194 protein-coding genes, 13 tRNA genes, 6 rRNA genes, 3 pseudogenes and 1 riboswitch (2 of these 217 cut by a window edge) are annotated in these 230,686 nt (G+C 45.6%); of the genes and pseudogenes, 125 read left to right on the top strand and 91 right to left on the bottom strand.

Annotated features, from left to right (window positions below):
• The 4 genes from ftsX to glpG all read left to right on the top strand — a co-directional run.
• Window positions 1-443 carry the final stretch of a permease-like cell division protein FtsX gene (ftsX, locus tag BSQ33_RS08055; RefSeq protein ID WP_021021151.1) on the top strand. Its footprint begins 538 nt before the window's first position, so 443 of the gene's 981 nt are visible here — the last part of the coding sequence; the start codon falls outside the window, past its left edge; it ends in the stop codon at window positions 441-443.
• A gap of 170 nt (window positions 444-613) precedes the next feature.
• Window positions 614-1,468: an RNA polymerase sigma factor RpoH gene (gene rpoH / locus BSQ33_RS08050; protein WP_021021150.1), complete on the top strand. Its 855-nt coding sequence runs from the start codon at window positions 614-616 to the stop codon at window positions 1,466-1,468.
• Between the two features lie 397 nt (window positions 1,469-1,865).
• Window positions 1,866-2,189 carry a thiosulfate sulfurtransferase GlpE gene (gene glpE, locus BSQ33_RS08045; protein ID WP_021021149.1) on the top strand — a complete coding sequence of 108 codons (324 nt, stop codon included), beginning with the start codon at window positions 1,866-1,868 and terminating at the stop codon, window positions 2,187-2,189.
• 93 nt (window positions 2,190-2,282) lie between these two features.
• Window positions 2,283-3,119, top strand: a complete 837-nt coding sequence (gene glpG / locus BSQ33_RS08040; RefSeq protein ID WP_021021148.1) for a rhomboid family intramembrane serine protease GlpG — start codon at window positions 2,283-2,285, stop codon at window positions 3,117-3,119.
• 70 nt (window positions 3,120-3,189) lie between these two features.
• Here the strand turns inward: glpG and BSQ33_RS08035 are convergent, their stop codons facing one another.
• Window positions 3,190-3,600, bottom strand: a complete 411-nt coding sequence (locus BSQ33_RS08035; RefSeq protein WP_021021147.1) for a flagellar basal body-associated protein FliL — start codon at window positions 3,598-3,600, stop codon at window positions 3,190-3,192.
• A 167-nt stretch (window positions 3,601-3,767) separates the two neighbouring features.
• Here BSQ33_RS08035 and BSQ33_RS08030 point away from each other — a divergent pair, with 167 nt between their 5' ends.
• Both BSQ33_RS08030 and ubiA read left to right on the top strand, forming a co-directional pair.
• Window positions 3,768-4,313 carry a chorismate lyase gene (locus BSQ33_RS08030; RefSeq protein ID WP_021021146.1) on the top strand — a complete coding sequence of 182 codons (546 nt, stop codon included), beginning with the start codon at window positions 3,768-3,770 and terminating at the stop codon, window positions 4,311-4,313.
• Window positions 4,310-5,170, top strand: coding sequence for a 4-hydroxybenzoate octaprenyltransferase (gene ubiA / locus BSQ33_RS08025; protein ID WP_021021145.1), 861 nt, complete (start codon window positions 4,310-4,312; stop codon window positions 5,168-5,170). Before BSQ33_RS08030 ends, ubiA begins: the two co-directional genes overlap by 4 nt.
• A 125-nt stretch (window positions 5,171-5,295) precedes the next feature.
• Here the strand turns inward: ubiA and plsB are convergent, their stop codons facing one another.
• A complete protein-coding gene (gene plsB / locus BSQ33_RS08020) occupies window positions 5,296-7,719 on the bottom strand; it encodes a glycerol-3-phosphate 1-O-acyltransferase PlsB (protein WP_021021144.1) in 2,424 nt (807 codons plus the stop codon).
• 228 nt (window positions 7,720-7,947) lie between these two features.
• Here plsB and BSQ33_RS08015 point away from each other — a divergent pair, with 228 nt between their 5' ends.
• The 3 genes from BSQ33_RS08015 to BSQ33_RS08005 all read left to right on the top strand — a co-directional run bounded on the left by BSQ33_RS08015 (window position 7,948) and on the right by BSQ33_RS08005 (window position 9,951).
• Entirely contained in the window at window positions 7,948-8,310 is a 363-nt protein-coding gene (locus BSQ33_RS08015; protein ID WP_088133820.1) for a diacylglycerol kinase, read from the top strand.
• 92 nt (window positions 8,311-8,402) lie between these two features.
• A complete protein-coding gene (gene lexA / locus BSQ33_RS08010; RefSeq protein WP_021021142.1) occupies window positions 8,403-9,026 on the top strand; it encodes a transcriptional repressor LexA in 624 nt (207 codons plus the stop codon).
• 112 nt (window positions 9,027-9,138) lie between these two features.
• Entirely contained in the window at window positions 9,139-9,951 is an 813-nt protein-coding gene (locus BSQ33_RS08005) for a class I SAM-dependent methyltransferase (RefSeq protein ID WP_088133819.1), read from the top strand.
• Window positions 9,952-10,108: 157 nt separating this feature from the next.
• Here BSQ33_RS08005 and sthA read toward each other — a convergent pair whose 3' ends face one another.
• Window positions 10,109-11,509, bottom strand: coding sequence for a Si-specific NAD(P)(+) transhydrogenase (gene sthA, locus BSQ33_RS08000; protein WP_027694309.1), 1,401 nt, complete (start codon window positions 11,507-11,509; stop codon window positions 10,109-10,111).
• A 250-nt stretch (window positions 11,510-11,759) separates the two neighbouring features.
• Between sthA and fabR the strand changes: the two genes are divergently transcribed.
• Window positions 11,760-12,389, top strand: a complete 630-nt coding sequence (gene fabR / locus BSQ33_RS07995; RefSeq protein WP_021021139.1) for an HTH-type transcriptional repressor FabR — start codon at window positions 11,760-11,762, stop codon at window positions 12,387-12,389.
• Window positions 12,389-12,742, top strand: a complete 354-nt coding sequence (locus BSQ33_RS07990; RefSeq protein ID WP_021021138.1) for a YijD family membrane protein — start codon at window positions 12,389-12,391, stop codon at window positions 12,740-12,742. The genes fabR and BSQ33_RS07990 overlap by 1 nt, the downstream gene beginning before the upstream one ends.
• Before the next feature lie 182 nt (window positions 12,743-12,924).
• On the opposite strand, the gene BSQ33_RS07985 is transcribed toward BSQ33_RS07990, so the two are convergent.
• Window positions 12,925-13,971 (bottom strand): hypothetical protein, encoded by a 1,047-nt coding sequence (locus tag BSQ33_RS07985; protein ID WP_157721367.1) that lies wholly within the window; start codon window positions 13,969-13,971, stop codon window positions 12,925-12,927.
• A gap of 658 nt (window positions 13,972-14,629) precedes the next feature.
• Between BSQ33_RS07985 and BSQ33_RS07980 the strand changes: the two genes are divergently transcribed.
• Window positions 14,630-14,815, top strand: coding sequence for a hypothetical protein (locus BSQ33_RS07980; RefSeq protein ID WP_088133816.1), 186 nt, complete (start codon window positions 14,630-14,632; stop codon window positions 14,813-14,815).
• A gap of 46 nt (window positions 14,816-14,861) precedes the next feature.
• On the opposite strand, the gene BSQ33_RS07975 is transcribed toward BSQ33_RS07980, so the two are convergent.
• Entirely contained in the window at window positions 14,862-15,998 is a 1,137-nt protein-coding gene (locus tag BSQ33_RS07975; protein WP_088133815.1) for a hypothetical protein, read from the bottom strand.
• An 830-nt stretch (window positions 15,999-16,828) separates the two neighbouring features.
• Between BSQ33_RS07975 and BSQ33_RS21550 the strand changes: the two genes are divergently transcribed.
• Complete coding sequence (locus tag BSQ33_RS21550; protein ID WP_157721366.1) at window positions 16,829-17,005, top strand: hypothetical protein; 177 nt, start codon at window positions 16,829-16,831, stop codon at window positions 17,003-17,005.
• A 46-nt stretch (window positions 17,006-17,051) separates the two neighbouring features.
• Here the strand turns inward: BSQ33_RS21550 and BSQ33_RS07970 are convergent, their stop codons facing one another.
• Window positions 17,052-18,191 carry a hypothetical protein gene (locus BSQ33_RS07970; protein ID WP_088133814.1) on the bottom strand — a complete coding sequence of 380 codons (1,140 nt, stop codon included), beginning with the start codon at window positions 18,189-18,191 and terminating at the stop codon, window positions 17,052-17,054.
• Window positions 18,192-19,029: 838 nt separating this feature from the next.
• On the opposite strand from BSQ33_RS07970, the gene BSQ33_RS07965 reads away from it, so the two are divergent.
• A complete protein-coding gene (locus BSQ33_RS07965; RefSeq protein ID WP_088133813.1) occupies window positions 19,030-19,224 on the top strand; it encodes a hypothetical protein in 195 nt (64 codons plus the stop codon).
• 44 nt (window positions 19,225-19,268) lie between these two features.
• Here BSQ33_RS07965 and BSQ33_RS07960 read toward each other — a convergent pair whose 3' ends face one another.
• Window positions 19,269-20,405 (bottom strand): tetratricopeptide repeat protein, encoded by a 1,137-nt coding sequence (locus BSQ33_RS07960; RefSeq protein ID WP_088133812.1) that lies wholly within the window; start codon window positions 20,403-20,405, stop codon window positions 19,269-19,271.
• Between the two features lie 843 nt (window positions 20,406-21,248).
• On the opposite strand from BSQ33_RS07960, the gene BSQ33_RS07955 reads away from it, so the two are divergent.
• The gene (locus tag BSQ33_RS07955) at window positions 21,249-21,434 is read left to right on the top strand and encodes a hypothetical protein (RefSeq protein ID WP_088133811.1); all 186 of its coding nucleotides are present in this window, start codon (window positions 21,249-21,251) and stop codon (window positions 21,432-21,434) included.
• Between the two features lie 46 nt (window positions 21,435-21,480).
• Here BSQ33_RS07955 and BSQ33_RS07950 read toward each other — a convergent pair whose 3' ends face one another.
• Window positions 21,481-22,641, bottom strand: coding sequence for a tetratricopeptide repeat protein (locus tag BSQ33_RS07950; protein WP_088133810.1), 1,161 nt, complete (start codon window positions 22,639-22,641; stop codon window positions 21,481-21,483).
• A gap of 834 nt (window positions 22,642-23,475) precedes the next feature.
• Here BSQ33_RS07950 and BSQ33_RS07945 point away from each other — a divergent pair.
• Window positions 23,476-23,658 (top strand): hypothetical protein, encoded by a 183-nt coding sequence (locus tag BSQ33_RS07945; RefSeq protein ID WP_088133809.1) that lies wholly within the window; start codon window positions 23,476-23,478, stop codon window positions 23,656-23,658.
• 46 nt (window positions 23,659-23,704) lie between these two features.
• Here BSQ33_RS07945 and BSQ33_RS07940 read toward each other — a convergent pair whose 3' ends face one another.
• Window positions 23,705-24,838 (bottom strand): tetratricopeptide repeat protein, encoded by a 1,134-nt coding sequence (locus tag BSQ33_RS07940; RefSeq protein ID WP_088133808.1) that lies wholly within the window; start codon window positions 24,836-24,838, stop codon window positions 23,705-23,707.
• A gap of 834 nt (window positions 24,839-25,672) precedes the next feature.
• Here BSQ33_RS07940 and BSQ33_RS07935 point away from each other — a divergent pair.
• On the top strand, window positions 25,673-25,867 hold the full coding sequence (locus BSQ33_RS07935; RefSeq protein ID WP_088133807.1) for a hypothetical protein: 195 nt from the start codon (window positions 25,673-25,675) through the stop codon (window positions 25,865-25,867).
• 72 nt (window positions 25,868-25,939) lie between these two features.
• Here BSQ33_RS07935 and BSQ33_RS07930 read toward each other — a convergent pair whose 3' ends face one another.
• The 12 genes and pseudogenes from BSQ33_RS07930 to BSQ33_RS07880 form a co-directional block, all read right to left on the bottom strand.
• Window positions 25,940-26,914 (bottom strand): hypothetical protein, encoded by a 975-nt coding sequence (locus tag BSQ33_RS07930; RefSeq protein WP_088133806.1) that lies wholly within the window; start codon window positions 26,912-26,914, stop codon window positions 25,940-25,942.
• A gap of 271 nt (window positions 26,915-27,185) precedes the next feature.
• Window positions 27,186-28,163, bottom strand: coding sequence for a hypothetical protein (locus BSQ33_RS07925; protein ID WP_088133805.1), 978 nt, complete (start codon window positions 28,161-28,163; stop codon window positions 27,186-27,188).
• A gap of 272 nt (window positions 28,164-28,435) precedes the next feature.
• The gene (locus tag BSQ33_RS07920) at window positions 28,436-29,410 is read right to left on the bottom strand and encodes a hypothetical protein (RefSeq protein WP_088133804.1); all 975 of its coding nucleotides are present in this window, start codon (window positions 29,408-29,410) and stop codon (window positions 28,436-28,438) included.
• Window positions 29,411-29,682: 272 nt separating this feature from the next.
• The gene (locus BSQ33_RS07915; RefSeq protein WP_088133803.1) at window positions 29,683-30,654 is read right to left on the bottom strand and encodes a hypothetical protein; all 972 of its coding nucleotides are present in this window, start codon (window positions 30,652-30,654) and stop codon (window positions 29,683-29,685) included.
• Between the two features lie 272 nt (window positions 30,655-30,926).
• Window positions 30,927-31,901 carry a hypothetical protein gene (locus BSQ33_RS07910; RefSeq protein WP_088133802.1) on the bottom strand — a complete coding sequence of 325 codons (975 nt, stop codon included), beginning with the start codon at window positions 31,899-31,901 and terminating at the stop codon, window positions 30,927-30,929.
• Between the two features lie 271 nt (window positions 31,902-32,172).
• Window positions 32,173-33,147 (bottom strand): hypothetical protein, encoded by a 975-nt coding sequence (locus tag BSQ33_RS07905; RefSeq protein ID WP_088133801.1) that lies wholly within the window; start codon window positions 33,145-33,147, stop codon window positions 32,173-32,175.
• A gap of 271 nt (window positions 33,148-33,418) precedes the next feature.
• A complete protein-coding gene (locus tag BSQ33_RS21545; RefSeq protein ID WP_157721365.1) occupies window positions 33,419-34,390 on the bottom strand; it encodes a hypothetical protein in 972 nt (323 codons plus the stop codon).
• Window positions 34,387-37,974, bottom strand: coding sequence for a toxin VasX (locus BSQ33_RS07895; protein ID WP_088133799.1), 3,588 nt, complete (start codon window positions 37,972-37,974; stop codon window positions 34,387-34,389). The genes BSQ33_RS21545 and BSQ33_RS07895 overlap by 4 nt, the downstream gene beginning before the upstream one ends.
• A gap of 3 nt (window positions 37,975-37,977) precedes the next feature.
• Window positions 37,978-38,778 (bottom strand): DUF4123 domain-containing protein, encoded by an 801-nt coding sequence (locus tag BSQ33_RS07890; RefSeq protein ID WP_088133798.1) that lies wholly within the window; start codon window positions 38,776-38,778, stop codon window positions 37,978-37,980.
• Between the two features lie 57 nt (window positions 38,779-38,835).
• Window positions 38,836-39,261 (bottom strand): hypothetical protein, encoded by a 426-nt coding sequence (locus BSQ33_RS07885; RefSeq protein WP_088133797.1) that lies wholly within the window; start codon window positions 39,259-39,261, stop codon window positions 38,836-38,838.
• Window positions 39,261-40,034, bottom strand: a complete 774-nt coding sequence (locus BSQ33_RS22210; RefSeq protein ID WP_420070627.1) for a DUF6402 family protein — start codon at window positions 40,032-40,034, stop codon at window positions 39,261-39,263. The genes BSQ33_RS07885 and BSQ33_RS22210 overlap by 1 nt, the downstream gene beginning before the upstream one ends.
• 159 nt (window positions 40,035-40,193) lie before the next feature.
• Window positions 40,194-42,293, bottom strand: a pseudogene (locus BSQ33_RS07880) (type VI secretion system Vgr family protein); the annotation flags it as partial.
• 551 nt (window positions 42,294-42,844) lie between these two features.
• Between BSQ33_RS07880 and BSQ33_RS07875 the strand changes: the two are divergent.
• On the top strand, window positions 42,845-43,039 hold the full coding sequence (locus tag BSQ33_RS07875; RefSeq protein WP_088133795.1) for a hypothetical protein: 195 nt from the start codon (window positions 42,845-42,847) through the stop codon (window positions 43,037-43,039).
• 72 nt (window positions 43,040-43,111) lie between these two features.
• Here BSQ33_RS07875 and BSQ33_RS07870 read toward each other — a convergent pair whose 3' ends face one another.
• Complete coding sequence (locus BSQ33_RS07870; protein WP_088133794.1) at window positions 43,112-44,101, bottom strand: hypothetical protein; 990 nt, start codon at window positions 44,099-44,101, stop codon at window positions 43,112-43,114.
• Window positions 44,102-44,651: 550 nt separating this feature from the next.
• On the opposite strand from BSQ33_RS07870, the gene BSQ33_RS07865 reads away from it, so the two are divergent.
• On the top strand, window positions 44,652-44,846 hold the full coding sequence (locus tag BSQ33_RS07865; protein ID WP_088133793.1) for a hypothetical protein: 195 nt from the start codon (window positions 44,652-44,654) through the stop codon (window positions 44,844-44,846).
• Window positions 44,847-44,918: 72 nt separating this feature from the next.
• On the opposite strand, the gene BSQ33_RS07860 is transcribed toward BSQ33_RS07865, so the two are convergent.
• From BSQ33_RS07860 to BSQ33_RS07830, 8 genes and pseudogenes are all read right to left on the bottom strand, one after another.
• Entirely contained in the window at window positions 44,919-45,899 is a 981-nt protein-coding gene (locus tag BSQ33_RS07860; protein ID WP_088133792.1) for a hypothetical protein, read from the bottom strand.
• A gap of 6 nt (window positions 45,900-45,905) precedes the next feature.
• On the bottom strand, window positions 45,906-49,673 hold the full coding sequence (locus BSQ33_RS07855; RefSeq protein ID WP_088133791.1) for a toxin VasX: 3,768 nt from the start codon (window positions 49,671-49,673) through the stop codon (window positions 45,906-45,908).
• A gap of 3 nt (window positions 49,674-49,676) precedes the next feature.
• Complete coding sequence (locus BSQ33_RS07850; protein ID WP_088133790.1) at window positions 49,677-50,477, bottom strand: DUF4123 domain-containing protein; 801 nt, start codon at window positions 50,475-50,477, stop codon at window positions 49,677-49,679.
• A gap of 180 nt (window positions 50,478-50,657) precedes the next feature.
• On the bottom strand, window positions 50,658-50,846 hold the full coding sequence (locus BSQ33_RS21540) for a hypothetical protein (RefSeq protein ID WP_157721364.1): 189 nt from the start codon (window positions 50,844-50,846) through the stop codon (window positions 50,658-50,660).
• Window positions 50,847-51,013: 167 nt separating this feature from the next.
• Window positions 51,014-51,415, bottom strand: coding sequence for a DUF943 family protein (locus BSQ33_RS07840; RefSeq protein ID WP_198298083.1), 402 nt, complete (start codon window positions 51,413-51,415; stop codon window positions 51,014-51,016).
• Between the two features lie 78 nt (window positions 51,416-51,493).
• Window positions 51,494-51,898 carry a DUF943 family protein gene (locus BSQ33_RS07835; RefSeq protein WP_088133788.1) on the bottom strand — a complete coding sequence of 135 codons (405 nt, stop codon included), beginning with the start codon at window positions 51,896-51,898 and terminating at the stop codon, window positions 51,494-51,496.
• On the bottom strand, window positions 51,895-52,671 hold the full coding sequence (locus BSQ33_RS21965; RefSeq protein ID WP_232471974.1) for a YPO3983 family protein: 777 nt from the start codon (window positions 52,669-52,671) through the stop codon (window positions 51,895-51,897). Before BSQ33_RS21965 ends, BSQ33_RS07835 begins: the two co-directional genes overlap by 4 nt.
• Before the next feature lie 162 nt (window positions 52,672-52,833).
• Window positions 52,834-54,933 (bottom strand): annotated as a pseudogene (locus BSQ33_RS07830) (type VI secretion system Vgr family protein); the annotation flags it as partial.
• Window positions 54,934-55,484: 551 nt separating this feature from the next.
• Here BSQ33_RS07830 and BSQ33_RS07825 point away from each other — a divergent pair.
• A complete protein-coding gene (locus BSQ33_RS07825; RefSeq protein WP_088133795.1) occupies window positions 55,485-55,679 on the top strand; it encodes a hypothetical protein in 195 nt (64 codons plus the stop codon).
• A 72-nt stretch (window positions 55,680-55,751) separates the two neighbouring features.
• On the opposite strand, the gene BSQ33_RS07820 is transcribed toward BSQ33_RS07825, so the two are convergent.
• Entirely contained in the window at window positions 55,752-56,741 is a 990-nt protein-coding gene (locus BSQ33_RS07820) for a hypothetical protein (RefSeq protein ID WP_088133794.1), read from the bottom strand.
• A gap of 550 nt (window positions 56,742-57,291) precedes the next feature.
• On the opposite strand from BSQ33_RS07820, the gene BSQ33_RS07815 reads away from it, so the two are divergent.
• Window positions 57,292-57,486, top strand: coding sequence for a hypothetical protein (locus BSQ33_RS07815; RefSeq protein ID WP_088133793.1), 195 nt, complete (start codon window positions 57,292-57,294; stop codon window positions 57,484-57,486).
• Between the two features lie 72 nt (window positions 57,487-57,558).
• Here BSQ33_RS07815 and BSQ33_RS07810 read toward each other — a convergent pair whose 3' ends face one another.
• The 13 genes and pseudogenes from BSQ33_RS07810 to BSQ33_RS07750 all read right to left on the bottom strand — a co-directional run bounded on the left by BSQ33_RS07810 (window position 57,559) and on the right by BSQ33_RS07750 (window position 74,080).
• Window positions 57,559-58,539: a hypothetical protein gene (locus BSQ33_RS07810; RefSeq protein WP_088133792.1), complete on the bottom strand. Its 981-nt coding sequence runs from the start codon at window positions 58,537-58,539 to the stop codon at window positions 57,559-57,561.
• Window positions 58,540-58,545: 6 nt separating this feature from the next.
• A complete protein-coding gene (locus BSQ33_RS07805; protein ID WP_088133791.1) occupies window positions 58,546-62,313 on the bottom strand; it encodes a toxin VasX in 3,768 nt (1,255 codons plus the stop codon).
• A gap of 3 nt (window positions 62,314-62,316) precedes the next feature.
• Window positions 62,317-63,117, bottom strand: a complete 801-nt coding sequence (locus tag BSQ33_RS07800) for a DUF4123 domain-containing protein (protein WP_088133790.1) — start codon at window positions 63,115-63,117, stop codon at window positions 62,317-62,319.
• Window positions 63,118-63,297: 180 nt separating this feature from the next.
• Window positions 63,298-63,486, bottom strand: coding sequence for a hypothetical protein (locus BSQ33_RS21535; protein WP_157721364.1), 189 nt, complete (start codon window positions 63,484-63,486; stop codon window positions 63,298-63,300).
• A gap of 167 nt (window positions 63,487-63,653) precedes the next feature.
• Window positions 63,654-64,055 carry a DUF943 family protein gene (locus tag BSQ33_RS07790; protein ID WP_198298083.1) on the bottom strand — a complete coding sequence of 134 codons (402 nt, stop codon included), beginning with the start codon at window positions 64,053-64,055 and terminating at the stop codon, window positions 63,654-63,656.
• A 78-nt stretch (window positions 64,056-64,133) separates the two neighbouring features.
• A complete protein-coding gene (locus tag BSQ33_RS07785) occupies window positions 64,134-64,538 on the bottom strand; it encodes a DUF943 family protein (protein ID WP_088133788.1) in 405 nt (134 codons plus the stop codon).
• On the bottom strand, window positions 64,535-65,311 hold the full coding sequence (locus BSQ33_RS21960; RefSeq protein WP_232471974.1) for a YPO3983 family protein: 777 nt from the start codon (window positions 65,309-65,311) through the stop codon (window positions 64,535-64,537). The genes BSQ33_RS07785 and BSQ33_RS21960 overlap by 4 nt, the downstream gene beginning before the upstream one ends.
• 162 nt (window positions 65,312-65,473) lie before the next feature.
• Window positions 65,474-67,573, bottom strand: a pseudogene (locus BSQ33_RS07780) (type VI secretion system Vgr family protein); the annotation flags it as partial.
• 437 nt (window positions 67,574-68,010) lie between these two features.
• Window positions 68,011-68,529, bottom strand: coding sequence for an Hcp family type VI secretion system effector (locus BSQ33_RS07770; protein ID WP_088133786.1), 519 nt, complete (start codon window positions 68,527-68,529; stop codon window positions 68,011-68,013).
• Between the two features lie 311 nt (window positions 68,530-68,840).
• A complete protein-coding gene (locus BSQ33_RS07765; RefSeq protein WP_157721362.1) occupies window positions 68,841-69,464 on the bottom strand; it encodes a TetR/AcrR family transcriptional regulator in 624 nt (207 codons plus the stop codon).
• 119 nt (window positions 69,465-69,583) lie between these two features.
• Window positions 69,584-71,188 carry an ABC transporter ATP-binding protein gene (locus BSQ33_RS07760; protein WP_088133784.1) on the bottom strand — a complete coding sequence of 535 codons (1,605 nt, stop codon included), beginning with the start codon at window positions 71,186-71,188 and terminating at the stop codon, window positions 69,584-69,586.
• Between the two features lie 5 nt (window positions 71,189-71,193).
• A complete protein-coding gene (locus BSQ33_RS07755) occupies window positions 71,194-72,816 on the bottom strand; it encodes an ATP-binding cassette domain-containing protein (protein ID WP_088133783.1) in 1,623 nt (540 codons plus the stop codon).
• A gap of 298 nt (window positions 72,817-73,114) precedes the next feature.
• A complete protein-coding gene (locus tag BSQ33_RS07750; RefSeq protein ID WP_088133782.1) occupies window positions 73,115-74,080 on the bottom strand; it encodes a zinc ABC transporter substrate-binding protein in 966 nt (321 codons plus the stop codon).
• Between the two features lie 147 nt (window positions 74,081-74,227).
• Here BSQ33_RS07750 and BSQ33_RS07745 point away from each other — a divergent pair, with 147 nt between their 5' ends.
• The 6 genes from BSQ33_RS07745 (at window position 74,228) to BSQ33_RS07720 (ending at window position 79,424) form a co-directional block, all read left to right on the top strand.
• Window positions 74,228-74,959, top strand: coding sequence for a metal ABC transporter ATP-binding protein (locus tag BSQ33_RS07745; protein WP_088133781.1), 732 nt, complete (start codon window positions 74,228-74,230; stop codon window positions 74,957-74,959).
• The gene (locus tag BSQ33_RS07740) at window positions 74,949-75,761 is read left to right on the top strand and encodes a metal ABC transporter permease (RefSeq protein ID WP_088133780.1); all 813 of its coding nucleotides are present in this window, start codon (window positions 74,949-74,951) and stop codon (window positions 75,759-75,761) included. The genes BSQ33_RS07745 and BSQ33_RS07740 overlap by 11 nt, the downstream gene beginning before the upstream one ends.
• Before the next feature lie 122 nt (window positions 75,762-75,883).
• Window positions 75,884-77,089: a zinc metallochaperone GTPase ZigA gene (gene zigA / locus BSQ33_RS07735; RefSeq protein ID WP_088133779.1), complete on the top strand. Its 1,206-nt coding sequence runs from the start codon at window positions 75,884-75,886 to the stop codon at window positions 77,087-77,089.
• Window positions 77,086-77,754: a DUF1826 domain-containing protein gene (locus BSQ33_RS07730; RefSeq protein WP_088133778.1), complete on the top strand. Its 669-nt coding sequence runs from the start codon at window positions 77,086-77,088 to the stop codon at window positions 77,752-77,754. The genes zigA and BSQ33_RS07730 overlap by 4 nt, the downstream gene beginning before the upstream one ends.
• Before the next feature lie 6 nt (window positions 77,755-77,760).
• Window positions 77,761-78,237: a Fur family transcriptional regulator gene (locus tag BSQ33_RS07725; protein WP_088133777.1), complete on the top strand. Its 477-nt coding sequence runs from the start codon at window positions 77,761-77,763 to the stop codon at window positions 78,235-78,237.
• Window positions 78,238-78,425: 188 nt separating this feature from the next.
• Window positions 78,426-79,424, top strand: a complete 999-nt coding sequence (locus BSQ33_RS07720; RefSeq protein WP_088133776.1) for a CobW family GTP-binding protein — start codon at window positions 78,426-78,428, stop codon at window positions 79,422-79,424.
• A gap of 136 nt (window positions 79,425-79,560) precedes the next feature.
• On the opposite strand, the gene trmA is transcribed toward BSQ33_RS07720, so the two are convergent.
• Window positions 79,561-80,670 carry a tRNA (uridine(54)-C5)-methyltransferase TrmA gene (gene trmA, locus BSQ33_RS07715; RefSeq protein WP_088133775.1) on the bottom strand — a complete coding sequence of 370 codons (1,110 nt, stop codon included), beginning with the start codon at window positions 80,668-80,670 and terminating at the stop codon, window positions 79,561-79,563.
• Window positions 80,671-80,808: 138 nt separating this feature from the next.
• A riboswitch (cobalamin riboswitch) is annotated at window positions 80,809-81,033 on the top strand.
• A gap of 39 nt (window positions 81,034-81,072) precedes the next feature.
• Between trmA and BSQ33_RS07710 the strand changes: the two genes are divergently transcribed.
• Together BSQ33_RS07710 and murI are read left to right on the top strand one after the other, a co-directional pair.
• Window positions 81,073-82,911 (top strand): TonB-dependent receptor domain-containing protein, encoded by a 1,839-nt coding sequence (locus tag BSQ33_RS07710; RefSeq protein ID WP_021021875.1) that lies wholly within the window; start codon window positions 81,073-81,075, stop codon window positions 82,909-82,911.
• A 120-nt stretch (window positions 82,912-83,031) separates the two neighbouring features.
• A complete protein-coding gene (murI, locus tag BSQ33_RS07705; RefSeq protein WP_088133774.1) occupies window positions 83,032-83,853 on the top strand; it encodes a glutamate racemase in 822 nt (273 codons plus the stop codon).
• Here the strand turns inward: murI and BSQ33_RS07700 are convergent.
• Window positions 83,792-84,244, bottom strand: a complete 453-nt coding sequence (locus BSQ33_RS07700) for an RNA recognition motif domain-containing protein (RefSeq protein WP_021021872.1) — start codon at window positions 84,242-84,244, stop codon at window positions 83,792-83,794. The genes murI and BSQ33_RS07700 overlap by 62 nt on opposite strands.
• Before the next feature lie 599 nt (window positions 84,245-84,843).
• Between BSQ33_RS07700 and BSQ33_RS07695 the strand changes: the two genes are divergently transcribed.
• The 10 genes from BSQ33_RS07695 to BSQ33_RS07650 all read left to right on the top strand — a co-directional run bounded on the left by BSQ33_RS07695 (window position 84,844) and on the right by BSQ33_RS07650 (window position 95,684).
• Window positions 84,844-86,385 (top strand): 16S ribosomal RNA (locus BSQ33_RS07695).
• Window positions 86,386-86,447: 62 nt separating this feature from the next.
• Window positions 86,448-86,524, top strand: a tRNA-Ile gene (locus BSQ33_RS07690).
• Between the two features lie 94 nt (window positions 86,525-86,618).
• A tRNA-Ala gene (locus BSQ33_RS07685) sits at window positions 86,619-86,694 on the top strand.
• Between the two features lie 300 nt (window positions 86,695-86,994).
• A 23S ribosomal RNA gene (locus BSQ33_RS07680) occupies window positions 86,995-89,884 on the top strand.
• 79 nt (window positions 89,885-89,963) lie between these two features.
• Window positions 89,964-90,079, top strand: a 5S ribosomal RNA gene (gene rrf, locus BSQ33_RS07675).
• A 371-nt stretch (window positions 90,080-90,450) separates the two neighbouring features.
• A 16S ribosomal RNA gene (locus BSQ33_RS07670) occupies window positions 90,451-91,992 on the top strand.
• A gap of 63 nt (window positions 91,993-92,055) precedes the next feature.
• Window positions 92,056-92,131 (top strand) — tRNA-Ala (locus BSQ33_RS07665).
• 300 nt (window positions 92,132-92,431) lie between these two features.
• Window positions 92,432-95,321: ribosomal RNA gene (locus BSQ33_RS07660) — 23S ribosomal RNA — on the top strand.
• A gap of 79 nt (window positions 95,322-95,400) precedes the next feature.
• Window positions 95,401-95,516, top strand: a 5S ribosomal RNA gene (gene rrf, locus BSQ33_RS07655).
• Together the 16S, 23S and 5S rRNA genes with 4 tRNA genes alongside form the textbook arrangement of a ribosomal RNA operon.
• A gap of 91 nt (window positions 95,517-95,607) precedes the next feature.
• Window positions 95,608-95,684, top strand: a tRNA-Asp gene (locus tag BSQ33_RS07650).
• Window positions 95,685-96,268: 584 nt separating this feature from the next.
• On the opposite strand, the gene glnG is transcribed toward BSQ33_RS07650, so the two are convergent.
• From glnG to glnA, 3 genes are all read right to left on the bottom strand, one after another.
• Window positions 96,269-97,672, bottom strand: coding sequence for a nitrogen regulation protein NR(I) (glnG, locus tag BSQ33_RS07640; protein WP_021021717.1), 1,404 nt, complete (start codon window positions 97,670-97,672; stop codon window positions 96,269-96,271).
• A 108-nt stretch (window positions 97,673-97,780) separates the two neighbouring features.
• On the bottom strand, window positions 97,781-98,830 hold the full coding sequence (gene glnL, locus BSQ33_RS07635) for a nitrogen regulation protein NR(II) (RefSeq protein WP_021021716.1): 1,050 nt from the start codon (window positions 98,828-98,830) through the stop codon (window positions 97,781-97,783).
• Between the two features lie 316 nt (window positions 98,831-99,146).
• A complete protein-coding gene (gene glnA, locus BSQ33_RS07630; protein WP_021021715.1) occupies window positions 99,147-100,556 on the bottom strand; it encodes a glutamate--ammonia ligase in 1,410 nt (469 codons plus the stop codon).
• Window positions 100,557-101,098: 542 nt separating this feature from the next.
• Here glnA and typA point away from each other — a divergent pair.
• The 4 genes from typA (at window position 101,099) to BSQ33_RS07610 (ending at window position 105,407) form a co-directional block, all read left to right on the top strand.
• Window positions 101,099-102,928 carry a translational GTPase TypA gene (typA, locus tag BSQ33_RS07625; RefSeq protein WP_021021714.1) on the top strand — a complete coding sequence of 610 codons (1,830 nt, stop codon included), beginning with the start codon at window positions 101,099-101,101 and terminating at the stop codon, window positions 102,926-102,928.
• A 222-nt stretch (window positions 102,929-103,150) separates the two neighbouring features.
• Window positions 103,151-104,062 (top strand): virulence factor BrkB family protein, encoded by a 912-nt coding sequence (locus tag BSQ33_RS07620; RefSeq protein ID WP_232471973.1) that lies wholly within the window; start codon window positions 103,151-103,153, stop codon window positions 104,060-104,062.
• Window positions 104,034-104,468: a D-aminoacyl-tRNA deacylase gene (gene dtd, locus BSQ33_RS07615; protein ID WP_021021712.1), complete on the top strand. Its 435-nt coding sequence runs from the start codon at window positions 104,034-104,036 to the stop codon at window positions 104,466-104,468. Before BSQ33_RS07620 ends, dtd begins: the two co-directional genes overlap by 29 nt.
• Window positions 104,469-104,489: 21 nt before the next feature.
• Window positions 104,490-105,407: a bifunctional GNAT family N-acetyltransferase/hotdog fold thioesterase gene (locus BSQ33_RS07610; protein WP_021021711.1), complete on the top strand. Its 918-nt coding sequence runs from the start codon at window positions 104,490-104,492 to the stop codon at window positions 105,405-105,407.
• Here BSQ33_RS07610 and BSQ33_RS07605 read toward each other — a convergent pair.
• The 4 genes from BSQ33_RS07605 to hslR all read right to left on the bottom strand — a co-directional run bounded on the left by BSQ33_RS07605 (window position 105,393) and on the right by hslR (window position 110,701).
• Entirely contained in the window at window positions 105,393-107,321 is a 1,929-nt protein-coding gene (locus tag BSQ33_RS07605) for an AsmA family protein (RefSeq protein WP_088133771.1), read from the bottom strand. The genes BSQ33_RS07610 and BSQ33_RS07605 overlap by 15 nt on opposite strands.
• A 121-nt stretch (window positions 107,322-107,442) precedes the next feature.
• On the bottom strand, window positions 107,443-109,074 hold the full coding sequence (gene pckA, locus BSQ33_RS07600) for a phosphoenolpyruvate carboxykinase (ATP) (protein ID WP_021021709.1): 1,632 nt from the start codon (window positions 109,072-109,074) through the stop codon (window positions 107,443-107,445).
• Window positions 109,075-109,415: 341 nt separating this feature from the next.
• Window positions 109,416-110,291 carry an Hsp33 family molecular chaperone HslO gene (gene hslO / locus BSQ33_RS07595; protein ID WP_021021708.1) on the bottom strand — a complete coding sequence of 292 codons (876 nt, stop codon included), beginning with the start codon at window positions 110,289-110,291 and terminating at the stop codon, window positions 109,416-109,418.
• A gap of 23 nt (window positions 110,292-110,314) precedes the next feature.
• A complete protein-coding gene (hslR, locus tag BSQ33_RS07590; RefSeq protein ID WP_088133770.1) occupies window positions 110,315-110,701 on the bottom strand; it encodes a ribosome-associated heat shock protein Hsp15 in 387 nt (128 codons plus the stop codon).
• A gap of 205 nt (window positions 110,702-110,906) precedes the next feature.
• Here hslR and gspC point away from each other — a divergent pair, with 205 nt between their 5' ends.
• From gspC to BSQ33_RS07530, 12 genes are read left to right on the top strand one after another with little or no spacing between them, the layout of a single operon-like run.
• Window positions 110,907-111,851: a type II secretion system protein GspC gene (gene gspC / locus BSQ33_RS07585; RefSeq protein ID WP_141650710.1), complete on the top strand. Its 945-nt coding sequence runs from the start codon at window positions 110,907-110,909 to the stop codon at window positions 111,849-111,851.
• A gap of 33 nt (window positions 111,852-111,884) precedes the next feature.
• Window positions 111,885-113,918 (top strand): type II secretion system secretin GspD, encoded by a 2,034-nt coding sequence (gene gspD / locus BSQ33_RS07580; protein WP_027694397.1) that lies wholly within the window; start codon window positions 111,885-111,887, stop codon window positions 113,916-113,918.
• A 4-nt stretch (window positions 113,919-113,922) separates the two neighbouring features.
• Entirely contained in the window at window positions 113,923-115,395 is a 1,473-nt protein-coding gene (gspE, locus tag BSQ33_RS07575) for a type II secretion system ATPase GspE (protein WP_021021704.1), read from the top strand.
• Window positions 115,395-116,618, top strand: a complete 1,224-nt coding sequence (gene gspF / locus BSQ33_RS07570; RefSeq protein WP_021021703.1) for a type II secretion system inner membrane protein GspF — start codon at window positions 115,395-115,397, stop codon at window positions 116,616-116,618. The genes gspE and gspF overlap by 1 nt, the downstream gene beginning before the upstream one ends.
• A 44-nt stretch (window positions 116,619-116,662) precedes the next feature.
• Complete coding sequence (gene gspG, locus BSQ33_RS07565) at window positions 116,663-117,112, top strand: type II secretion system major pseudopilin GspG (protein ID WP_021021702.1); 450 nt, start codon at window positions 116,663-116,665, stop codon at window positions 117,110-117,112.
• Between the two features lie 24 nt (window positions 117,113-117,136).
• Window positions 117,137-117,724 carry a type II secretion system minor pseudopilin GspH gene (gene gspH / locus BSQ33_RS07560; protein WP_021021701.1) on the top strand — a complete coding sequence of 196 codons (588 nt, stop codon included), beginning with the start codon at window positions 117,137-117,139 and terminating at the stop codon, window positions 117,722-117,724.
• Window positions 117,711-118,073 (top strand): type II secretion system minor pseudopilin GspI, encoded by a 363-nt coding sequence (gene gspI, locus BSQ33_RS07555; RefSeq protein WP_021021700.1) that lies wholly within the window; start codon window positions 117,711-117,713, stop codon window positions 118,071-118,073. Before gspH ends, gspI begins: the two co-directional genes overlap by 14 nt.
• Window positions 118,051-118,689 carry a type II secretion system minor pseudopilin GspJ gene (gene gspJ, locus BSQ33_RS07550; RefSeq protein WP_088133769.1) on the top strand — a complete coding sequence of 213 codons (639 nt, stop codon included), beginning with the start codon at window positions 118,051-118,053 and terminating at the stop codon, window positions 118,687-118,689. The genes gspI and gspJ overlap by 23 nt, the downstream gene beginning before the upstream one ends.
• Window positions 118,676-119,704, top strand: a complete 1,029-nt coding sequence (gene gspK, locus BSQ33_RS07545; RefSeq protein WP_088133768.1) for a type II secretion system minor pseudopilin GspK — start codon at window positions 118,676-118,678, stop codon at window positions 119,702-119,704. Before gspJ ends, gspK begins: the two co-directional genes overlap by 14 nt.
• Entirely contained in the window at window positions 119,673-120,887 is a 1,215-nt protein-coding gene (gene gspL, locus BSQ33_RS07540) for a type II secretion system protein GspL (RefSeq protein WP_157721361.1), read from the top strand. Before gspK ends, gspL begins: the two co-directional genes overlap by 32 nt.
• A gap of 9 nt (window positions 120,888-120,896) precedes the next feature.
• Window positions 120,897-121,388: a type II secretion system protein GspM gene (gene gspM / locus BSQ33_RS07535; protein ID WP_027694394.1), complete on the top strand. Its 492-nt coding sequence runs from the start codon at window positions 120,897-120,899 to the stop codon at window positions 121,386-121,388.
• A 20-nt stretch (window positions 121,389-121,408) separates the two neighbouring features.
• Window positions 121,409-122,164, top strand: coding sequence for a type II secretion system protein N (locus BSQ33_RS07530; RefSeq protein ID WP_021021695.1), 756 nt, complete (start codon window positions 121,409-121,411; stop codon window positions 122,162-122,164).
• Window positions 122,165-122,228: 64 nt separating this feature from the next.
• On the opposite strand, the gene cysQ is transcribed toward BSQ33_RS07530, so the two are convergent.
• The 4 genes from cysQ to BSQ33_RS07510 all read right to left on the bottom strand — a co-directional run bounded on the left by cysQ (window position 122,229) and on the right by BSQ33_RS07510 (window position 125,161).
• The gene (gene cysQ, locus BSQ33_RS07525; RefSeq protein WP_021021694.1) at window positions 122,229-123,050 is read right to left on the bottom strand and encodes a 3'(2'),5'-bisphosphate nucleotidase CysQ; all 822 of its coding nucleotides are present in this window, start codon (window positions 123,048-123,050) and stop codon (window positions 122,229-122,231) included.
• On the bottom strand, window positions 123,047-123,625 hold the full coding sequence (nudE, locus tag BSQ33_RS07520; protein WP_021021693.1) for an ADP compounds hydrolase NudE: 579 nt from the start codon (window positions 123,623-123,625) through the stop codon (window positions 123,047-123,049). Before nudE ends, cysQ begins: the two co-directional genes overlap by 4 nt.
• A 163-nt stretch (window positions 123,626-123,788) precedes the next feature.
• Window positions 123,789-124,376, bottom strand: coding sequence for a Fe-S biogenesis protein NfuA (nfuA, locus tag BSQ33_RS07515; protein ID WP_021021692.1), 588 nt, complete (start codon window positions 124,374-124,376; stop codon window positions 123,789-123,791).
• 83 nt (window positions 124,377-124,459) lie between these two features.
• Complete coding sequence (locus BSQ33_RS07510) at window positions 124,460-125,161, bottom strand: phosphoribosyltransferase family protein (RefSeq protein ID WP_088133766.1); 702 nt, start codon at window positions 125,159-125,161, stop codon at window positions 124,460-124,462.
• A gap of 90 nt (window positions 125,162-125,251) precedes the next feature.
• Between BSQ33_RS07510 and bioH the strand changes: the two genes are divergently transcribed.
• Window positions 125,252-126,016 (top strand): pimeloyl-ACP methyl ester esterase BioH, encoded by a 765-nt coding sequence (bioH, locus tag BSQ33_RS07505; protein WP_198298182.1) that lies wholly within the window; start codon window positions 125,252-125,254, stop codon window positions 126,014-126,016.
• 150 nt (window positions 126,017-126,166) lie between these two features.
• A complete protein-coding gene (locus BSQ33_RS07500; RefSeq protein ID WP_027694391.1) occupies window positions 126,167-126,643 on the top strand; it encodes a hypothetical protein in 477 nt (158 codons plus the stop codon).
• Window positions 126,644-126,774: 131 nt separating this feature from the next.
• On the opposite strand, the gene BSQ33_RS07495 is transcribed toward BSQ33_RS07500, so the two are convergent.
• Both BSQ33_RS07495 and greB read right to left on the bottom strand, forming a co-directional pair.
• Window positions 126,775-129,084, bottom strand: coding sequence for a Tex family protein (locus tag BSQ33_RS07495; RefSeq protein ID WP_088133765.1), 2,310 nt, complete (start codon window positions 129,082-129,084; stop codon window positions 126,775-126,777).
• 24 nt (window positions 129,085-129,108) lie between these two features.
• The gene (gene greB, locus BSQ33_RS07490; RefSeq protein ID WP_021021687.1) at window positions 129,109-129,588 is read right to left on the bottom strand and encodes a transcription elongation factor GreB; all 480 of its coding nucleotides are present in this window, start codon (window positions 129,586-129,588) and stop codon (window positions 129,109-129,111) included.
• Between the two features lie 303 nt (window positions 129,589-129,891).
• Here greB and BSQ33_RS07485 point away from each other — a divergent pair, with 303 nt between their 5' ends.
• Entirely contained in the window at window positions 129,892-131,559 is a 1,668-nt protein-coding gene (locus tag BSQ33_RS07485) for a methyl-accepting chemotaxis protein (protein WP_021021686.1), read from the top strand.
• Between the two features lie 174 nt (window positions 131,560-131,733).
• Here BSQ33_RS07485 and purD read toward each other — a convergent pair whose 3' ends face one another.
• The 3 genes from purD to manA form a co-directional block, all read right to left on the bottom strand.
• Entirely contained in the window at window positions 131,734-133,038 is a 1,305-nt protein-coding gene (purD, locus tag BSQ33_RS07480) for a phosphoribosylamine--glycine ligase (protein WP_088133764.1), read from the bottom strand.
• Window positions 133,039-133,134: 96 nt separating this feature from the next.
• Window positions 133,135-134,727 (bottom strand): bifunctional phosphoribosylaminoimidazolecarboxamide formyltransferase/IMP cyclohydrolase, encoded by a 1,593-nt coding sequence (gene purH / locus BSQ33_RS07475; protein WP_088133763.1) that lies wholly within the window; start codon window positions 134,725-134,727, stop codon window positions 133,135-133,137.
• Window positions 134,728-134,982: 255 nt separating this feature from the next.
• Complete coding sequence (gene manA / locus BSQ33_RS07470) at window positions 134,983-136,185, bottom strand: mannose-6-phosphate isomerase, class I (protein WP_088133762.1); 1,203 nt, start codon at window positions 136,183-136,185, stop codon at window positions 134,983-134,985.
• 1,709 nt (window positions 136,186-137,894) lie between these two features.
• Here manA and BSQ33_RS07455 point away from each other — a divergent pair.
• From BSQ33_RS07455 to BSQ33_RS07445, 3 genes are all read left to right on the top strand, one after another.
• On the top strand, window positions 137,895-138,341 hold the full coding sequence (locus tag BSQ33_RS07455; RefSeq protein WP_088133759.1) for a hypothetical protein: 447 nt from the start codon (window positions 137,895-137,897) through the stop codon (window positions 138,339-138,341).
• Between the two features lie 67 nt (window positions 138,342-138,408).
• Window positions 138,409-138,855, top strand: coding sequence for a hypothetical protein (locus tag BSQ33_RS07450; RefSeq protein WP_088133758.1), 447 nt, complete (start codon window positions 138,409-138,411; stop codon window positions 138,853-138,855).
• A gap of 476 nt (window positions 138,856-139,331) precedes the next feature.
• Entirely contained in the window at window positions 139,332-139,778 is a 447-nt protein-coding gene (locus tag BSQ33_RS07445; RefSeq protein ID WP_021021678.1) for a hypothetical protein, read from the top strand.
• Window positions 139,779-140,096: 318 nt separating this feature from the next.
• Here BSQ33_RS07445 and BSQ33_RS07440 read toward each other — a convergent pair whose 3' ends face one another.
• Window positions 140,097-140,972: a LysR family transcriptional regulator gene (locus BSQ33_RS07440; protein ID WP_021021677.1), complete on the bottom strand. Its 876-nt coding sequence runs from the start codon at window positions 140,970-140,972 to the stop codon at window positions 140,097-140,099.
• A 114-nt stretch (window positions 140,973-141,086) separates the two neighbouring features.
• On the opposite strand from BSQ33_RS07440, the gene BSQ33_RS07435 reads away from it, so the two are divergent.
• Together BSQ33_RS07435 and BSQ33_RS07430 are read left to right on the top strand one after the other, a co-directional pair.
• The gene (locus BSQ33_RS07435) at window positions 141,087-142,622 is read left to right on the top strand and encodes an NADH-quinone oxidoreductase subunit L (RefSeq protein WP_088133757.1); all 1,536 of its coding nucleotides are present in this window, start codon (window positions 141,087-141,089) and stop codon (window positions 142,620-142,622) included.
• Complete coding sequence (locus BSQ33_RS07430; RefSeq protein ID WP_088133756.1) at window positions 142,619-145,057, top strand: YbcC family protein; 2,439 nt, start codon at window positions 142,619-142,621, stop codon at window positions 145,055-145,057. The genes BSQ33_RS07435 and BSQ33_RS07430 overlap by 4 nt, the downstream gene beginning before the upstream one ends.
• A 66-nt stretch (window positions 145,058-145,123) precedes the next feature.
• On the opposite strand, the gene BSQ33_RS07425 is transcribed toward BSQ33_RS07430, so the two are convergent.
• Window positions 145,124-145,450, bottom strand: a complete 327-nt coding sequence (locus BSQ33_RS07425) for a winged helix-turn-helix transcriptional regulator (RefSeq protein WP_232471963.1) — start codon at window positions 145,448-145,450, stop codon at window positions 145,124-145,126.
• A 132-nt stretch (window positions 145,451-145,582) separates the two neighbouring features.
• Here BSQ33_RS07425 and BSQ33_RS07420 point away from each other — a divergent pair, with 132 nt between their 5' ends.
• On the top strand, window positions 145,583-146,338 hold the full coding sequence (locus BSQ33_RS07420; RefSeq protein WP_198298168.1) for an SDR family oxidoreductase: 756 nt from the start codon (window positions 145,583-145,585) through the stop codon (window positions 146,336-146,338).
• Window positions 146,339-146,427: 89 nt separating this feature from the next.
• Here BSQ33_RS07420 and BSQ33_RS07415 read toward each other — a convergent pair whose 3' ends face one another.
• A complete protein-coding gene (locus BSQ33_RS07415; RefSeq protein ID WP_088133754.1) occupies window positions 146,428-147,330 on the bottom strand; it encodes a LysR substrate-binding domain-containing protein in 903 nt (300 codons plus the stop codon).
• Between the two features lie 97 nt (window positions 147,331-147,427).
• Here BSQ33_RS07415 and BSQ33_RS07410 point away from each other — a divergent pair, with 97 nt between their 5' ends.
• From BSQ33_RS07410 to BSQ33_RS07385, 6 genes are all read left to right on the top strand, one after another.
• Entirely contained in the window at window positions 147,428-147,607 is a 180-nt protein-coding gene (locus BSQ33_RS07410; protein ID WP_088133753.1) for a hypothetical protein, read from the top strand.
• Between the two features lie 179 nt (window positions 147,608-147,786).
• Window positions 147,787-148,167 carry a hypothetical protein gene (locus BSQ33_RS07405; RefSeq protein WP_088133752.1) on the top strand — a complete coding sequence of 127 codons (381 nt, stop codon included), beginning with the start codon at window positions 147,787-147,789 and terminating at the stop codon, window positions 148,165-148,167.
• A 222-nt stretch (window positions 148,168-148,389) separates the two neighbouring features.
• Entirely contained in the window at window positions 148,390-149,334 is a 945-nt protein-coding gene (locus BSQ33_RS07400; RefSeq protein ID WP_027694387.1) for an alpha/beta hydrolase, read from the top strand.
• Window positions 149,335-149,814 (top strand): hypothetical protein, encoded by a 480-nt coding sequence (locus BSQ33_RS07395; protein ID WP_232471962.1) that lies wholly within the window; start codon window positions 149,335-149,337, stop codon window positions 149,812-149,814. It abuts the gene before it with no gap.
• On the top strand, window positions 149,811-150,188 hold the full coding sequence (locus tag BSQ33_RS07390; RefSeq protein WP_088133751.1) for a hypothetical protein: 378 nt from the start codon (window positions 149,811-149,813) through the stop codon (window positions 150,186-150,188). The genes BSQ33_RS07395 and BSQ33_RS07390 overlap by 4 nt, the downstream gene beginning before the upstream one ends.
• A gap of 335 nt (window positions 150,189-150,523) precedes the next feature.
• Window positions 150,524-150,691, top strand: coding sequence for a hypothetical protein (locus tag BSQ33_RS07385; protein ID WP_198298167.1), 168 nt, complete (start codon window positions 150,524-150,526; stop codon window positions 150,689-150,691).
• A 293-nt stretch (window positions 150,692-150,984) separates the two neighbouring features.
• Here BSQ33_RS07385 and fis read toward each other — a convergent pair whose 3' ends face one another.
• The 9 genes from fis to BSQ33_RS07335 form a co-directional block, all read right to left on the bottom strand.
• Window positions 150,985-151,281, bottom strand: coding sequence for a DNA-binding transcriptional regulator Fis (gene fis / locus BSQ33_RS07380; RefSeq protein WP_021021668.1), 297 nt, complete (start codon window positions 151,279-151,281; stop codon window positions 150,985-150,987).
• A gap of 25 nt (window positions 151,282-151,306) precedes the next feature.
• Window positions 151,307-152,227: a tRNA dihydrouridine synthase DusB gene (gene dusB / locus BSQ33_RS07375; RefSeq protein WP_232471972.1), complete on the bottom strand. Its 921-nt coding sequence runs from the start codon at window positions 152,225-152,227 to the stop codon at window positions 151,307-151,309.
• Window positions 152,228-152,418: 191 nt separating this feature from the next.
• Window positions 152,419-153,303 (bottom strand): 50S ribosomal protein L11 methyltransferase, encoded by an 885-nt coding sequence (gene prmA, locus BSQ33_RS07370; protein ID WP_021021666.1) that lies wholly within the window; start codon window positions 153,301-153,303, stop codon window positions 152,419-152,421.
• 139 nt (window positions 153,304-153,442) lie between these two features.
• Window positions 153,443-154,789, bottom strand: coding sequence for an acetyl-CoA carboxylase biotin carboxylase subunit (gene accC, locus BSQ33_RS07365; RefSeq protein ID WP_021021665.1), 1,347 nt, complete (start codon window positions 154,787-154,789; stop codon window positions 153,443-153,445).
• 14 nt (window positions 154,790-154,803) lie between these two features.
• Window positions 154,804-155,265 carry an acetyl-CoA carboxylase biotin carboxyl carrier protein gene (accB, locus tag BSQ33_RS07360; RefSeq protein WP_021021664.1) on the bottom strand — a complete coding sequence of 154 codons (462 nt, stop codon included), beginning with the start codon at window positions 155,263-155,265 and terminating at the stop codon, window positions 154,804-154,806.
• Window positions 155,266-155,327: 62 nt separating this feature from the next.
• Window positions 155,328-155,777, bottom strand: coding sequence for a type II 3-dehydroquinate dehydratase (gene aroQ, locus BSQ33_RS07355; RefSeq protein WP_021021663.1), 450 nt, complete (start codon window positions 155,775-155,777; stop codon window positions 155,328-155,330).
• 569 nt (window positions 155,778-156,346) lie between these two features.
• Window positions 156,347-158,296 carry an acetate--CoA ligase gene (gene acs, locus BSQ33_RS07350; protein WP_088133748.1) on the bottom strand — a complete coding sequence of 650 codons (1,950 nt, stop codon included), beginning with the start codon at window positions 158,294-158,296 and terminating at the stop codon, window positions 156,347-156,349.
• 293 nt (window positions 158,297-158,589) lie between these two features.
• Window positions 158,590-159,213, bottom strand: a complete 624-nt coding sequence (locus tag BSQ33_RS07340; protein ID WP_088133746.1) for a 3'-5' exonuclease — start codon at window positions 159,211-159,213, stop codon at window positions 158,590-158,592.
• 4 nt (window positions 159,214-159,217) lie between these two features.
• Window positions 159,218-161,038: a DUF294 nucleotidyltransferase-like domain-containing protein gene (locus BSQ33_RS07335; RefSeq protein ID WP_088133745.1), complete on the bottom strand. Its 1,821-nt coding sequence runs from the start codon at window positions 161,036-161,038 to the stop codon at window positions 159,218-159,220.
• Between the two features lie 468 nt (window positions 161,039-161,506).
• On the opposite strand from BSQ33_RS07335, the gene BSQ33_RS07330 reads away from it, so the two are divergent.
• Window positions 161,507-162,688, top strand: coding sequence for a 3-phenylpropionate MFS transporter (locus tag BSQ33_RS07330; RefSeq protein WP_088133744.1), 1,182 nt, complete (start codon window positions 161,507-161,509; stop codon window positions 162,686-162,688).
• A 288-nt stretch (window positions 162,689-162,976) separates the two neighbouring features.
• A complete protein-coding gene (locus tag BSQ33_RS07325; protein ID WP_088133743.1) occupies window positions 162,977-166,456 on the top strand; it encodes a PAS-domain containing protein in 3,480 nt (1,159 codons plus the stop codon).
• Window positions 166,457-166,572: 116 nt separating this feature from the next.
• On the opposite strand, the gene gppA is transcribed toward BSQ33_RS07325, so the two are convergent.
• Window positions 166,573-168,069 (bottom strand): guanosine-5'-triphosphate,3'-diphosphate diphosphatase, encoded by a 1,497-nt coding sequence (gene gppA, locus BSQ33_RS07320; RefSeq protein WP_088133742.1) that lies wholly within the window; start codon window positions 168,067-168,069, stop codon window positions 166,573-166,575.
• A gap of 8 nt (window positions 168,070-168,077) precedes the next feature.
• Entirely contained in the window at window positions 168,078-169,400 is a 1,323-nt protein-coding gene (rhlB, locus tag BSQ33_RS07315; RefSeq protein ID WP_088133741.1) for an ATP-dependent RNA helicase RhlB, read from the bottom strand.
• A gap of 112 nt (window positions 169,401-169,512) precedes the next feature.
• Here rhlB and trxA point away from each other — a divergent pair, with 112 nt between their 5' ends.
• From trxA to fre, 6 genes are all read left to right on the top strand, one after another.
• Complete coding sequence (gene trxA, locus BSQ33_RS07310; protein ID WP_088134552.1) at window positions 169,513-169,839, top strand: thioredoxin TrxA; 327 nt, start codon at window positions 169,513-169,515, stop codon at window positions 169,837-169,839.
• A gap of 196 nt (window positions 169,840-170,035) precedes the next feature.
• Entirely contained in the window at window positions 170,036-171,295 is a 1,260-nt protein-coding gene (rho, locus tag BSQ33_RS07305) for a transcription termination factor Rho (protein ID WP_021021955.1), read from the top strand.
• A gap of 111 nt (window positions 171,296-171,406) precedes the next feature.
• On the top strand, window positions 171,407-172,393 hold the full coding sequence (locus BSQ33_RS07300; RefSeq protein ID WP_021021954.1) for a hypothetical protein: 987 nt from the start codon (window positions 171,407-171,409) through the stop codon (window positions 172,391-172,393).
• A 157-nt stretch (window positions 172,394-172,550) separates the two neighbouring features.
• Entirely contained in the window at window positions 172,551-174,017 is a 1,467-nt protein-coding gene (gene ubiD, locus BSQ33_RS07295; RefSeq protein WP_021021953.1) for a 4-hydroxy-3-polyprenylbenzoate decarboxylase, read from the top strand.
• Complete coding sequence (locus BSQ33_RS07290; RefSeq protein WP_021021952.1) at window positions 174,014-174,283, top strand: 2Fe-2S iron-sulfur cluster-binding protein; 270 nt, start codon at window positions 174,014-174,016, stop codon at window positions 174,281-174,283. Before ubiD ends, BSQ33_RS07290 begins: the two co-directional genes overlap by 4 nt.
• Window positions 174,284-174,298: 15 nt before the next feature.
• Window positions 174,299-175,015, top strand: a complete 717-nt coding sequence (gene fre / locus BSQ33_RS07285; RefSeq protein ID WP_088133740.1) for an NAD(P)H-flavin reductase — start codon at window positions 174,299-174,301, stop codon at window positions 175,013-175,015.
• Between the two features lie 77 nt (window positions 175,016-175,092).
• Here the strand turns inward: fre and pssA are convergent, their stop codons facing one another.
• Together pssA and BSQ33_RS07275 are read right to left on the bottom strand one after the other, a co-directional pair.
• Complete coding sequence (gene pssA / locus BSQ33_RS07280; RefSeq protein ID WP_021021950.1) at window positions 175,093-176,433, bottom strand: CDP-diacylglycerol--serine O-phosphatidyltransferase; 1,341 nt, start codon at window positions 176,431-176,433, stop codon at window positions 175,093-175,095.
• Window positions 176,434-176,580: 147 nt separating this feature from the next.
• On the bottom strand, window positions 176,581-177,021 hold the full coding sequence (locus tag BSQ33_RS07275; protein WP_088133739.1) for a GNAT family N-acetyltransferase: 441 nt from the start codon (window positions 177,019-177,021) through the stop codon (window positions 176,581-176,583).
• A 64-nt stretch (window positions 177,022-177,085) separates the two neighbouring features.
• On the opposite strand from BSQ33_RS07275, the gene murB reads away from it, so the two are divergent.
• Together murB and birA are read left to right on the top strand one after the other, a co-directional pair.
• Window positions 177,086-178,132, top strand: coding sequence for a UDP-N-acetylmuramate dehydrogenase (gene murB / locus BSQ33_RS07270; protein ID WP_021021948.1), 1,047 nt, complete (start codon window positions 177,086-177,088; stop codon window positions 178,130-178,132).
• Window positions 178,129-179,103, top strand: a complete 975-nt coding sequence (gene birA / locus BSQ33_RS07265) for a bifunctional biotin--[acetyl-CoA-carboxylase] ligase/biotin operon repressor BirA (protein ID WP_021021947.1) — start codon at window positions 178,129-178,131, stop codon at window positions 179,101-179,103. The genes murB and birA overlap by 4 nt, the downstream gene beginning before the upstream one ends.
• Before the next feature lie 126 nt (window positions 179,104-179,229).
• On the opposite strand, the gene coaA is transcribed toward birA, so the two are convergent.
• Window positions 179,230-180,153, bottom strand: a complete 924-nt coding sequence (gene coaA, locus BSQ33_RS07260) for a type I pantothenate kinase (protein ID WP_021021946.1) — start codon at window positions 180,151-180,153, stop codon at window positions 179,230-179,232.
• A gap of 208 nt (window positions 180,154-180,361) precedes the next feature.
• On the opposite strand from coaA, the gene BSQ33_RS07255 reads away from it, so the two are divergent.
• The 13 genes from BSQ33_RS07255 (at window position 180,362) to rpoC (ending at window position 194,215) form a co-directional block, all read left to right on the top strand.
• Window positions 180,362-180,437: transfer RNA gene (locus tag BSQ33_RS07255), tRNA-Thr, on the top strand.
• A gap of 40 nt (window positions 180,438-180,477) precedes the next feature.
• A tRNA-Tyr gene (locus tag BSQ33_RS07250) sits at window positions 180,478-180,562 on the top strand.
• Window positions 180,563-180,600: 38 nt separating this feature from the next.
• Window positions 180,601-180,675: transfer RNA gene (locus BSQ33_RS07245), tRNA-Gly, on the top strand.
• A 12-nt stretch (window positions 180,676-180,687) separates the two neighbouring features.
• A tRNA-Thr gene (locus BSQ33_RS07240) sits at window positions 180,688-180,763 on the top strand.
• A 100-nt stretch (window positions 180,764-180,863) separates the two neighbouring features.
• Complete coding sequence (tuf, locus tag BSQ33_RS07235) at window positions 180,864-182,048, top strand: elongation factor Tu (protein WP_021021757.1); 1,185 nt, start codon at window positions 180,864-180,866, stop codon at window positions 182,046-182,048.
• A gap of 216 nt (window positions 182,049-182,264) precedes the next feature.
• The gene (gene secE / locus BSQ33_RS07230) at window positions 182,265-182,648 is read left to right on the top strand and encodes a preprotein translocase subunit SecE (protein WP_021021756.1); all 384 of its coding nucleotides are present in this window, start codon (window positions 182,265-182,267) and stop codon (window positions 182,646-182,648) included.
• 12 nt (window positions 182,649-182,660) lie between these two features.
• Window positions 182,661-183,209: a transcription termination/antitermination protein NusG gene (gene nusG / locus BSQ33_RS07225; protein ID WP_001287510.1), complete on the top strand. Its 549-nt coding sequence runs from the start codon at window positions 182,661-182,663 to the stop codon at window positions 183,207-183,209.
• 129 nt (window positions 183,210-183,338) lie between these two features.
• Window positions 183,339-183,767 (top strand): 50S ribosomal protein L11, encoded by a 429-nt coding sequence (gene rplK / locus BSQ33_RS07220; protein ID WP_021021755.1) that lies wholly within the window; start codon window positions 183,339-183,341, stop codon window positions 183,765-183,767.
• A gap of 4 nt (window positions 183,768-183,771) precedes the next feature.
• Window positions 183,772-184,473 carry a 50S ribosomal protein L1 gene (rplA, locus tag BSQ33_RS07215; RefSeq protein WP_027694405.1) on the top strand — a complete coding sequence of 234 codons (702 nt, stop codon included), beginning with the start codon at window positions 183,772-183,774 and terminating at the stop codon, window positions 184,471-184,473.
• 264 nt (window positions 184,474-184,737) lie between these two features.
• Complete coding sequence (gene rplJ / locus BSQ33_RS07205; RefSeq protein ID WP_021021752.1) at window positions 184,738-185,229, top strand: 50S ribosomal protein L10; 492 nt, start codon at window positions 184,738-184,740, stop codon at window positions 185,227-185,229.
• 57 nt (window positions 185,230-185,286) lie between these two features.
• Entirely contained in the window at window positions 185,287-185,658 is a 372-nt protein-coding gene (gene rplL / locus BSQ33_RS07200; RefSeq protein WP_021021751.1) for a 50S ribosomal protein L7/L12, read from the top strand.
• A 241-nt stretch (window positions 185,659-185,899) separates the two neighbouring features.
• Window positions 185,900-189,931 (top strand): DNA-directed RNA polymerase subunit beta, encoded by a 4,032-nt coding sequence (gene rpoB / locus BSQ33_RS07195; RefSeq protein WP_088133737.1) that lies wholly within the window; start codon window positions 185,900-185,902, stop codon window positions 189,929-189,931.
• 81 nt (window positions 189,932-190,012) lie between these two features.
• Complete coding sequence (gene rpoC / locus BSQ33_RS07190) at window positions 190,013-194,215, top strand: DNA-directed RNA polymerase subunit beta' (protein ID WP_021021749.1); 4,203 nt, start codon at window positions 190,013-190,015, stop codon at window positions 194,213-194,215.
• A gap of 100 nt (window positions 194,216-194,315) precedes the next feature.
• Here rpoC and BSQ33_RS07185 read toward each other — a convergent pair whose 3' ends face one another.
• The gene (locus BSQ33_RS07185; RefSeq protein ID WP_039837818.1) at window positions 194,316-194,810 is read right to left on the bottom strand and encodes an Rsd/AlgQ family anti-sigma factor; all 495 of its coding nucleotides are present in this window, start codon (window positions 194,808-194,810) and stop codon (window positions 194,316-194,318) included.
• Between the two features lie 164 nt (window positions 194,811-194,974).
• Between BSQ33_RS07185 and nudC the strand changes: the two genes are divergently transcribed.
• The 3 genes from nudC (at window position 194,975) to BSQ33_RS07170 (ending at window position 197,781) form a co-directional block, all read left to right on the top strand.
• Window positions 194,975-195,763: an NAD(+) diphosphatase gene (gene nudC, locus BSQ33_RS07180; RefSeq protein WP_088133736.1), complete on the top strand. Its 789-nt coding sequence runs from the start codon at window positions 194,975-194,977 to the stop codon at window positions 195,761-195,763.
• A 239-nt stretch (window positions 195,764-196,002) separates the two neighbouring features.
• On the top strand, window positions 196,003-197,067 hold the full coding sequence (gene hemE / locus BSQ33_RS07175; protein ID WP_021021746.1) for a uroporphyrinogen decarboxylase: 1,065 nt from the start codon (window positions 196,003-196,005) through the stop codon (window positions 197,065-197,067).
• 75 nt (window positions 197,068-197,142) lie between these two features.
• Window positions 197,143-197,781, top strand: a complete 639-nt coding sequence (locus BSQ33_RS07170; RefSeq protein ID WP_039837890.1) for a TetR/AcrR family transcriptional regulator — start codon at window positions 197,143-197,145, stop codon at window positions 197,779-197,781.
• A gap of 81 nt (window positions 197,782-197,862) precedes the next feature.
• Here the strand turns inward: BSQ33_RS07170 and BSQ33_RS07165 are convergent, their stop codons facing one another.
• From BSQ33_RS07165 to rsgA, 8 genes are all read right to left on the bottom strand, one after another.
• The gene (locus BSQ33_RS07165) at window positions 197,863-198,996 is read right to left on the bottom strand and encodes a murein hydrolase activator EnvC family protein (protein ID WP_232471961.1); all 1,134 of its coding nucleotides are present in this window, start codon (window positions 198,994-198,996) and stop codon (window positions 197,863-197,865) included.
• A gap of 187 nt (window positions 198,997-199,183) precedes the next feature.
• Entirely contained in the window at window positions 199,184-200,713 is a 1,530-nt protein-coding gene (gene gpmM, locus BSQ33_RS07160) for a 2,3-bisphosphoglycerate-independent phosphoglycerate mutase (RefSeq protein ID WP_027694402.1), read from the bottom strand.
• A gap of 182 nt (window positions 200,714-200,895) precedes the next feature.
• The gene (locus BSQ33_RS07155; RefSeq protein ID WP_021021742.1) at window positions 200,896-201,777 is read right to left on the bottom strand and encodes a DMT family transporter; all 882 of its coding nucleotides are present in this window, start codon (window positions 201,775-201,777) and stop codon (window positions 200,896-200,898) included.
• A gap of 210 nt (window positions 201,778-201,987) precedes the next feature.
• Window positions 201,988-203,403, bottom strand: a complete 1,416-nt coding sequence (locus BSQ33_RS07150; RefSeq protein ID WP_021021741.1) for an SLC13 family permease — start codon at window positions 203,401-203,403, stop codon at window positions 201,988-201,990.
• Between the two features lie 225 nt (window positions 203,404-203,628).
• Window positions 203,629-203,988 (bottom strand): hypothetical protein, encoded by a 360-nt coding sequence (locus tag BSQ33_RS21530; RefSeq protein WP_021021740.1) that lies wholly within the window; start codon window positions 203,986-203,988, stop codon window positions 203,629-203,631.
• Window positions 203,985-205,259 (bottom strand): S1 family peptidase, encoded by a 1,275-nt coding sequence (locus BSQ33_RS07140; RefSeq protein WP_088133733.1) that lies wholly within the window; start codon window positions 205,257-205,259, stop codon window positions 203,985-203,987. The genes BSQ33_RS21530 and BSQ33_RS07140 overlap by 4 nt, the downstream gene beginning before the upstream one ends.
• Window positions 205,260-205,525: 266 nt before the next feature.
• Complete coding sequence (gene asd, locus BSQ33_RS07135; protein ID WP_027694401.1) at window positions 205,526-206,383, bottom strand: archaetidylserine decarboxylase; 858 nt, start codon at window positions 206,381-206,383, stop codon at window positions 205,526-205,528.
• Between the two features lie 85 nt (window positions 206,384-206,468).
• Window positions 206,469-207,530 carry a small ribosomal subunit biogenesis GTPase RsgA gene (gene rsgA, locus BSQ33_RS07130; protein ID WP_088133732.1) on the bottom strand — a complete coding sequence of 354 codons (1,062 nt, stop codon included), beginning with the start codon at window positions 207,528-207,530 and terminating at the stop codon, window positions 206,469-206,471.
• Between the two features lie 139 nt (window positions 207,531-207,669).
• Here rsgA and orn point away from each other — a divergent pair, with 139 nt between their 5' ends.
• The 6 genes from orn (at window position 207,670) to BSQ33_RS07100 (ending at window position 208,859) form a co-directional block, all read left to right on the top strand.
• On the top strand, window positions 207,670-208,215 hold the full coding sequence (gene orn, locus BSQ33_RS07125) for an oligoribonuclease (RefSeq protein ID WP_021021736.1): 546 nt from the start codon (window positions 207,670-207,672) through the stop codon (window positions 208,213-208,215).
• Window positions 208,216-208,358: 143 nt separating this feature from the next.
• A tRNA-Gly gene (locus BSQ33_RS07120) sits at window positions 208,359-208,434 on the top strand.
• Window positions 208,435-208,471: 37 nt separating this feature from the next.
• Window positions 208,472-208,548, top strand: a tRNA-Met gene (locus BSQ33_RS07115).
• Window positions 208,549-208,571: 23 nt separating this feature from the next.
• Window positions 208,572-208,647 (top strand) — tRNA-Gly (locus BSQ33_RS07110).
• Window positions 208,648-208,683: 36 nt separating this feature from the next.
• Window positions 208,684-208,760: transfer RNA gene (locus tag BSQ33_RS07105), tRNA-Met, on the top strand.
• A 23-nt stretch (window positions 208,761-208,783) separates the two neighbouring features.
• Window positions 208,784-208,859: transfer RNA gene (locus tag BSQ33_RS07100), tRNA-Gly, on the top strand.
• A gap of 537 nt (window positions 208,860-209,396) precedes the next feature.
• Here BSQ33_RS07100 and queG read toward each other — a convergent pair.
• Window positions 209,397-210,512 (bottom strand): tRNA epoxyqueuosine(34) reductase QueG, encoded by a 1,116-nt coding sequence (gene queG, locus BSQ33_RS07095; RefSeq protein ID WP_021021735.1) that lies wholly within the window; start codon window positions 210,510-210,512, stop codon window positions 209,397-209,399.
• Between the two features lie 198 nt (window positions 210,513-210,710).
• Between queG and tsaE the strand changes: the two genes are divergently transcribed.
• From tsaE to BSQ33_RS07050, 9 genes are all read left to right on the top strand, one after another.
• Window positions 210,711-211,172, top strand: a complete 462-nt coding sequence (tsaE, locus tag BSQ33_RS07090) for a tRNA (adenosine(37)-N6)-threonylcarbamoyltransferase complex ATPase subunit type 1 TsaE (RefSeq protein ID WP_021021734.1) — start codon at window positions 210,711-210,713, stop codon at window positions 211,170-211,172.
• Entirely contained in the window at window positions 211,169-212,890 is a 1,722-nt protein-coding gene (locus BSQ33_RS07085; protein ID WP_088133731.1) for an N-acetylmuramoyl-L-alanine amidase, read from the top strand. Before tsaE ends, BSQ33_RS07085 begins: the two co-directional genes overlap by 4 nt.
• A gap of 5 nt (window positions 212,891-212,895) precedes the next feature.
• Window positions 212,896-214,857: a DNA mismatch repair endonuclease MutL gene (gene mutL / locus BSQ33_RS07080; RefSeq protein ID WP_088133730.1), complete on the top strand. Its 1,962-nt coding sequence runs from the start codon at window positions 212,896-212,898 to the stop codon at window positions 214,855-214,857.
• On the top strand, window positions 214,854-215,801 hold the full coding sequence (gene miaA, locus BSQ33_RS07075) for a tRNA (adenosine(37)-N6)-dimethylallyltransferase MiaA (protein WP_088133729.1): 948 nt from the start codon (window positions 214,854-214,856) through the stop codon (window positions 215,799-215,801). The genes mutL and miaA overlap by 4 nt, the downstream gene beginning before the upstream one ends.
• Window positions 215,802-215,984: 183 nt before the next feature.
• Window positions 215,985-216,245: an RNA chaperone Hfq gene (hfq, locus tag BSQ33_RS07070; RefSeq protein ID WP_021021730.1), complete on the top strand. Its 261-nt coding sequence runs from the start codon at window positions 215,985-215,987 to the stop codon at window positions 216,243-216,245.
• A gap of 32 nt (window positions 216,246-216,277) precedes the next feature.
• Window positions 216,278-217,567, top strand: coding sequence for a ribosome rescue GTPase HflX (hflX, locus tag BSQ33_RS07065; protein WP_021021729.1), 1,290 nt, complete (start codon window positions 216,278-216,280; stop codon window positions 217,565-217,567).
• 45 nt (window positions 217,568-217,612) lie between these two features.
• A complete protein-coding gene (gene hflK / locus BSQ33_RS07060) occupies window positions 217,613-218,809 on the top strand; it encodes an FtsH protease activity modulator HflK (RefSeq protein WP_021021728.1) in 1,197 nt (398 codons plus the stop codon).
• 2 nt (window positions 218,810-218,811) lie between these two features.
• Window positions 218,812-219,789 (top strand): protease modulator HflC, encoded by a 978-nt coding sequence (gene hflC, locus BSQ33_RS07055; protein ID WP_021021727.1) that lies wholly within the window; start codon window positions 218,812-218,814, stop codon window positions 219,787-219,789.
• Window positions 219,790-219,847: 58 nt separating this feature from the next.
• Window positions 219,848-220,036 (top strand): DUF2065 domain-containing protein, encoded by a 189-nt coding sequence (locus BSQ33_RS07050; protein ID WP_021021726.1) that lies wholly within the window; start codon window positions 219,848-219,850, stop codon window positions 220,034-220,036.
• Window positions 220,037-220,068: 32 nt separating this feature from the next.
• Here BSQ33_RS07050 and BSQ33_RS07045 read toward each other — a convergent pair whose 3' ends face one another.
• Together BSQ33_RS07045 and BSQ33_RS07040 are read right to left on the bottom strand one after the other, a co-directional pair.
• The gene (locus BSQ33_RS07045) at window positions 220,069-220,296 is read right to left on the bottom strand and encodes a SlyX family protein (RefSeq protein WP_027694400.1); all 228 of its coding nucleotides are present in this window, start codon (window positions 220,294-220,296) and stop codon (window positions 220,069-220,071) included.
• A gap of 4 nt (window positions 220,297-220,300) precedes the next feature.
• Entirely contained in the window at window positions 220,301-221,281 is a 981-nt protein-coding gene (locus BSQ33_RS07040) for a WD40 repeat domain-containing protein (RefSeq protein WP_027694399.1), read from the bottom strand.
• A 138-nt stretch (window positions 221,282-221,419) separates the two neighbouring features.
• Here BSQ33_RS07040 and fkpA point away from each other — a divergent pair, with 138 nt between their 5' ends.
• The 14 genes from fkpA to rpsR form a co-directional block, all read left to right on the top strand.
• The gene (gene fkpA, locus BSQ33_RS07035; protein WP_021021724.1) at window positions 221,420-222,205 is read left to right on the top strand and encodes an FKBP-type peptidyl-prolyl cis-trans isomerase; all 786 of its coding nucleotides are present in this window, start codon (window positions 221,420-221,422) and stop codon (window positions 222,203-222,205) included.
• A gap of 192 nt (window positions 222,206-222,397) precedes the next feature.
• Complete coding sequence (locus tag BSQ33_RS07030; RefSeq protein ID WP_021021723.1) at window positions 222,398-223,120, top strand: helix-turn-helix transcriptional regulator; 723 nt, start codon at window positions 222,398-222,400, stop codon at window positions 223,118-223,120.
• Window positions 223,117-223,512 carry a sulfurtransferase complex subunit TusD gene (gene tusD, locus BSQ33_RS07025; protein ID WP_021021722.1) on the top strand — a complete coding sequence of 132 codons (396 nt, stop codon included), beginning with the start codon at window positions 223,117-223,119 and terminating at the stop codon, window positions 223,510-223,512. Before BSQ33_RS07030 ends, tusD begins: the two co-directional genes overlap by 4 nt.
• The gene (gene tusC / locus BSQ33_RS07020) at window positions 223,509-223,865 is read left to right on the top strand and encodes a sulfurtransferase complex subunit TusC (RefSeq protein WP_021021721.1); all 357 of its coding nucleotides are present in this window, start codon (window positions 223,509-223,511) and stop codon (window positions 223,863-223,865) included. Before tusD ends, tusC begins: the two co-directional genes overlap by 4 nt.
• An 8-nt stretch (window positions 223,866-223,873) precedes the next feature.
• Entirely contained in the window at window positions 223,874-224,149 is a 276-nt protein-coding gene (gene tusB, locus BSQ33_RS07015) for a sulfurtransferase complex subunit TusB (RefSeq protein ID WP_088133728.1), read from the top strand.
• Window positions 224,150-224,283: 134 nt separating this feature from the next.
• Entirely contained in the window at window positions 224,284-224,658 is a 375-nt protein-coding gene (rpsL, locus tag BSQ33_RS07010; protein ID WP_038181303.1) for a 30S ribosomal protein S12, read from the top strand.
• Between the two features lie 111 nt (window positions 224,659-224,769).
• Entirely contained in the window at window positions 224,770-225,240 is a 471-nt protein-coding gene (gene rpsG / locus BSQ33_RS07005) for a 30S ribosomal protein S7 (RefSeq protein ID WP_088133727.1), read from the top strand.
• Window positions 225,241-225,315: 75 nt separating this feature from the next.
• Window positions 225,316-227,412, top strand: coding sequence for an elongation factor G (gene fusA / locus BSQ33_RS07000; RefSeq protein WP_021021758.1), 2,097 nt, complete (start codon window positions 225,316-225,318; stop codon window positions 227,410-227,412).
• 142 nt (window positions 227,413-227,554) lie between these two features.
• Entirely contained in the window at window positions 227,555-228,739 is a 1,185-nt protein-coding gene (gene tuf, locus BSQ33_RS06995) for an elongation factor Tu (RefSeq protein ID WP_021021757.1), read from the top strand.
• Window positions 228,740-228,934: 195 nt separating this feature from the next.
• The gene (locus BSQ33_RS06990) at window positions 228,935-229,123 is read left to right on the top strand and encodes a (2Fe-2S)-binding protein (RefSeq protein WP_088133726.1); all 189 of its coding nucleotides are present in this window, start codon (window positions 228,935-228,937) and stop codon (window positions 229,121-229,123) included.
• Between the two features lie 89 nt (window positions 229,124-229,212).
• Window positions 229,213-229,689: a bacterioferritin gene (gene bfr, locus BSQ33_RS06985; protein ID WP_021021812.1), complete on the top strand. Its 477-nt coding sequence runs from the start codon at window positions 229,213-229,215 to the stop codon at window positions 229,687-229,689.
• 195 nt (window positions 229,690-229,884) lie between these two features.
• The gene (gene rpsF / locus BSQ33_RS06980; RefSeq protein ID WP_021021813.1) at window positions 229,885-230,268 is read left to right on the top strand and encodes a 30S ribosomal protein S6; all 384 of its coding nucleotides are present in this window, start codon (window positions 229,885-229,887) and stop codon (window positions 230,266-230,268) included.
• Window positions 230,269-230,276: 8 nt separating this feature from the next.
• Complete coding sequence (priB, locus tag BSQ33_RS06975; protein WP_021021814.1) at window positions 230,277-230,579, top strand: primosomal replication protein N; 303 nt, start codon at window positions 230,277-230,279, stop codon at window positions 230,577-230,579.
• A 15-nt stretch (window positions 230,580-230,594) separates the two neighbouring features.
• On the top strand, window positions 230,595-230,686 hold the 5' end (the start) of the coding sequence (rpsR, locus tag BSQ33_RS06970) for a 30S ribosomal protein S18 (RefSeq protein WP_000090471.1). It continues 136 nt past the right edge of the window; 92 of the gene's 228 nt are visible here — the first part of the coding sequence; the start codon lies at window positions 230,595-230,597; its stop codon lies off the right edge, out of view.

Below are 230,686 nucleotides of genomic sequence, written 5' to 3'. Positions count from 1 at the left end.
TTGATGAAGATTGGCTGACTCGCTTGGATGCGATCAAACATCTGGCAACAATGGTTGTCGTGAGTTTGTCACTGCTGATGTTTGCCGCTGTTTTCTTAATTGTCGGGAATACACTACGTTTTAATGTGTTAGCCAACAAAGAAGAAATTCAAACGATGAAACTCATCGGGGCGACAGATGTATTTATTCTGCGTCCTTATTTATACGCCGGCATGTGGTTTGGTTTGCTCGGTTCACTCAGTGCATGGTTATTTACCGCTTTTCTGACTATATTGTTTAATGGTGCAGTGAGTCAGCTTGCAACACTCTACGATAGCCAGTTCCGTCTTTTAGGGTTAGGTTGGGATGAATCCTTGTTACTCCTGATGGTCGGTACATTACTCAGCTGTATCGCAGCGAAGTTATCTGCACAACGACATTTGAAAGAAATTGAACCTGTGTAGAAAAGATGTGTCTTATCTCCTGAGGTTCACTGTGAGTGAAAGTGGGATCTTGACTTCCGATAGAAAATTGTTTATCTGTATCTGTTGGACTTAACTCGTAAGCAACAAGATGATAGAGTCCCACATAATAGGTTGAGTACACTCTTAATCAGAAATTGATGAGGAATTGAATGACAAACCATACGTATCCAATGGCAGTTGTGACACAAGATAGCCTGGACAGCTATATCCGTTCTGTGAATAGTTATCCGATGCTGAGTGCAGAAGAAGAACATGAGCTTGCGGAACGATTACATTACAAAGGTGAAATTGAAGCCGCGAAAGGGTTAATTCTGTCGCATCTTCGTTTCGTTGTTCATATTGCTCGTGGTTATTCCGGTTATGGATTGCCAATGGCAGATCTGGTTCAGGAAGGCAATATCGGCTTGATGAAAGCGGTCAAGCGCTTCAATCCTGAAGTTGGTGTTCGTCTGGTCTCCTTTGCTGTGCACTGGATTAAAGCTGAAATTCATGAATACGTCCTTCGCAACTGGCGTATTGTTAAAATCGCGACAACGAAAGCGCAACGGAAACTTTTCTTTAATTTAAGAAAATCGAAAAAGCGTCTTGGTTGGTTCAACCATAGTGAAGTTGAAACGGTTGCGAAAGAGTTAGGTGTTGAACCGTCAGATGTCCGGGAGATGGAATCTCGCTTGGCGGCTCAGGATGCGACCTTTGATATGTCTGTTGATGACGACGAAGGAAATGCAGCGTCGGCACCGGTCCTTTATCTCGAAGATAAAAACTCTGATGTTGCTGAAAATCTGGAAAGCACCAACTGGGAACAGCATACCAATCATCGTCTGTCGTTAGCGATATCGAGTTTGGATGAGCGTAGCCAGCATATTGTCCGGTCTCGTTGGTTGAATGAACCCAAAGCAACGTTACAAGATTTGGCCGATAATTATGGTGTATCCGCTGAGCGTATTCGTCAGCTGGAAAAAAATGCCATGAAGAAACTTAAGGATGCTGTCGGAGAAATGTAGCCATCCGTTTTTCTCAGCGAGAACAAATTCAGAAACCGGGATCCCAGCGATCCCGGTTTTTATTTTTGATCCAAACCAGTGCAGCTCTGTCAATGTCAGCCTGTGGATAAGTCTGTGTTTAAATGATTGACTTTCGGTGTATGAGACGTCATTACCAAGCGCTGAACAGATTGTTCAGCTTGGGGATATCAAAAGATTTACACACAATAAAATAAAGATCATCACTACATATTGTGGATCATTTTCGCTGTGACTACTTTATCAACACTATTCACAGCTTTATCCACTGATGGTGCAAAAATGATCAATCACGGATAACCCTTGTGATTCGATTGTATCGATAGGACCTGAATAGGTTACAATAGTGTTCACCGATAGAGTGCGGGAGTGATAAATCATGGAGCAATTTCAACATATTGATGTTCAGGGTGCGCTGAGCATGATGCAAGAGCAGGGCGCAACGTTAGTCGATATTCGCGATCCCCAGTCGTTTGCCGTGGCACACGCTGAAGCTGCGTTTCACTTGACCAACGATACGATCAATCAGTTTATGGCCGACGTGGATTATGAGACCCCAGTGCTTGTGATGTGTTATCACGGTGTCAGTAGCCAGGGCGCAGCACAGTATTTGATTAATCAGGGGTTTGAAGCGGTATATAGCATTGATGGTGGTTTTGAGGCTTGGCATCGGGCGAATTTACCAGTCTCATCGTTGTCATAACATCAGGGCTCTCCATGGCGGTGGTGAGCGCATCAAATGACGTTGTGAATCATCCAATGTCCTACTACTATTCGACGAAGAAGAGACAGAGATATGATACGTCTGATTACGATCGATAATCCTCGTTTGGGGCAGGCATTCATTGATTATATGGCTTTAAAGCATATAGACATTGTGATGTCACCGGACTTAGAAGCAACGTTCTGTTTATGGTTAGTTAAAGATGAAAACTTGGATGAAGTTGAAATCGAACTGAAGCAGTTTTTAGCACATCCGGAAGATCCGAAATATAGCGCGGCATCTTGGCAAACCGACGGCAAGCAAAAACCCTTATTTCGTTACCGCTCACCGAGTGTTTTACAACTGTTTTACGCCAAAGCCGGTTATATGACATTGAGCGTGTGCTTCGTATGTATCGTTGTTTTTGTGCTTCAGATGTTTGGATTGCAGCAAACAATGTTTAATCTGCTCCATTTTCCCACTTCTCAAACTGGGGTTTGGCAAATCTGGCGTTGGGTTACACCGGCTTTTCTGCATTTTTCGATACTCCATATTATTTTTAATCTGTTGTGGTGGTGGTATCTGGGGGGCGATCTCGAAAAACGCTTGGGCGCCTGGAAATTGGCGAATCTACTGGTGTTGTCTTCGGCCGGTTCAGGGATCGTACAATATTGGAGTGATGGTCCGGGGTTTGGAGGGCTATCTGGTGTGGTTTATGCGTTAGTCGGTTTTATTTGGATGATCGGCTGGAAGCGACCTGAGCTTGGGTTATCCATTCAGAAACCGTTACTTGGTTTCATGCTAATCTGGTTAGTGATTGCTTTTGTGCAACCCTTTATGCCAATTGCCAATAGTGCACACGTGGCTGGATTGTTGATTGGAATGGGACTCGGACTGTACGAAGCGAAACGAGCTCCGGCAAACGCATAAGATAGATGAAACACCCCGGATTGTGCCGGACAGGCTGGCTGTCTCTTCTTCGCAGACGGCCTTTTTTAGGTTATTGATAAATATATTTAGTAAATAGTAAATCAGCGATGATGGAACGCCCTGTTTCCGGTAAAAGCAAATCGTTGATTTTTTTCACCAACATCTTTCTCAGATCTTCTCTACCCGCAAGAGAGCGAATCGTATCCTCAGTCTGTTTCCCCATCAGCTCGACGACTGTATCGCGAATCAGTGGCTGATGTTTTTCGATGATCGGTAGATCTGAAGCACTGGCGACCATAATCTCGATACGAACTTGAATGTAGCCAAGCTCTTTCCCTTTGGTAAAGAAATTGGTGGTTAGATCAGGTTCCAGCGTAAAGTAGGCAAGCTTAGGCGCACCTGAATCCTCAGCTGCATAGCTAAGCGAGACAGAGAACAGGCCTGTCATGAGAATGATGAGGGCTAAATAACGTTTCAGCATAATAATGTTATAATCTGACAAAGGTTGATGATATTCGAATCGCTCTGATCTTGTTACAATAGTTTACCCATTGATAACAAAGCTGACAGCCTTCGACATTCGCTTCAAAACAATATCCTAATCAGGACATTATGCAATCACAAAGGCATTCACATAAAAATAGTAGTATGTATCAATCAGTTTCGCCTTATCTACCGCTATTAAACCAGATAATCTGGCAAGAATGCGAAAGTTTTTATTTTCCGACGCCAAAGATTAGACAATGGTTACAAGAACAGGGATCGCTTTCTCTGTTGATGAAAAACTATTGCCAGTCTCTATCCGTTGATGTACTCCGGCATGACTGGGAAGATACCGCGTGGTTTTCTGTACAAGAACAGAGCTTGTTGTCTTCTCCACAACGATGTCTGGTGCGTCAGGTGTTACTGTCGGGTGACAACACACCATGGGTGATTGGTCATACGCTGATTCCGCAGTTGGACAAGAGTGACTTATCGAATCGCCTCTTTCAATTGGGAGCAAGTTCACTGGGGGATTTTGTGTTTCAATCTGAGGATGTTCAACGAGATGCGTTACAGGTCGCAAAAGTAGACACTGAAGATGGCGTATTGTGGGCGCGTCGCTCAAGGCTATGGATGGCACGTCAACCGATGCTTGTCACTGAGCTATTTTTACCAGATGCCCCCGTGTATGTGAAGGAGAACGAAGAATGACTGTATCAAAGGCAAAAGCATACTGGCAATTGATGCGAATGGATCGCCCAATTGGCTCTTTGCTGTTGTTATGGCCGACGTTATGGGCATTGATTCTTGCTGCCGAAGGCATTCCGGATCTGAACGTTCTGTTTGTTTTTGTTCTTGGAGTCGTCTTCATGCGGTCAGCCGGCTGTGTGATTAACGACTTTGCGGATCGTCATGTTGACGGGCATGTTCAACGAACACAAATGCGTCCCTTACCGGCTGGCCTTGTGACCGAGAAAGAGGCGGTCGGTTTATTTCTGATTTTGTCGTTGTTCTCGTTTGCGCTGGTTCTGACGATGAACAAACTCACCATTCAACTCTCCTTTGCTGCGATTGTGTTGGCGTTTATTTATCCTTTCATGAAACGTTATACACATTTACCGCAGGTTTTTTTGGCACTGGCTTTTAGCTGGGCGATTCCGATGGCTTGGGCGGCACAGTCAAATAGTTTACCGGGCGTGGTCTGGTTTATTTTTCTGATTAATTCTGTCTGGACGGTGGCTTATGATACGCAGTATGCGATGACCGATCGGGAAGATGATTTAAAGATCGGCGTGAAGTCAACAGCGGTTCTGTTTGGCCGCTTTGATAAGCTGATTATTGGCACACTCCAACTGATCACGTTACTAATGCTAATTGGTGTCGGTGTGATGTATCAGTTGAGCGCTGCGTTTTATTGGAGTTTACTGATTGTGAGTGGATTATTTGTTTATCAACAACATTTAATCCGGCACCGTCAGCGAACTCAGTGCCTACAAGCATTTCTGAACAACAACTATGTCGGCATGGTGGTTACTGCGGGTCTGCTGATTTCCATGTGGTCCCATTAAGCCGTAAATGCAGCGTGGCAAGAAAAACGGCATCAAATGATGCCGTTTCTTTTACCTGAATAAACCAAAGCTGCTGCGTTTGCGTTTGATTCAATGCTGTTTACCCAACAAAGCCGGGACAAACGTTACTCAATCAGATAAATACTCTCTCTAATCGTTAAGCGGATTTCAGGATAGAGCAAGGTGAACATCAGTTCAGACAATTGCTGACATTTTTCCGCACAGAGTTGCTGATCATGATTGAGATAGTCTTGCTGTTTCAGCGTGGTCATTAAGGCCGTAAATACACCTTTATCAAAAAACTCCGGTGCATTAATTCCATGGAGCCGTCCGAGACGACGGGCGATTTCCTGACTATTTTTTTCGAGTTCGCTTTTCGTCATCTCCGGTGTTGAGACCAGTAAATTTAACGTAATTGCGTAACGCTGTAGTGTTTCGGAAATCGTTCTGCCGAGTAAGATTAACACCTGAGTTTTGGCTGGATTGATTGACACCGTGTCATCTTCACATTGGATTAACTCCTGACGCTGCAATTCGCGCAGATAAGCATCAATATGATCGTTGAGCGCTTCCGGCTCAAAACTCAGGAACAACTCTTGCTGAATGAATGGATAGATAAGCGCCACATAACTGCGCAGCGTATCGAGTGATAGCGATTGATGACTCACCAGTATCTGGGCAATCAGTGACGGCAAAGCCAGCAGATGAATAATATTATTGCGGTAGTAAGTCATCAGAATCGATTGGTGACGATCCAGAGAGATGATTTCACCAATACTGTCGGATTCGATCAAAAACTTATCGAGCGATGTCGCATGCTCCACCAGTGCCTGCGCACTATCTAGCGGAACGGTCATTGTTTCTGAATAAGGCACATTGCGCAGCAGATCAAGATAACAGTCGATCTGTTTGATCAAGTTTTCCCGGGCAAGTGCACGCTGACGAGAAGCGAGCAGGGCGGTTGCACATAGCGTCATGGCATTTGCTGCCGCCGCATCATTGACACGGGTCATCACCCGGGTTGCCAGTTGATTGACAAGCGGTGTGATCCACTGGGGACGACTGTTGCCAACCCGATCAATATCTTTCGTCCAGTCGGGAACTTGCTCATTCAAAAACTGATTGAGCAAGATTGGTTCGCCAAAGTTGACATATCCCTGACCAAAGTTCTTCAGCTTACGAATGGTTCGGATCACCAGACCCGCATTTTCTTTTTCTTTCTGCTTACCGCGCAGCTCTTTGGCATAGGTCGAAACTTCCATGACATGCTCATAGCCAATGTACACGGGAACTAAAGTGACCGGACGGTTGAGACCTCTTAACATGGCTTGAATCGTCATTGCCAGCATCCCGGTCTTGGCGGGCAGTAGGCGTCCGGTCCGTGAGCGTCCCCCCTCACTGAAATACTCAACGGAATATCCTTTTGCGAACAAGTCAGCCAGATATTCGCGGAAAATCGTCGAATAAAGCTTGTTGCCTTTAAAACTACGGCGGATAAAAAACGCCCCGCCACGACGGAACAACGGCCCCGCCGGGAAAAAGTTCAGATTCAGGCCCGCAGCGATATGAGGAGGTACCATTCCTTCATGATAGAGCACATAAGACAGTAACAGATAGTCCATGTGACTCCGGTGGCAGGGCACATACACAATTTCATGGCCATCTTGAGCCAGACGGCGGACACGTGCCGCATTGTGCACATTGATCCCTTGATAAATCCGGTTCCAGAGCCATTTCAGCAAGCGATCACTTTTGCGCACAAGAGAATAAGAGAAGTTTGCTGCAATCTCATCTAATATTTTCAGTGCTTCTTTTTGCGCTTTTTTCTGCGAAATATTTTTGGTTTTGACTTCGTCATTAATTGCATGGCGAATGGCTTGGGATTGCATCAACCGTTGCAATAATACTTCACGCTCCGGCAGTTGCGGCCCTGAGGCGGCCAGTTTCTGGCGTGAAAAATGAATCCGGGCGACCCGCGCAACTTTATGGGCGATAGCGGCATCCGTGCCATGGCTGTCTGCCATATAGCGCAGAGAAACCACCGGACTGAAACGCACTAAGCAATCTCTGCCGGACAGCAATACCGCCTTGGCCTTTTGTGGCCCGTTCATGGGTTCCAGATAAGCTTTGCTCTGATTTTCTTTGCCGGGTTTTCTGCCCCACAGGACGGAGGTCGGCAGTAGCTGAATATCAAGCTCAGGATTGGCTTGATGTAATGCAAGTAACTCAGTGAACTGAGTCACGGAGCCGTAAGGTACATCATCATCATTGCGAATCAGGGTTGGCCGGGAGGCAATAAAAATATAACGTGTGAGTTTTTTACCATCGATTTCCAACGGTTGAAATGGATCCGGTAGTCCTAGTTTCTCCGTTTGCTGTTTTAAGGTCAGCAGATCAACAGTCGATTGAAATGGGAGTGCGTAGACGATGGGTTTTTCCAGGTCAATATTATGATCAGCGATGGGATCGGCTGGAACAACCGAACTCTTGGTCAAAACAGAAACAGGGATGGTTAATAGCGAACGTGATACTGATTGTCGGACTGACATAAAAGCTCGGACTCTCAAGAATGAATAACGAAATTGGGGCCAGATTGTCACAACATGAATGATATCGTTCTGGCCACCGGAATGTGGCTTAGAATAACAGAAACAGGGGCAACCTTTTACTACTCACGACTATTTTTGTGTACTACTACTGTTCTCTGCCACCGTCGTGATAGGATTCTCTCTGTTTGTCCAGATGTCCCTATTCACATTCATTAATCGGAAAAATCTATGCAACAGAAACCAGCTCAAGGTTTAACACGTATATTGAACGCAGCGAAATATTCCTATCAGGGCATTCGTGCCGCGATCATTGGTGAAGCGGCTTTTCGGGAAGAGCTGATTGTATGTCTGATCCTGATACCCATCGCCTTGTTCGCAGAGGTCACCCAAATCGAGCGCTTACTGCTCATTGGTTCGTTGCTGGTGGTTTTGATCGTTGAGCTTTTAAATAGTGCGATTGAGGCTGTTGTCGATCGCATCGGCACTGAGCACCACCAACTGGCGGGACAGGCCAAGGATATGGGCTCTGCCGCCGTGTTACTCTCGATTCTTATGTCACTTTATATCTGGGTCGATATTTTTATATTCTAAGTCTTTCAAAGACTGGGTTTGAAAGATTCACTTTTCATTTATCAGAATACTGGATATACTCACAGTTAACTGTATAAAAAGACAGGTGAATTATGAAGCCTTTAACACCACGCCAACAACAGGTCTTTGATTTGATCAAAAGCCGGATTGAAGATTCCGGAATGCCACCGACTCGCGCTGAAATCGCGAAAGAATTGGGATTCCGTTCTGCCAATGCGGCTGAAGAACATTTGAAAGCACTTGCGCGTAAACAAGTGATTGAAATTGTTCCGGGCGCTTCTCGAGGCATACGTATTCTGCTCGACTCTGCACATGACCCGGTTGAAGAAGGTCTGCCATTGATTGGTCGCGTTGCCGCGGGTGAACCGATTCTGGCGCAGGAACATGTTGAAGCACACTATCAGGTCGATCCCGCCATGTTCAAACCCCAAGCTGATTTTCTGCTGCGAGTTCACGGTGAGAGTATGAAAAATATTGGCATCATGGATGGCGATTTGCTGGCCGTGCATAAAACGCAGGATGTCAGAAATGGTCAGATCGTGGTTGCCCGTGTCGAAGATGATGTCACGGTGAAACGTCTTGATCGCCAAGGGGCTAAAGTGTTGTTACATGCGGAAAATGAAGACTTTACTCCCATTGAGGTCGATCTCACGGCTCAGGAATTGACGATTGAAGGGGTCGCTGTTGGAATTATCCGTAATACCGATTGGATGTAACTGACTGATGGTAAAACATCTGACAGCGTAAGTTATTGAGAATCTCTCTCAATAACTTGCTAATGGTATTGATATTCATTATCATCTAAACCGACTTTAGAGGATAATGACGATGTCATATTATTGCCGGAAGCATCGAGAACACTATCAAATTCCCGCACATCTTATTGAGCCGCTTTGGTTCCGAAGCCGGGAAAGCCTAGCAGACAATGGCCTGATTTATGACCCGATTGCCGCTCAAGCCTGTTTGTCCTGTCAGGTCGCTCCCGATTGCCGGAGTGGCAATATTGATCAAAAGCAGTTACTCCATGTCACACTGACTCAGATCTGTGATCAACAAGTTCGTGAGTTTCTTTCTACCTATCCGGATGCTTGGGTGATCAACGTCGGTGCCGGCTTAGATACTCGGTTTTATCGGGTTGATAATGGTCGTTGCCATTGGCTGGAAGTGGATGTGTCTGAGCATTTGATCTGGCGACAGCGATTATTCCATCCCAGTGAACGTTATCAGCATATCAGTGGTAGCGTCACATCATTAACGTGGTTAAAAACCATCAATATTTCAGACTCCGTTCCGGTCTTGATTCTTTGTGAACACGCTTTGCTTGAAACGCAGTCAGAGCATGTGGCCGCCTTTATCAGAACGCTTGGGCTGACCTTCCCTCATGCTCATGCGTGTTTACTGCTGGCTGGCGATAAAACCGGTACGCGTTTAGGGCAACGGCTGGGTTCCGGTTCTTATCAACATGGCTTTGCAGCCCCCGATCATGCGGTATTGAACTGCTTGCCGTGGGTCAAAGATGTGCAGCGCTTCTCACCATTAAATTATCCATGTCGGCGTTGGAAAATATGGCAGCGCTTGGTTTGTCGCCTGACAAGCTGCCAATTCCGTTACACTCCTGTCGTGATTCGTTGTCATTGGTAAATTGTTATTGGTAAATTGTGATTGGTAATGCTGGATGGCTCTCGTATCGTATGCAGGCTTTGTGTGTAAAACAAAACCTGCAATGAGACAAAACCAAGCATCGCAGACGAAAAGCAACGCCACTTGCAAATCAAATCTGCAAGTGGCTTGCCCTCGATTAGAACAGGCGGTTCAAGCCGTTTAATGCGGCGACCCGATAGGCTTCCGCCATTGTTGGATAGTTAAACGTCGTATTGACGAAATATTCAATGGTATTGGCGGTGCCTTTTTGTTCCATGATGGCCTGACCGATATGAATGATTTCCGCAGCCCGCTCACCGAAACAGTGAATCCCGAGGATTTCTTTGGTTTCTCGGTGGAACAGAATCTTCAAACTCCCTACATCGGTGCCTGCGATTTGCGCGCGTGCCAGATGTTTAAAAGAAGAACGACCCACCTCATAAGGGATCTTGGCATTGGTCAGCTCCTGCTCGGTTTTGCCGACGGAACTGATTTCAGGAATGGTGTATATCCCGGTCGGAATATCTTCAATCAGCTGACTGTTACTTGCCCCGAATGCGATGATTTGTGCGACGAAGCGGCCTTGGTCATAAGCGGCGCTGGCGAGGCTAGGGTAGCCAATGACATCACCGACGGCATAAATATGTGCCATTTCGGTTTGGTAACTCCGGTTGACTGCCAGTTGACCACGAGAGTCAGCGGTTAATCCCAATGCTTCCAGATTTAACCGATCGGTATTGCCCGTTCTGCCATTCGCATAGAGCAGACAGTCAGCCTTCATTTTCTTGCCTGATTTCAGGTGAACAATCACCCCGTCCTGGCAAACTTCAATGTTCTGATAGGTTTCATCATTACGAATCACCACGCCGTTATTCCAGAAGTGGTATGACAGTGCATCTGAGACCTCATTATCCAGAAAAGATAATAAACGGTCACGGGTATTAATCAGGTCAACTTTCACCCCAAGTCCACGGAAGATCGACGCATATTCACAGCCGATGACGCCTGCACCATAGATGAGGATATGGCGTGGGTCGTGTTCGAGGTTGAGGATCGAGTCACTATCGTAGATTCGGGGATGATTGAAATCGACATCATCCGGCTGATAAGGGCGTGAACCTGTGGCGATTACAAATTTATCTGCGGTATAACGCTCTTTGCTGCCATCAGACTGAAGAATTTCAATCGTGTGGCTATCAATAAACTGGGCAACACCAAACAGTAACGTACACTTGTTGCGATCATAAAACCCTTGCCGTAATCGTGTCTGTTTATCGATGACAGATTTGGCATGTAACAGAATGTTGGGGAATGTGGCGTGGAGGCTGGTGTTGTTATGGCAAAACAGCGGGTTGCTGTTGAATTCGATGATACGGCTGACGGCATGTCTTAAGGCTTTTGATGGAATCGTCCCCCAATGGGTACATCCGCCACCGACACTTTGCTCTTTTTCAACGATGGCGACATTCAGCCCTGCTTTGGTCAGTCCCATTGCGGCACCTTCACCGCCGGGACCACTGCCGATGACAATCGCATCGAAATGATGAGTCTCTGACATATGACTTCCTGATGAATATTCGTTGGTTTTTTGATGATGATATTGTAACGCATCATTGTAGTGGATCATTGTAACGGATTCTTTGTCTGTGTCTCCGTTCTGCCAAGTGATCAGTGATAATGATCGCTGATACCGCTATGAAATTCGTTTGAAGAGAAAATTTTGCGCAGGATGAGATATTGTTTATCGATAAAAAAATAATTCGCGTTATAGTAGATCGTTTTTAGCTGTGATTTAGGAATTGTACGCCATGGGAATCCGTGCTCAACAGAAAGAAAAAACCCGTCGTTCATTAATTGATGCTGCATTTCGCCAATTGAGCGCACAACAGAGTTTTTCCAGTTTGAGCCTGAGAGAAGTCGCCAGAGAAGCCGGTATTGCCCCGACTTCATTTTATCGCCATTTTGATGATATGAATGAGTTAGGGCTGACGATGGTTGATGAAGGGGGATTATTACTGCGGCAACTGATGCGCCAGGCACGACAGCGTATTGCGACCAAAGGCAGTGTGATCCGCACCTCGGTCGAGACTTTCATGGAGTTTATCGAAAACAGTCCCAATGTGTTTCGTTTATTGCTGAGAGAACGCTCTGGAACGTCTTATGATTTTCGGGCCGCTGTGGCCAGAGAGATCCAACATTTTTCTGCCGAACTGACCGAATACCTTGTCCTGAATGGCTTAGCGCGAGAAATCGCAGCGCCTCAGGCAGAAGCCTCCGTGACGTTGGTGTTTAGCTCCGGTGCAGAAGCGATGGATCTGGATAAGCGTGAGCGCGACGAACTGGCAGAACGATTAATTGTTCAGTTAAGAATGATTGCTAAAGGTGCGGCAAGTTATCGGGCTGCACGTAAACATCAACAGAGAGATGGAGTTGATTAATGTCGAGTCAAAATACCTCAGAGCGCAAGAATCTGATTCTTGCTTTTATTGTCGGCGTATGTGGTGATGCCATTCTGTCTTCGATGACCATGAGTGAGATCACGTTTTCTATTTTCCCTTGGATAGCGTTAATTCTCGCGGTTCAGGCACTGTATCAAGAGTACCTGCGTCAGCCGGTCTCAGAAGATTTTCCGCTGGTGGGACTTGCCTGCTTTTTTGTCGGTGCTTTTGGTCATTCGGCCTTTGTTAAAGCGCAGTACCCCGAAGCCGGTTCGAACTTTCTCGCGATCGTCGTGGTGTTGTTGTTAATGGTCTGGATTGCCCGCAAAATGGGGTATTGGGGAAAACACTAACTCTGCGATGCTATAGGGTATCAGTGCGACAAGCCGCAGTGTGAATACAATTGTTTTCTCAACAAGCGCGATATAACCAACAAAGCCGGTCAATTGACCGGCTTTGTTGGTTGTGAAACGACCTTTCATCATCATTGGCGTGCCGGTTACCGTGAGTCATCATCGTGAGTATTGCGTTCCTCTTACTTTTCAATCACCGAAACTTTGCGCCACGCATAATCTTTAAAGTCACTTCTTTTGAAATCATAACGTTGAATAAATTTTTCAATCAACTGATCTTGTTGTTCAGTGGTCAGGTGGGTACTCTTCGATGAGATAAAAAATAACCGCTCCTTGCCGGCAAAATTTTCCGAGGTCAGCATGTACGCCTCTTGGCTCATCTTACCGCCATTGAGCAGCGCTTGACTCAGAATAAAACTACGGCTGAAATGACTTTTATCCAGTTGGTATTGTTTGAGATCTTCTTGCGTCAGATTGGGGTTTCTTGTTAAGAACTCTGCACGCTCTGCGTCAGTGACCGGCTGAATTTTAGTGATCCAAAGCGAGGAATCTTTCTGATGCTTGTCACCGGGGTAATAAATGGACTGATTTATATAATAATCCATCGTTTCAATGTAGATACCAACCCGGTAGCCTTGTGTGTTCTCGTGGCTCAAAAAGAGAGAGATTGGATTCATACCATTTTGAACATAGTCCCTGTCAGCGTTGCGAAAACTGGGGTGTTCCAGATAGTCCTGAATCTCATTGACATAGCTGGAGAATCCGTACTGATTCGGGATCATATAACCATCCAGTGGCATTTGGGCATTGGTATAGACATAAAATGCCCCTAAATCTTTTTCTCTTTGCTCGAGTGTCGCTTCGGCTTGCTTTAAGAGGTTGTATGCTTCCTGTCGGTTTTGATGATGCATATTGTTCATGGCTTGCATGGCATTCTGAATGGCAAGCTCATCCTGTTGTCGCTTCCAGGCGATCCCCTGTATCGCTGCAATAAAACCGAGGAACAGACATACAGCAACGATGAATTCAAGCTGACGCTTTTTATCAACAGCGGCCGCCATCTGTTCAGGAGTGAGGAAACGAATATCATAACCGAGAAGTTCATCGTCGTTGGGCAGTCTGACTTGGCCGACATCTTCAAATGGCACATAAATAACCCGTCCATTTTTTAATGTTACGATCGCGTAAGCATCGATGGTCTCGACAAGGCCATTATTTTCGATACACACATACGATATCTCCCACCCGGGAAATTTAGCATGCGAGTAAAGCACTGCATTTTTATCAACGAGTTTAATGGCTCTCTGGACATTGGTGTAAAAGAACATACGTGATGGCTTCCGTTGACTTGATAAGACGATTTTAAATATGGGCGATCAATACGCACGTTATGTGAATACTGATCTAGGTGCTGATTTAACGCCGACTGACGATATGAACAGGCGCATTTGATTAAGAGAGGGCGATTATAATGAAATCTCAGCATTGTTCTTGATAGATTGATATATAAAAGAACACACTGTGAAATTACTCGCAAAATTATGACGAACCGAGTGTGAACAAAGTATGGGATTTTGCTCTATCACACGCGCTTTATTTTCTTGTACCTCGCCAACAAACCCGACACTGCTTACCCTGAATTCGCACCGATAAAAACGGTGTCGGGATTGGAACCCCGTTTCAACCACAGACGCACAAATTGCCTTATCTTGTACAGATGAGCCTTTGTGTGTAGCCTTTACTCACTCCTATTATGGTGAGCTGGGTATAGGGCTGACTTTGTCAGGCTGCAACCTGTGGTGCGGTAGTTCCAAACCTTGCTCAGTTCACCACCTCTGAGATTGGAACCTCTGGTGGTGATTTTTTGAAAATCTACAGGAGGCTACAATGCTGAACTCACAACCTAATTATGATCTACACCTGACTGCTCGCGGTTATCTGATTGATTTTCTCGCCATGAATACCGCACCTTTCGTTAACCAAAATGAACTGCGTGAAGTGCTGTTATTTCTCAATAATCTGATTACCTTTGATGAAATAAATTTGATTAAAGAAGACGTCGAAGGGATTTAAGGAATATAAAGAGGGATCAGATTGCTGATCCCTCTTTTTGTAGTTTTTATGGTCTTGTGTTCATTTCATCAATGTAGATAACAGGAGTTATATCATTAAGTATTAATTTTGCAATTCTATCTGATTCTCTTTTTTCTTCATCTGTAAGTGGAGCAATATTATTTTTATCCAAGTTAAAATCAAAGATAGAAACCCTATTATTACCATTGCCACGAACTACATCATTCGCCATTGCACAAGCAGCCCCTTTCACAACATCATTTCTCAATCTGTTAGATACTTTAGAATAATAAGCTTCACAAATATAAGATGAAACATTCAAAGATATACTGTGTTCAACTACTCGTTTTACATAATCTTCAGAATACATGTCATTATAAGAATATACATAATACATAGATGGTGGAAAGTTATTATTTGCTCCCAGTCTCAATAAATTGGAAATTAACTTTTTTTTCTCTATAGAAATAGATTTGTTTTGTTCCAAAAATGGTAAGTATAATCCACTAGTATAATTATAAATTTGTCTCATCAATGGCTGGTAATAATGGTTCTTTGCATTTTCAGTGACTAACTGCTCTAGTTTTTTATGCACCTCTTCTGAGCTATTTTCATCATACTGAAGCAGATAATACTCTGCTTTTTTATCACCTTGAGCTGCCCGCTCTTGCAGGAGTTTTCGCCCGAGCTCTCCCCATTTTTTATCACAGTAACCGCCCATAAACATCTGACACTCACGGTCATTGATATCTAACCGTAATGCAGCATACGGGTTACCCAGCACCGCTGATTTCTGGAATAATTTCGCTGCCGGGCCACTGGAGTAGTAACTATCATCATAGGTGATATGAGCCAGCCAATACATTGCGTCAGCATTGCCTTGTTCGACTAAGGGTTGCAGGAGTTTTTGGGCTATATCCCAGCGATCACGTTGAATTGCCAGTACGGGCTCATACAGCGGATCTCCGGGGCGATAGGTGCTGGAGATATACGGGTCGGGGTTAAATGGCTGGCTTTTTTCAGCCATTCTCAACAGTTCCGTCAACACCTTGGGGCCTTCCGCTTGGCGGGACTGAAAGCCAGAAGGGATCGCCAGATAGGCCATCAGTCCGCTGGCCGCTAAAATAATCACACCAACGATGGTCAGCAGTGTTTTGTAAATCAGTTTCTTATTGATACTCATGCTTTAAAGTGTCCAGCTTTGTTCTTTCCACGGGTTGTAGGTGGTTTTGTTCCACAAATAACCTTTGTCTTTTCTCGTCTCTGTTTTGGAGCATTGTATGATGCGCTGAATATTTTCGATCTCAGTCACTGCCGCGTCTGCGCATCAGATACTTTTGGCTTGGCCCCAAAAGGCCTGTATCAGCTTCAGAGCATATTATCAGGGGCGCTTTTATTCGCATCCTGCTCATGAAAAGCTAAAAAGTTCGTCCTGAACTTTTTCCCTGAGTTCATCGCTTCAATATACATCGGCAAACATGACGTCAATGTTTCTGAAACCACCCAAACTGATGGTGCGTCATTTTACAGAGCCGATGTTGATTTAAGCTTCATTTTAATGATTTTAATAAATTCATTTGAGTGAATGGAGATTATACCTTAATCCAGATATGAATCCTGATGAACTGCTTGATCCTCGACAACACTGTGAAATTACTCGCAAAATAATGATGAACTGAGTGTGAGCAAAGTATGGGATTTTGCTTTGTCACACGCGCTTTATTTTAGCGCGCCTCGCCAACAAACCCGACACTGCTTACCCTGAATTCGCACCGATAAAAACGGTGTCGGGATTCGAACCCCAACTGACATCACTAGGCATATAAAGCGACGCTTGTCTTGGTCTGTATTTATATGTAGCCTTTGCTCATCTGGATAATGGTGAGCTGAATGAGGCTGACTTTGGTCAGGCCGTGTCCTAGTGAATGGTTGTTCGAACCTTGTTCAGTTCACCACCTTCGAGATTCGAACCTCTTGGTGGTCATTTTCTAAAAATTTCACTAGGAGAGTATTATGTCTAATCACCTTGATCTACACCTGACCGCTCGCGGTTATCTGATTGATTTCCTTGCCACCAGTACCGCACCTTCCGTTGATCAAAATGAACTGCGTGAAGTGCTGTTATTTCTCAATAATCTGATTACGTTTGATGAAATAAATTTGATTAAAGAAGACGTCGAAGGGATTTAAGGAATATAAAGAGGGATCAGATTGCTGATCCCTCTTTTTGTAGTTTTTATGGTCTTGTGTTCATTTCGTCGATATAGATAACAGGAGTCATATTTTTTAGTATCAATTTGGCTATTTTATGTGCTTTTTCAACTTCTTCATCAGTCAATGATTTAATATTGTGTTTATCTAGCATAAATTCGAATAAACCTAGCTCATTTTCTTTTTCAGTCTTATTCTTTGTAATGTCGGTTGCGTATGCGTATGCAGCACCTTCTATAATTTTGTTACGATCATTAGAATTTGATAAATACTCCATACATGAATATTGCTGAGAATTTAATGTTAGGCATTTATCTATAACTCTTGAGATATATGCTTTATCTAAAAGATCTCTATCAGTATATAAAACTTTATTAATTGCCGGTGTGAAATTATTATTAGCTGGTATTTTTGAAATTGTCACTAATATTTTTTTTTGTTCCTCATTTGGGGGGGTTCCTCTATTGAAGAAGGATAAATATCGACCGTCATAATAGTCATAGATTAATCTCATTAATGGCTGATAATAATGATTCTTGGCATTTTCAGTGACTAATCGTTCCAGCTCTTTATGAACCTCTTCTGAGCTGTTTTCATCATACTGAAGCAGGTAATATTCCGCTTTTTTATCACCTTGAGCTGCGCGCTCTTGCAGGAGTTTCCGCCCGAGTTCACCCCATTTTTGATCACAGTAACCGCTCATAAACATCTGGCATTCAAGGTTTTTGCTATCTAAACGAAGTGCTGCATAGGGATTCCCCAGCTCGGCTGACTTCTGGAATAACTTGGCCGCCGGGCCGCTGGAGTAGTAGCTATCGTCATAGGTGATTTGAGCCAGCCAATACATGGCATCAGCATTGCCTTGTTCAACTAAGGGTTGCAGGAGTTTTTGGGCTATATCCCAGCGATCACGTTGAATTGCCAGTACGGGCTCATACAGTGGATCTCCGGGGCGATAGGTGCTGGAGATATACGGGTCGGGATTAAATGGCTGACTTTCTTCAGCCATTTTCAACAGTTCTGTCAACACCTTGGGACCTTCCGCTTGACGGGACTGAAAGCCAGAAGGAATCATCAGGTAGGCCATAAAGCCACCGACCGCTAAAATAATCACACCAATGATGGCCAGCAGTGTTTTGTAAATTAGTTTCTTATTGATATTCATGCTTTAAAGTGTCCAGCTTTGTTCTTTCCACGGGTTGTAGGTGGTTTTGTTCCAGAAGTAACCTTTGTCTTTTCTCATCTCTGTTTTAGGGCGTTGTATGATGCGCTGAATATTTTCGATCTCAGTCACTGCCGCGTCTGCGCATCAGATACTTTTGGCTTGGCCCCAAAAGTATCCAAAAAGGCCGGTTGTTCAGCTTTAGTGCTGGCTATCAGGGGCGCTTTTATTCGCATCCTGCTCATGAAAAGCTAAAAAGTTCGTCCTGAACTTTTTCCCTGAGTTCATCGCTTCAATATACATAGGCAAACATGACGTACATGTTTCTGAAACCACTCAAACTGATGGTGCGTCATTGTACAGAGCCGACGTTGATTTAAGCTTCATTTTAATGATTCTAATAAACTCATTTGAGTGAATGGAGATTATACCTTAATCCAGATATGAATCCTGATGAACGGCTTATTCCTCGACAATACTGTGAAATTACTCGCAAAATTATGACGAACTGAGTGTGAGCAAAGTATGGGATTTTGCTCTATCACACGCGCTTTATTTTCTTGTACCTCGCCAACAAACCCGACACTGCTTACCCTGAATTCGCACCGATAAAAACGGTGTCGGGATTCGAACACCGTCTAAACCACAGATGCACAGACTGCCTTATCTTGTACAGATGAGCCTTTGTGTGTAGCCTCTACTCACTCCTATAATGGTGAGCTGGGTTGGGCTGACTCAGTCAGGCTGCAACCTGTGGTGCGGTAGTTCGAACCCTCCCAGTTCACCACCTCTGAGATTCGGACCTCCGGTGGTGATTTTCGACAAACTACAGGAGGCTACAATGCTGAACTCACAACCTAATTATGATCTACATCTGACCGCTCGCGGTTATCTGATTGATTTTCTCGTCACCAATACGGCACCTTCCGTTGACCAACACGAATTGCGTGAAGTGCTGTTGTTTCTCAATAATCTGATTACCTTTGATGAAATGAATTTAATGAAGGAAGACGCAGAAGGGGTTGTATTGAGATGATAAAAAAGGGAGCAGATCACTGCTCCCTGTGTAAAAATCGTCATTTATGGTTTTGGATTCATTTCATCGATATAGATAACAGGAGTCATATTATTTATTATTTCTTGTGCTTTATTATGAGAATTATTAAATTCTAATTCAGTCAAAGGATTTAAGTTGTTTTCTTTAAGAATATAATTAAACCTTCTTAAGTTATCATCTCTGTTCTCTAATTGATCTGAAGCAATAGCACATGCTGCACTATCTATAATGTGATTTCTGTCAATATTGTCAACTTCTGTATAGTATCTTATACATAGGAATGGTTCTGTATTTATCATTATACTTTGCTTGATTACTTTTAATAAATATGGTTTTTTATAGAAGTTTCTATTGAAAAAAACAATGTTTGTCATTGCTGGTGGGAAGTTGTTATTGACTGGAAGGAATGCTAGCTCATATATATACTTGTTTTCTTCAGAAGAAATAGTCTCCCTTCTATTGAAAAAAGTTAAATACATTCTATCTTTATAACTCTTCATAAGTCTCATCAATGGCTGGTAATAATGATTCTTAGCATTCTCTGTAACGAGTTTCTCTAACTTCTTATGTACCTCTTCTGAGCTATTTTCATCATACTGAAGCAGATAATATGCTGCTTTTTTATCACCTTGCTCAGCGCGCTCTTGCAGTAGCTTACGCCCGAGTTCACCCCATTTTTTATCACAGTAACCGCCCATAAACATCTGACACTCATGGTCATTGATATCTAACCGTAATGCAGCATACGGGTTACCCAGCGCCGCTGATTTCTGGAATAATTTCGCTGCCGGGCCACTGGAGTAGTAACTATCGTCATAGGTGATATGAGCCAGCCAATACATGGCATCTGGGTTACCTTGCTCGACTAATGGTTTCAACAGATCTTCGGCTTTTCCCTGCCGATGTCTTTGAATATACAGCAAGGGCTCATACAGTGGATCTCCGGGGCGATAGGTGCTGGAGATATACGGATCCGGGTTAAATGGCTGGCTTTTTTCAGCCATTTTCAACAGTTCCGTCAACACCTTGGGGCCTTCCGCTTGGCGGGACTGAAAGCCAGATGGAATCATTAGGTAGGCCATAAAGCCACCTATGGCTAAGATAACAATACCAATTAAGGTAAAGAGTGTCTTGTAAATCAGTCGCTTATTGATCTTCATGATTTAGAGTGTCCAGCTTTGTTCTTTCCATGGTTTATAGGTGGTTTTGTTCCACAAGTAACCTTTGTCTTTTCTCGTCTCTGTTTTGGAGCATTGTATGATGCGCTGAATATTTTCGATCTCAGTCACTTCTGCGTCTGCGCATCAGATACTTTTGGCTTGGCCCCAAAAGTATCCCAAAAGGCCGATTGTTCAGCTTTAGTGCCGGTTATCAGGGGCGCTTTTATTCGCATCCTGCTCATGAAAAGCTAAAAAGTTCGTCCTGAACTTTTTCCCTGAGTTCATCGCTTCAATATACATAGGCAAACATGACGTACATGTTTCTGAAACCACCCAAACTGATGGTGCGTCATTTTACAGAGCCGATGTTGATTTAAGCTTCATTTTAATGATTTTAATAAACTCATTTGAGTGAATGGAGATTATACCTTAATCCAGATATGAATCCTGATGAATGGCTTATTCCTCGACAACACTGTGAAATTACTCGCAAAATTATGACGAACCGAGTGTGAGCAAAGTATGGGATTTTGCTCTATCACTCGCGCTTTATTTTCTTGTACCTCGCCAACAAACCCGACACTGCTTACCCTGAATTCGCACCGATAAAACCGGTGTCGGGATTGGAACACCGTCTAAACCACAGATGCACAAATTGCCTTGTCTTGTACAGATGAGCCTTTGTGTGTAGCCTTTACTCACTCCTATTATGGTGAGCTGGGTATAGGGCTGACTTTGTCAGGCTGCAACCTGTGGTGCGGTAGTTCCAAACCTTGCTCAGTTCACCACCTCTGAGATTGGAACCTCTGGTGGTGATTTTTTGAAAATCTACAGGAGGCTACAATGCTGAACTCACAACCTAATTATGATCTACACCTGACTGCTCGCGGTTATCTGATTGATTTTCTCGCCATGAATACCGCACCTTTCGTTAACCAAAATGAACTGCGTGAAGTACTGTTATTTCTCAATAATCTGATTACGTTTGATGAGATGAATTTAATGAAGGAAGACGCGGAAGGGATTTAAGGAATATAGAGAGGGATCAGATTGCTGATCCCTCTTATTGTGGTTTTTATGGCCTTGGATTCATTTCGTCGATATAAATCATTGGTGTCATTTCTTTAACTATTTTTATTACTCTTTTTCTAATTAAATCCATTTCTTTTTCACTTAATGAATCTTTACCATTTTTTTCTAGATCCTCATTAATAAACTGAATGCCCCAATCATTTTCCGCTTCTCTTATATCATAAGAATTCCAATCATTAGTAGATTTAAATATGTTACCAATAATAATACATGTTACAGCATCTATTACATTACTTCTGGATTTGTATATCATTTTCTTGTAATAATTTTCACATGTAGACCAATTTCCGCCAATTTTGAAGTAATGGTGCATGTACATGTTAGGTTTTTTTATGTTTTTTGTATAAAAAATACCTCCAATAGCAGGTGAGAAATTATTTTTTACCATCAATATAGATAAATTATTAAGATTCTCTTTATCTTCGGAAGATATATTTTTTTCTTTTTGGAAATAGGTCAAATAAGATTGAATTGAATAATCAATAATCATATTCATTAATGGTTGATAATAATGATTCTTGGCATTTTCAGTGACTAATTGCTCCAGTTTTTTATGCACTTCTTCTGAGCTGTTTTCATCATACTGAAGCAGGTAATATTCCGCTTTTTTATCGCCTTGAGCTGCCTGCTCTTGAAGCAATTTTCTCCCAAGTTTTCCCCATTTCGGGTCGCAGTAGCCGCGAAGATAAAGGCTGCAATCTTCACTGCTGACATCCAAACGAAGAGCTGCATAAGGGTTGCCCAATTCAGCGGATTTCCGGAATAGACGAGCAATTTCTTCACCTGCGTAGATACTGCCCCCAGAGATATGAGCCAGCCAATACATTGCATCAGCATTGCCTTGTTCAACTAAGGGTTGCAGGAGTTTTTTTGCTATATCCCAGCGATCACGTTGAATTGCCAGTACGGGCTCATACAGCGGATCTCCGGGGCGATAGGTGCTGGAGATATACGGGTCAGGGTTAAATGGCTGACTTTCTTCAGCCATTTTCAGCAGTTCCGTCAATACCTTGGGGCCTTCCGCTTGGCGGGATTGAAAGCCGGAAGGAATCATCAGGTAGGCCATAAAGCCACCTACGGCTAAGATGATAATGCCAATTAGGGTAAAGAGTGTTTTGTAAATCAGTCGCTTATTGATCTTCATGCTTTAAAGTGTCCAGCTTTGTTCTTTCCACGGGTTGTAGGTGGTTTTGTTCCACAAATAACCTTTGTCTTTTCTCGTCTCTGTTTTGGAGCATTGTATGATGCGCTGAATATTTTCGATCTCAGTCACTGCCGCGTCTGCGCATCAGATACTTTTGGCTTGGCCCCAAAAGTATCCCAAAAGGCCTGTATCAGCTTCAGAGCATATTATCAGGGGCGCTTTTATTCGCATCCTGCTCATGAAAAGCTAAAAAGTTCGTCCTGAACTTTTTCCCTGAGTTCATCGCTTGACTATACATAGGCAAGTGTTTCTGAAACCACTCAAACTGATGGTGCGTCATTGTACAGAGCCGACGTTGATTTGAGCTTCATTTTAATGATTCTAATAAACTCATTTGAGTTAATGGAGATTATACCTTAATCCAGATATGAATCCTGATGAACGGCTTGTTCCTCGACAACACTGTGAAATTACTCGCAAAATAATGATGAACTGAGTGTGAGCAAAGTATGGGATTTTGCTTTGTCACACGCGCTTTATTTTAGCGCGCCTCGCCAACAAACCCGACACTGCTTACCCTGAATTCGCACCGATAAAACCGGTGTCGGGATTAGGAACCCCGCAACCATGCATCAAACACACTCGTTCAGTCTTGTTACGACTGATGTTTGTGTGTAGCCTTACCTCACTCTTATTATGGTGAGCTGGGCATAGGCAGCTATGCTGGCCGTTTTGATGTGGCGGTAGTTCCTAACCTTGTCCAGTTCACCGCCCATTGATTAGGAACCTCTGAGTGGTGATAATTTTTAACCATTTCACATCAAGAGTTTATTTATGTCTAAACCTCTAAATATCGACTTACATCTGACCGCTCGCGGTTATCTGATTGATTTTCTTGCTGCCAGTACCGCACCTTCCGTTGATCAAAATGAACTGCGTGAGATTCTGTTATTTCTCAATAATCTGATTACGTTTGATGAGCTAAATTTGATTAAAGAAGAGGTCGAAGGGATTTAAGGAATATAAAGAGGGATCAGATTGCTGATCCCTCTTTTTGTAGTTTTTATGGTCTTGTGTTCATTTCGTCGATATAAATGGCAGGAGTCATGTTTTTAATAATTTCTTCTGCTATCGATTGAGCCTTTGTTAATTCATCTTTCGTCAATGGTTTGATGTTATTGTTATTTATAGAATAGTTATATATTGTCATGTTATCCGTTTCATTTTGCAATGTATCATCAACAATTGAACATGCTGCTCCCATAATTATATTATCTCTGTCACTGTTATCTATATCAGAATAGTAATTTCTACATACATATAAATTACTATAGTTATATATAGTGTGCTTAACTAGTTTTGACATATAAGAATGAGAGATTAAATCCACATTGCTATATATAGTGTTATTCACCAATGGGAGGAAGTTATTGTTTGCAGCTAACTTTGATAATTTTATTATTAATTTTTTGTTCTCCAAAGATAATGGTTCATTTTTTTCTAAAAATGGTAGGTATGATCTGCTGGTATAGTCATAGATTAATCTCATTAATGGCTGATAATAATGATTCTTGGCATTTTCAGTAACTAGTCGTTCCAGCTCTTTATGCACCTCTTCTGAGCTGTTTTCATCATACTGAAGCAGGTAATATTCCGCTTTTTTATCGCCTTGAGCTGCCTGCTCTTGAAGCAATTTTCTCCCAAGTTTTCCCCATTTCGGGTCGCAGTAGCCGCGAAGATAAAGGCTGCAATCTTCACTGCTGACATCCAAACGAAGAGCTGCATAAGGGTTGCCCAATTCAGCGGATTTCCGGAATAGACGAGCAATTTCTTCACCTGCGTAGATACTGCCCCCAGAGATATGAGCCAGCCAATACATTGCATCAGCATTGCCTTGTTCAACTAAGGGTTGCAGGAGTTTTTTTGCTATATCCCAGCGATCACGTTGAATTGCCAGTACGGGCTCATACAGCGGATCTCCGGGGCGATAGGTGCTGGAGATATACGGGTCAGGGTTAAATGGCTGACTTTCTTCAGCCATTTTCAGCAGTTCCGTCAATACCTTGGGGCCTTCCGCTTGGCGGGATTGAAAGCCGGAAGGAATCATCAGGTAGGCCATAAAGCCACCTACGGCTAAGATGATAATGCCAATTAGGGTAAAGAGTGTTTTGTAAATCAGTCGCTTATTGATCTTCATGCTTTAAAGTGTCCAGCTTTGTTCTTTCCACGGGTTGTAGGTGGTTTTGTTCCAGAAATAACCTTTGTCTTTTCTCGTTTCTGTTTTCGAGCATTGTATGATGCGCTGAATGTTTTCGATCTCAGTCACTGCCGCGTCTGCGCATCAGATACTTTTGGCTTGGCCCCAAAAGTATCCCAAAAGGCCGATTGTTCAGCTTCAGTGTCGGCTATCAGGGGCGCTTTTATTCGCATCCTGCTCATGAAAAGCTAAAAAGTTCGTCCTGAACTTTTTCCCTGAGCTCATCGCTTGACTATACATAGGCAAGTGTTTCTGAAACCACTCAAACTGATGGTGCGTCATTGTACAGAGCCGACGTTGATTTAAGCTTCATTTTAATGATTCTAATAAACTCATTTGAGTGAACGGAGATTATACCTTAATCCAGATATGAATCCTGATGAACTGCTTGTTCCTCGACAACACTGTGAAATTACTCGCAAAATTATGACGAACCGAGTGTGAACAAAGTATGGGATTTTGCTCTATCACACGCGCTTTATTTTAGCGCGCCTCGCCAACAAACCCGACACTGCTTACCCTGAATTCGCACCGATAAAAACGGTGTCGGGATTGGAACACCGAGTAATAACACCAAACGCATAAACCATCGCCTTGTGCTACTTCATGTTTATGTGTAGCCTTGGCTCACTCCTATTATGGTGAGCTGACAAGGCAACCTTGTGTTGACCGTTTGGTGTTAACGGTAGTTCCAAACCTTGTTCAGCTTGCCACCCATGGAGATTGGAACCTTCAGTGTGGCTGTATTTTCTCATTAACACCAAAGAGGTTACGATGTCTAATTCACAACCTAATTATGATCTACACCTGACTGCTCGCGGTTATCTGATTGATTTTCTCGCCATGAATACCGCACCTTCCGTTAACCAAAATGAACTGCGTGAAGTACTGTTATTTCTCAATAATCTGATTACGTTTGATGAGATGAATTTAATGAAGGAAGACGCGGAAGGGATTGAATTGAGATGAAAATAGGGGAGCAGTGAACTGCTCCCCCGTTTAGAAATCCACAAGGAGAGACATTCGTCTCTCCTTATTCCGTTATGCTTCGGCAAAAATATCCAGTATCGGGCCACTGGCAGGGATATTATTTTGCTCCTGCGCTTTGGCTATTTTTGTGAGTTGAGCTTCGAACGCCTCATCACTCATCTGCCGCCAGTAGCGCGGGTCGCGATTGGTTTGTTGGTCATACTCGGCTGTGGTCGGGTCAAGGTGGCGGAACGGCTCTAACATCGGGATATCCGGCAGCGGTTTGCTGACATCCATATATTGCTGGATCATATTCCATAGGCGGTGATACTCGGCAACGGGCGCATTGACCCCGACCAGAGAGCCGATATTGACGCCATGCTTGTAGTTACTGTAACGATGCACCAGCATTAAGCGATAAGAGAGCAGCCCCTGATGATTGGGGTTGCTGGCAAGAATACAGTCAAACTCGATCAATGGGTGGGTAAAGATTTTACGGTTACCCGCACCGTAGAGAGTGACCATACCTGTTTCGCGGTTCAGGCAATATTTTTTACGGGCAACCCAACGTTCAAGCTGAGCTTTGGTCATCTTCGGGTCGATACGGTTAATAATAAATACGGGTAAATAGATAATCACGGCTGGTAATGCTACATATAATGTTAAATTCCAAACAGCTTGGAGAGCCACGCTAGGCCCTGCTTCACCAAAAGCGGGGATTAACGTTAATAGACATGCCAATGGATAAAATGCATATAAGACAACTTTTGCCATTGTTACCAGAAATAAATAAAATCCAGCCCATACAAAAAATGTATAGGGTTGAACCTTTTTATGCGTCCAAAACAGATCATTTTCAGCACCCTCTTCATTGAGGATTGACGGGGGCTGATCTTTAAGCGCAGTTGTGGCAATACTGGTGTTGGTATCAGAAAAAGGAAATACCTGCCCCCGTTTACGTATCTTCTCCATTAACCCCCGCGATTTTTCCGGCTGCGGCTGCGGGTGAAACTGCTTGCTGTTATAGGCGGTGGGTTGGTAACTCATTCAATTACTCTTTTTAAATCTGGTCATTGATGATCCAGAGAAAGTCTGGCGTCTTCAGTTTTGGAATGAAGTGTTATTTCATATTAATATTGAAAGTGAACTCATCTGAATGATTTTAATTATAACGCAATCTAAATATGAATCTCGATGAGTTTGCCTATAAAACAGCACGGTGTGAAATTACTCGCAAAATTATGAGTCAGATTTTTGAAAGGGTGCTAGGTCATTCAAATAAGGAGTGAAGGAGAGACATTCGTCTCTCCTTATTCCGTTATGCTTTGGCAAAAATATCCAGTATCGGGCCACTGGCAGGGATATTATTTTGCTCCTGCGCTTTGGCTATTTTTGTGAGTTGAGCTTCGAACGCCTCATCACTCATCTGCCGCCAGTAGCGCGGGTCGCGATTGGTTTGTTGGTCATACTCGGCTGTGGTCGGGTCAAGGTGGCGGAACGGCTCTAACATCGGGATATCCGGCAGTGGTTTGCTGACATCCATATATTGCTGGATCATATTCCATAGGCGGTGATACTCGGCAACGGGCGCATTGACCCCGACCAGAGAGCCGATATTGACGCCATGCTTGTAGTTACTGTAACGATGCACCAGCATTAAGCGATAAGAGAGCAACCCCTGATGATTGGGGTTACTGGCAAGAATACAGTCAAACTCGATAAATGGATGGGTAAAGATTTTACGGTTACCTGCACCGTAGAGAGTGACCATGCCCGTTTCGCGATTCAGGCAATACTTTTTGCGAGCAAACCAACGTTCAATCTGATCTTTGTTAATGCTTGGGTTGATACGATTAATAATAAAAATTGGTGTATAAATAATCAATGCAGGAAGTGCGATATAGATAGTTGTCGTTAAAAAGTATGTAAATGCCCCTTGAACTCCGTGATCACCAAATATCCAAATACAAACGGATAAAAATAATTGCAATGGATAAATCACATATAAGACAACCTTTGCCATTGTTACAAGGAATAAATAAAAGCCTGCCCATGCAACAAAAGTATAGGGCTGTACCTTTTTATGCGTCCAAAACAGATCATTTTCAGCACCCTCTTCATTGAGGATTGACGGGGGCTGATCTTTAAGCGCAGTTGTGGCAATACTGGTGTTGGTATCAGAAAAAGGAAATACCTGCCCCCGTTTACGTACCTTCTCCATTAACCCCCGCGATTTTTCCGGCTGCGGCTGCGGGTGAAACTGCTTGCTGTTATAGGCGGTGGGTTGGTAACTCATTCAATTACTCTTTTTTAAATCTGGTCATTAATGGTCCAGAGAAAGTCTGGCATCTTCAGTTTTGGAATGAAGTGGTATTTCACATTGATATTGAAAGTAAACTCATTTGAGTGATTTTGATTATAACGCAATCCAAATATGAATCTCGATGAATTTGTCTATAAAACAACACGGTGTGAAATTACTCGCAAAATTATGAGTCAGATTTTTGAAAGGGTGCTATGTCATTCAAATAAGGAGTGAAGGAGAGACATTCGTCTCTCCTTATTTCGTTATGCTTCGGCAAAAATATCCAGTATCGGGCCACTGGCAGGGATATTATTTTGCTCCTGCGCTTTGGCTATTTTTGTGAGTTGAGCTTCGAACACCTCATCACTCATCTGCCGCCAGTAGCGCGGGTCGCGATTGGTCTGTTGGTCATACTCGGCTGTGGTCGGGTCAAGGTGGCGGAACGGCTCTAACATTGGGATATCCGGCAGCGGTTTGCTGACATCCATATATTGCTGGATCATATTCCATAGGCGGTGATACTCGGCAACGGGCGCATTGACCCCGACCAGAGATCCGATATTGACGCCATGCTTGTAGTTACTGTAACGATGCACCAGCATTAAGCGATAAGAGAGCAGCCCCTGATGATTGGGGTTACTGGCAAGAATACAGTCGAACTCAATAAATGGATGGGTAAAGATTTTACGGTTACCTGCACCGTAGAGAGTGACCATGCCCGTTTCGCGGTTCAGGCAATACTTTTTACGGGCAACCCAACGCTCAAGCTGAGCTTTGGTCATCTTTGGGTCGATACGGTTAATAATAAATACGGGTAAATAGATAATCACTGCTGGTAATGCTACATATAAGGTAAAAGTCCAAACACCTTGAAGGGCCACGCTAGGTCCTGCTTCACCAAAAGCGGGGATTAACATCAATACACACAACAATGGATATAGAACATATAAGACAACTTTTGCCATCGTTACCAGAAATAAATAAAATCCAGCCCATACAAAAAATGTATAGGGTTGAACCTTTTCATGCGTCCAAAATAGATCGTCCTCAGCGCCATCTTCATTGAGGATTGACGGGGGCTGATCTTTAAGCGCAGTTGTGGCAATACTGGTGTTGGTATCAGAAAAAGGAAATACCTGCCCCCGTTTACGTATCTTCTCCATTAACCCCCGCGATTTTTCCGGCTGCGGCTGCGGGTGAAACTGCTTGCTGTTATAGGCGGTGGGTTGGTAACTCATTCAATTACTCTTTTTTAAATCTGGTCATTAATGGTCCAGAGAAAGTCTGGCATCTTCAGTTTTGGAATGAAGTGGTATTTCACATTGATATTGAAAGTAAACTCATTTGAGTGATTTTGATTATAACGCAATCCAAATATGAATCTCGATGAATTTGTCTATAAAACAGCACGGTGTGAAATTACTCGCAAAATTATGAGTCAGATTTTTGAAAGGGTGCTATGTCATTCAAATAAGGAGTGAAGGAGAGACATTCGTCTCTCCTTATTCCGTTATGCTTTGGCAAAAATATCAATTTCGGGGCCAGTAGGGGGGATATTCTGCTCTCGCTGATTGCGAGCCATTTCGGTCAACGTTTTATCGAATTCCTCATCTGACATACTGCGCCAGTAATTGGGATTGCGTTGATGTTGTTGATCGTAGGCGGCGGTGGTCGGGTCTAATTCACGAAACTGCTCTAACATCGGGATATCCGGCAGCGGTTTGCTGACATCCATATATTGCTGAATCATATTCCATAGACGCCTGTATTCTGCTAATGGGGCATTGACGCCAACCAAGGAGCCGATATTAACACCTTGGGCGTAATCACTATAACGATGGACTAACATCAGTCGGTAGCTCAACAGGCCTTGATGGTTTGGGTTGCTGGCAAGAATGCAATCAAACTCGATAAATGGATGACTAAAAATCTTGCGATTGTGTTCACCATATAGGGTCACCATACCGGTTTCCCGATTAAGACAATGTTTTTTACGGGCAAATAAAGAGAGGTTTGTTTTATCGACTTTGGGGTTGCGCCAATTAATCCACAGTATAGGGCTATATAATAATAGAGGTATTACTGCTAAATATATTGTCGTCTCTATAAAAAAATAGAGTATACCTTTTGGGTCTGCTTCACCGTATATTAACATCGCAATAGTAGCCAGTACTGCCATTGGATAGATAAACATTAATACAAATTTAGCTAATCCCGCAAGGAACATATAAATGCCAGCCCAGCGAACAAATGTATATGGTTGCATTTGTTGGTGTGTCCAAAAATCATCGACACCGACCTCACTATTGAGTACCGAGGGCTTGGGAGTTCTGACAGCACTCGTGGCGATACAATCATTGACTTGAGAAAATGGAAACACTTCTCCCCGTTTGTGCATTCTTTCGGACCAGCTTTGTTTTTCTCTCGGATTCGGCTGAGGGGTAAATGTTTGGCTATTGTAGGCCGTGGGTTGGTAACTCATTCAATTACTCTTTTTTAAATCTGGTCATTAATGGTCCAGAGAAAGTCTGGCATCTTCAGTTTTGGAATGAAGTGGTATTTCACATTGATATTGAAAGTAAACTCATTTGAGTGATTTTGATTATAACGCAATCCAAATATGAATCTCGATGAATTTGTCTATAAAACAGCACGGTGTGAAATTACTCGCAAAATTATGAGTCAGATTTTTGAAAGGGTGCTATGTCCTTCAAATAAGGAGTGAAGGAGAGACATTCGTCTCTCTTTATTCCGTTATGCTTTGGCAAAAATATCCAGTATCGGGCCACTGGCAGGGATATTATTTTGCTCCTGCGCTTTGGCTATTTTTGTGAGTTGAGCTTCGAACGCCTCATCGCTCATCTGCCGCCAGTAGCGCGGGTCGCGATTGGTTTGTTGGTCATACTCGGCTGTGGTCGGGTCAAGGTGGCGGAACGGCTCTAACATCGGGATATCCGGCAGCGGTTTGCTGACATCCATATATTGCTGGATCATATTCCATAGGCGGTGATACTCGGCAACGGGCGCATTGACCCCGACCAGAGAGCCGATATTGACGCCATGCTTGTAGTTACTGTAACGATGCACCAGCATTAAGCGATAAGAGAGCAGCCCCTGATGATTGGGGTTACTGGCAAGAATACAGTCAAACTCGATAAATGGATGGGTAAAGATTTTACGGTTACCTGCACCGTAGAGCATAACCATGCCCGTTTCGCGATTCAGGCAATACTTTTTACGGGCAACCCAACGTTCAATCTGATCTTTGTTAATGTTTGGGTTGATACGGTTAATAATAAATACGGGTAAATAGATAATAATCGCAGGTAATGCAGCATATAAGGTAAAAGTCCAAACACCTTGAAGGGCCACGCTAGGCCCTGCTTCACCAAAAGCGGGGATTAACATTAATGCACATGCCAATGGATAAATTATATATAAGACAACTTTTGCCATCATTACCAGAAATAAATAAAATCCAGCCCATGCGATAAAAGTATAGGGCTGTATTTTTTCATGCGTCCAAAATAGATCGTCCTCAGCGCCATCTTCATTGAAGATTGACGGCGGCTGATCTTTAAGCGCAGTTGTGGCAATACTGGTGTTGGTATCAGAAAAAGGAAATACCTGCCCCCGTTTACGTATCTTTTCCATTAACCCCCGCGATTTTTCCGGCTGCGGCTGCGGGTGAAACTGCTTGCTGTTATAGGCGGCGGGTTGGTAACTCATTCAATTACTCTTTTTAAATCTGGTCATTGATGATCCAGAGAAAGTCTGGCGTCTTCAGTTTTGGAATGAAGTGTTATTTCATATTAATATTGAAAGTGAACTCATCTGAATGATTTTAATTATAACGCAATCTAAATATGAATCTCGATGAGTTTGCCTATAAAACAGCACGGTGTGAAATTACTCGCAAAATTATGAGTCAGATTTTTGAAAGGGTGCTAGGTCATTCAAATAAGGAGTGAAGGAGAGACATTCGTCTCTCCTTATTCCGTTATGCTTTGGCAAAAATATCCAGTTCAGGGCCGGTTGGTGGGATATTATTTTGCTCCTGCGCTTTGGCTATTTTTGTGAGTTGAGCTTCGAACGCCTCATCACTCATCTGCCGCCAGTAGTGCGGGTCGCGATCGGTCTGTTGGTCATACTCGGCTGTGGTCGGGTCAAGGTGGCGGAACGGCTCTAACATCGGGATATCCGGCAGCGGTTTGCTGACATCCATATATTGCTGGATCATATTCCATAGGCGGTGATACTCGGCAACGGGCGCATTGACCCCGACCAGAGATCCGATATTGACGCCATGCTTGTAGTTACTGTAACGATGCACCAGCATTAAGCGATAAGAGAGCAACCCCTGATGATTAGGGTTACTGGCAAGAATACAGTCGAACTCAATAAATGGATGGGTAAAGATTTTACGGTTACCTGCACCGTAGAGAGTGACCATACCTGTTTCGCGGTTCAGGCAATACTTTTTGCGAGTCAATAACCTTTCCATTTTGTTTCCATCAAAGTCTGGATCAAAACGATTAATAAAAAACACAGGCGAATAAATAATACCGGCAGGAAGAGCAACATATAGTGTTATGCTAAAAACGGTTTGAATTGCCATATAAAAACCAGCATCACCAAAAGCCATTAATAGCGTCAATGCGCATAACAATGGATATATAAAATATAATACCGCCTTAGCCATAACTGAGAAAAAAATGTATATCTGAGCCCAAAACACAAAAGTTGACGGTTGCATTTGGTGATGTGTCCAAAATAGCTCGTCTTCAATTGTTTCCTGATTAAGCATTGAAGGTGACAGCCCACTTAGTGCTTGAGTTGCAATACTGTTATTGGCATCCGAAAAAGGAAATACCTGCCCCCGTTTGCGCATTTTTTCCATTAATCCCCGCGATTTTTCCGGCTGCGGCTGAGGGGTAAATGTTTGGCTATTGTAGGCGGTGGGTTGGTAACGCATTCAATTACTCTTTTTAAATCTGGTCATTAATGGTCCAGAGAAAGTCTGGCGTCTTCAGTTTTGGAATGAAGTGTTATTTCATATTAACATTGAAAGTGAACTCATTTGAGTGGTTTTAATTATAACGCAATCCAAATATGAATCTCGATGAATTTGTCTATAAAACAACACGGTGTGAAATTACTCGCAAAATTATGAGTCAGATTTTTGAAAGGGTGCTAGGTCATTCAAATAAGGAGTGAAGGAGAGACATTCGTCTCTCCTTATTCCGTTATGCTTTGGCAAAAATATCAATTTCGGGGCCAGTAGGGGGGATATTCTGCTCTCGCTGATTGCGAGCCATTTCGGTCAACGTTTTATCGAATTCCTCATCTGACATACTGCGCCAGTAATTGGGATTGCGTTGATGTTGTTGATCGTAGGCGGCGGTGGTCGGGTCTAATTCACGAAACTGCTCTAACATCGGGATATCCGGCAGCGGTTTGCTGACATCCATATATTGCTGAATCATATTCCATAGACGCCTGTATTCTGCTAATGGGGCATTGACGCCAACCAAGGAGCCGATATTAACACCTTGAGCGTAATCACTATAACGATGGACTAGCATTAGCCGATAGCTCAACAGGCCTTGATGGTTCGGGTTGCTGGCAAGAATACAGTCAAACTCGATAAATGGATGACTAAAAATCTTGCGATTGTGTTCACCATATAGGGTCACCATACCGGTTTCCCGGTTGAGGCAATATTTTTTACGGGCAAAAAGAGATATATGAGAATAATCAAATTTAGGCTTACATCTGTTAACCCACAAAACAGGGAAATATACAATAATTGATGGAAAAGCAATATACCATGTCATCGTAGTTAGCAATTCTATTGCTCCATCTGGCGTAGACTGCTTTATATATACAATTAAAGATAGAATAAGAAAAAATGGGTAAGCAACGATAAGAGCAAGTTTAGCGATACTTGCAACAAGTATATAAAAACTTATCCACTTAACAAATGTATATGGTTGTAATCGTTGATTATTCCAGTAAAAATTGCTTTTTCTATTACTATTACCAACAATAGACGGTTCTTGATCTCTAACCGCAGACGTAGCGATACAATCATTGACTTGAGAAAAAGGGAAAATCTCTCCCCGTTTGTGTATTCTTTCTGACCAATTTTGTGTCTCATTCATGCTCGGCTGAGGTGTAAATGTTTGACTATTATAGGCTGTGGGCTGGTAACTCATTGTGATTCCTCTTTTACTTCCGGTAACTGGTAGCGCAGCCAGGCTTTATCTTCATCTTCATCCATTTTGAAAGTCGGCAATAAACCATGTCCCGGTTTGGGAGAGGACGCTGAATCGTCTAATGCCGGTGTCGGGAATGTAACGTCATTAATCACAAACTGCGCCCGGGCAAGGAACCCCGGCTCATAACGATAAATATCTCGTTTAGAGTATAAAAAACCATTGTCAGTTCTATCTTTGGGGACGGACTTGCTGAATTGATAGCCATATAAATCCCCGTCAGCCGTTGATTCACGCTTCATCGGTTGCGTATTGTGTTTATCAATGTCGATTAAGGTATGCGTGTAGACATATTCGGTGCGACTCGCAGTATCCACCAAATGGCTTTTGTGCTCCATAATGGCTTGCCGGACATACATTAAAGACGTTTCTTTCTCCTGATTAAGTAGTTGGCCAAGATTAGAGCGAACCCATAATATATGGGTGACACCGGCCTGCTGCCATTCGGCCTTCTCTTGCTCTGAGAGTCGAACTTGCTTCTGAATCTCATACAGATTCACTTCAAAGCGAATTAATAGCCCGAGTAAACGCTGGAATGCGGTCTCCGGATCTTGGAGGTGGGCATAGTCATTGTCCGGATCTGTGCTAAAAGGGCCGTTTTTTAACCAAGTCTCATAAGGTGTATCGATAAGGAACATGTAGAAAATACCGCCAATCACCGCGATTGCGATCCCCCATGGGCCTAGTGCTGATAAAAATGTCCCTTCTGCCGCAATAGCACCAATTGCGGCCATTGCCGTCCCAACTCCGACAGCCATCATCGCAGTGGCTGCATCATCATCATGTTTATCCCACAGCTGAAAAGAGTCATAAATCGCAATGCCTGCAGTTAATAATCCAGCAGCAGTACTAGCAACAAATAATCGAGAATAGATGGTCTTTAAACCAGCTTCTTTTAGAAAAATGGCTGCATCATCGGTAAAATTAAATAATGGAGTATTAACTGCCTTGGTGAAAGTTGACTCCATTCCTAATAACATGTTAGCGCTATGTGCTGAGGCTACACTAAGATCAGCTAATGCGCTAAACATGTTAATACCAACATATGCAATATGTTTTCCCTCTTGAATGTTTTTATCCAAATTTTTGTAAGTTATGAGTAAATTCATTACTTCAATAACCACCATAAAGTGTGGTACTCGAAACTTTTCGTAAGCTTCAGCAATACTTTTACTTTTTGCAAAATCTTTGATTGTACGTTTGGTTGCCGGTTTACTATAAATCGCACCAATACCATCTGCTTCATCCGGCACAACAACAACTTTAAATTTTCCCTTGGGATGCAACGCAGGGCTTTCTGCGGTTTCAGTGGTAACTTGCTTTAGAGCCGCGTCTGCGGTTTTTTTATTGGTGGTTAAGACGAGTTTCCCGTTTGAGTCATACACTCGGCGGAAAGGATTGCGCCCTTTCTGTTTGGCAAGAAACTCTCGATCCGCATCTGTTATCCCCATTTTGAGTCCTTGTCCCTCAACACCAATCACGAGATAACCAGCTTTAACCTTATCAATATCAGTTAGCTCAATTTTTCCCAGTGCTGTCGGGCCAATACTTTTTAGGGTTGAAAGAAGCGGTACATAGACAGTTTCGAAATTGACAGATGACGTTGAGGCATGCGCGAGCCCTCGCATAATTTCGGCAACAGCAATAAAGTAATCTCGCATCATTCCATCGACGACCCCCGCGATCCGGCGTGCTGTCGGGAATGTATCAATGTCGCTTGGAAATAATGAGTTTAACTCGGCGACTTCTATTTTGTCTGGCTTTACAAGCAGGTTTTTATCAGCCCAGCGAGCTATATTTTCAGCAGTACAAAGACCTGAACCATCGTTCTTGCCTTTAGGAGGGGTGTATTCGCCATCAAGCGTGACTTGCCCATTCTCTGTAAACAATAACTCATGTAATGGGTGGGTGCGGTCGTTACTCAGTAATTGTTCCAGCTGAGGGAGATTTGGATTTGGGTTGTCATGTCCCTCTTCGCCATATCCAAGCGTATCAATTGCACCAATTTGTAGACTTAGTGCACTGATCGCATTTCCTATGAGCGGATAAACCCCACCGGCATTCGTATCATCTAAAGATGTGATATCTTTGAGAACCGTGACGAGTGATTCAGCTTTTAAGTGGCTCGCTAACTGTTTTTGCAATGTTTGTACATTGTTAAAACACAACATTCTCTCCGTCAGTCGCATGGTACGGCGAAATAGCCCACCGGGGCTGCTATCGAAATGTCGAGTATCGATAAAATCGTGATATGGATTTTCTGTTTTTCCCCATTTTTTGGGGACAAAAAACCGCTGAACCAACTCGGCACTTTTAAAATAAGGCTGTATTGAAGCATCTTTCAGTAACATCCCAATTTCACTCACACCGGATTTGATTAGATAGCTCAAATGCCGGAGTTCAAACAGAGGATCGGTCAGAACAATGCCTCTTAAAAACCGTTTTTTGGCATCAGTCAGATAATCACTCACTGAGTCGATATTCCACGATGGAATTTTAACGGATTCTTTTGTCTCTGCGCCAATAATCTCGCTCAGCGCTGTTTGCCTAAGCATCATGTCATAGAGATGCTCATCTTGTGTGTTTTGAATACGATTTCTATATTGGCTTAGTGCAATAGAGCCATCTTTTCGAGCATTTTCTATTTCAGACTTTGTACTTTCATAGGAGCTTTTTAGCCAGCTACCAGCTAGATCACGACTAAACAAACGAGGTTCACCTAAAAGCACCTCTATAGCCATCTCTCTTTCTCGCATCTCAGGTAATGGCTTTTCTTGTTTTTTGGCTTCTGCCCGAATAACCCGAATCTGCTCTGAATTTTCTTCGATTTTTTCCATCCGCTGATTCAACTCGGATGGATTTGCTTCCAGGCGGTTGATCCGAGCGCCACTCCATTGCACTTCGGAGAAGGCCATTCGGATATTGGTTTTGCGGCCATTCTCTTTGGCCGGGTACCAAATCTCTTTTAACGCTTCGCCCGTGACTTCACGTTTCGTCTCTGTTTTGACCGGCTTATCTCGGCCTTGCCGATAAGCAAATAGGTTAGTGTCTTTGAAACAGGGCTTTCCGTCATCTGTCGCTGAAATTTGGATTTCCCGCCAGATTTTGCCGTTATAAGCAATATAGAGGTAACCGTCACGGAGCGGGGCTATGCGCTCTTCAGGAGTCGCGTGCTCTTTAAATGTCGGTAATAGGGTCAACGGAATAAATGAATGAAGCTGATATTTCTGCGGGCCTTTGGCAATGCGTTGGGTATAGCTGACATTGTCGAACAACGGTAGCATGATCGGGCCGTCGCTGGCTTTCACAGAGAGCCAGACATTGCGGTTTTCTTTTTCTTTGCACCAGTCCCAGCCGTAAATCGTTGTTTCAGCGAGGGCTTTGTCGGTATACTTCTTTCCCTCCAGCGCTGATTGTTGGGTCATATCGGTCAGGTCATAGAATGCAAAATCTTGCTGGGGTTCATGTTGGGTTCCGGTGACTTCGATCAACAGCAGTTTGTTATGATCACATGTACAAGCCATAAGTTATAATCCTCTCGCCACGCGTTGTTCTAATCGTTCGATTTTTTGCTCCGGCAGGAGCGCCACGAATTGTTCTTCCGGTTGGAAGTCATCTAAATTAAAGGTGTTCTGCTGTGCCCACAGACGTAAATGGTTTTGCAGCGGCTCTGCCTGAATATCGTAGGTTTGACAGAAACGGGTAACTTGATACTGACAAAGCCAGTCGATCTCATCGACATCGGCCTGCTGCGCCCATGCAGCAATGACTTTGTCTTCGTGTAAGCGTTCAAGTGCTTGTTCCTGACTTGGCTGCATCACCCAGACGTCCGGATCCGGTTGGCTGTGACCGTCACCGACTTCAACCCAATTTGCCGGTTCACTGAGTTGTTGGCGGTAGACCATGGCAGAGCAGCATAGCCCCAGCCATCCACAGGTATCCTCACGGTCAGCCAGAGTGAACAAATAACTCGCAACTTGTGGATGATAATAGTGGAGCAGGCCGGTGGTGTTGCCTTCAAAGTAAACCACCATCCGCGTGCGTAGTTGATGAAGCACATCGTCCATGGCCATATTCATCGGGGCAGAAAAGTAAATCGTCTGCTCCGGGGGCAGTTTATCCGTCAGCGGATCACCGCCACCATATTTCAAGGCAATAACCAGCGGACTTTCATCCTGCAAGCTGTCTAAGACTGTCATCAGGTAAAGCGGCTCAATCTGATGGCCGTCAATCCACTGATAAACTGCTGGCGCAAGCCCGGTATCACCGCGAACCACGGCATACCAGTTGACTGCCTCACCGTGGTATTCGTGTGTTAAATTAAGCATGTTTGTTCATATCTCATAATTTTGCTCTAGCCTGTTACCAACATGGCAATACTGACATTATTCATCCCGATTTATTTCTTTTAGTTGCGGATTCTCTAAATGTTTTATCTTAATCGTCAGCCATGTATGCAAACGCAACCAGAATGAAGGCGGTAAAGAAAACTCAGGCTGATATCCGGCTCTGTAAGCCGTGCAGCCATTCTCTTTATCACAAGTCCAATTATCGTCGGAAAGACTCGCAACCCAGTCTTTTGGAAGTGGTGTCACTATCAGATTATTTTGGTCTTTTAAGTGTTGAAGAATCAGTACGGTTCGGCTGGTCGTAGGTACTATCAGCGCTTTATATTGACCATCTGGAGAATTGCTCACATAAGCGTCTTGTCCTTTATAATCAGGAGTGACCCAAATATCAAAACTGACCTTAAGTATTAATAAGACCAAAACAATAAGACAAAAACGTCGAACCCATCTCCCCAAGCTCATTATGAGATCTCCAATAATAATTCAATATTTACCGGCAGACGTTTTACATCAGAAAATAGCAGTAAGTCTCCACCCTTCGAATGTTTGTCTCGGTATTGGTTAAAATCATGATTACCAAATGCTTCTGCCATTCCCAATTTAGGATTCCATCCTGGTAACTGCCATTCAAAATTAAATCTATTTGCCAGTCCGCCGAGAGGATTTAAGCCCAATCCTTCAAAGTTCCAGTGCCCCAGATACTGGCTTCCAATGAAATCAAATGTATCGCGCATATAAATACCAACTTCAGTCACCGTTGCCTGATAATGTTTTTCATCTACTTTTTTGATGAGCGCTTTTGTTATTGCCGCATAAATAGCAAAGTTTCCTAATGACCCATAGAGATCATCTACCTGACCAAAGTCATACCCAATACCCTTGAGCTGAAATTGCCAGAATGAGTGTAGAACTACAGGATCACTGCCATTATCTAATTGGTAAGGAAAAACTATTTCTTGCTGTTTATCCTTAATATACTTAACTAAATGCTTACGTTGTTCCCGTTTTGCATTCGAAGTATCCAATAGGCTATTCATCTCGCTCAAAGCCTCTTTCACTTGCGGGTATTGAGTCAACCATGTCCATGGGAATAATGTTTTATTAATATATTCTTTGGGAAAGTCGACAGGCTTAACAACTCCTGCTTTTTCACTGGGGGTCATTTCCCTTGCGTTTAATTGAAACCACAAATTCATCACGGTCGCTGATTTTGGCCAATTCAATTTACCTGACATCACTTCTGGTATATCTAATACCGTAAATTCTGATTGTTTTTCATTAACTTGTTTTGTCTCTTTAATTTTATTTGACGATGATTGCGTCTTGTCATTTGTTGATGATGTCGAGTTATTTTGAGTAAAACTTGTTGGGTCAAAATCACTAAACGGACACGGCCCACCAACCGGTACTTTACAAACCGGTGTGACTGGCGTGCCTGCCAGCATATCCGCTTCAACCTGCTGAATCAGGTTTGGTGAATAAGGAATGAGCTGGGGTGATGCTTGCACTTCGCTTGCCGCAAATGACGGTGCCTGCGCCTCTTCCGGTGGTGTCAGTGCTTTGAGGATATTCGGCATGGTGGCCGGCTGTCCGCCGTAACCTGAGCCGCTGCCGGCACTGCCGCCGGAGTTGAGGTTGATGGCACCGCTGACCACATGCACACCGCCGGCATCGACTTTGATAAAGCTGCCACCGACTTTGACGGTGATTTCATTACCGGCATCGAGGACGACGGCCTTACCGGCCTTGAGATGCACTTCGCTGCCTGAATCGACAATGGTTTTCTGGCCGACTTTCTGGTGCAGCGAGGCATCGGTTGCAAGGGTGAGGTTTTGCTTGATGGCGGTGCGCTGCTCACCGTCGATGCTCAGGTGGTCGTTGACCTGCACATGGCTGTAACGGTCGTTTTCTACCGTGAGATGGCGGTCATGTTTAATCTGGGTGGTGCTGTCGTTTTCAACCAGCGCTTCGTAGTCTTTCTGCGCGTGGAGGTAAATTTTCTCGCTGCCGGACTGGTCTTCAAAACTTAATTCGTTAAAACCGGTGCCCTGATGGGTTTGGGTGCGAATGACAGTTTTGGTTTTGTTATCCGGCAGAGAATAAGGCGGCGTGTTGGTCGCATGATAGGTGCGACCGGTCACCAGCGGCTGGTCCGGGTCACCATTGAGGAAAGTAACAATCACTTCATGGCCGACACGGGGGAGGGCGACCATCCCGTACTGGGCACCTGCCCAGCCTTGGGCGACGCGAACCCAACAAGAGCTGTGCTCATCTTCATTGCTGTAACGGTCCCACGGGAAGGAGAGCTTCACCCGACCGTGTTCATCACAGTAGATTTCTTCGCCTTGCGGCCCGACTACGGTGGCGACCATCGGGCCGTCCACTTGTGGTTTGGGGTGTGGCTGCATGCGCCACAGCGTTTCATTCGGAATGACAACAAACTGGTTGCTGTATGTGGTCGCACCGCTGCCACCGGATTCTTCCAGTGCTTGGGGCTGACTGCCCTGATGGTCAATCCCGACAATCAGCCAGGGGCGATTCATGGTGCTGTCAAGATGGTCGGCCAGAGTGAATACCACACCGGCCTGAAGCTTGGCTTGGTTACTTTTACCCGATGCGGTGTGGCTTGCCCGGCGCAGTGATTCGAGGCGAATCTGACTGAAGGCTTTGCCGCTGGCATCATCTTTATAGCGCCCCGGTGCATCGTAGTGTTGGTAGTCTGGCAGTTGGTAAGCCATGTCACTGCCAAGGGCGGACTGTTTAAAGTTGTAGTCGGGCTTTTTAAAGCTGTAATCCCGCATGGCAACTTCCGTCACCTCGGATTGTTTGGTCTCACTGATGGCAGAAACATAAGGAGTTTCCGCGACACCACCGGACAGTACGTTATAGGGGACGGTGCCGCCCAGTTGGGTAAATCCGGCACTGTTATCAGTGACGATTAAGGTATGTTTTTCGGACTCATGGCTGAAGGTGTACATCAACCCTTCTTCAGCCGCCAACCGATGGAAGAATGCTAAATCGGTCTCCCGATACTGAACGCAGAACTCCCGCGGTGCACATTCCCGTTTGACGGAAAAGGCGTAGTCGGTGATGTGCATTTCATCAAGGAGAATGGCCAGAATCTCTGGGACGGTTTTATGTTGGAAAATCCGGCTGTTGTGGCGCAGGGACAGTCGCTCAAGGGCGGGCACCAGTGTCAGGGAGTAATAGGTGTGATGATGGCCGGTATCCCCCCGGCTGAAGCTGCGCACAATACCATGGACTTGTTGTACGACTTCACCATCGCGGATGACTTCTAAGACAGCGGTCGTATCGACCAGTTGCTCGGCACTGATGCTTGAATCGCGGCTGGCCAGCTCGATGTGGTAGCGAAAGCCATAGACCGGGTTGCCCTGTGCATCGTGTGAATCAGAAACCGATTCATGTCCCTGATAGTCACGAACCACCAACGCTTCACCGACACCACTGACAAGACGGAAGTTCAAAGTCCCCATAGTTTTTACCTGACATTGTTGTTCATGAACAAATGACAACAGCCGACTGTGAGCGGCAACAAAACAAGCCGTTATTATAACGAAGCGTGAATATGAATCTTGATGAAAACCAAAATATGACTGACAAATGAGAAGGAAAACTCTTTTCCTGAATAGGGATCCCATTTTTATAGGGATAGCGAACACTGTGAAATGACTCGCAAAATTATGATGAACAGAGTGTGAAGAAAGTATGGGATTTTGCTCTATCACACGCGCTTTATTTTCTTGTACCTCGCCAACAAACCTGACACTGCTTACCCTGAATTCGCACCGATAAAAACGGTGTCGGGATTAGGAACCCTGCGTAAAAACTCAAGACATATAGACGTCGGTATATACAGACTTTACTATATGCAGTCTTGCACACCTAAATTATGGTGGACTGGACAGGCTGATTTCGGTCAGGCCGTTTCCTTGAGTGCGGTAGTTCCTAACCTCGTTCAGTTCACCACTCGAAGATTAGGAACCTTTGATTGGTGATATTCATTTACCTACTCAGGGAGTTACTTATGTCAAACTCACAACCTAATTATGATCTACACCTGACCGCTCGCGGTTATCTGATTGATTTTCTCGCCATGAATACCGCACCTTTCGTTAACCAAAATGAACTGCGTGAAGTGCTGTTATTTCTCAATAATCTGATTACCTTTGATGAGATGAATTTGATTAAAGAAGACGTCGAAGGGATTGAATTGAGATGAAAATAGGGGGGCAGTGCACTGCTCCCCCGTTTAGAAATCCATAAGGAGAGACGTTTGTCTCTCCTTATTCCGTTATGCTTTGGCAAAAATATCCAGTTCAGGGCCGGTTTCCGGCATCTGGCTCTGTTTGGCCTCAATTTGCGTGATCGCCTCTGCGTAATCGTCATCAGACATATCCCGCCAGTAGCGTGGGTCACGGCCGGTTTGTTGGTCGTAGGCAGCCGTGGTCGGGTCTTTGGGACGGGCTTCTTCCAGAAGCAGAATATCCGGTAGGGGTTGAGTAACATCCATATATTGCTGAATCATATTCCACAGGCGGTAATACTCGGCAACGGTTTCATGCGGCGTCACCAGCGTTCCGATGGGGACACCGTGCATCGAGCCACTATAGCGGTGTGCCAATAACAACGAGTAATTGACTAAACCCTGCTGGCTGGGCGTGGTAGCAAGAATGCAGTCAAACTCAATAAAGGGATACGAATAGCGGACTCTGCCGCCCCGTTTATACAACGTCACCATACCGGTGCGGCGGTTGAGTTCAAATATTTTCCGAGCATCAAGTAATTTACTGAGTAATTTGGGTTTCCAATAACCGCGGTTATAGAGTTCGAATTGGCCCCAGATAATTCCAGTCGGGAGGATTATATACAAGAAATAATCACTGAGTACCTCGACCCAATCGGAGATGCCAAATCCCCCTGCTGTAATTAAAGAAGTTATTAATAAGGTAAAAATAAATATTGGAGTGAAAAATAATATCATCACCTTCCCTAACCCAGAAAAAACCAAATATACCCGTACCCAAATATTACCGGTTATGCCTTCTAAAATATGTTCGTTCCAAAAACATTCCTTATTTGGGGCAGTCTCCTTCATCTTTTGCCACTGACTGGGCGAGACCTGTGCTGTACGGGTACTGACGGTTTGGGTTGGCCGAGTCCAGGGCAACATTCGCTGCCCGGCAGACAGTAAGCGCTGGGCGAGTGTTTTTTCGGGGCGAGCTGGCTGCGCTGGTACCTGATCACTGCGATAAGCATGTTGCTGGTAGACGGTTTCACTCATGGATGGTTACCCTTGCTGTCATCATATCTGAGAATCGGCTTAATATTCCAATTGCGAGTTATTGACTGAGCCGATATTGACTCAATATACATTTCATTTTAATTGTTTTTATAAACTCAATTGAGCCGAATAAATTATACCTTAATCCAGATATGAATCCTGATGAACGGCTTGTTCCTCGCCAACTCTGTGAAATTACTCGCAAAATAATGATGAACCGAGTGTGAACAAAGTATGGGATTTTGCTTTGTCACACGCGCTTTATTTTAGCGCGCCTCGCCAACAAACCAGACACTGCTTACCCTGAATTCGCACCGATAAAACCGGTGTCGGGATTCGAACCCCGTTTCAACCACAGATGCACAGACTGCCTTATCTTGTACAGATGAGCCTTTGTGTGTAGCCTCTACTCACTCCTATAATGGTGAGCTGGGTTGGGCTGACTCAGTCAGGCTGCAACCTGTGGTGCGGTAGTTCGAACCCTCCCAGTTCACCACCTCTGAGATTCGGACCTCCGGTGGTGATTTTCGACAAACTACAGGAGGCTACAATGCTGAACTCACAACCTAATTATGATCTACACCTGACCGCTCGCGGTTATCTGATTGATTTTCTCGTCACCAATACGGCACCTTCCGTTGACCAACACGAATTGCGTGAAGTGCTGTTATTTCTCAATAATCTGATTACCTTTGATGAAATGAATTTGATTAAAGAAGACGTAGAAGAGATTGAATTGCGATGAAAGTAGGGGAGCAGTGAACGGCTCCCCCGTTTAGAAATCCATAAGGAGAGACGTTCGTCTCTCCTTATTCCGTTATGCTTTGGCAAAAATATCCAGTTCAGGGCCGGTTTCCGGCATCTGGCTCTGTTTGGCCTCAATTTGTGTGATCGCCTCTGCGTAGGCGTCGTCAGACATATCCCGCCAGTAGCGTGGGTTCCGGCCGGTTTGTTGGTCGTAGGCAGCCGTGGTCGGGTCTTTGGGGCGCGCTTCTTCCAGAAGCAGAATATCCGGTAGGGGGTGAGTGACATCCATATATTGCTGAATCATATTCCACAGCCGGTAATATTCAGCGACGGTTTCATGCGGCGTCACCAGCGTTCCGATGGGAACACCGTGCATCGAGCCACTATAGCGGTGCGCCAGTAACAGTGAATAATTGACTAAACCCTGCTGGCTGGGCGTGGTAGCGAGAATGCAGTCAAACTCAATAAAGGGATACGAATAGCGGACTCTGCCGCCCCGTTTATACAGAGTCACCATACCGGTGCGGCGGTTGAGTTCAAATATTTTCCGGGCATCAAGTAATTTACTGAGTAATTTGGGTTTCCAATAACCGCGGTTATAGAGTTCGAATTGGCCCCAAATAATGGAACAAGGAATGATTACATATAAAAAATATCCTGTGAGAAACCTTATCATTCCATCGACTCCACCAGCAATAAACGATGTAAGAAACACACTGAAAATTGCTATAGGTGTAAGGTACAAGATAGTAACTTTAGCCAATCCTGAGAAAACTAAATATACCCGTACCCAAATATTACCGGTTATGCCTTCTAATGTATGTTCGTTCCAAAAACATTCCTTATTTGGGGCAGTCTCCTTCATCTTTTGCCACTGACTGGGCGAGACCTGTGCTGTACGGGTACTGACGGTTTGGGTTGGTCGAGTCCAAGGTAACATTCGCTGCCCGGCAGACAGTAAGCGCTGGGCGAGTGTTTTTTCGGGGCGAGCTGGCTGTGCTGGTACCTGATCACTGCGATAAGCATGTTGCTGGTAGACGGTTTCACTCATGGATGGTTACCCTTGCTGTAATTGTGCTTGAGAATCGGCGTGAGTCTCCGATTGTGATTCACTCTCTGTCTGTTTATCGGCTGCGGTAAACTGATATTCCCGCTCACGGGAGTCGGCCCAGTAATAGTTTACCGGGTGGCTTTTCGGGTTATTAAACAGATTTTCCCACAATCCAACCGGTTGCCCGTCATCAAAATCAGCAACCTCAACGCTAATTTTACCCTCTTTCAAATGTTGTTGGGTTTGCTTAAATTCATCCAGTGGTGGCTGGGGGAAGGGCATATCTTTGACTTTTACCTGAGCCAGTACCTGAATATTGCGTTGGTAACGTATCGTGGTCCGATAAGCAACTTCACTGGCTCTGTCTGCATAGGTGTTTTTCAACAGATAGATTCGCTCTTCTGGGGTCTTGATGGTTTTCGATGCCTGAATCGGTTGATGTTTGATCACCCGCCACATCGGTGCACGGTATTTCTCGGCTGTTTCAGCACCGAAGGTCCGTTTCATACGTTCTCTGGCTTCTATTTCATCGAGACTTTCACTGACTTGTTCTAACACCTGACGGAATTTTACCTTGAACTTGATATTCCCATCCTTAATATTGAATAGTTGAGCAACATTGGATTTCACTCGGACACAGTGGGTGACCCCCGCAGTTTTATAGGCGTGTCGCTCGGTGGCAGTAAATGGTGCTGCCTCAATCGGGTCAACCTGAATACGCAGAGAGACAAACAGGCTGAGTAACTGTTTATAAGCCTCTTCCGGCTGCTGGGTTAAAAAGGCATAGTCATCTTTTCCGGTTGCCGGGTCTTCACCGAAGGGGCCGTTTTTAATCCATGCTTCCAACGGCCCGTCGGTAAACAGATAGGTAATCAAAAATCCGGCCCCGATAACAAGCAGTGAGATCCAGCCGATCGGCCCCATGCCTAGAAAGCTCCAAGTGGAGGAAAAAAAGATACCTGCCACTGAGCCGAACACCACACCGACCGCCATTAAGGCGGTGCCCCAAGCGGCATCATTGTCGTTTTTACCAAACAGACGGATCATATCCCAGACCATTACTCCGGCTGTTAATAATCCGGCGGCACAGCCGACCAGCTCAAGGGCTGTCACTCTGCCAACTAATTCAACACCGAGTTTGCCTTTTGGCCAGGCTGAGCGGATCTCAGGCCCCAACTGAAGTGCGGTTTTATCTGAGAGGGCAAATAATCGACCCGTATTGGCTTTCATCAAGTTACGGCTATGTATACTGGCAATAGTAATATCAAATGCGGCACTCACAATATTAGTTTGAGAATACCAGAAGTCATCATTTGAGTGTGTATATGCATAGCTTATAGCATTCCAACAATTCTGTAATTCAATTGCCAAGACAAACAAAGGAATATGAAATTTTTCGTAGGCATTAGTTTTGGTGACATGCGTCTGAGACATATCAGCAGTTTTGAGTTCATCAATCAGCTTATGGTTATTTTTGATAAACTGGGCTGCATCTGAGTTAACATCTTTCAGCACAAGCAGTTGTAAATCTTGTTGAATTTCCAGCCCTGCTTTTTTGGGCATCCGGGCTTTACTGGTTGATGCGATTTTCTCACCGTCTACCGATACATCACCATGAGCAACCTGTCGCCCTTGTGTATTTCGATAGGCCGCCGAAGACTGTTCAATACTCACCCCGGATTTGGTGCCGGAACCATCGAGTCCAATCACATAACCTTCAATTTTTTCACCTTTCACCGGGACGAAGGTCAGCGATTTTAAGGTATCACCGCCAAACATTTTGGCCATGCCGACAGCATCGGTATATAGCTTTTTAAACGGCACTGAGATGGTGGCTGGTTTCGTTTCGGCCAATGCTGCGGTTAATGTGGCTAAATCCAATCCTTGTTGGAAATAGCTGCTGAACATCGCATCGATAGCCCCCATAATTCGGCGCACTTGCGGAAATTCCGATTGTTCCGCATTTTGTGAAATTCGAATTAACGTGCCGGCTTCTACCTGCTCAAGGTTTGCAGGTTTCATCTCTAGCCCTTGCGAGACCAGCTTGGCCAGATGGGCAACATTGATAATCCCAGAGCCGTCATTGGCTTCACCTTCCAATTTTTCCAGCTCTTTTTTGTAAGGTGCGGTTTCTTCGACGGTGTCTAAATATTTTTTTAAGGTTTCCTGAGTATCTTGATTACCGAACAACATCTCTCTTAATGGGTTGGTACTATCATCGACAAAAATTTTATTCACCGAGGCTTGTGAAGATGAGAAGTCACGGCGTTTATGTTTCGGCAGCAACTGATCACTTTGATCCGGGTCAGATAAGAGCGCATGGCGGCAAGTGTTGACCAGTATAAGGCCACCCAATGCGTTGGCATCATCCAGACTGATAATATCTTTCAGAGCAAGAGCGAACTGGCTGTCTTTGAGTTGTTCGAGAACTTTCTTTTGCAGTACTAATACATCTTCACGTATTTTCTCCCGCCAGTGGAAGCGTAAGGTGCGTTTAAAGGTACTATGGTCTTTCAAATCAACGTGTTTTTTAAATTTATAGGACGGGTTCTCTTGTTCTCCGAGTTTCGGGGTTAAGACGAACATCTGTAACAGTTCTGCGCTTTTGTAGAAAGGCTGACTCATCGCATCAAGCTGAATTTGTTGTAAAAAGCTATTCGCGTATTGCAAGATAGCAAGGTGATGGCGTAGGTTAAAAATCGGATCCATTAAATAAAGGACTTGCAGCTTTCTTGATTTTGCATCGGCAAGATAATCCGCTGTTGCTTCACCTTCCCATGAAGGAAATTTAGGCTCAGGGCCGAGGTTTTCTACCTTCGCATCTTTTTGGACTTGCCAAAGCGCTTTGCCTAAAACCGAAGAACGGGCGTCATATTCATAGTTCATCTCGGTATAGGTGGTAAAAGAATCATCTTTGCAGTATTCGTCACGCTCTTTTTGGGCTGATTCTAGGCGTGTTTGCAGTATTTTTCCGGACAGGTCTTTATTAAATGCACAAGGATCGGCTAACTGAAGCTCTGATACGTCATCTCTGACTCGCATTTCGACCATATCGGCTGCTCGGTTCAGGCCGATGATAGACTCCATTCGCTGATTCAACTCGGATGGATTCGCTTCCAGGCGGTTGATCCGCGCGCCACTCCATTGCACTTCGGAGAAGGCCATACGGATATTGGTTTTGCGGCCATTCTCTTTGGCCGGATACCAGATCTCTTTTAACGCTTCGCCCGTGACTTCACGTTTCGTCTCTGTTTTGACCGGCTTATCTCGGCCTTGCCGATAAGCAAATAGGTTAATGTCTTTGAAACAGGGCTTTCCGTCATCTGTCGCTGAAATTTCGATTTCCCGCCAGATCTTACCGTTGTAGGCTATATAGAGATAACCGTCGCGTAATGGGGCCACTCGTTCATTTTTAGTCGCATGTTCTTTGAGTGTCGGTAACACTGTCAACGGAATAAATGAATGAAGCTGATATTTCTGCGGGCCTTTGGCAATGCGTTGGGTATAGCTGACATTGTCGAACAACGGTAGCATGATCGGGCCGTCGCTGGCTTTCACAGAGAGCCAGACATTGCGGTTTTCTTTTTCCTGACACCAGTCCCAGCCGTAAATCGTTGTTTCAGCGAGGGCTTTGTCGGTATACTTTTTCCCCTCCAGCGCTGATTGTTGGGTCATATCGGTCAGGTCATAGAACGCAAAATCCTGATGGGGCTCATGTTGGGTTCCGGTGACTTCGATCAACAGCAGTTTGTTATGATCACATGTACAAGCCATAAGTTATAATCCTCTCGCCACGCGTTGTTCTAATTGTTCGATTTTTTGCTCCGGCAGGAGCGCCACGAATTGTTCTTCCGGTTGGAAGTCATCTAAATAAAAGGTGTTCTGCTGTGCCCACAGACGTAAATGGCTTTGCAGCGGCTCTGCCTGAATATCGTAGGTTTGACAGAAACGGGTGACTTGATATTGACACAGCCAGTCGATCTCATCGACATCGGCCTGCTGCGCCCATGCAGCAATGATTTTGTCTTCGTGTAAGCGTTCAAGTGCTTGTTCCTGACTTGGCTGCATCACCCAGACGTCCGGGTCCGCTTCACTATGCCCATCACCGACTTCAACCCAACTTGCCGATTCACTAAGCTGTTGGCGGTAGACCATGGCAGAGCAGCATAACCCCAGCCATCCACTGGTATCCTCACGGTCAGCCAGAGTGAACAAATAACTCGCAACTTGTGGATGATAATAGTGGAGCAGGCCGGTTGTATTGCCTTCAAAGTAAACCACCATCCGCGTGCGTAGTTGATGAAGCACATCGTCCATGGCCACATTCATCGGGGCTGAAAAGTAAATCGTCTGCTCCGGGGGCAGTTTATCCGTCAGCGGATCACCGCCACCATATTTCAAGGCAATAACCAGCGGACTTTCATCCTGCAAGCTATCTAAGACGGTCATCAGGTAAAGCGGCTCAATCTGGTGGCCGTCAATCCACTGATAAACTGCTGGCGCAAGCCCGGTATCACCGCGAACCACGGCATACCAGTTGACTGTCTCACCGTGGTATTCGTGTGTTAAATTAAGCATGTTTGTTCATATCTCATAATTTTGCTCTAGCCTGTTACCAACATGACAATACTGACATTATTCATCCCGATTTATTTCTTTTAGTTGCGGATTCTCTAAATGTTTTATCTTAATCGTCAGCCATGTATGCAAACGCAACCAGAATGAAGGCGGTAAAGAAAACTCAGGCTGATATCCGGCTCAGTAAGCCGTGCAGCCATTCTCTTTATCACAAGTCCAATTATCGTCGGAAAGACTCGCAACCCAGTCTTTTGGAAGTGGTGTCACTATCAGATTATTTTGGTCTTTTAAGTGTTGAAGAATCAGTACGGTTCGGCTGGTCGTAGGTACTATCAGCGCTTTATATTGACCATCTGGAGAATTGCTCACATAAGCGTCTTGTCCTTTATAATCAGGAGTGACCCAAATATCAAAACTGACCTTAAGTATTAATAAGACCAAAACAATAAGACAAAGACGTCGAACCCATCTCTTTAGCAACATATTTTCGACATCCCAGTGCCCAGAAACTTTTTACCGTAACTAATCATAAGTCCTCAACGAAATTGAAGCCCACCGTTTCGCCCCTTAACCACTTCGAATACCTTATTTTTTTCAATACAATTTGCATCCACTTTCATGTCTTCAAAACAAAGTAAATAAGAATCTTGATCAACCATTCGATCAACGCGATAACCAGAGCCAATATCCAAAAAAGAAACATTAAAATAACCATGACTATCTATTTTAGGTACATCATATTTTTCTTTTAAATTGGCTTTATTTTGCTCCCACCAATCTATTTTCCCCTTACGAGTGATAGGAAAATGCTTTACAACAACTCTGCTCCATCTTCCATCTTGATGAACATCAATGATTTCTACAGGCCTTAAAAGTAAAAATAAGCTATACCCCAAGACAAATATTAAAATCATCCATCCCAGTTTCTTTATGGTCATGATCGTATTCCTTTAAGTGTTGTCAATGCATTCATTCCAGTAATAAACAGCTTAAAGTCGAACTGTGCCAATGCCATATTACTTATATTGCAATCCCAAATTCTTCGACATAGATACACTAAAAACTCGGTCTTTCTCAATGCAGTTTGCTTTTACGTCCATATCTTTAAAACAGAGCAAATCAGAGTCTTGATCAACCATTCGATCAACGCGATAACCAGAACCAATATCCCAGAAAGTAATTTCGAAAGTCCCATCACTAAACGGCTTGGGGATACCATATTTTTCTTTTAAAAAATCCTGATTATCTTCCCACCACTGAACTTTCCCCCAACGGGTTACAGGAAAATTTTTAACAACAATATCAGTCCAGTGTTTATCCTGATGAACATCGACGATCTCTACTGGGCGAAGAGTTTGATAACTAAAATAAATCAATCCACAAAAAATAAATGCCAGAATTACCCATGATTTCTTACTCATATTCGAGTTCCTTTAATTGTTACAGTGGCATTCATTTCAGTAATAAATGGTTTAAAGTCAAATTGTTCCCAACGCTGCAAGACAAACCAAAGCCTGAAGATACGAGCCTGTCGATAAGCCCAATTAGAAATATCTGCATCATCTAACCCAAAGTGGTCTTGAACCCTATAATGAACAGTTGCTGTAAACTGATTTCCACTTACTTGTAGAGATTGAAGAGTGATTTGAGCAGACCAAATATCGTGAACACAGATTACTAATCCATTGGTATAGTCTTTAAAATCGTCAAATCTAGGTAAGATAGAACGCCCCACTTCACTAGTTAATAATTCTTCCTTCGCCTCGGGATATATTCCCTCAGACCATTCAATATTCTTTATTAAAGCGTCTTTAATATGTTGCAAAGAACTGTTTTCAGAATCATCTCCTTCAATCTGCTCTTTCAGTGCTTGATCCAGTAATGGAGAACTAAACGGCTCTCCGGTGTTCTTCTGCATATGCGTGATCATCTCATTGATCACATTTTTATAAGCACCGTGCCATGAGAACATTTTCGCCAGATCACGGAACTCATCAAACATAATCTCTGAACGTTCAGCCAGACTGAGATACTCTTCGGTCTGTCGGGAATAGCCGCCATAATAGCCAGGATAAACTTCTGGAAACTTCAGGCCTGTATAAGCATTGAGCTTGGCTGAAACATCTCTCAGATCAAACTGCTCTTTTAATGTCTGCTCATCATAATCGCCATGATGCATGTCTTTGGCATTCATGTCGTCCATCTGACGCTTGGTTTCAAAAATCATCACCGGTGTTGTCAGTGCTACTTCTTTGGATTCAGTTTCTGATTTCCCCTGAGCAGAATTAGATCCCGAGCTGGAAGGAGCAAACATCGCAACCATATTACTGGCATCAAAATCCCCAAACGGACACGGCCCACCAACCGGTACTTTACAAACCGGTGTGATTGGTGTGCCTGTCAGCATATCTGCTTCAACCTGCTGAATCAGGTTTGGTGAATAAGGAATGAGCTGTGGTGATGCTTGCACTTCGCTTGCCGCAAATGACGGTGCCTGCGCCTCTTCCGGTGGTGTCAGTGCTTTGAGGATATTCGGCATGGTGGCCGGCTGTCCGCCGTAACCTGAGCCGCTGCCGGCACTGCCGCCGGAGTTGAGGTTGATGGCACCGCTGACCACATGCACACCGCCGGCATCGACTTTGATAAAGCTGCCACCGACTTTGACGGTGATTTCATTACCGGCATCGAGGACGACGGCCTTACCGGCCTTGAGATGCACTTCGCTGCCTGAATCGACAATGGTTTTCTGGCCGACTTTCTGGTGCAGCGAGGCATCGGTTGCAAGGGTGAGGTTTTGCTTGATGGCGGTGCGCTGCTCACCGTCGATGCTCAGGTGGTCGTTGACCTGCACATGGCTGTAACGGTCGTTTTCTACCGTGAGATGGCGGTCATGTTTAATCTGGGTGGTGCTGTCGTTTTCAACCAGCGCTTCGTAGTCTTTCTGCGCGTGGAGGTAAATTTTCTCGCTGCCGGACTGGTCTTCAAAACTTAATTCGTTAAAACCGGTGCCCTGATGGGTTTGGGTGCGAATGACAGTTTTGGTTTTGTTATCCGGCAGAGAATAAGGCGGCGTGTTGGTCGCATGATAGGTGCGACCGGTCACCAGCGGCTGGTCCGGGTCACCATTGAGGAAAGTAACAATCACTTCATGGCCGACACGGGGGAGGGCGACCATCCCGTACTGGGCACCTGCCCAGCCTTGGGCGACGCGAACCCAACAAGAGCTGTGCTCATCTTCATTGCTGTAACGGTCCCACGGGAAGGAGAGCTTCACCCGACCGTGTTCATCACAGTAGATTTCTTCGCCTTGCGGCCCGACTACGGTGGCGACCATCGGGCCGTCCACTTGTGGTTTGGGGTGTGGCTGCATGCGCCACAGCGTTTCATTCGGAATGACAACAAACTGGTTGCTGTATGTGGTCGCACCGCTGCCACCGGATTCTTCCAGTGCTTGGGGCTGACTGCCCTGATGGTCAATCCCGACAATCAGCCAGGGGCGATTCATGGTGCTGTCAAGATGGTCGGCCAGAGTGAATACCACACCGGCCTGAAGCTTGGCTTGGTTACTTTTACCCGATGCGGTGTGGCTTGCCCGGCGCAGTGATTCGAGGCGAATCTGACTGAAGGCTTTGCCGCTGGCATCATCTTTATAGCGCCCCGGTGCATCGTAGTGTTGGTAGTCTGGCAGTTGGTAAGCCATGTCACTGCCAAGGGCGGACTGTTTAAAGTTGTAGTCGGGCTTTTTAAAGCTGTAATCCCGCATGGCAACTTCCGTCACCTCGGATTGTTTGGTCTCACTGATGGCAGAAACATAAGGAGTTTCCGCGACACCACCGGACAGTACGTTATAGGGGACGGTGCCGCCCAGTTGGGTAAATCCGGCACTGTTATCAGTGACGATTAAGGTATGTTTTTCGGACTCATGGCTGAAGGTGTACATCAACCCTTCTTCAGCCGCCAACCGATGGAAGAATGCTAAATCGGTCTCCCGATACTGAACGCAGAACTCCCGCGGTGCACATTCCCGTTTGACGGAAAAGGCGTAGTCGGTGATGTGCATTTCATCAAGGAGAATGGCCAGAATCTCTGGGACGGTTTTATGTTGGAAAATCCGGCTGTTGTGGCGCAGGGACAGTCGCTCAAGGGCGGGCACCAGTGTCAGGGAGTAATAGGTGTGATGATGGCCGGTATCCCCCCGGCTGAAGCTGCGCACAATACCATGGACTTGTTGTACGACTTCACCATCGCGGATGACTTCTAAGACAGCGGTCGTATCGACCAGTTGCTCGGCACTGATGCTTGAATCGCGGCTGGCCAGCTCGATGTGGTAGCGAAAGCCATAGACCGGGTTGCCCTGTGCATCGTGTGAATCAGAAACCGATTCATGTCCCTGATAGTCACGAACCACCAACGCTTCACCGACACCACTGACAAGACGGAAGTTCAAAGTCCCCATAGTTTTTACCTGACATTGTTGTTCATGAACAAATGACAACAGCCGACTGTGAGCGGCAACAAAACAAGCCGTTATTATAACGAAGCGTGAATATGAATCTTGATGAAAACCAAAATATGACTGACAAATGAGAAGGAAAACTCTTTTCCTGAATAGGGATCCCATTTTTATAGGGATAGCGAACACTGTGAAATGACTCGCAAAATTATGATGAACAGAGTGTGAAGAAAGTATGGGATTTTGCTCTATCACACGCGCTTTATTTTCTTGTACCTCGCCAACAAACCTGACACTGCTTACCCTGAATTCGCACCGATAAAAACGGTGTCGGGATTAGGAACCCTGCGTAAAAACTCAAGACATATAGACGTCGGTATATACAGACTTTACTATATGCAGTCTTGCACACCTAAATTATGGTGGACTGGACAGGCTGATTTCGGTCAGGCCGTTTCCTTGAGTGCGGTAGTTCCTAACCTCGTTCAGTTCACCACTCGAAGATTAGGAACCTTTGATTGGTGATATTCATTTACCTACTCAGGGAGTTACTTATGTCAAACTCACAACCTAATTATGATCTACACCTGACCGCTCGCGGTTATCTGATTGATTTTCTCGCCATGAATACCGCACCTTTCGTTAACCAAAATGAACTGCGTGAAGTGCTGTTATTTCTCAATAATCTGATTACCTTTGATGAGATGAATTTGATTAAAGAAGACGTCGAAGGGATTGAATTGAGATGAAAATAGGGGGGCAGTGCACTGCTCCCCCGTTTAGAAATCCATAAGGAGAGACGTTTGTCTCTCCTTATTCCGTTATGCTTTGGCAAAAATATCCAGTTCAGGGCCGGTTTCCGGCATCTGGCTCTGTTTGGCCTCAATTTGCGTGATCGCCTCTGCGTAATCGTCATCAGACATATCCCGCCAGTAGCGTGGGTCACGGCCGGTTTGTTGGTCGTAGGCAGCCGTGGTCGGGTCTTTGGGACGGGCTTCTTCCAGAAGCAGAATATCCGGTAGGGGTTGAGTAACATCCATATATTGCTGAATCATATTCCACAGGCGGTAATACTCGGCAACGGTTTCATGCGGCGTCACCAGCGTTCCGATGGGGACACCGTGCATCGAGCCACTATAGCGGTGTGCCAATAACAACGAGTAATTGACTAAACCCTGCTGGCTGGGCGTGGTAGCAAGAATGCAGTCAAACTCAATAAAGGGATACGAATAGCGGACTCTGCCGCCCCGTTTATACAACGTCACCATACCGGTGCGGCGGTTGAGTTCAAATATTTTCCGAGCATCAAGTAATTTACTGAGTAATTTGGGTTTCCAATAACCGCGGTTATAGAGTTCGAATTGGCCCCAGATAATTCCAGTCGGGAGGATTATATACAAGAAATAATCACTGAGTACCTCGACCCAATCGGAGATGCCAAATCCCCCTGCTGTAATTAAAGAAGTTATTAATAAGGTAAAAATAAATATTGGAGTGAAAAATAATATCATCACCTTCCCTAACCCAGAAAAAACCAAATATACCCGTACCCAAATATTACCGGTTATGCCTTCTAAAATATGTTCGTTCCAAAAACATTCCTTATTTGGGGCAGTCTCCTTCATCTTTTGCCACTGACTGGGCGAGACCTGTGCTGTACGGGTACTGACGGTTTGGGTTGGCCGAGTCCAGGGCAACATTCGCTGCCCGGCAGACAGTAAGCGCTGGGCGAGTGTTTTTTCGGGGCGAGCTGGCTGCGCTGGTACCTGATCACTGCGATAAGCATGTTGCTGGTAGACGGTTTCACTCATGGATGGTTACCCTTGCTGTCATCATATCTGAGAATCGGCTTAATATTCCAATTGCGAGTTATTGACTGAGCCGATATTGACTCAATATACATTTCATTTTAATTGTTTTTATAAACTCAATTGAGCCGAATAAATTATACCTTAATCCAGATATGAATCCTGATGAACGGCTTGTTCCTCGCCAACTCTGTGAAATTACTCGCAAAATAATGATGAACCGAGTGTGAACAAAGTATGGGATTTTGCTTTGTCACACGCGCTTTATTTTAGCGCGCCTCGCCAACAAACCAGACACTGCTTACCCTGAATTCGCACCGATAAAACCGGTGTCGGGATTCGAACCCCGTTTCAACCACAGATGCACAGACTGCCTTATCTTGTACAGATGAGCCTTTGTGTGTAGCCTCTACTCACTCCTATAATGGTGAGCTGGGTTGGGCTGACTCAGTCAGGCTGCAACCTGTGGTGCGGTAGTTCGAACCCTCCCAGTTCACCACCTCTGAGATTCGGACCTCCGGTGGTGATTTTCGACAAACTACAGGAGGCTACAATGCTGAACTCACAACCTAATTATGATCTACACCTGACCGCTCGCGGTTATCTGATTGATTTTCTCGTCACCAATACGGCACCTTCCGTTGACCAACACGAATTGCGTGAAGTGCTGTTATTTCTCAATAATCTGATTACCTTTGATGAAATGAATTTGATTAAAGAAGACGTAGAAGAGATTGAATTGCGATGAAAGTAGGGGAGCAGTGAACGGCTCCCCCGTTTAGAAATCCATAAGGAGAGACGTTCGTCTCTCCTTATTCCGTTATGCTTTGGCAAAAATATCCAGTTCAGGGCCGGTTTCCGGCATCTGGCTCTGTTTGGCCTCAATTTGTGTGATCGCCTCTGCGTAGGCGTCGTCAGACATATCCCGCCAGTAGCGTGGGTTCCGGCCGGTTTGTTGGTCGTAGGCAGCCGTGGTCGGGTCTTTGGGGCGCGCTTCTTCCAGAAGCAGAATATCCGGTAGGGGGTGAGTGACATCCATATATTGCTGAATCATATTCCACAGCCGGTAATATTCAGCGACGGTTTCATGCGGCGTCACCAGCGTTCCGATGGGAACACCGTGCATCGAGCCACTATAGCGGTGCGCCAGTAACAGTGAATAATTGACTAAACCCTGCTGGCTGGGCGTGGTAGCGAGAATGCAGTCAAACTCAATAAAGGGATACGAATAGCGGACTCTGCCGCCCCGTTTATACAGAGTCACCATACCGGTGCGGCGGTTGAGTTCAAATATTTTCCGGGCATCAAGTAATTTACTGAGTAATTTGGGTTTCCAATAACCGCGGTTATAGAGTTCGAATTGGCCCCAAATAATGGAACAAGGAATGATTACATATAAAAAATATCCTGTGAGAAACCTTATCATTCCATCGACTCCACCAGCAATAAACGATGTAAGAAACACACTGAAAATTGCTATAGGTGTAAGGTACAAGATAGTAACTTTAGCCAATCCTGAGAAAACTAAATATACCCGTACCCAAATATTACCGGTTATGCCTTCTAATGTATGTTCGTTCCAAAAACATTCCTTATTTGGGGCAGTCTCCTTCATCTTTTGCCACTGACTGGGCGAGACCTGTGCTGTACGGGTACTGACGGTTTGGGTTGGTCGAGTCCAAGGTAACATTCGCTGCCCGGCAGACAGTAAGCGCTGGGCGAGTGTTTTTTCGGGGCGAGCTGGCTGTGCTGGTACCTGATCACTGCGATAAGCATGTTGCTGGTAGACGGTTTCACTCATGGATGGTTACCCTTGCTGTAATTGTGCTTGAGAATCGGCGTGAGTCTCCGATTGTGATTCACTCTCTGTCTGTTTATCGGCTGCGGTAAACTGATATTCCCGCTCACGGGAGTCGGCCCAGTAATAGTTTACCGGGTGGCTTTTCGGGTTATTAAACAGATTTTCCCACAATCCAACCGGTTGCCCGTCATCAAAATCAGCAACCTCAACGCTAATTTTACCCTCTTTCAAATGTTGTTGGGTTTGCTTAAATTCATCCAGTGGTGGCTGGGGGAAGGGCATATCTTTGACTTTTACCTGAGCCAGTACCTGAATATTGCGTTGGTAACGTATCGTGGTCCGATAAGCAACTTCACTGGCTCTGTCTGCATAGGTGTTTTTCAACAGATAGATTCGCTCTTCTGGGGTCTTGATGGTTTTCGATGCCTGAATCGGTTGATGTTTGATCACCCGCCACATCGGTGCACGGTATTTCTCGGCTGTTTCAGCACCGAAGGTCCGTTTCATACGTTCTCTGGCTTCTATTTCATCGAGACTTTCACTGACTTGTTCTAACACCTGACGGAATTTTACCTTGAACTTGATATTCCCATCCTTAATATTGAATAGTTGAGCAACATTGGATTTCACTCGGACACAGTGGGTGACCCCCGCAGTTTTATAGGCGTGTCGCTCGGTGGCAGTAAATGGTGCTGCCTCAATCGGGTCAACCTGAATACGCAGAGAGACAAACAGGCTGAGTAACTGTTTATAAGCCTCTTCCGGCTGCTGGGTTAAAAAGGCATAGTCATCTTTTCCGGTTGCCGGGTCTTCACCGAAGGGGCCGTTTTTAATCCATGCTTCCAACGGCCCGTCGGTAAACAGATAGGTAATCAAAAATCCGGCCCCGATAACAAGCAGTGAGATCCAGCCGATCGGCCCCATGCCTAGAAAGCTCCAAGTGGAGGAAAAAAAGATACCTGCCACTGAGCCGAACACCACACCGACCGCCATTAAGGCGGTGCCCCAAGCGGCATCATTGTCGTTTTTACCAAACAGACGGATCATATCCCAGACCATTACTCCGGCTGTTAATAATCCGGCGGCACAGCCGACCAGCTCAAGGGCTGTCACTCTGCCAACTAATTCAACACCGAGTTTGCCTTTTGGCCAGGCTGAGCGGATCTCAGGCCCCAACTGAAGTGCGGTTTTATCTGAGAGGGCAAATAATCGACCCGTATTGGCTTTCATCAAGTTACGGCTATGTATACTGGCAATAGTAATATCAAATGCGGCACTCACAATATTAGTTTGAGAATACCAGAAGTCATCATTTGAGTGTGTATATGCATAGCTTATAGCATTCCAACAATTCTGTAATTCAATTGCCAAGACAAACAAAGGAATATGAAATTTTTCGTAGGCATTAGTTTTGGTGACATGCGTCTGAGACATATCAGCAGTTTTGAGTTCATCAATCAGCTTATGGTTATTTTTGATAAACTGGGCTGCATCTGAGTTAACATCTTTCAGCACAAGCAGTTGTAAATCTTGTTGAATTTCCAGCCCTGCTTTTTTGGGCATCCGGGCTTTACTGGTTGATGCGATTTTCTCACCGTCTACCGATACATCACCATGAGCAACCTGTCGCCCTTGTGTATTTCGATAGGCCGCCGAAGACTGTTCAATACTCACCCCGGATTTGGTGCCGGAACCATCGAGTCCAATCACATAACCTTCAATTTTTTCACCTTTCACCGGGACGAAGGTCAGCGATTTTAAGGTATCACCGCCAAACATTTTGGCCATGCCGACAGCATCGGTATATAGCTTTTTAAACGGCACTGAGATGGTGGCTGGTTTCGTTTCGGCCAATGCTGCGGTTAATGTGGCTAAATCCAATCCTTGTTGGAAATAGCTGCTGAACATCGCATCGATAGCCCCCATAATTCGGCGCACTTGCGGAAATTCCGATTGTTCCGCATTTTGTGAAATTCGAATTAACGTGCCGGCTTCTACCTGCTCAAGGTTTGCAGGTTTCATCTCTAGCCCTTGCGAGACCAGCTTGGCCAGATGGGCAACATTGATAATCCCAGAGCCGTCATTGGCTTCACCTTCCAATTTTTCCAGCTCTTTTTTGTAAGGTGCGGTTTCTTCGACGGTGTCTAAATATTTTTTTAAGGTTTCCTGAGTATCTTGATTACCGAACAACATCTCTCTTAATGGGTTGGTACTATCATCGACAAAAATTTTATTCACCGAGGCTTGTGAAGATGAGAAGTCACGGCGTTTATGTTTCGGCAGCAACTGATCACTTTGATCCGGGTCAGATAAGAGCGCATGGCGGCAAGTGTTGACCAGTATAAGGCCACCCAATGCGTTGGCATCATCCAGACTGATAATATCTTTCAGAGCAAGAGCGAACTGGCTGTCTTTGAGTTGTTCGAGAACTTTCTTTTGCAGTACTAATACATCTTCACGTATTTTCTCCCGCCAGTGGAAGCGTAAGGTGCGTTTAAAGGTACTATGGTCTTTCAAATCAACGTGTTTTTTAAATTTATAGGACGGGTTCTCTTGTTCTCCGAGTTTCGGGGTTAAGACGAACATCTGTAACAGTTCTGCGCTTTTGTAGAAAGGCTGACTCATCGCATCAAGCTGAATTTGTTGTAAAAAGCTATTCGCGTATTGCAAGATAGCAAGGTGATGGCGTAGGTTAAAAATCGGATCCATTAAATAAAGGACTTGCAGCTTTCTTGATTTTGCATCGGCAAGATAATCCGCTGTTGCTTCACCTTCCCATGAAGGAAATTTAGGCTCAGGGCCGAGGTTTTCTACCTTCGCATCTTTTTGGACTTGCCAAAGCGCTTTGCCTAAAACCGAAGAACGGGCGTCATATTCATAGTTCATCTCGGTATAGGTGGTAAAAGAATCATCTTTGCAGTATTCGTCACGCTCTTTTTGGGCTGATTCTAGGCGTGTTTGCAGTATTTTTCCGGACAGGTCTTTATTAAATGCACAAGGATCGGCTAACTGAAGCTCTGATACGTCATCTCTGACTCGCATTTCGACCATATCGGCTGCTCGGTTCAGGCCGATGATAGACTCCATTCGCTGATTCAACTCGGATGGATTCGCTTCCAGGCGGTTGATCCGCGCGCCACTCCATTGCACTTCGGAGAAGGCCATACGGATATTGGTTTTGCGGCCATTCTCTTTGGCCGGATACCAGATCTCTTTTAACGCTTCGCCCGTGACTTCACGTTTCGTCTCTGTTTTGACCGGCTTATCTCGGCCTTGCCGATAAGCAAATAGGTTAATGTCTTTGAAACAGGGCTTTCCGTCATCTGTCGCTGAAATTTCGATTTCCCGCCAGATCTTACCGTTGTAGGCTATATAGAGATAACCGTCGCGTAATGGGGCCACTCGTTCATTTTTAGTCGCATGTTCTTTGAGTGTCGGTAACACTGTCAACGGAATAAATGAATGAAGCTGATATTTCTGCGGGCCTTTGGCAATGCGTTGGGTATAGCTGACATTGTCGAACAACGGTAGCATGATCGGGCCGTCGCTGGCTTTCACAGAGAGCCAGACATTGCGGTTTTCTTTTTCCTGACACCAGTCCCAGCCGTAAATCGTTGTTTCAGCGAGGGCTTTGTCGGTATACTTTTTCCCCTCCAGCGCTGATTGTTGGGTCATATCGGTCAGGTCATAGAACGCAAAATCCTGATGGGGCTCATGTTGGGTTCCGGTGACTTCGATCAACAGCAGTTTGTTATGATCACATGTACAAGCCATAAGTTATAATCCTCTCGCCACGCGTTGTTCTAATTGTTCGATTTTTTGCTCCGGCAGGAGCGCCACGAATTGTTCTTCCGGTTGGAAGTCATCTAAATAAAAGGTGTTCTGCTGTGCCCACAGACGTAAATGGCTTTGCAGCGGCTCTGCCTGAATATCGTAGGTTTGACAGAAACGGGTGACTTGATATTGACACAGCCAGTCGATCTCATCGACATCGGCCTGCTGCGCCCATGCAGCAATGATTTTGTCTTCGTGTAAGCGTTCAAGTGCTTGTTCCTGACTTGGCTGCATCACCCAGACGTCCGGGTCCGCTTCACTATGCCCATCACCGACTTCAACCCAACTTGCCGATTCACTAAGCTGTTGGCGGTAGACCATGGCAGAGCAGCATAACCCCAGCCATCCACTGGTATCCTCACGGTCAGCCAGAGTGAACAAATAACTCGCAACTTGTGGATGATAATAGTGGAGCAGGCCGGTTGTATTGCCTTCAAAGTAAACCACCATCCGCGTGCGTAGTTGATGAAGCACATCGTCCATGGCCACATTCATCGGGGCTGAAAAGTAAATCGTCTGCTCCGGGGGCAGTTTATCCGTCAGCGGATCACCGCCACCATATTTCAAGGCAATAACCAGCGGACTTTCATCCTGCAAGCTATCTAAGACGGTCATCAGGTAAAGCGGCTCAATCTGGTGGCCGTCAATCCACTGATAAACTGCTGGCGCAAGCCCGGTATCACCGCGAACCACGGCATACCAGTTGACTGTCTCACCGTGGTATTCGTGTGTTAAATTAAGCATGTTTGTTCATATCTCATAATTTTGCTCTAGCCTGTTACCAACATGACAATACTGACATTATTCATCCCGATTTATTTCTTTTAGTTGCGGATTCTCTAAATGTTTTATCTTAATCGTCAGCCATGTATGCAAACGCAACCAGAATGAAGGCGGTAAAGAAAACTCAGGCTGATATCCGGCTCAGTAAGCCGTGCAGCCATTCTCTTTATCACAAGTCCAATTATCGTCGGAAAGACTCGCAACCCAGTCTTTTGGAAGTGGTGTCACTATCAGATTATTTTGGTCTTTTAAGTGTTGAAGAATCAGTACGGTTCGGCTGGTCGTAGGTACTATCAGCGCTTTATATTGACCATCTGGAGAATTGCTCACATAAGCGTCTTGTCCTTTATAATCAGGAGTGACCCAAATATCAAAACTGACCTTAAGTATTAATAAGACCAAAACAATAAGACAAAGACGTCGAACCCATCTCTTTAGCAACATATTTTCGACATCCCAGTGCCCAGAAACTTTTTACCGTAACTAATCATAAGTCCTCAACGAAATTGAAGCCCACCGTTTCGCCCCTTAACCACTTCGAATACCTTATTTTTTTCAATACAATTTGCATCCACTTTCATGTCTTCAAAACAAAGTAAATAAGAATCTTGATCAACCATTCGATCAACGCGATAACCAGAGCCAATATCCAAAAAAGAAACATTAAAATAACCATGACTATCTATTTTAGGTACATCATATTTTTCTTTTAAATTGGCTTTATTTTGCTCCCACCAATCTATTTTCCCCTTACGAGTGATAGGAAAATGCTTTACAACAACTCTGCTCCATCTTCCATCTTGATGAACATCAATGATTTCTACAGGCCTTAAAAGTAAAAATAAGCTATACCCCAAGACAAATATTAAAATCATCCATCCCAGTTTCTTTATGGTCATGATCGTATTCCTTTAAGTGTTGTCAATGCATTCATTCCAGTAATAAACAGCTTAAAGTCGAACTGTGCCAATGCCATATTACTTATATTGCAATCCCAAATTCTTCGACATAGATACACTAAAAACTCGGTCTTTCTCAATGCAGTTTGCTTTTACGTCCATATCTTTAAAACAGAGCAAATCAGAGTCTTGATCAACCATTCGATCAACGCGATAACCAGAACCAATATCCCAGAAAGTAATTTCGAAAGTCCCATCACTAAACGGCTTGGGGATACCATATTTTTCTTTTAAAAAATCCTGATTATCTTCCCACCACTGAACTTTCCCCCAACGGGTTACAGGAAAATTTTTAACAACAATATCAGTCCAGTGTTTATCCTGATGAACATCGACGATCTCTACTGGGCGAAGAGTTTGATAACTAAAATAAATCAATCCACAAAAAATAAATGCCAGAATTACCCATGATTTCTTACTCATATTCGAGTTCCTTTAATTGTTACAGTGGCATTCATTTCAGTAATAAATGGTTTAAAGTCAAATTGTTCCCAACGCTGCAAGACAAACCAAAGCCTGAAGATACGAGCCTGTCGATAAGCCCAATTAGAAATATCTGCATCATCTAACCCAAAGTGGTCTTGAACCCTATAATGAACAGTTGCTGTAAACTGATTTCCACTTACTTGTAGAGATTGAAGAGTGATTTGAGCAGACCAAATATCGTGAACACAGATTACTAATCCATTGGTATAGTCTTTAAAATCGTCAAATCTAGGTAAGATAGAACGCCCCACTTCACTAGTTAATAATTCTTCCTTCGCCTCGGGATATATTCCCTCAGACCATTCAATATTCTTTATTAAAGCGTCTTTAATATGTTGCAAAGAACTGTTTTCAGAATCATCTCCTTCAATCTGCTCTTTCAGTGCTTGATCCAGTAATGGAGAACTAAACGGCTCTCCGGTGTTCTTCTGCATATGCGTGATCATCTCATTGATCACATTTTTATAAGCACCGTGCCATGAGAACATTTTCGCCAGATCACGGAACTCATCAAACATAATCTCTGAACGTTCAGCCAGACTGAGATACTCTTCGGTCTGTCGGGAATAGCCGCCATAATAGCCAGGATAAACTTCTGGAAACTTCAGGCCTGTATAAGCATTGAGCTTGGCTGAAACATCTCTCAGATCAAACTGCTCTTTTAATGTCTGCTCATCATAATCGCCATGATGCATGTCTTTGGCATTCATGTCGTCCATCTGACGCTTGGTTTCAAAAATCATCACCGGTGTTGTCAGTGCTACTTCTTTGGATTCAGTTTCTGATTTCCCCTGAGCAGAATTAGATCCCGAGCTGGAAGGAGCAAACATCGCAACCATATTACTGGCATCAAAATCCCCAAACGGACACGGCCCACCAACCGGTACTTTACAAACCGGTGTGATTGGTGTGCCTGTCAGCATATCTGCTTCAACCTGCTGAATCAGGTTTGGTGAATAAGGAATGAGCTGTGGTGATGCTTGCACTTCGCTTGCCGCAAATGACGGTGCCTGCGCCTCTTCCGGTGGTGTCAGTGCTTTGAGGATATTCGGCATGGTGGCCGGCTGTCCGCCGTAACCTGAGCCGCTGCCGGCACTGCCGCCGGAGTTGAGGTTGATGGCACCGCTGACCACATGCACACCGCCGGCATCGACTTTGATAAAGCTGCCACCGACTTTGACGGTGATTTCATTACCGGCATCGAGGACGACGGCCTTACCGGCCTTGAGATGCACTTCGCTGCCTGAATCGACAATGGTTTTCTGGCCGACTTTCTGGTGCAGCGAGGCATCGGTTGCAAGGGTGAGGTTTTGCTTGATGGCGGTGCGCTGCTCACCGTCGATGCTCAGGTGGTCGTTGACCTGCACATGGCTGTAACGGTCGTTTTCTACCGTGAGATGGCGGTCATGTTTAATCTGGGTGGTGCTGTCGTTTTCAACCAGCGCTTCGTAGTCTTTCTGCGCGTGGAGGTAAATTTTCTCGCTGCCGGACTGGTCTTCAAAACTTAATTCGTTAAAACCGGTGCCCTGATGGGTTTGGGTGCGAATGACAGTTTTGGTTTTGTTATCCGGCAGAGAATAAGGCGGCGTGTTGGTCGCATGATAGGTGCGACCGGTCACCAGCGGCTGGTCCGGGTCACCATTGAGGAAAGTAACAATCACTTCATGGCCGACACGGGGGAGGGCGACCATCCCGTACTGGGCACCTGCCCAGCCTTGGGCGACGCGAACCCAACAAGAGCTGTGCTCATCTTCATTGCTGTAACGGTCCCACGGGAAGGAGAGCTTCACCCGACCGTGTTCATCACAGTAGATTTCTTCGCCTTGCGGCCCGACTACGGTGGCGACCATCGGGCCGTCCACTTGTGGTTTGGGGTGTGGCTGCATGCGCCACAGCGTTTCATTCGGAATGACAACAAACTGGTTGCTGTATGTGGTCGCACCGCTGCCACCGGATTCTTCCAGTGCTTGGGGCTGACTGCCCTGATGGTCAATCCCGACAATCAGCCAGGGGCGATTCATGGTGCTGTCAAGATGGTCGGCCAGAGTGAATACCACACCGGCCTGAAGCTTGGCTTGGTTACTTTTACCCGATGCGGTGTGGCTTGCCCGGCGCAGTGATTCGAGGCGAATCTGACTGAAGGCTTTGCCGCTGGCATCATCTTTATAGCGCCCCGGTGCATCGTAGTGTTGGTAGTCTGGCAGTTGGTAAGCCATGTCACTGCCAAGGGCGGACTGTTTAAAGTTGTAGTCGGGCTTTTTAAAGCTGTAATCCCGCATGGCAACTTCCGTCACCTCGGATTGTTTGGTCTCACTGATGGCAGAAACATAAGGAGTTTCCGCGACACCACCGGACAGTACGTTATAGGGGACGGTGCCGCCCAGTTGGGTAAATCCGGCACTGTTATCAGTGACGATTAAGGTATGTTTTTCGGACTCATGGCTGAAGGTGTACATCAACCCTTCTTCAGCCGCCAACCGATGGAAGAATGCTAAATCGGTCTCCCGATACTGAACGCAGAACTCCCGCGGTGCACATTCCCGTTTGACGGAAAAGGCGTAGTCGGTGATGTGCATTTCATCAAGGAGAATGGCCAGAATCTCTGGGACGGTTTTATGTTGGAAAATCCGGCTGTTGTGGCGCAGGGACAGTCGCTCAAGGGCGGGCACCAGTGTCAGGGAGTAATAGGTGTGATGATGGCCGGTATCCCCCCGGCTGAAGCTGCGCACAATACCATGGACTTGTTGTACGACTTCACCATCGCGGATGACTTCTAAGACAGCGGTCGTATCGACCAGTTGCTCGGCACTGATGCTTGAATCGCGGCTGGCCAGTTCGATGTGGTAGCGAAAGCCATAGACCGGGTTGCCCTGTGCATCGTGTGAATCAGAAACCGATTCATGTCCCTGATAGTCACGAACCACCAACGCTTCACCGACACCACTGACAAGACGGAAGTTCAAAGTCCCCATAGTTTTTACCTGACATTGTTGAGTTGACTGAGTTTTCACATACCCATTCATTTTGTCACCTGTGAAATCAGTGCGTCCTTAAGGATCTTCACCGTCGTGAATGACATGGGTTCGGCCCGATTTTCGATTATAACCGGATGAATATATGAGTCTTGATGAAAATGAAAAATTGGCGGGGAAATCAACGAGAAAGCAATTTTCCTGAAGGAATCTCTCAGTTTTAAACTGTCGCCCCAGCCATCTTGCCTAACAACACATATACCTGAACAACCTCTGAAGCGAGTCTCTTCTGATTAAAGTTGTTCAGGTATATTGTCTTATTGATTAGAAGTTCAATACGATGTATTGAACGAAAATAATGTTGCCCACCAAGGGTGAGCAACATGACCATCAAAGCATTGTCGGACTGGCACATCAGGTGCCTGCCCATCAGACAATTAAGCTTCGATTGGCTTACGCCAGTCGTCAGCACCTGAAGTACCCGCGTTAACGTGATCCCAAGTGATCTTACGGTAAGACATTGATACAGTCAGGTTTTGAGTGAAATCAGCGTCTGCTGGGTTTTGGCAATGTGGCATTGCACACTCGATGTTAACGATCGTTGCGTTTTCAAGTGTTGTGGTGAAGAAGTTTTCTTGTTTACCTTCGATTGAAGTGCGGTACCACTTCAAAGTAACAGAAGACATTTTTTCACCTGAAGCCAATGCGTTATACAGCAGAGGAACAGCTTTGTTCAGGTTCACAGTGAATTTGAAAGGCTTGTGAACACGTTGACCAGCAGGCTGACCAGACTGAGGATCAGTCGGAACAGTGACAACGTGGTCAAACTGTTGAACCATCATTTCATCTTCGTGACCTTCAACAAAAGAGTCACCGATAGAATCAGCTGTACAAGCGCCTGACGTGATTAGCCCCTGAGTTTCACCTTCGATAGAGATATAACATGGAGTTGGCATTCTGAAATTCCTTCAATTATCTATAATAAGTTCATGTTTTTAATGCACATAGAACCTTTAGGCTCTTGTACTGTAAGAGCAAGGGCTGTGCCAACTCATACATGTTAATAAAATCAATCGGTTATAAAGATATAAATATAGATACAAGCAAGATCTTGCCCAGAGGCGAGCAAGAAGTTGCCCGGTGAGCAAAAACTTGCCTGAAAGAAGTGGAATAAGCATCACGGAAGTGTCTTATTTTTGAGAACGTTTTATGTTGGGAAACATTTATTTTTTTGAGAATGTGTAAGCGTCGTCATCGCTGAAAGTGTTCAAGTTGATTGCCCGAGTGCTTTGCTAAAGGTCTCGGTTAATATGCTGACTAAAGATGAGCGATGGTCAATCTCTCCCCGTGCCAGTGCGTCATCCACTAATCCATGCATGGCATGAAACATCATTAGCGCCATCATGTTGGGCGCTGGCACTTGCCATACGTTCGCCTGATCACCTTGTTGTAGTAAAGCACATAACTGCTCAATAACCGGATTTTCACTCATCAGACTGCGTTCTTGGTTGGGATGTACGTCCTGAAAGAGCATGTCGTGAAGAATTATCTGATCGAGTAACCCGTCGACTGCGGTTGTGAACCAAGTGTGCAGTTGCGATTGCCAATCATCGGGTCGGCATTGGGCAAGCGCGCTATCAATCCGCACGCAAAAGCTGGTCATAAAACGCTGCTGTAAGGCGTGTAACAGGCTATCGCGGGAATGAAAGTAAATATAAAAGGTCCCTTTGGCGACGTGAGCCGCAGCGGTAATATCTTCGATCCGAGTCTCATGAATCCCTTTGGTTAAAAATAAATGTTCAGCAGCATCCATCAACGCTGTCCGTCTGGTGTGCGGTGATCGCGTTCGTCGGTGTAACTGCGTTGTTTTGATATCGGTATTTTTATCCATTGCCTCGCTCATGATTCGCTAAAAAACACAATGATTGCAGGCAGAACGCGAGTCTGTGCATCGCGCGCTACCGTTTTTTCATTATGATTCAAATGCTGACGATATTGAACCATGCGTTTTTATATCTGTGTCGGTTCAGTCAGTGTGATGATTTGTGTCGGCTGCCAAATCGTCGGGTCTCTGTGAGTGACGATAATTAGCGTCGCAGGTAGCGTGCCCACGTATGCTGCAATCTGTCGTTCGGTCTCTTCATCGAGCGCTGCGGTTGCTTCATCGAGAATAAGCACCGGTGCTGCTTTGAGGAGTGCGCGCGCGATGGCGATCCGTTGTCTTTCTCCGCCAGAAAGTGCACTGCCTTGATGACCAACTGGCTGATCAATCCCGTCGGGGGAGCGGTCGATGACATGCCCCAGCATGGCGTGTCGTGCTGCGGTTTCGACGTCAGCTCGACTTGTCCCGGCACGACCTAGACGGATATTTTCGGCCAAGGTGCCAGTGAACACGACCGGATCCTGTGCAACATAAGCGATATGTGAGGTCAGTTCGGCGTAGCGCATCTGATGCAAAGGCACACCACCAAAGGTGATCGCCCCGCTTTGGGGATCATCAAAGCGCATGAGTAGTTCAAGCAAGGTACTTTTCCCGCTACCACTTGGCCCGGAAATGATGACATGCGCACCCGGTTCAATCTCCGCGCTGATCTGATTGAGGGCGGGGGGTTGGCAGATGTTCTTCAGGGAGAGATGGTACCCATCCGGGACTAAAGCGTGCGCTGCTTCTGGTTCAGGTAAGGTCGGAACCAAGGTACTTTGGAGATAGTCGTCTACTGCTGCTCGTAACTGATTAATTCCCAAACCTGCCAATGCCAGTTCACCGAGCGGGGCGGCTGCACGGGTGACTAACACCAACAGCGCCAGAGTCATAATGGGTGTGCTGATAGTTGTGAAGGTGAGGTAAGCACTGATGCAGGCTAACGGCAAAGATTTGGCGACCGCTGAGAGTAATGTTGCTTTGGCAGCCGCGCGGTTGGTATTGGCCAGAACCTGTTCTTGTGTTTGCCATTGTTGTTCGATGCGCCCGATTGCCCTTGCTGGCCCCGCGGTGGTGCGCAACAGCTCCAAATGGTCAACGAATTCGATGGTCGCGTTTGCAGTTCCGATATTGGCAGCATGCCTTGTTTTATCACTCTCAATCAGTGCCATTTGGGCTTTAAATTGCAGGAATAGTGACAGAGCAAGCGTGCCAGCGGTGAGCAATGCAACTGCTGGTCCTGACAACCATGCAATGCCGCAGACCAGAAACAGGGGCAGCAATGGCGCATGCAGGAAAGTTTGTATCTGGTGGGCCGGCACACTCATGAATCCGGGAATACCTTGAGAAGCTAACATGGCGAGTTGGGCCCGGCGTGTATCGGTCAACCATGAAAGTTTGGCCCGGGCGAGCGCTTGCCCCAACGCTTCGTATAAATCACCGGACAGTCGAACACCACAGAAAAAACCTGCTCGTGTCGTGAAGACTGTCATGAGTATCGCAACGCAGGCGGTGAGTAAGACCCAAACCGGAGACTGTTGGTGTGTGATAGCTTGTGCCAGCACTGTATAGGCTATGGCTTCCAGGGCGGCGACCAAACACCAACTGAGACTAATCCAAATCAGTCGACGCTTGGCATGTAAGGGCCATCTTGACGGCGTGGCACCGGATGGGATGTGGCTCGCTAAAGTCATACCGTTCATTCCTTGTGTTGTGATGATGCTTTGAATTGTGGTGATGTTTTGAGATCAATGAGTTGGTCAGCCTGAGCGGCCAGAGCGGGATCATGAGTCACCATGATCAGCGTTTTATTTTGGCTATGCGTCAAATGTAACAATGCTGCCATGAGCTGATGCGCATTTGCGTGGTCCAAAGCACTGGTGGGTTCATCCAGCAGTAGGATCGTTGCCGGGCTCAAGAATAAGCGTGCCAGTCCGACTCTTTGCTGTTCTCCACCAGACAGTATTGTTGCATCGACATCTAAGTCGATCTCCAGTTGGGCATGCGTCAGCGCATCATGGAGTTGTTGATCACTGGCATCCGGTGCGGTCAGCCATAAATTCTCCCGGACCGTGGCATTGAGCACGGGGTTTGTTTGCGGTAGCAACTGGATCGTCTGATGACGGACTTGCTCATCGAGCGCCACAATACTTTGGTTCCCCAGACAAACCGCACCACTGTCTGACTGCTCAAACCCTGCAAGTATCCGGAGTAGGGTTGTTTTGCCACTGCCGCTTGGCCCCATGATGACTGTGAGTTTTCCGGGGGAAAATTGGTGAGAAAAATGCTCAATCAGCGCTCCGTTCTCGGTATGAATACGGATGGCTTGTGCGGTGAGTTTTGCGTCATCCCCCTGAAGAGAAGCATTGCCTTTGGGAAGTGTTGTTTCACGCAGCAATTCAGCGATGCGCTGGCCCGCAACGCGGCTGGAGGAAAGGTAGTCGAGACCATGTCCGAGGCGCAATGACGGGGTGACGATTGCCAGCCCGAAAAGCATCGTCGCTGCGAGCGCTACAGGGCTGAGTTCATAAGAGACCCAATACGCGATGGCAAATGTTGCCACCGCCTGTAATAACGCGGTGGCAATCGCGGCTGCGGTTGCGACATGACTTACCCACGTGACCATGCCCTGTGTGAATCGGTTGGTTGCGTCATGGTAATCCGCAAGCGCACCGGATTGTGCATTGAAAAGGCGATGAATGCGGATCCCACGGACATAGTTGTTAATCGCGGTGACGATGGTCTCCATGGCTGCCACCCGTTCAACATTAAAACGTATTGAATAACGCGGGACGAAGATCAGGTAATACATGGCAGCGATACATCCGGGGATTAAAGCGAGCAAAGAGATTGGTCCGGACATCATGAGCAGCATGATCACCGAAGCGGCAGGGACAATGATAAACGTCGCGATTTCTGCGGGTAAGTGAGCGACCACGTGGTGCAGGGCGGCAATATCTTCAGACACTAATCGCCGTAGTGCGTTGTCATCGTAGCGTGCTAACGTTCGGGTCGGGAGTTGCGTTAAGTGAGTGGCGACCTGACGGCGTAGTCTTGATGAAAAAACGGCTTCGGCCTGATGGGAAATCCATGATGCGCTTGATGAACAAATCGCTCCGATCCCCCAACAGGCACAGGCATAGAGTACCCAAATGAGAGAGAGATCCGCTATCAGGTGAATGAGGCACCAGAGTGCAGCGAGTGTCGCTAAACCAGCGATTCCCTCTGCGAGTATGCCTAAACCGAGTTGTGGTAATACAGGTTTGATAGCCGGTCTCAATAAAGGGTCGAATAGCTGTGCTTGGTGTTGTTCTTTGTTCATTGATGATTCCTTATGCCTGCGGATGCCGTACAACATGGCGTATCTGTCTCTCAGGTGACTTTATTTCTCATTCAATTTGAAATGATAATGATTATCAATTGCTAATGACTTTCGGTCATTATTGATCGAAAGTTCGACAAAACTCAATTGAAAAATAAGATCGATGTGCTGAAATTGTCTTGCTGACAGGGAGGAGGCTTTAAGGCGGTGCTAGAGGCTGTGATGAGTTGGAAGCAAAGAGCCTCTCTCTAAGCATGGTAAATCTATGCAGGTAAGAGGAGGCTCAGTGGTATTGATATTAACGATGACACTGCTTCAGGCTGTCGATCATCGCGACTAACAGCGCTCGGTAATGATCTTTGCCAACCGGAATGTTCGCACCAATGGGATCCATGGTGCCGATGGTTGTGACGGCTGAATTTTCAAAGACCGAGTGCACCAATTCAGGGTTGAATTGTGGTTCGGTAAACACACAGGTCACCCCCAGATCTTTGACTGTTTGGCGAATCTTGGCAATTCGGGCCGGGCTGGGTTTCGATGCGTCAGAAATGGAAATCGCCCCAGAAGCCAACAGATGGAAGCGGCGCTCAAAATATTGGTAAGCATCATGAAATACGATGAATTTAACGCCTTTGAGGGTTTGGGCCTGCTGCGCTATTTTATCGCTAAGCTGATGTAAACGAATGATCGTTGCTTTGGCATTTTGTTGATAAAGCTGCGTATGTTCACTGTCTGCATTCGACAATGTGTTAGCAATCGCTGTGACCCAAACTTCGGCATTTTGGGGATCCAGCCACATATGAGGGTCATGTCCTTCGTGATGATGTCCTTCATGATGGTGTTCTTCATGATGATCACCGTCATGGTCTCCATCATGATGTTCTCCGTGGTGTTCATGGGCTTCGAATGTTGCGCCTTGACGGAAGTCATACAGGGTTGTTCCCTTCACTTCTGCCATTTCAACCTTAACCGCTGAACTCGCTAAACTTGAAAGTGGTTTTTCAAGCCAAGGGGTTAATCCTTCACCAATCCAAAACACAATATCTGCTTGTGAGAGTGCCTTCGCCTCAGACGGGCGCAAATGATATTCATGAGGGGACGCTTCAGCGCGGATGAGTAGATCCGGTTGACCGACGCCATCCATCACCTGCGCGACCAGTGAATGTAATGGTGCGATGTCAACGGCGACATGAGGGGCTTGAGCGTAAGCCTGCGAAACGGTTGCCAAAGCGATAGCAATACCGGATATGGCTTTTTTGAGCATGATGTTCTCCTGATCGTATGCAATAAGAATTGTCAGAGTGGTAAATTGAATTGTTATGTTATAACATAACTTTTTGTTTGGGTATCTTATCTGTCGGTCTTTCTTAAAAAGTTTGTCCGATATCGTCACACCATTGAGAGAAGGTAGATGTTGATTTCTTCACAAGCGTTGTCCGTTAAGTTTGGTCATCACACGATCTTGGATCGCGTCAATATTTCGGTGAGTCGGGGTGAAATCGTTACGATTGTCGGCCCGAATGGTTCTGGTAAGTCAACGTTATTAAAAACCTTGATAGGCGCGGTGTCTCCGACGAGTGGGCAAGTGATTCGATCTGCCGATCTGAAGATCGGCTACGTGCCGCAACGGCTCCATATTGATGAGACGCTACCGATGACGGTCAATCGGTTTTTGACGCTGCCGCAGCGTCACTCAAAAGAAGCGATTAGGCAGGCTTTAGCGCGTGCTGGTGTTGCAGGCATGGAAAAACAGCAGGTGAGGTCCTTGTCCGGCGGACAACTGCAACGGGTTCTTTTGGCCCGGGCATTGTTGGAAGAACCCTCATTGCTTCTGTTGGATGAAGCCACACAAGGGCTCGACCAACGTGGCACGGTGGATTTTTATCAACAGATTGATGCGATCCGTCAGGAAAGCGGGTGTGCGGTGATGATGGTCAGTCACGATTTGCATGTGGTGATGAAACGAACGGATCGGGTTATCTGTTTAAACGGTCATATCTGCTGCGAAGGTGTTCCGGAAACGGTCAGTCAGTCACCGGAATATAAAACACTGTTTGGTCTTGATGACGATGATGTTTTAGGCGTGTATCGGCATCAAAATTCCTCTCATTACAGACACCGGGGAGCATTAAATGCTGGATGATTTTCTTTGGCGCGCCGCTTTCGCTGGCATTGGTGTGACTTTAGCCGCAGCGCCCCTGGGGTGCTTTATTGTATGGCGTCGTATGGCTTATTTTGGCGATGCCACGGCGCATGCCTCCATGTTGGGCGTCGCATTATCGCTCTCTTTTTCACTGCCAATTTTCCCTGGCGTATTGTTTATTGCGTTGCTCATGGCTATCACGGTGTCTTCGTTTTCCGGGCGAGGGTATGCCATGGATACGCTGTTGGGCGTGATGGCGCATTCTGCTCTGGCGGTTGGGCTTGTGGCGGTGTCATTTCTCTCCGGTATTCGATTGGATCTCATGGCGTACTTATTTGGCGACATTCTGGCCGTCAGCAAAATGGATCTGCTGGTTATTTGGGTGGGAACTTTGTTTGTGATCGGGCTGATTCGTTTGCGTTGGTCTGGGTTGCTGTTATCGACACTGAATAAAGATTTAGCACTGGCCAGTGGCTTTTCGCCTAAACGGGAACAACTCATTCTCACTATTGCACTTGCTGTCGTGGTCGCTGTTGCCATTAAAGTGGTTGGTGTACTGCTGATTGTGGCGATGCTGATTATTCCTGCGGCGACAGCCCGGCCGTTTAGTCAGACACCGGAAATGATGGTGATGCTTGCCGCAGTGATTGGCTGTAGTGCCAGTGTGATTGGTTTACGCACTTCCTACCTTTTGGATACGCCGACTGGCCCCACAATGGTTTGTATTGCCGCCGGGTTATTTATCGCGTCGAGTGTGATTTGGAAAGTTCGGCTGAAGATACAAGCCGACTCGCAGAGTTAACTGGAAATATATACCCAAGTAACCTCAAGATGCAGGATTGAAGCACTCCCGAAGGGCGAGTTCACTGAAACTGCATCTTGAGGTCATTTGGGTATACATAAAAGAGTATTGGAGTGAGGACAATGAGTCAGAAAAAAATTGTGGTTACGGTGTTATCAGGGTTTTTGGGCGCTGGTAAAACCACGGTTCTTAGCCACATTCTCAATAATCGTGAAGGCAAGCGAGTCGCGGTTATCGTGAACGATATGAGTGAAATCAATATCGATTCAGCGACCGTTAAAAACGAAGTTTCCCTGAATCACAAAGAAGAAAAACTGGTGGAAATGAGTAACGGCTGTATTTGTTGTACATTGCGCGAAGACCTGCTGGTGGAAGTGGCCCAATTGGCGAAAGAGGGGCGTTTTGACAACTTAGTGATCGAATCGACCGGTATTGCAGAACCCCTTCCGGTTGCAGAGACATTTACGTTCGCGGATGACGATGGCGTATCGCTCTCCGATGTGGCGACGTTAGACACCATGGTCACGGTTGTTGATGCGGTGAATTTTCTACGTGATTACGAAGCGGCTCAGTCTCTTCAGGAAACCGGGGAGCATTTGGGGGAAGAAGACGAGCGCAGTGTTTCTGATCTATTGATTGAGCAAGTGGAGTTTGCGGATGTCATTTTGATCAGTAAGACCGATATTGCCAGCGCAGACGACGTCGAGCGATTAAAAGCGATTCTCAAGACCTTAAATACACATGCGCGCATTATTGCGATTCAAAATGGGCAAGTGAATGTCTCTGAGGTACTGGACACGGGTCTGTTCGATTTTGAGCGGGCGCAACAGGCTCCGGGATGGTTAAAAGAGCTGCGAGGTGAGCATATTCCGGAAACCGAAGAGTATGGTATTAGCAGCTTCTGTTATCAGGCGCGTCGTCCGTTCCATCCGGAAAAATTTTATCAGTTCTTACACAATACGACATGTTACGGGAAGTTGATTCGCTCGAAAGGGTATTTCTGGCTCGCGTCTCGTCCAGATTTTGCCGGGCAGTGGAACCAAGCCGGTGGCATGGCTTACTATGGTTTTGCCGGTATGTTTTGGAAAGCGGTCCCGAAAGCGCAATGGCCGACGGAGCCAGAATACTTAACAGAGATTGAAAATAATTGGGTTGAGCCGTTTGGTGATATGCGTCAGGAACTGGTGTTCATTGGGCAACGGTTAGATAAAGCGGCAATGATACGTGCGCTTGATGAATGCTTACTCACCGAAGAGGAAATGTTGGCGGGTGAGCCCTTGTGGCAAGCATTACCGGATCCATTTCCAGCCTGGGAGGAAGAGTCATGAGCGTTGACATGGCGATGCCAGCAGAGATGGTGCGAGCGACATCGGTCGCTCCGAGATCGACGATGCCGAGTATCCTGAGCGATATTTATCAACCGGAAAACAACATTGCGATATGGCAGCGAACATTATCTTCCGAGATGACCGCACATATTAAAAATATGCTGCAAGAGGGGCAGCCTTTAGCGTTGGTACAAAGCGTGACGCCCGCAAACGCAGCTGAGTGGATTCGCAATCGGTTATCGGATTACGAATGTGCAGAGGCGCTGGGTGAAGATATTGGTTTGATTGTTGATATGTTCTGCTGTCTTTTCGATTTACAGCAAGTGGGTCTGCGCTTGACTGCTTTGGATAAACCAATGTGTCCTAAATTTCATGTGGATCAAATACCTTGTCGCCTTGTGACGACTTATGTTGGTTCTGCGACGGAGTGGTTAAGGAACGACGATGTTGATCGCCGGAAACTGGGAGCGGGTGCTCAGGGCATGGCCGATCATTTGTCTGGTTTATTTGATAATGAGCAGCGTATCAATCAGATGCAATCCGGTGATGTCGCCTTATTGAAGGGCGGTGGCTGGGAAGGGAACGAACAGATGGGCTTGGTACATCGTTCTCCTGAATTGATATCGAATGAAAGGCGCTTATTACTCACACTTGATTTCATATAACCTCAAATGCGAAATACCGATGCCATCATGGCACAGGCAGAAAAAATTTGCCTGACCCGGGGTAAACACCTTACCGCAAAGAGAAAGTTGGTATTGCATGCTTTGCTGCATGCCAATAAGCCTCTTTCTGCCTATGAAATTGTCGATTACTGCCATCAATATTTTGCGCAGAACATTCAGGCGATGTCGGTTTATCGTATTTTAGATTTTCTTGAGGGAGAGCATTTCGCCCATAAGCTGAATATGTCGAATAAGTACATCGTCTGTTCCCATATTCGTTGTAATCAAGACCACGGGTGTCCTCAATTTTTGATTTGTTCTGAGTGCGGAAAGGTCAGTGAGCTGACGATTGAACCGAAGGTGATTTCCAGCATCCGTACAGATGCTAGGCAAGCCGGTTTTACCGTGATGAGTCCTCAGTTCGAAATCAGTTGTGTGTGCGATGAATGTGCTGAGAAATTATTGTTAAACACTAAACACTAAACACTAAACACTAAACACTAAACACTAAACACTAAACACTAAACACTAAACACTAAACACTAAACACTAAATCCTTGAGCGTTTATGTCATGAGGTTTTCGTAACCGTTCATATATTGCTATTTATCTGTCGGAGTCAGTGGTTGTTGTGCCCCCCCGAATTTGTACAAAACAACAAGAGAATTGCCAATGAGATCTGAACAACCAATGTTAGGGGTTCCGACCCATATGATTACCGGGTTTTTAGGCGTAGGAAAAACCTCGGCGATTTTGAATTTAATCGCTGCCAAACCGAGTGATGAACGCTGGGCGATTTTGGTTAATGAGTTCGGTGAAATAGGCATTGATGGGAGCTTATTGCAGGGACAACAGCAAAAAGGCAACATTTTCATTCGAGAAGTGCCTGGTGGTTGTATGTGTTGTGCGGCAGGTCTGCCTATGCAAATCGCACTCAACCAACTGTTGTCGGAAGCAAAACCAGATCGTTTACTGATAGAACCCACCGGACTTGGGCACCCCAAGGAAGTCTTGCAGGTGTTATCGACAGCGTATTACCGTCAGCTCTTGTCGTTGCAAAAGAACATCACTTTAGTTGATGCACGCAAGCTATCGGATTCTCGTTACACCGACCATGAAACGTTTAATCAGCAGATTGAAATTGCAGATACCGTGGTGGGGAACAAACGCGATCTCTATCAAGATGGTGATGTACAAGCGTTACAAGACTATGTTGCCAAAGTGGGCAGACCGGATACGAAGTTAATTTTTGCCGAGTATGGTGTTATCCCTTTCTCCGAGTTCGAGGGAAATACGTCGGTACATGCGTATTTGGCGCCCCCCCACCATCATCATCGTCACAATAAGCCTTTGGTTTCTGAGTTACCTATACCGGAAAGCGGTATGCTGAAAGCAGTCAATGCAGGGGAAGGTTTTCACAGTGCGGGCTGGCGCTTTTCTCCAGAGAAGATTTTTGAACACTCGAAGCTACGGCAATTATTGGTTGAGTTGCAACTAGAGCGGATGAAAGCGGTGTTCATTACGGACAGCGGGATCTTCGGTTATAACCTGACAGAAGACGGATTGACCGAAGTTGAACTGGACGAATGTGTCGAAAGCCGCATCGAACTGATTGCGGAGACAATCGATGAGGCGTTTGAAGCGCATCTGCTCCGTTGTATTCATGATTAACCATTCGATTCGGTGGGATTAACCATGAATACAACGCAGATTCAATTCGCGGGTTATGGCGTGCCGTAAACACGAAGAAGCACGCCCGATTCCAAAGCTTCCTGTACTCCGCGCCATTTCCTATAATTTACAACCTTTATTGAATACGCTCCAGCATCACACCCGCTTCCATGTGGTGGGTGTAGGGGAATTGGTCGAACAGCGCGAAGCGAGTAACGCGGTGTGTTTCACTCAGAACGGCCAGATTTTCCTTGAGGGTTTCCGGGTTACAAGAAATATAAAGAATCCGAGGATATTTCTGCACCATCTTACAAGTATCGATATCCATACCTGAGCGCGGTGGATCGACAAAAATCGTGTTGCATTGGTAGCTACTGAGATCAACGCCAGCATCTTTCAGGCGGCGGAACTCACGTTTTCCTTCCATGGCTTGAGTAAATTCTTCCGCGGACATCCGGATAATTTGTACATTATCGATATGGTTGGCAGCAATATTGTATTGCGCAGAGTCAACCGAAGGTTTCGCCAGTTCTGTTGCCAGCACACGGTTGAAATTTTGCGCCAGAGCGAGAGAGAAATTGCCATTCCCGCAGTAGAGTTCTAACAGATCGCCCTGACTGTCACGGGTGCAGTCAACTGCCCACGCCAGCATTTTTTCCGCAATACGTCCGTTGGGCTGAGTGAAACTGTTTTCAACTTGCTGGTAAGTGTAGGTTTGACCATGGACGCACAGTTTCTCAACCACGTAATCGCGATCTAAGACCATCTTTATTTTTCGCGCCCGGCCAATTAAATTCAGGTTGAACCCTTGTTGACGTAATGTCTCTTTCAAGGTTTGTGCGGCTTGCTGCCACTGTTCGTCAATCTGACGATGGTAGAGTAGTGAGACAAGAATTTCGCCGCTGAGTGATGATAAAAAATCAACCTGAAATAGCTTATGGCGCAGGATATCGTTATCACGAATCTGTTCGAGCAAGGCTGGCATCAGTTGATTGATCAGTTGGCTTGCTGCCGGAAACTGATCGACCCGATATTTCTGGCGAGTTTCCTGATCGAACATGATGTAGTAGAGGTCATCCCCTTCATGCCAGACACGAAACTCCGCACGCATCCGATAGTGTTGTTCTGGTGATTCAAACACGGCTAGTTCTGGCATTTGAAATTCAGAGAACATCTCAGTAAGCCGAGTGACTTTCTCTTTTAGTTGATTCTGGTAGCGTTCGGGATTTACATCAAGAGTAGCCATGGTATTACCTTACAGAGCGAACAGTTAAAGAGCGCAGATTTTATTCGATTCCATCATGATGTCCAGTTTGTTCGCCGATCCGCAAGAATTTTCTTCATACATACCGTGAATATCATCTGGACAAGGGTTATGTAGGCCAATACTATCGTGCCAGTTGGTACCCCCAGTGACAACGAGTATGCATTTGCTGGGGTGTTGAAAAGGGAATCTGGTGAAAATCCAGAACTGACGCGCAGCGGTAAATAGAAGACAAGATCTCAAAAGACACTGCACCAGATGTGTGGGAAGTCGAGATTTTGGCGGTTATCTCAGGGGTAATCATATTCTTAAGTCCGAAGACCTGCCAGCAACTGGGAGAAGACAGGCATCTCAGTCAGATTAACGCGAATTCAGGATATAAAAATGAAAAAAACAGTTTTAGCGATAGCAGTGGTATCGCAGCTCCCTTGTGCTTTCTATTCTTATGCAGACAGTTCAAATGCTGACACGGTGGTGGTGACAGCGAATCGGTTTGAGCAACCGGCTAAATCGGTTCTTGCTTCCACGATTACAGTCACAAAACAAGATATCGCAGCACTTCAGGCTCATAGTGCATTAGAAGTGTTGAGAACTTTATCTGGTGTTGAAGTAGTTTCTTCTGGAGGGAAGGCACAAGCAACGTCTATTTTTCTCCGAGGGACAGGATCTAAGCATACATTGATGCTTCTGGATGGTGTACGAATCAATTCATCAACAACTGGTGGGTCTTCAATTGGTCTGATCCCTGCTTTTGCGATTGAGAAGATTGAAATTATCAAGGGACCTCGAGCAGCTGCTTATGGTTCTGATGCTATTGGCGGAATCATTAGCATTACGACAAGTAAGGATTTTACTTCCGAGCACCAGGGGCGTGTAGGATATGGTTCACATGACCATAGTTTATTGGGATGGAAGAGTGTTGGTCAGTTGAACGACACCACTCATGGTGAAGTCATCGTATCGCAAGAGAAGAGTGATGGTTACAAAGTGTTGGCTGCATCTCCTGATAGTGAAGAAGATGGATATAAAGCACAGACTTTTGTTGGTCATCTTCAGCATCAATTTAATGCCGAGTGGCAGGGCAAATTGACGCTTCATAAAGTAGATTCTTATGCTAAATATGCGACTAGCAATATGATCGAGCTGAAGCAGAAAAAAACTGATACTGAATCTGAACTTTTGGCTGGTTTACTTCGTTATGCTCAGGGTGACTTTTTCTCAGAGTTGCAAATTTCAACTCGATACAACGAAGCGACTGATGGATTAGCTGATGATTCTGATGCAAAGCAAATCATTCGAACGCGTCAAAACGTATTGAGTTGGCTCAATAATAGTGTTCTTGCAGATGCAGTACATTTGCAGGTAGGACTGGAATACTCACAAGATAAGGCCGATTTACTCGGTAGCTATTCGAGTAGTTACGACGAAACGGAAAAGCACATGCAATCGGTGTTTTTTACGTCGTCTACTGATATCAATGATGTAACGTTTGAAGTTAGTGGTCGTTATGATGATTCCAGTACTTTTGGTAATCACACCACATGGAACGGTGGTGTTGGTTATTGGATTACTGATGAACTCCAAATATTGGGGAACTTTGGCACCGCATATAAAGAGCCAAGTTTTAATGATCTATATTGGCCGAATAGTGGTAATCCAAATTTAAAACCAGAAGATTCGAAGTCAAGAGAGTTGGTAGTCAAAGGTTTTCACGAGCTTCTTTCTTGGGAGCTGTCGGTATACCGAACAGATCTTCAAGATATGATCGATTGGAAAAATGTGGGAGGTAGTGTATGGAAACCGTCAAATGTTGCGCGAGCACGAATTGAGGGAATAGAGCTAAGCGCTACTATAGAGACTGGCCCAATTGAACATAAATTAAGTGCTACATGGAAAAAAGCAGAAGATGCGTCAGATGGTTCATTGCTTGATAAAAGAGCTCAGAACAACTATAGCTGGGCGATGCTGTACTCACAGGATCAGTGGCGCGGGACAATTACAACAAACTACGTTGGTAACCGTGCAGACTCAAGTAAATGGTTAGGATCTTATATTACAGTGGATACTGGCGTTTCTTATTTGTGGAATCATCAGACGTCCATAGGTATAAAAGTCGAAAATCTGTTCGATGAAGATTATGAGACCGGTTATTACGGTTCTGCCAACACCTATTACAAAGGAAATGAAAGAACGCTTTTTGCTGAAGTCGGTTATCAGTTCTAAGTTTCATCTTTCGACAAAACCGCCTTCGGGCGGTTTCTTTTCTTTAGAAAATCATGATTGTCAAAATCGATTGGAAGCGTATCATGCGTTTTCATCTTTAGTTTTTCGATGTAGTCAAAAGTGTCCTCACAAGTTTCTAATATCCTAATCTTTGACTCCGGTGTCGGTGGCCTCTCGGTTTATCGGGAAATTCATCAGCGACTACCCGATCATAACTACTTCTATCTGTTCGATAATGAAGGCTATCCATATGGAGAGCTACCACAACAGGAATTACTCCACCGGGTTGAAGCCTTCGTTACATCTATCGTTAAGAAAATGGCGATTGATATTGTTGTGATTGCTTGTAATACCGCGAGCACGATTGTTTTGCCTTCCTTACGAAAGCGCTTGGATATCCCTGTCGTCGGAGTGGTGCCTGCGATTAAGCCTGCGTGTAATTTGGCTCAGCAATGTGTCGGCCTTATTGCGACTCCAGCGACCATCAAGCGGCCTTATACGCATGAGCTGATTCGGGACTTCTCATCTGATAAAGATATCTGTCTGCTTGGGTCAACAGCGTTGGTCGATATGGCTGAGCGTAAATTACGTGGCGTTACAGTGAACATGTTTGAACTGGCAAGCATTCTTCAACCGATTCAGGGGAAAATCGATGTTGCGGTACTCGGCTGCACACATTTCCCGCTATTGAGAGATGAGATTCAGCAGGTATTAGGAAGCAAGGTCATTCTGGTGGATTCTGGCAATGCGATTGCCCGAAGGGTGGAGAGCTTGATTTCTGAAACAATGTGTAGACATACCCCAAAAACACCTCGGGTTTTTGCCAGCACTTCGCCATATGATAGCGAAGCACTGACACAAGTTTTATCCGATTGGGGATTTAATCAAATTGAGAACTATCCGATTCAGGGTTTTTCGGATCATTCGCAACCCGAACTTTAAGAGTCCGATCCATATAACTAGACTCATTGAGCTTCGTAATTGCTTTTTGTGCTTCGGACTCTGGCATCACCACAAAGCCAAATCCACGTCGCTTGCCAGTCCGTTTGTCTTTCATTAAACGTACAGCGAAGACTTCACCATAATCTGCAAATAGGCTTTTTACATTCGATTCATTGGCTTTGTAAGGGAGGTTGCCGACATATAATGTTGTTGTCGCCATCTGTGATTGCTGTTGAGAAGACGAATTTTGTGAAGTGAGAATAAAAACAAGTGTTGCTCCTGCCAATCCGACCAGGAAAGCAACCACCGAGGGAATTGCGAGCTGAGAAAGTGCAATGACACCTAATACAGCAAACGTGGCAAGCCACAAAAAATATTTAGTTAAATTCATATTGGAATACTACTTATCAATTAATAAGAAAGATGAATACATAAATAAAATAGAACAGATAAATGAATCTTACGTTTATGTCCGAGGTTTTTCCAACCTATTGCTGTGATAATCTTCAAAGGTTGTAACATTATTTATAACGTTTCTGATTTCTTTTTGAGCAAACGGAAAAAAAAGTAAAAAAATCACTTGCTACAAGTTATTTGTTCCCTATAATGCCGCCTCACCGACAGAGAGTGTCTGAAACGACAAACTCAAGGTGAAAGAAAATCCTTAAAATTGTTAGCAAATATCTGTTGACTTGATTTTCGAAAAGCGTAAGATACGCACCCCTAGCCAAGGCGACAAGCCAGACACTAGGCGCTCTTTAACAATATAGACCAATCAATCTGTGTGGGCACTCGTCGATAAATATCCAATAAGATTTTATCAATGAATCGAGTGACCAATATCAAGTTGGAAAGCAGTTTACTGTAATCTGACAAGAGCACAGTCAATTCAACATTACTTATGTAATGTCACTTTTTGCTTTTGCTTTTTTAAAAAGCGGAGACGAAAGCAGTATTCATTGAGCCGACACTTTGGTGTCACAAAAACTTTAATTGAAGAGTTTGATCATGGCTCAGATTGAACGCTGGCGGCAGGCCTAACACATGCAAGTCGAGCGGTAACAGAAAGAAGCTTGCTTCTTTGCTGACGAGCGGCGGACGGGTGAGTAAAGCCTGGGAAATTGCCCTGATGTGGGGGATAACCATTGGAAACGATGGCTAATACCGCATAACGTCTACGGACCAAAGAGGGGGACCTTCGGGCCTCTCGCGTCGGGATATGCCCAGGTGGGATTAGCTAGTTGGTGAGGTAAGGGCTCACCAAGGCGACGATCTCTAGCTGGTCTGAGAGGATGATCAGCCACACTGGAACTGAGACACGGTCCAGACTCCTACGGGAGGCAGCAGTGGGGAATATTGCACAATGGGCGCAAGCCTGATGCAGCCATGCCGCGTGTATGAAGAAGGCCTTCGGGTTGTAAAGTACTTTCAGCAGTGAGGAAGGGTGTAGCTTTAATAGAGTTACATTTTGACGTTAGCTGCAGAAGAAGCACCGGCTAACTCCGTGCCAGCAGCCGCGGTAATACGGAGGGTGCGAGCGTTAATCGGAATTACTGGGCGTAAAGCGCATGCAGGTGGTTTTTTAAGTCAGATGTGAAAGCCCGGGGCTTAACCCCGGAGTTGCATTTGAAACTGGGAGGCTAGAGTACTGTAGAGGGGGGTAGAATTTCAGGTGTAGCGGTGAAATGCGTAGAGATCTGAAGGAATACCGGTGGCGAAGGCGGCCCCCTGGACAGATACTGACACTCAGATGCGAAAGCGTGGGGAGCAAACAGGATTAGATACCCTGGTAGTCCACGCCGTAAACGATGTCTACTTGGAGGTTGTGGCCTTGAGCCGTGGCTTTCGGAGCTAACGCGTTAAGTAGACCGCCTGGGGAGTACGGTCGCAAGATTAAAACTCAAATGAATTGACGGGGGCCCGCACAAGCGGTGGAGCATGTGGTTTAATTCGATGCAACGCGAAGAACCTTACCTACTCTTGACATCCAGAGAAGCCGGAAGAGATTCTGGTGTGCCTTCGGGAGCTCTGAGACAGGTGCTGCATGGCTGTCGTCAGCTCGTGTTGTGAAATGTTGGGTTAAGTCCCGCAACGAGCGCAACCCTTATCCTTGATTGCCAGCACTTCGGGTGGGAACTTCAGGGAGACTGCCGGTGATAAACCGGAGGAAGGTGGGGACGACGTCAAGTCATCATGGCCCTTACGAGTAGGGCTACACACGTGCTACAATGGCGTATACAGAGGGTTGCCAACTTGCGAAAGTGAGCGAATCCCAAAAAGTACGTCGTAGTCCGGATTGGAGTCTGCAACTCGACTCCATGAAGTCGGAATCGCTAGTAATCGTGGATCAGAATGCCACGGTGAATACGTTCCCGGGCCTTGTACACACCGCCCGTCACACCATGGGAGTGGGCTGCAAAAGAAGCAGGTAGTTTAACCTTCGGGAGGACGCTTGCCACTTTGTGGTTCATGACTGGGGTGAAGTCGTAACAAGGTAGCGCTAGGGGAACCTGGCGCTGGATCACCTCCTTACGAAAAGATATTTGAGATGAGTGTCCACACAGATTGACTTGGTTTATAAGCAAAGAGAGTTTGGGTCTGTAGCTCAGGTGGTTAGAGCGTTCGCCTGATAAGCGAGAGGTCGGTGGTTCAAGTCCACTCAGACCCACCAAAATCTTCGAATAGCGGTGTTAGTTTCCTCGTCGTGTATAAATGATACACGTCCTCGAAAACTGCCTTGCTCTTCAATGATTTTATCTATAGATGGGGCTATAGCTCAGCTGGGAGAGCGCCTGCCTTGCACGCAGGAGGTCTGCGGTTCGATCCCGCATAGCTCCACCATCTTTAAAGGTTTTTAAGACAGAATCTTTAAAAATGGTTTTGTAATATACAAAATCTTTGCTCTTTAACAATTTGGAAAGCTGACAAAATAATGTGTGTTTCTTTGGAAACAGACGATTATTTGTAAAAGTTCTCAATCCTTTCTCGAAAGAGAAAGACCAACACAATCAAGTGTTCTTGGAATGACACGATTTAGTGTCTATTCAATTGAGTCCGGCAAAACCAGTCTCTCACTCATGTAAAATAATGAGAGACACCTAGGTTGCTGATAATGCAGCTCGAAACTTCTTCGGGTTGTATGGTTAAGTGACTAAGCGTACACGGTGGATGCCTTGGCAGTCAGAGGCGATGAAGGACGTACTAACTTGCGATAAGCGTAGATGAGGCAGTAAGAGCCACTTGAGTCTACGATTTCCGAATGGGGAAACCCACATGCAGCAGCATGTATCATCAGGTGAATACATAGCCTGATGAGGCGAACCGGGAGAACTGAAACATCTAAGTACCCCGAGGAAAAGAAATCAACCGAGATTCCGAAAGTAGCGGCGAGCGAAATCGGAGTAGCCCTTAAGCTTTTACAGCGTTAGGTGAAGTGTCTGGAAAGGCACGCGATAGAGGGTGATAGCCCCGTAACCGAAGGCGTTGTTTAAGTGAAAACGAGTAAGGCGGGACACGTGATATCCTGTCTGAAGATGGGGGGACCATCCTCCAAGGCTAAATACTCCTGACTGACCGATAGTGAACCAGTACCGTGAGGGAAAGGCGAAAAGAACCCCTGTGAGGGGAGTGAAATAGAACCTGAAACCGTGTACGTACAAGCAGTAGGAGCACCTTCGTGGTGTGACTGCGTACCTTTTGTATAATGGGTCAGCGACTTATATTCAGTGGCAAGGTTAACCGATTAGGGGAGCCGTAGCGAAAGCGAGTGTTAACTGCGCGTTTAGTCTCTGGATATAGACCCGAAACCGAGTGATCTAGCCATGGGCAGGTTGAAGGTTGAGTAACATCAACTGGAGGACCGAACCGACTAATGTTGAAAAATTAGCGGATGACTTGTGGCTAGGGGTGAAAGGCCAATCAAACTCGGAGATAGCTGGTTCTCCCCGAAAGCTATTTAGGTAGCGCCTCGGACGAATACTACTGGGGGTAGAGCACTGTTAAGGCTAGGGGGTCATCCCGACTTACCAACCCTTTGCAAACTCCGAATACCAGTAAGTACTATCCGGGAGACACACGGCGGGTGCTAACGTCCGTCGTGGAGAGGGAAACAACCCAGACCGCCAGCTAAGGTCCCAAATTACAGCTAAGTGGGAAACGATGTGGGAAGGCTCAGACAGCTAGGATGTTGGCTTAGAAGCAGCCATCATTTAAAGAAAGCGTAATAGCTCACTAGTCGAGTCGGCCTGCGCGGAAGATGTAACGGGGCTAAGCTGTAAACCGAAGCTGCGGCAATGCGATTTATCGCATTGGGTAGGGGAGCGTTCTGTAAGCCGTTGAAGGTGTGTTGTAAAGCATGCTGGAGGTATCAGAAGTGCGAATGCTGACATGAGTAACGACAAGGGGGGTGAAAAACCTCCCCGCCGGAAGACCAAGGGTTCCTGTCCAACGTTAATCGGGGCAGGGTAAGTCGACCCCTAAGGCGAGGCTGAAAAGCGTAGTCGATGGGAAACGGGTTAATATTCCCGTACTTGTTGTGAATGCGATGGGGGGACGGAGAAGGCTAGGTGGGCCTGGCGACGGTCGTCCAGGTTCAAGTGCGTAGGCTGTGGGATTAGGCAAATCCGGTCCCACAATAGGCTGAGACACGATGTCGAGCATCTACGGATGTGAAGTCATTGATGCCATGCTTCCGGGAAAAGCCTCTAAGCTTCAGTTCACAAGAAATCGTACCCCAAACCGACACAGGTGGTCGGGTAGAGAATACCAAGGCGCTTGAGAGAACTCGGGTGAAGGAACTAGGCAAAATGGTACCGTAACTTCGGGAGAAGGTACGCTCTTGACGGTGAAGTCCCTCGCGGATGGAGCTATTGAGAGTCGCAGATACCAGGTGGCTGCAACTGTTTATTAAAAACACAGCACTGTGCAAAATCGTAAGATGACGTATACGGTGTGACGCCTGCCCGGTGCCGGAAGGTTAATTGATGGGGTTAGACTTAGGTCGAAGCTCTTGATCGAAGCCCCGGTAAACGGCGGCCGTAACTATAACGGTCCTAAGGTAGCGAAATTCCTTGTCGGGTAAGTTCCGACCTGCACGAATGGCGTAATGATGGCCACGCTGTCTCCACCCGAGACTCAGTGAAATTGAAATCGCTGTGAAGATGCAGTGTACCCGCGGCTAGACGGAAAGACCCCGTGAACCTTTACTACAGCTTGGCACTGAACATTGAGCCTACATGTGTAGGATAGGTGGGAGGCTTTGAAGCAGTCACGCTAGTGATTGTGGAGCCGACCTTGAAATACCACCCTTGTATGTTTGATGTTCTAACTTGGCCCCGTTATCCGGGGTGAGGACAGTGCCTGGTGGGTAGTTTGACTGGGGCGGTCTCCTCCCAAAGAGTAACGGAGGAGCACGAAGGTGGGCTAATCACGGTTGGACATCGTGAGGTTAGTGCAATGGCATAAGCCCGCTTAACTGCGAGAGTGACGGCTCGAGCAGGTGCGAAAGCAGGTCATAGTGATCCGGTGGTTCTGAATGGAAGGGCCATCGCTCAACGGATAAAAGGTACTCCGGGGATAACAGGCTGATACCGCCCAAGAGTTCATATCGACGGCGGTGTTTGGCACCTCGATGTCGGCTCATCACATCCTGGGGCTGAAGTCGGTCCCAAGGGTATGGCTGTTCGCCATTTAAAGTGGTACGCGAGCTGGGTTTAGAACGTCGTGAGACAGTTCGGTCCCTATCTGCCGTGGGCGTTGGAGAATTGAAAGGGGCTGCTCCTAGTACGAGAGGACCGGAGTGGACGAACCTCTGGTGTTCGGGTTGTGATGCCAATCGCATTGCCCGGTAGCTAAGTTCGGAATCGATAACCGCTGAAAGCATCTAAGCGGGAAGCGAGCCTTGAGATGAGTTCTCCCTGGCGCTTAAAGCGTCCTGAAGGGTTGTTCGAGACTAGAACGTTGATAGGCAGGGTGTGTAAGCGCTGTGAGGCGTTGAGCTAACCTGTACTAATTGCCCGTGAGACTTAACCATACAACACCGAAGGGGTTTTAGGGCTCATAAGAGACTTGATTGTGTAGAGAGAATCAGCTTTTCGAATTGAAAGAATTTGCTTGGCGACGATAGCGTTTTGGACCCACCTGATTCCATGCCGAACTCAGACGTGAAACGAAACAGCGCCGATGGTAGTGTGGGGTCTCCCCATGTGAGAGTAGGACATCGCCAGGCTTTAATTTTGTTACTTGCTTCAACAGAAGCAAGTCACCATAAAGCTTTTCAGAAGATGAAAGTTTTATGTTGACTTTCAAAGTAGGTGGCGTATTATACGCGTCCTGCCTAAGTGCTAAAGCACTGAAAGCAAAGCTCTTTAACAATATAGACCAATCAATCTGTGTGGGCGCTCGTCGATAAATATCCAATAAGATTTTATCAATGAACCGAGTGACCAATATCAAGTTGGAAAGCAGTTTACTGTTATCTGACAAGAGCACAGTCAATTCAACATTACTTATGTAATGTCACTTTTTGCTTCTGCTTTTTTTAAAGCGGAGACGAAAAGCAGTATTCATTGAGCCGACACTTCGGTGTCACAAAAACTTTAATTGAAGAGTTTGATCATGGCTCAGATTGAACGCTGGCGGCAGGCCTAACACATGCAAGTCGAGCGGTAACAGAAAGAAGCTTGCTTCTTTGCTGACGAGCGGCGGACGGGTGAGTAAAGCCTGGGAAATTGCCCTGATGTGGGGGATAACCATTGGAAACGATGGCTAATACCGCATAATGTCTACGGACCAAAGAGGGGGACCTTCGGGCCTCTCGCGTCGGGATATGCCCAGGTGGGATTAGCTAGTTGGTGAGGTAAGGGCTCACCAAGGCGACGATCTCTAGCTGGTCTGAGAGGATGATCAGCCACACTGGAACTGAGACACGGTCCAGACTCCTACGGGAGGCAGCAGTGGGGAATATTGCACAATGGGCGCAAGCCTGATGCAGCCATGCCGCGTGTATGAAGAAGGCCTTCGGGTTGTAAAGTACTTTCAGCAGTGAGGAAGGATGTAGCTTTAATAGAGTTACATTTTGACGTTAGCTGCAGAAGAAGCACCGGCTAACTCCGTGCCAGCAGCCGCGGTAATACGGAGGGTGCGAGCGTTAATCGGAATTACTGGGCGTAAAGCGCATGCAGGTGGTTTTTTAAGTCAGATGTGAAAGCCCGGGGCTTAACCCCGGAGTTGCATTTGAAACTGGGAGGCTAGAGTACTGTAGAGGGGGGTAGAATTTCAGGTGTAGCGGTGAAATGCGTAGAGATCTGAAGGAATACCGGTGGCGAAGGCGGCCCCCTGGACAGATACTGACACTCAGATGCGAAAGCGTGGGGAGCAAACAGGATTAGATACCCTGGTAGTCCACGCCGTAAACGATGTCTACTTGGAGGTTGTGGCCTTGAGCCGTGGCTTTCGGAGCTAACGCGTTAAGTAGACCGCCTGGGGAGTACGGTCGCAAGATTAAAACTCAAATGAATTGACGGGGGCCCGCACAAGCGGTGGAGCATGTGGTTTAATTCGATGCAACGCGAAGAACCTTACCTACTCTTGACATCCAGAGAAGCCGGAAGAGATTCTGGTGTGCCTTCGGGAGCTCTGAGACAGGTGCTGCATGGCTGTCGTCAGCTCGTGTTGTGAAATGTTGGGTTAAGTCCCGCAACGAGCGCAACCCTTATCCTTGATTGCCAGCACTTCGGGTGGGAACTTCAGGGAGACTGCCGGTGATAAACCGGAGGAAGGTGGGGACGACGTCAAGTCATCATGGCCCTTACGAGTAGGGCTACACACGTGCTACAATGGCGTATACAGAGGGCAGCCAACTTGCGAAAGTGAGCGAATCCCAAAAAGTACGTCGTAGTCCGGATTGGAGTCTGCAACTCGACTCCATGAAGTCGGAATCGCTAGTAATCGTGGATCAGAATGCCACGGTGAATACGTTCCCGGGCCTTGTACACACCGCCCGTCACACCATGGGAGTGGGCTGCAAAAGAAGCAGGTAGTTTAACCTTCGGGAGGACGCTTGCCACTTTGTGGTTCATGACTGGGGTGAAGTCGTAACAAGGTAGCGCTAGGGGAACCTGGCGCTGGATCACCTCCTTACGAAAAGATATTTGAGATGAGTGTCCACACAGATTGACTTGGTTTATAAGCAAAGAGAGTTATGGGGCTATAGCTCAGCTGGGAGAGCGCTTGCATGGCATGCAAGAGGTCTGCGGTTCGATCCCGCATAGCTCCACCATCTTTAAGGGTTTTTAAGACAGAATCTTTAAAAATGGTTTTGTAATATACAAAATCTTTGCTCTTTAACAATTTGGAAAGCTGACAAAATAATGTGTGTTTCTTTGGAAACAGACGATTATTTGTAAAAGTTCTCAATCCTTTCTCGAAAGAGAAAGACCAACACAATCAAGTGTTCTTGGAATGACACGATTTAGTGTCTATTCAATTGAGTCCGGCAAAACCAGTCTCTCACTCATGTAAAATAATGAGAGACACCTAGGTTGCTGATAATGCAGCTCGAAACTTCTTCGGGTTGTATGGTTAAGTGACTAAGCGTACACGGTGGATGCCTTGGCAGTCAGAGGCGATGAAGGACGTACTAACTTGCGATAAGCGTAGATGAGGCAGTAAGAGCCACTTGAGTCTACGATTTCCGAATGGGGAAACCCACATGCAGCAGCATGTATCATCAGGTGAATACATAGCCTGATGAGGCGAACCGGGAGAACTGAAACATCTAAGTACCCCGAGGAAAAGAAATCAACCGAGATTCCGAAAGTAGCGGCGAGCGAAATCGGAGTAGCCCTTAAGCTTTTACAGCGTTAGGTGAAGTGTCTGGAAAGGCACGCGATAGAGGGTGATAGCCCCGTAACCGAAGGCGTTGTTTAAGTGAAAACGAGTAAGGCGGGACACGTGATATCCTGTCTGAAGATGGGGGGACCATCCTCCAAGGCTAAATACTCCTGACTGACCGATAGTGAACCAGTACCGTGAGGGAAAGGCGAAAAGAACCCCTGTGAGGGGAGTGAAATAGAACCTGAAACCGTGTACGTACAAGCAGTAGGAGCACCTTCGTGGTGTGACTGCGTACCTTTTGTATAATGGGTCAGCGACTTATATTCAGTGGCAAGGTTAACCGATTAGGGGAGCCGTAGCGAAAGCGAGTGTTAACTGCGCGTTTAGTCTCTGGATATAGACCCGAAACCGAGTGATCTAGCCATGGGCAGGTTGAAGGTTGAGTAACATCAACTGGAGGACCGAACCGACTAATGTTGAAAAATTAGCGGATGACTTGTGGCTAGGGGTGAAAGGCCAATCAAACTCGGAGATAGCTGGTTCTCCCCGAAAGCTATTTAGGTAGCGCCTCGGACGAATACTACTGGGGGTAGAGCACTGTTAAGGCTAGGGGGTCATCCCGACTTACCAACCCTTTGCAAACTCCGAATACCAGTAAGTACTATCCGGGAGACACACGGCGGGTGCTAACGTCCGTCGTGGAGAGGGAAACAACCCAGACCGCCAGCTAAGGTCCCAAATTACAGCTAAGTGGGAAACGATGTGGGAAGGCTCAGACAGCTAGGATGTTGGCTTAGAAGCAGCCATCATTTAAAGAAAGCGTAATAGCTCACTAGTCGAGTCGGCCTGCGCGGAAGATGTAACGGGGCTAAGCTGTAAACCGAAGCTGCGGCAATGCGATTTATCGCATTGGGTAGGGGAGCGTTCTGTAAGCCGTTGAAGGTGTGTTGTAAAGCATGCTGGAGGTATCAGAAGTGCGAATGCTGACATGAGTAACGACAAGGGGGGTGAAAAACCTCCCCGCCGGAAGACCAAGGGTTCCTGTCCAACGTTAATCGGGGCAGGGTAAGTCGACCCCTAAGGCGAGGCTGAAAAGCGTAGTCGATGGGAAACGGGTTAATATTCCCGTACTTGTTGTGAATGCGATGGGGGGACGGAGAAGGCTAGGTGGGCCTGGCGACGGTCGTCCAGGTTCAAGTGCGTAGGCTGTGGGATTAGGCAAATCCGGTCCCACAATAGGCTGAGACACGATGTCGAGCATCTACGGATGTGAAGTCATTGATGCCATGCTTCCGGGAAAAGCCTCTAAGCTTCAGTTCACAAGAAATCGTACCCCAAACCGACACAGGTGGTCGGGTAGAGAATACCAAGGCGCTTGAGAGAACTCGGGTGAAGGAACTAGGCAAAATGGTACCGTAACTTCGGGAGAAGGTACGCTCTTGACGGTGAAGTCCCTCGCGGATGGAGCTATTGAGAGTCGCAGATACCAGGTGGCTGCAACTGTTTATTAAAAACACAGCACTGTGCAAAATCGTAAGATGACGTATACGGTGTGACGCCTGCCCGGTGCCGGAAGGTTAATTGATGGGGTTAGACTTAGGTCGAAGCTCTTGATCGAAGCCCCGGTAAACGGCGGCCGTAACTATAACGGTCCTAAGGTAGCGAAATTCCTTGTCGGGTAAGTTCCGACCTGCACGAATGGCGTAATGATGGCCACGCTGTCTCCACCCGAGACTCAGTGAAATTGAAATCGCTGTGAAGATGCAGTGTACCCGCGGCTAGACGGAAAGACCCCGTGAACCTTTACTACAGCTTGGCACTGAACATTGAGCCTACATGTGTAGGATAGGTGGGAGGCTTTGAAGCAGTCACGCTAGTGATTGTGGAGCCGACCTTGAAATACCACCCTTGTATGTTTGATGTTCTAACTTGGCCCCGTTATCCGGGGTGAGGACAGTGCCTGGTGGGTAGTTTGACTGGGGCGGTCTCCTCCCAAAGAGTAACGGAGGAGCACGAAGGTGGGCTAATCACGGTTGGACATCGTGAGGTTAGTGCAATGGCATAAGCCCGCTTAACTGCGAGAGTGACGGCTCGAGCAGGTGCGAAAGCAGGTCATAGTGATCCGGTGGTTCTGAATGGAAGGGCCATCGCTCAACGGATAAAAGGTACTCCGGGGATAACAGGCTGATACCGCCCAAGAGTTCATATCGACGGCGGTGTTTGGCACCTCGATGTCGGCTCATCACATCCTGGGGCTGAAGTCGGTCCCAAGGGTATGGCTGTTCGCCATTTAAAGTGGTACGCGAGCTGGGTTTAGAACGTCGTGAGACAGTTCGGTCCCTATCTGCCGTGGGCGTTGGAGAATTGAAAGGGGCTGCTCCTAGTACGAGAGGACCGGAGTGGACGAACCTCTGGTGTTCGGGTTGTGATGCCAATCGCATTGCCCGGTAGCTAAGTTCGGAATCGATAACCGCTGAAAGCATCTAAGCGGGAAGCGAGCCTTGAGATGAGTTCTCCCTGGCGCTTAAAGCGTCCTGAAGGGTTGTTCGAGACTAGAACGTTGATAGGCAGGGTGTGTAAGCGCTGTGAGGCGTTGAGCTAACCTGTACTAATTGCCCGTGAGACTTAACCATACAACACCGAAGGGGTTTTAGGGCTCATAAGAGACTTGATTGTGTAGAGAGAATCAGCTTTTCGAATTGAAAGAATTTGCTTGGCGACGATAGCGTTTTGGACCCACCTGATTCCATGCCGAACTCAGACGTGAAACGAAACAGCGCCGATGGTAGTGTGGGGTCTCCCCATGTGAGAGTAGGACATCGCCAGGCTTACTTCCTTGTTTTCAGATTTTGAAAAATCTGAAGGCAAAACTAAATAAAGCATCTAATCAATAAGACTTTATTTGGTAAAAAATTGAGTGGAGCGGTAGTTCAGTTGGTTAGAATACCGGCCTGTCACGCCGGGGGTCGCGGGTTCGAGTCCCGTCCGCTCCGCCACTTATTTTGAAACCTTGGTCGTTGATACCAAGGTTTTTTTGTATCTGGCGAATAGAGCCCCATTCTTACGTCTCATCAACAGTCCGAGTGGCACGGTCGTTCAGTGGGTTAGCCTTCTTTTTAAAAACAGCGACCTGTCACGCTGGCGTGAGGCAATCGCGGGTTCGAGTCCCGTCCGCTTATCCGTAAAGGGAAGGCCACTTATTTGAAACCTTGGTCGTGATACCAAGGTTTTTTGTATCTGGCGTAAAGACCGATTCCTATTGTTTCATCAACAGTCCAAGTGGCGCGGTCGTTCAGTGGGTTAGCCTTCTTTTTAAAAACGGCGGCCTGTCACGCTGCCGTGAGGCAATCGCGGGTTCGAATCCCTGTAAAGAGATGGCTTCTTCGCCAACTCCCCTTTTCGTTATAGCCCTTACAAAATGGAATGAATCATTTGCCTTCGTTTACGCACTAAGCAGCATTTGGCAATATATGACTCATCGAGTTGAGGTAACTGCGAGCGAGCTATATTGCTATTGGGAAAGCAATAGCAATATAGTCACTGAAGCCGATTTTTTGTTCTCACAAAAAATGAGTGATGTTTAGTAAAGTTCCTTTAATTTTCGAGTCAATGTATTTCGCCCCCACCCCAGTACTTTTGCTGCATCTTGTTTATGTCCATTGGTATGATTTAACGCAGCTTCTAAAAGGATTCGCTCAAATTCTGGTAAAGCATAGGATAAAAGATCAGTTTCACCTGCTGACAATGCTGTTCTTGCCCACGCGTCCAATTGTTTCTGCCAACTGGAATCATGGTCGAATTCAACATTTTTCTTTTCTGACAACAGTTCTGAGGGTAAGTCATTGGGAAGAACTTCTGTACCACTTGCCATGACTGTTAGCCAACGGCACATATTTTCTAACTGGCGAACATTACCCGCCCAATCGAGACGATTCAGGATCTCCAATGATTTGGGATGCAGTGTTTTCATTTCCACACCGAGCTCCTTGGCCGCAAGTGCTAGAAAATGTTTAGTTAGCTTTTCGATGTCTTGCCGACGCTCTCTGAGTGCAGGAATTTGAATTCTAATGACGTTTAAGCGATGAAATAGATCTTCCCGAAACTTACCCTGATGAACCAGTTTCTCGAGGTTCTGATGCGTTGCAGCAACAATTCGAACATCTACTTTGATGGCTGAATGCCCACCAACACGATAAAATTGCCCATCAGCCAGCACACGTAGCAATCTCGTTTGAATATCGAGTGGCATGTCACCTATTTCATCCAGAAATAATGTTCCGCCATTCGCTTGTTCAAAGCGACCTTGTCTGACATTGTTTGCACCGGTAAATGCTCCTTTTTCATGGCCGAACAACTCTGATTCAATCAAGTCTTTCGGAATTGCGGCCATATTTAAGGCAATAAACGGCTTCTGCGCCCGTGGACTATGTCGATGTAAAGCATGAGCGACTAGTTCTTTCCCTGTTCCTGATTCACCATTGATTAATACAGAAATTGAAGAACGTGAAAGACGTCCGATGGCCCTGAATACTTCTTGCATGGCCGGAGCTTCACCAATAATCTCAGGAGTATCATCTGTATGTGTCAGGCGTCCCGACTGATCTTTTCGCTGCTCTTGACCATGAGCAATGGCGCGTTCAACCAACGTGAGTGTTTCATCGACATCAAAAGGCTTGGGGAGGTATTCAAAAGCGCCTTTTTGATAGGCGTTTACTGCGGCATCTAGATCAGAATGAGCCGTCATAATGATGACAGGAAGCTCGGGTGAGCGGGAGTGGACTTGATGTAATAGCTCGATACCATCGATACCGGGCATACGTATGTCGGATACTAATACGTCAGGAGATTCTCTTTCCAGAGCCATCAGAACACTTTCTGCATCAGAGAAAGTTTCACATTTAATGTTGGCTGAAGACAGGGTTTTTTCCATCACCCATCGAATAGAGCTATCGTCATCGACAACCCATACGTATCCTTTACTCATAATCAGTATTCCTTAAACAGCATCTGTCACTAACGTTCGCTAAGTGTTAAAAATTTTGTTCCATAAATGGTTCGTTCATTGGTTCTATCATTGAACGGAGCATCATGATTAATTTATCGGTAGATAGATGGTGAAAACGGTCCGTCCCGGCCAGCTTTCAACCTCGATCTTGCCATTATGTTGATCGATTAAATTTTGAGAAATCGATAATCCTAGTCCGCTACCACCTTCTCTTCCGCTGACCATTGGATAGAAGAGCGTATCTTGCAACTCGTTGGGAATTCCCGGTCCGTTATCAATGATTTCAATTCGGGCCACAAGCTTGTGCCGCTGTCCATGAATATTGGCTTGATGCACTGTTCTGGTGCGGAGTGTAATTTTACCATGTTGTTGTGAGGACAAAATTTGTGCAGCATTACTAACAATATTCAGTAGTGCCTGTTCAATTTGATCCATATCCATCATGAGATTGGGTAAACTTGGGTCATAATCGCGTTCAATCACAAGGTGAGAACGAGCATCGAGTTCGACCAATTGACGGACCTTCTCGAGAATTAAGTGTAAGTTTTCAGATCTTTTCTTCCCGGGTTTCTGGGGCCCAAGGAGTCTATCAACCAAAGATCGAAGTCGGTCAGCCTGTTCAATAATAATTTGGGTGTATTCCGTCAGACTCTGATCTGGGAGCATTCTCTCTAATAATTGTGCTGCGCCTCGTAGCCCTCCCAGTGGATTCTTAATCTCATGGGCCAATCCTCGCACGAGTAACTTCGCAGCCTGTTGTTGGGCATGTTGGTTTAATTCCTGGCTCAAACGGCGCTGTTGACCGATTTTCCTCATCTCAACTAATAGCATTAATTTCTTTTGCCAAGTTAACGGGCTAACCGTGACTTCTAGCATTAGGGGTTTACCATCGACGACAAATGTTACGTCACTATCGGTAATACTTTGGCCGCTCTGTAATGGTTGTGAGAGGAGCGCGAGGTCAAGAGATGCATGTTGAATTAAATTGGATAGAGGTTGATTGATAATCCGCTTGGCACTTTGTGAGAATAGCTGCTCTGCTGAAGGGTTCGCATAGCGGACGCATAAAGACTCATCCAGTATCAATGTGGATGTCACAATATTGTTCAATATTGTTGTACTAAGTTCACTACTCATGAGTGGTCACCATGTTCCAAAATGACGCATTGCACAAAAATGGTGCGTTAATAGAATGAGTATGGCTAACTAAGGGATAAATACAAGTCTCTCTTCTTTGAAATCAGTCAGATCAACAGCGTTTTGAGTCCAATTTCACGACAGCTGTAGCCATGGTTTATTACATTAAATATGAATGCAATTATCTTGCCCGATATGCGCTTTGTTTGTGCGGTTTACGAAAGGATTTATAATGATATTTCAATAAGTAATCGTCAGTTGGTGTAAAAAAGCCCGCCAAAGGGCGGGCCTGATCATTTTGGTATGAAATATGGACTTATACAGAGTAGTACATGTCGAATTCAAGTGGGTGAGTCGTCATATTGATGCGAGTTACATCATCTGATTTCAGAGCAATATAAGAATCGATGAAATCATCAGAGAATACGCCACCCGCAGTCAAGAATTCACGATCTGCATCCAAAGCTTCCAATGCTTGTTGGAAAGACTCTGCAACCGTTGGAATTTGTGCTGCTTCTTCTGCTGGCAGGTCATACAGGTCTTTATCTGCTGAATCTCCAGGGTGAATCTTGTTCTTAATTCCGTCTAGACCAGCCATCAGCATCGCAGCGAAAGCCAAATATGGGTTGGCTGTTGGGTCAGGGAATCGAACTTCGATACGACGTCCTTTAGGACTTGGCACGACAGGAATACGGATTGATGCACTGCGGTTACGAGCAGAGTAAGCAAGCATAACTGGTGCTTCGAATCCTGGAACCAAACGCTTGTATGAGTTTGTTGAAGCATTCGCGAATGCGTTGATTGCACGAGCATGTTTGATGATACCACCAATGTAGAACAATGCTGTTTCAGACAAACCGCCGTACTTATCACCAGCAAATAGGTTAACACCATCTTTTGCCAGAGATTGGTGACAATGCATACCAGAACCGTTGTCGCCGACAAGTGGTTTCGGCATGAAAGTCGCAGTTTTACCAAATGCATGAGCAACGTTATGAACAACGTACTTATAGATTTGGATCTCATCTGCTTTCAGTGTCATGGTGTTGAAACGGCAAGCAATTTCGTTCTGACCTGCGGTTGCGACTTCGTGGTGGTGTGCTTCAACAACCAGTCCCATCTCTTCCATAATCAGACACATCGCACTACGGATGTCCTGAGATGAGTCAACAGGAGCAACAGGGAAGTAACCCCCTTTAACGCCTGGACGGTGACCTTTGTTTCCGCCCTCGATCTCTGATCCTGTGTTCCATGCAGCTTCTATGTCATCGATTTTGTAGAAAGAACCGGACATGTTAGTTGAGTATTTTACATCGTCAAACAGGAAGAATTCTGGTTCAGGACCGAATAACACAGTGTCCGCGATACCTGTAGAACGCATATATTCTTCAGCGCGTTGTGCAATCGAACGTGGGTCACGATCGTAGCCTTGCATAGTTGCCGGCTCTAAAATGTCACAACGGATATTTAATGTGGAGTCTTCTGTAAATGGGTCTAAAACAGCAGTTGAGGCATCTGGCATCAGGACCATGTCAGATTCGTTAATTCCTTTCCAGCCGGCAATAGATGAACCATCAAACATTTTACCTTCTTCGAAGAAGTCAGCATCGATTTGGTGAGCAGGAATAGAAACGTGTTGCTCTTTACCCTTTGTATCTGTAAAGCGTAAATCAACAAACTTAACTTCGTTTTCTTGGATCAGCGATAGAACATTTTCTACTGACATCTTGGACAACCTCCAGTGTTAAAAAATCGGTAAAAGCTCGACTTGGTTTAAGCATCAATTAACTTTGTGTTTATCACGTTAACTAAAGCTAAAACTTTACTAGCCAAAATCGTGCCATGATTAAAAATCCTTTTAATTCAATGTCTTAATAAGATAACGAGCTTTCAATTATCAATCATTGCACTAAAATGATTTGCGCATTGCACTAATATGGTGCGTTTAAATTTCAGTTGCACCAATAGTTGTCAACCGCTTCTCTATTCAGCCCTATGAGTAGGCAATTTGTCAAATAGCATTTGATTGTTTTTTCTGCTTTCTGCTCGTGAAAAGTTGTGATCTCAACTATTTCTGAACGTGATGGATTCCAAAGACTAAACTCTAGAAGAGTGACTTAATGTACGAATAGAAGAAATAAGCCTGTTTTAGATCACATATTTCTGGGCATTTCTTCAAAATCTGGTACATTATTGAGCGTTTTTTTTATCCCGAAATCCAGTTACATCAAAGAACGGGAATTGAACTTTTACAATGATGATGAATCCATGACAACACCACAGATTGATAAACTAAGAAATATTGCGATCATTGCGCACGTTGACCACGGTAAAACGACCTTGGTTGATAAGCTATTACAACAATCCGGAACTTTACAGTCTCGCGGTGAAGTTGAAGAACGAGTCATGGACTCGAATGATATTGAGAAAGAGCGTGGAATTACAATCCTAGCGAAGAATACAGCGATTAACTGGCACGATTACCATATCAATATCGTTGACACCCCTGGACACGCGGACTTCGGTGGTGAAGTTGAGCGTATTATGTCTATGGTTGACTCTGTTCTGCTTATTGTTGATGCCGTTGATGGCCCAATGCCACAAACTCGTTTCGTTACTCAAAAAGCCTTTGCACATGGTTTGAAACCGATTGTGGTTATCAACAAGATTGACCGGCCAGGCGCTCGCCCTGATTGGGTCATGGATCAAGTATTTGACCTGTTTGATAATCTCGGTGCGTCGGATGAGCAGTTAGACTTCCAGGTGGTTTACGCATCGGCACTAAATGGTTGGGCTTCGCTAGAAGAAGGCGAAACGGGCGAGAATATGGAACCCCTTTTCCAAACCATTGTTGATAATGTCGATTCTCCTAATGTTGATCTTGATGGGGCGTTGCAAATGCAAATCTCCCAGCTGGATTATAGCTCTTATGTTGGTGTTATCGGTGTTGGCCGAGTCACTCGCGGAACCGTCAAAGCAAACCAGCAAGTGAGCGTTATTGGTGCAGACGGTAAGAAGAGAAACGGTAAGGTCGGGACGGTTCTGGGGTATCTGGGGCTTGAGCGACACGAAGTTGAGCGGGCGACTGCTGGTGACATCGTTGCGATTACCGGTCTGGGTGAACTGAAAATTTCAGACACGATTTGTGATGTAAACAACGTCGAAGCATTGCCGGCACTTTCGGTTGATGAGCCGACGGTCACGATGACTTTCCAAGTGAATACTTCACCGTTTGCCGGTAAAGAAGGGAAGTTTGTTACATCTCGTAATATTCTGGAGCGTTTGGAAAAAGAGTTGGTTCATAATGTGGCACTACGCGTTGAGCAAACTGACGATCCAGACAAATTCAGAGTGTCCGGTCGTGGTGAATTGCATTTATCGATTTTGATCGAGAATATGCGTCGTGAAGGCTTTGAACTCGCGGTTTCTCGTCCTGAAGTTATTCTGAAAGAAGAGAATGGCCAACTGCTTGAACCTTTTGAAGTGGTGACTATTGATGTGATGGAAGAGCATCAAGGTGGCATCATGGAAAATATTGGTGTACGTAAAGGTGAATTGAAAGATATGTCACCGGATGGCAAAGGTCGGGTTCGGATGGACTTTGCGATGCCTTCTCGTGGCTTAATCGGTTTCCAAACAGAGTTTATGACGCTGACTTCTGGTTCAGGCCTGCTTTACCATACTTTTGATCATTATGGTCCACATAAAGGTGGTTCTATTGGTCAACGCAATAATGGTGTGTTGATTTCTAATGCAACGGGTAAAGCACTGACTTACGCATTGTTTAACTTACAAGAACGTGGACGTTTATTTGCTGAACACGCTGATGAAGTTTATGAAGGGCAAGTTATTGGTATTCATAACCGTTCAAATGATTTAACTGTAAACTGTTTGAAAGGTAAGCAACTGACCAACGTTCGCGCTTCTGGTACTGATGAAGCACAGGTTCTGTCCCCTGCGATTAAATTCACACTAGAGCAAGCGATAGAATTTATCGATGATGATGAGCTGGTTGAAGTGACGCCTGCGAGCATCCGAATTCGTAAGAGACATCTTACTGAAAATGATCGTAAAAGAGCGTATCGCGGTGGAAAGTAAGTCTTTATAGACTGATGATGTAATGAAGGCGGAACATTGTTTCCGCCTTTTTTTATCAGCGGGATGAGATATAGTCACTCGGTGAATATCCTGCTAATCTAAATGCATATTCTTGCGCAATTGATATAAGAAAAGGGATAAAATTATTCCTTTTCTTATATCATCTTTAAAACAACAATGTTGTTATCTATAAAACCACCGTGTGCTGATGAGGTCTCTGTGTTGAATACAAAACAAATCATCGATACTGGCGTTGTTTTTTCCCGATATTTATGGCGTCGGGTGACTCATGATCGAATTCAGGTCAATGCGGGATATCTGGCATATATCTCGTTGTTGTCATTCGTTCCGATGGTGGCGGTTTTACTCTCAGTCTTATCTGCGTTCTCTGCTTTTAATGATGCCGGGGAAATCATTCAAACATTTGTTATTACCCATTTCTTGCCGGCTGCTGGTGAAGCGGTTAATCAGGCGCTGCATGACTTTGTATCAAATACGAGCAAAATGACAGCGTTAGGGGGATTATTTCTATTTGTCGTTGCACTGACGCTGATTTCTAATATTGATAAAATGTTGAATTACATCTGGCGGGTTGATCAGAAGCGTCGCTGGGTTTTCTCCTTTTCAATGTATTGGATGGTTTTAACGTTAGGCCCGCTTCTGGTTGGGGCGAGTCTTGCTGTAACATCCTACATGACGTCACTGAACTTGGTTTCCAATGAAACCTTTCATGGATTTTCTCAGTGGGTACTCAGAAGGCTGCCATTCTTACTCTCGTTTGCTGCATTTACCGGGTTGTATGTCCTTGTTCCGAATAAAAAAGTGAAGTTGGGTCATGCTCTGTCAGGGGCGCTGGTTGCCGCGTTACTGTTTGAAATCAGTAAAGCGGGGTTTGCTGCCTATATTACACACTTTCCATCTTATCAGCTTATATACGGGGCATTAGCCGCGATTCCGATTCTCTTTATCTGGGTATATTTTTCTTGGTTGATTGTCCTATTGGGCGCTGAAGTAACTGCCGCTCTGGGTGAATATGAATCTTGGCAAGCAGACATGCTAACATCTGAGCAATTGGCTGATAATAATGGAGAAAAAGGAAGACATTGTGATCGCACTGATTCAGAGAGTAAGTGAAGCATCCGTCACTGTGGATGGCTCGGTTGTAGGAAATATTGGACAAGGATTGCTGGTATTGTTAGGGGTAGAAAAAGATGATGATGAGGCTAAGGCTAAACGTCTGGTTGAACGGGTGACGACCTACCGGGTATTTGAAGATGAACAGGGGAAGATGAATCTCAATGTTCAACAAATCGGAGGCAAAGTTTTAGTGGTTTCACAGTTTACATTACCGGCAGATACGAAAAAGGGAACACGCGCTGGATTTTCTCGTGGTGCGGCACCAGCAGATGCTGAGCGTTTGTACGATTATTTCGCTGAGCAATGTGCAAGCATTCTTCCTACGGAGAGAGGACGCTTTGCTGCGGATATGAAAGTGGCGTTGGTCAATGATGGACCCGTGACCTTCTGGTTACAGGTTTAATCAATAAGATAGGGACAGTTCATGTTTAAGATTGTTAGCCCTCAGACGGAGAACCAGCTGAGTAAATACTATTTATTTCGCTGGCAAATGCTACGTGAACCATGGCATTTGCCGTTGGGATCAGAACGGGATGAATATGATCCAATGAGTCATCATCGGATGATTGTTGATAGTCGGGGACGTCCTATGGCGGTCGGCCGATTGTACATTACCCCAGACTGTGAAGGACAGATTCGTTATATGGCGGTGAAAGCGAATCGCCGGAGCCGTGGCATGGGGTCACTACTCTTGGTGACATTAGAATCACTTGCCCGTCAGGAAGGTGCGAAACGTCTGGTATGTAATGCCAGAGAAGATGCCATTGCTTTTTATGAGAAAAATGGATTTGAGCGTCGTGGTGAACTGAGTGATGAACGCGGGCCTGTCCGGCATCAGCAGATGGTGAAAACTCTTGATCCGATGGCAAATGTTCAGCGTAAACCACAGTGGTGTTCCGAGTTGCAGGAACGTTGGGAAAACCAGATCCCGATTAGTGAAAAAATGGGGATTAAGATTAATCAGTACACTGGTTATCAGTTCGAGTGTTACGCGCCGATGAATCCCAACATCAATCCGCATAACACGATGTTTGCTGGTTCCGCTTTCACCTTGGCGACATTGACTGGGTGGGGGATGGCATGGTTACTCATGCGAGAACGCAGCCTTTATGGGGACATCGTGATGGTCGATAGTCGTATTCGGTATCGGCTACCCATTTGTGATAACCCGATCGCAGTGACCTCATTAGATGATATTAGTGGTGATCTGGATCGTCTTGAGTCTGGACGTAAAGCTCGGATCATCGTCAATGTGACTGTCAGAAGTGGGGATAAACCTGCAGTTCAGTTTGTCGGAACATACATGTTGATCCCGAATTATAAGTCTTTAATTGGCCGATGAATCCGATGTGACTTGTATGGTGCCCGCTTCGGTCTGAGAGGCTGGTGGCTCAGTTTGTGATGGTTTCAGTAAATTGTAATGGATTTGTTTTTCCCCTGTTGTTACCGAGAGAGTTAACGAGCCTTTATCTGACTGAGTCAGATCCCAGCGACCACTGATGGTCGCGTTGAGATCGTTGGATTTGAGATGAATTTCAGGGACAGTGATTTTTCCCCGATCTCCGGTGATTTCCATGGTGTTCAGCATGAAGTCTTTTGGCTGAGTATGGTTATCTGGGAGCTGGAGTTGGCCATTTCTGACATCCAGATTCAATAAGCCACTTAACGTGTGATTGATAATTACAGAATCTCCGGAAAGTCCCTGAGCTGAACCGGACAGGTCAACCAGTCCTTTCATCTGGAGTGGCAGGTGCTTGAACAGATTCAGGGGAAGGCTATCCGCATCAATTGAAAACTGCCATGGAGCGCCTTTCAATCCATATTGCCACTGTCCTTTGGCGGCCAGATACCCTTTGGAGAATGGAAGAAATAGTCGATCCAGTATCCAGCGATTCTCTTGACTGTGCATTTCGACGACGCCCTGAGATACCACGAACTGCCCATAACTAAGGTTATTGACGGACATTCTTGCCGTACCCTGCCATAACCCCCACCGTTGAGCATCGAGCAGTTGTGCCTGATCGATATCTGTATTGATCCCAGATAATTGCCAATAAGGTCGATGGGCGAGTTGAATAATCTGGCTATTCCGAATTTTTAGCTGTTCCACGTTCACTTGTTTGAGTGATGGCATGAGTGACGCAAGCCAAGTGAAGTCAGGCTCAGTGTCTGACTCGATAAACATTTTCATGCTTTGTAGCTGTAAATCCCGGATGGTTACCGTCTCCGGTGTGATAGCGCCGGAGACATGGATTTGACCGTCCATGAGGGTAGAGCTAAAGTCATCGATATCTAACTGACCGGGCGTCAGGATGAGGTTGATACTGGGCTCTACCCACATCATTTCATCAAGGACAAGACTTTCTGCATCTAATGACAGTACTGCATGAGTCTGTTTCCAAAGTGCTTCAGATGCGGTCGGATGAAAATCAGTGAGTGATAAATCGAAATGATTAAGTTGAATATGTGGCATATTGAACTGGCTGTTTAACAGATCAAGTCGATCAATCTGCACGATGTGTTGTTCTATCAGATCTCTGAATTTATAAGACAATTGCTGAAACTGAGACAGAGACAAATTTAATTTGTCTGTAGTTAGGTTTTCTATTGACCAGCCTTGTCCGTTGGTTTTTCCTTGCAAGGAAAGTGAAGCGCCACGCCACGTTGCGGTCAGACTATCAATCTGACTATATTGTGCTTGATGGCGACCAGTGATGAGCAGATCAGTGAGAGTTTCTCCTTGCCACGTGACCTGAGATGCGTAGAGTTGAATGTTACCATAAGGCAGATAAGTGTTCGTTCCATGCCAAGTCGGGTTTTGAATTTGTATATTGAGCCCGTGAACCATTAGATCGTCTGTGGTTGTCATAGAAAGGTTGCGAATAGCAAGTTGGTTGATTTTGACCGTTTCTAATGGTGCTGGAAGAGATGCTTGCTCATTATCGAAGGTGATCCCATCAATGAGCACACTATCGAATGCAAGCTGCTTGAGAGTGCTTTGATGAGGATTAAGCCAAATATTCACGGTCTGGATCGGTGTCAGTTGTTGAGACAGAGTGACGTGTTCAAATTTTAGATGGAATGGATATTGGTAGCTGATTTTCTGGGCATGGAACTCAGGGAAGCCTATTTTTTGAATCGTCCATTGGGCAACAGGTGTGATATAGCGAGACTGGACAATGACGATGCCAGCGGTGATCCCTATCAGGGTGAGCAGAAGAAATATAAGGAATACCCGGATAATACCTGTTTTCATTTTTTAGGACCATTGGTTCATTCGGTCTAACAGATTGGAACAAAAATCGCTTTGCTTCAACAAAATTCGTACGATCAAAAAAAAGCCCCTGAAGTAGGGGCTTACTGATGTTTTAAACGACTTATGCGTCGATTTGTGGTCCGGCAGAAATAAGCGCTTTACCTTCATCGTTATCGGTGTACTTATCAAAGTTTTTCACGAAACGAGAGGCAAGGTCTTTCGCTTTGCTTTCCCATTGCAGCGCATCGACATATGTATCCCGAGGATCGAGAATTTCAGCATTCACGTTCGGTAATGACGTTGGCACTTCAAGGTTAAAGATTGGGACAGTTTTGGTCGGTGCATTCTCAATCGAACCATCAAGGATAGCATCAATAATTGCCCGAGTATCTTGGATTGAAATCCGTTTTCCTGTGCCATTCCAGCCAGTATTGACAAGGTATGCTTCAGCACCAGCTGCTTCCATACGCTTGACGAGCACTTCCGCATACTTGGTCGGATGCAATGTCAGGAATGCCGCACCGAAACAAGCGGAGAATGTCGGTGTTGGTTCCGTGATACCTCGTTCTGTGCCGGCTAATTTTGCGGTAAAACCAGAGAGGAAATGATACTTGGTCTGCTCAGGGGTTAGTTTAGAAACCGGAGGCAGAACACCGAATGCATCAGCAGAGAGGAAGATCACTTTGCTTGCATGACCGCCTTTTGAGACAGGTTTAACGATATTATCAATGTGATAAATCGGATATGAAACACGGGTGTTTTCGGTTTTGGAGCCATCATCGAAATCAACCGTACCATCATCACGGACGGTAACATTTTCAAGCAATGCATCTCTGCGGATTGCATGGTAAATGTCAGGTTCTGCTTCTTTGGAGAGTTTGATAGTTTTGGCATAGCATCCGCCTTCAAAGTTGAAGACACCATCATCATCCCAACCATGTTCGTCATCACCGATGAGCGCTCGTTTAGGATCCGTCGATAATGTTGTTTTCCCTGTACCGGATAGACCGAAGAAAACGGCGACATCACCATCTTTACCCATATTGGCAGAGCAATGCATTGCTGCAATGCCTTTGAGCGGTAAGAAGTAATTCATCATGGCGAAAATACCTTTCTTCATTTCGCCACCGTACCAGGTTCCGCCAATCAGCTGCATTTTTTCTGTCAGATTAAAGACAGTAAAGTTTTCTGAGTTCAGGCCATGCGCTTGCCAGTCTGGATTGGTACATTTAGCGCCATTCATCACCACAAAACTGGGTTCGAATGTGGCCAGCTCTTCATCACTGGGACGGATGAACATGTTTTTCACAAAGTGCGCCTGCCAAGCAACTTCCGTGATAAAACGGACACAAAGACGAGTGTCTGGGTTGGCTCCACAGTAACCATCGACCACAAACAATCGTTTCCCTGAAAGCTGTTTGGTGACGAGTTGTTTCAGATCGTCCCATACTGCCTGAGTGATGGGTTTGTTATCATTTTTTACTGTGTCAGATGTCCACCAAAAATTATCTTTAGTGGTGTCATCTTTGACAATGTACTTATCTTTCGGAGAACGACCGGTAAAAATACCGGTGTCAACAGCAACGGCGCCTAGTTCGGTTACGATGCCTTTCTCATAACCCTCTAAGTGAGGTGCTGTTTCTTCGTCGAATAACTGCTCATAACTTGGGTTATGAATCACTTCGGTGACATCGGTGATGCCATAAGAGGTTAGATCCATGTTTGCAGCCTTTATTTGTTCCATTACGGTCATAGGTGCTCCTTCGTAGGAATTGTAGAGATTTTGTAAGAATTTTTTATGTAATCTGTACGCCATGCTAGCAACGAGGACCATCGAAAACAGGGAGATGGTTCAAAAAATACCCACATTTGTTATGAGTATTTAGGTGTCTCGTCACATATTAGGGTAAGTTATTCTAACGTATAGAGACTAGTTTAGACTAGGTAATAGAAATTATTAATTTATGCAAATTAAGTGTTGATAATATGTTGGTTTTTATGAGTTTTGTGGGTTTTTATATTGAATAATTAACAATTAAGCCAGTTTTTCAACTGGCTTAAAGTATTAAAAAAAAGCTTAATAAGTGATGAGAATTAATGAATGGTTTTATTTTGTGCCAATGAGCTGTAGCGTAACTCTTTGATATCATTTTCATCGAATTGATAGTCGGTGCCACAGTATTCACAATGAAGAGAAATCGTTGGGTTTTCAGCGAGCATTTCCTGTACTTCATCCTCAGGAAGGGTAATGATTGCTGCACCACAGCGTTGGCGAGAGCAACCGCAGTGAAAAGTAATTGGCTGTGGTTCAAATAGCCGCACGGTTTCCTGATTGTATAGGCGGTAGAGCAACTCATTTGCTTCCAAAGAGAACAATTCTTCATCCGTAACCGTGTTTGTTAACTGTTCAAGATGTTCAAAATCGTCTGGAGAGCCGGTACCGTCCGGCATAATTTGTAGGAGCATGCCTGCTGCACAGAGCTTCTCTTCTGATTGCCCTGTTTTAATCCATAACCGGGTTTTCAACTGCTCCGACTGTTCGAAATAAGTCTCTAGAACACTTGCCAAACAATCACCGTCTAAAGCAACAATTCCTTGATACCGTTCACCCTTTTCTGGGTCGATGGTAATCACTAAGTGTCCATCTCCCATTAATTGATGTAGGGTCGCATCCTCAGGGATGTCGCCTTTCCAACGAGCTACGCCACGGACATTCTGCTCATGATCACCATTGAGGACTACCAGAGATACAGGCCCATTTCCCTGAATCTGCAAAGTAATTGAGCCCTCAAACTTGAGGGTCGCGGTTAAAAGAGAGGCTGCAACGAGTAACTCTCCCAGCAGCGCTTGGATTGGTGCCGGATATTCCTGACTGGACACGACTTGTTGATAGACGTCATCCAGTTGTACCAGTTCGCCACGTACTGATAACTCGTCAAACAGGTAGCGATTTAACATATTGCTTGCCATGAAGGAAACTCCAGCTTTGTTCTTTATTGATGTTTAAATTTGATGATATCGCGTCGTTGCTTTTTATCGGGACGCTTATCCGGACTCGGGTTATGCGCATTCAATTTGCGTTGCATTGCATTTGCTTCACGTTTTTGAATGCTTGCCGCTGTCTCTGTATACAAGGTTTGAGCTTCGGGAGCACCTCTGCGTTGTCCCGATATTTTGTCAATAATGACAACTTTTTCTTCTTGCCCTTGTCTAAGCGTGACAGTTGCTCCGACTTCTACGATTTTACTTGGTTTAGATCGTTGCCCATTATAGTGGACTTTGCCACCGTCAACCATATTTCTGGCAATCGAACGGGTTTTATAAAATCGCGCAGCCCAGAGCCATTTATCTAGCCGTATCGGTTCTTCACTAGAACTCATCGCAAAATCGTCCTCTGAATATGTTGGTTTACTCAATAATAAAAGGATAAATGGTGGTTTATACCTAGGTTTTCAAGAAAATGATGAAATTTGAGTATAAAACAGTGGATAGTAAAATGGGTGTGTTATATTAGTCAGCATCTTAATATGGTGTAATAAAACTGATTACACCGATTAATCAGGGATAAATTCAAAGGGTTAGAGATTGCCACACGTTGACACACTAAAGAACTCAGTACCTGCGTTATTCATGTCTTTATTGCGTTCTTTCATTCACTATCAATCACTGTTCAGCACCATTATTTCAGCAGGAATATGGTTGGTTGCTGTTTGGATATTCGGTCAGCTGATCTGGGCACCATTTGAGACGATGCAGGTTCCGTCATGGACACCCCCTTCTTCAAATGAAGCGCGAGGTTCAACCAATAGCTTTGACAGCGCATTTGTAAAAGAAAAGCAACTTTTTGGCCAATTCCAACAGCAGAACGATAAGTCAGTTGTTCAAGAGCATGTCGTTAATGCTCCGAAAACCAAATTAAATCTGAAGCTTGTTGGTGTTGTTGTGAGTGATAACAACACAGAAGACCTTGCCATTATTGATTATCAAGGTGTTCAGGCAACTTATGGACTGAATGAACGCATTGAAGGCACGCGAGTGACACTGGAGTCTGTGCTGAATGATCGAGTGATCATCCGTAATGCAGGAAGAAGCGAAACGCTCATGTTGAAAGATGTCGAATACAGTCGTTTGGGGAGGGTGAATTCCCAGCCTCATTCCATGCTGAACGCCCCATCTCCAGATGACTTTGTCAATTATGATACCGGGGAAGTCAGTACCCAGAAGGAGCGACTGACTGAAATCAAACATGAAATTGCGGAGAATCCGCAGACTCTGTTTCAGTATGTTCGTTTATCTCAAATGAAACGTGATAATGATATTCTCGGTTATCGTTTGAGTCCCGGACGTTCACCGGAGTTATTTCAATCTGTCGGATTACAGAATGGTGATATTGCCGTTGCATTGAACGATGTCGATTTAAGAAAGGAAAGTGCAATGTCAGATATTGCCTCCGTTTTATCAGATCTTTCGAATGTAAAAATTACAGTAGAGAGAGATGGACAGACTCATGATATATATATTCAATTTTAATGCAGCGTCGCTAGGCATTGAGGGAGTAAAGACGTGAAGTATTGGCTAAAAAAGAGCGCGTGGTTGTTATTAGGAAGTATGATGCTTTCTCCGGCAGCTTTGGCGAACGAGTATAGTGTTAATTTTAAAGGCACTGATATTCAGGAATTTATTAACATTGTCGGTCGTAACTTACATAAAACAATTATTGTTGATCCTTCTGTGCGAGGGAAAATTGATGTACGGAGTTATGACACGCTCAGTGATGACCAATACTACGGTTTCTTTCTGAATGTTTTGGAAGTCTATGGGTTTGCCGTGGTTGAAATGGACAACGGTGTTCTGAAAGTTATTAAATCCAAAGATGCAAAAACCTCAGCAATTCCTGTATTGGACTCTTCCGGCAACACAAATGCTGACAGTGTTATTACCCGGGTTGTCTCTGTTCACAATGTTTCCGTTAAAGAATTATCTCCATTGTTGCGTCAGTTAGTGAACAATGCGGGCTCCGGTAATGTGGTTCATTATGAACCTGCGAATATTATTTTATTGACCGGACGTGCCGCAGTCGTTGACCGTTTGGCTCAGATTATTGATCGCGTTGACCAAGCAGGAAACACGGATATTGATGTCGTGACACTGAATAATGCTTCGGCACCGGAAATTGTACGGATTGTCAGTGCTCTTGATACCAGTAAAGAGACGAGAAGCCTGCCGCAAATTCTCCAGCCACAAGTCGTTGCAGATGATCGGACGAATTCCATTTTGATCTCGGGTGATCCGAAAGTCAGAAAACGGATCGTTCGCTTAATTAAACGACTTGATATTGAAATGGCGACCAAAAGTAACCACCGGGTTGTTTATCTGAAGTATGCCAAAGCTGAAGATTTAGTCGATGTGTTGAAAGGCGTCTCTGATAATATTCAGTCGGAAAAGCAAGGTGAGCAAAAGTCTGCGCCTTCGAGTCGGGCTGATGTCACGATTGCCGCACACAAGGATACCAACTCTCTGATTCTCAGTGCCCCACAAGATATTATGAAACCGCTACTGGATGTGATTAGCCAGTTGGATATTCGTCGGGCTCAGGTTCTGATTGAAGCCCTGATTGTCGAAATGTCTGAAGGTGAAGGGATTAACCTCGGGGTGCAATGGGGCTCGATTGAAAGTGGCTCGGAAATCCAGTTTGGGAATAGTGGTGCTTCTATCGGTAAGGTTATGGTTGGTCTGGAAGAAGCGAAAGATCAGGTCAGTACTGAATACTACACCGATAATAATGGTAACCGACGGCCTTATACTACGACAGAATCAGGCGACTATAAGTCGTTGTCTGATGCACTGAGTGGTGTCGAAGGTGCTGCGGTTAGTATCGTGATGGGTGATTGGACATCGCTGATCAGTGCGGTTTCCAAAGACTCCAGTTCAAATATTCTGTCATCACCGAGTATTACCGTCATGGACAATGGTGAAGCCTCATTTGTGGTCGGTGAAGAAGTCCCGGTTCTGACTGGTGCGACGTCAAGTTCAGGGAATGATAATCCTTTCCAAACCGTGGATCGTAAAGAAGTTGGGATCAAATTAAAGGTCGTTCCACAAATCAATGAAGGGGATTCGGTGCTGCTCAATATCGAGCAGGAAGTCTCGAATGTTCTGGCCGCTGACGGGGCTGTCGATGTCCGTTTTGCCAAACGACAATTGAATACCTCAGTCATGGTTAAAGATGGGCAGATGCTGGTCTTGGGAGGCATGATCGACGAACGTACTCAGGAAAGCGACTCCAAAGTTCCGATTCTCGGAGACATCCCTCTGCTGGGTTACTTGTTCCGTTCAACCAGTACCAAAGTTGAGAAACGAAATCTAATGGTCTTTATCAAGCCGACGATTATTCGTGATGGCATGACCGCTGATGGCGTGACTCAGCGAAAGTATAACTTTATCCGTGCTGAGCAGCTTGTGAAAGCCGAGAAAGGTCTGAAATTGATGCGTGACAAGAAAACGCCAGTGATACCCGCATTTAATTTACAGAATCATTATCCGGAAGAATTACAGGCATTTATCGAGCAGATTCCGAAGGATCAAGATCAGGAGTAGCGTTGTGCAGCGTTTACCTTTTAGTTTCGCAAACCGGTATAAGCTCGTATTTGACGCCTCACATGAAGATGAGACACCCTATCTCTATTATGTGGAGCCGGTATCTATTACGGCTTTGGTTGAGGCCAGACGGGTGTTGCAAAAATCTTTTGAGCTGGTGGCAATTCCTGAAGCCGAGTTCGATGCACGGCTGACGAAAGTCTATCAACGTGATACATCCGAAACTCGCCAGTTGATGGAAGATCTCGGTGCTGATAACGATGACTTCTTTGCCCTCGCAGAGGAACTGCCGAATAATCAGGATTTGTTGGACTCCGATGATGATGCACCGATTATCAAGCTGATTAATGCCATGTTGAGTGAAGCTATCAAAGAAGAAGCTTCCGATATCCATATTGAAACCTTTGAAACATCTTTATCGATCCGTTTTCGGGTCGATGGCATGCTTCGTGAAGTTTTATCACCCAGCCGTAAACTCGCACCTTTATTGGTCTCGCGCGTGAAGGTCATGGCAAAGCTGGATATTGCTGAAAAACGGGTACCTCAAGATGGACGTATTTCGCTGAGAATCGGTGGACGGGCCGTTGATGTGCGTGTTTCTACCATGCCCTCTTCTCATGGCGAGCGGGTCGTTATGCGTATTTTGGATAAAAATGCGACTCAAATGGATCTCTACAGTCTGGGTATGACTGAAGCCATTTTCGTTCGGTTCAGAGAACTGCTGCAGCGACCACATGGCATTTTACTGGTGACAGGACCAACCGGTTCGGGTAAATCGACGACGCTTTATGCCGGCTTACAAGAATTGGATCGGAATGAGAAGAATATTCTGACGGTTGAAGACCCGATTGAATTTGATATTGACGGTATCGGTCAAACACAGGTGAATCCAAAAGTCGATATGACTTTTGCCCGAGGGTTGAGAGCGATTCTGCGTCAGGATCCCGATGTCGTGATGGTCGGCGAAATCCGGGATTTGGAAACGGCACAAATTGCGGTACAAGCCTCCCTTACCGGGCACTTGGTTCTTTCGACATTGCATACGAATACCGCGATTGGCGCGGTTACCCGTTTGAGAGATATGGGGATTGAATCTTTTCTGGTGTCATCATCTCTTGTTGGCGTTCTGGCTCAACGCTTGGTTCGGACGTTATGTCCTGATTGTAAGCAGCCATTTGAAGCCGATAAAGAACAGCGCGAACTATTCGACATGCCAGAGGATGAACCTCTGACACTTTATGCACCCAAAGGGTGTGAGAAATGTCATTACAAAGGTTACCGGGGACGAACAGGGATTCATGAGTTATTAGTGATTGATGAGAAAGTCAAATCACTGATCCATACCGAAGCGGGTGAGCAGGCCGTTGAACAGCAAGTTCGCGAGTCATGCCCGAGCATTCGTATGGATGGACTGAGTAAGGTCCAAGCGGGGATCACGACACTTGAAGAAGTGTTGCGGGTCACTGAGGAGGTCTGATGGCGGCATTTGAATATCAGGCGCTTGATCTCAAAGGAAAACGCAAGAAAGGTGTGATCGAGGGGGATAGTGCCCGCCACGTTCGTCAACGCTTGAAAGAGCAAGGGCTGACTCCGATTACAGTTCAGGCGACGCAAGTCCAGAAAAATAATCAAACACAAGGCGGCACCACTTCGTGGAAAAGAGGGATTGGGGCGACAGACCTTGCTCTGCTAACTCGACAAATGTCGACATTACTCCAGTCAGGAATGCCGCTGGAGGCGTGTCTGCAAGCGGTGATCGAACAGACAGAAAAACCACGGATTCGTAGTGTTCTCACTCGTGTCCGGTCAAAAGTGACGGAAGGCTTTTCTCTCGCTGATAGTATGGCCGATTACCCACATATTTTTGATGGGTTGTTTCGTTCTATGATTTCGGCCGGTGAGAAGTCCGGACATTTGGATATGATCCTCAATCGCTTGGCGAGTTATACCGAAAATCGACAAAAGATGCGCTCAAAGCTCTTGCAAGCGTTGATTTATCCCATTGTTCTGGTTGTTTTCGCGGTCACGATTGTCGCTTTTCTTTTAGCAGCTGTGGTGCCCAAAATTGTGGGGCAATTTATCCAAATGGGGCAGACTCTGCCGACATCGACTCAGCTTTTGTTAAATATGAGCCATTTTGTGCAGGAATGGGGTTGGTTGGTTTTGTTGCTGGCGTTAGGTGGATGGGTATTCATTCAGTCAGCTTTAAAGCGACCACATATTCGTTTTGCATTTCATCGTAAGCTGATGAGCGTCCCCATGATTGGTAAAATTGTTCGAGGCCTGAATACCTCTCGTTTTGCACGAACACTGGCGATATGTTCTTCGAGTAGTATTCCAATTCTCGATGCAATGCTTGTTGCCAAAGATGTTGTGGAAAACACATACATGAAACAGAAAGTGCAGGAAGCGGCAGAATCCGTTCGAGAAGGGGCGAGCATTCGTAAGTCTTTGCAACAAACGAAGCTTTTCCCTCCGATGATGCTTCATATGATTGCCAGTGGTGAACAGAGCGGTGAATTAGAGAACATGCTCATTAGTGCGGCAGACAACCAGGATGAGCAGTTTGAAGCAACGGTGAACATTGCTTTGGGCCTGTTCACCCCCATGCTGATTGCATTGATGGCAGGGTTGGTTTTATTTATTGTGATGGCAACCCTGATGCCGATTTTAGAAATGAACAACTTAATGACGCGCTAGTCTTAGCTGTTCATTGGTTAGGAAACGTGAATGTTGGAGTAGGAATGAAAATAAAAAATCAAGTAAGCAAACAAGGTGGTTTTACGCTGTTAGAAGTGATGGTCGTGATTGTTATCCTTGGGCTTTTGGCGAGCTTTGTTGTCCCGAACCTATTGGGAAACAAAGAAAAAGCGGATCAGAAAAAAGCGATTGCCGATATTGTCTCTCTGGAAAATGCATTGGATATGTACCGATTAGATAACAATGCTTATCCGACCACAGATCAAGGCTTGGAAGCATTGGTCACCAAACCATCCAATCCTGAACCTCGTAACTATCGCGAAGGCGGTTACATCAAGCGGTTGCCACAGGACCCTTGGGGCAATGATTATCAATATCTGAGCCCTGGCGATAAAGGTAAAATTGATGTCTTTAGTTATGGTGCTGATGGTCAGGAAGGCGGTGAAGGGAATAATAGCGACATCGGTAACTGGAACTTGCTTGACTTCCAGTAATTGTGGAATGGATGAATACTGCTCATGAAATACCACCGTGGTTTTACACTGCTGGAAATTATGTTGGTTCTGGTGGTGATTTCGCTGGGCAGTATGGTCGTTGTGATGTCTCTGCCCGACAGGTCTCAGGATGAGGTGCAACAAACGGCTGAACGGCTTTATCAGCGTTTACAGCTTTTGAGTGAAGATGCGATTTTTAGTGGGCGGACCTATGGTCTTTATGTCGATGAAAAAAAGCATGAGTTTCGTTTTTTGAGGCTATCGGATGAGGGCTGGAAAGACCTGGAATCTTTGTCATCCATCAAAGGCGATCTGACGGCTGAAGAGGGAACCACTTTCCGTTTTGAACTCGGTGGCGGGGTCTGGAATAATCCGGAGCGTTTGTTCAGTCAGGAATCTTTGTTTGAAGACATGGACTTTCCTGACCAAAACGACGATGAGAAGCCCATCCCAACACCGCAGGTATTTATTCTCTCTAGTGGTGATGTCACACCATTTTCTATCCAATTTTGGGCGGACTCTACACCCGATTCATTGTGGTTAGTGGAAACCGCTGAAGACGGTATTCTGCATATTCGGACGCCCTCGGATCAAGACGATGAAGCAAATTAAGGGAATGACACTACTGGAGGTGCTGATTGCATTAGCTATATTTGCAACGGCGTCGATCAGTGTAATTAAGGCGGTCAGCCAACATGTCAATACAGTGCACACACTCGAAGAGAAGATGTTTGCTGCGATGGTGGTTGATAATCAAATGGCTCGAATCATGCTCGCGCCGGAGACTTTGTCGAACCAAGAAGGAACGGAAGACATGGCTGGAACGACTTGGTATTGGAAAGTGTCTTTGGTTGAAACAAGTAATGATGTGTTGAAAGCTTTTGATGTGAGCGTTTCCCAAAGTAAATCGGGTCCGTCAGTGGTGATCGTGAGAAGTTATGTTGCAAATGAAACGTCATAGTCGCGGATTCACGCTCATTGAGGTGTTGGTTGCGCTGGCGATTTTGGCGAGTCTGACGATTGCTGCGTATCAGGTCCTGAACCAAGTTCAGCGCAGTAACGTCGTCAGTCAGGAGAGTGAAAAACGGCTGGGTGAAATTCAGAAGGCGTTAGCGATTATGGATAGTGATTTTCGCCAGATGGCATCCCGTCAGTTTCGTAATCAGGGAGAAGAGCCCGGCTCTCAGCTGTTATGGATGCAGGACGGGTTATTATCGTCAGATAGTGTCGGCATTCTTTTTACACGACACGGTTGGATCAACCCGCAAATGCAGTTTCCCCGAGGGGATATCATTAAAGTCGGATACCGTTTAACGGGAGAGCGTCTGGAAAGAGTATGGTGGCGTTATCCAGATACGGTTGCCGGTGATAATGGCATCGTTCGGCCATTATTGACACAAGTTGAGTCAATCGCTTTTCGTCTATATTTTCATCATCAATGGGTTGACCGATGGGAAGATAAAGGCGTTCTGCCAGAAGCTATTAGTGTGAAGCTCACCTTGAAAGATTATGGAGAGATTGAACGGATTTATCTGATTTCTGGCAGTGAGTTGAGTGTATCCAATGTATCCAAGTAGATCGTTGCAAAGACAGCGTGGCGTTGCCCTGATTCTGGTGCTGCTGATATTGGCAATGATGGTTTCCATCGCAGCGACAATGTCAGAGCGTTTGTTTACCCAGTATCACCGATCAGGAAACCAACTCAGATATCAACAGGCATATTGGTATAGCCTCGGCGTTGAAGCGCTGGCTAAATCGGCCATAAAACAGAGTTATGAAGATAACGATGAGGCTGTCAATCTGAGTCAGCCTTGGGCGGTAAAAGATAAACAATACCCACTGGATTACGGCACGGTGGAAGGGAATATTCAAGACATGCAGTCTTGCATGAATATCAATGCATTGGCGGGAATTAACTGGAATCCGGCAGACACCGGGACACCTTATTTGGTACAGGTATTACAGCACCTGTTTGAAGCAGAAGACATTGATAATTATCAGGCAGAAGTTGCTGCCAATTCGATTTGGGAATTTATTGATTCTAATCGTTCCATCAATTCGGTCAGTGGGGTCGAAGACAGTTTCTACGAGTCGATGTCACCCGCTTATGATGCGCCCGATAGCTTATTGGCCGATGCCACAGAGATTCGAGCGGTACAGGGTGTCAGTGGTGAGATCATGATGAAAAGTATGCCGAGTTTATGTGCTCTGCCGACTAAAGAATGGCGCTTAAACATCAATACTGTTTCAGTCAAGCAGGCCAATATTTTAGCTGCGATGTTCTATCCCTATCTCAGTTCGTCTGCAGCGGTGCAGTTGATTGAGGACCGGCCTTACTCCGGTTGGGATAGTCTTGATGATTTTTGGGCACAAGGTGAGTTGAGTGGGATTGATGAGACCATCAAATCAGACGCTACCGGCTTTCTTGGGATTGACAGCAATTATTTTGAATTGGATGCTCAGGTCATGGTCGATGATGCCCGGGTGAGGGTTCGGAGTCTAATGTTTAGTAAAGATAGAAAAACTGTGACGGTCATTCGCCGTCGCTATGGAGGAGAGCGTGAGCGAATATCTGCTCGTCCGGCTGAGTAAGCAACCCCAAGCTCAAGGGCATTGGTGGATCGGTGCTGAGCATGCGACAACGATTGAAAAATCAGGAGAGATAGCATCCTGGACCAATATAGATGAGTTAGTGCCTCATGCTGAGGGGCGACCTGTGATCGTCTTACTCTCTGGTGCTGATGTGGTGATGAAGACGGTTTCATTGCCGGCTGGTGGTGCTCGTCAGTATGAAAAAATGCTGCCGTACTTAGTGGAAGATGAACTTGCACAGGATGTGGATGGATTACATTTTTCCGTATTGGCGAAGCAAGAAGACCAAGTTTACACCGTCGCGGTTGATCGGAATTGGCTGAGTTGTATTCTGGAGCAGTTTGAAGCCTGTGGACTCCAAGTCGACAATGTTTTGCCGGATGTGCTGGCATTACCGACAGAAGAAGAGCATGCGACGGCGGTTCAATTGGGCCATGAATGGCTCATTCGTCAGGGACCATTCAGTGGTGTTTGTATTGAACACTCGTGGTTGCCTATCCTGAGCCAGATGCATGAAGATGACGAACAAAGCCCGGCACTTGAGATTATATCTTACAGTCAGGCACCGGAATTGAATGATTCGAGTTCACAAGTCTGGACCGAAAAGCTGGTTGATTCTATCGACCTATTACTGTACCGCGGCGCATTAAGTAGCCCGATCTCGTTATTGACCGGTCCATTTAAGAAGTCTTCTTCGGTGATGAAATACTGGCAAGTCTGGCGAGGGAGTCTCATCGCTCTGGCTGCTTTGGTTACCTTATTGTTGATTCATCATGCGGTTGATATTCGTCGAATGTCTCAAGAAGCTACAGCCCTGAGAACCGAAAGTGAACATATTTTCAGAACGATATTTCCAGAGCGGCACAAAATCCCGACAGTCAGTTATCTGAAAGGTCAGTTTACCAGTGCAATTCAGAAGTTGTCTGGTGGTGAAGGGCAAGATTCTGCATTGTCATTATTCACATCGTTGGCGGAGACGATTGGCAGTACGTCCGGCGTACAATTGCAGCGTATTCACTATGATAGGGCACGGGGTGATATTCGGATTGATGTGCGAGGTGCTGATTTTCAGGCATTTGAAGCAACGCGTAAGAAATTGTCTCAGAAGTTTGATGTACAGCAAGGACCTCTCAACCGAGATAATAATCAGGTCTCAGGGTCTTTCGTCTTAAAGAATCAGTAGGTGAACGATATGAATCAATGGATGAGTCGTGGTTATACTTGGTGGAAGACGTTGTCCTCCAGAGAGCAACGATTGCTTCTGGTGACTGTCGGTTTTAGTGTTTTGGCTCTGCTTTATGGTGGGATTGTTCGTCCCATGCAGGAACAGCGTGTTCTGACGCAAAATAAATTGACCGCAGAGAAGAATCTGTATGCATGGGTCATAGAAAAAGCCGATACGTTAACTCAGCTTAGACAGCATGGGGATGGTCCCGTTTCAAATGAGCCGATGAACCAAGCGGTTGCAGGTTCTACTGGTAAATTTGGTGTTCGGTTAATTCGAATGCAACCCAAAGGTGAAGGCTTACAAATTTGGGTGGAACCAGTCGCGTTTAATCAGTTTATCGACTGGTTGGCTTTTTTGCGGCAGCAATATGGTATTCAGGTGATGATGATGGATATCGATAGGGCTGAAAAAAATGGCATGATTGATATAAAACGCCTGGAATTAATTCGAGGTTAAATAAAGTGAAGAAAAAAATTATGTACGTCGTTGGTTTATTTTTTGTGTTTGTGGTCAGTGTGCTAGTCCACTTACCTGCAAATATGGCTTTGAAATTTATTCCTCAGCCCCGAGAGCTATTGTTGAGCGGGGTTGGCGGAACGATATGGCATGGTGAAGTTCAGTCGGCTAAATGGATGAACTATGATTTGGGCTCACTGGTTTGGAATTTGCGTCCTTTTTCTCTATTTAAGGGACAGCTTGCCGCCGGTATCGCTTTAGGCAAGCGTCATGAGGTCGCGCTTCGGGGAACGGGTGAGGTCGGCGTCGATTTTTCTGGTGTTTATGTGCGAAATTTGTCACTGACGGCACCGGCTCGGTTTGTTGCTGAAAATATGCATTTACCACTTCCGGTGAGTGCTGATGGCGCATTTAAACTTGTTATTGATAATTATCGATACCAGCCTCCGTTTTGTGCCGAGGGTGAAGGAGAAATTACTTGGACCAATGCACAAATTTCAATGCTCTCTCAATCCGTTCCATTAGAAAAGGTTTCCGCCCGACTCACTTGTGAAAATGGGCAGATTAGCCTGAAAGGCCAGCAGGTATCGGATGCATTACAAAGTGAGTATTCGATGGTGTTGACACCACAGGATCAGTATCAATTTCAAGGTTGGGTAAAACCGGGTGAACGTTTACCTAAAATGTTTAACCAGTGGATACAGACCTATGCATCGACCGATGCTCAGGGACGGTACTCATTTCAGTCGAACGGTACACTGACTCTCCCCAACTGATCGTTGCACATACATCAGTAAATGTATTGACAGATAGCGCGCCTAACCGATGATGTTAGGCGCGTTAGCCTTTATGGGAGAGAATTTCTTGCCAAGGCAGTGTTGGATCTCCGATAACGATGAAATTCGGGTTTTCCAATGTTTCTCTGAGATTATAAGAGAGCGGTGAAAGTTTCGTACTGAGGAGTTTGCCGCCAGCTTCTTCCACAATACATTGCGTTGCAGCAGTATCCCATTCTCCGGTTGGCCCCAGCCGCAAATAACAGTCAACGGCACCCTCGGCAACCAGGCAAGCTTTCAATGCTGCAGAGCCGAGTGGTACTAAATCATAATTCCATTCCGTACTTAGCCGATCGGTGATCCGGTTGATATTTTGGCGGCGACTGATCGCAATCGAAATCGACTGACTGGGAAATTCATGCTGGTGGGTATGAATTCGTAAGCTGTCCGATAAATCAGGGATCTTCCAAGCACCTTTCCCATGACAGGCATAGTAGGTAACCCCTGATACCGGGCCGTAAACTACCCCGATCACAGGCTGATTATCTTCTACCAGGGCGATAATTGTCGCAAAGTCTCCACTGCGTGCGATGAACTCCTGCGTACCATCAAGGGGATCGACCAACCAGTAGCGAGACCATTCTGAACGTTTTTCCAGACTGATGTCCGCATCTTCTTCTGATAGGACAGGAATATCGGGCGTCAGCGCGGTGAGTTTCTCGGTAATGAGTTTATGGGCTGCCAAATCAGCGCTCGTGACTGGGGTTTGGTCTGATTTGGTGAATGCTTCGTAGGATTTGGTCTGGTAATAGTCCAAAATCAGTTGTCCGGCTGAACGGGCAATGCCAATCAGTTGGGGTAACAGGTGTGAGTGATCCTGTTTCATAATGTATTCACCTCTGGTAGCAGCGGGTGCTGCTTCATATAATTTAAGGTGAGAAGAAGCGCTGCCACACTACGGGCTTCACCAAAATCAAGATGAGTTAACAGTTCTTCTGCCTGATTTAACGGCCAACGAATGATTTCAAGGGGTTCTGGCTCATCGCCAACAAGTTGCTCCGGGTATAAATCCTGAGCGATAAACAGAGACATTTGTCCTGAAAAATAAGAGGGGGCAAGAATCAGATCTTTGAGATGAGTGAGTTGCTTTGCACCAAATCCCACTTCTTCTTTGAGCTCGCGTACAGCAGCTTCTTCAGGACTTTCTCCTGGGTCAATCAGTCCTTTCGGAAATCCCAACTCGTAGCGCTGTGTGCCTGCTGCAAATTCACGAACCAGCAGAATATCTCCCTGAGCCGTCACAGGAACCATCATCACTGCATGGCGTCCACTCGGGCGCATCCGTTCATACGTGCGCTGTTCGCCGTTGGAAAAACGCAAATCCAGAGCTTCCACTGTAAAAAGACGTGATCGGGCAACCGTCGTGATATTCAGGATCTCTGGGTTTTGTTTAGACGTCATGCTGAACTCCTCCGTGATATCTATAGCTTAACTATATGAAAAAACTGATGGGGATGAAAACACTTGTCTAACGATATTCACAATAGTTTTACCAACAAGAGTCACATAATAGAAAGTCGATGCAGGAACATCGACTTCTGTTGGCAGACTTGGGGTGACTCATTTAGTAGTATGAGTGCTCTCCGCGGTCATGCTCTGTCAGGTCTTTGACCGCATTTAGCTCCCCGGAAAATTGCTCGAGCAGCTCTTTTTCGATGCCGTCTTTCAGTGTGACATCGACCATCGAGCAACCATTACACCCACCACCAAACTGGATAATGGCAACACCGTCATCTGTAATTTCCAGCAGTTGAATATGGCCGCCATGACTAGCTAACTGAGGGTTGACTTGCGTCTGGATGGCATACTCGACACGTTCGAGCAGCGGCGCATCATCCGCAACTTTACGCATTTTTGCGTTGGGTGCTTTGAGTGTAAGCTGTGCGCCCATTTTATCAGTTACATAGTCGATGACAGCGTCTTCGAGAAAGGGAAGGCTCAACTCATCAACATAAGCAGAGAACGCTTGAAACGGGATTTTAGTATCAGCACTTTCTACTGCTTCAGGTGGACAGTAAGAGACGCCACACTCAGCGTTCTGAGTGCCGGGATTGACAACAAAGACCCGAATGTTAGTCCCTTCCGGCTGTTGATCGAGAAGTTTTGCGAAATGTTCCTGAGCGGATTCAGTAATAGTAATAGAATTTGACACGACGAATACCTGAGTAATTTTGTAGGCTATTAATTCACCATTTTACTCCTGAGAAATCAGAGATCCAATCCTTTTTACGGTAATTATTGGTTGTGATATTCAGGAGTTCTGCATAAGCAATAAATATCAATGTATTCGACGCCAACTTCAAGCAATAATTGGCATAATTGATTGATGGTACTGCCTGTTGTTACGACATCATCAACGATCGCAACATGATTGGTCGGGGGGCGGCTGCGTAACATAAACGCTTTTCTCAGATTTTGTTCCCTTTCATTTTTATGCAGACCTTCTTGTGGTGGTGTTGAACGGATCCGTTGCAGCAGTCTGGTTTGATAGGAGACTGCCAGCGCCTGACTGAGATGGTGTGCCAGTAAATCACTCTGATTGAACCCGCGGTAAAGATAACGTCGCCAGTGTAGGGGAACCGGAAGTAACAGTGGTGCAGGGGAAGGGATGTGCTGCGCCAAAAGTGCGGCAAGAGGCGGTATGTGCCAGAACTGACGTCCGTATTTGATTTGGTGAATCATGGGTGCCAGCGGATAGGCATAATCACCAAGGCAATAGAGGGCGTTCCACAATGGCGGTGACTGAAGGCAAGTTCCGCATCGGCCGGTTGGGAATGGCATCGATAAGCCACATCGTGTACAACGGGGTGTTGATTGAAAATAGGTCAGGCAACTGGTACACCAGTGGTATTCCTGATTAGCTAACGGCAGCTCACAGAGTGCACATAATCGGGGGATACACTGACGGAAAGAGTGTTGGATGCGTTGCAATAACATGTGGTGCTTCTCCGGTCATCAAGGAAGGCGTTATATTGTATTGGTGATCAAGGCGGCGAAAGTATGAGTTTTGTAGGAGATAACGTGAACATGGTGGCATCTTTGTATTGGCAAGTTGAAGGTCGCGGAAAAGATCTCGTATTGGTTCATGGTTGGGGGATGAATGGGGGCGTTTGGCATAATACCGTTGAAATACTTAAACAGAGCTTCCGGGTGCATGTTGTTGATTTACCCGGATATGGGCACAGTGCTGACATGCATGCGGAGACTTTGGAAGAGATCGCTCAACTCTTGATTCAGCAAGCACCGAAAAATGCCGTTTGGGTCGGTTGGTCACTCGGAGGATTGGTCGCGACGCATATGGCGTTGCATCATGCTGATTATGTCAGTCAGTTGATCACGGTAGCCAGCTCTCCTAAGTTTGCTGCCGAAAAAGGGTGGAAGGGGATTCAGCCGCAGGTTTTGTCTGCGTTTACGGCGCAACTGGTCGATGATTTTCAACTGACCATTGAGCGTTTTATGGCACTTCAAGCAATGGGTAGTCCGACAGCCCGACAAGATGTGAAACAATTAAAACAAATGGTGTTCTCTCGTCCGGCACCACAGCCGCAAGCTTTGATGGCGGGATTAAACATGCTCGCGAATGTTGATTTCCGTGAGCATATCGCTCAGATTTCGGTTCCAATGTTGCGCCTTTATGGTCGGCTTGATGGTTTAGTGCCCGTAAAGATTGCTGCGCAATTGGACAAGATGGCACCGGATAGCCATTGTTATATTTTTACGCAGTCATCTCATGCGCCATTTATGACTGAAACTGAACTGTTTTGTCAGCAAATCCACGGGTTTGCACAGTAGCTGATGTTTGACGATTGTCATTTTTTTGTCGTATTGTTTAAAATATCAGCTTTTTTTGTTAAATATTTGAACGGTTGGGTCGATATAGGTTCTAACTCATCAGTGTTTGAACATTGAATGGGCTGGGCGATGCTGAAGGAGGTTTCGGCAATGATTGTGTCACCAAATAATATCAGTGTGCCACTTATCGCCCCATCGGTGAATGTGCCGACGGAACAGGCAGAGCATGATAATCGTGTCAGAGCGCCTGTCGTACCAACCGTACAACTGGAAAAAACCAACGCAGAGCGGCGGTTGAAATCCGATGATAAGCAGCGTAAGCGAGCGTCTTGGGATGCAGCAGATCATCCTCAGTATGAGATTGATTCTGAGCAGGAACAGGAAATTGTTTCTTCCTATGAGGAAGAAACACCAAGCGAACTTGAGCGACTTTTCAAATTGTTAGCCTTATCGACCTACAGTCAGGATCAGGGCAAAGGTTATACAATACGGTTCCGGTTACCAAAACACATCATTGATGCAGCGATAACCGAAGGAAAAATGGCGCGCAGGCGGACGGTCATAAAATATCATTATGGGCATGCCATCGCACCAAATACACCTTCGGAGGTCATCGCAATATTGTAAACCTCATCGTTACCGAGGAAAGCATATTGCAGCTATGGAATTCCCTCACTTCAGCTGAAGTGAGGGTTTTTTTTATGGCTGGATTAAGTCGAGCGTCTGTCAACTCGCATTGCCGTTGGGGAACACATGAATTATTTTTTCGCTTTCGCAAAGGCCGCGGCAAATGCACCACCCATAGCATTATTTGTGGCAGCAGCATCTCGTTGCGGTTTCTTTTGAGCCGGACGTGATGTCTGGTTACGTGCTGTGGGACGATTGGCTTGACCCGGTTCATCAGACAAGCGCATTGAGAGGCCGATTCTCTTCCTTGCTGCATCAACTTCCATGACTTTGACTTTGACAATATCACCGGCTTTGACCACTTCTCGCGGATCCGACACAAAGCGATCAGTCAGCGCGGAAATATGAACCAATCCGTCTTGATGAACACCGATATCGACAAACGCACCAAAATTGGCAACATTGGAGACCACGCCTTCGAGTATCATTCCGGGTTCCAGATCTGAGATTTCGTGGATACCGTCGGCAAACGTGGCCGTTTTAAATTCAGGACGAGGATCGCGCCCCGGCTTATCGAGTTCTTTGATAATATCGGTAACCGTTGGCAAGCCAAAGTGATCGTCAGTGTAATCTCTGGCATTCAGGCCTTTAAGAAATTCACTATTACCAATCAGTGATTTCATATCTTGCTGATTGTTTTTTGCGATCGCAGAAACCACCGGATAAGCTTCCGGGTGGACAGCCGAAGCATCCAGCGGGTTTTTGCCGTCCATGACTCTTAAAAAGCCGGCACTCTGCTCAAAAGCTTTTGGCCCGAGGCGAGGGACTTTCTTCAAGGTGGTGCGGCTTTCAAAGCGGCCATGTTCATTACGGAAAGCCACAATATTATCTGCCAGCGTGGTCGAGAGTCCGGCAACGCGGGTAAGTAGTGCCGGAGAGGCGGTATTCACATCCACACCGACTGCGTTCACACAGTCTTCTACGACAGCGTCCAGACGTTTGGCAAGGAGTGACTGATTGACATCATGCTGGTACTGACCAACACCGATCGATTTCGGATCAATTTTAACCAGCTCTGCCAGTGGATCCTGTAAACGCCGGGCAATCGAAACCGCCCCCCGTAGTGATACATCCATATCCGGAAATTCTTTTGCCGCCAGCTCGGATGCTGAATAGACCGATGCTCCTGCTTCACTGACAACAATTTTTTGCGTTTTCAGATTACCCCGTTTGATCAAATCTGCGGCAAACAGATCGGTCTCACGTGAAGCCGTGCCGTTGCCGATCGCGATCAAATCCACATTGAATTTGCGCACTAGCCCGCCAATGATCTCAATGGATTTTTCATACTGTTTTTGCGGTTGGTGTGGGTAAATAACCGCGGTTGCCAGTACCTTACCCGTGGCATCGACGACTGCGACTTTACAACCGGTACGCAAGCCGGGGTCCAGCCCTAGTGTGGCTCGTGGTCCGGCGGGCGCTGCCATCAGCAGATCTTTCAAATTGGTGGCGAAGACATCAATAGCTTCAATCTCTGCCCGTTCTTTCATCGCGGACATCAGTTCGGTCTCCATATGCATCGAGACTTTAATTCGCCACGCCCAACTGATGACCTGCTGACGCCATGCATCAGCCGGTGCATCACTCAGATGAAGTCCGTAGTGTTGTGCGATCAACGTTTCGCAATAAGACCCCCGACTGCCGACGTCTTGTTCCGGATCAGCGTTGAGTGCCAGTGACAAAATACCTTCGTTACGGCCACGTAACATCGCCAGTGCACGGTGAGAAGGGACTTTACTGATCGGCTCTTGGTGCTCGAAGTAATCTTTGAATTTTTCACCTTCTTGCGCTTTTCCATCGATGACTGTCGAGACAAGAACGGCATGTTTGAGCAGATAATGGCGCAGCTTTTCCAGTAGGTTGGCATCTTCAGCAATTCGCTCCATGATAATGGCACGGGCACCATCTAAAGCGGCTTTGGTGTCAGCAATCCCCAGCTCAGGATTGAGATACGCTTGTGCTGCCTGTTCTGGCTCGGTTTGCGGTTGCTCCCACAATTGATCAGCGAGTGGTGCCAATCCGGCTTCAATGGCAATCTGTCCTTTGGTGCGACGTTTGGGTTTGTAAGGCAGATAGAGATCTTCCAGGCGGGTTTTACTGTCCGCCTGAAGAATCTCCTGTTCCAGTTCGGCTGTCAGTTTTCCCTGATCTTGAATCGATTTCAAAATCGTCTGACGACGGCCATCCATCTCTCGTAAATAGGAAAGCCGTGAGTCCAGCGTCCGTAATTGGGTGTCGTCCAGCCCGCCCGTAACTTCTTTGCGGTAACGGGCAATAAAGGGAACGGTGCTGCCGTCGTCAATCAGGTTTACCGCGGCAATAACTTGTTCAGGGCGAACATTCAACTCTGAAGCAATCGTATGACAGATAGCTTGGCTCATCCGTATTTTTCTCTCTCGATGTCGTTAGTCTGGTCTATATTCGATTCGGTTAATGAACCACGTTTTTGGCCCTTGAGGCGTTTCAACGGTGAATTCATCATCGGGTTCTTTTTTGAGCAGCGCGCGGGCCATGGGTGAGTCGATAGAAATGTAGTTTTTCGCATCTCCATAGATCTCATCCGGGCCGACGATACGAAAATATCTTGTCTCACCTTCGTCATTTTCAATTTCGACCCACGCACCGAAGAAGACTTTTCCGTCTTGCTGAGGTGAGTAATCAATGATCTTGACTTGTTCCATACGTTTACGCAGGTAACGGACGCGGCGGTCAATTTCCCGCAGGCGCTTTTTGTTGTATTGATAATCCGCATTTTCACTCCGATCACCCAGGCTCGCTGCCCAAGTCACTTTTTTAGTGACTTCGGGGCGTTCTTGTTGCCAGAGAAAGTCGAGTTCTTGTTTGAGGCGATTATAGCCTTCCCGGGTAATCAGGTTGGTTTTCATCAGTGGTTATTCATCGCAGATAATGTCATTTATGGGCTATACCTTAGCGAAAAATAGCCGAAAGGTTAATGGTTGTTTCTCTGAGATGACGAAAGCTTTACACGCTTGGCGTTTTTCCCTGCTAAAGAGATGCATTGCTATTCTGGTGATGTGTTTTGTTACGCGTTGTTTCCCCATGCATGAAAGGCGGTGTTAGTGAAGAAATATTCATACATGGCATAAATATAGTGTAGTATTATTTGAATATAAAATAATATCCCAACGTCATCGGCTTTTGTCAGCGATACCTCTGAGGAAAGCATTATGTCCAAATTGACCATCAAATCACGTGTTTATGCACTGTCTATACTCCCCTTGTTACTGATTAGTTTTGGGATGATTTTTATCTCATATACGCAAATGTCTGACTTGAATCACACCCAGCAACAGTTGATTCACCAACACCTTTCTGAGCAAAAACGCTCCGAATTGAAATCGTATATTGATATTATTGATTCTTCTTTAACCGATTTGAAAGTGCACAATGCTGACCGACAAGAGGTGATTGAAAAACTTTCCCAGATTCATTTTGGTGACAGTGGTTATGTCTTTGGTTATGACAGTAAAGGCAACCGCCTTTTCCTGGGAGATACCGGGAAGGGGATTGGTAAAAATTTCTGGGATATGAAAGATAGTAAAGGTAACTTTCTGATTCAGAACTTAATTAAACAGGGCAAGGATGGTGGTGGATTCTCGAGCTATTTTTTCCCGAAACCCGGAGAGAAAGTCGCTTCTGAAAAGCTCAGCTATTCAATCTATGAATCTCAGTGGGACATGATCATCGGTATTGGTTTTTATATTGACGATATTGAAGCGATTACATCGCAGATGGCAACGAAGTCCGAGCATGAAATGAAGCAAAGTTTTGTGTGGATGATGTCGATTGGAGCCGGCATGTTGTGCCTAGTGTCGGTGTTCACGATCTTGTTTAGTCGTGGCATCTTAGGGCCATTGCAACGATTCGATCAATCGATTGCCCGGTTTGCCACTGGGGATGCTGATTTGACTGCCCGCATGGAAGCTTATCATATTCCTGAATATGCCTCTCTGAGCCGAAATTTTAATAATTTTGTCGAAAATCTGCAGAATATTATTCGCCAGTTGAGAGCAAACAGTGATGTGATTAGTGATGAAACCGGACATATGCTGGAGCGTTCTAATCAAGTCGATCAGTTATCGAACACACAACGAGAAGAAACGGAACAAGTGGCGACAGCGGTGACAGAAATGACCGCGACTGCACATGATATTTCTCAGAATGCTTCGAGCGCTGCCGTCGCTGCTCAGTCTGCCGATGAGAAAGCAAAAGAGGCGATGTCAACAGTTGGTTCTGCGGTTGACTCTGTTGCTGTCTTAGCCAAGAAAATTGAATCTGCCAATATGTTGATGGGTAAGCTCGAAAGCAATGTCAGCAACATCTCTTCTTCATTGGATGTGATTCAGGATATTGCCGAACAGACCAACTTACTGGCACTGAATGCTGCAATTGAAGCCGCTCGGGCCGGTGAGCAGGGACGCGGATTTGCGGTTGTTGCTGATGAAGTCAGGAAACTTGCCAGCCGAACTCAACAAAGTACCGGAGATATTCAGCACATCATTGAACAATTGAAAGGGGCAACTCAAGATGCGGTTCAGTCGATGCTGGATAGTCGTTCTCAAAGTGAAGAGACCGTGGCAAAAGCACATCAGGCAAGTGACGCATTGGTAGAGATCCTCGATTCTGTCAGCATGATTATGGATATGAACACATTGATTGCGACCGCCACGGAAGAACAAAGTCAGGTGGGGCAAAATATTTCTGAACGCGTTGTGATTATTTCCGAGCAAAGTTTACAAGTGGCCGATGTTACGGATGAAAACCGTAAAGGCAGTCGGGATTTACAAAAGCAAACGCAAGAACTGAAAGCGCTGGTGGACCGGTTCACAGTTTAGTGTATCGGTAGATGACGTTCTCAATCGGTCTGCTAAACAGGCCGATTTTTTTATGCCTGAACAAAACCACCGCCTTAGAGGCGGTGGTTGTCATACTGCATGAATCAATTGATGGTCGCTGCTATGGATAGGGAGACTGATGCAGCCAGATTGATATTCTCGATGCGAACGTGACTATTTCTGCTCTCGGGCAATCTTCTGCTCTCGGTCAATCGCGCGATAGCCGATGTCACTGCGGCAGAAAACGCCATCCCATTGAATCTGCTTGGCCAATGCATAAGCGCGTTGCTGAGCTTCGGAAACCGTGTTGCCTAAGGCCGTGGCGCAAAGGACGCGTCCGCCACTGGTCACGACGTGGCCGTCTTTTTCGCTGGTACCGGCATGGAAGACTTTCTCACCTTCCGTATCTGCTTGCGGTAAGCCTGAAATGACATCCCCTTTGTTGTAATCACCGGGGTAGCCACCGGCGGCTAAAACAATTCCAATCGATGCACGTGGATCCCATTTGGATTCGGCTTGGTCTAGCTTGCCAGCAATTGCAGTTTGGCACAGTTCAACTAAATCCGACTGAAGGCGCATCATGATTGGTTGTGTTTCTGGATCACCAAAGCGACAGTTGTACTCAATGACTTTCGGATTGCCCTGACTGTCGATCATCAGACCGGCATACAGAAAACCAGTGTATGGGTGGCCTTCTGCCGCCATTCCCTCTACAGTCGGATAAATCACCTGCTCCATGATGCGGTTATGGATCTCTTGGGTGACAACTGGGGCCGGAGAGTATGCTCCCATGCCACCGGTATTTGGCCCGGTATCTTTGTCGCCCACACGTTTATGATCCTGACTGGTTGCCATTGGCAAGACGTTTTTACCGTCAACCATCACGATGAAACTGGCTTCTTCACCGTCAAGAAACTCTTCGATCACAACTCGGCTGCCTGCATGACCAAATGCATTGCCAGCCAGCATATCTTGAATTGCATCTTCTGCTTCTTGCAGAGTCATTGCAACGATGACGCCTTTTCCGGCGGCGAGACCATCCGCTTTAACCACGATGGGTGCCCCTTTTTGCCGAACATAGGCCAGTGCCGGCTCGATGTCGGTAAAGTTGGCATAATCAGCCGTCGGAATGTGGTGACGCGCCAGAAAGTCTTTGGTAAACGCTTTTGAGCCTTCGAGCTGTGCTGCGCCTTTTGTTGGGCCAAAAATCGGCAGGTCGGCTGCACGGAATGCATCAACGACACCAATGACTAGCGGTGCTTCGGGACCGACAATCGTTAAGTCGATAGCATTTTGCTGTGCGAAAGCGACCAAACCATCGATATCTTCAACGTCGATACTGACATTTTTGACTTTGTGTTCCAGCGCCGTTCCGGCATTACCGGGAGCGACAAAGACTGTTTCGACTTGTGAGTTTTGCGCGATTTTCCAGGAGAGTGCATGTTCACGTCCACCAGAACCGATAACAAGTACGTTCATAAAAATGAATTCCTGTATTCAAGTTGTTTGTCTCCATCAGAGACAGCACGTTGAGAAGATGTGATTGAGTGCCCTAATATCGGGCACTTACTCAGATTAGTGTCTGAAATGACGCATCCCTGTGAAAATCATGGTCATGCCATGTTCATCAGCGGCAGCAATGACTTCATCATCACGCATCGAGCCGCCCGGTTGAATCACACAAGTAACACCGGCTTCAGCCGCTGCATCGATACCATCACGGAATGGGAAAAATGCGTCGGAAGCCATCACGGTCCCTTCGACTTTCAGATTTTCGTCCGCGGCTTTAATACCTGCAATTTTGGCTGAGTAAACGCGGCTCATTTGACCGGCTCCGACACCAATTGTCATGTCGCTTTTCGCGTAGACAATCGCATTTGATTTCACGTACTTCGCGACTTTCCAGCAGAACAGAGCATCTTTCAGCTCAGCTTCAGAAGGTTGGCGTTTTGAAACGACCGTCAGGTCATCGACACTGACCATGCCCTGATCTCGATCTTGGACCAGCAGACCACCATTGACGCGTTTGAAATCATAACCGGTAGTTTTATCTTGCCATTGACCACAAACCAACAAGCGGACATTTTTCTTCGCGGCGACGACTTCAATCGCGTCATCGGCTACGGTCGGGGCAATAATCACTTCAACAAACTGACGTTCGACAATTGCTTGTGCCGTGGCTGCATCCAGTTCACGGTTGAATGCGATAATCCCGCCAAAAGCAGAGGTTGGGTCAGTCTGATAAGCGCGGTTATAAGCTTCGAGGATCGAATCGCCTAAAGCGACACCACATGGGTTAGCGTGTTTGACGATGACACAAGCAGGCTCGGAAAATTCTTTTACACACTCTAAAGCAGCGTCTGTATCTGCAATATTATTGTAAGAGAGCGCTTTGCCCTGAATCTGGCGCGCGGTCGCGACAGATGCTTCTTCAGGATGGCTTTCCACATAAAAAGCCGCAGACTGGTGACTGTTCTCACCGTAGCGCATGTCTTGTTTTTTCTCGAACTGCATATTGAATGTCCGCGGGAACTTCGAATCGGCATCGCCTTCTTTGTTTTCACCATAAGAAGGAACCATTTTGCCAAAGTAGTTGGCAATCATACCGTCGTAAGCGGCGGTATGCTCGAAAGCTGCAATTGCGAGATCAAAGCGCGTTTCCAGCGTGAGTGAACCACTGTTGGTATCCATCTCTGTGAGCACGCGTTGATAATCGGAGGCATTGACGATAATGCTGACATCTTTATGGTTTTTCGCTGCGGAACGCACCATTGTCGGGCCACCGATATCAATATTTTCAACTGCGTCAGCCAGTGAACAGTCTGCTTTGGCAACCGTGGCAGCAAACGGATACAGGTTGACCACCACCATATCGATTGGCTGGATACCATGTTGAGCCATGATCTCGTCATCTTGTCCTCGACGCCCTAAAACCCCGCCATGAACTTTGGGGTGAAGGGTTTTGACACGACCATCCATCATTTCAGGAAATCCGGTGTAGTCGGAAACTTCAGTCACAGAGATACCTTGTTCGGCTAAAAGGCGGGCAGTGCCACCGGTTGACAGAATGTCAACGCCACGGTCAGCCAATGCTTTGGCAAACTCTACAATACCAGTTTTGTCTGATACGCTGATAAGCGCACGGCGAATAGGGCGAGCGTTATTCATTGCTTCCTTCTTCCTCAAATTCACAGAGTTAATTGAACGAAATAGATGTTAAATTTTGTGGCGCACATTCTAGCGAATTAATCACTAAAAAGCTCGCGCAATCGTTTGGCATAAGCAAATTAATTATCAATTCGTTCTTTTTTCTGGAAATGAACCGGAACAATGACATCGAATTTTAGCTAAGCGGCATGCCCCGTGCCGCGATCAATACCCGTTCAGATTGAACAAGATTTAACCACGAAAGGTCCACAGCCCCTAGTTATACACTCGCGCAACTCGACCGGATGAATGGAGCTGATAGACATTGGCAGCGGCAGGAATAAATGCAGACTGACCCTTGTGTAAAGTGAGCGTCAGACCACTTTTATGTTGCAGATGGACATCAGCGTCGATCGCAAAAACGATTTCAGCACTGGTGATTGTAAGGGTGACATCGTCCGGCGCCGGATAAATTGAGAATTTAAAGTCATTGACCGGGACTGGATAATGATAAGCAACCTGAGTTTCTTCTGGTGCAATCAACAGTGTCTCTGATGGTTTCGGCGCGAATGATGTACATTTTGCCAATTCCTCAACGTCAATATGTTTCGGTGTCAGTCCCGCTCTGAGAACATTATCTGAGCTAGCCATCACTTCTAAACCGGTACCTTTCAGATAAGCGTGAGGGGTTTTGGCATCCAGATACATCGCTTCACCCGGTTGTAAAACCACATAATGCAGCAGAGTCGCAGAAAATAGCCCGATGTCTTCGGGATAGTCTTGTGCCAAATCGAGGATCAATCGAGCAAGCGGCTCGTCATGCTGCGCTTGTTGTGCATAAGCCAGTAACGCCTGAATTGCAAGTGATTTCTGTTCTCCGGATAGAGACAATAAACGGATAAAGAATAACTGGAATCCGGTGGCAGTTTTGTCCGCACGAAGCTGATTGACCAGTGATTCAATCGGTTGAAGATTCATTTTCGTCAACGTCTGGATGATGTCATCTAACGGACGGAACCCATTCAATGCATGATAAGGCGTTAAAGCATATACCAGCTCGGGTTTGTGGTTTGGATCTTTGTAATTACGCTCGGGTGCATTGAGTGGGATGTGCAGTTGATTTTCGCGGACATAGCCTGTTTCGGCATCGGCTTTACATGGATGAACCTGAATCGACAGCGCTTTGTCTGCCGCAAGCACTTTAAACAAAAATGGCAACTCACCATACATCTGATGGGTTTGGGCTGATAAGCATGAAGAAGGATGACGCTGAATGAACTCAGCAAGAGAATCATGTTGATGACCAGTCATTAGCTGAGAGCACCCACCCGGATGTGCGCCCATCCAGATTTCAGCCTGAGGCAAATGTTCAGGGTTGGGAATATCAAATAGGTTGTTGATGGATTGTGTACTTCCCCACGCATAGTGTTGAATCACATTTTGCATTAAATAGAAGGGGAGTATGGTTGCATCGTTCATGATTATCCTGCATATGCGATTCGGTTAGATAATCAGTATTGAATCATATTTATGGTATGCGACTTGGTACTTATATCAAACCGTTCAACATTCATGTAGATACATTTCAGCGAGTGACAGTAAACGGATGAACTGAAAATTTTTTCTTCAATTGGCTTAACAAAAAATTTTTTCTCTTGATAACCCTATAAATCAATTCGATTGTCATCCGCTTCCCGTGTCAGGTAATCAAGCGGATTCAGTACTATAGGGATTCATATTATGGCTGGGCCACCCAAGATAAATCATCCACCAGTCGTATCGACTATGTTTATGATGGACGTGATCAACTCACGGAAACTCACGACTATGCTCAAGTCGATAGCAAAGGAAATGGTATCGCGAATAGGGCGATGGTCAGGACGAAGTATCTATATCATTAACACTTAAGATGGAAGCACTCCCGAAGGGCGAGTTCACTGAACTCAGAGACTGTGTTAGAGATTCTCGCTATAGAATGGCTATGACTCAAATCTCTGCCTTGCCTCAGAGCCCAGTGATTCTCGTTGAAACTGCATCTTGAGGTCATTTGGGTATAATGGTTTGCAAATAGCCGGTACAACGGTTGTTCTGCGGCTCGGTAAGATAGTGAGGCATCTAAAGCTGGCTGGCAGTCTATTTATGACAATTGGTGAAAAATGAATTTTAACTTTTTATTAAGGCTTAGAGTCGTTTATTGGTATTTGTGTAGTAATCAGCTTAAGCAAGAGCCTAGTGTGGATTGGCACGCTCATGCATTCATGTATGTTAGTTTAATTGTGTTTGCTTTTTTATATGGCGGCCGAAGCATCATATTTCTACTCTTTAATTTTCAGTCTTGCTTAGGGCCTTATACTTCAGTTATAGGATGGGCTATCATTGCGGGTTTGATAGTATATTGGGTTTGTGTTAGAGAACGCTATTACTTGCAGGGGAAGCTTTTTCTAGCACAATATAATGCTGTTCAGAAAAGAACTGTGTGCATAAAAAATGGATTTTTATTATTGTTTTTAAGTGTGATACCACAAATGTTTTCTGTGATTTTTATGCTACTAAATCATAAGTAATAGAATTGTAGTTCGCTAGTTGTAGAAAAATATTTGTGTATTATTTTTCAAGTCTGGCTAACTATCATTAGCCAGAAATAATGTCGGATAGCTAGTTGGTATGGAATTAGGGGTGTAAAATGGGGTTGATGCTGGATATAAATGAATTAAAGGTATATGCAACTATGTTTTTGGAAAATAATTAATTGTTTAATACTTAACTTGTTCCATTTGCAATGAGAAAGCAAATACAGCCTAAGACAAACGATATCATCAGATAGGGTATTAAATACTTTAAAGCCGTTAATACCCTCTTTAGACGTAACGGGAAGATTTTCATTTTTGATTTGGAGTATGCATAACCATATAAAAGAAAACCAGAGACAGGCATAAAAAAAACGAATAGGCTTTTATGAGCCATTGGGTCATGTTTTTTTAACATTGGACCTAAAAAAATACCTAGAATAAAAATGATAATCAATGAAACAATGCTAGTAACAATTAATATTGTTCCTATTGCAATGAGAAGTGTCATAAATTTATTCCTGAATTGAGAATAATAATATTTACATTTTACAGCAGGTTATTTTATATTAAAAGGGGATGTTGTGAAAATTATTTTTAGTTCAAAAATAGGAAATAAAATTGAAACGAAAAAACATCTTAGGCTTGATTGTCGCGATTCCATTTTTGGCTCTGCTTGCATTTGACTTAACGCAAGAGAGCAAGGTTGATAAGACGATGCTGTTTGAATTTCAGCAGATACTGGATCATAAAATTAACAGCAACTCGTCGTATCAGTTTGTCTCTGGTGGGTATGAAGGGATACCGAAATCGGGTCGACTGGGGAAGTTTTATTCTTGTTTAAGACAGTATCAGCTCAAGAAACATGTTGGTGGGCATATTGATGTAATTAAAGGACTTGAGCCGAAAGACATTGTTATTAAAAATGTCACAATACTTATTGATAGGAATGTAAAGTTACGACTGGAACTCTCAAATGCTGTGGTGACTGGATTTGTCTTTGGTGTAAATGGTGATTATTCTCGGTTTGCCAGTTACTGTGATCTTAAATTGCTCAATCATGGATAGATTGGGTTCATCATTCGTTGAGTGGCATATAAATAGAAGTTATTCAATATGGAATTCAATAATCAATATGAATAAATACAAACGTTACTTAAGAGTTATATTCATAGTCATAATTGGCATTTTTGTAATCAGGTTGTTTCATGATTCTCATCAACCTGATTATAATGCACTATTCTTGAAGGATGTCAGTGCATCATCAACGATAGAGATTGTGCATGGTGATGAATTAATATATCACGGGAAATTAGGCAAGGATGGATTGATTTGTCTGTCATCTTATAAAAAAGAAGGATGGATTCCTCACGCATCAGATATGATTTATGATGTGAGGGTAGCAGGTAATAATGATGAACACTATATTACCTTAAATATAAATGATGGTGTGGTATATAGCTATAAGATTTGGTCTAAACTCTCGTATTCAGACTCTAGCTTTCACAGCAAAGCAGAAAGAGTTGAATTAACAAAACGATGTACGGTGACAGCGAAAGGTTTCGTTAAAAAAGTCAGTTAAGTGGAATGTCGAACCAACATCATCTGTATAATACAGGCACTTGGTAAGGCGATGAAAAAACTGATTCATATTTGCTTTGGTGTGCTGAAAACACAGACTAAATACCAACAAATACCAACCACAAGTGACCTTAAATTAGGTTTCCTATAGTGGCGAGAGATGATATCTACAAGCAGCAACGATGACTTACCTAACTTGCTTAAAAGGCAATGGATATACTAAGGGAGAAGAGTATTTTTTTGCTGTGGAAGAGAGATAGAGGTGTCGTTTGGCAAGATACTTCAATACTTTTTTATTTTTCTTTGTTTTTCTACACATATATTGTTCTTCGGTATTGGTATTATCAGTCAGTTGGTTTAACAAACAATCATTCAGAATGATTAGAGGGCCTCATATTCTCCAGATATTTTCATATGATTTTAGTAATGGAACAATCTCTGAGATGCCTTTTTATGAATTGAAAGTAGGAAAATGAAGTGAAGCGAAAAAACATCTTAGGCTTAATTATCGCGGTTCCATTTTTGGCTCTGCTTGTATTTGACTTAACGCAAGAGAGCAAGGTTGATAAGACGATGCTGTTTGAATTTCAGCAGATACTGGATCATAAAATTAACAAAAATTCGTCGTATCAGTTTATCTCTGGTGTATATGAAGGGATACCGAAATCGGGCCGGTTGGGGAATTTTTATTCTTGTTTAAGACAGTATCAGCTCTTTAAACATGTCAGGAGAAACATTCCTGAGATGATGGGACTTAAGGCACAAGAAATTGTTACTCGAAGTATAACGATGCAAATTGATAATCAACTTGAGCTCCGACTGGAACTCTCAAATGCTGTGGTGACTGGATTTGTCTTTGGCGTAAATGGTGATTATTCTCGGTTTGCCAGTTACTGTGATCTTAAATTGCTTAATCACGGATAATCGGGGGACAGTATGACCCGATATCTATTTCTATTCATCCGATAGTGAGACTGTTCATTATTCTGTGTCAGGCTAACTTTCATCGGTCCAGGCATTTATCCAATCGGCCTTCAAAGTGGATGCTCAACTGAGACGCTACCGAGTTCCCTTCAATTTTTATCTGCCAGTGATCTACGTTTAGGAACAGTTATTGAGGGCGACAATCAACGCCTCCGAATGTTGTGATTGTATTGTTATCACTATTTTTAACTCGTGATGCTGAATCACTGATTAATATCGTTGTGTCTATTAACGGATTTCAATATCACCGACAGCGCTTTAAAGAATTTTAAATAATTTTTTCAGGATCGGTAATTCAACATGCCGTTTGGCAGTAATGGCATAAAAGCTTTCGACGACAGACTCTAATTTGGCATAACTTTTCAGCGTGCCGGCTACAATTTCATCCTGTACGACAACCTCCGGGAGAACAGCGATAGCACCGGCATCGCGGGCTAACAGCCGCAACATTGCCATATCATCGACCTCTGCATAGGGGGTTACCGACAAGTCATGTTGTTCACAATATAAATCAAATTGGGTCCGAATCTCACTGTCTGGCCCCGGTAACAATAATTTGGTGCGGATTAAATCTTGTGGAAAACACAATGTCTCGAATTCACGCGTATTGGGACCGACAAGACAGACTCCCTGCTGGGCAATTAACTTACATCGCCACGGGGTTGTTGAATCTGAGGCAACCGGACGATTGGAGAGAATTAAGTCCAGTTTATGCACGCGAAGCTGCTCAAGCAGATCGTCAAAATTGGAAGAACACAGCGCTAGTTTGATGTTGTCCTGACCAATCACCGGACGCAGAAAGTTCTCCTGAAAGTTTCGTGATAACGTAGCGACCGCCCCGATTCGTAACTGCTGGACACGATGGTGTTCACCACTTTCCATCACCGACAGTAATTCACTGCCGAGATTAAAAATACCTTCCGCATATTCAAGTACCAGATGACCGACATCCGTCAGCAATAATGTGCGCCCTTGACGATGGAACAGGTGATGGCCGAGTTGTTCTTCTAGCTGTTTGATCTGGGAGGAGAGGGCGGATTGGGAGACATTAAGTTTTTGGGCTGACCGGGTCAAATGTCCTTCTTTCGCAACAGTCCAGAAATAGTACAGGTGATGAAAATTGAGGTTTCTCATTCTATTGTTCACTTTAAAAGAACATTTTGTGAATATCTATCTATTTTACATCTCATTTGGCTTGCTGCAACAATACGTCTCCAATTGATGCACATTTTCAGGAGAGACAGTTTGATGGATTTGACGCTGGGAGGTCATTGTATTGCCACCCTGTATGGACTCGGTTTCTTGGTCTGCCTTGTCGCCCGCAATCATGAGTGGGCTATCGCTGGTATCACGTCACGCCTTGCGTTACTCGTGAGTTTTGTTGTTCCTTTGGGCTCAGGATTGCTGACTGCAACGTTGCCGCCTGCGTTACCGACCATGATGGGATTACTGATTACGTTACTCGGTTGGGTGATCATTGATTATGCCTCTCGTTATCTGGAAGGTGATCCGGGTCAGCGTCGGTTTGTCCGTGCGATTCTGTTTACGCTCGGCTCGGTTGCCTTACTGGTGAAGAGTGACAATCTGCTGGTGATGATGCTGGCATGGAGTGCGAGTAGTTTCAGCCTTCATTTTCTGCTCACCCATTACCGGGAGCGTAAAGCAGCTAGAATCGTGGCGCATAAAAAATTTCTGGTCAGCCGAATGGCCGATGTCTGTTTGATCGCTGCGTTGTTTCTGATTTACCAAGCACTGGGAAGCTTCTCGCTGCCGGTACTCAATCAACAACTTGGGCAGATGACTATCCTCTCACCGGAATTAAATATTGCCGCTTTATTGTTTGCGGTTGCTGCGATTCTTAAAACCGCACAGTTACCATTGCATGGTTGGTTAATTCAGGTGATGGAAGCACCGACTCCGGTATCGGCGTTATTGCATGCCGGGGTGGTCAATATGGGGGGATTCGTGATGATTTCACTGGCAGCGCTGCTCAATCTTGCGCCTCTGGCACAATCCGTCTTGGTGATTGTCGGCAGTACCACCGCTTTACTGGCCGGATGGGTAATGATGACACGTATCAGTATTAAAGTGCGTTTGGCGTGGTCAACCTGCGCCCAAATGGGATTTATGCTGATGGAAATCGGTCTTGGACTGTACGAACTGGCGCTGCTCCATCTGATAGCCCATTCCGTGTACAAAGCGTATCACTTTCTGAGTGCAGGTGAGGTCGTTGCGCAGACGATCCATCAGGACTATTTCCCCCCAGTGGTTCGAATTCACGGGGTATTCGGCTCGGTATTGTGCTCTGCTGTCGTGGTTCTCGGCGTGCAGATGTTATGGCAGCAGTGGTTAGCGAACCTGTCGTTACCGCTTTCCGCCAGTGTGATTCTGATCTTGGGTTGTGCACCGCTGTTCTGGCGTGCAACAAACACCGTCGGCTCGGGTTTAGTGACCGGAGTGTTGCGAAGTGGTGTGGTCTTACATCTGTATCTGCTATGGCACAGTACATTTGCGCACATTGCTCCTTCAACCGGTCCGGAACAGGTCGGGTTACTCGGATTTGTCTGCGTGGTGTTTATCCTGTTGTATCTCGGTCAAGTGGGGATCCGTTGTTACCCGCACAGCCGAGTGGTGAAACGTCTCTATCCTTGGGCATATAACGGATTTTATCTCGATGAGACATTTACCCGTTTCACTTTCAAAATCTGGCCGGCAAAACTGACGCTTGAGCAAGCTCAGACGCAGGCCAACCGCAATCATTCAACTGTCGGAGAATCTGTATGACCGCTTTGTCTCGCCATGATATCAACACCACGACGCTGCTGAATGCTGCAATTGAAGCGGCATGTGACAGTATTGCGCCAAACTGGCCGCTGGATCGGATGATTGCTGTGAACCCATATTGGTCATGGATTGATCGCCCTTTTGCCGAGGTCGCGCACCAGCTTGCTCAATTTGCGGGGTCGCCGATGGCAATGCCGCTGGATTATTACCGTGAACGTTGGGAAAAAGGCACAATAACCGAAGCCGATCTGGCGCAAGCGCTGACACGATTACCTGTGGCAGAAGCACCGGACATTGCGGCTGTCATCGCTGCATTGCAAGAGGATGATGTTTCCCCGACACCGGCGCCTTTGTTGTGCGATATGCTTGACAGTCAGCGGCATCTGAATCAAGAGCCAGCGTGGTGCGATACCATCACTCATCAAATCGCCCAGTTTTGTGCCGCCTATTTCGATCAGGATCAGGCGGACTGGCATCCGCACAGTGATGTGCGTTTGTATCAAAGCTGGCGTGACGCGATGTGCCATGATCACAGCGTTGCCTTACTGATGAGAGCCGCACATATTCCGCGGCGGGCTACGGAGATGGCAATGACGCCGCGTGAGCAGATCAGGCAGGTGTTAACCCAATTGGACCTCGCTCCCGAGCAGTGGCAAGACTACCTGCAAGCGGTAATTTATCGGATCAGTGGTTGGGCAGCATGGGGGGCTTATCTCAAGTGGCAGGCGCAGTTATCGCAACAAGATGATGAAACGTTGATGGATTTACTGGCGATTCGTCTCAGCTGGGAGTGGCTGGTGGATGATCAGAATCGTCATTCCGGCTCCGTCTGGCAACGCTGGCAACATCGCTGGCAGCAACATTTCCTTGCGTATCGGCCGCAGACGGTCAATATGCGCTTGATCTGGCAACGCGCCCATGAAATCAGTTATCAGCGTCAGCTCAGTCAAGCGTTCACCCAGCCAGTGCCGGATATTCAACCTGCCCCGAAAATTCAGGCTGCATTTTGTATCGATGTCCGTTCTGAAGTGATCCGACGCCATCTTGAAGCGCAAGGGGACGAGATTCACACCCTTGGGTTCGCTGGGTTTTTCGGTCTGCCGGTCAGTTATACGCCGCTCGGGACGCAGATTCAGCGTCCGCAGCTTCCCGGGTTGTTGGCACCATCACTTACCGTGTGTGACAGCGTCGGTTGCCACGAACACGACGCTGCGCTGGCGAAGAAGAGGCAGACAGTATTGCAGCGCGAATCGGGGTGGTCGTGGTTTAATACCATGCCCGCGTCAACCTTTACGCTGGTCGAAGCGTTGGGGTTAAGCTATGTCGGAAAGTTGATCAAACGGGTTTTACCGCTTCATGGGCATTCAGCCCAAGCTCCGGGGCTGTCGGCTGCGAGTGCTCAGCGGCTGCGTCCGACACTACGCGCTGATGCAGAACAGCAAGTGACGTTGGCTGAAAATGTCCTGAAAGGGATGGGGCTGACTCACAAATTTGCACCGTTTGTGCTACTCATCGGCCATGGCAGCGAGAGTGCTAATAATCCTCATCGTGCCGGTCTGGATTGCGGTGCTTGTTGTGGTCAAAGCGGAGAAGTGAATGTCCGGGCTTTGGCACAGCTGCTCAATCGACCTGTCGTCCGGGAAGGTTTAGCGCAACGTGGTATTCAAATCCCTGATACTACTTACTTTGTTGCCGGATTACACAATACCACCACCGAAGCGTTGTCACTGTATGACACGGATGATTTGGATGAGCCAGTCCAGCACTCACTGAATGCATGGCGTGCTCAACTGGATGCGGCATCTCTTGGGGCGCGGATGGAACGTGCACCACAATTAGGGCTGCCCCATCAATCGCAGCATTCCGTTCAAAAGCGAATCAAACATCGTGCCCACGATTGGGCGCAAACACGTCCGGAGTGGGGGCTGGTCAATAACGCGGCTTTTATTATTGCGCCAAGAGCAAGAACTCGCGGTCTCAAGCTGGACGGTCGAACCTTCCTTCACGAATACCGACATGAGCAAGATGCCGATGCTAGTGGGTTAGCACAAATTATGACTGCACCGATGATCGTCACCAACTGGATTAACATGCAGTATTACGCCTCGACGGTTGATCATCATCGCTATGGTTCCGGCAATAAAACCTTGCATAACGTTGTTGGTGGGCGACTGGGGGTGTTTGAAGGTAACGGGGGTGACTTGCGTATCGGGCTTTCCCGTCAGTCGCTGCACGATGGTCAGCAATGGCGGCACGAACCACTGCGGCTAACGGTGGTCATTGATGCGCCTGAAGCTGCAATTGAGTCGGTATTGAGTCGCCATCCGATGGTCAAACAGTTGGTCGATAATCAGTGGCTTTATCTTGCCCGGTTTGAGCAACACCAACTCGCTTTCTTCGATAATGGGGTGTGGACGGTGAGAGACCGGACATGAAAACAGAGATTCTTATTTGTTGTTTCCGGTGAGCGTGCGGCTGCCTGATGCTGATATCATTTTAAGCTAAGACTCAGTTGATGACGTTGATTCTTGAATCAGTTGTTCTCGGTGTTCGGTCATCCACTGCGCTAAGGAATCTAAAGTTGGCTTCAGGGTTCTCCCCAAGTCGGTAACACAATATTCGACTCTGGGGGGCATTTCCGGATAGACAGTTCTCATCACCAGTCCGCGCTTTTCAAACGACCTCAGTTGCTTGGTTAATTCCTTCTGGGTGATTGGACCGATAGCGCGCTGTAATTCCCCAAACCGTATCACATCGTTCGTCACAATTAGCCGATAGAGAATCGGGATTGCCCACTTACCTGAAACAATGTTGACAAAATCCACCATAGGGCAACCTGATTCGCTATTTATTATGGCTTGATTTAAATTTTCTCCATTAGTATCCATTTGGTACCTACTATTCAATTGAAACTATGGTTGTCATAATGCCTTTACATGAGGACAAGTACAACAGAGGACATGATGACATTCAGATTACAGAATAAATATGCGTTGATCACCGGAGGCTCTGCCGGGATCGGCTTGGAAACCGCAAAGCAGTTTTGTTTGGAAGGTGCCCGCGTTGCAATCACAGGTCGCAGTGAAGCGGGCTTGGAAAGGGCAAAAAGCGATTTAGGTGAAAATGCGGTAACGATTCAAAGCGATGCTGCCGATATCCAACAGCAGCAGGCTTTAGCAGACAACATCAAACGACAGTTCCCGCGACTTGATGTTGTGTATATTAACGCCGGAGATGTGACACACCAACCATTCAATGAATGGGATGAAGCCGCCTTTGATCGGGTCATGAACACCAACTTAAAAGGCCCTTTCTTTCTTATTCGTGCATTACTGCCGTTACTGTCTGACTCGGCGTCTGTTATTTTATGCGGGAGTGTTTCAGCACAAATCGGATTACCGCAAAGCAGCGTTTACGCGGCCAGTAAAGCCGGGCTGATATCGCTTGCCCGGACATTATCGGGGGAGCTGAAACATCTGGGGATTCGCGTCAATACACTGAGTCCGGGACCGACATTGACGGAGGCATTTGACAAATTTGGCTTACCGGAACATGAACAAGAGGCGCTGATAAACCAAGTCAAAGAGTTGGTTCCATTGAAACGCTTGGGCACTCCGCTCGAACTGGCAAAAGCGGCTGTTTTCCTTGCCTCCGATGAGTCCTCTTATATGCTTGGCTCCGAACTGCTGATTGATGGCGGGGTTGGGAATGTATGAGTTCCCCTTGCTGATAAACAAACGCTCTCATCGTAATACGCTATCTGGATTGTGCTATTTGTTTGATACGTGGCGCAACTGATTCGGTGTTAACTTCCCGATTGGACATTTAGTTCTTTTTGTAACCACGATTTAAATACATTGACTCTTAGACCCCGTGAAGAAGAAGGGTCACTAATGACAGAATAGCGAATTCCGGGGGTGAGTCCGATATTGAATGGCTTAACTAACAGACCTCGTTCAACAAAGTCTGCCGAAATACTTTCAGTCGCCAGACATGCGCCATGTCCGGCGACTACCGCATTGATCGCCATATCAAAGCTACTTACTTCCATCCATTGAATACCTCCTCTTTTGGCACTGACGTTTGCACTGCGAAACCATTGCTCCCAACTAAAAGAAGCCGTGTGAAAATCAATTAACCAACAGTTCAGGAGTTGCTCTGGACTATCGAACTTCATTGATTTCGCGAGTTGCGGAGAGCAATAAGGATAGATGTCTTCTTCAAATAGTGTCTCTTGATCTAAATCCAGATGTTTGACACTGTCATTGCCTTGCCAGATCAATACATCAGTTTCGGTATGGCGAATATCGATCTCCTTCACCGTTTGTACCCGAATCGGGACATGTGGGTACGCCATCGTGAACTTCCACAGTCTAGGCATTAACCAACGTGTGGAGAATGAACGAGGGGCACTGACGTTCAGCATTCCTTCGAGTGGCTCATTCTGAATTCTGTTTAATCCAGTGATGATGTGTTTAAAACCGTCATTGAGATGCTTGTGAAGTATCTGTCCCTTATCTGTCAGATGCATTTCACGTCCACGACGGATAAATAATTTACATCCCAAGCGATCTTCAAGTTGTCGGAGCTTTTGGCTTATGGCTGCCTGAGTGACACACAGTTCTTCAGCCGCTTTACTATAACTTTTAAGACGAGAAGCCGATTCGAAAAAACGCAGCGCTGAAAGATAACGTAGTCGATTGTCCATAAGTTGTACTTATAGTTCCTGTAATGAATCGTTGTTCGTAGGGGAAGTTATTTACATCGATAATAGCTGCATCTAATCAGTAATCAAGAGTAATACGATGCGATTAACAGCACCTTATAACAAAAAATTTATTATTAAAATATTGAAATTTATATATTTTAATATTTTTCCTGATAAGGATAGCTATAAAATTATCGCTATGAATGATCATCTTAAAAAAGATATTGGATTATGCTCTGAAGAGCAAGATGATCACCATCACTCAAGGTTTTTATAATCTGAAATAATGGACGATTGAGATGATGGCCCATTCCCTTTTACTAATGAACAAACCATCAAGGCGGCTTCGAGTTGAACCCCTGTTGAGATGAGTGACGTTATTTCGCCACCGAATACTTCAACGGTTCATTCTGTGGAGAACGCCTCGATCCCCGCCTATTCCATTGTTTCAATTATTTGTCAGTACTATTTCGTCGTTGTTGTAACTCTGCTTCTGCCGCATTAGCCCTGCGTATCGCTTTATCTCGCGCTTCTTCTGCGATGGTAACCAGAGCATTTGCCTGCGTATTTGCTTGGGCGGCTTGTTGGGGTATTCATCAGTTTCAGCAACTGGGCGGTGTGTTCTGTGAGCGCAAGGCGCAGGTGTTTCAACCTTACTATGAGCTTTCCATCGATCAAGACACCGGAGTGGTGAAAACCAGCCAATATTGTGATAACGAATTGGTCAGGGCTTTAAAAGGGGTGATGACTGCCGGACGTGAATTCATCACCCGTGTTTTTGCATGGCGGATAGAGTCCGGCTTAGCGCCTTCTTTTAACTTGGAGTTCTGTGAATAAGTGTATTTTTAGGGGAAAAAGAGTGATTGGGTAAAACGGTTTTGCCCCATTCCAATTTACCTACTGCAACCATATTCAAAACTAGTGACATTAAATGCCTAAATAAAACTAATAGTAGTAGGACGAGTGCTTAGTATAGATTTGATGGGTATTTAAACTGTACATATATACACCACTGTCGCACAATTACTAAAAATAGCTGAGTATCCATAGGTGGTATAAGTGAACAACCAATTAGAACCGGGAATAAAAGAGTTAGTAGAGGGCTTTATAACTGAAGGGAAACAGTGCCCTTCGACATTGGATATCGCTAGTAGAAGGACTGGTTACTTATCTAGCACAGTTTTATCCGGAAATAGCCCTAACATGTTTGAAGAGTTCACAGATGAGCTTAACGGTATCGTTTTAAAAGTGTACAAACCGAATAACACCAAGGGTTTACCCATTACTGTTTATTTCCATGGTGGTTGTTTTATTAGTGGAGGATTTAAAACTCATGAGCAGCAATTACGCCAGATTGCAAGTTTATCGAACAGTATAGTCATCTGCATTCAATATCGTTTAGCGCCTGAAAGCTGTTATCCAGCAGCGCATGATGATGTGTACGACGCAGTGCTTGCAATAAAGGAGTTTGGTAGTAACTACGGTGGCGACACAAATATGATTGTCTTCGTCGGTGATAGCGCTGGAGGTCAGCTAGCGTTAACTACATGTTTACGTTTAAAACAAAATCAGAAATGGCTTCCTCAAAAGCAAATTTTGATCTATCCGATACTAGATCCATTCGGAGAATCTAAGAGTTACGTTGAAAACGGTACTGATTACGTTATTACCGCTAATATGTTGCTTTCTGGATTCTCAATGTACACCGCTAACTTGGAAAAAGATTCGGTAAGTCAAAACTCACAGCTTAACCCACTTGTTTGCGCAGATTTTAAAGGACTACCACCAACCTACATTATTACAGCGGAATTCGATCCTTTAAGAGATGAAGGAGAGCAATGTTATAGACAATTACTCAATGCTGGGGTGGAAGCGTATTGTGAACGCTACTTAGGTGTCATTCACGGATTTCATCAGTTATCGGGAGTAAGTGCCAGTGCGAGACGATGTCTTCGTAAAATTTCCGAAGACATTAAGCAAGCAACAAGATCGGTTGGTAATTAATTGCTCAGTAGCCGTTCTTTTATTGCCGAGCGTGCGGCTTTACTCAAGAAATTGGATCAATCATTTACTCGTTTCTCAAGTCGCGCTATAAACATCCCAGCTTTCCGTCAGGTGAAAAAGTCACTCAGGCTCTCTACAAAGTCGGTGATTCATCATGCTGATGAAATAATCGCGAAAGGTACAGTACCTAGCCTTGGTAAGCGGGTTGCGAACATCTCTAAAGGTGTAGCAAGTGCAAAAAGTATAGGATATGTGGGGCTGGTTTTGGGGGCTGCAAGTGGCGTTAATAGTGTTTATGAAGCATGTACTATTGACGGGGCTGGCGAGTGTGGAAAAACCATAACAAGGGAAACAGGAGGATTCCTTGGTAGCTGGGGTGGAGGTGTCGCTGGGGGTGTTGGTGGTGGTGCAGCCGGGAAAGCTTTAGGAGATGTATTCTATGAATATGTTGTAGAGCCAGTGAAGGAATTGTTTGAATGACAGTAAATGAATTCGTCATATTTTTCAGAATATTTTTTGGTCTTTGGGTTGGCTTCTGGGCTATTCCTTTTCTGTTCTTTTCCATCCGAACAGCCTTAGGAGGATATAAACACATTCTATTTCTGGATGAACAATTAGCTTCTGAACGATTTAAAAGCAGGAATGAATCAGCTCTGATTGCTGGCTTGGATTATACTTTTCAGGCAATTGGAACAAGGTTTCACTGCTATTGCATTCTATTCCCATTTATTCGAAAAAGAGCCACAACAAACAAGAGAAGCTTTTGGTTCGTCATGTGGCTTCACTCACTTTGGTTTTGGAGTCTATTTTTCTTCATTATTTTAGTGATGATTTCGAAGGCAATGAATATCTAGAACAGAAGACAACGTACAGATCTCTGAGCATCTCCATTTGACACATCTCTCCAACAGAACTAATCTACCTGTGTGCTGGCAAAATCCAGTACCGGGATTAGGACCCCGCATCGTTTTCCCCAAGGCGCATTGTCGCCAGCTTTTTGCTGGCATTTTTATGTGCGGTCTTAGCACACCTAAATTATGGTGGGCTGGATTGAGGCTGACTTCGGTCAGGCCGCGACCTTGGGAGCGGTTGTCCTAAACTCGTTCAGCTCACCACCCATTGATTAGGACCTCTGTGTGGTGATTCATCCTCTTTATTATCCCAAGGAGTATCATTTATGGAGGAGAACATGCCCCCTGAATTTAGTCTCACTCAAAAAGCACGCGAATATCTGATGGATTGTCAGGCACATTGTATGGATGCTGATCAGAAAGAATTGTGTGACGTTATCCTGTATATCAACAACTTGTTGACCTGTGAGGTGGCAAGGTTGATGCAAGAATATCAGATTGAGTGAATGTCCGGGGAATAAGTTCTATATAACTCAGAGTCGCCTTGTGCGGCTCTTTTTCTATGAATGAGATAGAGAAACCCCATCACTGACGAAAAACACTGCTGAGTGCTTTTGGATGCCTGAGAAGCAATGCAACGTTTAATCGGTCGAGTCATTGATGATGTTGAATGACAAGAACGTCTATACACAAGGGTGTGCAAAATTTATTGTGTGTAGCAATGTGTGTAGCACAAACAAAAACCCGAAGCGGATTTCTCAGCTTCGGGCTTTAAATTCAAATGGTTAATGAACAGTGATTAGTTCATGCCGTACTTTTTCAGTTTCTTGCGAAGTGTTCCGCGGTTGATACCCATCATGGTTGCTGCACGGGTTTGGTTACCGCGAGTGTACTGCATGATCGTATCGAGCAGCGGCTGCTCAACTTCAGCTAGAACTAATTCGTATAATTCACTTACTTCTTGGCCATTTAACTGGGAAAGATAGTTTTTAAGAGATGCTTTAACGGAATCACGCAGAGGCTTCTGGGTGATTTGGTCTTGTGAAGTAACGGTAGTAACGGTTAAAGCTTCTGAAGTCAGATTTTGTTCGAACATATTCGGTCTAGCTCTTCTCTTAATTTTATGATGCAACGTTATCAAAATAACCTTCGAGTGCTTCCAGTTGCAGCGGGGCTGCTTCTATGGCATTGAAGGTCCGTCGAAACCCACTTGCCTGTTCATGTTCTTTGAGATACCACCCCACATGTTTACGTGCGATACGTGGCCCCAAGTACGCTCCGTAAAATTGATGGAGCGCTTGTACATGACCAAGCAAAATGCTTTTAACTTCCTGAACGGGAAGCGCGGGCATTGTTGTGCCGGTTTCCAAAAAATGTTGGATTTCCTGAAAAATCCATGGTCGTCCTTGTGCCGGGCGACCAATCATTAATGCGTCAGCGCCGGTGTATTCCAGTACATATTTGGCCTTTTCCGGACTATCGATGTCACCATTGGCAATCACCGGAATCGAGATGGCCTGTTTGACCGCTCTAATGCTGTCATATTCTGCCATACCGCGATAAAGGCAGGCTCTGGTTCTTCCGTGAAGCGCGAGTGCCTGAATGCCGCAGTCTTCGGCCAGCTTTGCGATGTGAACACAGTTCTTATGCGCTGTATCCCAACCGGTTCGTGTTTTTAGCGTCACAGGCACACGAACAGCCTTCACTACCGTTGTGAGGATATCCTCAATGAGATCTGGGTAGCGTAACAGGGCGGAACCTGCCAACTTCTTATTCACTTTCTTTGCCGGGCAACCCATGTTGATATCGATGATTTGCGCACCGTTCTCAACGCTGAATTGCGCAGCCTCTGCCATTAACTGCGGATCGGAACCTGCGATCTGAACCGAACGAATCCCTGATTCGCCCTCATGGACCATCCGCTGTTTCGACTTTGACGTTTTCCACAATGCCGGATTGGATGACATCATTTCACTGACAGCCATGCCAGCACCATAGCGAAGACATAACTCGCGAAAAGGTCTGTCGGTGACACCTGCCATTGGGGCAACGATCAGACTGTTCTTGAGTTGGTGGTTTCCGATTTTTAACACGTCATTACAGTTATAAGGCAGCAAGGGCGCGCATTTTACGCATTTTTTCGCGGTGTGAAAAGACTAATATTTGAGCATTTACAATTTGTTTCTGTAAATTGTCGATTTTTCAGTCAATTAGTGAGTCTCATTCACTGGCGTTATTTCTTTTGACCAGAAATTCGGCACCACTCGTTGTTTTCAATAATGGGCTCGATATCAAACTGGTTGCGATAGAAACTGGCAACGTCTTCAGCCTGAGTCTCTAACACGCCTGACATTGCCAGTTGTCCGCCGGGACGAACCAAAGACTGAATGACCGGAGAAAGCTCTTTGAGCGGGCCGGCCAGGATGTTTGCCACTACGATATCGGCACTGAGATTGTCGGGTTGATTTTGCGGGAGGTACACCGCGAGCTGATCTTCTACGCCATTGCGCTGGGCGTTGTCTTTGGAAGCGAGTAAGGCTTGTGGATCAATATCGACACCAATCACTTGTTTGGCACCCAACTTAATTGCTGCAATCGCCAGAATGCCAGAGCCGCACCCGAAATCAATTACGGTTTTTCCGCTGAGATCCAGCCCTTCGAGCCATTCTAAACATAACGCGGTTGTCGGATGTGTGCCGGTGCCGAATGCCAAGCCGGGATCCAGCATCACATTGACCGCATCTGGATCGGGAATCTCTTTCCAGCTTGGACAAATCCACAGGCGATTGCCAAATTTCATTGGGTGGAAATTGTCCATCCATTCCCGTTCCCAGTCTTTATCTTCAATCTGCTCGACTTTATAAGAGAAGTCCGCAGGCAGAAGCTGGCTGGTTTTGATTTGTGCAACGATAGTATCGGTGTCGGCTTCTGCGTCATATAACGCGAGCACATCGGTATCTCCCCAAAGGCGAGTTTCTCCCGGAAGGGGTTCAAAGACAGGGGTGTCTTTCGCGTCAAGAAATGTGACGGATAACGCACCGGTGTCTTCCATCAACATATCACCGATTGTTTCGGCATTATCGTTGTTGGCATTGAGTTTTATTTGAATCCAAGGCATGTGATTGACTCTTTCCGTGGGTTGAATGGCCGAGAGTGTAGCAGATATTCATTTTTTGAATAGGGCTTGTCTTGAACAAAAAAGTGAACAAAAAAACCTCCCCGAAGGGAGGCTTAACTCTTTGTTCATCTACCGCAGATTATTGGTTGATACCGAGTTTTTTCTCCAGATAGTGGATGTTGGCGCCACCATGCTGGAAGTTTTCATCATTCATGATTTTCAACTGAAGCGGGATGTTGGTTTTGATCCCTTCAACAATCATTTCGTTGAGGGCATTTTTCATCCGCGCAATCGCAACATCACGGTTTTCACCGTAGGCAATCAGTTTACCAATCATCGAATCATAGTGCGCAGGCACGGTATAACCCGAGTAGATATGAGATTCCCAACGAATACCCATCCCGCCGGCAGCGTGGAAGCGCTCAATTTTACCCGGTGAAGGGAGGAAGCGCTCTGGATCTTCGGCATTGATACGACACTCAATCGCATGGCCGCGCAGTTTGATATCATCCTGTGTGAATGACAGCGGCTGACCTGCCGCAACACGAAGCTGCTCTTTAATCAGATCGACACCAGAGACCATTTCTGTAACCGGGTGTTCGACCTGAATCCGAGTGTTCATTTCAATGAAATAGAACTCGCCGTTTTCATAGAGGAATTCAAATGTACCCGCACCCCGATAGCCGATTTCAACACAGGCGCGTGTACAACGTTCACCGATGTATTTACGCATTTCTTCGGTAATACCCGGTGCCGGTGCTTCTTCAACAACTTTCTGGTGACGACGTTGCATTGAACAGTCACGCTCGCCCAAGTGGATCGCACCACCCTGACCGTCGGCAATAACCTGAACTTCAACGTGACGTGGGTTCTCCAGGAATTTCTCCATGTAAACCATATCGTTGTTGAATGCTGCTTTGGATTCGGTACGAGTCATAGTGATGGACGAAATGAGTTCTGCTTCACTGCGAACCACACGCATACCACGACCACCACCGCCACCGGAAGCCTTAATAATTACCGGATAACCGATACGCTTCGCGATGGATTTATTTTTCTCGACATCGTCTCCGAGCGGCCCATCTGAACCCGGTACACAAGGTACACCGGCTTTTTTCATGGCGGAGATTGCAGAAACTTTATCACCCATCATACGGATGGTATCAGCTTTAGGACCGACGAAAATGAAGCCTGATTTCTCAACTTGCTCAGCAAAATCTGCATTTTCAGACAAGAAACCGTAACCCGGGTGAATCGCAACGGCTCCCGTGATTTCTGCTGCTGAGATAATGCGTGGAATATTTAAGTAGCTATCGATACTACGTGCTGGTCCAATACAGATGGATTCATCAGCAAGTAAGACATGTTTGAGGTCTCGGTCTGCTGTGGAATGGACAGCGACCGTTTTGATCCCTAGCTCTTTACAGGCGCGAAGAATACGGAGTGCTATTTCACCCCGGTTCGCGATGACAATTTTATCTAGCATCAATTTGACCTCAATTATTCGATGATAACAAGAGGCTGATCGAACTCAACTGGCTGACCGTTCTCAGCGAGAATTGCTTTGACGACACCTGATTTGTCAGATTCGATTTGGTTCATCATTTTCATGGCTTCAACAATACATAGTGGATCGCCGACACTCACTTTCTGACCAACTTTTACGAATGGTGCTGCATCTGGGCTTGGAGAGCTGTAGAAAGTACCGACCATTGGTGAAAGCACTTGATGACCGGTTGGTTGTGGCGCTTCAACTGGTGCGCTGACAGCTTCTGCTGCGGGGGCCGCAGGTGCAGCGACTGGCGCAGGTGCATATTGGGCTGGCGCATACTGGATGGGTGATGAAGCTGGCGCACCGTAACGGTTGATGCGTACTGATTCTTCACCTTCAGAAATTTCCAGTTCAGCAATGCCTGACTCTTCAACTAATTCGATAAGTTTTTTTATTTTACGAATATCCATTGTCTTTTCTCTTTGATCTTGTGAATAAGACAACCCGAACAACAGCCGCGGGATGTCGAGTGTTATTTTGCCTGCAGTTTGGTAATGGCTGCCGACAACGCAAATTCATAGCCCTGCGCACCTAAACCGCAAATCACACCGTGAGCCTTATCTGACAAATAAGAATGGTGACGGAAAGGTTCTCGGGCATGAACATTAGAAAGATGTACCTCAATAAAAGGAATGTTGACCCCCAAAAGCGCATCCCGCAGTGCAACACTGGTATGGGTGAATGCGGCCGGGTTGATAATGATGAAGTCAATGTTCTCGTATGCCTGATGAATTGCTTCGATCAGTTCATACTCACGATTCGATTGCAGATGCTCTAGCGCAACACCAGCCTGATCGGCTTGGTGACGGAGTCGGTCAATGATCTGAGGAAGCGTTTGAGAACCGTAATGTGCCGGTTCACGCAGGCCCAGTAAATTCAGGTTAGGACCGTTTAGCACAAGAATACGTAATTTTGTCGTCATTGTGTCGTCATCTTACTCAATAATGAGGTCTTGTTTACATGTTCCCATATTTTAGGTTTTTTCACACAATTTTTTTTCAAGAAAATCAAAAAATGGTGAATTGCTCATGATTATAGCTAATTCAACACAAATGGCAGCAAATTACTGGTCTAATCACCGTTTCGGCTTATGTGAGAGGGGGCTGAACCCAAGTTCTACGTGCTTTGTGGAAAAGTGATAATTATATCTTTATCGTCTTATGACCATAAAGATCAGCAATGGTTTTGTGGACACCACCACAAACTTGGTTCAGCGCACTGGTACTGCAAACCTTGGAGCAGAAAGGGATCACCGTTAGAAGAGAGTATTTCACTTGATGTTCAGTGCGGACGCGATAGTGATTTGACGATAAAAAGGTGCGGAATTCATAAAATGTGATGTGCGTTCAAATAAGTGGGGCTGGAGGAGAGCAAGGCAGGGAAGACCATCGTACAAACCGGTTATGTGCTGTTTGGTCTGGGCTTAAAAAATGAAGCCATCGGAGAGATGGCTTCACAGTTCAGGAGCGTTCGTGTGAATTTGAGGTTGTTTTAACTGAGAGCTGCTTTCTCTGCGATCAGCTTATCAACCACACTTGGGTCTGCGAGTGTTGACGTATCGCCCAGATTGCTGGTGTCTCCGTTGGCAATCTTGCGCAGAATGCGACGCATGATTTTCCCGGAACGGGTTTTCGGCAGCGCATCGGTCCAGTGGAGTATATCCGGTGTCGCGATTGGGCCAATCTCTTTACGTACCCAATCTTTGACTTCTTTATGTAATTCAGAAGAGGGGTAGATACCATCATTGAGCGTGATGTAGGCGTAAATAGCCTGACCTTTAATATCGTGTGGAATCCCGACAACTGCCGCTTCTGCAATCTTATCGAATGCCACCAGTGCGGATTCGACTTCTGCGGTTCCCATACGGTGACCGGAAACATTGAGGACGTCATCCACACGACCGGTAATCCAGTAATAGCCGTCCTCATCACGGCGGGCACCATCACCGGTAAAGTACATCCCTTTGAAAGTGGAGAAATAGGTCTGTTCGAACCGCTCGTGATCTCCGTATACCGTACGCATTTGACCGGGCCAAGAGTCGAGAATGACCAGATTCCCTTCTGCTGCCCCGTCAATGAGATTGCCCACGTTATCGACCAGTGCGGGCTGGACACCAAAGAATGGTCGCGTGGCTGAGCCGGGTTTCAACGCGGTTGCTCCGGGAAGTGGTGTGATCAGAATGCCACCCGTTTCTGTTTGCCACCATGTATCAACAATCGGAGACTTCTCATTACCTATCGTCCGGTAATACCATTCCCACGCTTCCGGATTGATTGGCTCACCCACCGATCCCATGATGCGTAAACTGTCTCGTGAGGTGCCGTCGATTGCCTCATTGCCTTTTGCCATCAGTGCCCGGATTGCCGTCGGTGCAGTATAGAGAATATTCACTTGATGTTTATCGACCACCTGACTCATGCGGTTGGTGTCCGGATAGTTTGGGACACCTTCAAACAGAATGGTTTTCGCGCCATTGGCTAGCGGGCCGTAAACCAGATAGGTGTGACCGGTGATCCAGCCGACATCCGCGGTACACCAGAAGACTTCTCCGGGTTGATAGTCAAAAACATACTTAAAGGTCATGGCGGCATAAACCAGATAACCCCCGGTTGTGTGTAAAACACCTTTGGGTTTACCCGTTGAACCGGACGTATACAGGATAAACAGGGGATCTTCTGCTTTCATGGGTTCTGCCGGGCAGTCGTCCGATGCTTTAGACGTCGCTTCGTGCCACCAGACATCCCGGTGATCATGCCAGTCAATACTGCCACCGGTGCGTTTTAGTACCACGACTTTACTGATGGTTTTGACTTCAGGATTGGTCAGGGCTTCATCGACATTCTTCTTCAGGGGGACTGCCCGTCCACCCCGAACCCCCTCATCTGCGGTAATGACTATTTTGGCGTCGGAGTCGATGATGCGTCCTGCGAGTGCTTCCGGGGAGAATCCTCCGAATACCACGGTATGGACTGCACCAATACGGGTACAAGCCAGCATGGCAACCGCGGCTTCCGGCACCATTGGCATATAAAGACAAACGACGTCACCTTTCCGCACGCCCTGATCTTTCAGAACATTAGCAAAGCGGCAGACATCTTGATGAAGTTGATTGAAGGTCAGCGTTTTATCTTCATTCGGGTTATCACCTTCCCAGATGATTGCCACGTCATCGCCATGTGCCGCGAGATGACGGTCAATACAGTTGGCAGAAACGTTCAGCGTCCCATCTTCAAACCAGCGGATATCCACGTGACCGGTATCAAATGAGGTTTGCTTGACTTTGGTGTAAGGGGTTATCCAATCGACGATCTGCCCGTGTTCTTTCCAGAATCCCTCTGGGTCGCTAACTGAGCGTTGGTACATTGATAAGTAAGTGTCGTTATCCGCGTGGGTATGTTCTTTAATATTGTTCTTAACCGGATAAACATGAACATCACTCATAGCTTCTTCTCCTTTTGAATGCAGGGACCGCTCCGATTCATCATGATTGCTTTGGGCTTGTAATAAATATTTTCGGAGGATCGAAATTCTTGTACCCAAATGAACTCGAACTCACCCGATTGGCGTGCTTTGAGGTTACCTAGGTGTAATAACTCTTGTTCAGATAGGGGGATTGCACAATTAGACTTTAGGCTAAATGAGATCTGTGAGTAAAAAATCATTGTGATTCAAGGTGTCACAAATGTCGGGAACACGGTTTGTTGTGAGTGGTCCCTCGCAGAAAATGACCGCGTTCAGGCTGAAGAAAAGGCGGGGAGATCACCTTGTGTTAAACGTACAAATACCAACGCAGCAGAGAGCGCATCTTGCAAGGCATCATGTTTATTTTGCAACGGCAGATCCAGATGACGACAAATGGCTTCCAGACTGAGGTCGCAATAGGCATTCGGTAGCATTTTTTCCAGTTGTTCATGATAGAGCTGGCTCACTTCAATCAGGCGGTTCGGTAGCGGAAAGCCCAGATGCTTGCGACAGGCAATATCGAGAATAGTTTTATCATAGCGGATGTGATACCCCACCAGCGGTCGGTTACCGATAAAATCCAATAACTGGATCAGCGCTTCGGCTTCTGTGAGGCCATCACTGAGATCCTGATGGCGGATCTGGTGAATCCGGACTGAATCTGCATTTAGTGTTCTGGGCGCACACAGCTTCACTTCAAATGACTGACTGGTCAGAATCCGGTTACCGACAATTTTTGTGGCAGCAATTGAAACCAGCTCTGCCTGTTGCGGATTGAGACTGGTTGTTTCGCAATCCAGTGAGACGAATTCCTGATGCTCCGGTGGTAAGAACAGGCACCGATAAGCGGAGTCTTTGAGTTTGTAGTACCAGTATCGGCGTGAGATTCGGTTCATGGGCTTAGTCTCTAATCTGGTAGTGATAGGACAACCATTGCTTGAATTTTTTGACGATATGCAAGCTATGACGCAATAAGTCCCGTTCCGTGCTGTCGAGTAATTTAATGTCCAAATGATTATGGCGTTCCGGTTGTTGCAGTTGTTGTATGAGCCGCAGTTTAAAGAAGAGTTTGAGCGCTTCACTCAGATTGTCAGCGGTTTGTTGTTCCAGCACGCGTTTTTGGGTGAGCGCTTCGATACGCTTAAACGTGTTTTGTTCTGTTATCCGGTATTCTAGACTCAGTGCCCGGATGCCATGGACAATCGGGAAAATCCCCCCTTGTTTGATATCCAGCCCTGATTTAGAGGATTTCACGTTGCCGAATAATGTCAGTGGCAGGGAGAAATTCAGTGCAGGGCGAGTGAAAGCTGACAGGATCAACTCTTGATCAGCCATGAGCCCGGAGAGGTGGTCTCGTACGGAATATAACAGCGACCGATTACCAGCGACGGCGTGAGCATCCGCCATAATGGCGATATTCATGATTTGTTCTGGTTTGGCTTGCCCGACCCATTGTGAGAGTGTTGTTTGCCAGTTTCGCTGGGATCTCACCCAGTGTGGATTGTTGACCATCACTTTGCCCGGACAGACCGGATAACCGAGTTGTATCAGGGTATGTGTCAGTTTATCCATCACATGCTGGCAATCCGGCCAGTCTGTCCCATCTTTGATGATTAATGCATTGTCCTGATCCGTTTTGAGAATTTGTTCTCCGCGTCCTTCTGAGCCTAAAACGAGTAGGCAGCATTGCTGTTGCATCACCGGCGGCACGATGAGTTCAAAGGCTTTCTCGATGATTTGTTCATTGACTGCGGCAATCAGCTCCATCATAAAACGGGTTCTGATGCCGTTGCTGACGAGGTTTTCGACTAATTTGTGTTGTTGGTTAGAAGCGATGGTCAGCTCTTCAATACTGGAGGCTCTGGCAATGCTCAGTGTCAGTACGTGGGAGTGGGTGGAAAAGGTACTGAGAATTTGGGTCATATCCAACATGCCAACGGCTTGGTTGCCGTCACATACCATGATCCGTTTGATTCGGTTACGGATCATCATCACCATTGCATTAAATAGAAACTCCCCATCATTCACCTGAAAGACCGGGAAAGTGGCGATTTGACCAACCGGTGTGCTAACCGATAGCGTGTCTAATGCCAAAGCATGGAGCATGTCCGTTCGGGTCACAATGGCATACGGATACGTTGTCTGCGTGAATCGTGCGTCGTTTGCCGATAACTGTACCAATGCGGCATCGCAGTTGTTGTCTTTCAGCAACCCTGTGACATCAGCGATGGTTTGCTCCGGGGTGACGATGATTGGTGGATGATAAATCTCCCGATCTACTTTGGTCAGAATGAACTCTGCGAGGTTCTGCTGTTGTTGTGCATTTTCGAGCAGCGCCTGACGGGTGGCGAGGTTACTATCAAAATAAGCCGCAAATTGTCCGTTCTGATGATAAAAATCCAGAAAAACTGATTTGGGTAATTGATAGGCCAGCGTATCTTCCAGTGCGACGTATTGATGTCTGACTGTTCCGTCAAGCAGGGAACGAACATCGAAAATATCTTCGCCCGCGTAGTGAGCAAAGACTTCCTGACCATCTTCTGAGCGTTCTTCAACCACACCTTTGATGAGAATGTGCAGATATTGTCCACTCTCACCGCGATGCAACAATGTGTCCCTCGACCGAAAATAAGCGACATCCAGCGCGGAGAGAAGCTGCTGCTGTTGTGCTGCGGTCAGGCGATCAAATGGGGGTGACTGAAGATTGAATTTATCTGGCATAGCAACCTTTCTGGTCGAGGGCATCTGATTTAATTTTGGCTGAAATCTGATTTGCCTCCAGACGACTTTGGTCTAATGCCAGCAACGATGGCTCAAGTGGTACGCATTCAAAGAGAAGAAATATAACGTTCGCAACGCATCCGTATCAGGATGAGTCATTATCGGAAAAACATAAGAGATAGAGGAAACATTGTGTTGAGTAATATTCCCTTTTCCTGATATGGCATTCAAAGCATAATAGGCGCGGTTATCTATACCCAAGTAACCTCAAGATGCCGGATTCAGAGTGTCTTCAATCGGCGTCATTCAAGGAAAATGTCGGCAGGAATGGCCTTCCCATTTCAATAGCATTTGACACAGAAAGGCGCTGATAGAAGCACTCCCGAAGGGCGAGTTCACTGAAACTGCATCTTGAGGTCATTTGGGTATACATCCGTCATCCGTCGCTTTTTGCATCAGTAGGTTGTTATGTTCAGTATTTCTCCGTTCCGTTGGATCTCTCAGTATTATTTCGGTTTTTTCTTTGTCTATGGCATCTATACGCCATTTTGGGCGTTGTGGCTCAAAAGTGAAGGCGTCGCATCAACCGATATCGGACTGATCATGGGGCTCGCGTTCGGTACCCGCTGTCTGGCGAATTTACTGGTGACGCCGAGAGTCCACCGCGCTGAATGGTATGTGCCGATGCTGAGAGTGCTGACTCTATTGGCGATTGGATTCATTGCTGCGCATATTTTTGCCGTGGAGAATCTGATCTGGATTGCGCTGGCAACCATCCTGTTTAATTCCTGCTTTGGGCCGATCATCCCCCTTTCGGACACGTTAGCCAACTACTACACCAAGATGAAAATGCTCGATTACGGCCGGACTCGGTTGTGGGGGTCGGTTGCGTTCATTGTTGGTTCGCTGGTGGTTGGCTGGGTTGTTGCGCATTGGGGGAATGACTGGATTCTGTATACCGCGTTATTGGGCATGAGTGTGACATTTTTAATCAGTCTGCGCGCGCCAAATCCCACTCCGGTGACGCACACCGAAACACAAGTGGTGCGCCCTAAACTAATCGACATGCTGAAAGATAAGCAAGTGATTAAGTTTTTAGTACTGGTTTCTCTGATTCAGGGGAGTCACGCGGCTTATTACAGTTTCAGTTCTGTGTATTGGAAATCGGTCGGACATTCAGAAGAAATTATTGGTTACCTGTGGAGTTTGGGCGTCATTGCGGAGATCTGTATTTTTGCGCTCAGTCGCCGCCTGTTCGGTTCATGGTCGATCCGGGGGATGTTTTTGCTTTCTTCCTGTGCGGTTGTGGTGCGCTGGAGTTTAACGGCTTTCACCACTGAGCTTGCCGCACTGGTATTGATTCAATTGCTTCACAGCCTGACATTTGCGGTCGCACATCTGGCGACCATTCGTTATATCCAACAATCTGTCCCGGAGAGAATGGTTGCATTACAGTCACTGTACAATGCCATTCCTCTGGGGGCGGTGATTGCAACGATGACGGCAATCAGTGGCTGGGGATTTGAAAGCTGGGGCGCTAACATTTTCTGGGGAATGGCCCTGATGGGGGTTGCGGCGCTTTTTGTTCGGTTGGAGCCCCGCCATTCTGTGCGGGAGCATCATTTAGATTCTGCGCCCGGGCAAGGATAGAAAATAAAGAGCCTCTTTACGCAATCTCATCTTTACGCAGCATAAAGAGGCTTGCAAGACCACGAGCGATTGAACTGCCTGACATGTGCCACACCTTCTTCCCGGAGATCCCGAAAACCATCTATCTATGCGTCTGGGATCTCATTGGCTTACCACTGCACTGCAATGTGAATCATTTTCGATATAAAATTGTTTTGATTTCAGTGAGTCAGACAATGAAGCCATCTATTCTTTACTTTCTGTCTTATTTTCTGACTTATTTTCCGTCTTAGCGATAAGGAGCATTTCATGCAGTCATGGATTGTCATTCCGGTTCTGTTTCTTTATTTAGGACTGCTGTTCTTTATTGCTTGGTACGGTGACAAAAATCTGAATTGGCTGGCACGCTTCCGGCCTTGGATTTATAGCTTATCTATCGGAGTGTATTGTACTTCGTGGACGTTCTACGGCACGGTCGGACAAGCCACCAATCATGCTTGGTCATTTTTACCGATTTATCTCGCACCGATTCTCGTCTTTGTCTTTGGCTGGCGGATATTAGCCCGTCTGATGCTCATTGCGAAGCGCGAACATATTACGTCTATTGCTGATTTTATCGCAGCACGTTATGGCAAATCTCAAGGGCTTGCTGTGGCTGCAACGCTGATTGCAGTCATCGGTATTCTGCCTTACATCGCCCTGCAACTTCGTGGTGTGACGATGGGTATCCATGTCGTGACGTCAGATTTTCCTTTCCCAGAGCAGTTGACCGAAAGTCACATATCTTGGGTGGTTGTATTGGCGCTCGCCGTATTTACCATTTTGTTTGGCACCCGGCATATCGATAATACTGAGCATCATCGCGGTATGATGATGGCGATTGCTTTTGAGTCGTTGGTTAAGCTGGTGGCTTTTCTATGGGTTGGTCTGTTCATCGTTTATATTGGTTGGCATCAGACATCATTCGATCTGGGTGATATCGTGCGCGAATCGATGGTGGCACCGCATTGGCCGACATTGCTCATTCACCTTGTTTTGACCATCCTGGCGATTATTTGCCTGCCTCGCCAGTTTCATACCATGGTTGTCGAGAATGAAAAACCACAGGATCTCCATATTGCCCGGCGGATATTTCCGGTTTACCTGATTCTGATGGGGCTGTTTGTTCTGCCGATATCATGGGTCGGTTCGGGGATGATGGATGCCAGTTTGGCAGAAACCTTCGTGATTAGTATCCCTAAGGCTGTCGATGCGGATGTGATAGCGATGATTGCGTTTCTAGGGGGGACGTCGGCTGCGACCGGGATGGTTATTGTTTCGACGATTGCGCTTACCATTATGGTTTCTAATGATCTGGTGGTGCCTTTTTTACTCCGGCGGATGCGCTTTTCTCATCAGGGGCATCGTCACTTTTCCCGTTTGTTACTCAGAATCCGCCGTGGATTGATTTTAGTGTTACTGGCTTGTGCATGGGGATTCTATCGCGTACTGGATGCGGTGCCGTCGCTTTCTGCGATTGGGTTCCTCTCTTTTGCGGCGATTGCTCAGTTCGCACCTGCATTGATTGGTGGGATTTACTGGCGTGACGGCAATAAAAAAGGTGTTTATGTCGGTTTGGCGGTTGGCTTTTCACTCTGGTTGATTACCTTAATGGTTCAGACGCACTTATTGGCCGGAGATGCACAGTCTAACCCGCTCATCTGGCTGATTAGCCCTCCTGAAGCGATTGCCGGGTTAGGCATATCAAGGTCTGACTGGGGAATGATCCTCAGTGTTGTGCTTAATACCCTCTGCTATTGGAGCATTTCCATCATTACTCGTCCGAGTCTGAGTGAGCGCTTACAGTCAGCCACATTCGTCGGCACACCATTCCCTGATAACGAAAATATGACGCTCTACCAGAGTCGAGTGTCTGTTGCGGAACTGGAAATGCTGGTTGCCCGTTTTGTCGGGCGAGGCAGAATGAAAGTCGCGTTCGAACAATTCTGGGCGCAGCAGCAGAAGCGTTATTTACCCAATCAGCAGGCTCCGGCGGTACTGATCCGTCATGCCGAACGGGTATTGGCTGGTGTTTTTGGCGCATCTTCAGCGAAGTTAGTCCTTGCTTCTGCATTGCAGGGTAAAAATATGCACCTTGAAGAAGTCGCTGCGATTGTCGATGAAGCGTCAGAGTTGTATGACTTCAGCCGGAGTCTGCTTCAGGGGGCTATCGAACACATCGGACAAGGATTGACGGTGGTTGATAAACAGCTGCGTTTGGTCGCCTGGAATCAGCGTTATCTGGAGTTGTTTTCTTATCCGCCGGGATTGATTCAGGTTGGCCGGCCGATTGCCGATATTATTCGTCATAATGCGCGACAGGGGTTGTGTGGGCCGGGTGATGTTGAAACTCATGTGCGCAAGCGGGTTGAGCATTTGGAGCATGGGACCCGACACACCTCTTCGCGCGTTCGACCGGATGGGAGGGTGGTTGAGGTTCAAGGCAATCCGATGCCCGGTGGTGGTTTTGTCATGAGTTTTACCGATATTACCGCGTTCCGTGAAGCTGAAGATGCGCTCAAACAGGCCAATGAATCGCTGGAAGAGCGAGTGCATCAACGAACTCAGGAGCTAGAAAAACTCAATCGTCAGTTGGTGCAGGAGACACAACGGGCGGAACGGGAATCCCGTTCCAAGTCTCGTTTTCTGGCAGCGGTGAGCCATGATTTGATGCAACCGCTCAATGCCGCCCGGCTATTTGCGTCGTCGCTGTCGGAAATTGCCCGGGAAGCGGAAGTGCAACGCCTCTCTGCACATATTGAGAGCGCATTGGGGGCAGCAGAGGAACTGATCGGGGATTTGCTGGATATTTCCCGACTCGAATCCGGGAAGTTGGATATCAATATTCACAGTTTCGCCATTCATGATGTCTTGGTGAATTTGAATGCTGAATTTCATGCAATCGCTAAACAGCAGGGCATTGATTTTACGCTGGTGCCTTCGTCGGTGGTGGTGAAGTCCGATCCGAAGTTACTCCGGCGAATTGTTCAGAACTTCCTGACCAATGCGTTCCGCTATGCGCCCCATGGGAAAGTGGTACTCGGTATTCGTCATGTTGGCGCGCAAGTTCGCATTGAGGTCTGGGACAACGGGATCGGGATTGAACCAGATAAGCAGCATGAGATTTTTGAAGAGTTTAATCGTGGCGGGCAGGTTCGTTCTGAGCAGGGGCTTGGGCTCGGCTTGGCCATCTCGAAAGGGATTGCCTATGTGTTGGGGCATGAAATCTCAATGCGCTCGTGGCCCGGACATGGCAGTGTATTTTCGTTATCACTGCAACGTTCTCATCCTCGTGACGTTGCCGATAAAGTTGTGCCTGCCGTCAATGACGTGACTGATTTATCGCAGATTAAAGTGTTATGTGTGGATAATGAAGTCGATATTCTGATTGGAATGTCTGATCTGTTATCGCGTTGGGGCTGTGATATTCGCACCTCAACTCATTTGGTCGAGAGCTTGAGAGCTCTGGATGGTGGGTGGATACCGGATGTCATTTTGTCCGATTACCGCTTGGAGCAGGGACGGACAGGGTTGGAAGTCTTGCAGCAGTGCCGTTTGCGTCTGGGGAATCAGTTTGAAGGGATTATTATCAGTGCCGATCGGACGCAAGAGATGATGGATGCGATTCAGTCAAACGGATTTAGTTTTTTACCAAAACCGGTCAAGCCTTTGAAATTACGGGCGGTACTCAATCGTGTGCGACAGCAAATCCGTGCTCGGCAAGGTTACGATATGACCAACGAAGATTGAGGGCTCAGACGAACGGCTGATATTGTGTGTCAGATTTTGTGTTGATGAGTGTGGCGCAGAAGTAACCCGACCGGTTTGGTCGGGTCATTCAGCGAGCATTCCAACCAGCTGATCGGTTAGGGTTGGGCAATGACTTCCAATGGCCATCCCATATCGGTTTGTCGGTTGGCTTCAATTTCCAGTTCAGCTTTGGTCAATGGGTTCGCATCGAGCCATTGGGCATTCAGCGATAATTGGAGCGTGTCTTCCGAGCAATCCAGTTGTACACGAGGTTCGAGTGCTGAATTGCGTCGGTGGCTTAGTAACACCGCAAGACGTAAGAGCCTGAGTAAGCGTTTACTACTGGCGCCTGAAAGGGCGTATTGTTCTGGCATGGAAGTGATATTGTCGCGATAGCGACGGACCAACTCACCAAGACAATAACGCTGCGCGCGGGTAAAGCCGGGCAGTTCCGAATGCTGGATCAAATAAGCACTGTGTTCCCCGCCTTTTTTATAATCCACGGCTAAGCCGATTTCGTGTAGCTGTGCCGCGGCTCTGAGCAACATTTCTGCCTGTGGTTCAACGATCCATGCCGTGCCACCGCACTGGTTAAACAATTTACTGGCGAGGTCTGAAACTTGAGCCGCGTAGACCGTATCGATTTGATAGCGGCTCTGGATACTGTGGATGGTTCGCTCTCGGATATTATCCTGACGCAATCCCTCAATCATCTCATAAACCAGACCTTCCCGAAGGGCACCGCCTGCCAGTGTCATGGCTTCGATCTGGCATTCCTCAAATATGGCAATCAGGATCGACAGACCGCTTGGGAAAACCAGCGCTCTTTCCAACGTCAGTCCTTCGATTTCGAGCTCTTCGAGATGATCCGCCCGCATTGCCTGATTTTGGAGGCGCTTCAGCTTGCTCAGCGTAATGACTTCGTCCATCCCCTGAGCCAGCATGATTTCCTGTAACGCTTGTACGGTACCACTGGCACCGACACAGATGTCCCAGCCGATTGTGCGGTATTGTTGCAGAATTGGCGTTAGCATCTTTTTCGCGTCTTCGATTGCGTGTTCGAAGTCTGCTTGCGAGAGCTGACGATCTCTGAAGTGTTTTTCGAGCCAAGTGACACAGCCCATTTTTAAACTGGTTAAGGCTTTGGCTTCGAAACCTTGACCAATAATCAGTTCGGTACTTGCGCCACCGATGTCAACCACGAACCGACGTCCGCTGCCACCGGAGGTATGGGCAACCCCTTTATAAATGGTTGCCGCTTCTTCTTCACCTGAAATGGTTTCGATGGGATGTCCAAGGATCTGATTGGCCTGACGCAAAAATACATCGACATTGATGGCCGTTCGGAGGGTTGCGGTTCCGACAATGCGGATATTTTCCTTGGGAATATCCTGTAATCGTTCTGCGAACAGACTCAGGCAATCCCAACCTCGTTGCATCGCCTCCTGACTGAGTGAGTTATTCTCATCCAGTCCGGCTGCAAGTCTCACTTTACGTTTAATTTTGGCCATCGTCTGTATACTGCCTTCAACATGGCGAACAATCAGCATATGAAAGCTGTTTGATCCGAGATCGATGGCAGCATAGAGAGGTGAAGATACGGCTTGGCTCATAGACTCACTCAGCTATTTTTATTCTGATGGTTGTTTTGTCGCGGACGTTTTCTGGCTGAATTATTACCACGTCCATTCTGACGTCCAGACCGTGAACCACCAGTATTGGTTCTTCTTGATGTTTTTGATGAAGCAAGTTTTAACGGACTGGGTAAGTCAGTCAATAATGCCGCTGGGTCATAATCAGAAACCGGAATTGAATGTTCGATATATGTTTCTATTCCCGGCACATTGATAGCGTATTCTTCGCAGGCGAAGCTAATCGAATGACCACTTTCTCCGGCTCTGCCCGTCCGACCAATCCGGTGTACATAGTCTTCACTGTCGTCTGGTAAATCGTAGTTAAAGACGTGAGTGACTTGAGGGATATGCAGTCCTCGTGCAGCAACATCGGTTGCGACTAAGATATCCAACTGACCCTGAGTAAATTGCTCCAGAATGCGTTCCCGTTTTTTCTGCGGCACATCACCGGTCAGCAGTCCGACACGATGACCATCGGCAGCCAGATGTCCCCAGACTCGTTCACATTTATGTTTGGTATTGGCAAAAATGATTGCTCTGTCCGGCCACTCTTCTTCAATGAGGGTCTGCAATAAAGCCATTTTGTGCTCATTCGATGGGTAAAACAGTTCTTCCTTGATTCGATGTCCGGTTTTTTGCGCTGGTTCGACAACGACATGCTCTGGACTGTTCATGTGCTCAAATGCCAATTCCTGAACCCGATAAGAGAGGGTTGCGGAGAATAACATGTTCAGTCGGTTCTTCGGTGGCGGCATTCGGCGGAACAGAAAACGAATATCTTTGATAAAACCGAGATCAAACATTCGGTCTGCTTCATCGAGAACGACCACCTGAATATGGTTCAGGTTGAAGACTTTTTGTTTGTAGAAATCGATAATCCGACCGGTTGTTCCGATAAGGATATCAACACCTTGCTGTAACTTAGACTGTTGTTTGTCGTAACTTTCACCACCATAAGCCAGTGCGACTTTTACGCCGGTACTTTGGACCAGTGGTTCTGCATCGTTAAAAATTTGTATCGCTAACTCACGAGTTGGTGCCATAATAATTGCTCGTGGCTGAGTTGGCTCCCGCTCTTCTTGAGCTGGCGTAGTTAGCAGATGATTAAAGGTTGCAGTAAGAAACGCAAGCGTTTTACCAGTCCCAGTTTGGGCCTGGCCTGCAATGTCACGGCCGGAGAGCACTACCGGCAGCGCCAAGGCTTGGATTGGGGTGCAATAAGCGAACCCTTTTTGTTCCAAACCTGCTGTAACTTGAGGGTCTAATCCCAAGTCGGCGAATTTTTGCTCTGTGATATGCGTCTTTTTCATCACTATAGAATATCAGCTTAAGCTTGCAATACGGAAGTAAATACATTCCAATAGAGCATCAAAATTACTGGTTGTTATGCAACTGGTCCAAGAAAATACATTGGAGTTAAAGATGAGTGATAAGATTTTTCAGCTCACCGATGACACGTTTGAAAGTAGTGTAACCGATGCTAAAGTCCCTGTACTTGTTGATTTCTGGGCAGAATGGTGTGGTCCATGCAAAATGATTGCACCGATTTTGGATGAAATTGCGAATGAGTACGAAGGTAAAATTATGATCGGTAAATTAAATATCGATCAAAATGCGGCTACACCACCGAAGTTCGGTATTCGTGGGATTCCAACATTACTTCTATTTAAAGAGGGTAGTGTTGCAGCAACAAAAGTTGGTGCGTTGTCAAAGACTCAGCTCAAAGAGTTTTTAGACGCCAATTTATAATGGCTGAAAACCGTACATAGAGATATGTACGGTTTTGCACATGGAAATAAAACAAAATCTAGACTAGGGTAATAAATAGTGCTAGGTTATCGCACACTAATGAATCATATGTTCACTTCTTGGTCAATCCTGAGGCCAAATCCATCTTAACACTACTAAACAGATCCTAATTTTGACTAAACAAGTATCCACCACAATGAATTTAACAGAATTAAAGAACAAACCTGTGTCTGAGCTCGTGCAGCTGGGTGAGAGCCTGGGGCTTGAAAACCTCGCGCGTTTAAGAAAACAAGACATTATCTTCTCTATTTTAAAAGCTCACGCAAAAAGTGGTGAAGACATCTTTGGTGATGGCGTATTAGAAATTCTCCAGGACGGCTTTGGTTTTTTGCGTAGTGCAGACAGCTCTTATCTGGCTGGACCGGACGATATTTATGTGTCACCGAGTCAGATTCGTCGTTTCAACCTGCGAACAGGTGATTCGATTGCTGGGAAGATTCGGCCACCAAAAGAAGGTGAACGCTACTTTGCATTGCTGAAAGTGAATACAGTCAATGCTGATAAACCAGATAACGCCCGTAACAAGATTCTGTTTGAAAACCTGACACCGCTACATGCCAACGAACGGATGGTGATGGAACGCGGCAATGGTTCGACTGAAGATATTACCGCTCGTGTCTTGGATTTAGCATCACCAATCGGAAAAGGTCAGCGTGGCTTGATTGTTGCCCCACCAAAGGCTGGTAAAACAATGCTGTTGCAAAACATTGCTCAAAGCATTGCTCACAACCATCCCGAGTGTATTTTGATGGTGCTGCTGATCGACGAACGTCCGGAAGAAGTGACAGAAATGCAACGTTTGGTTAAAGGTGAGGTTGTTGCTTCTACCTTCGATGAGCCAGCATCTCGTCACGTTCAAGTGGCAGAAATGGTCATTGAGAAGGCGAAACGTTTGGTTGAACACAAGAAAGACGTTGTGATCTTATTGGATTCAATTACACGTTTGGCGCGTGCCTACAACACGGTTGTTCCTTCTTCAGGTAAAGTTCTGACTGGTGGTGTGGATGCGAATGCCCTCCATCGTCCTAAGCGTTTCTTCGGTGCGGCTCGTAATGTCGAAGAAGGCGGTAGTTTGACGATTATCGCGACGGCCTTGGTTGATACTGGTTCGAAGATGGACGAGGTTATCTACGAAGAGTTTAAAGGGACAGGGAATATGGAATTACACCTGAACCGGAAGATTGCGGAAAAACGTGTATTCCCTGCGATTGACTTCAACCGTTCAGGAACGCGCCGTGAAGAGTTACTGACCAAATCCGATGAGTTACAGAAAATGTGGATTTTGCGCAAAATCGTTCACCCGATGGGAGAAACTGATGCGATGGAATTCCTCATTGATAAACTGGCGATGACAAAGACGAATGATGAGTTCTTTGATGCGATGAGACGCCAGTAAAATCTAGACCGTTCTCATGATGAAAGCGCCACCGGAAACGGTGGCGCTTTTTCTTGCATTTCATAAAAGATGCACCGAAAATGAAAATAGATGTTACATGGAGGTTAACACATGCCACAAGGAACGTGGGTATCGCAACTCCTGCTCTGTGTTTGTTTCACTTGCTTTCCAGTTGCTGCGCAGTCATTGGATGCACAAAGCCGTAATCAACTGTTACAAGCCCCCACTATTCAGCACCAAGTTGAAGCATTCAAACAGCTGATTGCTGATGATGAAATGGATTCTTTAACGTTTGCCTTGCAGCGGTTAGCCTTACCTCAGCAAGAGGCGGTTCGTTTTTTATTACTCCGGACTCTCGAACAAGAAAAAACTATCTTTTCTGCACAAGTGGAGCGCTTTGTCGAACAACAGCGTTTGATTCCACCAGTTTATTATCTCACCAAACAAGGTGAAGGATTCGAATTTTCCACGCCTGCATTTGATTACCCAGCGGTTGCCAATCGCTTAGTTAAAACCTGGCAACAGGAGAAAGGCATCCTCGATTTTGTGCTAAAAGTTGAACAACATGAACTGCCGTTACAACAATGGTTATCCGAAGATAAACGTCAGATCCATGCTCGGGAATCTCTGTTGATTCAGGAGTTGGGTAGTCTATCGGAGTCGGGATTGGATTATTTAGTCAAGCAGGTGATTGATGCCAGTATTCGTAGCTGGTTGCCTTCGACACAAGTCATGGTTGCACTGGCTCGGACAAGTCAGGATCAAGATGTTTATCGGTTATTGTGGTTGATGAAATCAGATGATCACTCTGTAGCAGAATTAACCCGGCTGTCTGGTTTGACGGATGACTTTTCGGTGCAGCAAGTGATGGCTGCGAGCAAAAACCCAAGTTTGAGAGCACAGGCGATTGAGGCTTTAGTTCGGCTCAATCCAATGCCTGAACCGGTCAAAACGTATTTGGTTCAAGAACTGAGTCAGGAAGAAGCTCCCTATGTTGCTCAGGTATTGGTAAATGCCGGATACGGGAATTGGCTGGATGAGTTGCTCAAAGCAAACCGTCATATGAAGCTTCGAGTACTGAGTCAGGTGTTGAGATAGTCACACTCGCTTTTATGACCGACTGTTTTAGTGCTGATCGACGTTATAGCTGCATCATTGAAGAGTTCAAGAACGCTAACACAATAGAAAAAAGAAAATTCAGAGTTGTTTCGTTTTTGTTATACTGCCTTCGATATCACATTCAGGCAGAAGTCTTATGATTTTTAAGGATTTACGCGATTTTATCGATTATTTGGAAAAGCATGGTCAATTGAAACGTATTCAGCATCCGATTGACCCTCAATATGAAATGACCGAGATCTGTGATCGGACCTTAAGAGCGGGCGGGCCTGCACTTTTATTTGAAAATCCAGTTGGTTATGACATCCCTGTCCTGGCAAATTTATTTGGTACGCCGCAACGCGTCGCGATGGGGATGGGGCGAGTGGATGTCAGTGAGCTTCGTGAAATCGGTCAGTTGCTTGCTTACCTTAAAGAACCTGAGCCGCCCAAAGGCTTTAAGGATGCAATCGATAAACTCCCGGTCTTTAAGCAGGTCTTAAATATGCCGGTGAAACGTTTGAAAAAAGCAGCTTGTCAGGCCATTATCTGGCAAGGCGATGATGTTGATTTAGATAGAATACCGGTGATGCGTTGTTGGCCGGGTGATGTGGCTCCGCTGTTAACTTGGGGGCTGACCATCACCAAGGGGCCGACGAAAAAACGACAAAACTTAGGGATCTACCGACAACAAAAACTCAGTAAAAACAAAGTGATTATGCGTTGGTTTCAACATCGTGGCGGAGCATTAGATTTTCGGGATTGGCAGGTTGAGCGCCCTGGGGAGCCTTTTCCGGTTTCTGTGGCTTTCGGCGCTGATCCCGCCACAATTCTGGGGGCCGTAACGCCAGTACCAGATACACTTTCCGAATATGCATTTGCCGGATTGTTGAGGGGCAGCAAGACCGAAGTCGTCCAATCAATCAGTAATGATCTGGAAGTACCAGCCAGCGCAGAGATTGTTCTTGAAGGATATATTGATCCGAATGAGTATGCAGACGAAGGACCTTATGGTGATCATACCGGCTATTTTAATGAAGTTGAGCGTCATCATGTCTTTACTGTGACTCATGTGACAATGAGAAAGCAGCCGATTTATCATAGTACCTATACGGGAAGGCCACCGGATGAGCCAGCAGTTCTCGGCGAAGCATTGAATGAAGTTTTTGTCCCTATTTTACAAAAGCAATTTCCGGAAATTGTCGACTTTTATCTTCCTCCCGAAGGCTGTTCCTATCGGATGGCTGTCGTCACGATCAAGAAACAATATCCCGGTCATGCCAAGCGAGTCATGATGGGGGTTTGGTCTTTCTTACGTCAATTTATGTATACCAAGTTTGTGATTGTCTGTGATGATGATATCAATGCTCGAGATTGGAAAGATGTCATCTGGGCAATTACTACGCGGATGGATCCAGCCCGAGACACGACAATGGTTGAGAACACGCCTATCGATTCTCTGGATTTTGCATCACCTGTTTCAGGGCTCGGCTCTAAAATGGGACTGGATGCAACCAATAAATGGGAAGGTGAGACCGCCAGAGAGTGGGGTAAGGAGATCCGTAAAGATCCGGAAGTTGTCAGCAAGATCGATGCGATCTGGGATGAGTTAGGAATATTATGACCTTTACGGTGCGCTTGCTGCCCGAAGATCTTGAATTCACCGTAGAACGCGGGCAAACCGTGTTGGATGCGGCAATTCGTCAGCAAATCCCCTTCCCATATCGCTGCCGGGTCGGTGCGTGTGGGATGTGTTTGTGCAAAAAGCTTTCGGGAGAAGTTTCCTATCAACTAGAACCAATGCTGACGGAAGAAGAGCAGTCTCAGGGATGGATATTTTCCTGTCAGGCTTATGCTCAAACTCATTTAGTCCTTACTTGGGATGAGTAAGGAAGAGGAATCAGAATGATCATAACATGTAAAGTAAACTCAGTTCGGCCTTTAGCCAGTAATACATACCGTATTCTTCTTCAACCTGAGTCACCCGTTGATTTCCATGCAGGTCAGTACCTGATGGTGGTGATGGGTGAGGGAGATAAACGCCCGTTTTCGATTGCCAGTAGTCCATGTCGACAAGGTGGCGAGCTTGAATTACATATTGGTGCTGCTGAACATAATGCCTATGCCAGTGAAGTTGTTGATGCCATGAATACAGCGTTGCAGCACGATGGTGAGATCACCATTGATGTTCCGCATGGGGATGCTTGGCTGAGAGAAGATGCGACGCGTCCTTTATTACTGATTGCCGGAGGTACCGGATTCAGTTACGTACGCTCGATTCTGGATCATTGTCTGAACCAGAATATTCAACGTGATATTTTTCTTTATTGGGGAGCAAAAGATGTGCTCCAGCTCTATGCATTCGACGAATTACGTGATTTAGCCGCTCAACATGACCGACTCACATTTACACCAGTTGTCGAGATATCAACCGATCCGCTTTGGGATGGCAAAGTAGGTAATGTGTTGCAAGCCGTCTGTGCTGATTTTGAATCGTTGGAAGAATTTGATATCTATATTGCAGGCCGATTTGATATGGCAGGGGCCGCTCGGGACCAGTTTACTCAAAATAGGCACGCGAGTAGTGAACGTATTTATGGTGATGCATTTGCATTTATTTGATTCGAACGGTCATGATAGATACGAAAAAGCCTCCGCTCGGAGGCTTTTTAATGCGAGAAATGGCTGTTTGAAACCGTCTAAAGTATTTGTTTTAAAATTCGGTCAGCTTTGACCCGACGAATCCGTTTTAGTAAGCGTTGAACTTCAGCCGGATAATTTTCGAAATCATCTAACTGCTTATAAGTACAGACGAGCTGTGTGTGCTGAAGAATATTGTCGAATTCTTGTTCAAATTGAGCCTGAAGATGGGCATTGTCATCCTGAATTAAAATGCCGTTTTCCAGATCAAGCTTCCATGCTCTGGGATTGAGGTTATTACCAGTGATAAGCATATAACGCTTATCAACCCACACCCCTTTTAAGTGAAAACTGTTGTCATTATGTTTCCATAGATGAATGGATAATTGTCGACTGGCAATTCTGGCTTCATTCGACTTAGCAAAACGGCGCAAATTTAATTCATACAAATAGGGCAATCCACCGATAGTTTTAAATGTTTCTTCTGGTGGAATATAAAAATCATTCGCAGTTTTATCGCCCACGATAATATGAATTTTTACACCACGCTTGAGGGCTTTCTTGACCTGATTCGCAATATTATTCGGGAAATTAAAATAAGGCGTGCAGATAATAATTTCTTCTTCCGCCTGGGCAATCAGGTAACTGATGTATTGATTCAGCCGATTACCACGCTTTCCAACGCCCACTAATGGTGTCAGACCGATCTGGTCCTGCGAGACGGGTTGATCCGGCACCTGATAGGTTGCTTGTGCTAACTGGGTCCGGAACTGGCGAATGATGGTTTTCAAATCTTTTGTTGCAGGACGTGAAGGATTAGCCAGATTATTGACTGCCGGATGAGACAATAAGTGCTCACAGATAAACTCGACCATCGAGTTGGCAAGATCGCGGTTGTGAAATGAATGATAGCGGTCAAAACGGTAACGATTCTGATAATGCAGATAGATGTTATTCAGGCTGGCACCACTGTAGATCACTTCATCATCGACAATGAAACCTTTGAGATGTAGTACACCGAATACTTCTCGTCCTCGGACCGGGATACCATAAACCGCAATGGGATGTTCATTGTCTTGGGCAAATGATTCATACATGACTGCATTTCCCTGAGACTGTTTCGCACCGATCAGGCCTCGTTGAGCGCGGTGCCAGTCCACACAGATCACAATGTCCAGTTGAGGATTTCTTTGTTTCGCTGCATAAAGTTCAGACAGAATTTCCTGACCTGCATCGTCAGCTTCGAGGTAAAGAGCAACGATATAAATTCTGTGATTGGCTTGTCTAATCGCCTGAATCAAGTGATGCCGAAATTGTTCTGCGGAGTACAGGACTTGAAAATCTTTCGGCTCTAACGCAATAGTGGGTAGCTGTTCGAATAGATTTCTACGAGCAATCATCGTGGATGCGGTACCTTCAATTCAAGTGGATGCGATATAGCAAAGCACCGATACTATCAAATTCGATGAATGAATTGCTATATCTAAGTCACTTCAGACCGATCATTTCCGCTCGTCAGCAAAAAATGGACAGAAAATGACGGAACATTAATCTTGATTGGGCGGGGAATATTGCATCGGAATGATATCTCTGCCTTGATGATGATAACGTTGATAGAGCTGGTTAATTTCTGCCGGCAGCGCTTGTGGTAACTGAACTACAAAATGATGTTGATGATAAAAATTCTCTAAATGACGGTAAGCAAAACAAAAGACATGTTGGTTGAGAACATGTGTTTCACAGTAATTCAGTAGTTGATGACCTATACCTTGAGCGCGTAATTCTTTGGCGACGGCCATCCCTGTTAAAAGCAGATGAGGAGTACCAATATGGCGAAAGCGAACCACAGCACAGAGTTGATTGGCAATACTCGCAGTATAGATGCGTTCATTGCGTTTCGGCTTGGCTGTCGGGTAGTGCTGTTTATAAAAGCGTTGCACCAAAGGAAGTTTGAGTGGATCTAACATTTCGAAAGATAAATGATCCATAGGATATCTGATTGGGCCTCATCTGATATAGAATGGCTGTAGTCTATGTGATTTAAAGAAAACCATGCAAATATATCTCAACGAAAATCTCAGTGCTTATCATACGTTTGGTATTGAGCAGTCTTGTCAGGTGTTGGTGACCGTCAATACGGTTGCAGAATTAATTGATGTTTATCGTCATCCGGAATGGCAATCGTTGCCAAAAATAGTACTCGGCAAAGGCAGTAATGTGTTGTTTACAGAGTTCTATGAAGGGGTCGTGATTATTAATCAATTGCAGGGGATTGATGTTCAGGAAGATGAAAGTCACTATTTTCTTCATGTTCAGGGCGGTGAAGACTGGCCTGAATTGGTGAGGTGGAGTGTATCGCAGCAGATTCCCGGATTAGAGAATTTAGCCATGATTCCCGGGTGTGCCGGTAGTGCGCCAATCCAGAATATCGGTGCTTATGGTCTCGAATTTCAGGATATATGTAACTATGTTGATTATCTTTGTCTTAAGACGTTTCAAGTCATTCGTTTGAATCGCGCTGAATGTTTATTTGGTTACCGGGATTCGATTTTCAAACATCAGCTTTACCAGCAGGCCGTTGTTGTCGGTGTCGGACTTCAGCTTGCTAAAGTATGGCAACCTCGCCTGAAGTATGGGCCATTGCAGCAGTTAGCGAGCAATTGCTCACCCGCCGAAGTCTTTGAGTGCATCTGTGATGTCCGTACCCGTAAACTGCCAGATCCGACAGTCATCGGTAACGCCGGTAGCTTTTTTAAGAATCCGGTTCTGACTGAGTCACAGTTCCAGTCTTTGGCTGAGCATTATCCTGAGGTCGTCAGTTATCCAGCGCCATCGGGGATGAAAGTCGCAGCGGGCTGGCTGATCGATCAATGTGGTTTGAAAGGGTTTCAAATTGGTGGTGCAGCCATTCATGAACAACAGGCGTTGGTTTTGATTAATCGTCAGCACGCGACAGCAGCAGATGTCATTCAGCTTGCTGCTCATGTATATCGTTGTGTCTACGAAAAATATGGTGTGGCTTTGGAACACGAAGTGAGATTTATCGGTCGCAGTCGTGAAGTTTATTTGGATATGTGGCTGAAGGAGCAACGATCATGAAAGAACATCATGCCAAGCTAACGATTCTGTCGACCCTAGCCGATGGTGGCTTTCATTCCGGTGAAGCATTAGGGGCCGCTTTAGGGATCTCTAGAGCAGCTATCAGTAAACATATCCGGGGAATTCAGGATTGGGGGGTTGATATCTTTCGCGTGCAAGGGAAGGGATATCAACTGGCTCAGCCTATGCAGTTACTGGATCAAGATTATATTCAACACCAAGTATCGACGCCTGTGCATTTGCACCCGATCATTGATTCGACCAATCAGTATTTATTGGATCGTGTCGGTTCATTAACCTCCGGGACCGTTTGTCTTGCTGAATATCAGCAAAAAGGTCGGGGACGGCGGGGAAGGCACTGGGTTTCGCCATTTGGAGCAAACTTGTATTTCTCAATGTACTGGCGATTGGATGCAGGCATGGCAGCAGCCATGGGGCTGAGTTTGGTCGTAGGTGTGGCTGTTGTGGATGCCCTGAAAACGCTTGGTGTTGATGAAATTAAGCTGAAATGGCCCAATGATTTGTACTATCAAGATAAGAAATTGGCCGGTATTTTGGTTGAAATGTCAGGGCAAGCCGGTGAAGCTGCGCATCTTGTAATTGGTATGGGGATGAACTTATCGATGGCACCGCAGACACAACAGATTGATCAACCTTGGAGTAGTCTGGCTGAGGTGATCGGCAAAGATCCCATTGATCGTAATGCGCTTGCTGTTGCCTTGATTCAGTCTTGGACCCAGACGATGGAAACATACGAGAGAGAAGGAATGCAGAACTTTGTCGAAAGATGGAACAAAGTCGATAACTTCATTGATCGTCCCGTTAAGTTATTAATGGGGGAGCGTGTGATCACGGGAATTGAGCGGGGTATCGATGCTCACGGTGCGGTGTTATTGGAAACCGAGCGGGGGATTGAAAGTTATGTCGGTGGGGAGATTTCTCTGCGAGGTCATGATCTTACAGCGTCTTGAGTTAGGCAGAGATTGAGATGATTGAGGAATGGGGCATCTTGTGACTCAGGGTAATATGATGCGCCCCATTCAAAACTATGCCAAAACAAGACTGAAAAACTATGTTTAAAAACAACGCTTAAAAAATCACTGCCGTAGCAAAATTTCTTCAACAGTGTGGTTGACGCCCTTACGGAGTATCAGTTGTGCTCTTTCCCGAGTGGGTAGAATATTTTCCTGTAAGTTTTTCCCATTGATCGCTTTCCAGATATTCTTCGCGATAGAGGCGGCTTCCGACTCACTCAGTTTCGTGTAGTGACTAAAATAAGACCCCGGCCTTTTAAAGGCACCATGACGGAACTTCATAAAACGTTCGATATACCACTTTTCAATGAGAGACGATTCAGCATCGACATAGATGGAAAAATCCAGAAAATCTGAAATGAAAACGCGGTGTGGGGCATGGGGATAATCCATTCCACTTTGTAAGACGTTCAGACCTTCAATTAACAAGATATCGGGCGCATGAACCATTTTCACTTCATCGGTAATATCATAAGTCAAATGAGAATAGATGGGGGCTGAGATGTTTTTCTTTCCTGCTTTGACATCAGATACAAACTGTACCAGACGTTTAATATCGTACGACTCTGGAAATCCTTTTTTCTGCATAATGCCTTTTTCTAACAGCACTTCATTGGGATAAAGAAATCCGTCCGTGGTAATCAGTTCAACTTTGGGGTGGTTGTCCCAGCGAGACAATAATGCTTTGAGCAGCCTTGCTGTTGTGCTTTTCCCGACCGCGACACTGCCTGAGATACCAATGATAAAGGGAGGAGCAATGTTGGTATGACCGAGAAATTGGTTTAAGACGGTATTACGGCTCTGTCTGGCTGCGACGTACAGATTCAGTAGACGCGCCAATGGTAAGTAGATTTCAACAGCTTCTTTCATACTTAATGACTCGTTGATGCCTTGTAGCTCAACTAAATCATCTTCTGACAAAGTCATGGGAACGGAATTACGAAGATCCGACCACTGGCGTCTGTCGAATGAGAGATAAGGATCCATAATCTTTCCAACGGTAGAAATCGGATAAAAGAGAAACATACCTCAAGAAGAAGATAAAGCAACAAAGAATGGCTATATATTTCATCAGTTCCTATGAAAACTGTTTGAAAAAACAACAAATAGATAAAAACCAAATAAAAATGTATTTTTTTTCTTTGAAACACTTGCAAGCAAAGAAATCATTCAATAGAATTCGCCCCACTTGTGCGCCGACTTAGCTCAGTAGGTAGAGCAACTGACTTGTAATCAGTAGGTCGCCAGTTCGATTCCGGCAGTCGGCACCATTTTCTCTTTCGCATTTATAAAGAGAAGATTTAAAAATTTGGAGGGGTTCCCGAGTGGCCAAAGGGAGCAGACTGTAAATCTGCCGGCACTGCCTTCGATGGTTCGAATCCGTCCCCCTCCACCATATTCTTAAGGAAATAGCTCTTAGGGTTAAATACGTGTGCGGGCATCGTATAATGGCTATTACCTCAGCCTTCCAAGCTGATGATGCGGGTTCGATTCCCGCTGCCCGCTCCAACCTTTCCGAGTGCTGATATAGCTCAGTCGGTAGAGCGCACCCTTGGTAAGGGTGAGGTCCCCAGTTCAAATCTGGGTATCAGCACCACTCTAAGCAAATATTTCCTTTTGTTATATACTTTACTACCAGTAAATTTTGGTTGCGTGGTCATGAAAGCCACCTTAATCCGTACCTAGAGGGACAACTGATGTCTAAAGAAAAATTTGAACGTACGAAACCGCACGTAAACGTTGGTACTATCGGCCACGTTGACCACGGTAAAACAACACTGACAGCAGCGATCTGTACAGTGCTTTCTAAAGTATACGGCGGTTCAGCACGTGACTTTGCGTCAATCGATAACGCACCAGAAGAGCGTGAGCGCGGTATCACAATCGCGACTTCACACGTAGAGTACGATACACCGACACGTCACTACGCACACGTAGACTGCCCAGGGCACGCTGACTATGTTAAAAACATGATCACCGGTGCGGCACAGATGGACGGTGGTATCCTAGTTGTAGCAGCGACAGATGGTCCAATGCCTCAAACACGTGAGCACATCCTGCTAGGTCGTCAGGTAGGTATTCCTTACATCATCGTATTCATGAACAAATGTGACATGGTTGATGATGAAGAGCTGCTTGAGCTGGTAGAAATGGAAGTACGTGAATTGCTTTCAGAATACGATTTCCCAGGAGACGATCTGCCAGTGATTCAGGGTTCTGCACTGGGCGCACTGAACGGTGAAGCGCAATGGGAAGAGAAAATCGTAGAGTTAGCGACAGCACTTGACGAATACATTCCAGAGCCAGAGCGTGTGATTGACCAAGCATTCCTGCTGCCAATCGAAGATGTATTCTCAATCCAGGGCCGTGGAACAGTTGTTACAGGTCGTGTAGAGCAAGGTATCATCCGAGTTGGTGACGAAGTTGAAATCGTTGGTGTCAAAGATACGACGAAGACAACGTGTACAGGTGTAGAGATGTTCCGTAAGCTGCTTGACGAAGGTCGTGCAGGTGAGAACGTTGGTGTGTTACTGCGTGGAACGAAGCGTGATGAAGTAGAACGTGGTCAAGTCTTGGCGAAACCAGGTTCAATCACACCGCACACGAAGTTTGAATCAGAAGTATACGTGTTGTCGAAAGATGAAGGTGGTCGTCATACGCCATTCTTCAAAGGTTATCGTCCACAGTTCTACTTCCGTACAACAGACGTAACAGGTAGCATCGAGCTTCCAGAAGGCGTAGAGATGGTGATGCCAGGCGATAACGTGAAAATGGTTGTCGAACTGATTGCACCAATCGCGATGGATGAAGGTCTGCGCTTTGCGATCCGTGAAGGTGGTCGTACAGTTGGTGCTGGTGTTGTAGCAAAAATCTTTGCATAATGATTTGACTCAGCACTAGTAAAAAGGGCATCATTTGATGCCCTTTTTCTGCGCTGAAGATTTATTTTGACGATTTGTTAGTCAAAAGTAAAAGGTTTGAGACAGAGAAGGTGTCTTTGTTTCTGAAAATAAGCATCGAATGCTTATTTTTGTTAGTTTGCCCTGCAACAGTGGGGCTTATTGTCGTCTATATTTAGATTTGTGACAGGTTGGGTTATGAAAGCAAATCATGCTGAAACTCCTGAGAGCTCAAATGCAGCAGATAAACTGAAGTGGTTGATTGCTATTGTTCTATTGGCTGCCGCTGTTGTGGGTAACTCCTTTTATGGTGAAACGGTTTCTGTCGTTATTCGTTCTGCTGGTGTTATTGTGTTAATTGCCGCCGCATTAGGTATTGCAGCAATTACTGTGAAAGGTAAAGAAGCGGTGAGCTTCGCGCGAGAAGCGCGTATGGAAATTCGTAAAGTAATATGGCCTACACGTCAGGAAACTGTGCAAACCACATTAATTGTTCTGGCCGTCTGTGTTGTGATGGCTCTGGCACTATGGGGTATTGACGGTATTATGGTTCGCCTTGTTGCATTTGCGACTGGAGTATAGAGGGTTTAATTCATGAGTGAAGCTCCCAAAAAACGCTGGTATGTTGTTCAAGCCTTCTCTGGATTTGAAGGTCGAGTGGCGCAGTCACTACGTGAACATATCAAAATGCATGGAATGGAAGAGTTGTTTGGTGAAGTATTAGTACCAACGGAAGAAGTTGTTGAAATGCGTGCCGGCCAACGCCGTAAAAGTGAAAGAAAATTCTTCCCTGGCTATGTACTCGTCCAGATGATCATGAATGATGAATCTTGGCATTTGGTGCGTAGTGTTCCCCGAGTTATGGGATTTATCGGTGGGACATCTGATCGTCCGGCACCGATTACCGATAAAGAAGCCGATGCAATATTGAATCGTCTGGAGAAAGCGAGCGAAGCTCCGCGGCCGAAAACTATGTTTGAAGCTGGTGAAGTCGTTCGGGTTAACGATGGACCATTTGCTGACTTCAATGGTACTGTTGAAGAGGTTGATTACGAGAAGAGCCGTTTAAAAGTCTCTGTCTCAATCTTTGGTCGTGCAACACCAGTCGAGCTTGAATTTGGTCAGGTTGAAAAACTAGATTAAAAAACCATCTTTTTAGACTTGTTTAAGGCGCGAAATTTGACTATAATTTCGCGCCTTTTTACAGGTCTTCACTAGAAACGGGGAGCTGATCAGTGGATTAGCGTTAGTACCCATTATGTAGGAAAAATCATGGCTAAGAAAGTTGAAGCTTATATCAAGCTGCAAGTTGCAGCAGGTATGGCAAACCCAAGTCCACCAGTTGGTCCAGCACTGGGTCAGCGTGGTGTTAACATCATGGAATTCTGTAAAGCGTTTAACGCAAAAACAGAATCTGTAGAGAAAGGTCTTCCGATTCCAGTTGTTATCACTGTATATAGTGACCGTTCTTTTACTTTTGAAACTAAGACACCACCAGCTGCTGTGCTTCTGAAGAAAGCTGCAGGCGTTAAGTCTGGTTCTGGTCGTCCTAATACAGAAAAAGTTGGGACAGTAACAGACGCGCAAATTCAGGAAATCGCAGAAACTAAAGCTGCGGATATGACTGGTGCAGATATCGAAGCAATGAAGCGTTCTATCGCGGGTACTGCTCGTTCAATGGGTCTAGTGGTAGAGGGTTAATATCATGGCAAAACTAACTAAGCGTATGCGTACTATCCGCGAAAAAGTGGATGTTACTAAAGAGTATGAGATCAACGAAGCTGTTGCATTGCTGAAAGAGCTGGCTACTGCAAAATTTGTTGAATCTGTTGATGTTGCTGTGAACTTAGGTATTGATGCACGTAAATCTGATCAGAACGTTCGTGGTGCAACTGTACTGCCTCATGGTACTGGTCGTGAAGTCCGTGTTGCTGTTTTCACTCAAGGTGCAAACGCTGATGCAGCAAAAGAAGCTGGTGCTGACCTAGTTGGTATGGAAGATCTTGCTGAGCAAGTGAAGAAAGGCGAACTGAACTTTGACGTTGTTGTTGCATCTCCAGATGCAATGCGTGTTGTTGGTCAGTTAGGTACTATCCTTGGTCCTCGTGGCCTGATGCCAAACCCTAAAGTTGGTACTGTAACACCAAACGTTGCTGAAGCGGTTAAGAACGCGAAGGCTGGTCAGGTTCGTTACCGTAATGACAAAAATGGGATCATCCATACAACAATCGGTAAAGTTTCTTTCGATGCTGAACAGTTGAAAGAAAACTTAGAAGCTCTGCTTGTTGCACTGAAAAAAGCAAAACCATCTACATCGAAAGGGGCTTATGTGAAGAAAGTAAGTCTTTCTACAACGATGGGCGCTGGTGTTGCAATTGATCAGGCGACTTTAAGCACTCAAGCTTAATTTATTTGCTTAGGCGTGAAATTTGTGTATAATTTTGCGCCTAATATTTGTGGTTGGGGCTGAACCTTGGTTCTTTGAACTATAATCCAGTCTCCGTCCAAGACCGTAGGCGTCGTCTCTGACGGCTTAATCAAACCTACGTAGATGGTGCCCGAACTGACGAAAGCTCTATTTTTATAACTTTCTTCTGGGACTGCACCTAAAAAGCTCTCACTGTTGATGAAAATAGTGAGTGGTGTAACGACAACCAGGAGTAAATCCAAGATGGCTTTAAATCTTCAAGACAAAAAAGCAATTGTTGCTGAAGTCAACGAAGCAGCCAGTGGTGCACTTTCTGCAGTTGTTGCTGATTCTCGTGGTGTTGAAGTAAGTGCGATGACTTCTTTGCGTAAACAGGCTCGTGAAGCCGGTGTTTATGTGAGAGTCGTTCGTAACACACTAGCACGCCGCGCAGTTGAAGGCACAGACTACGAATGTCTGAAAGAGGTATTCGTAGGTCCTACTTTGATTGGTTTCTCTAATGAGCACCCAGGTGCTGCAGCGCGTCTTTTTAAAGACTTTGCGAAAGAGAATAAAGATTTTGAGATCAAAGCAGCTGCATTCGAAGGTTCTATCGCTGATGTCGAAGTACTAGCAACTCTACCAACTTACGACGAAGCTATTGCACGTCTGATGATGTGTATGAAAGAAGCTTCTGCTGGCAAGTTGGCACGTACTATCGCTGCTATCCGCGACCAAAAACAAGAAGCTGCATAAGGCTTGCTTTTTACTGGTTGCTTATTAAACTAATTGTTGACTTAGAAGAGAATTGTTATGTCTATTACTAACGAGCAAATCCTAGACGCTATTGCAGAAATGTCTGTAATGCAAGTTGTTGAACTGATCGAAGCAATGGAAGAGAAATTTGGTGTTTCTGCTGCCGCTGCTGTTGTTGCTGGTGGCGCTGCTGCTGGTGGTGAAGCTGCTGCTGAACAAACTGAATTTGACGTTGTCCTAGCTTCTGCTGGCGCGAACAAAGTTTCTGTAATTAAAGCAGTTCGTGGCGCTACAGGTCTGGGTCTGAAAGAAGCGAAAGCTCTTGTTGACGGCGCTCCAGCGGCGATCAAAGAAGGTATTGAGAAAGCAGAAGCTGAAGCTCTTAAAGCACAACTTGAAGAAGCTGGTGCAACTGTTGAGCTTAAGTAATTCTTACTTAATCGCTTAGCCGAAAGGCTAATGGCTGGTGGTTTATTGACCACCGGCCTTTTTGCGCTGTAGGGTGTCGATGAATTTTCCTACTGTTTAGTCATTCGACATCCGTGCAAAAAAACGTTTATCTCAACGTGGTTAAACGTCACTACAGTAAACAGTTAGTTAGTCACTGCCGTTTCCCCTTTAATGCAAAGGTGGGCAGTTTGGGTCACTTATCAGCGAGCTGAGGAACCCCATGGTTTACTCCTATACCGAGAAAAAGCGCATCCGCAAGGACTTTGGTACTCGTCCACAAGTGTTGGACATTCCATACCTGCTATCGATCCAGCTCGATTCGTTCGACAAATTTATCGAACAGGATCCTGAAGGACAATATGGTCTAGAGGCTGCTTTTCGTTCTGTGTTTCCTATCCAGAGCTACAATGGCAACTCTGAGCTGCAATACGTTAGCTACCGTCTTGGTGAGCCAGTTTTTGATGTTAAAGAATGTCAAATTCGTGGTGTAACTTATTCAAAACCTCTGCGTGTAAAACTACGCTTGGTTATTTTTGATAAAGACGCACCAGCGGGTACTGTCAAAGATATTAAAGAACAAGAAGTCTACATGGGTGAAATCCCACTCATGACAGATAATGGTACTTTTGTAATTAATGGTACTGAGAGGGTTATCGTATCCCAGCTGCACCGAAGCCCCGGCGTGTTCTTCGACAGCGATAAGGGTAAGACCCACTCATCTGGAAAAGTCCTTTATAACGCACGTATCATTCCTTACCGTGGTTCGTGGCTTGATTTCGAATTCGATCCGAAAGATAACTTGTATGTTCGTATCGACCGTCGTCGCAAACTACCAGCTTCTATTATTCTGCGTGCGTTAGGAAAGACAACAGAAGAGATTTTGGATATTTTCTTCGAAAAAATACATTTCGAAGTGAAAGATCAAACGCTGATGATGGCTTTGATTCCTGAACGTTTACGCGGCGAAACTGCCAGCTTCGATATTGAAGCAAACGGAAAGGTTTATATCGAAAAAGGACGTCGCGTTACTGCCCGTCATATTCGTCAGCTGGAAAAAGACGCCGTTGAATTTATCGAAGTACCGGTCGAATATATTGTCGGCAAGGTCACAGCGAAAGATTACGTGAATGAAGCAACGGGAGAGCTGATTATTGCAGCAAACCAAGAGCTGAGTCTTGAAGTGCTAGCAAATCTCTCTCAAGCGGGTTACAAGAAGATTGAGGTCCTATATACGAATGACCTTGATCATGGCTCATTTATGTCAGATACGTTGCGTATCGACAGCACGACTGATCGTATTTCAGCACTTGTTGAAATCTATCGAATGATGCGCCCTGGTGAGCCACCAACAAAAGAAGCGGCAGAAACACTGTTTGACAGTCTGTTCTTCTCTGAAGATCGTTATGATCTTTCAACTGTTGGACGGATGAAGTTCAATAGTTCTATTGAGCGGACTGATGCTGAAAATCTCGGGACGCTTGACGAATTTGACATCATCGAAGTGATGAGAAAACTGATCGCGATCCGTAATGGTATCGGTGAAGTTGATGATATAGACCATTTGGGTAACCGTCGTATTCGTAGCGTTGGTGAAATGGCTGAAAACCAATTCCGTGTTGGTCTTGTTCGTGTTGAGCGTGCAGTAAAAGAACGTTTAAGTCTGGGTGATCTGGACAACGTAATGCCACAAGATCTGATCAATGCCAAGCCAATTTCGGCAGCCGTGAAAGAGTTCTTCGGTTCTTCTCAGCTATCTCAGTTTATGGACCAGAACAACCCACTGTCGGAAGTCACGCATAAGCGTCGTATTTCTGCTTTAGGTCCTGGTGGTCTGACGCGTGAGCGTGCAGGTTTTGAGGTCCGTGACGTTCACGTGACTCACTATGGACGTTTATGTCCGATTGAAACACCTGAAGGGCCAAACATCGGTCTGATCAACTCTTTGTCTGCATTTGCACGTTGTAATGAATATGGTTTCCTTGAGACACCATACCGTCGCGTTGTGGATGGGGTTGTAACAGATGACGTGGAATACTTATCTGCGATCGAAGAAGGTCAGTTCGTTATTGCTCAGGCAAACGCCAAACTGACTGACGAAGGGACTTTTGCCGATGAATTGATCACTGCTCGTCAGAAAGGTGAATCAGGTCTGCACCCTCGTGAACACGTCAACTATATGGACGTTGCAACAAACCAAGTTGTATCAATTGCAGCATCGCTAATCCCATTCCTTGAGCACGATGATGCGAACCGTGCCTTGATGGGGGCGAACATGCAACGTCAGGCTGTACCAACTCTTCGCGCTGATAAGCCATTGGTCGGTACTGGTATTGAACGTAATGTTGCTGTTGACTCGGGTGTTACTGCGGTTGCTAAACGTGGTGGTCATGTTCAGTCCGTGGATGCTTCTCGCATTGTTATCAAAGTCAATGAAGATGAATTGATTCCGGGTGAAGCAGGGATTGATATTTATAATCTCACCAAATACACGCGTTCTAACCAAAACACATGTATTAACCAGCGTCCTTGTGTGATGCCTGGTGAACCCGTTGCGCGTGGTGATGTGCTTGCTGATGGTCCTTCAACAGATTTAGGTGAACTTGCGCTTGGGCAAAACATGCGTATCGCATTTATGCCTTGGAATGGTTATAACTTCGAGGACTCAATCCTTGTTTCTGAGCGTGTTGTTCAGGAAGATCGGTTTACCACCATTCACATTCAGGAGCTTTCTTGTGTTGCTCGTGATACTAAGCTAGGTGCTGAAGAGATCACTGCGGATATTCCAAACGTTGGTGAAGCCGCTCTGTCCAAATTGGATGAGTCTGGAATTGTCTACATCGGTGCTGAAGTTAAAGGTGGCGACATTCTGGTGGGTAAAGTAACGCCAAAAGGCGAGACGCAACTGACACCGGAAGAAAAACTACTCCGTGCGATTTTTGGTGAGAAAGCTTCAGACGTTAAAGACACTTCACTGCGTGTACCAAATTCAGTTTCAGGAACGATTATCGATGTTCAAGTCTTCACTCGTGATGGCGTCGAGAAAGATAAACGTGCACTTGAAATCGAACAGATGCAGTTAAAAGAAGCGAAAAAAGACCTGACAGAAGAGTTCCAAATTCTGGAAGGTGGTTTGCTTGCTCGTGTGAAAGCGGTATTGCTATCTGGCGGTTATTCTGAAGCGAAACTGCATTCGATTGAACGCAAGAAATGGCTAGAGCAAACACTGGAAGATGATGAGCTTCAGTCACAACTTGAGCAACTTGCTGAGCAATGGGATGAACTGAAAGCCGATTTCGATAAGAAATTTGAAGCGAAGCGCCGTAAGATCACTCAAGGTGATGACCTTGCCCCAGGTGTTCTGAAAATCGTCAAAGTTTATTTAGCTGTCAAACGTCGTATCCAGCCGGGTGATAAAATGGCCGGTCGTCATGGTAACAAAGGTGTTATTTCCAAGATTAACCCTGTAGAAGATATGCCATATGACGAAAACGGTCGTCCTGTTGATATCGTACTTAACCCACTGGGCGTACCATCACGGATGAACATCGGTCAGATCCTTGAAGTTCACTTAGGTGCAGCTGCGAAGGGGATCGGTGACAAAGTCAACCAGATGGTTAAAGAGCAGCAAGAAATTGCGAAACTACGTGAATTCTTGCAGGAAGTTTATTCGTTGGGTAATGACATTCGTCAGAAAGTGGATATTTCTGCCCTTTCAGATGAAGATATTCGTACGCTAGCAAATAACTTACGCAACGGTCTTCCAGTCGCTACGCCTGTATTCGACGGTGCAACAGAGCCTGAAATCAAGCAACTGCTGAAATTAGCAGATCTGCCTGAATCCGGTCAGTTGACATTGTTTGATGGCCGTACCGGTGATGCTTTTGAGCGTCCTGTTACTGTTGGCTACATGTATATGCTGAAACTGAACCACTTGGTTGACGATAAGATGCATGCTCGTTCTACGGGATCTTATAGCCTTGTAACTCAGCAACCACTTGGTGGTAAAGCTCAGTTCGGTGGCCAGCGATTCGGTGAGATGGAAGTGTGGGCACTTGAAGCTTATGGTGCTGCTTATACGCTTCAAGAAATGCTGACGGTGAAATCGGATGACGTGAATGGTCGTACGAAGATGTATAAAAACATCGTAGACGGCAATCACAGCATGGAACCGGGTATGCCTGAATCGTTCAACGTGTTGTTGAAAGAGATTCGCTCACTGGGTATCAACATTGAGCTAGAAGACGAAGAGTAATCCTATTCTTGAGTTATAGAATAGGGTTATCTGGTGGAAAGGCGCGACCTCGCGCCTTTTAACTCCTTACAGGAGCTGATTGTGAAAGACTTATTAAACTTTCTGAAAGCACAGCACAAGACCGAAGAATTTGATGCAATCAAAATCGGCCTTTCTTCACCTGATATGATCCGTTCGTGGTCATTTGGTGAAGTGAAAAAACCTGAAACTATCAACTACCGGACGTTCAAACCGGAGCGTGACGGTTTGTTTTGTGCGCGTATTTTTGGTCCGGTAAAAGACTATGAGTGTCTTTGCGGAAAGTACAAGCGTTTGAAACACCGTGGTGTGATTTGTGAAAAATGTGGCGTTGAAGTCACTCAGACTAAAGTTCGCCGTGACCGTATGGGACACATTGAACTGGCGTCTCCAGTTGCTCACATCTGGTTTCTGAAATCGCTTCCGTCTCGTATCGGCCTGTTAATGGATATGCCGCTACGTGATATCGAGCGTGTACTTTATTTCGAAATGTACGTCGTTACCGAACCAGGGATGACCGATCTGGAAAAAGGTCAGTTGCTGACTGAAGAAGAATACCTAGATCGTCTGGAAGAGTGGGGCGACGAATTTACAGCGAAAATGGGCGCAGAAGCCATTAAGGACCTATTGGGTTCTATGGATATGCACCATGAAACTGAAGTCATGCGTGAAGAGTTAAATACAACAAACTCTGAAACAAAGCGTAAAAAAGTGACGAAGCGTTTGAAGCTGGTTGAAGCCTTTCTTGCTTCAGGAAACAACCCTGAGTGGATGATTCTAACCGTGCTTCCTGTTTTGCCACCGGATTTGCGTCCTTTGGTGCCTTTGGATGGCGGTCGTTTTGCGACCTCTGATCTGAATGATCTATATCGTCGTGTGATTAACCGTAACAACCGTTTGAAGCGTCTGCTTGAGCTTGCTGCTCCGGATATTATTGTCCGTAACGAAAAACGGATGCTACAGGAATCAGTTGATGCGTTGTTGGATAACGGACGTCGTGGACGTGCGATTACTGGTTCGAACAAGCGCCCATTGAAATCACTAGCGGATATGATCAAAGGTAAACAAGGTCGTTTCCGTCAAAACTTGCTGGGTAAACGTGTTGACTACTCTGGTCGTTCTGTTATCACCGTTGGTCCATATCTGCGTTTGCACCAGTGTGGTCTGCCGAAGAAAATGGCTTTGGAACTGTTTAAACCATTTATCTACAGCAAGCTAGAAACTCGTGGTCTGGCAACAACGATTAAAGCTGCGAAGAAAATGGTTGAGCGTGAAGAGCCGGTCGTATGGGATATTCTGGATGAAGTCATTCGTGAACACCCTGTACTGCTGAACCGTGCGCCAACACTGCACCGTTTGGGGATTCAGGCCTTTGAACCTGTTTTGATCGAAGGGAAAGCAATTCAGCTACACCCACTTGTGTGTGCGGCTTATAACGCGGACTTCGATGGTGACCAAATGGCAGTTCACGTACCGTTGACGCTTGAAGCACAGCTTGAAGCGCGTACGTTGATGATGTCAACCAACAATATTCTGTCGCCAGCATCTGGTGATCCAATCATCGTACCGTCACAGGACGTTGTTTTGGGTCTCTACTATATGACGCGTGAAAAGATTAATGCACCGGGTGAGGGAATGTACCTTGCTGGTCCTGAAGAAGCAGAGAAAGCATATCGTACTAAGTCTGCTTCACTCCATGCACGTGTGAAAGTCCGCATCACTGAAACCATTCGTGATGAAGATGGCCGTGAAACAACAGAAACGAAAATGGTTGATACAACCGTCGGTCGTGCGATGTTGTGGCAAATCGTGCCGAGAGGTCTGCCGTACAGCCTGGTCAACCAAAAGCTGGGTAAGAAGCAGATTTCCAATCTGTTAAACGAGGCTTATCGTAAACTGGGTCTGAAAGACACTGTTATCTTCGCTGACCAGATCATGTATACAGGTTTTGCTTATGCAGCACTGTCTGGCGTTTCTGTTGGTATCGACGACATGGTTGTACCGCCAGCGAAATATACAGAGATCTCTGAAGCAGAAGAAGAAGTTCGCGAAATTCAGGAGCAATTCCAATCTGGTCTTGTGACTGCTGGTGAGCGTTACAACAAGGTGATCGATATCTGGGCTTCAACCAATGATCGTGTTGCTAAAGCCATGATGGAAAACCTGTCTTCTGAAATGGTTATCAACCGTCAGGGTGATGAAGAGAAGCAAGAGTCATTCAATAGTATCTATATGATGGCTGACTCTGGAGCTCGGGGTTCTGCAGCTCAGATTCGTCAGTTGGCGGGTATGCGTGGTCTGATGGCTCGTCCGGATGGTTCTATCATCGAAACACCGATCACAGCGAACTTTAAAGAAGGTCTGAACGTTCTTCAGTACTTTATTTCAACGCACGGTGCGCGTAAAGGTCTAGCGGATACGGCACTGAAAACTGCGAACTCAGGTTATCTGACTCGTCGTTTGGTTGACGTTGCACAAGACGTTGTTGTTACCGAGCATGACTGCGGTACGCAAGAAGGTGTCGAAATGATGCCGCATATCGAAGGTGGTGATGTTAAAGTTGCTTTGACTGAACTAGCCTTGGGTCGTGTGGTTGCAGACGATATTCTCAAGCCAGGGACTGAAGAAATTCTGATTCCTCGTAACACATTGATCGACGAAAAATGGTGTCAGATCATCGATGAAAACTCAGTTGACCAATTGAGAGTTCGTTCGGTTGTAACTTGTGACTCTGACTTCGGTTGTTGTGCTCAATGTTATGGTCGTGATCTCGCGCGTGGACATCTGGTGAACCAAGGTGAATCTGTTGGGGTTATCGCAGCACAATCTATCGGTGAACCGGGTACTCAGTTAACGATGCGTACGTTCCACATCGGTGGTGCAGCATCGACAGCAGCGGCAGAGAACAGTATTCAGGCGAAGAACAAAGGTTCTGTGAAACTGAATAATGCGAAATTCGTAACGAATAAAAACGGTAAGCTTGTCATTACCTCTCGTGCAACTGAACTGACGATTATCGATGAGTTCGGTCGGACGAAAGAGAAACACAAATTACCTTACGGTTCCTTGCTGAGCAAAGCTGATGGTGACTTAGTTGACACTGGTGAAGTTGTTGCAAACTGGGAAGCGCATACTCTGCCAATCATTACTGAAGTATCAGGTCGTGTTCAATATGTTGACATGATTGATGGTGTGACGGTTTCTCGTCAAATGGATGACTTAACCGGTCTGTCTTCAAGTGAAGTAACAGAAGCGGCTGCACGTCCTTCTGCCGGTAAAGATATGCGTCCAGCGATCAAACTGGTTGATGAGCAAGGCCGTGATGTGATGATTCCTGGTACTGACATGCCAGCGCAATACTTCCTGCCAGGTAAAGCAATTGTGAACCTGGAAGATGGTGCGGAAGTTGGTGTCGGTGATACGTTAGCTCGTATTCCTCAGAAATCTGGCGGTAACCGGGATATCACCGGTGGTCTACCTCGCGTTGCGGATCTGTTTGAAGCTCGTAAACCAAAAGAACCTGCGATTCTGGCTGAGCACACTGGTACAGTGTCATTTGGTAAAGAAACGAAAGGTAAGCGCCGTTTGATTATCACGCGTGAAGGTGGTGATACTTATGAGGAAATGATTCCTAAGCATCGTCAGTTGAACGTGTTTGAAGGTGAGAAAGTCGAGCGTGGTGATGTAATTGCTGACGGTCCAGAGTCTCCACACGATATCTTGCGTCTGCGTGGTATCCATGCAGTTACACAGTACATTGCGAATGAAGTTCAGGAAGTCTATCGCTTACAAGGCGTTAAGATTAATGACAAGCACATTGAGACGATTGTTCGTCAGATGTTACGTAAGTGTACCATTACCTTTGCTGGTGACTCTGAGTTCCTAGCAGGTGAGCAGGTAGAATATTCTCAGGTGAAAATTGCCAACCGCCAATTGGTTGCTGAAGGCAAAGAACCTGCACGTTATGAACGTGAACTGTTAGGTATTACTAAAGCATCTTTGGCAACAGAATCGTTCATCTCTGCTGCATCGTTCCAAGAAACGACTCGCGTCCTGACAGAAGCTGCGGTTTCTGGTAAGCGTGATGACTTACGTGGTCTGAAAGAGAACGTTATCGTTGGTCGATTGATTCCTGCTGGTACAGGTTTTGCCTACCATCAAGAACGCCATGCAAGACGTGATGCGCAGAAAGAAGGTCCATCTGCTGAACAGGCAACGGACAATTTGGCTGCATTGTTGAATGCTGGTTTCTCGTCTGATGAGTAATCATTGTTAAATATGTAAAAAGGCGCCGTAAGGCGCCTTTTTTATATCCGTTTGATTTCATTTATTTGCTTTGAGATAAACAATACGATTGAGTAAGAACTTATGCTCCGGGAGGAACCGATAAGCTATCAGCTATCATCTGTATCAGTTCATCTTCAAGTTCAAATCGTGCCTCTAATGTTTCCCCCAAGTGAGATAAATCTCGGTCAAAACTTTCCAGATGTTCATCATCTCTGATATCTAAATACTTATCTGCGAAATTGAGGAGGGGATCTGTTGTATCAGCAATTGAAAAATAAGTTTGGTTAATCTCGTCCGTAGCCGTAAATCCGGTTGATTCCCATTTAGCTTTAACGGTATCGTAGATCTTGAAGTGACCTGTGGAAATGTAATCGACCAGCTTTTGGCAAAACAGATGAATGTCATTGGCTGATGGGAGTTCACTGAGAGCCGCTTTGGAAGTACAGGGCTGCAATGAGGCAAGTTTACAATATTTAACCAGTAATGTTTGTCGGGAGTCTAACCATTGATCAATGACATCACTGGAACCTCCCCACTGCTCTTGTATTCTCTTGAATTTTTTAAGCATGGTCATGCCCTCATGATCTGCTCCCCATAGGGAGAACCTGCTTTGGCAGTTGTGTCTGGAGACACAATATCTTATTCATACGATAGGGTGATAACATGGTACACTTCCCACCCTGGTATGAAACTAGATTGCCAGTAAAATAGCCAGACTGCAAGGATATAGGAGCGATCATGTTAGAAAATAGTGAAGTCAGAAACGCTTACTGGTGTGTTGTTTCTGGAAGCGAACTCTGGACTGTGAATCATATGCTCCCCTTTGGAACAGCAGAGCATTGGTCCCTTCCTGAAGACAAAGCAGTCAAGATAGCAGAATGTGACGGACACCCAGTTTTTTGGTTGAATGAAGCCGATTTGGAGCAGCGTCTGCCAATGGCATCACTAAGAACATTGCTGAATGTTTCTGAATCGTTGTTTCTTGCTGCAAGTAAGGCGGTCCAGTATGGTCATATGACACAGACACAGCGGTTCTGCGCACAATGTGGCGGTCGAAATTATTTTCATCACCGCGAGTTGGCAATGCAGTGCCATGAGTGCCGGACAATTCATTATCCCCGTATTTTTCCTTGTATTATTGTTGCTGTTCGCCGTGATAATGAGATTCTTTTGGCACAACATGCCCGTCATCAGGGGGGGATGTATACTGTCATCGCTGGATTTGTTGAAGCCGGAGAAACATTGGAACATACCGTGGCTCGGGAGATTTTTGAAGAGACGGGGATCCGAGTGAAGAATATCCGATATTTTGGTAGTCAACCTTGGGCTTTTCCTTCAAGTATGATGGTGGCTTTTTTGGCTGATTATGCCTCAGGAGATATCTTGATCGATGAATATGAAATCAGTCATGCGAACTGGTTTTCTCCGCAAAATATGCCGGAGGTTGCGCCGGAAGGGACGATTGCCAGAGCATTGATCGATCAGACGTTAGCGGATATTCGTACGGCCAGTGTTTCGTCAATATGATAAAAAAACCTCCGCATAAACGGAGGGGTAAGTAAGATGTCGTTATGAGATGTTGAGTAGCAAGTACTCTGTTTATTATTATTAATAATTTTCATTATTGAACAAATTTTTAACACTTAAGCTGAGTTGTTGCAAACTATCTGATTTTCTTTTCGTCTGGAACATGATCTCGCTTGCAAAGAATTAAAAAATTACGCTGATATAAGAAGGGATAAAAGCCCTGATTTGGAAGATAAAAAATGACTGAATTAAAGAATGATCGTTATCTGCGTGCGCTGTTGAAGCAACCTGTTGATAGAACGCCGATATGGATGATGCGCCAGGCTGGGCGTTATCTCCCAGAGTACCGTGAAGTAAGAGCTCAGGCCGGAGATTTTATGACTTTATGTAAAAATCCCGAATTGGCGTCAGAAGTCACGTTACAACCGCTACGTCGTTTTCCTCTTGATGCCGCGATTCTGTTTTCTGATATTTTGACAATTCCGGATGCTATGGGACTCGGGCTCTATTTTGAAGCGGGTGAAGGACCAAAGTTTACCCACCCGATTCAATGTCGGGCAGACGTAAATAAAATCGGCATTCCTGACCCAGAGGGTGAATTACAGTATGTGATGAATGCGGTGCGCCAGATTCGTCATGATTTACAAGGTTCAGTCCCGTTAATTGGTTTCTCCGGTAGCCCATGGACCCTCGCGACTTATATGGTAGAAGGCGGTAGTTCGAAAGCGTTTACCAAAATTAAGAAGATGATGTACGCAGAGCCAGAGACGTTACATGCGCTACTCGATAAACTTGCTGACAGCGTTATTTTATACCTGAATGCTCAAATTAAGGCGGGTGCTCAGTCAGTGATGGTGTTTGATACATGGGGAGGCGTACTGACCCCGCGGGATTATCGTGATTTTTCGCTTCAATATATGCATAAAATTGTCGATGGTTTGATCAAAGAACATGATGGCTATAAAGTGCCTGTCACGCTTTTCACCAAAAATGGTGGTATGTGGTTGGAACAGATTGCTGCAACTGGTTGTGATGCGATTGGACTTGACTGGACCATCAATATTGAAGAGGCAAAAGCCCGTGTTGGTGGGCAAGTTGCTTTACAGGGCAATATGGATCCTTCAATGTTGTATGCGCCAGCACAGCGAATTCGCGATGAAGTTGCACAAATACTGGCAGGGTTTGGTGAGGGAAGTGGGCATGTCTTCAATTTGGGGCACGGTATCCACTTAGATGTGCCGCCTGACAATGTTGATGTTTTTGTGAATGCTGTTCATGAGTTGTCAGCCCCTTACCACAAATAGTCTCAACTCATTATGGGTCTGCTTCTTTTGATACCATGATGAAAACGTGTAGAACTTGGTCAGATAATGCCTGATATGAAAACGAAAGATCGAATTATTTTTGCAGCGCTGGAGCTTTTTAACGAACAGGGTGAACGCACGGTTACAACAAACCATATTTCCGCTTATATACACATCAGTCCTGGGAATCTGTATTATCATTTTCGGAATAAGCAAGAGATTATCAGAGCAATTTTTGAGCTTTACTCTAGTGAACTGCTCGAACGCTTTGCTCCGCCTCATGGGCATAAAGAGAGTCTATCGCTTCTGAAACATTATTTAGATTCCATTTTTACACTGATGTGGAAATACCGTTTTTTTTACGCGAATTTACCGGAAATTCTCCAAAGAGATGAGGTATTACATCGTTCTTATATTCGCGTTCAGGAAAAACTAAGACATAATTTGGTGAGTATTGTCAGTCGATTTATCGAGATCGAGTTGATTGAGATACCTGAGTCTGAGATGGAGTCTTTTGTCACGACGCTTCATATGATTACAGCGAATTGGTTGAGTTATCGTGCCGCGATGTCACAGAAAGCTCAGGTGACTGAAGAAGTTATCCATCAAGGCATGTTACATGTGATTGCTGTGGTCAAGCCGAGAGCGACAGTTGGTGGTGCAGAACAGTTGCAGATACTAGAAGAAGGCGTCAGAGCGATGCACTCTGAATAAAGATTATCTGATAGCGTAGAATCCCCCCCGGCTCTGGTGAAAAGTCAGCACCGGGGATTTTTATAATGTGGCAAACGTGCTCTATTGCAACCAGCGGAGTGGATTCGAAGCCTTACTATTTCTCCGGACCTCAAAGTAGAGTGAGGAAACCGGTTGGCCCCCCGTATCACCTGCTAGAGCGATGGTTTCTCCGGCTCTCACTTTATCACCTTCTTTTCTGAGGAGCGTTTGGTTGAAACCATACAACGTCATATCGCCTTTACCGTGATCGATTAAAACAACGAGCCCATACCCGCGTAGATAATCAGAAAAAACGATACTCCCGGGGTAAACTGCTTTGACGGGTTGCCCGTATGCAGCATTGATAACAATCCCTTTCCACTTAATCTGGCCAGTTTGGCGTGTGCCGAAACGGTGCAATAATTTCCCTTTGATTGGCCAAGGGAGTTTCCCTCTTTGTCGGGCAAAACCATCCATCGGGACTTGACTGCGCTTCGCTGCTTTAGCAATTTCGGCTTTGAGCCTTGATTCATTGCGCTGTAATTCCGCAAGATAATTTTTATCACCGGATATTCGAGAGCGAATTTTGTTGACTGTATTTTTGCGCTTTCGCTGGGTTTGCTGAAGTTGATTACGCTTTTTGGTCTGTTGGGAAAGGAGGGACTGGATCTGTTCCTGTTCTTGCGTCAGTTGTCGTTCGTGTTGAGCTAACTGCTGTTTTGTTTGCTCTAGATTATGAATTGTCTCTGAACGTGCTTGTGCCAGATGCTGGTAATACTGGCTGATACGATCTTCATCGGCATCATCTTTCAGGAGACCGGACAAATGATTTGATTGCCGTGTGATGTAATAGGTATGTAGCAGCCGCTTTAATCGTTCTGACTGATCTTCTTTTTGTTGTGCCAGTGCTTTGATGCGCTCTTTTAACTGGGACAGGTTGTGAGTTGAACGATTGAGCTGACTTTGAGTCTGGGAGATTTGTTTTTCTAATGAACTTATCTCCAGTTCTTGGCTCTTGAGCGTATTTTGTAAGTTATCCAGCTGTTTTGTTTGAGAGTCAAGCGACTGTTGCTGGCGAGATATTTCATTCTTAACTCCCTGCAACTCTTGTTTCGATGCAGCATAGCTGTCAAGGTGGAATAACAGTGTGAGGAGTAAAATACTAATATGACGCGGTTTTAAATAACGCGAAAGTGTAAAGAATCGAATCGTCAAAAACGGCACCATGCTCTTGTATCATGCTTAATTGAAGAAGAAGACTCTCAGTATACAGAAACAATGAAGTGCCTCGACACTGAAATGTAAAAAACTTTCTCTGGCTCTAAAAATAAACAGCCCTATATGTTGTATATAGGGCTGCTGTTTTTATTATGTTTGATTTGAGTAATCAGATCGTCAAATCTTAAAACAAGACTTTTCCGGACATTTCGTCAGGAATTTCCATCTCGGTCAGAGCAAGCATGGTTGGTGCCAGATCAGAAAGTTTGCCGTCGTCTTTGAATTGGATGTCCTGATTACCCACATAGATTAGCGGTACAGGCAGGTTGGTATGTGCTGTATGTGTCCCACCGGTTTCTGGGTTTACCATCATCTCAGCATTACCATGGTCCGCAGTAATAAGCAGTTGACCATTGACTTCTTTGATCGCTTCAACAACACGACCGATACATTTATCGACAGCTTCACAAGCTTGAACTGCTGCATCGTAAACGCCAGTATGACCAACCATATCGCCGTTCGGATAATTACAAATAATGGCGTCATATTTACCAGAGCGGATTGCTGCAACCAGTTTGTCGGTTAGCTCTTCAGAACTCATTTCTGGCTGCAGATCGTACGTCGCAACTTTTGGTGAGGCAACAAGTTGGCGTTCTTCACCTTCAAATTCGGTTTCGACACCACCATTGAAGAAAAAGGTCACGTGTGCGTATTTCTCTGTTTCAGAAATCCGGAGTTGAGTTTTTCCTGATTTCGACAGCCACTCACCATAGGTATTGCTCAAAGATTCTGGTGGATAAGCACAGTTGAGCGGGATATCCGCTGCGTATTGTGTCAGCATTACAAACTCAGCCGCTGGGAATTTTTCCCGTTCAAAACCGGCGAAGTCAGCAACAAACGTCCGTGTGATTTCACGGGCACGGTCAGCGCGATAGTTCATAAAGATAATCGTGTCACCGTCTTCGACTGCAGCCGATGCTTCTCCGTCAGCCTGAATGACCGTTGCCTGAACAAACTCATCATTTTCTTCACGGGCATAGGCAGCTTCGAGACCAGCCACTGCGCTGTCGTAAGTGAACTCGCTTTTTGCCTGCGTTAGCAGGTCATAGGCTTTTTGTACTCGATCCCAGTTGTTATCACGATCCATTGCATAATAGCGTCCGACTAAGGAAGCAATCCGGCCTTTACCGAGTTTTGCGAATAGTTCGTCAAAACGTTTTAGTGAATCTTCAGCACTGCGTGGCGGTGTATCACGTCCATCAAGGAAACAATGCAGATAGATTTTTTCTGCGCCGCGTTCCGCTGCCAGTTCAACAGCAGCATAGATATGATCTTCGTGAGAGTGAACACCACCCGGAGACATCAATCCCATCAGATGAACTGCTTTTCCAGCCGCAACGGCTTTATCAATTGCAGCAACCAGTGTTTCATTGGTTTGGAATTCACCGTCGGCAATCGCTTTAGTAATCCGAGTCAAATCTTGGTACACAACCCGTCCGGCACCAATATTGGTATGACCAACTTCTGAATTCCCCATTTGACCATCGGGTAAGCCCACATCCAGACCAGAAGCCGAAATCAGTGTATGAGGATTGTTGGCAACCAGACTATCCAGTACAGGGGTTTTCGCATTGTTGATAGCGTTACTTGCGTTGTCTTCACGGTAACCCCAACCGTCAAGAATGACCAGAGCCATTGGCTGCTTTGATGACATAGTGATACCTCGTCAAATTCAAATATCTAAATGAAAAACTAACGTAATTTTACTACATTTTACACGGTGTGATGAGGGTTAAGATCAATGATTCTCCCTATCAATTCCATCCATAGTACCTTACAGATAATAAATCACACTATTTTATTCTGTTGTCTTTGTACCGTCTGAGTGCACCAGTATTAGTACACCAACATACCCGTCCCGAGAACAGCAATGATGGCGCCACCCCAAGCAAATCGGTTCGGGCGTTGTTTGGTATAAAACCATAAGATCGGTAATAACATAATTGGAGTGGTTGATGAAAGTAATGCAACCATTCCCACGTTTCCGTCTCGGAGTGCGTATAAAATCAGTGTCATTCCCAGCGCCATCGCAAGGAAAGCATTGAGTAATGTTGTCGAAAATATTTTACGATTCATTGCCTGAGTTGGTCTTGCGATCCGAACGCCGGATAGAAATAAAATACTGTGTGCAATAAAGGCTGAAATCATACGTAGTGCGGAAGCGGCAATTGGATCAATCGATGTCTGCATCACTGGTTTAGCTAAAATGCCGCCGAGAGCCTGACACAATGCAGCGAGTAGTCCCAGCGCGATTGCAATCCACACCTTACCATGAATCATTTCGAGTGTGCCGGGCTGAGCTTTACGGAAAAATATGGCGATTACAACACCACTAAAAACGAGCACTGAACCAAGGAACTCTCCGGTGGTCATGGTTTCCTGAAACAGGAAATAGCCGAGAATGGCAGAAAACACCGCATGGCAAGAGAAGAGTAGCCCTGCTTGCCTCGGGCCCATGCGATTCATGCAAGCGAATAGCGCAGTATCACCGATGAAGATACCGATTAAGCCGGATAACATCATCGGAATGATGTGCATGGATTCGACCGTGCTCCATCCCTGGGTGAACCAAGCAAACAATCCCAGCATGAGGGATGTACAACCCATACGCCAACGACTATAGGAAAATGTGCCCAGATGTCGTGCCGGGGTGACAGACAATATACTGGCGATAGCCCATAAAAAAGCCGCAGCAAGTGCTAACCACTCGTAACCCATAGATGTATCTCTATACCGAAAGTCGCAAAAAACAGCGCATCAATATGCCTGAAGCGGATATGAAAACAAAGCGGTTTATACGGTTTATTTTAAAGTGTTTTTATGGCATTTGAGATAGTGGCCTCACTCAGGTTAACGTGTTACTCGAAAGCAAAAGTAACACGTTTCTGAGGGGGGATTCTCACAGGCACAAATAGGCCCCATAGTATGTCAGGTGAGTATCCAAGCTGTGGTATAGACGATCAGTAAACCAATGATACCAATGAGCGTTCCTATTTTCGCCATGTCTTTACTTTCGATTAAACCTGTTGAGTAGGCCAAGGAATTAGGTGGTGTCGAAACCGGTAGGATCATCCCTAATGAGGCGGAGAATGCAACCACCACGAGCAGTCCTTGTAATCCTCCGATTGCTTGCAGACTGGTCATAGAACTACCGATGGCGGCGGCGATTGGCATTAATAAGTTGGCTGTTGCGGTATTCGACATGAAGTTTGCCATCAGCCAGCAAACCAGAGATAACGAAATCACCACTGACATTGGTGATAGATTTTGATAGTTGATTGAGTGAGCTAATGCTTTGGCAAGTCCTGTTTCTTCCAACCCGATACCAATCGCGATCCCCCCTGCGACCAGCCATAGCACATCCCAGTTAATTTGTTTTAGCTCTTCTTTGCCCATGATCCCTGTCAGGGTGAAAACCGCCAGTGGGATAATGGCGACGACATAGGTGTTCATGCCGTGTAGTGACGTCGTCATCCACAATAGAATGGTGACAGCGAAAGTAATATAAACAGTCATTGCGCGCCATGTTGTTTTAAATCGCCCTTCTAGATTCAGTGTCAGATGGCTTTGAGAGGATGGAAAAAATTTTTGTAGTAAGAACCATGCGATCGTCATCTGTATCAGTACGAATGGTAGTCCCATGAGTAACCAAGACAGAAAACTAATGCTATTTTCTCCGGTCAGGTACTGGAGGGCGATTGCGTTGGGTGGTGTACCGATTGGTGTGGCGATCCCCCCCGTATTGGCGGCTATCGGAATACAGAGTACCAATGCTTTGATGCCTTTATCTCCCGGTTGGGCGGACGCAACAATTGGTCCTAGTAGTGCAAGCATCATGACTGTTGTCGCTGTGTTGGACATAAACATCGAGAAACAGGCAGTAATAAGCATCAGCCCGAGCATGATGAATTTAGGTTGTGTTCCGAATGGTTTTAGCAGCACGCGTGCCAGATTATTGTCTAGCTCATACTTAGAGGCTGCAATCGCCAATGCAAATCCCCCCATGAATAATATGATGATCGGTGAAGAAAAAGCACTGAATATGTCAGTGTAAGGGATCAGTTCGCCAAATGTATGGCCTTCTGGTGGCTTGCGGAACCAGTGTAAGCCCTTATTTGAAATCATGATGAGTTCAAGCGTGATAATGAGAATCGAGGTCGCGAACACAGGAACTGGCTCCAGAACCCACAAGAGGGCTGCCAGTAAGAAAATAGCCAGTAGTCGATGCTGGATCAGCGTCATTTCCGGAATGGGTATCGCATCAATCGGTATCCAGAGCAGAATGAGTGGCGGCAGAAAGCAGAAAAGCAGTTTGGTGAGTTGGTTGAGATCGATTTTTTTCATAAACGACACCCATATTTAGAATCTACATATAAGGATAATTTATAGACGGGAATCGGTCTTAGAGAGAGTTAATGTTTTTGAGCATCGGTATGAGAAATAAGATAGATGATGCAGTCATCCGTAATGTTGAGATCTTTGAGACGAAAGACAAAGTTATTGCTTGTACAGTTGACCTGAAGTGTCAATTCAATTCAGTGAAGCCAATCGGCTCCACTGAAGATCAGATTAGTTATTATTTTTCGTTAGTGCCTGTGCTGTCGGGTTTTGTATGACTAACGTTTTATTGAATAAATTGGAAGGGATATTCAATTGAAAAGCTTGAAAGAATGGTAGGCGACGGCATAAGTCCTTTTTGATACGTACAATTGAGATGAATGCGGTATCTTTTTCCTGTCGATTGACATGGATAGAAAAATCTGAATTTTGGCTGCATCCATTGGAAACAGCCGTAAATGATAGCGTGTGGTTATTGTTGATTTGATTATTCTTCAACGGAATTTTTTCTCCCTCAATATGTTCTGATGAGCAGGAAACCGTCACGATAAGAGAGCACCCTAAAATGATCAGTGAGAAGAATTTATTCATTTCGACAAACCTTTTTGACGTCTGAACATGAATCCGATGATGGCAACAAAACATAATAATAATGATGCGCCGCCACTTTTTCCTGAGGGAGTCTCAGGGGGAGCCTCAGGGGGAGTTTCAGAGGAACTTGATACCACCACAGGCACTTTAGAAACAAAAAATATTTTTAATTCACTAGAGACAGAATGATCAGTATCGATGGTGATAGTTTTTGTTCTTGATTGATACAATTGCGCAGCATCTGCTGCAAAAGTCAGTGAACAACTGTCATTTTGGTTCAAGGTGGTGGTACAGCCATTGTTTATTAATGTGACGCCGGATGGTGGCAGAATATGGGTAATATCAAATGATTCAGTGCTGTAGTTTCGGATGGCGAATGTCTGAGTCACCGTTCCGCTACTTGTTGTGATATAAGCCTTTTGTGTGTAGCTGACACCGGAGGTCTTCTGAGTAATCCAGTGATTGTTCTTGAAGTAACCAACGTTAGCATATACGCCATACGCATTGGGTTGTGCACATCCATTGCCCCAACTGACAATCCCGATCTGTTTATTCGTACCACCATCGTTGTATATGAGAGGGCCGCCACTGTCACCCTGACACGAATCCTTGCCACCCGTCTGAAAGCCAGCACAAATAGCATCATTGCCGACAAAACTGTAATCTCCGCCAAGGTTTTGACAAGTGCTGCGATCGACATACAACAGGTTTACCTCATTCAGTACTGACGGAAAAGCGTTACTGGTTGTTGATGTGTTGCCCCAACCCATGGCTGTGACAGTGTCGCCAGTTGTGCCATTGCCACTTAGGCTATCCACCAATGTCGTCGTCGCCAAAACGACAGGTATTGCGGTCACGGTATTAGATAGTTCAAGGATTGCAATGTCATTGGTTATCGTTGAACTATTATAATCTTCATGCATGTAGATCGATTGCACACTGACTCGTTGTCCTTCAGTGCTTTCATTGTTCAGATCATTTATTCCAATGATAACATCAAGTTCATTCGCTGATTTTCCCTCAACACAATGAGAAGCGGTTAAAACGTATCTTTCACCGATAAAGCTTCCGCCACAAAATTGCCCGTTAGATGCACTCCGACCTTTCGCGACGATTGCTGTCATGAAAGGCCAGTCCCCCAGTGTTGCAGTCGTGCCATTAATGATTCTTGGAGCAAAACCAGTATTGGCTTGTGCGGATAATGGGGTAATCAAAAGTAAACATAGAACGGGGGAGATGAAAGACAACGCTGATATAAAACATTTTTTCATGTTAATTTCTCTGTTTTATTAATTATATTGGGTGAGAGAGTTTCTGAAGCTGCTTATCTTACATGGATAAAGATTACCGATATATTTAACACCAATCTGAATGGTATATAAAAAAAATCATGCAAACAATATGAACATGTTCTGATATGAGTTTTACTGATGGCTTAATCAAAAAAATGAGAGTGCATCTTGAGGGGGGAGGGAGGGGTGCGCTCGTTATCTTATCTATATAATCGCAACCCTCAGGTTTACCATTTTGGGGCTTATTATTTCCGATGGGCATATACATCGCCCATTAATGTGGGCAGTGTTATATCCATTGCATCATCAAAACGGATTTGCTCTTTTGCAAATAAATTGATCACAGTCGAGCCGAGTTTGAAGCGTCCCATTTCTTGGCCTTTCTTCAGGTGAACAGCGTTATCCCCTTCAGATGGATAATCCCAACGATAAATCGAATTACCTCGTGGCGGTGTAATACAACCATCCCAGACACACTCAATACTGCCGACGATGGTTGCGCCAACCAGAACCTGTGCCAAAGGACCGAATGGTGTATCAAATATACAGACGACACGTTCATTCCGAGCAAATAGATTTGGTACATTTTCAGCAGTGAGTGGATTGACCGAAAATAAATCGCCAGGGATATAAATCATTTGTCGCAAGACACCATCACAAGGCATGTGAACGCGGTGATAATCTCGTGGTGATAAATACAATGTTGCGAATCCACCGCCTGAAAACTGCTCTGCTAGTTCAGGATCTCCGCCAAGTAGTTCCAGTGCAGAATAAGTATGACCTTTTGCCTGAATGAGTTGTCCGTCCATGATTGGGCCAAACTGACTGATACATGCATCCGCAGGGTAGACTAAGACATCATCTCCTTCTGCTATCGGCCTAGCGTCCGGTTTAAGCGCACGAACAAAAAAATCATTGAAGGTTTTAAAATGAGTCGGATCCGTATGCAAGGCCTCATGCATGTTGACTTGATAGTGTTTGATAAACCAGCGGATAACCGAAGTCGTCAGAATCCCGGCTTTTGCGGCAGCAAGTTTCCCCATCAGTCGTGTTAGCGCATGTTGAGGTAACCAGTATTGTAATCCAATTTTAAATTTATCCATGGTTTTCATTCAGTCTCATCGACTCCATATCAGTTAAACAGCGGAATGTTACTGAATATCCTTCAGGATGTCAGTAGCCACAATTTTACAGATCTGCTTTTTTATTTCTTGAATACTGCCGATTGGCTTTATTTTCGCTCATGCTTTCCAGAATTCGGTGGTAGTTTTCATATCTGACTTCACTGATGTCACCGTTTTCTACCGCTTCACGAATGATACAACCGGGATCATCATCGTGTTTACAGTCTCGGAATTTGCAGCCGCCTAAATAGGGACGAAATTCAACATAAGCTTGCGTAATTTCTTCCGGTGTCAAATGCCATAATCCGAACTCTCTGACCCCGGGAGAATCGATCAAATCACCGCCTGTCGGAATATGATAGAGCCTCGCAGCTGTGGTGGTATGTTGTCCCAAGCCTGAGTTGGCAGAAACATCTCCTTCTTCAATGACCGTTTCCAGATTTGGCAAAATGGCATTGATCAGACTGGATTTACCGACACCGGACTGACCGACAAAAACATTGATTTTATCTTGTAAGTAGGACTCAAGTTGTTCGAGACCTTCCCCGGTTTTCCGGCTGACGAAAAGAGACGGGTACCCCAGTTTTTCATAAGTTGTCATCCACTCTTGGAACGCCAACTTCTGCTCTGTGCTGAGTAAATCGACCTTATTCAACACCAGAAGTGGTTGAATGTTCAGGGTTTCCGCGACGATCAAGTAGCGATCAATGATATTCAGCGACAGTTCAGGAAGAACGGAAGAGACAATAATGACTTGATCAATATTGGCAGCAACAGGTTTTAAACCATCGTAGTAATCAGGGCGCGTCAGAATCGAGTGTCTTGGTTCAACCGCTTCAACAACACCGGAAATACCTGCCATGATATCTAGCCCTGAACGCCAGATAACCCGGTCGCCAGAGACTAATGTTTCGATGCCTCGGCGCAGATTACAGCGATGAATTTCCCGAGTTTGTAAATCTTCAATATCAGCATGTTGACCAAAACGACTGATAACCAACCCTGGTTTGGTTGAACCCAGCATCGATTCATCCCATTCCACGGTGGTTTCTTGTTTTAAGCGTTTTGTCTGGTTATGCCGGACACGACGGACTTGTCCTTTGGTTAATTTTTTCTTTTTACCCACAATATTACTTTCACTGTGTTAAAGCTGAGTGGTATGAACCATTGATGTCGCTGACAGCATTCATCGGTTCAAACTATCTCACCGCGTATAATTTGGGTATAGTACATTTTTTATTATCAAACCTATACAGGTAAGTGTAATGGCTTTAAATGATCAAAATCTGATTTGGATTGATTTAGAGATGACAGGTCTCGATCCGGAAGTACACAAGATTATTGAAATTGCCACGATTGTGACAGATAGCGAATTAAACATTCTGGCTGAAGGCCCGGTACTCGCGATTCATCAATCAGAGCAAGAGTTGGCTAAGATGGATGAATGGTGTGTAACGACGCATACCCAAAGTGGTTTGGTGGAACGGGTACGGCAAAGTGCGGTGACTGAAGCAGAAGCAGTCCGATTGACGATCCAGTTTTTAGAACAGTGGGTCCCCAAAGGGAAATCGCCAATCTGCGGAAACAGTATTGGTCAGGATCGTCGTTTTCTGGTGAAGTATATGCCGGCGTTGGAAGCTTATTTCCATTATCGATATCTGGATGTGAGTACGTTGAAAGAGCTGACCAAACGTTGGCAGCCAGAGATTTTGGATGGATTTCAGAAGAAGGGAAGCCATCTAGCGTTGGATGACATCCGGGAATCGATTGCTGAACTGCAATATTATCGAAAAACAATATTGACGATTTGAATGATTTGAGAGCATTACAATGCGATATTGTTCGCTTTTTCTGCAATCTAAAAAAAAACTCAGTTTTTTTAAATGAAAAGCTTGCATCAGAAAAAAATGCTCTTATAATTCGCAGCCCTAAACGACGTAAAGCGTTGTTTTGTGCGACACTAGCTCAGTTGGTAGAGCGCAACCTTGCCAAGGTTGAGGTCACGGGTTCGAACCCCGTGTGTCGCTCCAGAATACATATTACTGCTTGAGTAGTAATGTGAATGGACGCGGGATGGAGCAGTTTGGTAGCTCGTCGGGCTCATAACCCGAAGGTCGTCGGTTCAAATCCGGCTCCCGCAACCAATTTTAATTTTAGTTAATGATATGCGACACTAGCTCAGTTGGTAGAGCGCAACCTTGCCAAGGTTGAGGTCACGGGTTCGAACCCCGTGTGTCGCTCCAAGTTTCATATTAGCGCTTAAGCGGTAATATCATGGACGCGGGATGGAGCAGTTTGGTAGCTCGTCGGGCTCATAACCCGAAGGTCGTCGGTTCAAATCCGGCTCCCGCAACCAATTTTAATTTAGTTTAATGACATGCGACACTAGCTCAGTTGGTAGAGCGCAACCTTGCCAAGGTTGAGGTCACGGGTTCGAACCCCGTGTGTCGCTCCAGTTCAGAATTAATGCTAAATTTGTCACGCTCTTTCTTCATGCTGTGAAGCATAAACTCCTTACAAAAATATCCAGTCGAACAGGCCGACTAATATACTCCTGTTTTTACCCAATCTGTACACTGACGAACCCTGATGAAACCAGTGCTGCACGTGAGATGTCTAATTTTCGCTAACAGAGTTATCCACAGAATCTGGTTTGTGGATAAGTCGGTGGGTAATCTATTTTTGGTGAGACAGGAAAAGGAGATAGCAAAAGATCTTGTAAAACAACTGAGTTATAGTTGGAAATGCTTATTTTTACTAACTGTATGTTTTTAAATGAGTTTAGCTGTTTTGTTTAGTTGTGAACAACATTTGTAATTGATCTTTTGTGTCGCATGCATTGATCCTTGTCATATCTTTGCAATGTGGTTAACTCTTCCAATCACAAACAAAAAAAGTGAATGTGAAAGTTTTTTCCACATCAAAATATTTGGGCATCATGTCAAAATAAGTTGTAATTTTGCTTGAGTCGCTTGCTTGACAAGGCAGTAAGCTATGCGTCTCTGGGTAATCCCTTCTGAATAATACGAATCAGTCTGTCATGCTTCCGATTTTGTTCTTGTCGCTGTTTTTGTTGATGCTGCTCTAACGACCAACGGATATGAACATCCAGTAATTCTGTTTCTCCCATCCGCTTTTCTAAAGCTAGCACAATTTGTTCAGAATAAGGGGCGTTTCCCATGGCGATCGCAATATTTCTTAACCATTGCTGGTGGCCAATACGTCGAATCGCTGAACCTTCGGTGTTTTGTAAGAAAGTTTCTTCCTCCCATTCAAATAGCTCGACCAGATCTGGATGAGCAAAAACATTTCGACGATGAAAGTCTGATTGCTCGGTGAGGGAAGCAGCGCGATTCCAGGGACAAACTAACTGACAATCATCACACCCATAAATACGGTTACCAATCGCTTTGCGAAACTCAAGTGGGATGATTCCCGAAAATTCGATAGTGAGATATGAAATGCAGCGTCTGGCATCGACGACACCGTCAGCGACGATTGCACCAGTAGGGCAAGAGGTCACACATGCTCGACAATGACCACATTGGTTCTGACTCGGTTGATCAACTGGCAGTGGGATATCCACCAATAACTCTCCGAGAAAAAACCATGAGCCTGCGTCTTGATCCAGAATCAGTGAATGCTTCCCCGTCCAGCCTAGCCCAGCTTTCTGAGCTAGGGGGCGCTCTAGAATCGGGGCTGAATCAACAAAAGGTCGAGCATTGAGCTCCCCGACTTCTTGTCTAATCTTATCCCCGAGTTTTTTCAGTTGTTTTCTTACCAGCTTATGGTAGTCACGCCCCAACGCATAGCGACTAATATAGGCGTGAGTGGGAGTATCCAGATTACTGGCAAAGTGGGCTTGTGGCGGTAAGTAATTCATGCGAACGCTGATGACACGTATTGTGCCCGGATGAAGTTCTTGCGGTCTTGCCCGCAACATTCCGTGACGAGCCATCCAGTCCATATCACCGTGATACCCAGCATCTAACCAGCGTTGCAGCTCAGCCTCATGTTCGGTGAGATCAACATCACAGATACCGACTTTCTCAAATCCAAGTGCTTGAGCCCAGATTTTGATTTTATCTGCTAATGCTTGATAGTCCATGGTGCTCACTCGGTAAAATGGGACAGGGATCTTAACGGATCCATATGGGTAGATCCAGTGAGTGATCTTAGGGAATAGTGGACATGTCAGGAATGTTTTTTCCAATCCCTTACAGAAGAATACTTGTCTCTTGATTCCAACCCAGTTTACTATCGGAGTCCGTAAATGAATTTGTTAACAATATAAGAGATCGAATTGATGGAGACGAAGACGCTGCTATTAAAGGATGAGGCTGAAACCGTAAGATTAGGCAGTCATCTTGCTTTGATATGTTCTCGTCAAACAACGTTCTACTTGCATGGCGATTTAGGGGCAGGAAAAACAACATTGTGCCGAGGCTTCATTCAAGCCTTAGGGCATCAGGGGAATGTAAAAAGCCCGACTTACACTTTGGTCGAACCTTATCAGCTAGATCAATGGCAAGTTTATCATTTTGACCTCTATCGGTTGGCAGATCCAGAAGAGCTCGAGTTTATGGGCATCCGAGATTATTTTACCCCTGATGCAATCTGTTTGGTTGAGTGGCCGGAAAAAGGTGCAGGTCTATTGCCTTCGGCTGATATAGAGATAGATATTCGCTATGACGGAGAGAGCAGAATTGTTGTTCTGTCTGCAAACGGTGAATACGGACGAACGTTACTGAGTCAGTTGGAGTTATGAGAAACGTTAAGTACCTTTATTCTTTCATTTTTGTTTTTTTAGGTTTAGTTACCTTAACTGTCAGCCAGTTTGCGCAGGCAAATTCTATTCAAGGTATTCGAGTTTGGCCTTCTCCGGATGAAACACGTGTTGTTATCGATCTGAGCGGAGAAGCCCATTACAGTTATTTTACGTTGAGCCATCCTAGTCGGCTTGTCATTGATTTAGCGAATACTGGTGTTCGGGCCAAGCTCCCAATAGCGGTCAGCGATAGTGACGTGCTGAAAAAAATCAGAAAGAGCTCGCCCCCAAAGTCAGGCACGTATCGTCTGGTGTTCGAACTCAAGAAAAAAGTATCGCCACAAATATTTAAACTGGCTCCCACACCCAAACAGGAATACGGGCATCGTCTTGTCATTGATTTGCCTCATGATGAATCGAGTTCAAATTCTAGCGCCTCGTCTTCTTCAACCGCCCAGGTTGCGAAAGATGCCTCTCAGTATCAAGGGAACGCCGATATTGTCGTTGCAATTGATGCTGGACACGGTGGGGAAGATCCCGGCTCTATCGGGCCAAAGGGCAAATACGAGAAAAATGTAACATTAAGTGTGGCGAAAAAACTTGCCGCCCAACTCAATGCTGTTCCCGGAATGAGAGCGGTACTGACTCGCAAAGGTGATTATTTTGTCAATCTTAACCGACGTTCTGAGATTGCCAGAAAAAATAAAGCGCATCTGTTGATTTCCATTCATGCGGATGCGTTTACGTCGCCAAAACCCAGAGGCGCTTCTGTGTTTGTGCTGAATACCCGTCGTGCCAATACCGAAATTGCAAAGTGGGTCGAAGATCATGAACGCCAATCTGAGTTGCTCGGTGGGGCTGGGCAGGTTTTGGCGAAAAGAAATAATGACAAAAATATTAGTCAGACCTTATTAGATTTACAGTTTAGCCATTCTCAGAAAGAAGGTTATACCGTCGCCAGAGATATCTTGAAAGAGTTAGGGAAGGTGGCCAGGCTACATAAAAAGACACCAGTTAATGCGAGCCTCGCGGTACTGAAGTCTCCGGATATTCCATCTGTTCTGGTTGAAACCGGATTTATTTCTAACCCGACAGAGGAACGTTTGTTATTTCAGAGTAGCCATCAGAATAAGCTCTCGAAAGCGATAGCAAAGGCAGTTGTGAACTACTTTGAAGATCGGCCGCCTGAGGGGACATTGTTTGCCAACCGTAAAAAAGCCAGAAAACATGTGGTTCAGTCTGGTGAATCTTTGTCTGTGATTGCCCAGAGATATGGTGTGAGCACTGCGACCTTAACACGTGAGAATCATTTGAAATCATCGATGTTGAAGGTTGGACAGGCTCTCATCATTCCAAGCAGTCATTCGAACCCGATTGTGGTGCCTGAAATCAAAAATCCGGTTGAAACTGAAGTGATTACGCATACAGTTAAATCCGGTGAATACTTGGGGGCGATTGCCAATAAGTATAAAGTGAGTGTCGGTGCGATACGTAAAGAAAATCGACTTCGCTCATCTGTCTTGCGTGTCGGTCAGAAGCTGAAAATTACAGTAAGCCTGAAAGATAAACCCTTACGAAAACATCAGGTTAAACGTGGTGAGTATTTAAGTAAGATTGCAAAAGACTATGGTGTGAGTATCGACAGTATCCGTCAGGCAAACCAGCTCCATTCAGATCAGTTAGCGGTTAAACAGATACTTATTATTCCCAATAGATAAATCCTATGACGATAGAAATTTTACCAGCTCGGTTGGCAAACCAGATTGCGGCCGGAGAAGTTGTTGAAAGACCGGCCTCAGTTGTAAAAGAGTTGGTTGAAAATAGTCTGGATTCCGGTGCTACCCGAATCGATATTGATATTGAGAAGGGGGGCGCGAAGCTGATCCGTGTCAGAGATAATGGACATGGGATTGAAAAAGATGAGCTCACGCTAGCCCTCAGTCGTCACGCGACTTCAAAAATTCACTCTCTTGATGATCTGGAAGCCATTATCAGTCTGGGATTCCGCGGGGAAGCGCTGGCAAGTATCAGTTCTGTCTCCCGTCTTTCGTTAACATCGCGTCCGGCAACGCAGGATGAGGCATGGCTGGCTTATAGTGAAGGCCGTGATATGGCCGTACAACTTCAGCCTGCCGCCCATCCCGTGGGCACAACGGTTGAAGTGTTGGATCTGTTTTTTAATACGCCAGCCAGAAGAAAATTTTTACGGACAGAGAAAACTGAATTTACTCATATTGAAGAAGTGCTCAAACGGATTGCATTGAGTCGCTTTGATGTCACGATTTTCCTTAAGCACAATGGCAAAATCGTACGTCAGTATCGTGCAGCGCAGACTGAACCGCAAAAAGAAAAACGCATTGCTGCCGTCTGTGGTCAGCCATTCGTCAGGCATATGTTGAAGGTTGAACTTGAGCATCAGGGGCTGATATTGCATGGGTGGATCTCGACCCCCGAGGGAGCGAGACAACAAAGTGATTTGCAATATTGTTATGTTAACGGCCGTATGATGAAAGATAAATTGATCAATCATGCCATCCGTCAGAGTTATGAAAGGAGCTTGAACCCAGACCAGTATGCAGCTTATGTACTGTATATTGAGTTAGATCCACGACAGGTTGATGTCAATGTACATCCGGCGAAACATGAAGTGCGTTTTCATCAGGCGCGTTTGGTTCACGATTTTATCTATCAGGCCATCAGCAGTGCGCTTGCACAAGGGCAACACATTGATGAGCCGGCAGTCAGTCGATCCGCATTTCATCATCAGACGGTTGATGAGACCGATGAACCGTCAGAATCGCCCCAACTTTCATCACAATTACTCGATGCAATTGACAAAACGCCATCTTATCCGGGAAGAGTGAGTTCTGAGGATGCTCGGGGTAGTGTTCGGGAAAGCAGCCTCTCCCAGCCTTGGCAGTCACAGTCTGGGCGCTCGTCTTCTCTTGCTGGCGGGAGCAACTCAGGGAATCGGAGTCAGACCAAAGCGACGTCCCTGAAAGAAGCAAAAATTTATCAGCAATTAATGAGCGTCCCTCATGATCCTTCTGAGCCGAGCTCATCTGTAGCGGATACACATCATCCCCAAGGCGTGTTTGATAGTATTGAGACGAATGAGGTCAGGGCTCTGGGTAAAGCTGTTGCGGTGATTGAAGGGAAGTTCCTATTAATGAGTACCGGAAACGCCTGCTGTATGGTTGCGCTTGCGAGAGCCAATTACTTGCGGCTACAAAGGCAACTTGATGCCTCCTCGCAATCCCGCAAAGGACAGCCGCTTTTAGTTCCCTTGTCTTTGAAGGTGACGCGTGAGCAGCTATCCTGCGCGACATCGTATCAGGACGTTTTCTTACGACTGGGCATTGAGTTGAAAAAGCGTTCCTCCGATACCTTAATGGTGATGAGCGTCCCACAACCGCTCCGGCAGCAGAATTTGCAGAAATTAATTCCAGATCTGGTATCTTACGCCTCTTCTTTAAACCAGAATGATCCATCCGCACTGCTAGCCTGTGTGACAGAATGGCTGGCTGATTATGCGAATACCGAACAAAGTGACTACACTTTGTCACAAGCGATTCAACTCATCGCTGATGTTGAGCAGCTTTATTTTGAGCAACTGCCTTTAGAAGATAGGGCGTTTGTTCGTCCGGTGGATTTTTCGGCAACGATTACAGCATTTAACTCATGAGCCAACAACGACCTCTGGCCTTATTCTTAATGGGGCCAACCGCGTCAGGAAAAACTGATTTAGCAATCCGACTCTGTCAGCATTTTCCTATTGAAATCATTAGTGTTGATTCAGCATTGATTTACCGAGGCATGAATATCGGCACCGCCAAACCGACGGCAGCAGAACTGGCACAGGCACCTCATCGGTTGATCGATATTCTGGAACCTGAATTGGCCTATTCAGCAGCTGATTTTCGTCGGGATGCGCTCCAGCATATGCAAGAAATTGTGCAAAAAGGTAAGATCCCACTCTTGGTTGGCGGCACGATGTTGTATTTTAAAGCATTGCTCGAAGGATTATCTCCTTTACCGGCAGCCGACGCTGAGATTCGACAACAGATTGAACAAGAAGCTGCCGATTCAGGATGGTTGGTTCTTCACCAACAACTTGCTGAGATTGATCCAGAATCGGCTGAGCGGATCCACCCGAATGATCCGCAAAGGTTATCCAGAGCACTCGAAGTTTATCGAATTTCTGGAAAAACTTTGACTGAATTGACGCGAACAAAGGGAGAAGTGCTACCATTTGATGTGGTACAGTTCGCGATTGCGCCTCAGGAGCGCTCCGAGCTTCACCGGCGAATTGAAATTCGCTTTAATCAGATGATCGAAGCGGGATTTGAAGAAGAGGTCAAAGCGTTATATGCTCGTCAAGAGCTCCACGCAGATTTGCCTTCTATTCGTTGTGTCGGTTACCGACAGATGTGGGAGTATTTAGACGGGAATTGTTCGCTTGATGAAGCAATTTATCGTGGTATTTGTGCCACACGTCAATTAGCCAAACGCCAGATCACATGGCTCCGTAGCTGGAATGATCTGACTTGGTTGGATAGCGAGAATATTGACCAAGCGTATGAAATTATATCGAATTCGATAGCTTCTTATCGAGTACGCTGTGTATAATGTGATCGTTTTTGTGTCGTACATCCTTTATGGACATGTCACTTGAAATTTTGGTCCAGAAGCGCCATAACTTGAGTGTCTCAGGATGTTACTTTATTCGTTTAGCTCGGATGCAAAGGCTGCACAAAGCTTGGTGTACCACTAGCTAAATAATTAATACAAATAGAAAATAAGGAAAATAAAATGGCTAAGGGGCAATCTCTACAAGACCCATTCTTAAATGCATTACGTCGCGAGCGTATTCCTGTATCCATTTATTTGGTTAATGGTATTAAATTGCAGGGACAGATCGAATCGTTTGATCAGTTTGTCATTTTGTTGAAAAACACAGTCAATCAGATGGTATATAAGCACGCTATTTCAACGGTTGTTCCAGCCCGTGCGGTAAGCCATCATGGTGATCGTCCTGCTAATGAGCGTTCATCAGATAAATCAGACGATTAATCATATACAATATCTTATAAGGAGTTGATAGCTTGTTTGACCGTTATGAAGCCGGTGAGCGAGCCGTACTTGTTCATATCAACTTTACGCAAGAAGGGGAGTGGGAAGATCTCAGCGAATGTGAAATGCTGGTTAGTTCCGCTGGAGTCACGACACTACAAGTGATAACAGGTAGTCGTCAGGCTCCGCACCCCAAATACTACGTCGGTGAGGGTAAAGCTCAGGAAATCGCACAAGCTGTGATGCAAACTGAAGCTGAAATCGTAATCTTCAATCATGCCCTTTCTCCTGCCCAAGAGCGCAACCTTGAGGCGTTGTGTCAATGTCGAGTGATTGATCGTACTGGTTTGATCCTTGATATCTTTGCTCAGCGAGCACGAACCCATGAAGGGAAGCTACAAGTCGAACTTGCTCAGCTTCGCCATTTGTCAACTCGATTGGTTCGGGGTTGGACTCACCTTGAACGCCAGAAAGGCGGGATCGGTCTTCGGGGGCCCGGAGAAACACAGCTAGAAACAGACCGACGTTTATTGCGTGAGCGGATTAAAGCGATATTACGTCGCTTAGAAAAAGTTGCGAAACAACGAGAACAAGGGCGTAGAGCTCGAAACCGTGCTGAAGTACCCACGATATCACTCGTTGGTTATACAAATGCTGGTAAATCGACATTATTTAACTGCATTACCGAGGCGGGTGTTTATGCTGCCGATCAGCTATTTGCAACATTAGACCCCACCCTGAGAAGAATTCAGCTCGAAGATGTGGGTAATGCAATCTTGGCCGATACGGTGGGATTTATTCGTCATTTGCCCCACGATTTAGTGGCTGCTTTTAAAGCAACATTACAAGAAACTCAAGAAGCTGACATTTTGTTACATGTTGTAGATGCAAGTGATGAGCGTTTTCGTGACAATATAAGAGCTGTCGATGATGTGCTTGCTGAAATTGAAGCAGATGAAGTTCCGGTTCTGCTGGTGATGAACAAGATCGACAATATGGAAAGTCAGCAACCCAGAATTGAACGAGATGACGAAGGTGTCCCTCGAATCGTTTGGGTTTCAGCAATGGAAGGACTTGGTATTGAGCTACTTTTCCAAGCGCTGACAGAACGTTTAGCCGGACAAATCGTTCAATATCAACTGTGTATTCCACCTGAACATCAGGGCCGTATGCGCAGCTTCTTCTTCAAGAATCGATCAATTTTGCAGGAATCATATGATCAACAAGGAAATTTATTAATTTCTATTCGTATGCAACAGGCGGATTGGTCTAGACTAGAAAAAAGAGAACACGCAGTTTTATGTGACTTTATAGTTACTTAAAGGACTGCTACAGTATAACGTCATATCAAATGATGGAGATTACTAATGGCGTGGAATGAGCCTGGTAATAACAACGGTAATGGTAATAATGACCGTGATAAAGATCCGTGGGGCAATAAGGACCATGGTGACCGTGGTGGACGTGATCAGGGGCCACCGGATCTAGATGAAGTCTTCAATAAATTGAGCCAAAAAATTAGCGGTAAATTTGGTAAGAAAGGAGGCGGCAACAAAGGATCCTCTTTTCCCGGTGGTGGTTCTATTGGATTTGGAATCATTGCTGTTATCGCCGTTGCAGTTTGGTTTTTCTCCGGATTTTATACCATCGGTGAAGCTGAGCGAGGCGTGTTACTGAGATTGGGTAAGTTCGATCACATCGTTAATCCAGGTCTGAACTGGCGAGCTCGCTTTATTGATGAAGTCGAACCTGTCAATGTGCAGGCCATTCGTTCATTACGGGCGCAGGGGCTGATGCTGACAAAAGATGAGAATGTGGTCACCGTCGGAATGGATATTCAGTATCGAGTGGCGGATCCATATAAGTATCTCTATCAAGTCACGAGTGCTGATGATAGTTTACGTCAAGCGACAGACTCTGCATTGCGCGCTGTCATTGGTGATTCACTGATGGATAGTATTTTGACCAGTGGTCGTCAGAAGATTCGCGAAACGACGCAAAACACATTGAATGAAATCATTAAGAAATATGATATGGGCTTAATGATTGTTGATGTGAACTTCCAGTCGGCCCGCCCACCGGAGCAGGTTAAAGATGCATTTGATGACGCAATTGCAGCCCGAGAGGATGAAGAACGCTTCATTCGTGAAGCTGAAGCCTATAAAAATGAGGTGCTTCCTAAAGCGACTGGTCGTGCAGAGCGTTTGAAAAAAGAAGCGCAAGGGTATAGTGAACGGGTATTAAATGAAGCCACCGGTCGGGTTGCTCAGTTTGAAAAATTACTTCCTGAATATAAAGCAGCACCGGAAGTAACAAGAAACCGTTTGTACCTTGATACGATGCAAGCTGTTTATACTCATTCATCGAAAATTCTGATTGATTCGAAATCGAGCGGTAACTTGCTCTATCTGCCAATTGATAAATTATCAGGGCAAGGCGACACGCAGACTAAGAGAGATTTGAAATCATCTCCACTCTATGATCATATCGAACTTGAATCACAGAAAAGTGGTAAGCAAGATGAATCTCAGCCACGCACTGGTTCACGGCAAGGGAGATACTAAGAATGCGTAAGTTAATAATCCCTGTATTGGTGCTATTTCTGATTGTTTTTCTCATGTCTGTATTTGTCATTCATGAAGGAGAGCGCGGCATCGTTGTTCGTTTTGGTCGAATTTTAAAAGATGGCGAAATTGCACGAGTCTATGAACCGGGACTGCATTTTAAAATGCCGTTATTTGACCGAGTCAAAGTGCTTGAAGCCCGAATTCAGACAATGGATGGTCGTTCAGACCGGTTTGTAACCGCAGAGAAGAAAGATGTCATCATCGATTCTTATGTGAAGTGGCGGATTCAGAATTTTGGTACCTATTATCTGGCAACCGGGGGCGGGAGTGCTTTAACTGCTCAAGCGCTGTTGGAAAGAAAGGTAACCGACGTCTTACGTTCTGAAATCGGGTCTCGGGAGATTAAACAGATCGTATCCGGTCCATTAAATGATGATGTCCTGCCTGATAGCGAAGATGCGGAAGTTGTAACCACGGAAGCGGCAAAGGAAGCTTTGAAAATAGATGGTCAGCGTGACCAGATTATGGAAGAAGTTTTGTTGAGTACCCGTGAAAGTGCAATGAAAGATTTAGGCGTCTACGTTGTTGATTTTCGAATGAAAAAAATCAACCTGCCGGATGAGATTAGTGAGTCTATCTACAAGCGGATGAGAGCTGAGCGTGAGTCTGTCGCGCGTAAACACCGTTCACAAGGTCGTGAGAAGGCTGAAATCATCAAGGCTCAGGCTGAGCTTGAAGTGGCCACGATTCTTGCAGAAGCTGATAAAACGGCTCGTGTAACGCGTGGTGAAGCCGATGCGAAAGCTGCTAAAATTTATGCAGACTCATACAGTCAGGCGCCTGAATTCTTTACTTTCATGCGTTCTTTAAAGGCTTATGAAGAGTCTTTCGGCCAGAAAAGCGATATTTTGGTACTTGACCCGGATAGCGAGTTTTTCCGCTATATGAAGAATTCAAAGGGCAAAAGTACTAAATAAGTACCAAGCATAGTATAAAGGCTCCTTTCGGAGCCTTTATTTTTTGGAATTCAATTTTATGTCTCATTCAATATGGTTGGCAGTCGGTTTATTGCTGATTGCTGAAGGACTTGGTCCATTGCTCATACCCAATGGCTGGCGTCGAATGCTTTCCCAGTTAAGCCAGCAGCCGAATTCTCTGCTACGGCGCATCGGTGGCTGTTTAGTTGTCGCTGGGATTGTGATTGTCTATTTTTATCTGTATTAGATTAATGAGAGTTTGACTGATTCATAGTCATCTCAATAATGAGGCGGTGGTGTCTCTTGAGATGGATCGGCCATTGGTGATTCGTTCACGTTCTTGAGCTTCCCTGCGATGAACTTCATCTGGTCCTGCATCCGGGAAATGGTTTGCTGTTGTTGGCTGAGAGCTTGATTGAGCGCTTCGATGGTATCTTCCTGAAATGCCAATTGGCACTCCAAATCATTGATTCGAGCTTCTAGTCGTTCTACTTCTTCTGCGGCCATTTTATTACTCATCCAATTCCCAAGCTTCTGCAATACCAGCAGAACTTGCTGATATAACATGATGTTGTTGATCAAAGGCAACATCATACACGACAGAACGTGGTGGTGGATCCACTTTTGGTGGTTCCGTTGAAAATTTAGCAAGTTGTTTGCCGCTTTGTGTATCCCAAACCGCAACATAACCGGAAGGCGTTCCGGTTATGAGTTGCGTCCCGTCATCAGAGAATCGCACTGTAGAAAAAATGAGTTGTCTAGCAAAACTGTGGAGATGGGAGACTTCCTGACCGGAATGTAAATCCCAAACTCTGGCTTCATTTCCGCCATCAGATGTAAATGCGAAATTTCCGTCTCTCTGCAATGCCACTCGAACAACGCGTTGTTCATGTTCAAATTTTCTTAGTATTTGGCCGGATTTTGTGTCCCATAGATAGGCCTGATAATCATTACCACCGGTTAGGGCAAAGCGACCATTGGGCGATAATGCAACGGAGTTCACTTTCTCGTGATGTGCAAGGAACTCCATGCGTCTTCCGCTGACTAAGTCCACGTAAATTGCTTTACCGTTGGATAGACCCATCAGAACTTGTTCGCCGTCTTTTGAAAGATCAATATCTCTGATGAGTCCATCCGAAATGGACCAGAGCCCTTTAGACTGTGCCCAGGCTAAGTCCCAGACTGCGAAATTATTCTGTCCGGCTGTTACGGCATAGCGATCGTTGTCTGAAATTCTTATTTGGGTCACAGTGCTGTTTTGTTGATCGAGGGAGCCCAGTAGTGCGAGTCGTTTGTTTTCAGAAAGATCCCAAAGCTGGAGCTGATTTTTTTGAGAATAGGTTAGGGCGAATCTACCGTCTCGGCTCAAACCAAAAGCAGTTGCTCCTTCTGGGGTGATCTCCCATTTTTGAATAGGAGATGTGAAGAAAAAGCACCCATTTAACGTCACACTGACAATTAACATGAATAGATAAAGGGAAAATATTCGCATCAGTCTGAATTTCCATTGAGAGTTAAAGACATTCGGATCACATCACGTTATATTTGTATAACAATGTGTTGCTCATCAATTTTAGTCAAGAAATTATGAGTAATTACAAAAGGTTTGCCCACGTATTTGGAGAATTGAATGAAATCATTGTTAAAAGTATCGTTTCTTGCTGCCGCTGTGATGCTTGCAGCAGGCTGTCAAGATGAAGGAAAACAAGAAACACAAGCTGCCACTCAGGATGCTGCCAAACCAGCAGCGGTTGAATTTAAGACAGATGATGAAAAAGCAGCTTATGCTATTGGTGTCTCTTTTGCGAATTATCTGAGTACAAGTCTTGAAAAGCCAAAAGAGTATGGTATTACGCTAGACAAAGATCTTGTGTTGCAAGGAATTCAAAACGCATTTGCTGATAAATCAGCGATGACAGATGAAGATGCTCGTAAAGCATTGGAAGATTTCGATAAGCGACTCAATACACTGGCAACAACAAAAGCCAAAGAAAAGTCAGCAGCGAACAAAAAAGCGGGTGATGATTTCCGTGCCAAGTTCGAAAAACAAGACGGTGTGAAGAAAACGAAATCAGGTCTGTTGTATCAAGTGATCACGAAAGGCACTGGTAAATCACCAAAAGCAACAGATACGGTTCAAGTCCACTATAAAGGGACACTGATCGATGGTACTCAGTTCGATAGTTCTTATGATCGTGGTGAACCAGCGACATTCCCACTGGATCGCGTGATCCCAGGTTGGACAGAGGGTGTTCAACTGATGAAAGTTGGCGCTAAGTACAAGTTTGTTATTCCACCAGAACTGGCTTATGGCGACAGAGATACTCCATCAATTCCTGCAGATTCAACACTAGTATTTGAAGTTGAATTGTTGAAAGTTGAAAAAGCGGATGACGCTAAGAAAACCAGTAAATAATTAGCTGTGATGGTGAAATAGTCATTCAAGCTATTTCTAGGCAATGAAAAAGACCTGATTTATCAGGTCTTTTTTTTATTTGTCGTCATAAAATTGTTTTAAATCAGTTGTTGATACGATAGCTTAGCGATACTTTAAAATTTTCTGATAAACTTACATTCATTTGTTGATATTTTTGAAGGCTGGAACAACGTGGCGACGACAGAGACACTCAATGCTGACATGTTACTGGAAATGGAATCTGTGCATGTAAAACCGTTTACAGAGCATGATAAAATCATTCTCCGTTCTTATGAGGCAATTGTAGATGGTCTGGCAAGCCTGATCGGTCCTTTTTGTGAAATCGTATTGCATTCACTGGAAGACTTGAATACTTCTGCTATCAAAATTGCTAATGGTGAGAATACCGGGCGCCAGGTCGGTTCTCCAATTACGGATTTAGCGTTGAAGATGCTGAAAGATATAGAAGGGTCAGAACGGAATTTTTCCCGCTCTTATTTTACCCGGGCAAAAGGTGGTGTCTTAATGAAATCCATCACGATTGCTATCCGTAACGGTGAAAATCGGGTGATTGGATTACTCTGTATTAATGTCAATCTTGATGCGCCATTTTCTCAAATTCTACAGTCATTTATGCCAAATCAAGATGCACAAGATGCGGCATCATCAGTTAACTTTGCCAGTGATGTTGAAGAGCTGGTGGATCAGACCGTCGAGCGAACTATCGAAGAAATCAATGCGGATAAATCAGTATCGAATAATACGAAGAACCGACAGATTGTGATGGCGTTATTCGATAAAGGTATCTTTGATATTAAAGATGCGATCAATCGTGTTGCTGCTCGTCTGAATATATCGAAACATACGGTGTATCTCTATATTCGTCAGCGTAAAACTGAGGATGATGAAAAATGAGTGTTCTGACTTACACGTTGGTGGTCAATGGGCCACTATACGGTACTCAGTCAGCCCGGAGTGCTTATCAATTTGCGCGTGCTTTGATTGAGAAAGGTCACACACTGGTCAGTGTGTTTTTCTATCAGGATGGTGTGACAAATGGAACCTCATTATCAGTCCCTGCCAATGATGAATTCGATCTTGCCAAAGCTTGGCAACATTTAGCGAAAGAGCATGGTGTCAGTCTTGAAACCTGTGTTGCAGCGTCTTTGAGACGTGGCGTTTTGAGCGAAAAAGAAGCGACCCAACATTGTGTATTTAAAGATAATCTGGCCGATGAGTTTGTGCAGGCTGGTTTGGGGAGTTTAGCTGAAGCCATGTTGACACAAGATAGGATCATACAGTTTTGAATCGTTTGATTTATGTTTTTCATCACGCACCTCACGGCCGAAGTTCCGGAAGAGAAGGGGTTGATGCGCTGTTAGCGGCCTCTGCTTATAGTGAAAATATTGCTGTCGTTTTTATGGGGGATGGTGTGTTACAACTTCTGCAGGGACAAGAAACAGACGATATCCTTTGTAAAGATTATGCACCGATGCTTAAACTACTCGACCTGTATGATATTGATCAGGTCTTTGTCTCTGAGTCAGCGTTATTGCAGCGTGGAGTGACGCAAGATGATTTGATCATCCCTGTGACCACTGTACAGGATCAAAGCATGATAGAGATTCTGCATCAGGCTGATAAAATTTTGAGTTTTTGAGGCATTTTATGCTACATGTGATTAAAACAGACGCTGCATTGAAGCGAGTTCATCCCTTCTATTCTGAGCAAGATTCCATCTTATTAATCGAAGACGCAGTTTATGCTGCAAACCCTTTGCACTATGCGTTTGAGTTGCTGTCGGGAAAAACCGTGTTTGTTTTACAGGCCGATGCAAAAGCCCGAGGAATTCACCACCGTATCAGTCCTTCAACAACGATAACTGATTATCTCGGGTTTGTTGAATTGACGGAACAGCACCATAGTACAATGACTTGGGAATGATATTTCCTGCCAATCTAAAAAAAAACTGTATATTTCTTGACACATCTAGCCGCGGTGCATAGAATTTTGCGTCCCTATTTGTATAGGGTATAGATTTTTCACAAGCTTACTTTCAGTAAATCAGGAGCTAGTTAATGGCAACTATTAACCAGTTGGTTCGCAAACCTCGTGTGAAGCAAGTTGCAAAAAGCAACGTGCCAGCACTAGAAGCGTGCCCACAAAAACGTGGTGTATGTACTCGTGTATACACTACTACACCAAAAAAACCTAACTCAGCACTTCGTAAAGTATGTCGTGTACGTTTAACTAACGGTTTTGAAGTTACTTCATATATCGGTGGTGAAGGTCACAACCTACAAGAGCACAGTGTTGTTTTGATCCGTGGTGGTCGTGTTAAAGACCTTCCGGGTGTTCGTTACCACACTGTTCGTGGCGCACTTGACTGTGCAGGTGTTAATGACCGTAAACAAGGTCGTTCTAAGTACGGTGTGAAGCGTCCTAAGTCTTAATGTTTCTCTGTTGAAATAAGCGTTAAGTAAGGCCAAACACTAATTTAAATATTAATTTTTGAAGAAACTGAAAAGTTTTGGATAACCTGAAGAAGACAACGGAGAATATCCATGCCACGTCGTCGCGTAATTGGTCAGCGTAAGATCCTTCCAGATCCAAAGTTCAAGTCTGAACTGCTGGCAAAATTCGTCAACATCCTTATGGTTGACGGAAAGAAATCAGTTGCAGAAAAGATTGTTTATACTGCATTAGATACTATGGCTGAGAAATCTGGTAAAGATCACTTAGCTGTATTTGAAGAAGCTCTTGAAAATGTTCGCCCAGCGGTAGAGGTTAAATCTCGTCGTGTGGGTGGTTCAACTTACCAAGTTCCTGTTGAAGTACGTCCGGTTCGCCGTAACGCACTTGCTATGCGTTGGTTGGTTGAAGCTGCGCGTAAGCGTGGTGAGAAATCTATGGCTGGTCGTCTGGCTGCTGAAATGCTAGATGCTGCTGAAAACAAAGGCTCTGCGGTTAAGAAACGTGAAGACGTTCACCGTATGGCTGAAGCAAACAAAGCGTTTGCTCATTACCGTTGGTAATACCTCCTGTACTGCGGGGATACCCGCAGTACTTTTCTATTTTCTAAGGTCCACCTTAGTTAAGAGGATACAACCGTGGCTCGTAAAACTCCTATCGAGCGCTACCGTAACATCGGTATATGTGCTCATGTAGACGCAGGAAAGACAACCACTACTGAGCGTATTCTGTTCTACACCGGCCTGTCTCATAAAATTGGCGAAGTTCACGATGGTGCAGCAACCATGGACTGGATGGAGCAAGAGCAGGAACGCGGTATCACCATTACCTCTGCTGCGACGACCACATTCTGGCGTGGTATGCAGGCGCAATTCCCCGATCATCGTATCAACATTATCGATACTCCCGGACACGTTGACTTCACCATTGAGGTTGAGCGTTCTCTCCGTGTACTTGATGGTGCAGTGGTCGTTTTTTGTGGTTCCTCTGGTGTTGAACCTCAGTCTGAGACAGTATGGCGTCAGGCGGATAAATATCATGTTCCGAGACTCGTTTTCGTGAATAAGATGGACCGTGCTGGTGCAGATTTCTTGCGTGTGGTAAATCAAATTAAAGATCGACTAGGCGCAACCCCTGTACCGATTCAATTGAATATCGGTGCAGAAGATGAATTTAAAGGTGTTATTGATCTGTTCAAGATGAAAGCCATTAACTGGACTGAAGAAGACCAGGGAATGACTTTCACTCATGAAGATATCCCAGCCGATATGCTCGAACTCGCTGAAGAATGGCGTAGCCATATGGTGGAGTCCGCTGCTGAAGCGAATGAAGAGCTGATGGATAAATACCTTGAAGAGGGTGAATTAAGCGAAGACGAGATTAAGCTCGGTTTGCGAACTCGCACTCTAAATAATGAGATTGTTCTGGCGACTTGCGGTAGTGCATTTAAGAACAAAGGGGTTCAGGCCGTACTGGATGCTGTGATTGAATTTTTGCCGTCACCGATCGATGTTCCATCGATTAAAGGTATTGATGAGCGTGAAAATGATGTTGAGCGTCACGCGGATGACTCAGAACCCTTTTCAGCACTTGCATTTAAGATCGCAACAGACCCATTTGTTGGTACTCTGACCTTTGTTCGGGTCTATTCCGGTGTATTAAACTCCGGGGATGCTGTCTATAACTCGGTCAAAGAAAAACGTGAACGAGTTGGACGTATTGTCCAGATGCATTCGAACAAACGTGAAGAAGTCAAAGAAGTTCGTGCCGGTGATATCGCTGCTGCGATTGGCTTGAAAGATGTAACAACAGGGGACACGCTTTGCGATCAAAATCATAAGGTTATTCTGGAACGAATGGAATTTCCTCAACCTGTGATTCAAATCGCTGTAGAACCCCGCTCTAAAGCTGATCAGGAAAAAATGGGGATTGCCCTCGGAAAACTGGCAGCTGAAGATCCATCATTCCGTGTTGAAACGGACGCTGAAACTGGCCAGACATTGATATCAGGCATGGGTGAACTTCACCTAGATATCATTGTAGATCGGATGAAGCGTGAATTTAGTGTGGATTGCAACGTGGGTAAACCTCAGGTTGCTTATCGTGAAACCATTCGTGGTCAAACGGAAGTCGAAGGCAAGTTTGTTCGCCAGTCAGGGGGACGAGGTCAATATGGTCATGTGTGGCTAAAAATTGAGCCCTCTGAACCCGGTGAAGGCTTTGTTTTTGTCGACGAAATTGTGGGTGGGACGATTCCGAAGGAATTCATTAACCCGGTCGCAAAAGGTATCGAGGAACAAATGAACAATGGTGTGCTCGCTGGTTATCCTGTCTTGGATATCAAAGCGACACTCTTTGATGGTTCATTCCACGATGTCGATTCAAGTGAGATGGCGTTTAAGATCGCTGGCTCAATGGCATTCAAGAAAGGTGCGCTGCAAGCGAACCCGGTTATTCTTGAACCGCTAATGAAAGTTGAAGTAACTACTCCGGAAGATTGGATGGGTGATGTTGTGGGTGACTTGAATCGTCGCCGCGGCCTTATCGAAGGTATGGATGATGGTCCGGCAGGGCTGAAGATTATACATGCTAAAGTCCCACTTTCTGAGATGTTTGGTTACGCAACTGATCTGCGTTCTGCGACGCAAGGGCGTGCTTCGTATTCAATGGAGTTTTCTGAGTACGCAGAAGTGCCGAAAAATATTGCTGATGCAATTGTCGCTGAGCGTGGTTAACCTTTATTTGTCGATAAAACACAGGTATTGGTTAATAACGAATCTATTGCGTTGACGAACGTTGACGCATAAAATAGCAATTTCTGGCGCACTTTAGGTGTACGTTACTTAGAGTGAATCATAACTAGGAAGGAACACGATCGTGTCTAAAGAAAAATTTGAACGTACGAAACCGCACGTAAACGTTGGTACTATCGGCCACGTTGACCACGGTAAAACAACACTAACTGCAGCAATCTGTACAGTGCTTTCTAAAGTATACGGCGGATCAGCACGTGACTTTGCGTCAATCGATAACGCACCAGAAGAGCGTGAGCGCGGTATCACAATCGCGACTTCACACGTAGAGTACGATACACCGACACGTCACTACGCACACGTAGACTGCCCAGGGCACGCTGACTATGTTAAAAACATGATCACCGGTGCGGCACAGATGGACGGTGGTATCCTAGTTGTAGCAGCGACAGATGGTCCAATGCCTCAGACACGTGAGCACATCTTGCTAGGTCGTCAGGTAGGTATTCCTTACATCATCGTATTCATGAACAAATGTGACATGGTTGATGATGAAGAGCTGCTTGAGCTGGTAGAAATGGAAGTACGTGAATTGCTTTCAGAATACGATTTCCCAGGAGACGATCTGCCAGTGATTCAGGGTTCTGCACTGGGCGCACTGAACGGTGAAGCGCAATGGGAAGAGAAAATCGTAGAGTTAGCGACAGCACTTGACGAATACATTCCAGAGCCAGAGCGTGTGATTGACCAAGCATTCCTGCTGCCAATCGAAGATGTATTCTCAATCCAGGGCCGTGGAACAGTTGTTACAGGTCGTGTAGAGCAAGGTATCATCCGAGTTGGTGACGAAGTTGAAATCGTTGGTGTCAAAGATACGACGAAGACAACGTGTACAGGTGTAGAGATGTTCCGTAAGCTGCTTGACGAAGGTCGTGCAGGTGAGAACGTTGGTGTGTTACTGCGTGGAACGAAGCGTGATGAAGTAGAACGTGGTCAAGTCTTGGCGAAACCAGGTTCAATCACACCGCACACGAAGTTTGAATCAGAAGTATACGTGTTGTCGAAAGATGAAGGTGGTCGTCATACGCCATTCTTCAAAGGTTATCGTCCACAGTTCTACTTCCGTACAACAGACGTAACAGGTAGCATCGAGCTTCCAGAAGGCGTAGAGATGGTGATGCCAGGCGATAACGTGAAAATGGTTGTCGAACTGATTGCACCAATCGCGATGGATGAAGGTCTGCGCTTTGCGATCCGTGAAGGTGGTCGTACAGTTGGTGCTGGTGTTGTAGCAAAAATCTTTGCATAATGATTTAAGCTAACACAAGTTAAAAAAAGGGAAGCCATTGGCTTCCCTTTTTTATTACTATCTCGAGAGGTCGTGCCAAGACGGTCAGATGATTGTGGTACGCATGATTCTATATCGAGCAATACTTAATTATGGAAATAGTAACGATTATCGTTTATATTTTCATTGTGTGTTGCTATATAGTGTTGTGCCATTATGATTGTTTGTCTCTGTCATTCTGTTTCTGATAAAAAGCTGCGTAATCTCATTCTTGAAGATGGCATTAGCGATATGAAAGGAATTCGGCGCTGTACTGCATTAGGGACTCAATGCGGGAAGTGTGTCCGTCAGGCAAAGGAGATCTTGAATGAAACCGTTGCATCTCAGTATCAACAAGTAAGTTAGTTAAAACTAATTATCTGTTTTTACAGATTAAAATTTGACACTTCTCTGTTGGGTTCTAAAGTTAATAGAGCCAAAGAGGATGTTTTGTCATGAAAGGCGATCCAATAATTATTCAACATCTGAACAAAATTCTGGCCAATGAGCTGATTGCAATCAACCAGTATTTCTTACATGCACGAATGTATAAAGATTGGGGACTTAAACAGTTAGCAGACAAAGAGTACCATGAATCAATTGATGAAATGAAACATGCTGATCACTTGATTGAACGGATACTCTTTTTAGAAGGGCTCCCGAATTTACAGGATTTAGGAAAGCTTCTGATTGGTGAAGATACCAAGGAAATGCTCGAATGTGATCTCAAATTAGAGATGACTGCGATCCCTGATTTGAAAGAGGCAATCGCTTATGCTGAAAATATTCGTGATTATGTTTCCAGAGACCTGTTTCTAGACATCTTAGCAGATGAAGAGGAGCATGTAGATTGGCTTGAAACCCAGCTTGGTTTGATTGAAATGACGGGTCTAGAGAACTATCTTCAGGCTCAATTTGTTGATGAAGATTAGTGTTATTGATACAACGGACGAACAAGGCGTTCGTCCTTTATTTTATGGTGCCTCCAAGTCATATTTCTCTTGCTAATACTGCCTCCTTTCTGTACTATTCGACCTCTTAAATTCCTGGTCACTTATTTACCGTTCCTTGCTTCCTCTGGACGACCGGGCCAAATGTGGAAGCTGAATAATCCGTAAGGAGCAAACATGCGTCATTACGAAATCGTATTCATGGTGCACCCAGATCAAAGCGAGCAAGTTGCTGGCATGATCGAGCGTTACACTGGTTCTATCACTGAAGCCGGCGGTACTATTCACCGTCTGGAAGATTGGGGACGTCGTCAACTTGCATACCCAATTAACAAACTGCACAAAGCGCACTATGTTCTGATGAACGTAGAAGCTGAGCAGTCAGTTGTTGATGAACTGGAAACTGCTTTCCGTTTTAACGATGCAGTTCTGCGTAACATGATTATGCGTACTAAGTCTGCTGTGACTGAACCATCAATCATGCTGAAAGCTCGTGAAGAGCGTTCTAAGCGTGAAGAAGTGAAATCAGAAGAAAACAACAGTGCAGACGTTGCTGAGTAATTGATTCTATGACCAATCGGATGGAACTTAGCGGTACGATTGTCAAGCATCCCATTCGAAGCCAGAGTCCGTCAGGTATCGAACATTGTCGCTTTTGGTTAGAACATCGTTCGGTTGCTGTTGAAGCGGATTTACCTAGGCAGGTTTATTGTCGTATGCCCGTCGTGGTTAGTGGTCAACGGTCAAAGTCTTTCACTCACAACTTAGTACAGGGCAGTAGTATCAAGGTAAGTGGTTTTGTTACTTACCAGACCGACCGAAATGGTGTGGGAAAATTGGTGCTCCATGCTCAAGAGATTACTCAAATTTAGATCAGGAGATAGCCCATGGCTCGTTTCTTCCGTCGTCGTAAATTCTGCCGTTTTACTGCAGAAGGCGTCCAAGAGATTGATTACAAAGATGTAGCAACTCTTAAAAA

It is taken from the genome of Vibrio gazogenes, from assembly GCF_002196515.1.
GTDB lineage: Bacteria > Pseudomonadota > Gammaproteobacteria > Enterobacterales > Vibrionaceae > Vibrio > Vibrio gazogenes_A.
This window is presented reverse-complemented; position numbering and strand designations above follow the sequence as displayed.

Coding starts and splice junctions, on each gene's coding strand:
- rpoH (WP_021021150.1), top strand. CDS start 614: ATGACAAACCATACGTATCCAATGGCAGTTGTGACACAAGATAGCCTG.
- glpE (WP_021021149.1), top strand. CDS start 1,866: ATGGAGCAATTTCAACATATTGATGTTCAGGGTGCGCTGAGCATGATG.
- glpG (WP_021021148.1), top strand. CDS start 2,283: ATGATACGTCTGATTACGATCGATAATCCTCGTTTGGGGCAGGCATTC.
- BSQ33_RS08035 (WP_021021147.1), bottom strand. CDS start 3,600: ATGCTGAAACGTTATTTAGCCCTCATCATTCTCATGACAGGCCTGTTC.
- BSQ33_RS08030 (WP_021021146.1), top strand. CDS start 3,768: ATGTATCAATCAGTTTCGCCTTATCTACCGCTATTAAACCAGATAATC.
- ubiA (WP_021021145.1), top strand. CDS start 4,310: ATGACTGTATCAAAGGCAAAAGCATACTGGCAATTGATGCGAATGGAT.
- plsB (WP_021021144.1), bottom strand. CDS start 7,719: ATGTCAGTCCGACAATCAGTATCACGTTCGCTATTAACCATCCCTGTT.
- BSQ33_RS08015 (WP_088133820.1), top strand. CDS start 7,948: ATGCAACAGAAACCAGCTCAAGGTTTAACACGTATATTGAACGCAGCG.
- lexA (WP_021021142.1), top strand. CDS start 8,403: ATGAAGCCTTTAACACCACGCCAACAACAGGTCTTTGATTTGATCAAA.
- BSQ33_RS08005 (WP_088133819.1), top strand. CDS start 9,139: ATGTCATATTATTGCCGGAAGCATCGAGAACACTATCAAATTCCCGCA.
- sthA (WP_027694309.1), bottom strand. CDS start 11,509: ATGTCAGAGACTCATCATTTCGATGCGATTGTCATCGGCAGTGGTCCC.
- fabR (WP_021021139.1), top strand. CDS start 11,760: ATGGGAATCCGTGCTCAACAGAAAGAAAAAACCCGTCGTTCATTAATT.
- BSQ33_RS07990 (WP_021021138.1), top strand. CDS start 12,389: ATGTCGAGTCAAAATACCTCAGAGCGCAAGAATCTGATTCTTGCTTTT.
- BSQ33_RS07980 (WP_088133816.1), top strand. CDS start 14,630: ATGCTGAACTCACAACCTAATTATGATCTACACCTGACTGCTCGCGGT.
- BSQ33_RS07975 (WP_088133815.1), bottom strand. CDS start 15,998: ATGAGTATCAATAAGAAACTGATTTACAAAACACTGCTGACCATCGTT.
- BSQ33_RS21550 (WP_157721366.1), top strand. CDS start 16,829: ATGTCTAATCACCTTGATCTACACCTGACCGCTCGCGGTTATCTGATT.
- BSQ33_RS07970 (WP_088133814.1), bottom strand. CDS start 18,191: ATGAATATCAATAAGAAACTAATTTACAAAACACTGCTGGCCATCATT.
- BSQ33_RS07965 (WP_088133813.1), top strand. CDS start 19,030: ATGCTGAACTCACAACCTAATTATGATCTACATCTGACCGCTCGCGGT.
- BSQ33_RS07960 (WP_088133812.1), bottom strand. CDS start 20,405: ATGAAGATCAATAAGCGACTGATTTACAAGACACTCTTTACCTTAATT.
- BSQ33_RS07955 (WP_088133811.1), top strand. CDS start 21,249: ATGCTGAACTCACAACCTAATTATGATCTACACCTGACTGCTCGCGGT.
- BSQ33_RS07950 (WP_088133810.1), bottom strand. CDS start 22,641: ATGAAGATCAATAAGCGACTGATTTACAAAACACTCTTTACCCTAATT.
- BSQ33_RS07945 (WP_088133809.1), top strand. CDS start 23,476: ATGTCTAAACCTCTAAATATCGACTTACATCTGACCGCTCGCGGTTAT.
- BSQ33_RS07940 (WP_088133808.1), bottom strand. CDS start 24,838: ATGAAGATCAATAAGCGACTGATTTACAAAACACTCTTTACCCTAATT.
- BSQ33_RS07935 (WP_088133807.1), top strand. CDS start 25,673: ATGTCTAATTCACAACCTAATTATGATCTACACCTGACTGCTCGCGGT.
- BSQ33_RS07930 (WP_088133806.1), bottom strand. CDS start 26,914: ATGAGTTACCAACCCACCGCCTATAACAGCAAGCAGTTTCACCCGCAG.
- BSQ33_RS07925 (WP_088133805.1), bottom strand. CDS start 28,163: ATGAGTTACCAACCCACCGCCTATAACAGCAAGCAGTTTCACCCGCAG.
- BSQ33_RS07920 (WP_088133804.1), bottom strand. CDS start 29,410: ATGAGTTACCAACCCACCGCCTATAACAGCAAGCAGTTTCACCCGCAG.
- BSQ33_RS07915 (WP_088133803.1), bottom strand. CDS start 30,654: ATGAGTTACCAACCCACGGCCTACAATAGCCAAACATTTACCCCTCAG.
- BSQ33_RS07910 (WP_088133802.1), bottom strand. CDS start 31,901: ATGAGTTACCAACCCGCCGCCTATAACAGCAAGCAGTTTCACCCGCAG.
- BSQ33_RS07905 (WP_088133801.1), bottom strand. CDS start 33,147: ATGCGTTACCAACCCACCGCCTACAATAGCCAAACATTTACCCCTCAG.
- BSQ33_RS21545 (WP_157721365.1), bottom strand. CDS start 34,390: ATGAGTTACCAGCCCACAGCCTATAATAGTCAAACATTTACACCTCAG.
- BSQ33_RS07895 (WP_088133799.1), bottom strand. CDS start 37,974: ATGGCTTGTACATGTGATCATAACAAACTGCTGTTGATCGAAGTCACC.
- BSQ33_RS07890 (WP_088133798.1), bottom strand. CDS start 38,778: ATGCTTAATTTAACACACGAATACCACGGTGAGGCAGTCAACTGGTAT.
- BSQ33_RS07885 (WP_088133797.1), bottom strand. CDS start 39,261: ATGAGCTTGGGGAGATGGGTTCGACGTTTTTGTCTTATTGTTTTGGTC.
- BSQ33_RS22210 (WP_420070627.1), bottom strand. CDS start 40,034: ATGTCAGGTAAATTGAATTGGCCAAAATCAGCGACCGTGATGAATTTG.
- BSQ33_RS07875 (WP_088133795.1), top strand. CDS start 42,845: ATGTCAAACTCACAACCTAATTATGATCTACACCTGACCGCTCGCGGT.
- BSQ33_RS07870 (WP_088133794.1), bottom strand. CDS start 44,101: ATGAGTGAAACCGTCTACCAGCAACATGCTTATCGCAGTGATCAGGTA.
- BSQ33_RS07865 (WP_088133793.1), top strand. CDS start 44,652: ATGCTGAACTCACAACCTAATTATGATCTACACCTGACCGCTCGCGGT.
- BSQ33_RS07860 (WP_088133792.1), bottom strand. CDS start 45,899: ATGAGTGAAACCGTCTACCAGCAACATGCTTATCGCAGTGATCAGGTA.
- BSQ33_RS07855 (WP_088133791.1), bottom strand. CDS start 49,673: ATGGCTTGTACATGTGATCATAACAAACTGCTGTTGATCGAAGTCACC.
- BSQ33_RS07850 (WP_088133790.1), bottom strand. CDS start 50,477: ATGCTTAATTTAACACACGAATACCACGGTGAGACAGTCAACTGGTAT.
- BSQ33_RS07840 (WP_198298083.1), bottom strand. CDS start 51,415: ATGACCATAAAGAAACTGGGATGGATGATTTTAATATTTGTCTTGGGG.
- BSQ33_RS07835 (WP_088133788.1), bottom strand. CDS start 51,898: ATGAGTAAGAAATCATGGGTAATTCTGGCATTTATTTTTTGTGGATTG.
- BSQ33_RS21965 (WP_232471974.1), bottom strand. CDS start 52,671: ATGAATGCCAAAGACATGCATCATGGCGATTATGATGAGCAGACATTA.
- BSQ33_RS07825 (WP_088133795.1), top strand. CDS start 55,485: ATGTCAAACTCACAACCTAATTATGATCTACACCTGACCGCTCGCGGT.
- BSQ33_RS07820 (WP_088133794.1), bottom strand. CDS start 56,741: ATGAGTGAAACCGTCTACCAGCAACATGCTTATCGCAGTGATCAGGTA.
- BSQ33_RS07815 (WP_088133793.1), top strand. CDS start 57,292: ATGCTGAACTCACAACCTAATTATGATCTACACCTGACCGCTCGCGGT.
- BSQ33_RS07810 (WP_088133792.1), bottom strand. CDS start 58,539: ATGAGTGAAACCGTCTACCAGCAACATGCTTATCGCAGTGATCAGGTA.
- BSQ33_RS07805 (WP_088133791.1), bottom strand. CDS start 62,313: ATGGCTTGTACATGTGATCATAACAAACTGCTGTTGATCGAAGTCACC.
- BSQ33_RS07800 (WP_088133790.1), bottom strand. CDS start 63,117: ATGCTTAATTTAACACACGAATACCACGGTGAGACAGTCAACTGGTAT.
- BSQ33_RS07790 (WP_198298083.1), bottom strand. CDS start 64,055: ATGACCATAAAGAAACTGGGATGGATGATTTTAATATTTGTCTTGGGG.
- BSQ33_RS07785 (WP_088133788.1), bottom strand. CDS start 64,538: ATGAGTAAGAAATCATGGGTAATTCTGGCATTTATTTTTTGTGGATTG.
- BSQ33_RS21960 (WP_232471974.1), bottom strand. CDS start 65,311: ATGAATGCCAAAGACATGCATCATGGCGATTATGATGAGCAGACATTA.
- BSQ33_RS07770 (WP_088133786.1), bottom strand. CDS start 68,529: ATGCCAACTCCATGTTATATCTCTATCGAAGGTGAAACTCAGGGGCTA.
- BSQ33_RS07765 (WP_157721362.1), bottom strand. CDS start 69,464: ATGGATAAAAATACCGATATCAAAACAACGCAGTTACACCGACGAACG.
- BSQ33_RS07760 (WP_088133784.1), bottom strand. CDS start 71,188: ATGACTTTAGCGAGCCACATCCCATCCGGTGCCACGCCGTCAAGATGG.
- BSQ33_RS07755 (WP_088133783.1), bottom strand. CDS start 72,816: ATGAACAAAGAACAACACCAAGCACAGCTATTCGACCCTTTATTGAGA.
- BSQ33_RS07750 (WP_088133782.1), bottom strand. CDS start 74,080: ATGCTCAAAAAAGCCATATCCGGTATTGCTATCGCTTTGGCAACCGTT.
- BSQ33_RS07745 (WP_088133781.1), top strand. CDS start 74,228: ATGTTGATTTCTTCACAAGCGTTGTCCGTTAAGTTTGGTCATCACACG.
- BSQ33_RS07740 (WP_088133780.1), top strand. CDS start 74,949: ATGCTGGATGATTTTCTTTGGCGCGCCGCTTTCGCTGGCATTGGTGTG.
- zigA (WP_088133779.1), top strand. CDS start 75,884: ATGAGTCAGAAAAAAATTGTGGTTACGGTGTTATCAGGGTTTTTGGGC.
- BSQ33_RS07730 (WP_088133778.1), top strand. CDS start 77,086: ATGAGCGTTGACATGGCGATGCCAGCAGAGATGGTGCGAGCGACATCG.
- BSQ33_RS07725 (WP_088133777.1), top strand. CDS start 77,761: ATGCGAAATACCGATGCCATCATGGCACAGGCAGAAAAAATTTGCCTG.
- BSQ33_RS07720 (WP_088133776.1), top strand. CDS start 78,426: ATGAGATCTGAACAACCAATGTTAGGGGTTCCGACCCATATGATTACC.
- trmA (WP_088133775.1), bottom strand. CDS start 80,670: ATGGCTACTCTTGATGTAAATCCCGAACGCTACCAGAATCAACTAAAA.
- BSQ33_RS07710 (WP_021021875.1), top strand. CDS start 81,073: ATGAAAAAAACAGTTTTAGCGATAGCAGTGGTATCGCAGCTCCCTTGT.
- BSQ33_RS07700 (WP_021021872.1), bottom strand. CDS start 84,244: ATGAATTTAACTAAATATTTTTTGTGGCTTGCCACGTTTGCTGTATTA.
- glnG (WP_021021717.1), bottom strand. CDS start 97,672: ATGAGTAAAGGATACGTATGGGTTGTCGATGACGATAGCTCTATTCGA.
- glnL (WP_021021716.1), bottom strand. CDS start 98,830: ATGAGTAGTGAACTTAGTACAACAATATTGAACAATATTGTGACATCC.
- glnA (WP_021021715.1), bottom strand. CDS start 100,556: ATGTCAGTAGAAAATGTTCTATCGCTGATCCAAGAAAACGAAGTTAAG.
- typA (WP_021021714.1), top strand. CDS start 101,099: ATGACAACACCACAGATTGATAAACTAAGAAATATTGCGATCATTGCG.
- BSQ33_RS07610 (WP_021021711.1), top strand. CDS start 104,490: ATGTTTAAGATTGTTAGCCCTCAGACGGAGAACCAGCTGAGTAAATAC.
- BSQ33_RS07605 (WP_088133771.1), bottom strand. CDS start 107,321: ATGAAAACAGGTATTATCCGGGTATTCCTTATATTTCTTCTGCTCACC.
- pckA (WP_021021709.1), bottom strand. CDS start 109,074: ATGACCGTAATGGAACAAATAAAGGCTGCAAACATGGATCTAACCTCT.
- hslO (WP_021021708.1), bottom strand. CDS start 110,291: ATGGCAAGCAATATGTTAAATCGCTACCTGTTTGACGAGTTATCAGTA.
- hslR (WP_088133770.1), bottom strand. CDS start 110,701: ATGAGTTCTAGTGAAGAACCGATACGGCTAGATAAATGGCTCTGGGCT.
- gspF (WP_021021703.1), top strand. CDS start 115,395: ATGGCGGCATTTGAATATCAGGCGCTTGATCTCAAAGGAAAACGCAAG.
- gspG (WP_021021702.1), top strand. CDS start 116,663: ATGAAAATAAAAAATCAAGTAAGCAAACAAGGTGGTTTTACGCTGTTA.
- gspH (WP_021021701.1), top strand. CDS start 117,137: ATGAAATACCACCGTGGTTTTACACTGCTGGAAATTATGTTGGTTCTG.
- gspI (WP_021021700.1), top strand. CDS start 117,711: ATGAAGCAAATTAAGGGAATGACACTACTGGAGGTGCTGATTGCATTA.
- gspJ (WP_088133769.1), top strand. CDS start 118,051: ATGTTGCAAATGAAACGTCATAGTCGCGGATTCACGCTCATTGAGGTG.
- gspK (WP_088133768.1), top strand. CDS start 118,676: ATGTATCCAAGTAGATCGTTGCAAAGACAGCGTGGCGTTGCCCTGATT.
- gspM (WP_027694394.1), top strand. CDS start 120,897: ATGAATCAATGGATGAGTCGTGGTTATACTTGGTGGAAGACGTTGTCC.
- BSQ33_RS07530 (WP_021021695.1), top strand. CDS start 121,409: ATGTACGTCGTTGGTTTATTTTTTGTGTTTGTGGTCAGTGTGCTAGTC.
- cysQ (WP_021021694.1), bottom strand. CDS start 123,050: ATGAAACAGGATCACTCACACCTGTTACCCCAACTGATTGGCATTGCC.
- nudE (WP_021021693.1), bottom strand. CDS start 123,625: ATGACGTCTAAACAAAACCCAGAGATCCTGAATATCACGACGGTTGCC.
- BSQ33_RS07510 (WP_088133766.1), bottom strand. CDS start 125,161: ATGTTATTGCAACGCATCCAACACTCTTTCCGTCAGTGTATCCCCCGA.
- bioH (WP_198298182.1), top strand. CDS start 125,252: ATGGTGGCATCTTTGTATTGGCAAGTTGAAGGTCGCGGAAAAGATCTC.
- BSQ33_RS07500 (WP_027694391.1), top strand. CDS start 126,167: ATGATTGTGTCACCAAATAATATCAGTGTGCCACTTATCGCCCCATCG.
- BSQ33_RS07495 (WP_088133765.1), bottom strand. CDS start 129,084: ATGAGCCAAGCTATCTGTCATACGATTGCTTCAGAGTTGAATGTTCGC.
- greB (WP_021021687.1), bottom strand. CDS start 129,588: ATGAAAACCAACCTGATTACCCGGGAAGGCTATAATCGCCTCAAACAA.
- BSQ33_RS07485 (WP_021021686.1), top strand. CDS start 129,892: ATGTCCAAATTGACCATCAAATCACGTGTTTATGCACTGTCTATACTC.
- purD (WP_088133764.1), bottom strand. CDS start 133,038: ATGAACGTACTTGTTATCGGTTCTGGTGGACGTGAACATGCACTCTCC.
- purH (WP_088133763.1), bottom strand. CDS start 134,727: ATGAATAACGCTCGCCCTATTCGCCGTGCGCTTATCAGCGTATCAGAC.
- manA (WP_088133762.1), bottom strand. CDS start 136,185: ATGAACGATGCAACCATACTCCCCTTCTATTTAATGCAAAATGTGATT.
- BSQ33_RS07450 (WP_088133758.1), top strand. CDS start 138,409: ATGAATAAATACAAACGTTACTTAAGAGTTATATTCATAGTCATAATT.
- BSQ33_RS07440 (WP_021021677.1), bottom strand. CDS start 140,972: ATGAGAAACCTCAATTTTCATCACCTGTACTATTTCTGGACTGTTGCG.
- BSQ33_RS07435 (WP_088133757.1), top strand. CDS start 141,087: ATGGATTTGACGCTGGGAGGTCATTGTATTGCCACCCTGTATGGACTC.
- BSQ33_RS07430 (WP_088133756.1), top strand. CDS start 142,619: ATGACCGCTTTGTCTCGCCATGATATCAACACCACGACGCTGCTGAAT.
- BSQ33_RS07425 (WP_232471963.1), bottom strand. CDS start 145,450: ATGGTGGATTTTGTCAACATTGTTTCAGGTAAGTGGGCAATCCCGATT.
- BSQ33_RS07420 (WP_198298168.1), top strand. CDS start 145,583: ATGATGACATTCAGATTACAGAATAAATATGCGTTGATCACCGGAGGC.
- BSQ33_RS07415 (WP_088133754.1), bottom strand. CDS start 147,330: ATGGACAATCGACTACGTTATCTTTCAGCGCTGCGTTTTTTCGAATCG.
- BSQ33_RS07410 (WP_088133753.1), top strand. CDS start 147,428: ATGCGATTAACAGCACCTTATAACAAAAAATTTATTATTAAAATATTG.
- BSQ33_RS07390 (WP_088133751.1), top strand. CDS start 149,811: ATGACAGTAAATGAATTCGTCATATTTTTCAGAATATTTTTTGGTCTT.
- BSQ33_RS07385 (WP_198298167.1), top strand. CDS start 150,524: ATGCCCCCTGAATTTAGTCTCACTCAAAAAGCACGCGAATATCTGATG.
- fis (WP_021021668.1), bottom strand. CDS start 151,281: ATGTTCGAACAAAATCTGACTTCAGAAGCTTTAACCGTTACTACCGTT.
- dusB (WP_232471972.1), bottom strand. CDS start 152,227: ATGGCAGGTGTCACCGACAGACCTTTTCGCGAGTTATGTCTTCGCTAT.
- prmA (WP_021021666.1), bottom strand. CDS start 153,303: ATGCCTTGGATTCAAATAAAACTCAATGCCAACAACGATAATGCCGAA.
- accC (WP_021021665.1), bottom strand. CDS start 154,789: ATGCTAGATAAAATTGTCATCGCGAACCGGGGTGAAATAGCACTCCGT.
- accB (WP_021021664.1), bottom strand. CDS start 155,265: ATGGATATTCGTAAAATAAAAAAACTTATCGAATTAGTTGAAGAGTCA.
- aroQ (WP_021021663.1), bottom strand. CDS start 155,777: ATGACGACAAAATTACGTATTCTTGTGCTAAACGGTCCTAACCTGAAT.
- acs (WP_088133748.1), bottom strand. CDS start 158,296: ATGAGTGATGTTCATGTTTATCCGGTTAAGAACAATATTAAAGAACAT.
- BSQ33_RS07340 (WP_088133746.1), bottom strand. CDS start 159,213: ATGAACCGAATCTCACGCCGATACTGGTACTACAAACTCAAAGACTCC.
- BSQ33_RS07335 (WP_088133745.1), bottom strand. CDS start 161,038: ATGCCAGATAAATTCAATCTTCAGTCACCCCCATTTGATCGCCTGACC.
- BSQ33_RS07330 (WP_088133744.1), top strand. CDS start 161,507: ATGTTCAGTATTTCTCCGTTCCGTTGGATCTCTCAGTATTATTTCGGT.
- BSQ33_RS07325 (WP_088133743.1), top strand. CDS start 162,977: ATGCAGTCATGGATTGTCATTCCGGTTCTGTTTCTTTATTTAGGACTG.
- gppA (WP_088133742.1), bottom strand. CDS start 168,069: ATGAGCCAAGCCGTATCTTCACCTCTCTATGCTGCCATCGATCTCGGA.
- rhlB (WP_088133741.1), bottom strand. CDS start 169,400: ATGAAAAAGACGCATATCACAGAGCAAAAATTCGCCGACTTGGGATTA.
- trxA (WP_088134552.1), top strand. CDS start 169,513: ATGAGTGATAAGATTTTTCAGCTCACCGATGACACGTTTGAAAGTAGT.
- rho (WP_021021955.1), top strand. CDS start 170,036: ATGAATTTAACAGAATTAAAGAACAAACCTGTGTCTGAGCTCGTGCAG.
- BSQ33_RS07300 (WP_021021954.1), top strand. CDS start 171,407: ATGCCACAAGGAACGTGGGTATCGCAACTCCTGCTCTGTGTTTGTTTC.
- ubiD (WP_021021953.1), top strand. CDS start 172,551: ATGATTTTTAAGGATTTACGCGATTTTATCGATTATTTGGAAAAGCAT.
- BSQ33_RS07290 (WP_021021952.1), top strand. CDS start 174,014: ATGACCTTTACGGTGCGCTTGCTGCCCGAAGATCTTGAATTCACCGTA.
- fre (WP_088133740.1), top strand. CDS start 174,299: ATGATCATAACATGTAAAGTAAACTCAGTTCGGCCTTTAGCCAGTAAT.
- pssA (WP_021021950.1), bottom strand. CDS start 176,433: ATGATTGCTCGTAGAAATCTATTCGAACAGCTACCCACTATTGCGTTA.
- BSQ33_RS07275 (WP_088133739.1), bottom strand. CDS start 177,021: ATGGATCATTTATCTTTCGAAATGTTAGATCCACTCAAACTTCCTTTG.
- murB (WP_021021948.1), top strand. CDS start 177,086: ATGCAAATATATCTCAACGAAAATCTCAGTGCTTATCATACGTTTGGT.
- birA (WP_021021947.1), top strand. CDS start 178,129: ATGAAAGAACATCATGCCAAGCTAACGATTCTGTCGACCCTAGCCGAT.
- coaA (WP_021021946.1), bottom strand. CDS start 180,153: ATGGATCCTTATCTCTCATTCGACAGACGCCAGTGGTCGGATCTTCGT.
- tuf (WP_021021757.1), top strand. CDS start 180,864: ATGTCTAAAGAAAAATTTGAACGTACGAAACCGCACGTAAACGTTGGT.
- secE (WP_021021756.1), top strand. CDS start 182,265: ATGAAAGCAAATCATGCTGAAACTCCTGAGAGCTCAAATGCAGCAGAT.
- nusG (WP_001287510.1), top strand. CDS start 182,661: ATGAGTGAAGCTCCCAAAAAACGCTGGTATGTTGTTCAAGCCTTCTCT.
- rplK (WP_021021755.1), top strand. CDS start 183,339: ATGGCTAAGAAAGTTGAAGCTTATATCAAGCTGCAAGTTGCAGCAGGT.
- rplA (WP_027694405.1), top strand. CDS start 183,772: ATGGCAAAACTAACTAAGCGTATGCGTACTATCCGCGAAAAAGTGGAT.
- rplJ (WP_021021752.1), top strand. CDS start 184,738: ATGGCTTTAAATCTTCAAGACAAAAAAGCAATTGTTGCTGAAGTCAAC.
- rplL (WP_021021751.1), top strand. CDS start 185,287: ATGTCTATTACTAACGAGCAAATCCTAGACGCTATTGCAGAAATGTCT.
- rpoB (WP_088133737.1), top strand. CDS start 185,900: ATGGTTTACTCCTATACCGAGAAAAAGCGCATCCGCAAGGACTTTGGT.
- BSQ33_RS07185 (WP_039837818.1), bottom strand. CDS start 194,810: ATGACCATGCTTAAAAAATTCAAGAGAATACAAGAGCAGTGGGGAGGT.
- nudC (WP_088133736.1), top strand. CDS start 194,975: ATGTTAGAAAATAGTGAAGTCAGAAACGCTTACTGGTGTGTTGTTTCT.
- hemE (WP_021021746.1), top strand. CDS start 196,003: ATGACTGAATTAAAGAATGATCGTTATCTGCGTGCGCTGTTGAAGCAA.
- BSQ33_RS07170 (WP_039837890.1), top strand. CDS start 197,143: ATGAAAACGAAAGATCGAATTATTTTTGCAGCGCTGGAGCTTTTTAAC.
- gpmM (WP_027694402.1), bottom strand. CDS start 200,713: ATGTCATCAAAGCAGCCAATGGCTCTGGTCATTCTTGACGGTTGGGGT.
- BSQ33_RS07155 (WP_021021742.1), bottom strand. CDS start 201,777: ATGGGTTACGAGTGGTTAGCACTTGCTGCGGCTTTTTTATGGGCTATC.
- BSQ33_RS07150 (WP_021021741.1), bottom strand. CDS start 203,403: ATGAAAAAAATCGATCTCAACCAACTCACCAAACTGCTTTTCTGCTTT.
- BSQ33_RS21530 (WP_021021740.1), bottom strand. CDS start 203,988: ATGAATAAATTCTTCTCACTGATCATTTTAGGGTGCTCTCTTATCGTG.
- BSQ33_RS07140 (WP_088133733.1), bottom strand. CDS start 205,259: ATGAAAAAATGTTTTATATCAGCGTTGTCTTTCATCTCCCCCGTTCTA.
- asd (WP_027694401.1), bottom strand. CDS start 206,383: ATGGATAAATTTAAAATTGGATTACAATACTGGTTACCTCAACATGCG.
- orn (WP_021021736.1), top strand. CDS start 207,670: ATGGCTTTAAATGATCAAAATCTGATTTGGATTGATTTAGAGATGACA.
- queG (WP_021021735.1), bottom strand. CDS start 210,512: ATGGACTATCAAGCATTAGCAGATAAAATCAAAATCTGGGCTCAAGCA.
- tsaE (WP_021021734.1), top strand. CDS start 210,711: ATGGAGACGAAGACGCTGCTATTAAAGGATGAGGCTGAAACCGTAAGA.
- BSQ33_RS07085 (WP_088133731.1), top strand. CDS start 211,169: ATGAGAAACGTTAAGTACCTTTATTCTTTCATTTTTGTTTTTTTAGGT.
- mutL (WP_088133730.1), top strand. CDS start 212,896: ATGACGATAGAAATTTTACCAGCTCGGTTGGCAAACCAGATTGCGGCC.
- miaA (WP_088133729.1), top strand. CDS start 214,854: ATGAGCCAACAACGACCTCTGGCCTTATTCTTAATGGGGCCAACCGCG.
- hfq (WP_021021730.1), top strand. CDS start 215,985: ATGGCTAAGGGGCAATCTCTACAAGACCCATTCTTAAATGCATTACGT.
- hflK (WP_021021728.1), top strand. CDS start 217,613: ATGGCGTGGAATGAGCCTGGTAATAACAACGGTAATGGTAATAATGAC.
- hflC (WP_021021727.1), top strand. CDS start 218,812: ATGCGTAAGTTAATAATCCCTGTATTGGTGCTATTTCTGATTGTTTTT.
- BSQ33_RS07050 (WP_021021726.1), top strand. CDS start 219,848: ATGTCTCATTCAATATGGTTGGCAGTCGGTTTATTGCTGATTGCTGAA.
- BSQ33_RS07045 (WP_027694400.1), bottom strand. CDS start 220,296: ATGGCCGCAGAAGAAGTAGAACGACTAGAAGCTCGAATCAATGATTTG.
- BSQ33_RS07040 (WP_027694399.1), bottom strand. CDS start 221,281: ATGCGAATATTTTCCCTTTATCTATTCATGTTAATTGTCAGTGTGACG.
- fkpA (WP_021021724.1), top strand. CDS start 221,420: ATGAAATCATTGTTAAAAGTATCGTTTCTTGCTGCCGCTGTGATGCTT.
- tusD (WP_021021722.1), top strand. CDS start 223,117: ATGAGTGTTCTGACTTACACGTTGGTGGTCAATGGGCCACTATACGGT.
- tusB (WP_088133728.1), top strand. CDS start 223,874: ATGCTACATGTGATTAAAACAGACGCTGCATTGAAGCGAGTTCATCCC.
- rpsL (WP_038181303.1), top strand. CDS start 224,284: ATGGCAACTATTAACCAGTTGGTTCGCAAACCTCGTGTGAAGCAAGTT.
- rpsG (WP_088133727.1), top strand. CDS start 224,770: ATGCCACGTCGTCGCGTAATTGGTCAGCGTAAGATCCTTCCAGATCCA.
- BSQ33_RS06990 (WP_088133726.1), top strand. CDS start 228,935: ATGATTGTTTGTCTCTGTCATTCTGTTTCTGATAAAAAGCTGCGTAAT.
- bfr (WP_021021812.1), top strand. CDS start 229,213: ATGAAAGGCGATCCAATAATTATTCAACATCTGAACAAAATTCTGGCC.
- rpsF (WP_021021813.1), top strand. CDS start 229,885: ATGCGTCATTACGAAATCGTATTCATGGTGCACCCAGATCAAAGCGAG.
- priB (WP_021021814.1), top strand. CDS start 230,277: ATGACCAATCGGATGGAACTTAGCGGTACGATTGTCAAGCATCCCATT.